167 protein-coding genes, 2 tRNA genes and 3 pseudogenes are annotated in these 183,442 nt (G+C 64.2%); 106 read left to right on the top strand and 66 right to left on the bottom strand.

Features of this window, described 5'->3' with window-relative positions; translation table 11 throughout:
- Nucleotides 1-206 precede the first annotated feature (206 nt).
- Complete coding sequence (locus tag LB529_RS09545) at nucleotides 207-1,307, bottom strand: hypothetical protein (RefSeq protein WP_224710923.1); 1,101 nt, start codon at nucleotides 1,305-1,307, stop codon at nucleotides 207-209.
- 189 nt (nucleotides 1,308-1,496) lie between these two features.
- Between LB529_RS09545 and LB529_RS09540 the strand changes: the two genes are divergently transcribed.
- From LB529_RS09540 to LB529_RS09520, 5 genes and pseudogenes are all read left to right on the top strand, one after another.
- Complete coding sequence (locus LB529_RS09540; protein ID WP_224710922.1) at nucleotides 1,497-1,931, top strand: DsrE family protein; 435 nt, start codon at nucleotides 1,497-1,499, stop codon at nucleotides 1,929-1,931.
- A gap of 81 nt (nucleotides 1,932-2,012) precedes the next feature.
- Entirely contained in the window at nucleotides 2,013-2,786 is a 774-nt protein-coding gene (locus LB529_RS09535) for an SDR family NAD(P)-dependent oxidoreductase (RefSeq protein WP_224710921.1), read from the top strand.
- A gap of 51 nt (nucleotides 2,787-2,837) precedes the next feature.
- Entirely contained in the window at nucleotides 2,838-3,149 is a 312-nt protein-coding gene (locus tag LB529_RS09530) for a putative quinol monooxygenase (protein WP_224710920.1), read from the top strand.
- Between the two features lies 1 nt (nucleotide 3,150).
- A pseudogene (locus tag LB529_RS09525) lies at nucleotides 3,151-3,276 on the top strand (AbrB family transcriptional regulator); the annotation flags it as partial.
- 151 nt (nucleotides 3,277-3,427) lie between these two features.
- Nucleotides 3,428-4,180, top strand: a complete 753-nt coding sequence (locus LB529_RS09520; RefSeq protein WP_224710929.1) for an SDR family NAD(P)-dependent oxidoreductase — start codon at nucleotides 3,428-3,430, stop codon at nucleotides 4,178-4,180.
- Between the two features lie 35 nt (nucleotides 4,181-4,215).
- Here LB529_RS09520 and LB529_RS09515 read toward each other — a convergent pair whose 3' ends face one another.
- On the bottom strand, nucleotides 4,216-5,103 hold the full coding sequence (locus tag LB529_RS09515) for a LysR family transcriptional regulator (RefSeq protein WP_224710919.1): 888 nt from the start codon (nucleotides 5,101-5,103) through the stop codon (nucleotides 4,216-4,218).
- A gap of 144 nt (nucleotides 5,104-5,247) precedes the next feature.
- Between LB529_RS09515 and LB529_RS09510 the strand changes: the two genes are divergently transcribed.
- From LB529_RS09510 to LB529_RS09500, 3 genes are all read left to right on the top strand, one after another.
- Complete coding sequence (locus LB529_RS09510; protein ID WP_224710918.1) at nucleotides 5,248-6,783, top strand: MFS transporter; 1,536 nt, start codon at nucleotides 5,248-5,250, stop codon at nucleotides 6,781-6,783.
- A gap of 110 nt (nucleotides 6,784-6,893) precedes the next feature.
- On the top strand, nucleotides 6,894-9,005 hold the full coding sequence (locus LB529_RS09505; RefSeq protein WP_224710917.1) for a TonB-dependent siderophore receptor: 2,112 nt from the start codon (nucleotides 6,894-6,896) through the stop codon (nucleotides 9,003-9,005).
- Nucleotides 9,005-10,222 (top strand): MFS transporter, encoded by a 1,218-nt coding sequence (locus LB529_RS09500; protein WP_224710916.1) that lies wholly within the window; start codon nucleotides 9,005-9,007, stop codon nucleotides 10,220-10,222. The genes LB529_RS09505 and LB529_RS09500 overlap by 1 nt, the downstream gene beginning before the upstream one ends.
- Before the next feature lie 9 nt (nucleotides 10,223-10,231).
- On the opposite strand, the gene LB529_RS09495 is transcribed toward LB529_RS09500, so the two are convergent.
- The 4 genes from LB529_RS09495 to LB529_RS09480 form a co-directional block, all read right to left on the bottom strand.
- Nucleotides 10,232-11,365 (bottom strand): siderophore-interacting protein, encoded by a 1,134-nt coding sequence (locus tag LB529_RS09495; protein WP_224710915.1) that lies wholly within the window; start codon nucleotides 11,363-11,365, stop codon nucleotides 10,232-10,234.
- Nucleotides 11,366-11,457: 92 nt separating this feature from the next.
- Nucleotides 11,458-11,772: a nuclear transport factor 2 family protein gene (locus tag LB529_RS09490; protein WP_224710914.1), complete on the bottom strand. Its 315-nt coding sequence runs from the start codon at nucleotides 11,770-11,772 to the stop codon at nucleotides 11,458-11,460.
- Between the two features lie 156 nt (nucleotides 11,773-11,928).
- On the bottom strand, nucleotides 11,929-12,705 hold the full coding sequence (locus tag LB529_RS09485) for an esterase family protein (protein WP_224710913.1): 777 nt from the start codon (nucleotides 12,703-12,705) through the stop codon (nucleotides 11,929-11,931).
- Between the two features lie 4 nt (nucleotides 12,706-12,709).
- Nucleotides 12,710-13,876 (bottom strand): ATP-grasp domain-containing protein, encoded by a 1,167-nt coding sequence (locus tag LB529_RS09480; RefSeq protein WP_224710912.1) that lies wholly within the window; start codon nucleotides 13,874-13,876, stop codon nucleotides 12,710-12,712.
- 439 nt (nucleotides 13,877-14,315) lie between these two features.
- On the opposite strand from LB529_RS09480, the gene leuA reads away from it, so the two are divergent.
- The 4 genes from leuA to LB529_RS09460 all read left to right on the top strand — a co-directional run bounded on the left by leuA (nucleotide 14,316) and on the right by LB529_RS09460 (nucleotide 19,882).
- Nucleotides 14,316-16,046, top strand: a complete 1,731-nt coding sequence (gene leuA, locus LB529_RS09475) for a 2-isopropylmalate synthase (protein WP_224524488.1) — start codon at nucleotides 14,316-14,318, stop codon at nucleotides 16,044-16,046.
- Nucleotides 16,047-16,372: 326 nt separating this feature from the next.
- A complete protein-coding gene (locus LB529_RS09470) occupies nucleotides 16,373-18,154 on the top strand; it encodes a tetratricopeptide repeat protein (protein ID WP_224604234.1) in 1,782 nt (593 codons plus the stop codon).
- A gap of 172 nt (nucleotides 18,155-18,326) precedes the next feature.
- A complete protein-coding gene (locus tag LB529_RS09465; RefSeq protein ID WP_095766447.1) occupies nucleotides 18,327-19,130 on the top strand; it encodes an alpha/beta fold hydrolase in 804 nt (267 codons plus the stop codon).
- Between the two features lie 134 nt (nucleotides 19,131-19,264).
- Entirely contained in the window at nucleotides 19,265-19,882 is a 618-nt protein-coding gene (locus LB529_RS09460) for a hypothetical protein (protein ID WP_095766446.1), read from the top strand.
- Here the strand turns inward: LB529_RS09460 and LB529_RS09455 are convergent.
- On the bottom strand, nucleotides 19,872-20,807 hold the full coding sequence (locus LB529_RS09455) for a metallophosphoesterase family protein (protein WP_224710911.1): 936 nt from the start codon (nucleotides 20,805-20,807) through the stop codon (nucleotides 19,872-19,874). The two genes, LB529_RS09460 and LB529_RS09455, sit on opposite strands and share 11 nt — an antisense overlap.
- A 164-nt stretch (nucleotides 20,808-20,971) precedes the next feature.
- Here LB529_RS09455 and LB529_RS09450 point away from each other — a divergent pair, with 164 nt between their 5' ends.
- Nucleotides 20,972-21,475 carry an NUDIX domain-containing protein gene (locus LB529_RS09450; protein ID WP_095766444.1) on the top strand — a complete coding sequence of 168 codons (504 nt, stop codon included), beginning with the start codon at nucleotides 20,972-20,974 and terminating at the stop codon, nucleotides 21,473-21,475.
- Here the strand turns inward: LB529_RS09450 and LB529_RS09445 are convergent, their stop codons facing one another.
- Complete coding sequence (locus LB529_RS09445; RefSeq protein WP_224603602.1) at nucleotides 21,476-22,462, bottom strand: glutathione S-transferase family protein; 987 nt, start codon at nucleotides 22,460-22,462, stop codon at nucleotides 21,476-21,478. It lies immediately after the preceding gene.
- Nucleotides 22,463-22,788: 326 nt separating this feature from the next.
- On the opposite strand from LB529_RS09445, the gene LB529_RS09440 reads away from it, so the two are divergent.
- The 6 genes from LB529_RS09440 to LB529_RS09415 all read left to right on the top strand — a co-directional run bounded on the left by LB529_RS09440 (nucleotide 22,789) and on the right by LB529_RS09415 (nucleotide 27,534).
- Nucleotides 22,789-23,394 (top strand): GNAT family N-acetyltransferase, encoded by a 606-nt coding sequence (locus LB529_RS09440; RefSeq protein ID WP_224604230.1) that lies wholly within the window; start codon nucleotides 22,789-22,791, stop codon nucleotides 23,392-23,394.
- Nucleotides 23,395-23,420: 26 nt separating this feature from the next.
- Nucleotides 23,421-24,182 carry a 3-hydroxyacyl-CoA dehydrogenase gene (locus tag LB529_RS09435; protein WP_224710910.1) on the top strand — a complete coding sequence of 254 codons (762 nt, stop codon included), beginning with the start codon at nucleotides 23,421-23,423 and terminating at the stop codon, nucleotides 24,180-24,182.
- A 5-nt stretch (nucleotides 24,183-24,187) separates the two neighbouring features.
- Nucleotides 24,188-25,375, top strand: a complete 1,188-nt coding sequence (locus tag LB529_RS09430; protein ID WP_224710909.1) for a CaiB/BaiF CoA transferase family protein — start codon at nucleotides 24,188-24,190, stop codon at nucleotides 25,373-25,375.
- A gap of 36 nt (nucleotides 25,376-25,411) precedes the next feature.
- Nucleotides 25,412-26,182: a HugZ family protein gene (locus LB529_RS09425; protein ID WP_224710908.1), complete on the top strand. Its 771-nt coding sequence runs from the start codon at nucleotides 25,412-25,414 to the stop codon at nucleotides 26,180-26,182.
- Between the two features lie 158 nt (nucleotides 26,183-26,340).
- Nucleotides 26,341-26,679: an ArsR/SmtB family transcription factor gene (locus LB529_RS09420; RefSeq protein WP_095766438.1), complete on the top strand. Its 339-nt coding sequence runs from the start codon at nucleotides 26,341-26,343 to the stop codon at nucleotides 26,677-26,679.
- A 57-nt stretch (nucleotides 26,680-26,736) separates the two neighbouring features.
- Entirely contained in the window at nucleotides 26,737-27,534 is a 798-nt protein-coding gene (locus LB529_RS09415; RefSeq protein WP_224710907.1) for a TrmH family RNA methyltransferase, read from the top strand.
- 179 nt (nucleotides 27,535-27,713) lie between these two features.
- Here the strand turns inward: LB529_RS09415 and LB529_RS09410 are convergent, their stop codons facing one another.
- Both LB529_RS09410 and LB529_RS09405 read right to left on the bottom strand, forming a co-directional pair.
- Nucleotides 27,714-28,856, bottom strand: coding sequence for a hypothetical protein (locus LB529_RS09410; protein ID WP_224710906.1), 1,143 nt, complete (start codon nucleotides 28,854-28,856; stop codon nucleotides 27,714-27,716).
- A gap of 134 nt (nucleotides 28,857-28,990) precedes the next feature.
- Entirely contained in the window at nucleotides 28,991-29,527 is a 537-nt protein-coding gene (locus tag LB529_RS09405; protein ID WP_224514585.1) for a DUF1134 domain-containing protein, read from the bottom strand.
- 382 nt (nucleotides 29,528-29,909) lie between these two features.
- Between LB529_RS09405 and chpT the strand changes: the two genes are divergently transcribed.
- A complete protein-coding gene (gene chpT / locus LB529_RS09400) occupies nucleotides 29,910-30,539 on the top strand; it encodes a histidine phosphotransferase ChpT (RefSeq protein ID WP_095766435.1) in 630 nt (209 codons plus the stop codon).
- Between the two features lie 222 nt (nucleotides 30,540-30,761).
- Nucleotides 30,762-31,130: a response regulator gene (locus LB529_RS09395; RefSeq protein ID WP_224636676.1), complete on the top strand. Its 369-nt coding sequence runs from the start codon at nucleotides 30,762-30,764 to the stop codon at nucleotides 31,128-31,130.
- 69 nt (nucleotides 31,131-31,199) lie between these two features.
- Here LB529_RS09395 and ctrA read toward each other — a convergent pair whose 3' ends face one another.
- A complete protein-coding gene (gene ctrA, locus LB529_RS09390) occupies nucleotides 31,200-31,895 on the bottom strand; it encodes a response regulator transcription factor CtrA (RefSeq protein WP_006203583.1) in 696 nt (231 codons plus the stop codon).
- A gap of 448 nt (nucleotides 31,896-32,343) precedes the next feature.
- Between ctrA and LB529_RS09385 the strand changes: the two genes are divergently transcribed.
- The gene (locus LB529_RS09385; RefSeq protein WP_224710905.1) at nucleotides 32,344-32,718 is read left to right on the top strand and encodes a flagellar export protein FliJ; all 375 of its coding nucleotides are present in this window, start codon (nucleotides 32,344-32,346) and stop codon (nucleotides 32,716-32,718) included.
- A gap of 82 nt (nucleotides 32,719-32,800) precedes the next feature.
- On the opposite strand, the gene LB529_RS09380 is transcribed toward LB529_RS09385, so the two are convergent.
- Nucleotides 32,801-33,202, bottom strand: a complete 402-nt coding sequence (locus tag LB529_RS09380) for a winged helix-turn-helix transcriptional regulator (protein WP_095766433.1) — start codon at nucleotides 33,200-33,202, stop codon at nucleotides 32,801-32,803.
- A gap of 92 nt (nucleotides 33,203-33,294) precedes the next feature.
- Here LB529_RS09380 and LB529_RS09375 point away from each other — a divergent pair, with 92 nt between their 5' ends.
- Entirely contained in the window at nucleotides 33,295-34,221 is a 927-nt protein-coding gene (locus tag LB529_RS09375; RefSeq protein ID WP_224710904.1) for an NADP-dependent oxidoreductase, read from the top strand.
- A gap of 66 nt (nucleotides 34,222-34,287) precedes the next feature.
- On the opposite strand, the gene LB529_RS09370 is transcribed toward LB529_RS09375, so the two are convergent.
- Nucleotides 34,288-34,563, bottom strand: coding sequence for a DUF1153 domain-containing protein (locus LB529_RS09370; protein ID WP_006203587.1), 276 nt, complete (start codon nucleotides 34,561-34,563; stop codon nucleotides 34,288-34,290).
- A gap of 253 nt (nucleotides 34,564-34,816) precedes the next feature.
- Between LB529_RS09370 and mnmA the strand changes: the two genes are divergently transcribed.
- Nucleotides 34,817-36,007 (top strand): tRNA 2-thiouridine(34) synthase MnmA, encoded by a 1,191-nt coding sequence (gene mnmA, locus LB529_RS09365; RefSeq protein ID WP_224710903.1) that lies wholly within the window; start codon nucleotides 34,817-34,819, stop codon nucleotides 36,005-36,007.
- Between the two features lie 18 nt (nucleotides 36,008-36,025).
- Here mnmA and LB529_RS09360 read toward each other — a convergent pair whose 3' ends face one another.
- A complete protein-coding gene (locus LB529_RS09360; RefSeq protein ID WP_140841943.1) occupies nucleotides 36,026-36,991 on the bottom strand; it encodes a Gfo/Idh/MocA family protein in 966 nt (321 codons plus the stop codon).
- A gap of 252 nt (nucleotides 36,992-37,243) precedes the next feature.
- On the opposite strand from LB529_RS09360, the gene LB529_RS09355 reads away from it, so the two are divergent.
- Nucleotides 37,244-37,320, top strand: a tRNA-Met gene (locus tag LB529_RS09355).
- Between the two features lie 34 nt (nucleotides 37,321-37,354).
- Nucleotides 37,355-37,645: pseudogene (locus LB529_RS09350) on the top strand (GNAT family N-acetyltransferase); the annotation flags it as partial.
- Between the two features lie 154 nt (nucleotides 37,646-37,799).
- Here LB529_RS09350 and LB529_RS09345 read toward each other — a convergent pair.
- Both LB529_RS09345 and LB529_RS09340 read right to left on the bottom strand, forming a co-directional pair.
- Nucleotides 37,800-38,975, bottom strand: a complete 1,176-nt coding sequence (locus tag LB529_RS09345; RefSeq protein WP_224710902.1) for an acetate/propionate family kinase — start codon at nucleotides 38,973-38,975, stop codon at nucleotides 37,800-37,802.
- A gap of 61 nt (nucleotides 38,976-39,036) precedes the next feature.
- Nucleotides 39,037-41,418, bottom strand: a complete 2,382-nt coding sequence (locus LB529_RS09340) for a phosphoketolase (RefSeq protein WP_224710901.1) — start codon at nucleotides 41,416-41,418, stop codon at nucleotides 39,037-39,039.
- 125 nt (nucleotides 41,419-41,543) lie between these two features.
- Here LB529_RS09340 and LB529_RS09335 point away from each other — a divergent pair, with 125 nt between their 5' ends.
- A complete protein-coding gene (locus LB529_RS09335; RefSeq protein ID WP_411962460.1) occupies nucleotides 41,544-42,080 on the top strand; it encodes a divalent metal cation transporter in 537 nt (178 codons plus the stop codon).
- A gap of 355 nt (nucleotides 42,081-42,435) precedes the next feature.
- On the opposite strand, the gene LB529_RS09330 is transcribed toward LB529_RS09335, so the two are convergent.
- From LB529_RS09330 to LB529_RS09320, 3 genes are all read right to left on the bottom strand, one after another.
- A complete protein-coding gene (locus tag LB529_RS09330; protein WP_224710900.1) occupies nucleotides 42,436-43,197 on the bottom strand; it encodes an SDR family NAD(P)-dependent oxidoreductase in 762 nt (253 codons plus the stop codon).
- A gap of 68 nt (nucleotides 43,198-43,265) precedes the next feature.
- Nucleotides 43,266-44,036, bottom strand: a complete 771-nt coding sequence (locus LB529_RS09325) for an SDR family NAD(P)-dependent oxidoreductase (RefSeq protein WP_224710899.1) — start codon at nucleotides 44,034-44,036, stop codon at nucleotides 43,266-43,268.
- 95 nt (nucleotides 44,037-44,131) lie between these two features.
- On the bottom strand, nucleotides 44,132-44,965 hold the full coding sequence (locus tag LB529_RS09320; protein WP_224524440.1) for a GNAT family N-acetyltransferase: 834 nt from the start codon (nucleotides 44,963-44,965) through the stop codon (nucleotides 44,132-44,134).
- A gap of 464 nt (nucleotides 44,966-45,429) precedes the next feature.
- On the opposite strand from LB529_RS09320, the gene LB529_RS09315 reads away from it, so the two are divergent.
- A complete protein-coding gene (locus LB529_RS09315; RefSeq protein ID WP_224710898.1) occupies nucleotides 45,430-46,296 on the top strand; it encodes a hypothetical protein in 867 nt (288 codons plus the stop codon).
- A 130-nt stretch (nucleotides 46,297-46,426) separates the two neighbouring features.
- Here LB529_RS09315 and LB529_RS09310 read toward each other — a convergent pair whose 3' ends face one another.
- Nucleotides 46,427-47,629, bottom strand: coding sequence for an ROK family protein (locus tag LB529_RS09310; RefSeq protein WP_224710897.1), 1,203 nt, complete (start codon nucleotides 47,627-47,629; stop codon nucleotides 46,427-46,429).
- Nucleotides 47,630-47,851: 222 nt separating this feature from the next.
- On the opposite strand from LB529_RS09310, the gene LB529_RS09305 reads away from it, so the two are divergent.
- The 6 genes from LB529_RS09305 to LB529_RS09280 all read left to right on the top strand — a co-directional run bounded on the left by LB529_RS09305 (nucleotide 47,852) and on the right by LB529_RS09280 (nucleotide 54,026).
- Nucleotides 47,852-49,090 (top strand): extracellular solute-binding protein, encoded by a 1,239-nt coding sequence (locus LB529_RS09305; RefSeq protein ID WP_140842000.1) that lies wholly within the window; start codon nucleotides 47,852-47,854, stop codon nucleotides 49,088-49,090.
- Nucleotides 49,091-49,276: 186 nt separating this feature from the next.
- Nucleotides 49,277-50,161 carry a carbohydrate ABC transporter permease gene (locus tag LB529_RS09300; RefSeq protein WP_224707864.1) on the top strand — a complete coding sequence of 295 codons (885 nt, stop codon included), beginning with the start codon at nucleotides 49,277-49,279 and terminating at the stop codon, nucleotides 50,159-50,161.
- The gene (locus LB529_RS09295; protein ID WP_224630992.1) at nucleotides 50,161-51,006 is read left to right on the top strand and encodes a carbohydrate ABC transporter permease; all 846 of its coding nucleotides are present in this window, start codon (nucleotides 50,161-50,163) and stop codon (nucleotides 51,004-51,006) included. The genes LB529_RS09300 and LB529_RS09295 overlap by 1 nt, the downstream gene beginning before the upstream one ends.
- Entirely contained in the window at nucleotides 51,003-52,025 is a 1,023-nt protein-coding gene (locus tag LB529_RS09290) for an SIS domain-containing protein (protein ID WP_224631187.1), read from the top strand. Before LB529_RS09295 ends, LB529_RS09290 begins: the two co-directional genes overlap by 4 nt.
- Nucleotides 52,025-52,963: a PfkB family carbohydrate kinase gene (locus LB529_RS09285; protein WP_224710896.1), complete on the top strand. Its 939-nt coding sequence runs from the start codon at nucleotides 52,025-52,027 to the stop codon at nucleotides 52,961-52,963. Before LB529_RS09290 ends, LB529_RS09285 begins: the two co-directional genes overlap by 1 nt.
- On the top strand, nucleotides 52,950-54,026 hold the full coding sequence (locus LB529_RS09280) for an ABC transporter ATP-binding protein (RefSeq protein ID WP_224626714.1): 1,077 nt from the start codon (nucleotides 52,950-52,952) through the stop codon (nucleotides 54,024-54,026). Before LB529_RS09285 ends, LB529_RS09280 begins: the two co-directional genes overlap by 14 nt.
- A gap of 87 nt (nucleotides 54,027-54,113) precedes the next feature.
- Here the strand turns inward: LB529_RS09280 and LB529_RS09275 are convergent, their stop codons facing one another.
- The 11 genes from LB529_RS09275 to LB529_RS09225 form a co-directional block, all read right to left on the bottom strand.
- Entirely contained in the window at nucleotides 54,114-55,628 is a 1,515-nt protein-coding gene (locus LB529_RS09275) for an aldehyde dehydrogenase family protein (protein WP_224604011.1), read from the bottom strand.
- A gap of 179 nt (nucleotides 55,629-55,807) precedes the next feature.
- The gene (locus tag LB529_RS09270; RefSeq protein ID WP_224710895.1) at nucleotides 55,808-57,082 is read right to left on the bottom strand and encodes an RNA polymerase sigma factor; all 1,275 of its coding nucleotides are present in this window, start codon (nucleotides 57,080-57,082) and stop codon (nucleotides 55,808-55,810) included.
- Entirely contained in the window at nucleotides 57,079-57,453 is a 375-nt protein-coding gene (locus LB529_RS09265) for a YciI family protein (protein ID WP_095766415.1), read from the bottom strand. Before LB529_RS09265 ends, LB529_RS09270 begins: the two co-directional genes overlap by 4 nt.
- A gap of 110 nt (nucleotides 57,454-57,563) precedes the next feature.
- Entirely contained in the window at nucleotides 57,564-58,655 is a 1,092-nt protein-coding gene (locus tag LB529_RS09260) for a DNA topoisomerase IB (protein WP_224710894.1), read from the bottom strand.
- A gap of 63 nt (nucleotides 58,656-58,718) precedes the next feature.
- Nucleotides 58,719-59,462, bottom strand: a complete 744-nt coding sequence (locus LB529_RS09255) for a hypothetical protein (protein WP_140842013.1) — start codon at nucleotides 59,460-59,462, stop codon at nucleotides 58,719-58,721.
- Nucleotides 59,459-60,331 (bottom strand): glycosyltransferase family 2 protein, encoded by an 873-nt coding sequence (locus LB529_RS09250; protein WP_224707859.1) that lies wholly within the window; start codon nucleotides 60,329-60,331, stop codon nucleotides 59,459-59,461. The genes LB529_RS09255 and LB529_RS09250 overlap by 4 nt, the downstream gene beginning before the upstream one ends.
- On the bottom strand, nucleotides 60,331-61,266 hold the full coding sequence (locus LB529_RS09245) for a glycosyltransferase family 2 protein (RefSeq protein WP_224543309.1): 936 nt from the start codon (nucleotides 61,264-61,266) through the stop codon (nucleotides 60,331-60,333). The genes LB529_RS09250 and LB529_RS09245 overlap by 1 nt, the downstream gene beginning before the upstream one ends.
- Nucleotides 61,267-61,376: 110 nt before the next feature.
- Nucleotides 61,377-62,261, bottom strand: coding sequence for a transglutaminase N-terminal domain-containing protein (locus LB529_RS09240; protein WP_140842016.1), 885 nt, complete (start codon nucleotides 62,259-62,261; stop codon nucleotides 61,377-61,379).
- Nucleotides 62,262-62,385: 124 nt separating this feature from the next.
- A complete protein-coding gene (locus LB529_RS09235) occupies nucleotides 62,386-64,797 on the bottom strand; it encodes a circularly permuted type 2 ATP-grasp protein (protein WP_224710893.1) in 2,412 nt (803 codons plus the stop codon).
- 6 nt (nucleotides 64,798-64,803) lie between these two features.
- Nucleotides 64,804-68,154 carry a DUF2126 domain-containing protein gene (locus tag LB529_RS09230; RefSeq protein ID WP_224710892.1) on the bottom strand — a complete coding sequence of 1,117 codons (3,351 nt, stop codon included), beginning with the start codon at nucleotides 68,152-68,154 and terminating at the stop codon, nucleotides 64,804-64,806.
- Between the two features lie 106 nt (nucleotides 68,155-68,260).
- Nucleotides 68,261-69,457: an acyl-CoA dehydrogenase gene (locus tag LB529_RS09225; protein ID WP_224710891.1), complete on the bottom strand. Its 1,197-nt coding sequence runs from the start codon at nucleotides 69,455-69,457 to the stop codon at nucleotides 68,261-68,263.
- A gap of 106 nt (nucleotides 69,458-69,563) precedes the next feature.
- Here LB529_RS09225 and LB529_RS09220 point away from each other — a divergent pair, with 106 nt between their 5' ends.
- Nucleotides 69,564-70,475: a LysR family transcriptional regulator gene (locus LB529_RS09220; RefSeq protein ID WP_224710890.1), complete on the top strand. Its 912-nt coding sequence runs from the start codon at nucleotides 69,564-69,566 to the stop codon at nucleotides 70,473-70,475.
- Here LB529_RS09220 and LB529_RS09215 read toward each other — a convergent pair whose 3' ends face one another.
- The 8 genes from LB529_RS09215 to LB529_RS09180 form a co-directional block, all read right to left on the bottom strand.
- Nucleotides 70,476-72,797 carry a Tex family protein gene (locus LB529_RS09215; RefSeq protein ID WP_224710889.1) on the bottom strand — a complete coding sequence of 774 codons (2,322 nt, stop codon included), beginning with the start codon at nucleotides 72,795-72,797 and terminating at the stop codon, nucleotides 70,476-70,478.
- A gap of 122 nt (nucleotides 72,798-72,919) precedes the next feature.
- The gene (locus LB529_RS09210; RefSeq protein WP_224710888.1) at nucleotides 72,920-74,098 is read right to left on the bottom strand and encodes a serine hydrolase domain-containing protein; all 1,179 of its coding nucleotides are present in this window, start codon (nucleotides 74,096-74,098) and stop codon (nucleotides 72,920-72,922) included.
- 29 nt (nucleotides 74,099-74,127) lie between these two features.
- A complete protein-coding gene (locus LB529_RS09205) occupies nucleotides 74,128-75,324 on the bottom strand; it encodes a serine hydrolase domain-containing protein (RefSeq protein ID WP_224710887.1) in 1,197 nt (398 codons plus the stop codon).
- Between the two features lie 237 nt (nucleotides 75,325-75,561).
- A complete protein-coding gene (locus LB529_RS09200; protein ID WP_140842024.1) occupies nucleotides 75,562-76,596 on the bottom strand; it encodes an extracellular solute-binding protein in 1,035 nt (344 codons plus the stop codon).
- A gap of 27 nt (nucleotides 76,597-76,623) precedes the next feature.
- Nucleotides 76,624-77,427, bottom strand: coding sequence for an ABC transporter permease (locus LB529_RS09195; protein ID WP_140842025.1), 804 nt, complete (start codon nucleotides 77,425-77,427; stop codon nucleotides 76,624-76,626).
- Complete coding sequence (locus LB529_RS09190) at nucleotides 77,420-78,343, bottom strand: ABC transporter permease (RefSeq protein WP_140632243.1); 924 nt, start codon at nucleotides 78,341-78,343, stop codon at nucleotides 77,420-77,422. Before LB529_RS09190 ends, LB529_RS09195 begins: the two co-directional genes overlap by 8 nt.
- An 8-nt stretch (nucleotides 78,344-78,351) precedes the next feature.
- Nucleotides 78,352-79,452 (bottom strand): ABC transporter ATP-binding protein, encoded by a 1,101-nt coding sequence (locus LB529_RS09185; RefSeq protein ID WP_224710886.1) that lies wholly within the window; start codon nucleotides 79,450-79,452, stop codon nucleotides 78,352-78,354.
- A gap of 141 nt (nucleotides 79,453-79,593) precedes the next feature.
- A complete protein-coding gene (locus LB529_RS09180) occupies nucleotides 79,594-81,261 on the bottom strand; it encodes an amidohydrolase (protein WP_224710885.1) in 1,668 nt (555 codons plus the stop codon).
- A 145-nt stretch (nucleotides 81,262-81,406) separates the two neighbouring features.
- Here LB529_RS09180 and LB529_RS09175 point away from each other — a divergent pair, with 145 nt between their 5' ends.
- The 5 genes and pseudogenes from LB529_RS09175 to LB529_RS09160 all read left to right on the top strand — a co-directional run bounded on the left by LB529_RS09175 (nucleotide 81,407) and on the right by LB529_RS09160 (nucleotide 85,147).
- Nucleotides 81,407-82,165, top strand: coding sequence for a TetR/AcrR family transcriptional regulator (locus LB529_RS09175; RefSeq protein WP_224710884.1), 759 nt, complete (start codon nucleotides 81,407-81,409; stop codon nucleotides 82,163-82,165).
- A gap of 42 nt (nucleotides 82,166-82,207) precedes the next feature.
- A complete protein-coding gene (locus LB529_RS09170) occupies nucleotides 82,208-83,239 on the top strand; it encodes a histone deacetylase family protein (RefSeq protein ID WP_224710883.1) in 1,032 nt (343 codons plus the stop codon).
- A gap of 758 nt (nucleotides 83,240-83,997) precedes the next feature.
- Nucleotides 83,998-84,045 (top strand): annotated as a pseudogene (locus LB529_RS29215) (hypothetical protein); the annotation flags it as partial.
- A gap of 71 nt (nucleotides 84,046-84,116) precedes the next feature.
- Nucleotides 84,117-84,380 (top strand): helix-turn-helix domain-containing protein, encoded by a 264-nt coding sequence (locus tag LB529_RS29210; RefSeq protein WP_411962462.1) that lies wholly within the window; start codon nucleotides 84,117-84,119, stop codon nucleotides 84,378-84,380.
- Entirely contained in the window at nucleotides 84,377-85,147 is a 771-nt protein-coding gene (locus LB529_RS09160) for a helix-turn-helix transcriptional regulator (RefSeq protein ID WP_224710882.1), read from the top strand. The genes LB529_RS29210 and LB529_RS09160 overlap by 4 nt, the downstream gene beginning before the upstream one ends.
- A 161-nt stretch (nucleotides 85,148-85,308) precedes the next feature.
- Here the strand turns inward: LB529_RS09160 and LB529_RS09155 are convergent, their stop codons facing one another.
- From LB529_RS09155 to motA, 6 genes are read right to left on the bottom strand one after another with little or no spacing between them, the layout of a single operon-like run.
- On the bottom strand, nucleotides 85,309-85,746 hold the full coding sequence (locus tag LB529_RS09155; RefSeq protein WP_224603463.1) for a hypothetical protein: 438 nt from the start codon (nucleotides 85,744-85,746) through the stop codon (nucleotides 85,309-85,311).
- A gap of 17 nt (nucleotides 85,747-85,763) precedes the next feature.
- Nucleotides 85,764-86,846 carry a flagellar biosynthesis protein FlhB gene (gene flhB / locus LB529_RS09150; protein ID WP_095766393.1) on the bottom strand — a complete coding sequence of 361 codons (1,083 nt, stop codon included), beginning with the start codon at nucleotides 86,844-86,846 and terminating at the stop codon, nucleotides 85,764-85,766.
- Nucleotides 86,847-86,870: 24 nt separating this feature from the next.
- Entirely contained in the window at nucleotides 86,871-87,893 is a 1,023-nt protein-coding gene (locus LB529_RS09145) for a flagellar motor switch protein FliG (RefSeq protein WP_095766392.1), read from the bottom strand.
- Nucleotides 87,894-87,936: 43 nt separating this feature from the next.
- Nucleotides 87,937-88,317 carry a flagellar motor switch protein FliN gene (fliN, locus tag LB529_RS09140; protein ID WP_140541755.1) on the bottom strand — a complete coding sequence of 127 codons (381 nt, stop codon included), beginning with the start codon at nucleotides 88,315-88,317 and terminating at the stop codon, nucleotides 87,937-87,939.
- 30 nt (nucleotides 88,318-88,347) lie between these two features.
- Nucleotides 88,348-89,283 (bottom strand): FliM/FliN family flagellar motor switch protein, encoded by a 936-nt coding sequence (locus LB529_RS09135; protein WP_224603454.1) that lies wholly within the window; start codon nucleotides 89,281-89,283, stop codon nucleotides 88,348-88,350.
- 34 nt (nucleotides 89,284-89,317) lie between these two features.
- Nucleotides 89,318-90,193 carry a flagellar motor stator protein MotA gene (gene motA, locus LB529_RS09130; RefSeq protein ID WP_095766389.1) on the bottom strand — a complete coding sequence of 292 codons (876 nt, stop codon included), beginning with the start codon at nucleotides 90,191-90,193 and terminating at the stop codon, nucleotides 89,318-89,320.
- Between the two features lie 148 nt (nucleotides 90,194-90,341).
- Between motA and LB529_RS09125 the strand changes: the two genes are divergently transcribed.
- From LB529_RS09125 to LB529_RS08970, 32 genes are all read left to right on the top strand, one after another.
- Entirely contained in the window at nucleotides 90,342-91,463 is a 1,122-nt protein-coding gene (locus tag LB529_RS09125) for a DUF1217 domain-containing protein (protein WP_224710881.1), read from the top strand.
- A 7-nt stretch (nucleotides 91,464-91,470) separates the two neighbouring features.
- Nucleotides 91,471-92,193 carry a flagellar basal-body rod protein FlgF gene (flgF, locus tag LB529_RS09120; protein ID WP_095766387.1) on the top strand — a complete coding sequence of 241 codons (723 nt, stop codon included), beginning with the start codon at nucleotides 91,471-91,473 and terminating at the stop codon, nucleotides 92,191-92,193.
- A 4-nt stretch (nucleotides 92,194-92,197) separates the two neighbouring features.
- Nucleotides 92,198-93,604 carry a flagellar protein export ATPase FliI gene (fliI, locus tag LB529_RS09115; protein WP_224710880.1) on the top strand — a complete coding sequence of 469 codons (1,407 nt, stop codon included), beginning with the start codon at nucleotides 92,198-92,200 and terminating at the stop codon, nucleotides 93,602-93,604.
- Nucleotides 93,585-94,361 (top strand): hypothetical protein, encoded by a 777-nt coding sequence (locus tag LB529_RS09110; RefSeq protein WP_224710879.1) that lies wholly within the window; start codon nucleotides 93,585-93,587, stop codon nucleotides 94,359-94,361. Before fliI ends, LB529_RS09110 begins: the two co-directional genes overlap by 20 nt.
- A 195-nt stretch (nucleotides 94,362-94,556) precedes the next feature.
- Nucleotides 94,557-94,937, top strand: a complete 381-nt coding sequence (flgB, locus tag LB529_RS09105; protein ID WP_224710878.1) for a flagellar basal body rod protein FlgB — start codon at nucleotides 94,557-94,559, stop codon at nucleotides 94,935-94,937.
- 2 nt (nucleotides 94,938-94,939) lie between these two features.
- The gene (gene flgC, locus LB529_RS09100; RefSeq protein WP_095766383.1) at nucleotides 94,940-95,356 is read left to right on the top strand and encodes a flagellar basal body rod protein FlgC; all 417 of its coding nucleotides are present in this window, start codon (nucleotides 94,940-94,942) and stop codon (nucleotides 95,354-95,356) included.
- On the top strand, nucleotides 95,356-95,685 hold the full coding sequence (locus LB529_RS09095; RefSeq protein WP_095766382.1) for a flagellar hook-basal body complex protein FliE: 330 nt from the start codon (nucleotides 95,356-95,358) through the stop codon (nucleotides 95,683-95,685). Before flgC ends, LB529_RS09095 begins: the two co-directional genes overlap by 1 nt.
- Nucleotides 95,686-95,689: 4 nt before the next feature.
- Entirely contained in the window at nucleotides 95,690-96,478 is a 789-nt protein-coding gene (flgG, locus tag LB529_RS09090; protein WP_095766381.1) for a flagellar basal-body rod protein FlgG, read from the top strand.
- Nucleotides 96,479-96,484: 6 nt separating this feature from the next.
- A complete protein-coding gene (gene flgA, locus LB529_RS09085; RefSeq protein WP_224710877.1) occupies nucleotides 96,485-97,006 on the top strand; it encodes a flagellar basal body P-ring formation chaperone FlgA in 522 nt (173 codons plus the stop codon).
- Between the two features lie 149 nt (nucleotides 97,007-97,155).
- Nucleotides 97,156-98,244, top strand: a complete 1,089-nt coding sequence (locus LB529_RS09080) for a flagellar basal body P-ring protein FlgI (RefSeq protein WP_224524643.1) — start codon at nucleotides 97,156-97,158, stop codon at nucleotides 98,242-98,244.
- A gap of 2 nt (nucleotides 98,245-98,246) precedes the next feature.
- The gene (locus LB529_RS09075; RefSeq protein ID WP_095766378.1) at nucleotides 98,247-98,858 is read left to right on the top strand and encodes a MotE family protein; all 612 of its coding nucleotides are present in this window, start codon (nucleotides 98,247-98,249) and stop codon (nucleotides 98,856-98,858) included.
- Entirely contained in the window at nucleotides 98,855-99,559 is a 705-nt protein-coding gene (flgH, locus tag LB529_RS09070; RefSeq protein ID WP_224710876.1) for a flagellar basal body L-ring protein FlgH, read from the top strand. The genes LB529_RS09075 and flgH overlap by 4 nt, the downstream gene beginning before the upstream one ends.
- Nucleotides 99,560-99,577: 18 nt before the next feature.
- Nucleotides 99,578-100,072, top strand: a complete 495-nt coding sequence (gene fliL / locus LB529_RS09065; RefSeq protein ID WP_224710875.1) for a flagellar basal body-associated protein FliL — start codon at nucleotides 99,578-99,580, stop codon at nucleotides 100,070-100,072.
- Nucleotides 100,069-100,800 carry a flagellar type III secretion system pore protein FliP gene (gene fliP / locus LB529_RS09060; protein WP_224710874.1) on the top strand — a complete coding sequence of 244 codons (732 nt, stop codon included), beginning with the start codon at nucleotides 100,069-100,071 and terminating at the stop codon, nucleotides 100,798-100,800. The genes fliL and fliP overlap by 4 nt, the downstream gene beginning before the upstream one ends.
- Before the next feature lie 247 nt (nucleotides 100,801-101,047).
- Entirely contained in the window at nucleotides 101,048-102,043 is a 996-nt protein-coding gene (locus LB529_RS09055) for a flagellin (protein ID WP_140842058.1), read from the top strand.
- Between the two features lie 259 nt (nucleotides 102,044-102,302).
- Entirely contained in the window at nucleotides 102,303-103,373 is a 1,071-nt protein-coding gene (locus LB529_RS09050; protein ID WP_224707839.1) for a flagellin, read from the top strand.
- A 173-nt stretch (nucleotides 103,374-103,546) separates the two neighbouring features.
- Nucleotides 103,547-105,205, top strand: a complete 1,659-nt coding sequence (fliF, locus tag LB529_RS09045) for a flagellar basal-body MS-ring/collar protein FliF (protein ID WP_224710873.1) — start codon at nucleotides 103,547-103,549, stop codon at nucleotides 105,203-105,205.
- 3 nt (nucleotides 105,206-105,208) lie between these two features.
- Entirely contained in the window at nucleotides 105,209-105,835 is a 627-nt protein-coding gene (locus LB529_RS09040) for a hypothetical protein (RefSeq protein WP_224710872.1), read from the top strand.
- Entirely contained in the window at nucleotides 105,832-107,250 is a 1,419-nt protein-coding gene (locus LB529_RS09035; protein ID WP_224710871.1) for a MotB family protein, read from the top strand. The genes LB529_RS09040 and LB529_RS09035 overlap by 4 nt, the downstream gene beginning before the upstream one ends.
- Before the next feature lie 170 nt (nucleotides 107,251-107,420).
- Nucleotides 107,421-108,791, top strand: a complete 1,371-nt coding sequence (locus LB529_RS09030) for a chemotaxis protein MotC (protein ID WP_224710870.1) — start codon at nucleotides 107,421-107,423, stop codon at nucleotides 108,789-108,791.
- A complete protein-coding gene (locus tag LB529_RS09025) occupies nucleotides 108,788-110,137 on the top strand; it encodes a flagellar hook-length control protein FliK (protein ID WP_224710869.1) in 1,350 nt (449 codons plus the stop codon). The genes LB529_RS09030 and LB529_RS09025 overlap by 4 nt, the downstream gene beginning before the upstream one ends.
- Nucleotides 110,067-110,657 (top strand): transglycosylase SLT domain-containing protein, encoded by a 591-nt coding sequence (locus tag LB529_RS09020; RefSeq protein ID WP_224524331.1) that lies wholly within the window; start codon nucleotides 110,067-110,069, stop codon nucleotides 110,655-110,657. Before LB529_RS09025 ends, LB529_RS09020 begins: the two co-directional genes overlap by 71 nt.
- Before the next feature lie 221 nt (nucleotides 110,658-110,878).
- Nucleotides 110,879-111,547: a response regulator transcription factor gene (locus LB529_RS09015; protein WP_095766367.1), complete on the top strand. Its 669-nt coding sequence runs from the start codon at nucleotides 110,879-110,881 to the stop codon at nucleotides 111,545-111,547.
- Nucleotides 111,548-111,638: 91 nt separating this feature from the next.
- A complete protein-coding gene (locus LB529_RS09010) occupies nucleotides 111,639-112,892 on the top strand; it encodes a flagellar hook protein FlgE (RefSeq protein ID WP_224636748.1) in 1,254 nt (417 codons plus the stop codon).
- Between the two features lie 29 nt (nucleotides 112,893-112,921).
- Nucleotides 112,922-114,373: a flagellar hook-associated protein FlgK gene (gene flgK, locus LB529_RS09005; RefSeq protein ID WP_224710868.1), complete on the top strand. Its 1,452-nt coding sequence runs from the start codon at nucleotides 112,922-112,924 to the stop codon at nucleotides 114,371-114,373.
- 3 nt (nucleotides 114,374-114,376) lie between these two features.
- Entirely contained in the window at nucleotides 114,377-115,426 is a 1,050-nt protein-coding gene (locus tag LB529_RS09000; RefSeq protein WP_224710867.1) for a flagellar hook-associated family protein, read from the top strand.
- A 31-nt stretch (nucleotides 115,427-115,457) separates the two neighbouring features.
- A complete protein-coding gene (gene flaF / locus LB529_RS08995; protein WP_040989989.1) occupies nucleotides 115,458-115,805 on the top strand; it encodes a flagellar biosynthesis regulator FlaF in 348 nt (115 codons plus the stop codon).
- Entirely contained in the window at nucleotides 115,802-116,239 is a 438-nt protein-coding gene (flbT, locus tag LB529_RS08990; protein ID WP_095766363.1) for a flagellar biosynthesis repressor FlbT, read from the top strand. Before flaF ends, flbT begins: the two co-directional genes overlap by 4 nt.
- A 1-nt stretch (nucleotide 116,240) precedes the next feature.
- On the top strand, nucleotides 116,241-116,648 hold the full coding sequence (flgD, locus tag LB529_RS08985; RefSeq protein ID WP_224710866.1) for a flagellar hook assembly protein FlgD: 408 nt from the start codon (nucleotides 116,241-116,243) through the stop codon (nucleotides 116,646-116,648).
- A 120-nt stretch (nucleotides 116,649-116,768) separates the two neighbouring features.
- On the top strand, nucleotides 116,769-117,035 hold the full coding sequence (gene fliQ / locus LB529_RS08980) for a flagellar biosynthesis protein FliQ (protein ID WP_095766361.1): 267 nt from the start codon (nucleotides 116,769-116,771) through the stop codon (nucleotides 117,033-117,035).
- Between the two features lie 160 nt (nucleotides 117,036-117,195).
- A complete protein-coding gene (asnB, locus tag LB529_RS08975) occupies nucleotides 117,196-119,061 on the top strand; it encodes an asparagine synthase (glutamine-hydrolyzing) (RefSeq protein ID WP_224710865.1) in 1,866 nt (621 codons plus the stop codon).
- Between the two features lie 148 nt (nucleotides 119,062-119,209).
- Entirely contained in the window at nucleotides 119,210-120,853 is a 1,644-nt protein-coding gene (locus LB529_RS08970; RefSeq protein WP_224710864.1) for an MFS transporter, read from the top strand.
- A 99-nt stretch (nucleotides 120,854-120,952) separates the two neighbouring features.
- Here LB529_RS08970 and LB529_RS08965 read toward each other — a convergent pair whose 3' ends face one another.
- Both LB529_RS08965 and LB529_RS08960 read right to left on the bottom strand, forming a co-directional pair.
- A complete protein-coding gene (locus tag LB529_RS08965; RefSeq protein WP_224710863.1) occupies nucleotides 120,953-122,734 on the bottom strand; it encodes a chloride channel protein in 1,782 nt (593 codons plus the stop codon).
- Between the two features lie 322 nt (nucleotides 122,735-123,056).
- Nucleotides 123,057-123,356: a putative quinol monooxygenase gene (locus LB529_RS08960; protein ID WP_224636757.1), complete on the bottom strand. Its 300-nt coding sequence runs from the start codon at nucleotides 123,354-123,356 to the stop codon at nucleotides 123,057-123,059.
- Between the two features lie 123 nt (nucleotides 123,357-123,479).
- Here LB529_RS08960 and flhA point away from each other — a divergent pair, with 123 nt between their 5' ends.
- The 7 genes from flhA to LB529_RS08925 all read left to right on the top strand — a co-directional run bounded on the left by flhA (nucleotide 123,480) and on the right by LB529_RS08925 (nucleotide 128,807).
- The gene (gene flhA, locus LB529_RS08955; protein ID WP_224524281.1) at nucleotides 123,480-125,567 is read left to right on the top strand and encodes a flagellar biosynthesis protein FlhA; all 2,088 of its coding nucleotides are present in this window, start codon (nucleotides 123,480-123,482) and stop codon (nucleotides 125,565-125,567) included.
- On the top strand, nucleotides 125,564-126,316 hold the full coding sequence (gene fliR / locus LB529_RS08950; RefSeq protein WP_224710862.1) for a flagellar biosynthetic protein FliR: 753 nt from the start codon (nucleotides 125,564-125,566) through the stop codon (nucleotides 126,314-126,316). The genes flhA and fliR overlap by 4 nt, the downstream gene beginning before the upstream one ends.
- 5 nt (nucleotides 126,317-126,321) lie before the next feature.
- Nucleotides 126,322-126,708 (top strand): hypothetical protein, encoded by a 387-nt coding sequence (locus LB529_RS08945; RefSeq protein WP_224710861.1) that lies wholly within the window; start codon nucleotides 126,322-126,324, stop codon nucleotides 126,706-126,708.
- A gap of 70 nt (nucleotides 126,709-126,778) precedes the next feature.
- Nucleotides 126,779-127,348: a rod-binding protein gene (locus tag LB529_RS08940; protein WP_224710860.1), complete on the top strand. Its 570-nt coding sequence runs from the start codon at nucleotides 126,779-126,781 to the stop codon at nucleotides 127,346-127,348.
- An 8-nt stretch (nucleotides 127,349-127,356) separates the two neighbouring features.
- Entirely contained in the window at nucleotides 127,357-127,776 is a 420-nt protein-coding gene (locus LB529_RS08935) for a hypothetical protein (RefSeq protein WP_140542843.1), read from the top strand.
- Nucleotides 127,777-127,806: 30 nt separating this feature from the next.
- The gene (locus LB529_RS08930; RefSeq protein ID WP_140842088.1) at nucleotides 127,807-128,334 is read left to right on the top strand and encodes a hypothetical protein; all 528 of its coding nucleotides are present in this window, start codon (nucleotides 127,807-127,809) and stop codon (nucleotides 128,332-128,334) included.
- A 188-nt stretch (nucleotides 128,335-128,522) separates the two neighbouring features.
- Nucleotides 128,523-128,807: an SCP2 sterol-binding domain-containing protein gene (locus LB529_RS08925; RefSeq protein ID WP_027165149.1), complete on the top strand. Its 285-nt coding sequence runs from the start codon at nucleotides 128,523-128,525 to the stop codon at nucleotides 128,805-128,807.
- A 119-nt stretch (nucleotides 128,808-128,926) separates the two neighbouring features.
- On the opposite strand, the gene LB529_RS08920 is transcribed toward LB529_RS08925, so the two are convergent.
- Both LB529_RS08920 and odc2 read right to left on the bottom strand, forming a co-directional pair.
- Nucleotides 128,927-129,517: a GNAT family N-acetyltransferase gene (locus tag LB529_RS08920; protein WP_263481553.1), complete on the bottom strand. Its 591-nt coding sequence runs from the start codon at nucleotides 129,515-129,517 to the stop codon at nucleotides 128,927-128,929.
- 276 nt (nucleotides 129,518-129,793) lie between these two features.
- Entirely contained in the window at nucleotides 129,794-130,927 is a 1,134-nt protein-coding gene (gene odc2, locus LB529_RS08915) for an ornithine/lysine decarboxylase (protein ID WP_224626635.1), read from the bottom strand.
- A 539-nt stretch (nucleotides 130,928-131,466) separates the two neighbouring features.
- Between odc2 and LB529_RS08910 the strand changes: the two genes are divergently transcribed.
- The 4 genes from LB529_RS08910 to LB529_RS08895 all read left to right on the top strand — a co-directional run bounded on the left by LB529_RS08910 (nucleotide 131,467) and on the right by LB529_RS08895 (nucleotide 135,535).
- On the top strand, nucleotides 131,467-132,663 hold the full coding sequence (locus LB529_RS08910) for an amidase (RefSeq protein ID WP_224710859.1): 1,197 nt from the start codon (nucleotides 131,467-131,469) through the stop codon (nucleotides 132,661-132,663).
- A 2-nt stretch (nucleotides 132,664-132,665) separates the two neighbouring features.
- Nucleotides 132,666-133,565, top strand: a complete 900-nt coding sequence (locus tag LB529_RS08905; RefSeq protein WP_224710858.1) for a LysR family transcriptional regulator — start codon at nucleotides 132,666-132,668, stop codon at nucleotides 133,563-133,565.
- 79 nt (nucleotides 133,566-133,644) lie between these two features.
- Entirely contained in the window at nucleotides 133,645-134,313 is a 669-nt protein-coding gene (locus tag LB529_RS08900) for a DUF1007 family protein (RefSeq protein WP_224710857.1), read from the top strand.
- 121 nt (nucleotides 134,314-134,434) lie between these two features.
- Complete coding sequence (locus LB529_RS08895) at nucleotides 134,435-135,535, top strand: nickel/cobalt transporter (protein ID WP_411962461.1); 1,101 nt, start codon at nucleotides 134,435-134,437, stop codon at nucleotides 135,533-135,535.
- A 57-nt stretch (nucleotides 135,536-135,592) separates the two neighbouring features.
- Here LB529_RS08895 and denD read toward each other — a convergent pair whose 3' ends face one another.
- From denD to LB529_RS08875, 4 genes are read right to left on the bottom strand one after another with little or no spacing between them, the layout of a single operon-like run.
- Nucleotides 135,593-136,567, bottom strand: a complete 975-nt coding sequence (gene denD / locus LB529_RS08890; protein ID WP_224710855.1) for a D-erythronate dehydrogenase — start codon at nucleotides 136,565-136,567, stop codon at nucleotides 135,593-135,595.
- 2 nt (nucleotides 136,568-136,569) lie between these two features.
- Nucleotides 136,570-136,776, bottom strand: a complete 207-nt coding sequence (locus LB529_RS08885; RefSeq protein ID WP_224524247.1) for a hypothetical protein — start codon at nucleotides 136,774-136,776, stop codon at nucleotides 136,570-136,572.
- 51 nt (nucleotides 136,777-136,827) lie between these two features.
- Complete coding sequence (locus LB529_RS08880; RefSeq protein ID WP_224524246.1) at nucleotides 136,828-137,811, bottom strand: cation diffusion facilitator family transporter; 984 nt, start codon at nucleotides 137,809-137,811, stop codon at nucleotides 136,828-136,830.
- A 13-nt stretch (nucleotides 137,812-137,824) separates the two neighbouring features.
- Nucleotides 137,825-138,511 carry a GNAT family N-acetyltransferase gene (locus LB529_RS08875; RefSeq protein WP_224710854.1) on the bottom strand — a complete coding sequence of 229 codons (687 nt, stop codon included), beginning with the start codon at nucleotides 138,509-138,511 and terminating at the stop codon, nucleotides 137,825-137,827.
- An 82-nt stretch (nucleotides 138,512-138,593) separates the two neighbouring features.
- Here LB529_RS08875 and LB529_RS08870 point away from each other — a divergent pair, with 82 nt between their 5' ends.
- A complete protein-coding gene (locus tag LB529_RS08870) occupies nucleotides 138,594-139,778 on the top strand; it encodes a pyridoxal phosphate-dependent aminotransferase (RefSeq protein WP_095766343.1) in 1,185 nt (394 codons plus the stop codon).
- A gap of 12 nt (nucleotides 139,779-139,790) precedes the next feature.
- Here the strand turns inward: LB529_RS08870 and LB529_RS08865 are convergent, their stop codons facing one another.
- The 3 genes from LB529_RS08865 to LB529_RS08855 all read right to left on the bottom strand — a co-directional run bounded on the left by LB529_RS08865 (nucleotide 139,791) and on the right by LB529_RS08855 (nucleotide 142,563).
- Entirely contained in the window at nucleotides 139,791-140,552 is a 762-nt protein-coding gene (locus LB529_RS08865; protein WP_224543380.1) for an SDR family oxidoreductase, read from the bottom strand.
- A 239-nt stretch (nucleotides 140,553-140,791) separates the two neighbouring features.
- A complete protein-coding gene (locus LB529_RS08860; protein WP_224524237.1) occupies nucleotides 140,792-141,523 on the bottom strand; it encodes a tellurite resistance TerB family protein in 732 nt (243 codons plus the stop codon).
- Nucleotides 141,524-141,645: 122 nt separating this feature from the next.
- A complete protein-coding gene (locus tag LB529_RS08855; protein ID WP_224626616.1) occupies nucleotides 141,646-142,563 on the bottom strand; it encodes a rhodanese-related sulfurtransferase in 918 nt (305 codons plus the stop codon).
- A gap of 157 nt (nucleotides 142,564-142,720) precedes the next feature.
- On the opposite strand from LB529_RS08855, the gene LB529_RS08850 reads away from it, so the two are divergent.
- Nucleotides 142,721-143,359, top strand: coding sequence for a 2-dehydro-3-deoxy-phosphogluconate aldolase (locus LB529_RS08850; RefSeq protein WP_224710853.1), 639 nt, complete (start codon nucleotides 142,721-142,723; stop codon nucleotides 143,357-143,359).
- 70 nt (nucleotides 143,360-143,429) lie between these two features.
- On the opposite strand, the gene LB529_RS08845 is transcribed toward LB529_RS08850, so the two are convergent.
- Together LB529_RS08845 and LB529_RS08840 are read right to left on the bottom strand one after the other, a co-directional pair.
- Nucleotides 143,430-145,286: a DUF882 domain-containing protein gene (locus LB529_RS08845; protein WP_224710852.1), complete on the bottom strand. Its 1,857-nt coding sequence runs from the start codon at nucleotides 145,284-145,286 to the stop codon at nucleotides 143,430-143,432.
- A gap of 379 nt (nucleotides 145,287-145,665) precedes the next feature.
- A complete protein-coding gene (locus LB529_RS08840) occupies nucleotides 145,666-147,213 on the bottom strand; it encodes a sigma-54-dependent transcriptional regulator (RefSeq protein ID WP_224710851.1) in 1,548 nt (515 codons plus the stop codon).
- Nucleotides 147,214-147,369: 156 nt separating this feature from the next.
- Here LB529_RS08840 and LB529_RS08835 point away from each other — a divergent pair, with 156 nt between their 5' ends.
- From LB529_RS08835 to LB529_RS08785, 11 genes are all read left to right on the top strand, one after another.
- Nucleotides 147,370-149,208, top strand: a complete 1,839-nt coding sequence (locus LB529_RS08835) for a M3 family oligoendopeptidase (RefSeq protein WP_224710850.1) — start codon at nucleotides 147,370-147,372, stop codon at nucleotides 149,206-149,208.
- Nucleotides 149,209-149,562: 354 nt separating this feature from the next.
- Nucleotides 149,563-150,267, top strand: coding sequence for a proton-conducting membrane transporter (locus LB529_RS08830; protein ID WP_224710849.1), 705 nt, complete (start codon nucleotides 149,563-149,565; stop codon nucleotides 150,265-150,267).
- Nucleotides 150,268-150,653: 386 nt separating this feature from the next.
- Entirely contained in the window at nucleotides 150,654-151,799 is a 1,146-nt protein-coding gene (locus LB529_RS08825) for an aminodeoxychorismate synthase component I (RefSeq protein ID WP_224710848.1), read from the top strand.
- Nucleotides 151,748-152,410: an aminotransferase class IV family protein gene (locus LB529_RS08820; protein ID WP_224710847.1), complete on the top strand. Its 663-nt coding sequence runs from the start codon at nucleotides 151,748-151,750 to the stop codon at nucleotides 152,408-152,410. Before LB529_RS08825 ends, LB529_RS08820 begins: the two co-directional genes overlap by 52 nt.
- 39 nt (nucleotides 152,411-152,449) lie before the next feature.
- Entirely contained in the window at nucleotides 152,450-153,385 is a 936-nt protein-coding gene (locus LB529_RS08815; RefSeq protein ID WP_224710846.1) for a heme-dependent oxidative N-demethylase family protein, read from the top strand.
- 131 nt (nucleotides 153,386-153,516) lie between these two features.
- Nucleotides 153,517-154,962: a homospermidine synthase gene (locus LB529_RS08810; protein WP_224603386.1), complete on the top strand. Its 1,446-nt coding sequence runs from the start codon at nucleotides 153,517-153,519 to the stop codon at nucleotides 154,960-154,962.
- An 85-nt stretch (nucleotides 154,963-155,047) separates the two neighbouring features.
- Nucleotides 155,048-155,425, top strand: coding sequence for a hypothetical protein (locus LB529_RS08805; RefSeq protein WP_128256069.1), 378 nt, complete (start codon nucleotides 155,048-155,050; stop codon nucleotides 155,423-155,425).
- A 198-nt stretch (nucleotides 155,426-155,623) separates the two neighbouring features.
- Nucleotides 155,624-157,759, top strand: coding sequence for a bifunctional metallophosphatase/5'-nucleotidase (locus LB529_RS08800; RefSeq protein ID WP_224710845.1), 2,136 nt, complete (start codon nucleotides 155,624-155,626; stop codon nucleotides 157,757-157,759).
- Between the two features lie 145 nt (nucleotides 157,760-157,904).
- Entirely contained in the window at nucleotides 157,905-158,969 is a 1,065-nt protein-coding gene (hemH, locus tag LB529_RS08795) for a ferrochelatase (RefSeq protein ID WP_224710844.1), read from the top strand.
- A 135-nt stretch (nucleotides 158,970-159,104) separates the two neighbouring features.
- Nucleotides 159,105-160,055, top strand: coding sequence for an SPFH domain-containing protein (locus LB529_RS08790; RefSeq protein WP_224543403.1), 951 nt, complete (start codon nucleotides 159,105-159,107; stop codon nucleotides 160,053-160,055).
- Between the two features lie 20 nt (nucleotides 160,056-160,075).
- The gene (locus LB529_RS08785; protein WP_095766329.1) at nucleotides 160,076-160,540 is read left to right on the top strand and encodes an NfeD family protein; all 465 of its coding nucleotides are present in this window, start codon (nucleotides 160,076-160,078) and stop codon (nucleotides 160,538-160,540) included.
- A gap of 56 nt (nucleotides 160,541-160,596) precedes the next feature.
- Here the strand turns inward: LB529_RS08785 and LB529_RS08780 are convergent, their stop codons facing one another.
- Nucleotides 160,597-161,598 (bottom strand): SIS domain-containing protein, encoded by a 1,002-nt coding sequence (locus tag LB529_RS08780; protein WP_224710843.1) that lies wholly within the window; start codon nucleotides 161,596-161,598, stop codon nucleotides 160,597-160,599.
- Nucleotides 161,599-161,756: 158 nt separating this feature from the next.
- On the opposite strand from LB529_RS08780, the gene LB529_RS08775 reads away from it, so the two are divergent.
- The gene (locus LB529_RS08775; RefSeq protein ID WP_224710842.1) at nucleotides 161,757-163,541 is read left to right on the top strand and encodes an outer membrane beta-barrel protein; all 1,785 of its coding nucleotides are present in this window, start codon (nucleotides 161,757-161,759) and stop codon (nucleotides 163,539-163,541) included.
- Nucleotides 163,542-163,699: 158 nt separating this feature from the next.
- On the opposite strand, the gene galU is transcribed toward LB529_RS08775, so the two are convergent.
- A complete protein-coding gene (gene galU / locus LB529_RS08770; protein ID WP_140842140.1) occupies nucleotides 163,700-164,605 on the bottom strand; it encodes a UTP--glucose-1-phosphate uridylyltransferase GalU in 906 nt (301 codons plus the stop codon).
- Between the two features lie 235 nt (nucleotides 164,606-164,840).
- Between galU and LB529_RS08765 the strand changes: the two genes are divergently transcribed.
- From LB529_RS08765 to LB529_RS08755, 3 genes are all read left to right on the top strand, one after another.
- Entirely contained in the window at nucleotides 164,841-166,061 is a 1,221-nt protein-coding gene (locus LB529_RS08765; protein WP_224543544.1) for a lytic murein transglycosylase, read from the top strand.
- Between the two features lie 110 nt (nucleotides 166,062-166,171).
- A complete protein-coding gene (locus LB529_RS08760) occupies nucleotides 166,172-167,389 on the top strand; it encodes a DUF459 domain-containing protein (RefSeq protein ID WP_224710841.1) in 1,218 nt (405 codons plus the stop codon).
- A 129-nt stretch (nucleotides 167,390-167,518) separates the two neighbouring features.
- Nucleotides 167,519-167,926 carry an MAPEG family protein gene (locus LB529_RS08755; RefSeq protein WP_224710840.1) on the top strand — a complete coding sequence of 136 codons (408 nt, stop codon included), beginning with the start codon at nucleotides 167,519-167,521 and terminating at the stop codon, nucleotides 167,924-167,926.
- 41 nt (nucleotides 167,927-167,967) lie between these two features.
- On the opposite strand, the gene LB529_RS08750 is transcribed toward LB529_RS08755, so the two are convergent.
- Entirely contained in the window at nucleotides 167,968-169,422 is a 1,455-nt protein-coding gene (locus tag LB529_RS08750) for a glutamate synthase subunit beta (RefSeq protein WP_224710839.1), read from the bottom strand.
- A gap of 197 nt (nucleotides 169,423-169,619) precedes the next feature.
- Nucleotides 169,620-174,356: a glutamate synthase large subunit gene (gltB, locus tag LB529_RS08745; protein WP_224710838.1), complete on the bottom strand. Its 4,737-nt coding sequence runs from the start codon at nucleotides 174,354-174,356 to the stop codon at nucleotides 169,620-169,622.
- Nucleotides 174,357-174,846: 490 nt separating this feature from the next.
- Here gltB and LB529_RS08740 point away from each other — a divergent pair, with 490 nt between their 5' ends.
- Nucleotides 174,847-175,896, top strand: a complete 1,050-nt coding sequence (locus tag LB529_RS08740; RefSeq protein ID WP_224710837.1) for a threonine aldolase family protein — start codon at nucleotides 174,847-174,849, stop codon at nucleotides 175,894-175,896.
- Between the two features lie 25 nt (nucleotides 175,897-175,921).
- Nucleotides 175,922-176,815 carry an MBL fold metallo-hydrolase gene (locus LB529_RS08735; RefSeq protein ID WP_224710836.1) on the top strand — a complete coding sequence of 298 codons (894 nt, stop codon included), beginning with the start codon at nucleotides 175,922-175,924 and terminating at the stop codon, nucleotides 176,813-176,815.
- Nucleotides 176,816-176,824: 9 nt separating this feature from the next.
- Here the strand turns inward: LB529_RS08735 and LB529_RS08730 are convergent, their stop codons facing one another.
- Together LB529_RS08730 and LB529_RS08725 are read right to left on the bottom strand one after the other, a co-directional pair.
- The gene (locus LB529_RS08730; RefSeq protein ID WP_224710835.1) at nucleotides 176,825-177,577 is read right to left on the bottom strand and encodes a sulfite exporter TauE/SafE family protein; all 753 of its coding nucleotides are present in this window, start codon (nucleotides 177,575-177,577) and stop codon (nucleotides 176,825-176,827) included.
- Between the two features lie 138 nt (nucleotides 177,578-177,715).
- Complete coding sequence (locus LB529_RS08725) at nucleotides 177,716-178,183, bottom strand: Hsp20 family protein (protein ID WP_224710834.1); 468 nt, start codon at nucleotides 178,181-178,183, stop codon at nucleotides 177,716-177,718.
- A gap of 615 nt (nucleotides 178,184-178,798) precedes the next feature.
- Between LB529_RS08725 and LB529_RS08720 the strand changes: the two genes are divergently transcribed.
- Together LB529_RS08720 and LB529_RS08715 are read left to right on the top strand one after the other, a co-directional pair.
- On the top strand, nucleotides 178,799-179,755 hold the full coding sequence (locus tag LB529_RS08720) for an alpha/beta fold hydrolase (RefSeq protein ID WP_224707790.1): 957 nt from the start codon (nucleotides 178,799-178,801) through the stop codon (nucleotides 179,753-179,755).
- Nucleotides 179,756-180,050: 295 nt separating this feature from the next.
- Nucleotides 180,051-180,503, top strand: a complete 453-nt coding sequence (locus LB529_RS08715; RefSeq protein ID WP_224707789.1) for a hypothetical protein — start codon at nucleotides 180,051-180,053, stop codon at nucleotides 180,501-180,503.
- A 57-nt stretch (nucleotides 180,504-180,560) separates the two neighbouring features.
- Here LB529_RS08715 and hisN read toward each other — a convergent pair whose 3' ends face one another.
- Both hisN and LB529_RS08705 read right to left on the bottom strand, forming a co-directional pair.
- Complete coding sequence (gene hisN / locus LB529_RS08710) at nucleotides 180,561-181,334, bottom strand: histidinol-phosphatase (protein WP_140632455.1); 774 nt, start codon at nucleotides 181,332-181,334, stop codon at nucleotides 180,561-180,563.
- 357 nt (nucleotides 181,335-181,691) lie between these two features.
- Nucleotides 181,692-182,648 (bottom strand): N-formylglutamate amidohydrolase, encoded by a 957-nt coding sequence (locus LB529_RS08705; protein ID WP_224524158.1) that lies wholly within the window; start codon nucleotides 182,646-182,648, stop codon nucleotides 181,692-181,694.
- A 150-nt stretch (nucleotides 182,649-182,798) separates the two neighbouring features.
- On the opposite strand from LB529_RS08705, the gene cpdR reads away from it, so the two are divergent.
- The gene (gene cpdR, locus LB529_RS08700) at nucleotides 182,799-183,161 is read left to right on the top strand and encodes a cell cycle two-component system response regulator CpdR (protein WP_006199474.1); all 363 of its coding nucleotides are present in this window, start codon (nucleotides 182,799-182,801) and stop codon (nucleotides 183,159-183,161) included.
- Between the two features lie 115 nt (nucleotides 183,162-183,276).
- Nucleotides 183,277-183,351: transfer RNA gene (locus tag LB529_RS08695), tRNA-Val, on the top strand.
- Nucleotides 183,352-183,442 lie beyond the last annotated feature (91 nt).

The raw sequence follows: 183,442 nt of genomic DNA, 5'->3' as shown, positions 1-183,442 counted from the left end.
AAGGAAGCTCCTGGTCGTCCTCAACGCTATCATTCGCGACAAAACCGCATTCGCGTGAACACAGTTGCCATGCCGTTGCCTTCGCCAAGGCGTGCAACGGAGCAATATTCTGCAGCGAGGCGGCGCTTCCAAGTCACGGCGTGGATTCTATGGTCTGCGCCGCGTCGCTTCGCTCCTTGCTCCGCCATAGAATGACGAAGCGCTGGTTACGGAGCACAGGCCGACTGCGGCATCGGCTGCAGCCGATAGACCTTGTCGTCGGACCTGGTCTTGCCGCTCGCCGCCTTCGAGCAGAGATCGAGGACCGCCACTGCATTGTTGGGATTTGCGACCATCATCGTGCCGTTGACGCCGCGCTTGAGGAAGATCTCCTTCTGCGAGACGTCGCAGGAAAAATCGCTCATCTTCGCGCTGGCCGAACAGCGCCACTGGTCGGCCTCGCCCTGGCAGGAATAGGTCTGCGTGACCTTTTTCCCCTTCTGCCTCGTCGTCACCGATACGGCGATATCCGCCCCATCCGGCCAGTTCGCGGCATCGCCGCCGGCGGCGAACGAGGCAAGCTCTATCGGTCCGCGGAAAACGCGGATCGATTGCGTCAGTTGGTTGGGATGTGACTTCAGGTGCGCATCGTCGTAGTCACGCCCGAAACAGAAGGGCTGATCGGGCTTCAGCCGCACGCGCAGCGGATCCCCAAGCGCCGGATCGATCGGGTCGATGCGCGCGAACTCCGCTTTGCACGTCTCGGCCGGCATCGGGTCCAGCTTGAAATTGTCGTCATCGCTGCCCAGCGCCTGCTTGTTGTACTCGGCCTTGCCGAGATCCTCCTCGGCGCCGGCGTCGAGATACACATCAGGCTGTACGTTGGAGAGGAGTAGCCGGCCGTTGTCGTCGACTTTCAGCGAGGCGAGCGTGCGGTCGCATTCCATGCCGCAGCGGATGCCGCTTGCGGTGTCGCCCGGGTCCTCCTTGTTGCACCAGCCAGCCGCCCAGTCCGGCTTCTTGGCGCCGCGCACCGTGGTGGTGAGAAAGCCGTTATAAGCGGCGTCCGACATCGTGCTCGGCTCCTCGTTCGGTCGGCTGACCGGGTCATGGCCGTAGAAGAAGAAGATGCGCGCCACCTTCTGGCGCGGATGCGCCTTGAGATGGGCGGCGTCGTAGACACGGCCGAAGCAGGCGTCGGCGCCAGTCGGGCTGAGCTCGGGAAGCTTGGGCGGTTGTTCGGCGCGTGCTACGCCGGCAAAAGCGACAAGGGCGGCGCAAAGCACCGCGCCCGCCATGGCCCTCCCCACAACGATCCTCGATGCCATATGATCCTCCTCCCGCCACAGGACTGGCTTCATGCTAGAGCAATTCCAGGAAAAGTGTGAGCAGTTTTCCGTTCGGAATTGCGTAAAAACAAGGAGATAGGGCGTTTCGCCGTTTCCGTGAAACGCAGTAATCTAGGAGCGCCCGGACCATGCAAAATTGAGCGAACGGGCAAGGCAAGGGAGGACAGGATGCTGCGCCGTGACATTTTTCGTGCCGGTCTCGCGGGCGCCGCGGGCCTGTTCGGCCTGAGCCGTGCAAATGCGGCAACGCCTGAGGGAAGGCTGAAAGTCGCCTATCACCTCAGCGACGCCGACAAGGTCAACTTCGTCCTCGGCAACATCAAGAACCACTATGAAGGCACCGGCGGCAATGTCGACATCGTGCTCGTGGTGCACGGTCCGGCTCTGACCGCCTTCAAGGCCAAGGGCGCTTCCGGCGCTGTTTCCAGTCGCTTCGCCGGCCTTGTCCAGCAGGGACTTGTCCCGCAAGCCTGCGGCAACACCTTGTACGGCATGGATATCACGCTGACCGACCTGCTGGCGGGCTTCGAGCTTGCCGACAAGGGCGGCGTCGTGAGGCTCGCCGAACTGCAGCATCAGGGCTATGTCTATCTCAGGCCCTGAATGCGCCCGCACTGAACGCCAACACTTGAAGGCCGGGCCGGCAATGGCCTACGAAGGATGGCAACCCGGAGACCAGCCGACATGACGACACTTGCCATCCCCGATCTTGCCGGCAAGGCGGTGCTGGTCACCGGCGCTTCGACCGGGATCGGCGCGGCACTTGCCCGTGCCTATGCGGCGCAGAAATGCCGCGTCGCGCTGCATTTCAATGCAAGCCGCGCTCCCGCCGAAACCGTGGCCGGATCCATCCGCGACGATGGCGGCGAGGTGTTTCTGGTCCAGGGCGACTTCTCGAAACCTGCCGACGTCGAGCGTGTGGTCGAAGAGAGCGCAAACCATTTCGGCCGGCTCGACGGCCTGGTCAACAATGCCGGCGGCATGCTTGGCCGCGTCGCCTATGCCGACCAGGACGAGGCGCATTACGACGCCGTGATGGACCTCAATGCGCGCTCTGTCCTGACCGCTTCGCGCAAGGCGATCCCCTGGCTGAAGCGCCAGGGCGGCTTCATCATCAACACCACCTCGATCGCCGCCCGCAACGGCGCCGGCGGCGGCGCCGGCCTCTACGGATCGTCCAAGGCCTTCGTTTCCAACGTGACGCGCGGCATGGCCAAGGAGCTGATCGGCTTCGGCATCCGCGTCAACGCCGTGGCGCCCGGTACGATCTTGACGCCCTTCCACGAACGCTATTCGAATGCCGAGCAGATCAAGGCGATGGTCGCAACCATTCCGCAAGGACGCGCCGGAACGCCGGAGGATTGCGTCGGAGCTTATCTGTTCCTGTCGTCCGATCTGTTGAGCGGTTACATCATCGGCCAGGTGATCGAGGTCAATGGTGGCCAGTTGATGCCGTGAGCGGTCGACTGCATACTCGATGCAGCGCACAACCTGGAGGAGATCAAGGGCATGTACGGACTGATCGGCAAGATGCGGGCGGCGCGCGGCCAGCGCGATGCGGTCATGGACGTGCTGCGCGAAAGCACCGGCGCTCTCCCCGGCTGCCTGAGCTACATCATCGCCACCGATCCAGCCGACGCCGACGCCATCTGGGTCACCGAAGTGTGGACCGACCAGGCGAGCCATAAGGCATCGCTGCAGCTGCCGGAAGTCCAAGCGGCGATCACCAGGGCGCGTCCCTTCATCGCCGGCTTCGAATTCCAGATCGAGACCCATCCCGTTGGCGGCTTCGGCCTTCCTGCGCCAGAAAAGGCTGGGTGACATCGCCGCCGCGGCGCAGAACGTCGACATCTCTTTCGTCATGGCCTTGCAGACGGCGCGCTTCCTGGTCGTGCTGCTGATTGTGCCAAGCGTAGCCAGGCTGGTGGCGCGAAACGTCGGGGCTTGATCCGGGGTATCCAATGCCAAAGGAATTCCAGGAAAAGTGCTCGGCGGTTTTCCGTTCGGAATTGCGTAAAATCAGAAAGTTGGAGCAAGTCAGCAATCCATCAGGATGCTGAATTGCTCGACGAGCAAGGGAATTGCCAATGAACCGCCGTTTGAACGCCGTCGATCTTTCCGGCCGCGTCGCCGTGGTGACCGGCGGCGCGCAAGGCATCGGCCTTGCGGTCGCCCGGCGCCTGTTGTCGTCGGGCGCCGGCGTTGCCATCTGGGACGTCGACCAGGCCGCAATGACCCGGGCTGTCGCCGAGCTCAATTCGCTCGGCCGCGTTGAAGCCATTCTCTGCGACCAGTCCCAGATCGAGGCCGTCGATCGCGCCGCCGCCGCGACTGAGCGCACGCTTGGCCCCGTCGATCTCCTGGTCAACAATGCCGGCATTGCCGGGCCGGCGGCGACCGTGGTGGACTACGACCCCGCCGCCTGGCGTCAGATCGTCGATATCGACCTCAACGGCGTCTTCTACTGCTGCCGGCGCCTGGTGCCCGGCATGGTCGCGCGCAATTACGGCCGCATCGTCAACATCTCCTCGGTGGCCGGCAAGGAAGGCAATCCGAATGCCGCCGCCTATTCGGCCGCCAAGGCCGGCGTGCTGGCGCTGACCAAGTCGCTCGGCAAGGAGCTCGCGGGACACGACATCGCCGTCAACGCGCTGACCCCCTCGCCCGCCCGCACCAGAATTCTCGAGCAGCTCTCGGAAGCGCAGGTCGCCTATATGCTCGGCAAAGTGCCGCGGGGCCGCTTCGTCGAGGTGGAAGAGGCCGCCGCGATGATCGTCTTCATGCTGTCGGACGAGAACTCTTTCACCACCGGCGCGACTTTCGATCTCTCCGGCGGCCGCGCGACCTACTGACCAGCCCCGCGGAGCTTCGTATGGATTGCCGGGGCCTATCGTCCCGCCGCAAGCCTTTCGGGAAGGAAATCGACGAAGACCCGGACCTTCGGCGAAAGATGGCGATTGGACGGCCACAGCATGCGGAATTGGCCGCGGCCGTCGACATGGTCGTCGAGCACGGCGCGCAGCCTGCCGTCATGCAGCGCCTCCCGCACCAGGAAGTCGGGCATGCAGGCGATGCCGAGACCGGCAATCGTAGCGCCCTTCAATGCCTCCATGTTGTTGCAGGTCAGCATCGAACGGATCTGCGGCTCGGCGCTCCCGGTGATGAACGGCCAGTTGAGCAGCCTGCCGCTGTTGAGAAAGCGGAAGTGTATCCCGAAATGTGCCGCTAGATCCGCCGGCGTGCCGGGCGTGCCATGGCGATCGAGATAGGAGCCGGCCGCGCATAAGATCATGCGAAAGGGCGCGACCGGCCTCGACACCAATCGCGAATCGGGCAGCTCGCCGCTGCGGATCGCGACATCGATACCCTCGTCGATGACGTCGACAATGCGATCGTTGAAATCGATGTCGAGCTCGATCTCGGGATAGCGGGCCATGAACTCCGACAGCACCGGCAAAAGCAGATGATAGGTGACGATCGGCGTCGAGATACGTAGCCGGCCATGCGGCGTCTCGCGTGTCCGCGACAGCATTGCCTCCGCGTCTTCTATGTCGTCGAGGATGCGGCGCACCCGCTCGTTGAACAGCTTGCCCTCCTCGGTCAGACCTATGCGCCGCGTGCTGCGCTGCAGGAGACGCACGCCGAGTTCCTGCTCGAGCCGGGCGACGCTCTTGCCGACGGCGGAGGCGGAAATGCCGAGCGCTTGTCCGGCGGCGACGAAACTGCCGAGCTCGGCGGTGCGGGCGAAAGCCAGAAGGCCGTTGAGACGATCCATGGTGAACCTATTCGAGCGTTTTGTTCCGAGATGAACGGAGATTTAATACTATTTTGCTGGAAACGTCGCCGCCCTATCTTGTCGTTGCGATCGGCTGTGCCAGTCAGGACATGCCGGCAAATCCCGCCTCGGATAGGAAAATCCATGACTTTGATGACCAGAACCGGCCCGGCCGGCAGATGGCTCGTGCTGCTGTCGGTTTGCCTCGCAGCCATGACGATGCCGTTGAGCTTCACCGGTCCCGCCGTGGCGCTGTCCCGCATTGCCGCCGATCTCGGCGGCAGTCCGATCGAGCTCAATTGGGTGACCAATGCCTTCATGCTGACCTTCGGCGCCGGCCTGATGGCGGCCGGAGCGCTGGCTGACAATCATGGCCGCAAGCGGATTTTTCTCGCCGGCCTCGCCGCCTATTCCCTAGCCGCGCTGGGCTGTATGCTGGCGCCAGGCATCGTCTGGTTCGATTTCTTCAGGGCTCTGCAAGGCGTTGGCGGCGCTGCCGCCTTCGCCGGCGGCGCCTCTGCGCTTGCCCAGGAATTCGACGGGCAATCGCGTTTGCGCGCCTTCAGCTTCCTTGGCACCAGCTTCGGCATCGGCCTTGCCTTCGGCCCTGTTGCCTCCGGCCTGCTCATCGACGCGTTCGGCTGGCGCGCGATCTTTCTTCTGGTGGCGGTGCTTGGCGTTGCCGCCGCCGCGCTCGGCCTGCGCACCGTCGCCGAATCGCGCGACCCGGACGCAACCGGGCTCGACTGGGCGGGAGCCGCCACCTTCACCATCGCGCTTGCCGCGCTGACCTGCGGCGTGCTGCAGGCGCCCCAGAGCGGTTGGGCCAATCCCCTCGTTATCGCCCTTCTCGGCGTTGCAGCCATCTTCTTTGCCGCCTTCGTCATTGTCGAGCGGCGCGTGCGCCGGCCGATGCTGGACCTGACGCTGTTTCGCTTCCCGCGTTTCGTCGGCGTGCAGTTCCTGGCCGCCGCACCTGCCTATGCCTTCGTCGTCCTGCTCGTGCTCTTGCCGATCCGCTTCATCGGCATTGAGGGGATGAGCGAGATCAAGGCTGGGCAATTGATGATCTGCCTGTCCGGGCCGCTGTTGATCTTGCCGCTGCTGGCCGGCCAGGCGGCACGCCGGATCGCCCCGGCCACCATCTGCGGTGTGGGCCTCCTCGCTGCCGCGGCCGGCCTGGTCTGGCTCAGTTGCGTGCCCGTGGCGGACAACGCGCTGCTGCTCCCGCTGGTCTTGGTCGGCATCGGCATCGCCTTGCCCTGGGGGCTGATGGACGGACTTGCCGTCAGCGTCGTGCCAAAGGAGCGCGCCGGCATGGCGGTCGGCATATTCAACACCACCCGCGTCGCCAGCGAGGGCGTGGCCCTGGCTATCGTCATGGCGGCCTTGTCCGGTTTCACGGCCACGCAGCTTGGCGCTCAAGGATTGGCCTCGCCTGCCGAAGCGGCCGCGGCGGCACAGCTACTGGCAACGGGCAATATCAGCGAAACGGTGCAACATCTGCACTTGGCCGACGCCAGTGCCCTGGTCCAAGCCTATGAGACGGCTTTCGACCGGCTGCTCATCGTGCTGGCGACGATCACCGTGCTCACCGCCGTCGTCGTCTTCTTCGGCTTGCGTTGCGGATCGCCGTCGCAACAAGACGTCGCGCCTGTCCCGGCCTGCCTGGAAGGCTGACGCCATGTGACGCCGTCAAGTCCGGCGAGGTATCAAAAAAATACTTGACTCTATTACTCATATTTGAGAGCGCGGAGGCGCAACCAAACATGAGGATTGGAGACAAGTTAATGACGAAGCGGTCGAGGACGTGGCGCCGGGGATTATCATTGCTGGCGGGCAGCGCCATCCTCGGCCATGCCTGGCCGACAATTGCCCAGGAAGGCGGCGACGCCACCGTTCTCGACAGGATCGAGGTGACCGCCGAGAGCAACGAGATCCTGAAGCAGGACGGCTACGTCGCGAAGAAGGACCGCATCGGCACCAAGACCGACACGCCTATCGCCAGGATCCCGCAGGCGGTCTCGGTCGTCACGCAGAAGCAGATCGAGGACCAGAAGCCGCGTACACTGAACGACGCGCTGGGCTACACGGCCAGCGCCAATCCAAACAGCTTCGGTTTCGACACGCGCTATGACGCCTTCTTCCTGCGAGGCTTCCAGGCCTTCTACAACGGCATGTTCCGCGACGGGCTGCGCCAGTACAACGGCCCTTCCGCCTGGTTCAAGACAGAACCTTACGGCATCGAGGGCGTCACCATCCTGAAGGGACCGGCCTCCTCGCTTTACGGCGTCAGCGGTCCGGGCGGCATCGTCAATGTCGTCACCAAACGCCCCAAGGACGAGCCGTTCCATGAGATCGAGTTGCTGGCCGGCGAGCACAACCGCTTCCAGGCGGCGCTCGATGCTTCCGGGCCGGTCAATCACGACGACAGCATCCTCTATCGCTTCACCAGCCTCGGCCGTCTGAGCGAGACCGGCCTGCCCGACTATCCCGACGATAAACTCTATCTGGCGCCGGCCGTCACTTTCAAGCCGGACGAGGACACCAAGCTCACCATCCTCGGCGAATATTCGAAGTCCGTCACCGGCGGCACCGCGGCCTTCTACAACTCCGCCTATGGCGTGCTGTCGAACGTCTATGAAGGCGATCCGTCCTGGAATGATTTCACCCAAGATCAGGGGCGCATCGGCTACGAGTTCGAGCACCGCTTCAACGACTGGCTGACCGTGCGCCAGAATCTGCGCTACAACGCCGTCGACTCGGATATCGAATATAGCGGCCATTACTCGATCGGCGCCGATCAGCCGCTTGAGCGCTACTGGGGCCACTACACCGAGACGATGAAGAACTTCGTCGTCGACAACATGGCGCAGCTCGAATTCGACACGGGTCCGGTGCGGCACACCGTGATTGCCGGCATCGACTATGCCTGGTCGGACTATGACGCCGGCAGCGGGCTCTCCTATGTCTCGGTCGAGGATATCAAGGCCGCCCCCGTCCCCCATTCCGGCGGGCAGGAGATGAACCAGCTCGGCGTCTACCTGCACGACCAGATGGAGTGGAACGATTTTACCCTGTTCACCAGCGGCCGCTACGACTGGGTCGACACCACCTCCACCGCGGCGGATTTCAGCCAGTCGAAGCAGAAGGACAGCGCCTTCTCCGGCCGCGTCGGCCTGTCCTACCGGACCGAATGGGGCATCATCCCTTACGTCAACTACTCGACCTCGTTCTCTCCTAACATCGGCTTCGTCTATGACGACGTCTCGAGTTCCGTCAGCCGCGTCGCCCGCCCGACCATCGCCACGCAGAAGGAGATCGGCGTCAAATACGAGATCCCCGACCACAACGCGACCGTCAGCGCCGCGCTGTTCGACATCGACCAGAAGGACGGCGTCGTCTTCGACGCCTCCACCGGCACCAACAAGCAGCGCCAGCTCGACCTCAACTCGCGCGGCGTCGAGCTGGAAGCCAATGCCTCGCTCGATAATGGCTTCAGCCTCATCGCCTCCTACACCTATCTGCGCGTGAAGATCGAACGCGGCGCCGAAGGCACCGACGGCAAGGAACTGTCGGCGACGCCGAACCACGTCCTGTCGCTCTGGGGCCATTACCAGTTCGAGAACGGCACGCTTGAAGGGCTTGGACTCGGCGCTGGCGTGCGTTTCGCCGGCGCGAGCTACGGCGACGACACCAATACTTTCAAGAACGACGCGCGCGCCTTCGTCGATGCCTCGCTGTCCTACGATTTCGGCTATCGCAACCCGAAGCTCGAAGGCGTGAAGCTGCAGATCAACGCCAAGAACCTGTTCGACAACCAGCAGACAATTTGCTCGGCCGGCTATTGCTACCGCGACGAGGGCCGCTCGCTGTTCGGCAGCCTGCGCTATCGCTTCTGATGTCGGTCTCCGTCTCGAACCGGGCCGCCTCGTCGCCGGCCGCCATCGTCGCTGCGATCGGCGGCCTCTATGTGGCGCAAAGCGTGATCGGCGGCATCACCTGGACGGGTCTCCCGGCCGTGATGCGCGAACAGGGCCTGCCGCTCGACCGCATCGGCCTGCTCACCCTGATCGCCATGCCATGGGCGCTGAAGTTCCTGTGGTCGCCGGCGGTGGAGCGCTACCGGCTTCCGCCAGCGGGCAGGAACCGCACCGGCGCGATCGTCCTCATCGGCGGCCTCATCTCCATCGCCGGACTGCTGGCCATCGCCCAGTTCGGTCCCGCCGCCTTCTGGCCGGTCGTCGCCTGCCTGACGGTGGTCGCCTTTGCCGCCTCGACGGTCGACATCGCCTGCGATGGCTTTGCGGTGCAGAACCTTGCCGGCAAAAATCTCGGCTGGGGCAATGCCGCCCAGGTCGGCGGCGCCTATTTCGGCTCGGCGATCGGCGCCGGTCTTTTCCTCTATCTGGTCGAAATCCACGGCTGGCGCGCGGCGGTGTCGGCGATGGCCTCGCTGCTGGTGCTGCTCGGCCTGCCCTTCCTGCTCGGCATCGCCGGCCGATCGCGCGAGGAAGTGCGCCAACACGTGCCCGCGCTCGGCACGGCGCTGCGGCGCCCGCAGATACGCCGCGGTCTGGCGGCGTCGGCGATCTACGTTCTGGCGCAGAAGGCGGCGCTGACCATGCTCGGCCCGTTTCTGGTCGATGCCGGGCTCAGCCTTTCCACGATCGGCCTGGTCAACGGTGTCGGCAGCATGATTCTCGGCGGCGCGGCCGCCCTTGCCGGCGGCGCTCTTGTCCGATGGCTGGGCACGCGCAGCGTGCTTGTGCTCGCGCTTATGCTGCAGGCCGGATCGCTGTTCATCCTCGCGGCCTTCGCGCTTTCCGGCGTTTTCCCGGCAGGCCCGCTGGCGGCCGTCGCGACGCTGAGTTCCTCGGGCATCATGGCGCTCGGCTTCGTGGCGCTCTATGCGCAGTTCATGCGCTGGTCGGATCCGAGGCAGGCAGGGGTCGATTTCACGCTTTTCCAGTGCATGGATGCCTTGGTCAGCATGGCGGGCGGCATCCTGGCCGGCTATGCAGCGCAGCATCTGGGCTATGGCGCACTGTTCGGCGGCGCGGGCCTCGTCGCGCTGCTGGCGGTGCCGGCCATCGCCATGGTCACCGATCGCAACTAAAAGATTGAACTATTCCTCGCCGGCACCGTCTCCGCCCGACGCGCCGCGGCGCCAATAGGCGGTGACAAGATGCCGGTTGCGCGACAGGGCCCATTCCTTGCGCACGATCCGGCGGATGTCGCGGAAGTCGGCGAACTCGCATCCGGCCCAGACAAAGAGATCGTCGGCCCCGCGGCCGCGCTCGCGCAGCGCTTCCGGCAGCAGGCCGGCCCGGCCTGCTTCGCGGCCATGCCGATAAAGCCAATGGACAGCGATGTTCTCGCCCGCCGCCAGCGTCACCCGGTCTTGCGGACCGTCAACCTCGATGAAGGCCTCGGAACGGACGGACGGCGCAAGCTCTTCCAGCATCCGGCCGATCGCCGGAAGCGCGGTATCGTCGCCCAGAAGAAGCAGGTTTGATGCCTCGGGCACATCGCCGCCGCCGGGGCCAATCATGCCGATGATGTCCCCGGCCCTCGCATTCTGCGCGAAACTCGCAGCCGGCGTCTCGGCGCCGGGATGCAGCACGAAGTCGATGTCGAGCCAACCCTCGGCCACGTCCAGCGCGCGGATCGTATAGACGCGGATGGTGAGCGCATCCTCGCCCGACGGCCAGACGATCAGGCCGTCCGCGCCCATGGTCGGCCAAACCGCCTGCCGTCCGGCCGGCGGCAGCAGAAGCCGAACATGAAATCCGCCATGGGCGAAGCGTCCGAGGTCGCGGCCGCAGAAGCGCACGCGTTGCATATGCGGCGACAACCGCCTCGAGGACAGGACCGATATCTCGCGGAAGAATATCGGCGTGCCGGCATCCTTGCCGTCTCCTTGCCAGCGCAGGCCTTCGGTGGTGCTGAGATGCGCGGCGATGTGGCCGGAGAAGATCATCTTCATGTAGGAGAGGCAGGTCTCGTCCTCCGCCGCGACACGGACCAGCACGCCGCGGTCGTCGAATGAGGCATTCAACGTGCCGTAATGCATGCGGAATTCCCATTGGCCGGCAACGCCGGTGTCGCTTTCATAATCGCCGTGCTCGGCGCGCAGCCTGTCCATCACCGCGCGGATGTCGTCGTTTTGGATACGGGTTTGCGCGCTCAAGAGCTTCATCGCCGGGCCTTCCGATATCGACGAGATCGGCCGAGGCCCGATATCGCCGAGCGCCGGCATGCCACAGCGCCGGCGGCATTGCCACAAAAACATGATTACAATGATCATATTTTTGGACGATGCCGCACGAAGGTCGGCGACGCATCCGTTCTTCAGCTGATGACCAGGCTCGCGATCCGGTCGCCGTTGAGCGTGAAGGCCATGTCGCCCTCGCCGTTGAAGCCGTTGCCGGTCACGGCGACGCGGGCATGGTAGACGCCGTCGCGCTCCGCGATGCGAACGATGCGAAGGTTGGACTGCACGCCGATATTGTCCGACTGGTTCCACCGCGCGACGCCATCGCGGCCACTGAAATCGCGACCCCAGTCGCTGAGGAAAGCATCGTCTGTGAATGTGGCCAGAAAGGCTTCGGTATCGGCGGCGTTGGTCGCTTCGACAAAGCGACGGATCGGATCGGGTGTGGTCATTGGTCTGTACATTTGAGGTGTGTTGAGATTCAGGTCAGGCCGAGACGAAAATGGTGGCTTCCGAGAACCGGAGCGGAGCGTACTTCATGTACGTGAGCACCGGAAGCGCAGGAAACCGCCATTTGCAGGCCGGCCTCACCTGAATATCAACGCACCTCAGTCCAACCTGTGCATGAGGTCGTCATCCAGCCAACGGCCGAAGAAATAGACGAGCTGCTTATGCCACCACGGCCAGTCATGGCTGACGTCGCCACCCCAATAGTCGACCCAGGCCGGGATCGATTTGTCGCGCAGCATCTGTTCCAGCTCGCGCGTTTCGACCAGCATGCGCTCTTCCCAGGCGCCCTGGCCGCAACAGAAGATCAGCCTGAGCGCCCTGAGCCGCCCGAGCAGCTTCTGGTCGACGATGCCGGGCAGATAGTCGAGCGGCGAATTGAAATAGATGTTGCCTTCAAGCACCCGGCCGAAAAAGTCGCGCGCCGAATAGACGCCGGACAGCGAGATCACCCCGCTCGCCAGCTCCGGGAAGCGGAACACGAAATTGGATGAGTGATAGCCGCCCATCGAGCAGCCGCAAAACAGCGGCTTCAAAACGCGGCCACCGTTGGACTTGGCGGCAACCGCCTGCAATTCCGGCAGCGCTTCTTCGCGCACATAGCGGAAATAGGCTTCGTGGCGGGCGATGCGTTGCGCCGGGTCGGCACGCTTGTCGAAGAAGGATTCCGAATCTACGCCGTCGAGCGTGAAGAGCTGGATGCGGCCGGTGTCGATGAAGTCGGCAAGCGCGCCGACCCCGCCCGAATCCTCGAGCTGGTAGAACCGCCCTTGCGAGGTCGGGAACACCACCACCGGCCGCCCGGCATGGCCGTAGCGCTTGTATTCCATGTCCCGGCCGAGATTGCGGGCATGGCCCTTGTGATAGGAGACGTCCATCGGCTCACGCCTTTTCCGCGTGGATGTAGTCGACCGCCTGGCGCAGCGCCTTCGGATCCTTCGAACGCATCTGGTAGGCGTAATCGCCCATGGCGCGGCTGAAGACCTCTTCGATGGCCTGATGATGGACGATCTTGTCGCCGTGGGCGGCTAGCACGTCCGCATGGCTGTGCAAATAGTCGATGTGGCGTTTGCGGCTGGCATAGGCGGTGAAATACTTGCCCTTGTAAGGGCCGCCGGCGGCATCCTTGACCACCATGTCGGCCCAGGCGGCATAGACGTCGATGTCGAATGTGTAGTTGATGGCGTCCGTCATCCAGGCGCCGGGCGGCCGCATGTTGACCTCGAGCGCGATGACGCGCTTGTCGCTGGTTTCGAACAGCTCGATATGGAAGAAGCGCTCGCGTACGTCGAACGCCTTGAGGATCTTGCGGCCCGCCTCCTCGACTTCCGGGCTGATCTCGGGAAAGCAGGTGTAGCTCATGTGGCGGTCGCGGTTGACCGCCTCCATGATGCTCTGGTCGTAACGGTGGCTGGCCGCCAGCACCACCTCGCCATCGCGGTTGACTAGCCCGTCGAAGGTCACCACCAGCCCTTCTATGAACTGCTCCATGACGAAGGTGACACCCTCCGGCTTGTCCTTGAAGAACTGGTCGAGCTCCTTGGCGTTGGAGATCTTGAAGGTGTTCGAGGCGCCGGAGCCCGAATCCGGCTTGACCACCACCGGAAAGCCGACGCGGCGGATGAAGGTCATGGCGCCGGCGCGGTCGGAGCATTTGCGCTGCGGGATGGTCTCCACGCCGCTCTTGCGGAAGAAAGCGCGCATACGGCTTTTCCGCTTCAAATTCTTCACGAAGTCGAGCTTGGTGCCGTAGATATTGAAATCGGTGCGGATGTTGGCTTCGAGTTCGAGCCAATGCTCGTTGAGCGACTCGAAGCGATCGATGCGGCCCCATTGGTGGATGAAGTGCCCCATCGCCCGCAAAACGGCGTCGTAATCTTCCATGTCGGCGATGCGGTAATATTCCGAAAGCGCCGCCTTGAGCTTGGCGTTCAAGGTTTCGTAAGGCGCATCGCCGATGCCGAGCACGGTGGCGCCCGCCTTTTTCAGCCGGTCGCAAAAATCGGTGCCGTTGGCCGGGAAATGCGGCGAGAAGAACACGAAATTCATGGACGAACCCCTCCCGGAGCTTCGCTCGGTGCCAAGCCTTCGAAACCAAGTCTGGCGCATTTGCGAGGCGCGGGGAAGACTGTCCGCACCGGCGGCGATATTAGGCAAGGGCGTTCATTCATGCGTCCCGCTTGCCTCCGACGGGCCGCTCCTGTAAGAGAGCCGGCATGACCACGCGCGTCCGCTCCGTCGCCTCCTCTCGCACCGGCTTTGCCGGCGAGACCGCGCGCGCGCTCGCCTCGACCCTGCTTCTTCTCGGCCTTATCGGCGATCGCCGGGTTCGCTGAAGGAGCGCCCGGCGGTCGAAACCGCCGCTCAAGGCGCATGCTCCTTGGCCAGACTTTGGCAAAGTCACATCAAGCGAACGAATTTTTGGTAGAGGCGACGCTCGCCACCCATCCGCCTGAAGCGGGCATGCGGGCCGCCGGGAGAAACGACGATGAACGCACGAGAAGAAATCCGCGCCGGCGAGGCTGAAGCCGGGAAGCGCGCGGCCGGCCACATGCCGGATGCGGCACGCAAATACCAATCCTACCCGACGGTCGGCCTGACCGACCGCACCTGGCCGAACAAGACCATCGACAAGGCGCCGATCTGGTGCTCGGTCGACCTGCGCGACGGCAACCAGGCGCTGATCGACCCGATGGGTCATGAGCGCAAGGCGCGCATGTTCGCGCTGCTCCTCGACATGGGCTTCAAGGAAATCGAAATCGGCTTCCCCTCGGCTTCGCAGACGGATTTCGACTTTGCCCGCTGGTGCATCGAGGAAGGCGGCGTCCCCGCCGACGTCTCACTCCAGGTGCTGGTGCAGTGCCGGCCCGAGTTGATCACGCGGACCTTCGAGGCGCTCAAGGGCGCGCACCGCCCGATCGTGCATTTCTACAATTCAACCAGCGAGCTGCAGCGTCGCGTCGTCTTCGAAAAGGATGTCGCCGGCATCAAGCGCATCGCCACCGACGCCGCCAAGATGATCACCGACATGGCCGCCAAGGCCGGCGGCGGCTACCGCTTCGAGTATTCGCCGGAGAGCTTCACCGGCACCGAGCTCGAAGTCGCGCTGGAGATCTGCAACGCCGTCACCGAGATCGTGAAGCCGACAGCCGACAACAAGCTGATCATCAACCTGCCGTCGACGGTCGAGATGTCGACGCCCAACGTCTATGCCGACCGCATCGAATGGATGTGCCGCAATCTCGACGCCAGAGAGAATCTGATCGTCTCGCTGCATCCGCACAACGACCGCGGCACCGGCATCGCCACCACCGAGCTCGGCCTGATGGCTGGCGCCGACCGCGTCGAAGGCACGCTGTTCGGCAATGGCGAACGCACCGGCAATGTCGATATCGTCACGCTGGCGCTCAACATGTTCACCCAGGGCGTCGATCCGGAGCTCGACTGCTCCGACATAAACCGGATGAAGGACGTCTACGAATATTCGAACCAGCTGAAGATCCCGGAACGTCACCCTTATGTCGGCGAGCTGGTCTACACGGCTTTCTCCGGCTCGCACCAGGACGCCATCAACAAGGGCATGAAAGCTCTGAAGAAGGCCAACACCCCAATCTGGGAAGTGCCCTATCTGCCGATTGATCCGGCCGATGTCGGCCGCACCTACGAGGCGATCATCCGCATCAACTCGCAGTCCGGCAAAGGCGGCATCGCATACGTGCTGCAGGCAGATTACGGCCTCAACTTGCCGCGCAATCTGCAGATCGAGTTCAGCCAGGCGATCCAGGCGATCACCGATGCGGAAGGCAAGGAAGTGCCAGCCAGGCGCATCCACGAACGCTTCCTCGAAACCTATGTCGACCAGCCCGGCGCGCGGCTGAAGTTCCTCGACCATCGCACCTATCCGGACACCGAGGTGAAGGGCCGGCGCATGGTCGAAGCGGATATTCTCGACAATGGCAAGGAAGTGACCATCACCGGCTCGGGCACCGGCCCGATCGACGGCTTTGTCGATGCGCTCTCGCGCCATGTCGGCGTCGACATGTCGGTGCTCGACTATTCCGAGCATTCCCTGCAGCGCGGCTCCAACGCCTCGGCGATCTCCTATGTCGAGATGGAGTATCCGGGCGGCAAGCTGTTCGGCGCCGGCATCAACACCAACATCGTCGCCGCCTCGCTGGAGGCCGTCGTTTCGGCGGCCAACCGGATCATCGGCGGCTAGAGCAAATTCCAGGAAAAGTGTGAGGCGGTTAGGCTCGGCGGTTTCGCCGTAGCCTTCCGTCCGGAATTGCGGTCAAACAAAAAATTGAGCGGTTCACCGTTTCGTGAAACGGTGAACCGCTCTAGCCGGATGATCTGATTCAGCGATGGAGCTGGCGCATTCCAGCTTGCGCCACGCTGCAGACGCGGACGCGAATCTGCCATTCGTTAACCGCCGGAGGAATTTCCGGTGGCTTACGCGATCACATAATAGAAGCATCCTTGTGCGCCGGCGCGAGCGCTATATTATCGCTCCCTAACCTGTGCCGACTTCGAAAGGTTCGACACTTGGAGCATGCCCCGCCTGCCGCCCCCGCAGTGCGCGAGACATTGGAGCGACTGCTTGCCAGCGAAACGTTCGGACGATCCGAGCGTGCCCGCAGGCTATTACGCTATCTGGTCGAACGCGAGCAGGCCGGCGAGGCGGACAGGCTGAAAGGCGTTTCAATCGCCATGGACGTCTTCGGCAAGGACGGCGATTTCGACGCCTCCACCGATGCCGTGGTCAGGGTTCAGGCCGGTCGTCTGCGCGAACTTCTGGAGCAGTATTTCGCCAATGAAGGTGTCGCCGAGCCGGTGCGCATCGCAATCCCGCGCGGCGGTTATGTCCCGTCCTACGAGCCGAATGCGATCCGCCTGCCTGGCGACGCCAGGTCCGCCTCCAAAACCGTCGCGCAGCGGCCCGACGCTTCGGCCGAAGCCGCTCCAGCCGAACATCTCGACGCCTCTGCACCCGGCGAACCCGTAGCGCTGATGGCGCCCGCAGCACCCGCCCAGTCGCTCACGCGGCAATTGCGGTTCTTCTGGGCTGCCATGGCTTTGGTCATTGTCATGCTCGGCGTGCTCATCGTGCGTCAAGGCAATGCCTTCCTCAACGGCGGCGACACTGCCGCGACAGTCGAGACGGCGCGCCTGGCCGGCACCGCCCAGTCCGGATTCGAATCCCTGCCGCTGATCTACATCGCCGTCAAAGCCGATGGAGCGGAGGCGGCTCGCGTCGCGTCGTCGCTGCGCGCCGGGCTTGCGGGTTTTGACACCATCGATTTCATCGGGCGCGATGCGGATTCGACGCGTGATCGGTCCGCCGATCCGATCAGTTTCGTTTTCGAAATTGTTCCCGGGCCCGCTGCCGGCGACGTCACGGTGGAGTTGCAGAGCGTCGGGACCGGGCGGGTTCTCCTGTCGCGCAACCTTACATCAGCCGAGAGCGCCCCTGGCGCGGTTGAAGGCAACGTCGCCAGCCTTCTCACCTCGACGGTTCCCGCTTCGGGCGCGATCTACAGCTACATCGACCAGAGCGACATCCGGACCAGCCAGATCGGATGCCTGGTGCTCGACGACCGCTATTATCTCGACATGAGCGCCCAGACGCACGAAATTGCGTATCGCTGCCTGGAGAAGCTGGTCGGCGAGGGCACCAAATCGTCGCTTGTCTACGCGGAGCTGGCCGCGCTTCATGTGGAAGCCGTCACCGCGCACTATGCCTATCCGCCGGAAGCGACGCTCGAAAAGGCCATGTCGCTTGCCCACCGGGCCGTCCAGATGGGGCCGATGAGCCCGCACGCGCATCGCGCCTTTGGCTACGTCAACTCGCGTCTCGGCAACACGGACGAAGCGATCCGATTGATGCGAAAGGCTTACGAACTCAACCCGTACGACCTCGGCATGGCCGCCGCCTATGGCTACGGGCTGATCTTCGCCGGCAAATATGATGAGGGGACGCCGATCCTGGACCACGCGGTCGAAGCCTTCAGCGGCCATCCAACCTGGTGGGATTATGGCCTTTTCGTCGGAGCCTTCATGCAGGGCGATATGAAAAAGGCCGCGCTCGCCAGCGAGTCGCTGCGCACGACGGCATCAAAGTCGCATTACCTGGCCGCGCGCCTGATCGGCGCCAGGATTTCGGGACGCGACAAGCTGGCGGGTGAGCTTGCCAACGAGCTCACCGCGCAATTCCCGAAGTTCGCCGCCGACCCGCGCGCGACATTCGTCGATCGCAAATACCCCCCGGATCTCACGGATCGGCTGGTTCAATCCTTGCGGGCCGCCGGGATCGGCAACCCGAGCTAATCCAACTCTCCATACTCATTTGGGCCACACGAATGCCGGAGCACCAAAGTATGACGCATCGAGCGCCTGACGGGGCGCTGCGGTCGCGAAAATTTTACTGGCCATCAATCCGGTTCGGGAGCAATTCAGCCACAATTTGAAGTTCCTGCCTTGTTCACCGCCCCATTTTTTCATGCGTCCATTCCCTTATGCGGTCGAAAGCGGCGCCCGTCCGAGGACGATCGTGCTTCTGCACGGCTTCGGAGCCTGTGGTGAGATCTGGCGTGACGTCGCGGCCTCACTGGCGGCGCGGGCGAGAGTGTTGGCCTATGATCTACCGGGCCATGGACAGTCCCTGGAAAGCGAAGGCCTGGGCGGCGCCAAGCCAGCCGCGCGAGCCATCCTCGCCGATCTGGCCGCCCGCCGGTTGGGCAAGGTCCATCTCGTCGGTCACTCCATGGGCGGCGCGATCGCGACATCGATGGCGCTTGCCGACCCCGACAGGGTGGCCTCGCTTACGCTGTTGGCGCCCGGCGGTTTTGGCCCGGAAATCAACGCAGCCTTGCTGCACCGCTACGCCGCCGCGGCCGGCAGGAACCAGGTCCGCGCCAGCCTTGCCGCCATGTCGGGTCCGCGCAGCGTGCCGCCTGATCACGTGGTGGATGCACTCTGCCGGATGCGCACCCGACCGGGCCAGTTGCAGACCCTGATCGATATGGCGGCCGCGATGACGAGGGATGACCGGCAAGGGATCATCCCCCGCGCGCAGTTGGATACGCTCGACATGCCGGTCATGGTCGTTTGGGGAGCGGAGGATCCGCTGCTGCGGGTTGAGCAGGCCGAGGCGCTGCCGTCGCATTTCCATCTGCATCATGTCCTTGACGCAGGTCACATGCTGGTCGAGGAAGCTCCTGACCTGATTGCCGAAATCGTGCGTCGCAACGTGCGGCGGCGCGGCAGACGGTTGCGTCCACCGCTGGACGCTTCGGCGGGTTGATCGCTCCCGGACCGATCTCGAAACGTCCCTTACCCGCTTTCGCCGGACCGCGGCAGTCGCGCGGTTCGTCGTCGGCAGTGCATTTTGCCGGCGACTGTGGTAACTCGCTGTTAACCAACAGTGAGGCAGCCGCCATGACGGATGCAGGCGACAAAATCACCCCGATCGAACCGTCGCGAAAGCTCGCCGATGCCGTACGCGACGTCAAGAACGCCTTTGCCGACCGCGATGACGTGGTCGTCGACATGCGCGAGGCGCACCGCATGCGGCTCGATCTTCTGGCGAGCGAGCTTGCCCCGGTCTTTGCCGATGTCCCGGCCGACATGGACAGCTTCGACTTCGCCGTCTCGTCCGGCCTGCAGCCGCGGCTATGGATCGATGCGGTGAGCCATGTCGCCATGGGACGCGACCGCCGCACCTATCGCTTCCTCAGGGATACGCGCGTCGGCCGCGTGGTGCTGGCCGAATCGACCGAGATGAAAGCCGTTGCCGATGCGGTGATGCGCTACGTGGCCGAGCGTGTCGTCGAGCGGCAGCGCATGATGGAAGGGAGCGTGGAGAGCGCCGTTCGCGGCCTGCATCGCCCCGTGGTCCAGGAAGCGGAGCCGCCCATCCGATCCGAAAGCGGCCGCAATGGCTGGACGACCTTCTTCGCCGGCCTCGGCCTGATCGCCGCAGGCGCCCTTGTCGGCCTGGCGGTTTCGCTGGCGTTGTTTTGGGACCGCATCATGCAGATGAAGATCAGCTTCTGACGAGCTGGCGCGCCGTGCCGGCGGGCACATCGAGGTCGATGGCCTGCAGGTCGGCAGGCGGCAGGGCTGGTCCCGTCAGGCCGCGCCGGATCAGGCGAAGACGCCAGTCGCCCTTTTCACCGTCGATTTCGAAGATGTTGTATTGCGCCGACGGGTGTTTGCCGCCGGGCGCCTGGCCCGCGGCGGCAACCCCGACCACGGGCACCTTGGCGCCCCGTGCGCCGATGGTGAACAGTGACGGCAGATGCGAATGCCCGTGCAGGACGAGTTCAGCGCCATGACGGCGAATGACCTTGTGAAAGCGAGTGATGCCGAACAGCCGCTTATGCTGCGGGACGGCACCGCGCACCGGAGGGTGGTGGATCATGATGGCGCGGAACAGCCCTTGCTCCGCGGCATCGTCGAGGATCTTGGCGAGCCGCTCGGCCTGCCCTTCCATGAAGAAGCCGTTGGCCATGAAGGGCGCGGTGGCGCGCGCCGTGGTGACCCCGATCAGCGCTACATTGCCGCGCACACGCAGATACGGAAAGGAATTGCGGTCGACCGGGCTATTGACGCCGTCGCCCGTCATCCAGGGAGCCCACGACCGGCAGACCTTGTCGAAGGCGCCCGGCACATAGGCGTCGTGATTGCCGGGGACCACGGAAACGTCATGCGGCGATCCAAGCGTCTCCAGCCAGTGCTTGGCCATCTCGATCTCGCCATCGAGCGCCAGGTTGACGAGGTCGCCCGTAACGGCCAGGTGATCGGGCGCGCCGGCCTTGATGTCGGCGACGATGGTGTCGATCACCGAGTCATGCATATGGCGGCGGCGATTGCGCTGCCAGTTGACGTAGCCCAGCACGCGCTTGGAGGCGAGGTCGCGATAGGTTACATCGGGCAGCGGTCCCAGATGAGCATCGGAAATATGCGCGAGCGTGAACATGGCCCCTTCTTAAGCGACGCCGACGAGGCTTTCCACTCACCGTTTGCTGTTCGCCCAAGCAAGTTCCGCAAAAGTGTCCCACGGTTTTGCGGCCAGAACCTGCGAAAAACAAGGAAAGCCAGGCAGATGTTCGTGGGGCAACCCATCTGCTTGGGGATCGTTGAATGAACCGCCCGGCCGATCCTGACGCGGCATTCCGCCAGACCGGCTGGCCGGGGTTGCGGGCAAGGCTGTTCCATTTCTACTTCCTGCTGCGCCGCCCGATGACGCTTGGCGTGCGCGGGCTGGTCTATGACCGTGCCTCCAACTCAGTCTTCCTGATCCGCCACACCTATGTTCCCGGTTGGCAATTGCCGGGCGGCGGCGTCGAGGTGGGCGAGACCCTTGAGGAAGCGCTGGCGCGCGAACTGGCCGAGGAAGGCAACATCGCTCTGACTGCGCCGCCGGTGCTGAAGTCGATGCATTTCAACCATCGCCCCAGCAAGCGCGACCATGTCGGCCTTTATCTGATCGAAGCCTTCTACCAGACGGCGCCGAAACTGCCTGACCACGAGATCGCCGAAGCGGGTTTCTTTCCGCTCGACCGCCTGCCGGAGGGCACGACGCCGGCGACGCTGCAGCGGATAGCGGAGATTTTTGGCGGCGAGCGTAACTCGGCTTACTGGTAATCAAGCCGCCTTCCTGAACCTGTTCCGGTCATGCGGCGCGGCATAATCAAGCTCCGGCCCTGCCGGAATGATCCCCGTCGGGTTGATCGATCTGTGGCTGCCGTAATAATGCGCCTTGATGTGATGCAGGCTGACCGTGCCCGCGACGCCGGGCACCTGATAGAGATCGCGCAAATAGTTAGACAGGTTCGGATAGTCGGCGATGCGGCGCAGGTTGCATTTGAAGTGGCCGACATAGACCGGATCGAAACGAACCAGCGTCGTGAACAGCCGCCAGTCGGCCTCGGTGATGCGTTCGCCGGTCAGAAAGCGCTGCTGCGAAAGCCGCTCTTCGATCGTATCAAGCGCTAAGAACAATTCGCCGAACGCTTCCTCATAGGCTTTCTGCGTGGTGGCGAAGCCGGCGCGATAGACGCCGTTGTTGATTGCCGGATAGACCAGCGCATTGATCCTGTCGATCTCCGCGCGTAGCGCCGCCGGATAGAAGTCGAGACCGGCGTCGCCCCATTCGTCGAAGGCGGAATTGAGCATGCGGATGATCTCGGAGGACTCATTGTTGACGATGGTCTCTTGCCTTTTGTCCCACAGCACCGGCACCGTCACGCGGCCTGAATATGCCGGATCGGCCTTGGCATAGACCTGGTGCAGAAAATCGAGGCCGTAGAGCGTGTCGCCCGTGGCGCCGTCCTCAGCTTTGAAGGTCCAGCCGTTCTCCCCCATGAAATGGTGCACCACGGAGACGGAGATGATGCCCTCCAGCTTCTTCAGGACGCGAAAGATCAGTGTGCGATGCGCCCATGGGCAGGCGAGCGACACATAGAGGTGATAACGGCCGGGTTCCGCCTTGAAGCCGCGCGTGCGCCCTTGCGCCGGCACGCCGTCGCGCGTGATCCAGTCGCGCCATTGCGATTCCGTTCGCACGAACCGGCCGCCGCTGTCGGTGTTGGGCGCGCGATCCTGCCATCTGCCTTCAATCAGCAATCCCATGCGAAAAATCTCCCTGCGGCTCGATATTATTTAGGTTGATGACCGGGCTGGCGAAGCCCTCAGCGGATGAACAGTTCGTCAAACGACGAACCAGTTCGTCAAATGACCAACCGCTCCGGGGACGGATAAGTTCGTCATGGACGCAAAGAAAGCCTGAAAGCACCGATTGCAGCGGCCCAAAATTGATGCTAGCGGAGGCGCCCATGTTCGACTTTGCCTCGATCCGGTTTGACCGACGACGAAAGGGCGCCCGCGCTTAAGAAGCGTTGACTGGCGAACGCTGCCGCTTTGCAGCAGACCTTCCTCGATACCGGAACGCAAAGACCATGAGCCTTGCCGACGTGAAATACCTGCCGGAGACTCCGGCGCATGACCCTGAAATCGAAGCCATCAACGACGAGGCCTTCGGTCCGGGTCGTTTCGTGCTTGCCGCCTACAAGATCCGCGAGTCGGGAGGACATGACCGCTCGATGTCCTTCGTCGCCGTCAAGGACGGCACGGTCATCGCTTCGGTGCGTATGACGCGCGTGGCAGCGGGCGCCGGACGCGCTATGATGCTCGGCCCACTTGCGGTGCGCCCTGCCTACAAGAATCTCGGCATCGGCCGCAAGCTGGTCGCGATCGCGCTGGAGGCGGCCAGGACGGCCGGCGCGCCCGCCGTTATCCTGGTTGGCGACGAGCCATACTACGGACCGCTTGGCTTCAAGCGCTTTCCGCGCGGGCAGATCACCATGCCACGCCCGGTCGATCTCGACCGGTTGCTGCATCACGAGATCAAGCCGGGCGCCGTCGCCCGCTTTACCGGCGAGGTCTGCCACGCCAACATGACGAGGGTTGCGGAACTTGTCCCGGCCCTGGCGCGGTCGGCCGCTACCGGGCAGGCATCTGTCGACCCGCCTGTTGCTGTTGCGCCTCCTTTGCGCGCTTCGTAGCATAATCCGGTCCCTGGGAGGCCTGCATGAACCCGAACGGCCAGATCGCGATCGTCACCGGCGGCGGGTCGGGCCTTGGCGAGGCGACGGCGCGCGCCTTGGCGGCCAGGAGCGCCCGCGTCGCCATCCTCGACGTGGGCATCGAGCGCGCGGCGAAAGTCGCGGCCGACATCGGCGGCGTTGCCGTCCAATGCGATGTCGGCAGTGGCGACAGCGCCACGGCCGCGATCGCCGAAGTGGCTGAAAAGCTTGGGCAGCCGCGCATCCTGGTCAATTGCGCCGGCATTGCCATCGGTATGAAGACGATCGGCAAGGACGGACCGCATCCGCTCGACCAGTATCGCAAAGTGATCGAGATCAACCTCATCGGCACCTTCAACATGATCCGCCTCGTTGCCGACCGGACGGCAAAACTCGAACCGCTCGCCGGCGGCGAGCGCGGCGTCATCGTCAACACCGCATCCGTCGCCGCCTATGACGGCCAGATCGGCCAGGCCGCCTATGCGGCGTCCAAGGGCGGCGTCGTCGGCATGACGCTGCCTGTGGCCCGCGATCTGGCACGATCCGGCATTCGCGTCTGTACCATCGCGCCCGGCATCTTCAAGACGCCGATGATGGCCGGCATGCCGCAGGAAGTGCAGGATTCGCTCGGCGCTTCCGTGCCCTTCCCGCCGCGGCTCGGCGAGCCGTCCGAATATGCGTCGCTTGCGCTCCACATCGTCGAGAACCAGATGCTGAACGGCGAGACCATCCGCCTCGACGGCGCTATCCGCATGGCGCCGAAATAAGCGGGGTGTCTGGCTCGCCGACAGGCGCCGGTGCTTCCACCGGAAAGACCGGGCCGCTCGCCGGCCTGAAAGTGATCGAGATGGCCGGGCTTGGCCCGGTGCCGCTTGCCGCCCTAATGCTGTCCGAAATGGGCGCCGAGGTGCTGCGCATCGAACGCGCCGATGCCGGCCAGCCGCTTCTGAGCCTGCCCGAACAATACGATCTCGACCGCCACGGCCGTTCCATTCTCAAGCTCGACCTTACGAGCCAGGCGGGCGCCGCCCTGCTGCTGCGCCTTGCGGCAGGGGCCGACGTGCTTGTCGAAGGCTTTCGCCCCGGCGTGATGGAACGGCTCGGCCTCGGGCCGGATGCCGTTCTGCAGCGCAATCCGGCGCTGATCTATGGCCGCTTGACCGGATTCGGACAGGACGGGCCGCTGTCCGGGCGAGCCGGGCACGACATCACCTATCTCGCCTATGCGGGCCTCTTGCATGCAATCGGCAGGCAGGACGCGCCGCCGGTTCCACCGCTCAACCTCGTCGCGGATCAAGGCGGCGGCGCCATGATGCTGATCGCCGGCGTGCTCGCCGCTCTCTTCCGGCGTTCGCGCAGCGGAACGGGCCAGGTGGTCGATGCCTCGATGATCGAGGGAGCCTCGATGCTCGCCGCACCCATCCACGCCTACATGGCGGCGGGTCTCTGGAGCGACAGGCGCGGCGAGAACCTGCTCGATTCCGGTGCGCCGTTCTACGATACATATGAGACGGCTGACGCAAGGCACATTGCCGTCGGCTGTCTCGAACCGCGCTTCTTCGCCGAATTCGCCAGGCTGCTGCCGCTCGACGGGCATTTTGTCGGCAGCCAGTTCGACAAGTCGTCGTGGCCCGCGATGCGCGCCGCCATTTCCGGCCGGATCAAGGAGAAGACGCGCGACGAATGGACCGGACTTTTCGCCGCGACCGACGCTTGCGTGGCGCCCGTGCTGTCCCTGGTCGAAGCCAGGAACCATCCGCACAGCCGCGCCAGGAAAAGCTTTGTGAAGTCCGGCGAGCTCGACCGCCCGGCGCCGGCGCCGCGTTTCTCGCAAAACCCGCAGACGCTTGCCGCGGCGCCGGACGTCGCCGATCGCGAGCCTGCGGACATATTGAGCCGTTTTGGGTTGAACGAAGACGAAATCGCAGCCCTTGTAAAGGCGAGTGTACTCGGCCGATAACCGGAGAACAGAAATCAACTTATCTCGGGTGAACCTGTGACCGAACCGAAAAAGGACGTCATTCGCGAGACCGACGCCGAGGCGATCAGGCTCGCGAAAACCCTGATCCGCGCAGCACGTTTCGGCGCGCTCGCGGTGATCGAGCCCGGCACCGGTGCGCCGCTGGCAAGCAGGGTTGGCGTCGCCACCGACATCGACGGCGCGCCGCTGATCCTGATCTCGATGCTGTCCGCACACACCGGTGCGTTGCTCGCGGATCCGCGCTGTTCGCTGTTGCTTGGCGAACCCGGCAAGGGCGATCCGCTGGCGCATCCGCGCATCAGCCTGGCATGCCGGGCCCGGCGGCTGGAGCAGGGATCTGCCGATCAGATCCGAGGCGAACGCCGCTATCTCAACCGCAATCCGAAAGCGAAGCTCTATGCCGGGCTCGGCGACTTCTCGTTCTTCCGGCTCGAGCCCGAGCGCGCCAGCCTGAATGGCGGCTTCGGCAAGGCCTTTCTTCTCGACCGTGATGATTTCATCACCGATCCCGCCCTTATCGAGGAGTTCGCCGGCAGCGAGCAGGCCGCACTCGATCACATGAATACCGACCATCGCGACGCGCTTGCCCTTTACGCCCGTCATTTCGGCCGCGCCGAAGGCGACGGCTGGATCGTCACCGGTTTCGACCCTGATGGCATGGATCTCGCCGCCCCCGATGCGACCTGCAGGATTTTCTTTCCCCAGCCTTTGCAAAGCGCGCGCGAATTGCGTTCGGTGCTTGTCGAGATGGCCAGGGCGGGACGCGCGGCCGAGCAAGAGCGATAGTTGATCGCGCGCCGGCAAAAGCAACGCTTGAGATTTAGATGAAATGATCTACCTTTGTAGTGGCGCTGATTCAGCAGCGCCTAGCGACATCTGAACATCGTGGAATCAGGCGCCATTGCCCCCTGGCGTCTGGATGAGCCAGGACCCTTGGGGGATCTATGATCTCAAATAAGCTAATCGCCAATGCGGAATCGGCGGCCGCCTTTCTCACGCTCATGGGCAACGAAAAGCGCTTGCTGATCATGGCTCACCTGATCGACGATGAAATGTCGGTCGGCGCCATCGCCGAGAAGGTGCAACTCAGCCAGTCCGCGCTGTCGCAGCATCTCGCCAAGCTGAGGGCGCTCGATCTCGTCGAGACCCGGCGCGACCGCCAGATGATTTACTATTCCTGCAAATCCGAGGCGGTGCGCGAATTGCTGCGCATGCTGGAAGGCATTTTCGGCGACGGCGACCTTTCACAGATGGCCTATCGGTTGCGCCGCGCCGGGGCTTGACCCGCGCCATCCAAAGCCCCCTTATCTCGCTGGCAATTTTTTGCCGGCGAGATTTGGATGAATCTCATCCCCATCGACGATCCTCGGGACCCACGCGTCGCCGCCTATCTCGACATCCGCGAGCGCGACCTTGTCGGCCGGCATGGCCGCTTCGTCGCCGAAGGCAAGGTCGTGCTGGACCTTCTTCTGTCGAGCGGACGCTTCGCCGCCGAGTCTGCCCTCATCCTTGAAAACAGGCTGGCTGGCGTGCAGGACATCTTGCGCAAGGCGCCCGCGGGTTTTCCGGTCCATGTCGCCGCCGGCGACGTCATGGACCGGATCGCCGGCTTCCACATGCACCGCGGCATCCTGGCGATCGGCTTGCGCGGCGATCCGGCGCCCGCTGAGACCCTGGTGGAAACCTTGCCCCGGCGTGCCTTGGCCGTCGTCCTGGTCGGCATATCCAATCACGATAATATGGGCGCGATCTTCCGCAATGCGGCGGCCTTCGGCGCCGACGCGGTGCTGCTCGACCAGACGTGCTGCGATCCGCTCTACCGCAAGGCAATCCGTGTTTCGGTCGGTGCGGCGCTGAAGGTTCCCTTCGCGTCATTCGGCGACACCGGAAGCTTCACCGCGACGCTCGATCGGCTTGGCTTCGCCCAATTCGCGCTATCGCCACGCGGAAACGTCGACATCCGCGCCGCGGAGCGATCGGCGCGCCTGGCGCTTTACCTCGGCACCGAAGGCGAAGGCCTGCCGCAAGACCTGCTTGCCCGGTTGCACACGGTGCGGATCGGCATGGCGGAAGGTTTCGACAGCCTGAACGTCGCCGCCGCGTCGGCCATCGCGCTGCACCACTTTTCAAACCGCTAGCGGTCCCGACCTGGGAGCCCGAACAGCTGCAACGCTTGAGGTGTGTTGAGATTCAGGTCAGGCCGAGTCGAAAATGGTGGCTTCCGAGAACCGGAGCGGAGCGTACTTAAAGTACGTGAGCACCGGAAGCGCAGGAAGCCGGCATTTGCAGGCCGGCCTCACCTGAATACCAACACACCTCAGTTGGACGGGCCGGCCTTCTGCAACGCCCTCACGCGATCGGCAAGGCTGACGCCGCGCCCATTCTGCTGCCCCTCGCCCGCCAGGGCCTTGGCGATAGGCGAGTCCGGCCCATCGAGCTTCATCGTCAGATTGACCACCTCGGCTGCCAGTTCGTTCATTTGTTCGCGCAGGCCGGCACCGGAGCGTGCGTCGCCCGCCGATTCGGGCATTGCCGCCCCCGTGGCGGCGGCAAGATCGGTCTTCAGCCGCTTGTTCTCGCGCGCCAGCGCCGTCAGCCTCGCCTCCAGCCGTTCCCGATCGCCCTCGAGCCTGGCGATTGCCTTATCGACATCGTCGCCTTTCGTGTCCGTTCCGGCAGCCAGCCGCGCAACGCCGTTTGCAGCGCTCTCCTTCGAACGTTCGCGCATTCGGGCGAGATCCTTCTCGCGCCGGTTGAGCTTTTCCTCGCGGTCGGCAAGCGTCGCCAGAAGCCGCTCGACCTTCTTGTCGAGCTCGGCCGTTTTCTTCTTCTCCGCCTTCAGCGCTTCTCGGGCGGCCTTGCTTTCCGACGCGACCTCCTGATTGCGCCGGTCCGCCTCCCTGCGCTGGCCTTTGAGCAACGCGATGTCACTGGCCAGCTTTTCCAGCTCCGATTCGCGGGCAACCAGCTCGATCTGCCGATTCGAGGACGAGAAGCTGGCGTCGTCATACATCTGCTCGAGCTTCTGCAACTCCAGCGCGCGCTTCTCCAGCGCCCGTTCCGTCTGCGTGTGCTTCTCCGCCAGGCGGTGCAACTCTTCCTCACGCTGCCTGAGCTCCGCAGTCTTGGCCTGCAGGTCGGAAAGCGCCTGATTCTTGTCCTTTCTTTCAACCGCGAGCCCCTTCAAAGCCTCGTTCGCGCGGCCGATCTCCACCAGTTGCTCAGCGACCCTTTGCTGGAGGTTCTTGACGGTTATCTCCAGCCGGCGCGTCGTCATGGCATATTCCGCCCGCACCCGGTCCTTGTCCGCCTGGATTTCGGCTGGTGTCAGCGGCAGCGAAGCCTCGAGGCGCCTGCGCGTCAGGACAACGGCCCGCCGCCAGACGGCCGGCGCGACCAGCGACGCCAGAAAAACGGCGCAAAGGAAACCGAGTACGAAGAACAGAACCGACTGGACCAAGGCGTGCTATCCACTTTACGGCGCGGCAATCGCTGGATCGTGCCAGCTTGGCATGGCGGAAATTCAACGCGGCGGCAAGAGCTTGCCGCGGCGCGATCAGCACTGTCCGAGCGATCGTAGCGAGCGCAATCCGATCAGAACGGGTTCCAGGTCGGCCTTTCGGTGAGCTTCAGATAGCCGAGATTGACTCCCAGACGCGCGCCGACGCCGGTGCGGATCGGCACGAGCAGCACCCGGTTGCTCTGCAGCACGTTGAAGCCGACGCCGGCGATGACATAGGCTGAGCCGGCAACGCCGCCGAAGCGGTTATAAAGGCTGCTGATGTCGTCGAGGTTATAGACCAGCATCATCACCCGGGACCCCTCGCCGCCAAAATCCCAGCCGAGCGAAGGGCCTTGCCAGAACACTTTATGGTCGCCGGCGTTCTTGGTGTAGAGCGTCCCCTCGCCATAGGTCAGGCCTCCGATCAGGGCGCCGGATCCTTCCTCGCCGAGCAGGTAGCCATTGGGCAGACCGTAGGAGGCGAAGATCTTCTCGACGACGGTGGCCAGGCCGCCGGATGTCTCGCCGAAGAATTTATGACCGGAATCGACGATTTCCTGAGCGGTGTACTGCTGAGCCCGCGACGCCGAGGTCGAAAGGACCAAAGCCGCCAGGAGTGTGATGGTCATGGTGAGGACGCGGACGAACGTCCGGTCGTAGTATCGGGAAAACATGCTTCCAATCTCCGTCAGGGAGCACTTTCGCCGACGCCTCGCACCCCTGCGGCTCTTGCCGGCCGTTCGGGGTGGCTATCACGGGCAAATTATGCCGTAATCCTTTTTCAACCATTAAGCTCCCACACGAAGATGGCGGTTCGAAGGCTGCGCTTTTGCCGCTGCGGCGGGTTTCCCCCGCGAAACACACCATTTTCGCCGTCGATGATTTTGGATTTGTTGATGCGCGCTCGGGCCCTGTGTATTCAGAAAGCCTTGGAAAAGAGCGTGATTCGTGTGGGCAGGCGCGAAACCGTCGCTCGGCCATGAACAAATGACTTAAGCAGGGATTTCGCCGATGGCCGAGCTTTTCACCCTTTCCGCGCCAGATCTCGCCGCGCTGCTTTGCAGCCGTGTCTGCCACGACATCATTTCGCCGGTCGGCGCAATCAACAACGGCCTCGAGCTGCTCGACGAAGGCGGCGCCGACGAAGACGCCATGAAACTTATTCGCCAGAGCGCCAAGAACGCTTCGGCGCGATTGCAGTTTGCCCGCATCGCCTTCGGCGCCGCGGGTTCCGCCGGCATGATGATCGACACGGGCGATGCCGAGGCCGTGGCCATCGCCTTCTTGAAGAACGAAAAGCCGGAACTGCTGTGGAACGGCCCCCGTGCGCTGCTTCCTAAGAACAAGGTCAAGCTGCTGCTCAACCTCATTCTCGTCGCCAACGCAGCCATACCGCGGGGCGGCAAGTTGGTGGTCACGCTGGAAAGTCTCGAAACCGAGCCGCGTTTTTCGCTGTCGGCCAGTGGCCCGATGCTGCGCGTGCCGCCGAAATTCCTCGAGCTGCATTCCGGCCACAAGCCGGAGGAGCCGATCGACGCCCATTCGGTCCAGCCCTATTATACGCTGCTTCTGGCGCGCGAGGCCAATATGACGATCTCGATCCACGCGACCGCCGAGGAGATCGTGCTGACGGCAGCCTAAGAAAAACCGAAGTATCTTTTGTTGCTGATATTTTTGCTGGCGGCGCAGATTGAGCAATGCCAGCCGCGATCTATGTAATCGCGCTGCGGGGCCAAGGCCGCCCGATACCGTGTTTGGAAAAACTTTACCTAACGGCTTTTCGGCTTCTTTACCAGATTGGCCTATGGTGGTTTGCGGCCACCCCGAGATTGCGGTTCGGCAGATGGCAAAGAGGACCCGGACATGAAGCGCTGCCTGTTCGTCGATGATTCGAGCGTCATCAGGAAGGTCGCAAAACGCATTCTTGGCGGCTCGGATATGATTGTCGTCGAGGCCTCGACCGGAGTCGAGGCGACCGACATTTGCGCCGGCGACATGCCCGATGTTATCGTCATCGACGGTGGTCTTGCCGACGTCCCGGCCGTGGACCTTATTCGCCGCATCCGTGCTATCGAAGCGCCCAACAAGCCGCAGATCCTGATCTCGCTGGTCGAGGTCGACGTCGCGGCGATCATGCGCGCCAAGCGCGCCGGCGCCCAAGGCTATCTGCTGAAGCCCTTCAACCGTGCGCAACTGCTCGAAAGCTTTCGCGTCCTGAAGATAGCCGCCTGATTCGCCGGAACCGCTTTCAAGCAAAAACCCGGCCTGAGCCGGGTTTTTCGTTCGAATCGCTGGGATCGCTTATGCGCTGACGCGAATATCTTCCGGCTCGCGCAGTACATAGCCGCGGCCCCACACCGTTTCGATGTAGTTCTGACCGCCGGACGCCGCGTCGAGTTTCTTGCGCAGCTTGCAGATGAAGACGTCGATGATCTTCAGCTCCGGCTCGTCCATACCGCCATAGAGATGGTTGAGGAACATTTCCTTGGTGAGCGTAGTGCCCTTGCGCAGCGAGAGCAGCTCCAGCATCTGATATTCCTTGCCGGTCAGGTGCACGCGCTGACCGCCGACCTCGACCGTCTTGGCGTCGAGATTGACCACAAGGTCGCCGGTGGTGATGACCGACTGGGCGTGCCCCTTGGAGCGGCGCACGATCGCGTGGATGCGCGCCACCAGCTCGTCCTTATGGAAGGGCTTGGTCATATAGTCGTCGGCGCCGAAGCCCAGGCCGCGCACCTTGTCCTCGATGCCGGCCATGCCGGAGAGGATCAGGATCGGCGTCTTGACCTTGGAAAGGCGCAACGTGCGCAGGACTTCATAGCCCGACATATCAGGGAGATTGAGGTCCAGAAGGATGATGTCGTAGTCGTAGAGCTTGCCGAGATCGACACCTTCTTCGCCGAGATCGGTCGTATAGACGTTGAAGCTCTCCGATTTCAGCATCAGTTCGATGCTCTGTGCGGTTGCACTGTCATCTTCAATCAGCAGAACACGCATTTCATTCCCCTTTTCTGCTGCCGGACCGTGTCACGACCCGTCCGGGACCCGGAGCAGTGATTGCCTGAACAGAAGGTGCCACCGACTGGTTAACAAATCCTAATTTCGTGCCATCCACGATACCAGATTTTTTAACCCCTTTCTACACCCACTTGAATCTAATAACGAATCACAGACCAAAACCGCTAATGCACCACATTAAAAAGTCAGCCTAAGTGACTCCAGGGACTCGCTGGCCCGGGCTTCCCGCCGCCGCCGGAATTTTTACCCGGCCTTAAGTCCTCGCCCGTATGATTAACAATGCCCGTAAACGAATGGTTACCGCCGGCGAAATCTTTAGGGCTTTGTTTCCTATAGCCCAGGGAAAGCCGGGGGAAACGGGCGGCGCTTAGGTCTTTCCGGGCGGACTGGACGGTATTGCAGGTGTGCGTTTGCGGAGTATCGAGTCATGAAGTCACGTGAAAACCTCGTTCGACTGAAGCAGTTTCAGGTGAATGAGAAGCGGCGGCAGCTCTTGCAGCTGGACATGATGATCGCCGAGTTCGAGCGCATGGCCGTCGAGCTGGAGGCGCAGATCATCGCCGAAGAGAAAAAGGCCGGCATCACCGACATCAACCATTTCGCCTATCCGACCTTCGCCAAGGCGGCTCGCCTGCGCCGCGACAACCTCAGGAATTCACAAAGCGACCTCGCCCAGCAGCGAAGCACTGCCGAATCATTACTCGGCGAAGCTGAAGCGGAGCTGTCCAAGGCGGAGATGCTGGAATCGCGCGACACCAAGATCCGCGAGGCCGAAACGGGCGGCCGCGCCATGATCGGCTGATCGCCGGGCATAGTCGCAGTCATGCCGGAGACCTCCCGGCATCTTTAGAACCGGCAATCGCCAACAATCGGCCTCGCCGTGTTCACGGCATAGCGGCCTTCTCGCCGTGATCGGCCGATGCCCGGGTTCGGGCATCCTTGATTTCGGATGCATGCTCTTCCGCCCAGGAGCGTATCTGGCTGAGCAATCCCGCAAGGTTCCGCCCAAGCTCCGTCAGTTCGTACTCCACGCGCGGCGGGATCACCGCGAACACCTCGCGCCGCACGAGGCCGTCGCGCTCCAGCACGCGCAGCGTCTGAGTCAGCATTTTAGGCGTGATGCCCTCCAGCTTGCGCGCCAGCTCGCCATTGCGCAGCCGGCCGCGCCGCAATGCGCAGACGGTGAGATAGACCCATTTGCTGGCCAGCATCTCGAGCACCGTATGCGACGGACAGGTGCGCCGGAACGCATCATAGCCGCAAGGGGATCTGTCTTCGCTATCCATGAGGTGCCTATATATACAAAAGGTACATACTCGACAATCGAATATTACTATCCAAATGATAGCGGGCACATTCACTCGAACAGGAGGCGTTCATGCGTGCCGTTATCCAGACTTCCGTCGGCGGACCCGAGGTCCTTTTCGTGGCCGAGCAGCCCAACCCCAAGCCCGGCCCCGGTGAAGTGCTCGTCCGCGTCAAGGCGGCGGGCCTCAACCCGGTCGACGGCGCCGTGCGCGGCGGGTTCTACCCGCTGCTCGGCGACCCGCCTTTCATCCTGGGCTGGGACATTTCGGGGACGGTCGCGGCGCTCGGAGACGGCGTGACCGCCTTTAAACTCGGCGACGAGGTGTTCGGCATGCCGCGCTTCCCCAAACAGGCCGGCGCCTATGCCGAGCTCGCCGCGGCGCCGGTGGACGAGATCGTCGCGAAACCTGCCGCCATCGACCATACCCATGCGGCTGCATTGCCGCTGGCCGGGCTGACGGCCTGGCAAGGCCTCGTCCGCCATGGCGGCCTGCAAGCGGGGCAACGCGTGCTGGTTCATGCCGGAGCCGGTGGCGTCGGCCATCTGGCGGTGCAGATCGCCAAGGCGCTCGGCGCCTGGGTGGCCTCGACCGCCAGTCCGGACAAAACCGACTATGTCCGTTCGATCGGAGCGGACGAGGTGATCGACTACACCAGCGACGATTTCACCGTGAAGGTCGGCAATGTCGATCTGGTGCTGGATCCGATCGGCGGCGATCATGCCGATAAGTCACTGGAAGTGCTGCGTGATGGCGGCGTTCTGGTGTCGCTGCTCGACGTTCACGACGCTACGAGGGCGAAGGCCAGCGCACGCGGTGTTCGCGTCGAGCGCATGTCTGTAGTGCCTGATCGCGAGGGCCTTGTCGAACTCGCCAGGCTGGTCGATGCCAAAAAGCTGATGCTGCATGTGGCCAAAGCTTTCCCGCTCGACCAGGCGGCGGCCGCCCATGCCTTCCTTGCGACCCGACCCATCGGCAAGGTCGTGCTGACTGTTTGAATGGAAGGCCGCTTCAAAGCCAAGGGCGCGGAGTCCCGCGCCCTTGGCTCATTTTCGGCCGGCAGCTTAATGCCGGTATTGCTGGATCCGCGTGGTGCGGAGCCCGGCAAGGCCGTACTCGTCGATCGATGCCTGCCAGGAGAGAAATTCTTCGGTGGTGAGCTTGTAGCGCTGGCAGGCTTCTTCAAGGCTGAGCAGGCCGCCGCGGACCGCGGCGACCACTTCTGCCTTGCGCCGGATAACCCAGCGCCGCGTGTTCGTCGGCGGCAGATCGGCGATCGTAAGAGGGCTGCCGTCGGGCCCAATAACATACTTGACTCTAGGTCTAACCAGATCGGTCATCGTACTCTCTACTAAAAACTCAAAGACCCAATCCCCGCCACAGTACCGCCACAGCTTTAAAAATTGCCTAAGCGAACCCTAATGACTAAGTAAGGATCGTGAACGCCCGGTTAGGATATCGTTTAGAATTTGAAACACCGGCCTCCGGGCCTTGATTTTGCCGGTGAACCCGTCTTGGCCGCAAGCTGGCGCATGCGTGGCGCTTGACCTATATTCCGGCCATTGGCATTGAGCGCCGCACAGTGAAAGCATCATGAACAGCCTCGATCTCCCTCGCCGCCCCGAAGAAACCCGCGTCGTCGTCGCGATGTCGGGTGGTGTCGATTCCTCGGTGGTTGCCGGCATCCTCAAGCGCGAAGGCTATGATGTCGTCGGTGTGACGCTGCAGCTTTACGACCACGGCGCGGCCACCCATCGTGCCGGCTCCTGCTGTGCCGGACAGGATATTGATGACGCGCGTCGCGTCTCGGAGACGCTCGGCATCCCGCATTACGTGCTCGACTATGAGGAACGTTTCCGCAAGGCGGTCATCGATCCCTTCGCCGAAAGCTATGTCGCCGGCGAGACCCCCATCCCTTGCGTGTCCTGCAACCAGACTGTGAAGTTTGCCGATCTTTTGGCGACCGCCCAGGATCTCGGCGCCGACGCCTTGGCCACCGGCCATTACATTCGTTCGCGCGCCAATGGAGCGCATCGTGCGCTTTACCGGCCGGTCGACGCCGATCGCGACCAGAGCTATTTCCTGTTTGCCACCACGCAGGCGCAGATCGATTATCTGCGCTTTCCGCTCGGCGGCCTGTCGAAGCCGCAGGTCCGCGCCATTGCCGAGGAAATGGGCCTGACTGTCGCCGCCAAGCAGGACAGCCAGGACATCTGCTTCGTGCCCCAGGGCAAGTATTCCGACATCATCGCCAGGCTGAAGCCGGCCGCGGCCAATCCCGGCGACATCGTCCATATCGACGGCCGCGTGCTCGGCCGCCATGAAGGCATCCTGCGCTACACGATCGGCCAGCGCCGCGGCATCGGCATCGCTTCGGGCGAGCCGCTCTATGTCGTTCATCTCGACGCCGACCGCGCGCGCGTCATCGTCGGCCCGCGCGAGGCGCTGGAGACGCACAAGATCTATCTGCGCAACATGAATTGGCTGGGCGACGGGCCGCTGTCGGATGTTCCGGCCGCCGGTATCGAGCTCTTCGCGAAAGTCCGCTCGACCAGGCCGCCGCGTCCGGCCGTGCTGCACCACCGCAACGGCGTGACCTCCGTCGAGCTGGCCGACGGCGAATCGGGCATCGCGCCGGGGCAGGCCTGCGTGCTTTATTCCGACGACGGCAACGAGGCGCGTGTCTTCGGCGGCGGCTTCATCGAGCGTTCCGAGCGCGGCGCGGAAGCCGAGGCGATGCTGTCCAGGCTGGCGGCCAGGCCGGCGCAGATTCCCGCTGAGTAAATTCTCGATCTGATTGCTTTATGCAGACGAGCCGGTGTGGATCACCGTGCCGGCGGTCAGGATGCGCAGCACCCGGATCGCTTCCTCGCCATCGGTGCGCGGTTCGGCGCGCGTCTCGATGCATTGCATGAAATGGGCAAGCTCGCGCGTCAGCGGCATTCCCTCGCCGACGGCCACATAGGCAGGCTCATTGGCGGTGAAGGCCCACTGGCCGCTGTCCTGCCAGACCGCGTGGCGGTAGACGGCAAGCTTGCGCTCCCAGGGCTCGACGTCGTCGAACACCGCCATCGCCTTGGTGCCGACGACCGTCAGCCGCCGCTCGCGATAGGGATTGAGGCGCGAGGCGAAGAGATGGCTGCGCAGGCCGTTCGGGAAACGCATATGCAGATGCGCAAAGTCGCTGAGATTGTCGAGGAGTGCTGCCCCCTCGCCCCTGACTTCGATCGGCTCGGTGCCGGTGATGGCCAGGATCATCGACAAATCATGCGGCGCAAGGTCCCAAAGCGCGTCGTTTTCGGTGTGGAACTTGCCGAGGCCGAGCCGGTGCGAATGGATGTAGCGCACCTCGCCGAGCTCGCCATTGTCGATCAGCGCCTTGAGCGTCTCGAATGCGGGATGAAAGCGCAACACATGGCCGACCATGAAGATGCGGCCATTGTCCTTTGCCGCCTTCACCGCGCGCTCGGCGTCGGCGACCGTCAGCGCGATCGGCTTCTCCACCAGCACGTCCTTGCCGCTTTCGACGGCGCGCACCGCGGTGTCGGCATGGAATTGCGGCGGCAGCGCCATGACAATGGCGTCGATATCGGCGCGCTCGAACAGTCGGTCCGGCTCGATTGCCAGGCAGTCCTGCTCGCTGGCGAAACCTTCGGCGCGGGCGCGGTTGGCGTCGGAAACGGCATGCAGCGCGCCAAGCGCCTTGAGGGTGCGGATATGGTTGCTGCCCCAGTATCCGCAACCGAGGACGGCGATGCGCGGCTTCATTCGCTCAACTCTAGAATTTCTTGGCCGAGACATAACGACGTGCCCCGCCGAACTCAACCCCGGGGCAGGCCCTGAGTGTCTGTCCGGCAAAGCTTTTCTGGGATGAGATCATGACGGCCGGATTATGCCAACATGTCGGCCGCTTCGAAGCTTGACAGGCCCACCCTCCCAACCTTATATCCGCGCGACCTTGGCGAACGCCTTGAAACAACCCGTCCGTCCAGGACGGTTTTTCGGGCCATTTGCCACCCTGGCGGGGTAGCTCAGTTGGTTAGAGCACGGGAATCATAATCCTGGGGTCGGGGGTTCAAGTCCCTCTCCCGCTACCATTGCTCCCCCTGTACGGCCGAAATGCTTAGAGGAATGCTGATCGCGGTAGCGACCGTCGCAGCCGATCCGGCCGACAGGCGTGGCGAGGTCGCCATCTGCATTCGCGAGGACCGTAAGCATCTCGGCGTCGGCTGGGAATTTCTCGGCTATATCGCGCACTATGCCGACGACCATGGCATCGATATGCTCGAGTCGATCGAAAGCCGCGAGAACCGTGCGGCGATCGAGCTTGAGCGCGAGATGGGCTTCACTGTCGCGACGGTTCCCGACGATCCGACGCTTGTCCTGGTCCAGCGGAAGCTCGGCGCCACGTTGGCGAATTAAGATCCTGCCATTTCCAGCCGTATGGGAGCCGCTACCAGGGTCGCGGAGATCGGCAGCGGGCGCAAATGGCTGCCTTTGAGGATCGGCCATCCACCGCAATCGACAGCTCAGGCATGCGAGGGGCGTTCCGCCAATAAGCGGGAGACTGTTCCGCTCAAGCCGCTTCGACGCTGAGCAGTTCTGTCGCCACCGCGCGTTCTTCGTCGGCCGGAACGACAAGCACATCGACACGGGAATTCGCGGCACTCACAAGGTCTTCGCCGCTGCTATTCAAACCGTCGTCCATGGCGACGCCCAGCCATGCGGCAGCCTCGCATATCCGCCGCCGGATCGCCGGCGCATGCTCGCCTACGCCGGCGGTAAACACCAGCGTGTCTAGCCCGCCCAGCGCAGCAGCCAGCGAGCCGATTTCGCGCCCGACCCGATAAACGAACAGATCGACAGCCCGCATTGCCGCCGGATCCTTCGACGCCAGCAGCGTCTGCATGTTCCCGGAGATGCCGGACACGCCGAGCAGACCGGATTTCTCGTAAAGCAAGTCGGTCAGCTCGTCGGACGACAGCTTGCGGTCTTGCAGAAGGTGCAGAAGGACGCCCGGATCGATCGCGCCGCAACGCGTGCTCATGACCAGGCCGTCGAGCGTCGAGAAACCCATGGTGGTGGCCTGGCTTACTCCCGCCTTCATCGCACAAAGGCTCGCGCCACTTCCAAGGTGGGCGACGACGGCGCGGCCACCCGCGCCGGCGCCGTAACGCGTGCGGAGCTCGTTGGCGATATGGCTGTAGGAGAGCCCGTGGAACCCAAAGGACACGATGCCCTGCTCCGATATCTCGTGCGGCAGGCCATAAAGTCTTGCGATCTGAGGCTGCGTGGCGTGAAAGGCGGTATCAAAGCAGCCGACCTGCATGGCGCCGGGCAAAAGACGGTGGGCCAGATCGACGAGCTCCAGGTTGATCGCCTGATGAATCGGAGCGAGTGGCTCGAGCTTGTGCAAGGCATCGAGCGTGGCCTGGTCAAGCAGCGTTGCGCGGGCAAACTCCCGACCGCCATGGACGATGCGATGCCCGACCCTGCTCACGCGGCGCAACAGGCCGCGGTCCGCCAGATAGGACGCAACGGCTTCGAATGCCTCGCCGACGGAGATCGCTCGTTCGCCGAGGCTCCTGTCGAACGGCGGCGTCGTTGCAGTCGGCGCGACATGGAGTCTGGGCCGCTCGCCGATCGACGAGACGCTGCCCCGCATCAGCGGGTGGAGCTCGCGGCGCCCTTGAAAGGCGGCGAACTTCAGGCTCGATGAGCCGCCATTGAGGACAAGGATGACATCAGTCATGTCCGACCGTTCCAGCCACTTTTGCGGGTCGGATCCTGTCGGCCTGGCGCTTCGGCATCGGCTACTGCTCCCATTTCCAGCCGAGGATCTCCGGCATGTCCTGCCCGTGCTCGCGGATATAGGCCCGGTGCTCGATTAGCTTGCCTTCCATGGCCTGTTTCAGCTGGATGTGCGCACCGGCCGGCTCGGGAATGCGGTCGAGCACGCCGAGCACCAGATGATAGCGGTCGAGCCCATTAAGCACGGTCATGTCGAAGGGCGTCGTCGTCGTCCCCTCCTCATTGTAGCCGCGCACGTGGATGTTGTCGTGATTGGTCCGCCGGTAGGTCAGGCGATGGATGGTCCAAGGATAGCCGTGATAGGCGAAGATGACGGGCTTGTCCCTGGTGAACAAAGCATCGAATTCGCGATCCGACAGTCCGTGCGGATGGTGTTCCCTTGGCTGCAGGGTCATCAGGTCGACGATGTTGACCACACGCACCTTGAGGCCGGGAATGTGGCGCCTCAGGATTTGAACGGCGGCCAGCGTCTCGAGCGTCGGCACGTCTCCGGCGCAGGCCATCACCACATCCGGCTCGGCCCCGCCGTCGGTCGACGCCCAACCCCATATGCCGATGCCGGCGTTGCAATGGACTTTCGCCTCGTCGATGGACAGCCACTGCCAGGAATTGGCTTTCCCGGCGACGATGATGTTGATGCGATTCCATGTCCGCAGCACATGATCGGTCACGCAGATCAGGCTGTTGGCATCCGCCGGCAGATAGACGCGCACGACATCCGCCTTCTTGTTCAACGCCACGTCGATGAAGCCCGGATCCTGATGGCTGAAGCCGTTGTGCTCCTGCTGCCAGACATGGCTGGACAACAGATAGTTCAGCGAGGCGATCGGCCGCCGCCAGGCAAGCTTGCGGCAGGCATCGAGCCATTTCGCATGCTGGTTGAACATGGAATCGACGATGTGCGTGAAAGCCTCGTAACAGGAAAAGAAACCGTGGCGCCCGGTGAGCAGGTAACCTTCCAGCCAGCCCTGGCAGGTATGCTCGGATAGAATTTCCAGAACCCTGCCTTCTCGACCGAGATGCACGTCCTCGGGCAGGATCTCTTCCATCCAGGCGCGCTCCGTCACCTCGAAGACGTCCTGCAGCCGGTTCGATGCCGTTTCGTCGGGCCCGACGATGCGGAAGTTCTTGGTGCCTTGATTCAATGCCATGACGTCACGCAGGAAACGGCCCATCACACGGGTCGAATCCGCCTTGACGCCGCCGGGCCGTTCGACCGGGACGGCGTGCTCTTGCAAGGCGGGCAGTTCCAGAGACCGGCGCAGCAGGCCGCCATTGGCATGCGGGTTGGCGCTCATGCGCCTTTCACCTTTTGGCGCGGTAGCGCGGACCGCAGCCACCGGCGCGCCGGCGGCATCGAAAAGCTCTTCGGGCCGGTAGCTTCTCATCCATTCCTCGAGCATCCTCAGATGCGCGGGGTTACCGGCGAGGCCGGAAAGCGGGACTTGGTGGGCGCGCCAGAACCCTTCGGTCTTCAGTCCGTCGACCTCCTTGGGACCGGTCCAGCCCTTCGGGCTTCGCAGCACGATCATCGGCCAGTTCGGCCGCGGCCGCGCGGTCTTCGCGCCGTTACGAGCCGTGTCCTGAATCGCCTTGATGCGGTCGAGCGCATCGTCGAGCACGAGCGCCATTCGCTCATGCATCCATGCCGGATCGTCGCCCTCGACGAACAGCGGCTCGTAACCATAGCCGACGAACAAGGCACGCAGCTCTTCTTCGGGAATGCGGGCGAGAATGGTGGGATTGGCGATCTTGTAGCCGTTGAGATGGAGGATCGGCAGCACTGCGCCGTCAAGCGCCGGGTTGAGGAACTTGTTGGAATGCCAGGACGTGGCAAGCGGTCCGGTTTCCGCCTCGCCATCGCCAACGACACAGGCGACGATCAGATCCGGGTAGTCGAAAGCCGCGCCATAGGCATGCGAAAGCGCATAGCCAAGCTCGCCGCCTTCATGGATCGAGCCGGGCACGTCGGGCGCGGCATGGCTTGGGATGCCGCCCGGAAAGGAGAATTGCCGGAAAAGCTTCTTCATTCCAGCCTCGCCCGGCGCGACGTCCGGATTGATCTCGCTGTAAGTGCCTTCGAGGTAGCTATTGGCAACCATCGCGGGTCCGCCATGACCCGGACCGCAGACATAGATGACATTGGCGTCGCGTTCCCGGATCACCCGGTTCAAATGCGCATAGATGAAACTGAGGCCCGGCGATGTGCCCCAATGGCCGAGCAGCCGCGGCTTGACGTGCTCCAGCCGAAGCGGCTCGCGAAGCAGCGGATTGTCGAGCAGATAGATCTGCCCGATGGTCAGATAGTTGGCGGCACGCCAGTAGGCATCGATGTCGTGCAGTTCCTGTGCGGACAAGCGGTTGGTGCTGGGACGCTCGGTCATTTTCCGACTCCTTCGCTGGTGCCAGACCCACCCGGCTGAAGCTGAACGCTTAAAGGCCGCCACCGGTTCATCACTGGTCGGTGTCAACAACGGACGAGCTTTGATCCATCGCAGATGCCGGTCGTGTGCGACCAGAATTCCAAAGCCCGGTTGTGTGGCAAGACAGCGCCGTCTTGGTTTCAGAGCCGCTGGCGGGCGATTTCGCTTTCGTGCTTTTTTCCCGCCGGCATACTGGGAGTAGGATTGATTGGCGTGCCCGTCCTGGCGGCTCGGCGGCTTACGCGCTGGCGGAGGCCATGGGCTGGCAGGAGGGGCTTGAGCGCAAGGCGGGCGATGCGCGTGGCTTCTATGGCGTCATTGCGGTAAGCATCCTGGCGGCGCTGGCCATCCAATATCTGCCCATCAGCCCGATGAAGGCGCTGTTCTGGAGCGCCGTCATAAACGGCGTCGTCGCGGTGTCGCTCATGATAGTGGTGATATTGCTGGCCTCAAGCCGATCGGTCATGGGGTCTTTCACGTCCGGTTGGCCGATCGTCATGCTGGGGCTGGATCGCGACGGCACTGATGGCCGGGACATCGATCATGATGCTTTTGCCCGGCTAGGGCGTGATGCCGAAAAGTGTGAAGCGGTTTTCGGGCGACATCATTCTCTACCGCTGTGAGCGGCTCATTTTTCGGCGCATTGATCGAGCTCAAATTCTTCCTGTCACAATGGTCATATGTCTTGCAATCAGGCGCTTAAGGTGAATTCCGCTCGATGAAAAATGCCGTCGCGAGACTTGTCGACACGTGCAACGCCGAAACAAGCAAGGGATCGGACTTTCCCACGATCTGGAGAATGTGCTGAAGGCGCACCCCTGCATGCGCGGACAACCCGTTCAGGACAGCGTGGAGAGCGGCCCTATTTTGCGGGTCCCTCTGATTACCGGCCAGTTCCTCGTGTTCCTGGGTTCGCATTTCATCCTGTTATGAGCTGAGTACCAGAGCGTCCCTGTATTTTGACTTTCGCGCTCGCGGTCATGCCTTGCGTTCCTGCAGGATGTTGCCGCCGTCCACGACGAGAACGGCGCCGTTGACATAACTGGCTCCGTCGGACGCCAGGAACAGCACGGCCGCCGCGACTTCCTCGGGGCTGCCGGCACGGCCAAGCGGTGTGTTGCGGGCAGCGACAAGCTCCTCAGGCGTCGAGGCGCCCGTCGCGATCCATCCCGGCGCCACGGCATTGACCGTGACGCCGCTGCGGCCGACCTCCAGGGCAAGCGCATGCGTCAGCCCGATCATGCCGGCCTTGGCCGCCGAGTAGGCGGCCTCGCCTTCATTGGATACGTAAGGCCCCGTCACCGATGCCATGTTGACGACGCGTCCATGGCCGCGCTGCACCATGCCGGCCAGAAAGCCGCGCGTGCTCAAAAAGGCGGTCTTCAGGCTGACATCGATGCCGCGATCCCAATCGCTTTCTGTGAGATCGAGAAACCGCCGCTGCAATGCCGGCTGGGCAACGGTGCCCATCCCGGCATTGTTGACGAGGACGTCGATCTCGCCGGTCTCGGAGCGTAAACGATCGACGTCGCCCGAGAGCGTCAGGTCGGCCGCGACAGCGCGGACATCGTGCCCCTCTCCCCGCAGTTCCGCGGCTCGTTGCTCCACGCGTGCGGATGAAGCGGTGATGGTGACCGAAAGACCGGCCTCGGCCAACGCACGCGCGATCGCCACGCCGATGCCGTCGGCGGCGCCCGCGCCGGTCACCAGGGCCTTGCGGGATTTGCGGAACACGATCATTTGCCCTCCAGGATACAGGCGCCGACATGCCGGCGCGGCCAATCACGGCCGCGACGAACCGAACCGGCTCAATAGCCGGCGCTGACGCCGAAATCGATCGAAAGCGCGGCCCCGGTGATTGGCGCCGCGCCCGGCTGGCACAGATAGTGGATGAAGGAAGCAATCTCCTCCACCTGGATGAACCTTGCTTTGTCCCCTTGCGGATAGTGCCCCAGGAGCCGGCGCTTGTAGCCGTCGGGGTCGTCCGCACCATAGGTCTTGGCCTGATATTCGATCATCGGCGTTGCCGTGTCGCCAGGACAGACGGCATTGATCCTGATGCCTTGCGGGGCGAGTTCCAGCGCGAGAGCCTTGGTCAAGAGCACCAATCCGCCCTTCGAGGCGCAATAGACGGAAGCCCCGTTGTTGCCGACGATGCCGGCGTCGGACGCAATGTTGACGATCACGCCCTGCGCCGCCGACAGATGCGCTATGGCTGCCGAGATCAGGAAGAAGGCTCCCTTGAGATTGACGTCCAGCACCAGATCCCACTGATCTTCCTCGACCTCGCGTGCCGGTCCCTCGAGCCAGACCCCGGCGGCGTTGACGAGAATGTCGATCGCACCGCCCCACTCCCTGGCCTTGCCCACCACGTCGCGGCAGGCAGCGACGGAGCGGATATCGAGCGGCAAGCCGATCGCGCCCGCCCCGGCCGCGGCAATCTTGGCCACGGCGCCGTCGAGCTTGGAGCCGGGAAGATCCGCGAGCACGATCCGCTCGCCGTCGGCGGCGAAACGCAGTCCGGTCGCCAGACCCATTCCGCCGGCGCCGCCGGCGATCAGAACAGTCCTTCCAGCCATTCGATAATCTCCGAAACGCAGCTCGGCAAAGGCAACCACGTCATGAAGCCATGTCGCATGGACCAGCCAGGCAAAACAATGATCTCAGCACGCGATCATCCCAGCTCGAGCGTCGTGACGCCGAAAACCGTCGACTGGTCGTTGCCGGGCTTGCCGCCCTTGTACATGCGTGTCGTCGTGAAGCCCGGAACCATGCCGGCGGCCTGCAGCATGGCGGTGAATTGAACCTGGCCGGCCGGCACGTCGATGTGCAATTCCTCGCCGGCAATTGCATCCGACAGGTCCGCCAGCATTGCCAGGGCCAGGTCCGTCCGATCTGCGAACAGCGGCCCGACCTTGAAACCCTGCCTGCAGCGGCGCGCCACGCCGTAGCCGGTAATGCCGTTCGATCCGGCTGAGAGCAGCGCAATCCGCGGCGGCCGCAGCCACTCGCCAAGGAAGATTTCGCGCAGTGCTGGAAAGCACTTGCGATCGTAGGCGAAAATCTCAGCCGTGTCGCCGGCCGTCACGGGTCTTGTCTTGCCGCCCTCGGGCAAGCCGGATGGACCGCCGCTGTGGCGGACGGTCTCATAGGCAGGCACGAAGCCCATACGCTGGTAGTTGGCCCGCTGCTCGGCCACCCCGTCGAGACCGATGATACGGTTGCCCAGACGCGCCATGCCGGCGTCCCAGACCGCCTTGCCGTGACCTTCGCCACGCCGGTCGGGCCGGCAGATGTAGAGGCCGATAAAGCCAAAGCCCGAGCCGTATGCGACGGCCGAAATGCCGGCCACCATCTCGCCGCCGACAAAGGCGCCGATGAACCCTTGCGGATCGACCGCCCGAAACGCCGCGGCATCGCCGGTGCCCGGATTCCAGCCCTCCTCCGCTGCCCAGCCAACAAGCGTTTCCACCTCGCTGGCGGTCAGCATCCTGATTGTTCTCGGCATCGTTTCACTCAGGGTCGGCCATCACCGACCAGGATAGGCCGCCCTCCTCAGGCTGCAAAGTGCTGCGCGGATTCCTCGTCAACCATACGTTATCGACCGGCGCCGACCGGCGCGGCCGACGCCAAGGCGCATGTATTGGAGACCGTCGCGCTGGCCCGACAGAACGCGGCATCCTCGAAGCGCGGATCCTGCAGGATTGTCTGCGAATCGGCACCAGGGACGAAGCCCGGCCCCGGGAAGCACTCCCCGCAGCCCCGATGGCGCGGAACCTATGCTCGCCTGGCGGGACTCGTCAATTCAACGCAGGAGCTGCGGGCCCGACGGCTTTCCCGAACCGATACAAAGAGTTAGCAGCGAATTCACCGCCTGATCGTTCGTTGTTCCAATGGGCAACTGGACACGACCGGCGAAGACTGGGAATCTTCATTTGTCGTTGCTTGGAATCGCATGGAGTGCCGTAGGAAATGCCGCTGAGCGCCGCAGAAATCGCCCGTCATCCGGCAGCGCTTCGCGGTGTCCAGGAGCAGTCCAAGGCGCTCATCCATATTTATCAAACGAGCCCGCGGCTGGCTGCCGTGTTTGCCACCCAGCAGCGCTGGCTGCTCGCTCATGTCGGCTTGGCTCTGCATTTCCGGCGCGATCCCAACGACCGCCGCACCGACATGACGATGGCGCGTTTCATCGAGGTCGTGCGTCGCAATTCCGTGGCCAGCCGCAACACCGCCGAGGCTTTCGTCAAGGAGATGCTGCACTACAACATCGCCGAATATATTTCGGCCAGCGGCGATGGCCGCGCCCATCCGTTGCGGGTCACGGCGGGCACCCTAGAGACCTTCACCGGCTGGATTTACGCGCATCTGCGAACGCTCGACCGCATAGATGGCGCGAACCGGCTGGAAAACTTCCTCGAGCGACCCGAGATGCTGCCCATCCTGCAGCCTCTGATCGCCGATGGATTGCTGGCCAGCGGCGCAGTGCGGGAGCCTGGGCAGACCTTTTCATTGTTCATCTGGCTAAACAACGGCGGCATCGTCATGGACTGGCTGATGTCCGGTATCGATCCTGAGGATGTCCATCTCGACAGGATACCGACCGGCGTCATCTCGGTCAGGGAATTCGCCCACTGGCTGAAGCTCTCACGCACCCATCTGGCGCGCAAACTGTATGATGCCGAGGCGCTCGGCAGCATCGGCTGGATCGGCCAGCGCGGCCATTCCGTGATGTGGGTTTCGAGGGCTTTCTTCGACGAATACATGGCCGTCCAGGCAGCCAAGCTCGCCGTCGTCGACGAGGCGTTCGAAGCCTGTATCTCAGCTCTGAAGAATCGCTGACCGTTAAGACTCCGCCCGGCGCCGCGCGAGACCGGTGCCCGCGCTGGCGGGCGCCGCGCAGGCGGTCAAGCTCGCCATCATCGACGCGGCTTTCGCCGCAAGCATGACGCAGGCGACGGGCCGACCGCTTCTATCCGGCCTTCAGGATCGCGGAAAAGCGCGGATCGAAGGCCCGGCTGATCGGCTCTGCCGCGGCGCCGACCGCGATCGCCCAGGGATCGGTGGTGCCTAGTTGCAGCCGTGGCAGGCGCCGGACCGGGCGATCCGCGATCGACGGCAGCAGCGGATGCATGGCCCGAAGCAGGAGCCGGGCGAGCGCCTCCGGCGCGCTGGAGGTGAGGATGACGGTTTGCGGATCGAAGATCGTTTCGATCAGATGCACGCTCCAGCGCAGGTCGGACGCGGCTCTTTCGACCCAGCCCATGACCCGCGGATCTTGCGCAAGCGCCAGTGCGCCAAGCGTCTCGTAAAGCCCCCTCTCGGTGGGGTCCAGGCCGAGATGCTGATAGAGCGAGGCCAGCGATGCACGGTGTTCGAGCGGCGTGGAACCGGGGCCGGCCGGCGAAAGCAGCGCCATGCCGACCTCGCCCGCATTGCCGTTGCCGCCGCTGTAGAGTTCGCCATTGAGGATCAGCCCGGCGGCTATGCCGTAACCGACATAAAGGCAGACGGCGTGGTCGACGCCATGCGCCGCGCCGACGATCCGCTCCGCCGTCGCGCAGGCGGCCGCATCGTTCTGCAGGCCGACATCGAGCCCGGTGCCGGCCGAAAGCGCCTCCACCAGCGGATATTGCTGCCAGGCGGGCATCATCCATTTGTTGTCGGGGTTCTTCAGCCCGAACGGTCTCGGCATGGCGACGCCCAGTCCGACCAGCCGCCGCTCGGACTGGACAAACAAGGAAGCCAGCTCGCGCCTGACGCGGTCGACCAGGCCGAGGATGATCCTGACGCCCGCCGAAGGCTCGTCGAACGGCAGTCCCGCCTCGGCGCGCGCGATCACCTTGCCGACGAGGTCGACCACCACCACGCGCGTCAGATGCCGGTCGATCTGCAGCCCGATGGCGAAAGCTCCCTCAGGGACCAGCCGGTAGGGCGTGAAAGGTTGCCCCCTGCCCTTGCGCACCGCATCCAGCGCCACGACCAGGCCATCGCGCTCGAGATCCTCGACGATATTGGAGACCGCCTGCTTGGTAAGCTGCGTCGCCCGTGCCAAGTCGGCGCGCGAAAGCGCGCCGTTGAGCCGCAGCGCCTCGATCATGACGCGGCGGTTATGGGCGCTCGTCCCCTCCTGGTTGGTGCCGCTTTTGGCGCGGATCGGGCTGATATCGTGCACCGTCGTTTCCCCTCTTGACTCCATTAAAGGATTGATCGACTAATTAAGTCAAGCGAATTGACTTAATAGGTGAGACCCGCGCGGTTCTAAAAAAAGACGGCAAAAGCTTCGAGCTCCGCCGCACGCCGTTGGGGATGGATCCGGTCAGACGCGATGCGAATTCGAGAAAGCGGCACAGCCTTGGCCGCCCACTCGCAGCCGTCGAAAATGGGAGAAAGACAAATGCTGAAATCGATCGGTAAGACACTTCTGGGCGCGGTGTTCGTTGGCGGGCTGCTCGTCCCCCACGCCTTTGCTGAAACCACCTTGAACGCGCTCTTCATGGCGCAGGCCGCCTATAGCGAGGCCGACGTGCGCTCGATGACGGAGGCCTTCACCAAGGCCAATCCGGACATCAAGGTCAATCTCGAATTCGTTCCCTATGAAGGCCTGCACGACAAGACCGTGCTCGCCCAAGGATCAGGCGGCGGCTATGACGTGGTGCTGTTCGACGTCATCTGGCCGGCCGAATACGCGACCAACAAGGTGCTGGTCGATGTCTCGTCGAAGATCACCGATGACATGAAGAAGGGCGTTCTGCCCGGGGCCTGGACCACCGTCCAGTATGACGGCAAGTACTATGGCATGCCGTGGATTCTCGACACCAAATACCTGTTCTACAACAAGGAAATCCTGGAAAAGGCCGGTATCAAGGCGCCGCCGAAGACCTGGGAAGAACTCGGCCAGCAGGCCAAGATCATTCAGGACAAGGGCTTGCTGAAGACGCCGATCGCCTGGAGCTGGTCGCAGGCCGAAGCCGCCATCTGCGACTACACCACGCTGGTCAGTGCCTATGGCGGCGACTTCCTCAAGGACGGCAAGCCCGACTTCCAGAACGGCGGCGGCCTCTCGGCGCTGAAATACATGGTCGACAGCTACAAGTCGGGCCTGACCAATCCGAACTCCAAGGAATTCCTGGAAGAGGATGTGCGCAAGGTCTTCGAGAACGGCGACGCCGCTTTCGCGCTGAACTGGACCTACATGTACAACATGGCCAACGATCCGAAGGACTCCAAGGTCGCGGGCAAGGTCGGCGTCGTGCCGGCGCCGGGCGTTGCCGGCACCAGCGAGGTCTCGGCCGTCAACGGCTCGATGGGGCTTGGCGTCACGGCGGTGTCGAAGCACCCGGACGAAGCCTGGAAATATATCGAGTTCATGACCTCGCAGGCGACGCAGAACCAGTATGCCAAGCTGTCGCTGCCGATCTGGGCCTCGTCCTATGACGATCCGGCCGTCACCAAGGGCCAGGAAGAGCTGATCGCCGCCGCCAAGCTCGGTCTTGCCGCGATGTATCCGCGCCCGACCACGCCGAAATACCAGCAGCTGTCGACGGCGCTGCAGCAGGCGATCCAGGAATCGCTGCTCGGCCAGGCGACACCGGAAGACGCGCTCAAGACCGCTGCCGAAAACAGCGGCCTCTGATCTGGCGTTCCTCCACGCGGGCGGCCTCATCCACGAGCGCCGCCCGTGCTATTTCTAGAGCAATTCCAGGAAAAGTGTGAAGCGGTTTTCCGTCCGGAATTGCGTCAAAACAAAGAGATAGAGCGGTTCGCCGTTTCCGTGAAACGGTGAACCGCTCTAGCCGGATGACAGGAGAGAGGCGCTCTGATGTCGGGCACCTGGATGACGACGCGCGCGTGGCTGTTGATGCTGCCGCTTCTGATGATCATGGTGGCCGTCATCGGCTGGCCGTTGGTCGATACCGTCAGGCTTTCCTTCACCGACGCCCAGCTGGTCGGCACGGCGGGCAACTACGTCGGCTTCGACAACTATACCAAGATGCTGACCAGCTCGAACTTCACCCGCACGCTCTCGACCACCACCTGGTTCGCGGTTATCTCGGTCGCCGCCGAGATGGTGATCGGCGTGCTTGCGGCCCTTCTGCTCAATCAGGAATTCCGCGGCCGCGCCGTGCTGCGCGGGCTGATGATCCTGCCTTGGGCGCTGCCAACCGTCGTCAACGCGACGCTCTGGCGGCTGATCTACAATCCCGAATATGGCGCGCTGAACGCGGCGCTGACGCAGCTCCATATCATAGATGATTACCGCTCCTGGCTAGGCGAGCCGGGAACGGCCCTGGCGGCGCTGATCGTCGCCGACTGCTGGAAGAATTTCCCGCTGGTCGCGCTGATTGCGCTCGCCGCCCTGCAGGCGGTGCCGCGCGACATCACCGCCGCGGCACTTGTCGACGGCGCCGGCCCGCTCAACCGCTTCCGATTCGTCATCCTGCCCTATCTTGCAGGCCCGCTGATGGTGGCGCTGGTGCTGCGCACCATCGAGGCCTTCAAGGTCTTCGACATCATCTGGGTCATGACGCGCGGCGGCCCGGCCAACAGCACGCGCTCGCTGTCGATCCTCGTCTACCAGGAAGCCTTCTCCTTCCAGCGCGCCGGCTCCGGCGCCTCGCTAGCGCTGATCGTCACCCTGCTCGTCACCGTGCTCGCCGTCGCCTATGCGACGCTGGTCAAGAAGACCGCGGGGAGCGCGGCCTGATGGAACGCAAGAGCCCTGTCTTCACCGCTTTCGTCTATGCCTGCGCCATCCTGCTCGCCGCGGTGGTCCTGGCGCCGCTCGCCTGGCTCTTCGTCATGAGCATATCGCCGGCCGCCGACCTCGCCGCCAAGCCGCTGCGCTGGTGGCCGCAGGCGGCCGACTTCTCTCGTTACACGCAGCTTCTATCGAGGGTCGAGAACAGTGCCGGCGCCGCCTTCACCGCATCGCTGCGCAACAGCCTGGAGGTCGCCGGCATGGCGACGCTCGCCGCTGTTGTCCTTGCCGTGCCAGCCGGCTGGGCCGTTTCGCGAACGCCTTCGGTCGGCTGGTCGCTTTCGATGGTGATCGCCACCTACATGCTGCCGCCGGTGGCCCTCTCCGTACCGCTTTACATGGGCCTGTCCTATCTCGGCCTGCTCAACAACGTCTTCGGCCTGGCGCTGATCTATCTGACGATCCTCGCGCCCTTCACCACCTGGCTGATGAAATCGGGTTTCGATTCCATCCCGCGCGAGATCGAGGCGGCGGCCATGATCGACGGAGCGGGGCTGCTCCAGACCTGGCGCATCATCACCTTGCCGCTGGCTGCGCCCGTGGTGGCGACATCGGCGCTGTTTGCCGTGCTGCTTGCCTGGGACGAGTTCTTCTACGCCCTGCTCTTCACCTCGGACCAGCGGGCAAAGACGCTGACCGTCGCCATCGCCGATCTCGCCGGCGGCCGCATCTCCGACTACGGACTGATCGCCACCGCCGGCGTGCTTGCGGCCTTGCCGCCGGTGCTGATCGGCCTCGTCATGCAACGCGCGCTGATCTCGGGCCTCACCAGCGGCGGAGTGAAAGGATAATCATGACTGCTCAAGAGAAACGCCCGGCAGGGCTCGTCGCGATCGACCGCGAGATGGCGCGCCAGCATGAGGATGCGCTTGCCTCGTTCGACAGCAATCGAGAAGTAGCTGCCGAGATCGCTGCCTCGATCAGCAAGAACGGCAGGCTCCTCCTGCTCGGCATGGGCGCCTCGCATGCCGTCGCCCGCGCAGTCGAGCCGCTCTATCGCGCGCACGGCATCGACGCCATCGCGCTGCCGCTGTCGGAGCAGCTCGGCCAGCCGCTGCCGCTGACCGGCAAGACGGTGATCGTCACCTCTCAATCCGGCGAAAGCGCCGAGGTCTTGCGCTGGTTTGCCGAGACCGGCGATCGCACGGAGACCTTCGGTCTGACGCTCGAGGCCGGCTCGTTTCTTGGCCGTACGGTGCCTTGCCTCGTCGGCGCCGGCGGTAGCGAGCTCGCCTTTGCCGCGACCCGCAGCCTGACCGTGACCTTCGCCCTGCATCTCGCCATCCTGACTGCGCTAGGCGACGATCCCGCCGGCGCGCTCGCCGGGCTCAAGGCGCCCCAGACGGTCGAGATCGATGCCGCGCTCGCGGCGCTCAGGATGGTCACGACCATCGTCACTTCTGGCCGCAAGCTTCAAGGCGTGGCTGAAGCCCTTGCGCTCGGCTTCACCGAACTGTCGCGCCTGCCTTGTTTCTCGCTCGAAGGCGGTCAGTTGCGCCACGGGCCGATGGAGATGCTGGGCCCAAGCATTGGCGTCGTGCTCTTCCGCGGCAACGACCCGACCGCCGACCTCGTCACCGCCATGGCCACTTCAGTGGTCGAGACCGGGGCCCCGCTGATCGTCTTCGACGCTTCGGGCAAACCGCCGGTCGCAGGCGCCGTCACATTGAGGTTCAAGCCCGCGTCCGGACTGGCGGCGATCTTTGCCATGCTGCCGGTGGCGCAAAGCCTGATGATCGCCTTCGCCGATTCCCGCGTCGAGAATGCCGGAACGCCGGTGCGCACCACCAAGATCACCAGGAGCGAGTGATGCGGCCGCTCGCGGTGATCGGCAACGTCAACGTCGACCTGATCGTCGGGCCGGTCGCGCCATGGCCGAAGGCGGGCACGGAGACCGTCGTCGACCACGACGACCTGCGTGTCGGCGGCCAGGCCGGTAACACGGCGCTTGCCTGGCAGGCGCTGGGCATCGATTTCGAGATTGCCGCCAATCTTGGCGACGACCAGTTCGGGCGCTGGCTGCGCGAGGCATTCGGGGGCCGCGCCGCGAGATGGCCGGTCCACACGGAGGGCACGACGCTGTCGGTCGGCATGACCCATCCGGACGGCGAACGCACCTTCTTCACCACCCGCGGTCACCTGCCGCGCTTCAATCTCGACGACGTGCTTTCGGTTCTGGACGGCAAGCGGCTTTCGGGCGGCTACGCGCTGCTTTGCGGCTCCTTCCTGACCGACGACCTCACGCGCCAGTACGATGCTTTTTTCGATTGGGCGGAGGCACACCGCATCGCCGTCGCGCTCGACACCGGCTGGCCGATGGATGGCTGGACGGCGCAAAATTGTGCCGCGGCGCGCGCCTGGCTGTCGCGTTGCGAGCTTGCGCTCTTCAACGAGGTCGAGACGACGACGCTGGCGGGGTTGAAGAATCCCACGGACGCGGCACGCAAGATCCGCGACGGCATGAAAAGAGCCGCGACCGTGGTCGTCAAGCGCGGACCCGAGGGCGCGATCGCTATCGGCCCGGACGGCCAGATCATCGATGCGACCGCGCCACGCGTCAACGTCGTCGACACTATCGGCGCCGGCGATGTCTTCAACGGCGCCTTTCTGGCGGCGCTTGCTCGGGAGCACGCTCTGGCACGTTGCCTTGCAGCGGCTGTTCAGGTGGCATCGCGGGCCATTTCCACCCTGCCCCGCGATTATGGCGGGCCGATTTTCTTCGAGGAAGCCATCCATGAGCGCGCTTGAAATCCGCGATATCCGCAAGAATTACGGCAGCGTCGAAACGCTGAAAGGCATCGACATCGCGCTCGAGAACGGCGAGTTCCTGGTGCTGCTGGGCTCCTCCGGCTGTGGCAAGTCGACCTTGCTCAACATCATCGCTGGTCTTGCCGAGGCGACCAGCGGCGACGTGTTGATCGGCGGCCGGTCCGTGCTTGGCGTGCATCCGAAGAACCGCGACATCGCCATGGTCTTCCAGTCCTACGCGCTCTATCCGAACCTGACGGTGAGCCGCAACATCGGCTTCGGGCTGGAGATGCGCAAGGTTCCCGTCGCCGAGCGCGACAAGGCGGTGCGCGAGGCGGCGAAGCTTTTGCAAATCGAGAACCTGCTCGACCGCAAGCCCGGGCAGCTCTCCGGCGGCCAGCGCCAGCGCGTCGCCATCGGCCGGGCGTTGGTGCGCAAGCCGCAGGTCTTCCTGTTCGACGAACCGCTCTCCAACCTCGACGCCAAGCTGCGGCTCGAGATGCGCACCGAGTTGAAGCGCCTGCATGAGATGCTGCGCACCACGGTCGTCTACGTCACCCACGACCAGATCGAGGCGATGACGCTGGCGACCCGCATCGCCGTCATGCGCGACGGTCGTGTCGAGCAGCTCGGCACGCCGGAAGAGATCTACAACCATCCGGCGACGCTCTATGTGGCAGGCTTCGTCGGCGCGCCTGCGATGAACATGCTGGAAGCTTTTGTCGAGGACGGCAAGCTCGCCATTGCCGGCACAGATGCGCGGCTGGCGCTGCCGGCGCACTACGCCAACGCAGGCCGCGACGGTGCTCAGGTCATTGTCGGGGTGAGGCCGGAAGCGCTCCGGCTGGGGCCGGGCAGCGGCGCCGATCTGTCACTGCCGGTCGAGATCGACGTCGTCGAACTGACCGGTCCCGAACAGGTCACCACGGCCCGGATCGGCGCGCAGAACTTGACGGCGACCTTGCCGCCGCGCGCCCGCGTCGCCAAGGGTCAGCCATGCGCGTTCGTCTTCGATGCGGACGCGCTCCGCCTCTTCGATCCGGCTACCGGCAAGGCTTTCTGAGCAATCGACCGCCTTCCGCCCGCATGGCCCGATCGATAGTCGAGCCGGGTCAGCTCGCGGGTGAGGGCTGACCCGTCGCTTCGTCCCTCAATCGATGTCGAACGACACGCCTTGCGCGAGCGGCAGCGCCTTGGAATAGTTCACCGTGTTGGTGGCGCGGCGCATATAAGCCTTCCAGGCGTCCGAGCCGCTCTCGCGGCCGCCGCCGGTCTCCTTCTCGCCGCCGAACGCGCCGCCGATCTCGGCGCCCGAGGTGCCGATATTGACGTTGGCGATGCCGCAATCCGAACCGTCGACGCCAAGGAAACGCTCCGATTCCTGCAGGTCGCGCGTGAAGATCGACGATGACAGGCCGGCGCCCACCGCATTGTGCTGTTCCAGCGCCTCGTCGAAATCGGAGTATTTCATCACGTAGAGGATCGGCGCGAAGGTCTCTTCCGTGACCGGCGAGACCTGGGCAGGCATTTCGACCAGTGCCGGATGCACGTAATAGGCGTCCGGATGGCCGTTCTCGACGCGCGCGCCGCCGGTCACCTTGCCGCCATGCGCTTCAGCCTCCTTCAATGCCTTCTGCATGTTGTCGAAGGCCGCCTTGTCGATCAGCGGACCGACCAGCGCCTTGCCCTCCAGCGGATTGCCGACCGAGACGGTTTCATAAGCCTTCTTCAGCCGCGGCAAGAGCGCATCATAGACGCTGTCATGCACGAACAGGCGCCTCAGCGTGGTACAACGCTGGCCGGCCGTGCCCATGGCGCCGAAGGCAATCGCCCGCAGCGCCATGTCGAGATCGGCGGTGGGCGTGACGATGCCGGCATTGTTGCCGCCGAGCTCAAGCACGGCGCGCGCAAAACGCCTGGCGAGCCTGGGGCCGACCTCGCGGCCCATGCGGGTCGAGCCGGTGGCCGAGACCAGCGGCACCTTCGGATGATCCACCAGCACCTCGCCGGCGGCACGGTCGCCGATCAACACCTGCAGCAGCCCTGCCGGCGCATCAGTGCCGAAACGCTTGGCGGCGCGCTTGAAGATCGCCTCGCAGGCAAGCGCCGTCAGCGGCGTCTTTTCCGACGGTTTCCACACCACCGCGTCGCCGCAGACGAAGGCCAGCGCCGAGTTCCAAGACCAAACGGCAACCGGGAAATTGAAGGCCGAGATCACCCCGACGACGCCGAGCGGATGCCAGGTCTCCATCATGCGGTGTCCGGGGCGCTCGGTGGCGATGGTGAGGCCATAGAGTTGCCGGGAAAGGCCGACGGCGAAATCGCAGATGTCGATCATCTCCTGGACTTCGCCCAGCCCCTCGGACGGGATCTTGCCGACCTCGATCGACACCAGCCGGCCAAGCTCGTCCTTATGCGCGCGCAGCTCCTCGCCGAGCAGGCGCACCAGCTCGCCGCGCTTTGGCCCCGGCACCAGCCGCCAGGCCTGGAAGGCCTTGTGCGCGGCATCGATGGCCTTGCCGGCGTCGGCGGCCGAGATCGACTTCAGCGCCGCGATCTGTTCGCCCGTCACCGGGCTGCGCACGATCAGGTCGCCCCCCGAAAGCGCATCTTTGGCGACGCCCAGTTTCTCAAGAAGTGAAGCGGTTTCCTTCGCTAACGTCATTTTTGTCCCTTTCATATCCCGCCGCTCATGGGACGGGCGTGGAAGCCATGCGCCATGTCCGTGCCGTCGGGCACAGCCGGGCGCTTTCATGGCGTGGCATTACGCGTTTCGGGGGAAAACCGCTACCCCGGCATGGTCCAAGGCCGGATTGCGAAATTGGGCCAGACGGCGAAGCCGGATCAGCGCGCTTTTTGGAAGGAAGACTTCTCAGTGCTTTCCTTGATCAGCCGGTCGATATGCATGCGGATATGCGCCGCCTCGGCCGCGGTGTTGGCCAGGGCGATGGCGCGGTCGAAGGCGATGCGCGCCTCGTCGTTGCGCCCAAGCTGCATCAGCAGCCCGCCCCTCAGCCCGAAGAAGTGGAAATAGCCCGACAGCCGCTCTTCCAGCGGCTCGATCATGGCAAGTGCGGCTTCCGGGCCGCGCACCTTGCTGACCGCGACGGCGCGGTTGAGCGTTACCACCGGCGACGGCTGCATCTGCTCCAGCAGACCATAGAGCAGGTCGATCTCGGTCCAGTCGGTATCCTCGGCCGTCGCCGCCCGCGCATGCAGCGCCGCGATCGCCGCCTGCACCTGATAAGGGCCGGGCTTGCGGTGGCGCAGCGCCTTGTCGACCAGCGCCAAGCCCTCGTCGATCATCTTGCGGCTCCAGAGCGAGCGGTCCTGGTCCTCGAGCAGCACGATCTCGCCGCCTTCGTCGAAACGCGCCGGTGCCCGCGCATGCTGGAGAAGCACCAGCGCCGTCAGCCCCATGATTTCAGGTTCCTGCTGGAATAGCCTGAGCAGCAGCCGGGCGAGCCGGATCGCCTCCTCGCACAGCGGCGCGCGAGCCGGCGCCTCGCCGCCATTGCTCGAATAGCCCTCGTTGAAGATCAGATAGACCATTGCGGAGACTGCGGCGAGCCGCTCCGAGCGCTCAACCGCGCCCGGCGTCTCGAACGGCACGCCGGCATCGGCAATGCGCGCCTTGGCGCGGGTGATGCGCTGTTCCATGGCGCTCTCGCCGACGAGAAAGGCGCGCGCGATCTGCTTGACGGTGAGGCCGGACACGATGCGCAGCGCCACCGCGATCTGCTGCGTCGCCGGCAAATCCGGATGGCAGCAGATGAACAGAAGCCGCAGGATATCGTCGCGATAATGCGCACCGTCCAGCCGCTCGGCCATATCGCCTTCGGCATCCTCGAGATCGGAAATCTGGTCCTCTTCCGGCATCGGCGCCTGCTTGGCGCGCTTGCGCACGGCGTCGATGCCGCTATTGCGTCCAACGAAGATCAGCCAAGCCGCGGGATCGCGTGGCGGCCCGTTCTTCGGCCAGTTGTTGAGCGCCCTCAGGCACGCGTCCTGGAAAGCCTCTTCCGCGGCGTCGAGGTCGCGGAAGTAGCGCAGCAGCGCGCCCATCGCCTGTGGGCGGGCATTGCTGATCGCGGCGTTTATCCAGGCGAGTTCCGTCATACCGCGACCTTTGTCGGATTGAAGACCGAAACCGGCCGGATCTCGTAGGAACCGCCGCTCGGATTGACTTCGGAAAGCTCGCGCGCGAATTCGACGGCTTCGTCGAGATCGTTGCATTCGAGCGTGTAGAAGCCGAGGAATTGTTCCTTGGTCTCGGCGAATGGGCCGTCGAGCACGATCGATTCCCCCTTGACCTTTCGCAGCGTCGTGGCCGCCGTCGTCGGCAACAGGCGCGCCACCGGCCCCAGCCGGCCCGCCTTGGCGTATTTGTCCTGCACGTTGAGGAGCTTTGCCATGACCTCGTCGTCCTGTTCCTTGCTCCAGGAGCAGACGACGTCTTCGGAGGCGTAGCAGAGGATGGCGTAAAGCATGGCAGGTCCTTTCCGTATCAAAGGACGCGACACTAGGACCCTTCCCGACACCAGGTCGATAAAAAAATTTATCGAGGGATCACTGACTTGACGATCTCCGCAACCGCCTGTCAGGCGCCGCGCGCCTGCAGCCATCTGAGCACCAGCGTTTCTTCCTCGTCGAGGCCGGGTATGACGCGCTTGTGCTTATTGGCTTCGGCCATTTCGTCGAGCAGGCGCCCGTTGCTCCACGCTTCGAACACCAGCGGGTGGATGTAGCATTTGCGACAGACGGCACGGGTGTTGCCCAACCGCTCGGCGACCTTGTCGACGACGCTGTTTGTCACCCGTTTCCGCAGCGCTTGGCTTTCCGGCAGTTCGGTCCGCGCAAACAGCGAAGCGGCGTGGATGGTGCCGCCCCAGGTGCGGAAATGTCTTGAGCTGAATTCGGCGCCGGAGGCCTCGCGAATATAGCGGTTGACGTCCTCCGAGCGCACCGGCCGCCGGTCGCCGTCCTCGTCGAGATATTGGAACAGCTTCTGTCCGGGCAGGTCCTGGGCGCCGCGCACGACCTTGGCGATGCGGCGATCGGCCAGCTTCAGCTTCCATTCCTTGCCCGACTTGCCCTTGAAGGCGAAGCGCAGGCTGGAGCCCGTGATCTCGACATGGCGGTCACGCAGCGTGGTCAGTCCGAAACTCTTGTTGTCGCGCGCATAGGCCGCGTTGCCGATGCGGATCATGGTGTTGTCGAGCAACCAGACCACAGAGGCGACGACGCGCTCCATCGGCAGCCCGTGGCGGCGCAGATCGGCATCGATCTGCCGCCTGAGAGTGGGCAGGCTTTGCGCGAAAGCAACGAGGCTGGAATATTTGACGCCGTCGCGTTCCTCGGTCCATTGCGGGTGATAACGGTACTGCTTGCGGCCCCGCTGATCCCGGCCTGTTGCCTGGATGTGGCCGTCCGGATCGGGTGATATCCATACATCCGTCCAGGCCGGCGGAATGACGATCGCCTTGATGCGGGCAAGTGTCTCCGCGCTGACCTTGCGCCCGTTCGGACCGACATAGGAAAATCCCTTGCCTTTTCTCAATCGTCGGACGCCGGGATCGGTGTCGCTGACATAGCTGAGCGACGCGCGCTCGGCCGAATCCTGCGCACCGTCTTTCCGGCTTCGGTCCTCGCCTGCCGGCCGGTCGACGCAGGATCGCGATTGTTGCAGCATGATGGCTCCACGGAAGTTCCCGTAGATAAGCCGCGTAACCGGCGGCTGGTTCCGAAACAGCTTTCAGTCCCGCCGCATGGCGGAGAGATCCGCCATCCAGAGCCCGCCGTCGTCGGCATGAGCGGGAACGTACTCTCGCCCGGCCGGCACGGCCTCGAGAACCATTCCCGACTCGTCCGCCAGATAGTCGTAGCCGATCTGCTGCAGCCGGCGATCCGGGTCGAGGCAATTGTAGAGGTCGCGACGCGCTGCGCGCCGCTTTGGCTCGATCATCTTCAAATGATAAAGATTGAGACCGCTATCCTCGAGCCTGAAGCCGATATCGTCGGGAAACCAGGCGCCGTGCAGATCTTTCGATCGATAACGGTCAGGGGGATAGGCGGCAAAAAGCCTGTGCTGCATCTTCTGGCCCCAGCGACCGTCGATCCTGTAGCTGGCCGGCGTATACAGTTCCCGACAGCGGAACCCCCAGGCGATGCGCCTGGACCCGCTGGTCAGGCGGCCGATCCGGCCGGCAACGGCTTGTTCCAGCCTTTCATCAGGATCCATGGCCAGAACCCAATCGGCGCCGGCCTCATGGGCCGCGGCGATAAGCGCACGCCGCCTCTGCGGCTCGCTGCTGAAAAGCCCCTCCGAGGCGCGGTCGTCATAGGCGATCCAGCCGTCGACGACAGGCTCGAGATTGGCGATAAGGTCGGGCACGAGATGCTGATCGTAGCGGTAGCTGAAAACGGCGACGATTTTGCGCTGTGACCAAAACCATCGGCCGCGCCGCCGGCGCGGCGGCTTCATCTCGATGGTGATCATCGCCGGTCCTCCGTCGTGTCGCCATGCCGGGCGCCGGCGGACGCCCCCAGCGATTTGGCGAACAATGCCAGCCACACGATCGGCAGCGACAGCCTTGCGAAGGTCCTGTCCTTGCCTGACAACCCCTCCTTGATCAGCTTGCCTACATTGCGCCGGTCGCGGAACACCTTTCGGAACGGACGCATCGGTTTTCCGGTGTCGAGGGACCGGAGATAGGCGCCATAGCGGCGCCCGCGGCGATACTGGTCGGCAAGCAAGCCGGACAAGCTCATCTCGTTGCGGTGAACGGTCAGGACCCTCGGTTCCCAGACCGGCCGCAGAGCCTCCGGCAGTCTGGCCATGAATTCGGTGTCTTCTCCGGACTTCAGCCCCTCGTCGAACGCTCCATATCGCTCGAACAGCTTCCGGTCGAACGAAACCCCGTAGCACTGCGCCTTCCCGGCCGGGAGACCGGGCAGGCGTCGCATATAGGTGACGAGATGCGCCGCGCAGGCGACTAGATTGCGCGGATGGCTGTTGAGGACGGCGCTCGCCACAGCCGCGGCGCCCTCCCGGTGACGCTGCAGCCGGATTTCGGCCCATTGCGGACAGGCCAGGCAATCATCCGCGAGAAAGGCGATGAACGGAGCCTGCGTTGCAGCGATGCCGCGATTTCGCGCGGCCCCGGCAAACAACCGCTCCTCGACATCGATGACAGTTACGCCGATGCCGCAATCGGCAAGCAGCGACATGGCGTTGCCGCCGCCGGAATTCACCACCACGATCTCGAGCGGAACATTCTGGTCGAGCACCGACCTTACCGCAGCCGCCAGTGAGGCGGGTGCCCGCAAACCAATCACCACGACCGCGAGATCCGGCCTTGCGGCCATCAGGCGCGTTGCAATTGGGCGGCCGGCGCCGAGAACCGGCGCCGCAACGCGATCTTCAGCCGATAGCGCATGCACCGCCAGACAGCCGCGCCCGTCCGTGGCGCAGCTTCGGCCACGCTGAGGAATCTTCCCGCCATATCGAAATCACCGCGCGCATAATGAACGCGCGCGATCTTCAAGGCGACGAGGCCTTCCCTGGTCTTGAGCGACCGCTCCGCGATGCCGCAGGACCGGAGCCGGCGCAGCGCCAGACGCCATTCGAGAAAGCAAGCGGCGGGCCTGATCGTGAAACGGTCGTCGGAACGCTCCGCCGAGACGAAATAGATGAAGATCGGTCGTGTCAGGACCGCAAGCGAGGCTTTGGCCATCAGGCGCGCCCAAAACAGCGTGTCCTCGTCATAGGCGAGCCCGGTGGGGAACCTCGTGTCGCCGACAACCCGCCGCGACACCAGCGCGCTGCCGACTGCGATCGACCGTATCCGCCCTTCGAGATAGGCGCAGGCATTGGCCGGTCCGCTTGCCATGTAGCCGCCCGGCAGCTTGGTCGACCGCTCCTCGCCGCTGACCTGTCGGCGGTAGGCGCCGACCACCATGTCTGCTCCTCGATCCCCTACGGCCTTGGCCAGCAGTGCGCGCAGGCCGCCTTCCAGATGAATATCGTCGGCATCGATCAGATAGATCCATGGAAAGCGGGCCTGCTCCAGAGCCAGATTCCTAGAGCCGCCGGCGTCACGGCAGCTCGATTTGACGACGCGCAGCGGCAACCCGCACCGTAACGACAAATCCGAGGCGACGGCCGCGGTGGCGTCGGACGACGAATCGTCAACCAGCAGCACCTCGCCGATAACTTCTTTTTCCGAAACCAGTGAAGCGAGCGTCCGGGCAATCGTCCGAGCCGCATCATGTGCTGGTATGATGACGCTTACCGCTTCCAAATCTGTCTCCGCGCGCCATACCCACGCAGGCGCGCGCCCCCATCAATCCCGTGCCCAGGATACCGACGGCAGGCGCATTTGAGAAGCGCCCGCGGGCAATCGGGTTGTCGTTACACCTTTTCGACGACGACCGGAATGACGTCGACCGCTTGCTCGCCGACCTGGCCGCCGGTGGTCTTCAACACGCCGACGATCGGCGCAACGTCGGAATAGTCGCGGCCGTAGCCGACCGTGATATGGTCGTTGCTCGCCCGCATGCCGTTGGTCGGGTCGAACTCCTGCCACCCGGCATCGCGTCCGCACCAGGCCTTGACCCAGGCATGCATGGCATCGGCGCCCTCGAGCCGAGGCTTGCCCTTGGGTGGGATCGTGCGCAAAAAACCGCTGACATAACCGGCGGGAATGCCAAGCCCGCGCAGGCCGGCAATCATGATATGCGAGAAATCCTGGCAGACGCCGCGTTTCAGCGCGAAGGCGTCGCTTGCCCGCGTCTGCACCGTGGTTGCCTTGCCGTCATAGGTGAAATCGCGATGGATGCGGTTGCAGAGATCGGCCGCTGTTGCCACCGCCGAGCCGGCCAGGCTTTCCCGCGCATAGGCCGTGATCGCCGCATCGATGCCGGCATGGTCGCTGGCGGCGAGGAAATGATGCGGCGCGGACGGCAATAGCGAGCGTACCAGATCGAGCTCCGACCTCAGCCCGCTTATATCGGGCGAGACATCGAGACCTGGCTCGGGCCGCGAGACAGACACGCGCGCGCTCATGCGGATGTCGAGCGTCTCATGCGCGTCGCGAAAAGCGATCGAGGTGACGTTGTTCCCGAAGAAATCGGAAAAATCGGCACGCTCGGCCGGCGACGGCTGGAACGACAGCGAGGCGGCGATCACGCGCTGCACTCCGGCGATCGTCTGCGGCATGACGCGCACCTGGTGCCGTCCGCCACCGGCGGCAGCGGCGTAGTCGTAATGCAAATGGAGTTTGATGTCGTAGAGCATTAGGGCAATTCCAGCAAAAAAGCGCAGCCGTTGGGCTCGGCGGCTTCGCCGTAGCCTTGCGTCCGGAATTGCGCAAAAACAGAGAGATAGAGCATTGAAGGCGATCCTTTTCGCTGGAAACGCTCTAACCGAAATAGGCCTTGGAGAGGCTGTTGTAGAGATCGCCTATCTGGCCGGCGAGGTCGTCGAGCGCCTTGGCGCTCATGTCCGACGGCTCCATGACGGCTATTGCCGTGTTGAGCCGCAGTATCTCCTTGGCGGCGGGTGACATGTGCCCCTCGCCGCCGATCGAAGGCAGCATGCCGATCTCGGCCTTCAGCCGCTCGAGCTGGAACAGGATCGAGCGAGGATTGAGCGGGTCGAGCGCAAGCAGGTCGATCACCGTGCGCCGCCCGGCCTGCACCGGATATTGCCGGCGATGGGTCATGACGCTGTCGCCGATCTCCAGCATCATGTCCAGCGCCCCTTCCGGCGCCTCATTCCTTGTCAGCTGGCTGAGCGTGCGGGCGATCTGGATGCCGCGTTCCAGCCTGCGGCCGATCTCCAGGAAGCGCCAGCCGGTGAAGCGGTACATGTTCTCGTGCAGCAGGCCGGAAAAGCCGGCAAGCTTGCGCAGCATCACCGTCATCGCCCGCGTCGCGTCGTCTCCGGGCGCGACCGTCTCCGCGAATTTGTGGATGGTCTTGGACAGATCCTTCAGCGCCAGCCAGCCATCGGGAGAGAAGCGGTCGCGAATCTGGCCGGCGCTGTAGACCGCGCTGTCCAAAGTGCCGATCAACCCCGGTGGTATCGCCGTTTCGACGTCGATGCCGAACGGTTGCAGATAGTCCCTGATATCGGCGAGCAGCGGCATATCCGGATCGGACGTCTCGGCAAGCCGCACGTGATAGGCGCGCAGCACGCGCACCGTGTCTTCGGAGCGCTCGATATAGCGTCCGAGCCAGGTCAGGTTCTCGGCCGCGCGGCTGGGCAGGCTGCCCGGCATGGTGCGGGTGAAGCCGTCATGCTCCTGCGGCAACAATGTCTCGCGCTCGACCGGCCTGTCGCTGACCACCCAGACATCCGCCGCCTGGCCGCCGCGCTGCATGGCAATCGCCGTCGGGTCGAGCGAAAATCCGACACGGGCGAAGCCGCCGGGCATCACCGTCCAGCCTTCCGGCGTGCGCGCCAGATAGACGCGCAGGCTGGCAGGCCGCGGCTCCAGCAAGCCGTCGACGAACACCGGCGTGGTCGACAGCGTCACGGCTTCCTGGCCGACGAAGCCGGCGCCGTCCGCCTCGATGCGCGCGATGAGCTCGGCCCGCTCGCCGGCCGAAAGGGACGATCCGAGCCGGGTCGCGCCATCGTCCTCGAAGGCAAGCCGGGTCGAGAGCGCCGGGCCGACCACCATGCGGTCGATATTGGCCAGCACATGCGCGCGCTCCGCCTCTTGCCCGCACCACCAGGTGGCGATGCTCGGCAGCTTGAGATTGTCACCTTGCAGTTCTCGCGCGATCCTGGGCAGGAACGACAGCAATGCCCGCGTCTCCATCAGGCCCGAACCCAGCGCATTGACGGCCGATACGGAGCCGCGCCGGATTGCCTCGACCAATCCCGGTGTGCCGATCTGCGAGTCCGGCCTGAGCTCCAGCGGATCGGCGAAAGCGGCATCGAGCCTCCGCCACAGGACGCCGATCGGCATCAGGCCGGAAACGGTTCGCACCATCAGCCTGCCGCCGGAAACGGTCAGGTCCTCGCCCTCGAGCAGCATGATGCCCAGATAGCGGGCGATATAGGCGTGCTCGTAATAGGTTTCGTTGAGCGGTCCCGGCGTCAGGATGGCGACGCGGCCGCCCGACTCCCTTGCCATAGCGTTCAGCGCGTCGCGGAAGCGGCGGAAAAAGCCGGCAAGCCGATGCACATGCATCTCGCCATAGATATCCGACAGCGCACGCGTTGTGGCGACGCGGTTCTCCAGCGCGAAGCCTGCGCCCGACGGCGCCTGGGTGCGATCGCCCAGCAGCCACCAGCGGCCGTCCGGGCCACGGCCGAGCTCGAAGGCGACCATATGCAGAAAATGCCCGTTGGCCGGCCGGACGCCGGCTATCGGGCGCAGATATTCCGGGCTGGCTGCAATCAGGCCGGCCGGCAGAATGCCTTTCTCGACCAACCGGTTCGGCCCGTAAATGTCGGACAGGATCGCCTCGAACAGGTCGGCGCGCTGGACGAGGCCGGCGCTGATGTCGGCCCATTCCTTCTCGTCGATCAGCAGCGGGACATGCGCGAGCGGCCACTCCCGCTCATTGGCGCCAGCCTGCTCATAGACACGGTAATAGACGCCCGCATCGCGCAGATACTGATCGGCGCGGGCAAACCGCTGCCCGAGCCGATCCGCCCCGAGATCGTCGAGTGCGTCGATGAAGGAGCGCCAGGCCGGGCGCGGGCTGCCGGCCGCGTCGACCATCTCGTCGACGACGCCTTCGATCGGTCGGTAGCGTTCCAGCAGGCTCGGCGCCCGCGGCCTGCCGCCCGCCCGTCTCTGATTCCCCTTGGCCATTGTCGATCAGAATCTCGCCGGCTGCCTGAGGTCAAGGGTCATGGGGAACTCTTCAGCAGCTTCTTCGTCACGCAGCACATAGCCGCCCGGCGTGTGGCCGCGCGGTTCGAACCGGGCAAGCCGTCGCGCCTCGGCCTCGTTGCCGTTGACTGGGAAGGTGTCGTAATTGCGGCCGCCCGGATGCGCGACATGGTAGACGCAGCCGCCGACCGAGCGGGCCGACCAGCGGTCATAGATGTCAAAGACCAGCGGCGTGTTGACCGGCAGTGCCGGATGCAGGCCGGACGCCGGCTGCCAGGCCTTGAAGCGAACGCCGGCCACCGCGACCTCGCGATTGTCGGTGACCTTCATCGGCACGAGGCGGCCGTTGCAGACGATGGCGTGGCGTTCCGGATTGAGGCCTTCTGTCTTCACCTGCAGCCTCTCGACCGAGGAGTCCACAAACCGGACCGTGCCGCCGATGGCGCCCTGCTCGCCCATCACATGCCATGGCTCCAGCGCCTGCCTCAACTCCAGCTTGACGCCGGCATGTTGCACCTCGCCGCAGAACGGGAAACGGAATTCGAGCTGGGCCGCGAACCATTCGGGGCGGAAATCGAAGCCGTCGAGCTTCAGATCCTCCAGCACGTCGAGGAAATCCGCCCAGACGTAGTGCGGCAGCATGAAACGGTCGTGCAGCGAGGTGCCCCAGCGCACGAAGCGTCCGTCGAGCGGGTTCCTCCAGGCGCGGGCGACGATCGCGCGGACCAGCAATTGCTGCGCGAGCGACATGCGTGCATTGGGCGGCATCTCGAAGCCGCGGAACTCGACCAGCCCGAGCCGGCCGGTCGGGCCATCCGGCGAGAACAATTTGTCGATGCAGATTTCCGAACGGTGCGTGTTGCCGGTCACGTCGGTCAAGAGATTGCGGAACAGCCGGTCGACCAGCCAAGGCAAGGGCGCCTCGCCCTTGTCAGGATGCGGCACCTGCGCCAGCGCGATCTCGAGCTCATAGAGCGAATCGTGCCGCGCCTCGTCGATGCGCGGCGCCTGGCTGGTCGGGCCGATGAACAGGCCCGAAAACAGGTAGGACAGCGACGGATGCCGCTGCCATTGCAGCACCAGGCTCTTCAGAAGGTCCGGCCGGCGCAGGAACGGGCTGTCATTGGGCGTCGCGCCGCCGACCACGACATGATTGCCGCCGCCGGTGCCGGTGTGGCGACCATCGATCATGAATTTGTCGGTACCGAGCCGCGACTGCCGCGCTTCCTCGTAGATGGCAGTGGTGGTGGCAACGCATTCCTGCCAGTTGGCGGCCGGATGGATGTTCACCTCGATCACGCCGGGGTCGGGCGCGACGCGAATGACGTTGAGGCGCGGGTCGTGCGGCGGAGCATAGCCCTCGATATGCACCGGCACCCCGATGGCCTTGGCAGCGTTTTCCGCCGCCGCCACCAATTCGAGATAATCCTCCAGCGCCTCGACCGGCGGCATGAACACGCAGAGCCTGCCGTCGCGCGGCTCGACGGTGAGTGCGGTCCGCACCGCGCCACCGATCTCGGTCAGTCGCTGCTCGACCCGGTCCTGCTGGGCCGTGGCGGCAGTGAAGGAGGCCTCCGCCTGCTGACGCGCCATCTCGTCCGCGCCGCCAGCCGGAGCTTCCGGCGGGATTTCGGCGCGCGCAGGCAGCGGGCCACGTGGCACTGAGGGATCGACGGGCACGATGTAAGGGAATTGCGCCGGCGGAACATAGGGCAACGTACCGAGCGGCAAGCGGTAGCCGACCGGAGAGTCGCCCGGCACCAGAAACAGGCGCCCGCGCCTGGTCTTCCATTTCTCCGAGCGCCAGCGCTGCCCCACAGCCTGGCTGTTCCAACGCTGCACCGGCAGCACATAGCCTGACGGCTTGGTCAGGCCGCGCTCGAACACGCGCGCCATGCGGCTGCGCTCTTCCGGGTCCTCCAGCTTCGAATTGGACGGATCGACATTGTCCGGCAGCTTGCCTTCCTTGAGCAGCCACTCGCCCGGATCCTCATAGGCCTCGCCGACCATCGCCTTGTCGATGCCGAGCTCGCCGGCGATCGCCGTGAGCAGGCTTTCGGCCTGTTCGGGTCCGATGGCGGCGCTGCTCGTCTCGCGCGCGATCAGCGACGGATCGCGCCAGATCGGCTCGCCATCGGTGCGCCAGTAGAGCGAGAAGGTCCAGCGTGGCAGGCTCTCGCCCGGATACCACTTGCCCTGACCGTAATGCAGGAAGCCGCCCGGCGCAAAGCGCTCGCGCAGCCGGCGGATGAGCTGGTCCGCCTTGTCGCGCTTGGTCGGACCGACGGCCGCCGTGTTCCATTCCGCGGATTCGAAATCGTCGATCGACACGAAAGTCGGCTCGCCGCCCATGGTGAGCCGCACGTCGCCGTCTTTCAGCACCGCGTCGACCTTTTCGCCCAGTCGATCGAGCGCCTCCCAGCTTTCGTCCGAAAATGGCTTGGTGATGCGCGGATGCTCAGCGATGCGGTCGACCCGCATGTCGAAGTGGAAATCGACATTGGCGAAGCTCGCCATGCCTGAGATCGGCGCGGCATTGCGGAAATGCGGCGTCGCGGCAAGCGGCACATGGCTTTCGCCGGTGAGCAGGCCGGAGGTCGGGTCGAAGCCGATCCAGCCGGCGCCCGGAATATAGACCTCGCACCAGGCATGCAGGTCGGTGAAGTCGACTGCGGTCCCCGGCGGTCCGTCGAGCGAGACGAGATCCGGCTTCAATTGGATCAGATAGCCGGAGACGAAGCGCGCGGCGACGCCCAGATTGCGCAGGATCTGCACCAAGAGCCAGCTCGAATCCCGGCACGAGCCCTTGCCGGCGGCCAATGTCTCCTCGGGCGAATAAACGCCCGTCTCCATGCGCACGATATAGGCGATCTCGCGCTGCAACCTTGCATTGAGGTCGACCAGGAAATTGACGGTGTTTGTCGGGCTGCGGCCGATCGTCCGAAGGAATGCCGTCAACAGCGGCCCGGCCGGCTCCGGCGCGCGGTAGATGGCGAGGTCTTCCCTGATCTCCTCCGGATAGTCGAACGGAAAGGTCTCGGCGCTTTCCTCGACGAAGAAGTCGAACGGGTTATAGACCGTCATGTCGGCGACGAGGTCGACCTCGATCTTCAATTCCGTCACCGGCTCCGGGAAGACGAAGCGGGCGAGGAAGTTGCCGTAGGGATCCTGCTGCAGGTTGACGAAGTGGTTTGCCGGCTCGACCTTCAGCGAGTGGCTGAGCACCTTGGTGCGCGAGTGCGGCGCCGGCTGCAGCCTGATCACCTGGGGACCGAGCACCACCGGCCGGTCATATTTGTAATGGGTCAGGTGATGAACGGCTGCCTGAATTGCCATGGTGCCCCGGAGTTCGGCGTTTCAATTCGCCGAACCCTGACATAGATGCTGGCCATTTTCCAAGCAGAGATGTTGCGCTGCACCTAATTTAAGCAGCCTTACCGGTTTAGAAAAACGCCTGGATCCCCGTCTGCGCCCGCCCGAGGATCAGCGCATGCACGTCATGCGTGCCTTCGTAGGTGTTGACCGTCTCCAGGTTCTGCGCGTGGCGCATCACGTGATAGCCGATCTGGATGCCGTTGCCGCCATGCATGTCGCGGGCCTGGCGGGCGACGTCGAGCGCCTTGCCGCAATTGTTGCGCTTGACGATCGAGATCATCTCCGGCGCCATCTTGCCTTCGTCCATCAGCCGGCCGACGCGCAGCGAGCCCTGCAGTCCGAGCGCGATCTCGGTCTGCATGTCGGCGAGCTTCTTCTGGAACAATTGCGTGCCGGCGAGCGGCTTGCCGAACTGTTTTCTGTCGAGGCCGTATTGCCGCGCCCGGTGCCAGCAATCCTCGGCCGCGCCCATCGCTCCCCAGGAGATGCCGTAGCGCGCCCGGTTGAGGCAGCCGAACGGACCGCCGAGGCCCTTGGCGTTGGGCAGCAACGCGTCTTCGCCGACCTCGACGCCTTCCAGCACCACCTCGCCGGTGATTGACGCCCGCAACGACAACTTGCCGCCGATCTTCGGCGCCGACAGTCCCTTCATGCCCTTTTCCAGTACGAAGCCGCGGATCTCATCCTTGCCGCTGTCGCCCTTCAACTTCGCCCACACGACGAAGACGTCGGCGATCGGCGCGTTGGAAATCCACATCTTGGAGCCGGAGAGCCTGTAGCCGTTCGCGGTCTTCTCGGCGCGCGTCTTCATGCCGCCTGGATCGGAGCCGGCGTCCGGCTCGGTGAGCCCGAAACAGCCGATCCATTCGCCCGACGCCAGCTTGGGCAGGTATTTCTTGCGTTGCGCTTCCGAGCCATAGGCATGGATCGGATACATGACCAGCGAGGATTGCACGCTCATCATCGAGCGGTAGCCTGAGTCGATGCGCTCGACTTCGCGCGCCACCAGGCCGTAAGTCACATAGTTGGCGCCCAGCCCGCCATATTCTTCCGGAATGGTGATGCCGAGCAGGCCCGCTTCGCCCATCTCGCGGAAGATCGACGGGTCGGTCTTCTCGTCGGCATAGGCTTCCTCGATGCGCGGCGCCAGCTTGTCGGCGGCGAAGGCGGCAGCGCCGTCGCGCACCATGCGCTCGTCCTCGGAAAGCTGGTCCTCGATCAGGAAAGGATCGTTCCACACGAAGGCGTTCTTCTCGGCGGCCATGGCCTCGATCTCCCGACATATTGTTGAGGTGGCCGGCTTATCGGACTCCGCGTGCAAAAAATCAAACGAAATTGCATCACGGATCAATGAGCGTTAGTAATGGATCATGAATGTCCAGCGTCGCCTTCTGCCCAACATCGCCGCCCTCGCCGCCTTTGAAGCGGTTGCGCGTCTCGGCTCCTTCACCGCCGCCGCGCGTGAGCTCGACCTGACGCAAGGGGCTGTCAGCCGGCAGATCAGCCTCTTGGAAGAGCAGTTCGGTCGCCGGCTGTTCGAACGCGACAGCCGCAACGTCCGGCTGTCGCCGGCCGGCGAGATTTATGCCGAAGCGGTGCGCTTGGCGCTTGGCCAATTGCGCGACGCAGCACTTGGATTGATGAGCAATCGGCATAGCGGCGTTCTCAACCTGGCCATCCTGCCGACCTTCGGCACACGCTGGCTGATGCCGCTGATCCCGGATTTCGTCGCCCGCCATCCCGACATCACCATCAACTTCGCCACCCGCATCGGACGCTTCGACTTTGCCCGCGAACGGCTCGACGCCGCGATCCATCACGGCATGCCCGACTGGCCGGAGGCCGACTGCACGCTCTTGATGCGCGAGACCGTAATGCCGGTGGTTTCGCCCGAATTTTTGGCCAGCCGCGACATCGCCACAGCGGCCGACATCAGCCGTCTGCCGTTGCTGCATATGGCAACCCGCCCCGGCGCCTGGAGCGAGTGGTTCGAGCATCAGGGGCTCGAGGCCCCGACCGGGCCCGGCATGCAGTTCGAGCAGTTCGGCACGGTCGCGCAGGCTTGCATGGCCGGCCTCGGCGTGGCGCTGCTGCCGGAAATCCTGATTGCCGGCGAATTGCAGCGCGGCCAACTGGTGCCGGCGCCGGGCACGCCGATGCAAAGCCGCAGCGCCTATTACCTCGTCGTGCCGCACGACAAGCGCGGCCACCCGCCGGTCGCCAGCTTTCGCGACTGGCTGCTGGGTCAGATCGGCAAGGAGCCGGCTGTCCTGGCGTGGTAGCTATTTGCGCTTCATCGCCTCGGCGAGCGCCGCGCCGAACGCGCCCTGCGACGGCCGCTCCGGCTGGCGATGCGGCGCTGGCGAGCGCGGCGCCGGCTTGCTGCCGCCGTGGTCGCGCTGGCCGCCACGGGGCGCCCCGCCCTCGCCGCCATCCTTGCGCATCGACAGACCGATGCGCTTGCGCTTGATGTCGACATCGACGACCCGCACCTTCACCACATCGCCGGCCTTCACCACCTCATGCGCGTCCTTGATGAAGCGGTCGGCCAGTTGCGATACGTGCACCAGCCCGTCCTGGTGCACGCCGATATCGACGAAGGCGCCGAAAGCCGCGACATTGGTGACGGTGCCTTCGAGCAGCATGCCGGGCTTCAGGTCCTTGATGTCGTCGACGCCCTCGGCAAAGGTCGCCGTCTTGAAGCCGGGGCGCGGGTCGCGTCCGGGTTTTTCCAGCTCGGCGATGATGTCGCGCACAGTCGGCAGGCCGAAACGCTCGTCGACGAAGACGCGCGGGTCGAGCGCCTTCAGCGCGGCGCTGTCCCCCATCAGCGCGCGCACGTCGCGGCCGCAAGCGGCGACGATTTTCTTGGCCACACCATAGGCTTCCGGATGCACCGATGACGCGTCGAGCGGCTCTGTCCCGTTCGGAATGCGCAGGAAGCCGGCACTTTGCTCGAATGCGCGCGGCCCGAGCCGCGCCACCTTGAGCAGGTCCTTGCGGCTGGCAAACGGCCCGGCCACGTCGCGATGCGCAACGATCGCCTCGGCCAGCGACGGCCCAAGTCCCGACACGCGCGCCAAAAGCGGCGCCGACGCCGTGTTGAGGTCGACACCGACGGCGTTCACCGCATCCTCGACCACGGCTTCCAGCGAACGGCCGAGCCGGTACTGGTCGACATCGTGCTGATACTGGCCGACGCCGATCGACTTCGGCTCGATCTTGACCAGCTCGGCCAACGGATCCTGCAGGCGCCTGGCGATCGACACCGCCCCGCGCAGCGAGACGTCGAGGCCGGGGAATTCCGCCGCTGCCGTCGCCGAGGCCGAATAGACCGAGGCGCCAGCCTCGCTGACGATCACCTTGAGCGGCTTCGGCCCGGCACCTGCCGGCAGGTCCGAAAGCATGTCGGCCACCAGCTTCTCGGTCTCTCGGCTGCCGGTACCGTTGCCGATCGAGATCAGCTCGACCTTGTACTGGCGGATGAGGGCGGCGAGCTCGGCCTGCGTGCCGCGCACGTCGTTCCTGGGTGGAAACGGATAAACGGTCGTGGTCGCCACCAGCTTGCCGGTGCCATCGACCACCGCAACCTTGACGCCGGTGCGGATGCCTGGATCGAGCCCCATGGTCGGCCGCGAGCCGGCGGGCGCGGCCAGCAAAAGGTCCTTCAGGTTGCGGGCAAAGACATGGATCGCCTCTTCCTCGGCCCGCTCGCGCAGGTCGCGCATCAAATCGAGCGTCAGATGTAGCGACAGCTTGATCCGCCAAGTCCAGCCGGCTACGTCCATCAACCATTTATCGCCGGGCAAGCTGCCGCCAATCGCATAGGCATTGGCGATCATCCGCTCGACCGGTTTCACCGGCGATTGATCGTCGGCATCGACCTCGATGTCGAGCGACAGCACTTCCTCGTTGCGGCCGCGCAGCATGGCCAGGGCGCGGTGGCTGGGCACGCCTGCCCAGCGCTCGACGTGGTCGAAATAGTCGGAGAATTTCGCGCCGGCCTCCTGCTTGCCGTCGACGACTTTTGCGCGCAGGAAGGCGCGTTCCTTCATATAGGCGCGCAGCTTGCCGACCAGATCGGCATTTTCGGCGAACTGCTCCGACAGGATGTCTCGCGCGCCTTCAAGCGCCGCCTTGGCGTCGGCCACCTCTTCCGTGACATAGGCGAGCGCAAGCTCGGCCGGAATTTTCGAGCGATCGGCGAGGATCGCCTCTGCGAGCGGCCCAAGCCCACGCTCCTTGGCGATTTCGGCCTTGGTGCGCCGCTTCGGCTTGTAGGGCAGATAGATGTCCTCGAGCTCCGCCTTTGTGGCGGCCGCCCCGATCTTGGCTTCCAGCTCCTCGGTAAGCTTGCCCTGCTCGCGGATGGAGCTGACGATGGTCTCGCGCCGCGCATCGAGCTCACGCAGATAGGCGAGCCGCTCGGAAAGGTCGCGCAATTGCGTGTCGTCAAGCCCGCCGGTGACTTCCTTGCGGTAACGCGCCACGAAGGGGACTGTCGCGCCTTCGTCGAGCAGCCCGATTGCCGCCGCGGCCTGTTCCGGCCGCGCGCCGATCTCGGCCGCGATGATTGCTGCGATGCGCTTGATGTCCGATGCCATGCTCGTCCCTGCCGAAAAGAGCGGCGACCATAGGCCGGGAGAACCGCTACGCCAACCGCAACGGCTTCATCACGCGCCGAAGGTCCACAGAAAACAGCTGTTGGAACCAGCCTCTGGTCGGCTCAAACCATGCCGCTCAACGCTTCGAAGAACGCCACGATGTCCCCATCCAGCTTATCGTCCACCGGTTCCGGTTGGGACGACATCTTGGCGATGACCGCTTCCGTCTTCGGATTGACGTAAAGCCACTGGCCGTGAATGCCGATACCGCAGAAGGCACCGCTGTCGTGGCCGGTCTGGTACCATTTGTTGCGATAGCGTCCCTTCGGGAACAGGAACGCCATCGTGCCGCGTTGCCAGGCTTCATGACTGCCGCCGGTGGCCACCGTGTCGCGCACCCAGGCTTCGGGCACGATGCGGCGGCCATTGGCCGTGCCTCCCTGCCGCATCATCTCGCCGATACGGGCAAGGTCGCGCGGCGTCATCGACATGCCGCCGGCGGTGCGCGCCGTGCCTTCCATGTCGACGGTCACCGACATTTCGCTTCCAGCACCGAGCGGCAGCCAAAGCTTCGCGCTGAGCAATTGGCTGACACGCCTGCCAGAAGCCCGTTCGACCAGGATGCCGAGCACGTCTGAATTGGGCGAACGGTAGCGATAGGTCTGGCCATGCGGCTCGGCAAGCCGCTGGATGGTCATCAGGAACGCGGCGAGGCTCTCGGACCCGCCGCCGGGATTCCACAGCGTCGAGCGGCGGTAGCGGGCGAAGGCGCTTTCCGGATCGAGATAGGCTTCCTCGAAATCGAGGCTCACCGTCATGTCGAGCACGTTGCGCACGCTCGCGTCGCCATAGGCTGAGCCCTTGGCTTCAGGGATGTAGTGCGTTACCGGCGCGTTGGGATCGAACAACCCCTCGCCTTCCAGTATGCCTGCGAGGATCGCCGTCACCGACTTACTGATCGAAAAGATGATGTGGCGCGCTCCGAACGGCATATGCGGCGCCGACCAGTCGCCGACAGGCTTGCCGGCCTTCAGGATCGTCAGCCCGTCCGTATCGGAACGCTTCAGAAAGCTCTCGACGGTCTCGCTGCCACCGGCGAGCGATATCTTTTCCTCAAGCAATGCGCCGAGCGATTTCGCTTGGCTCTCGCCGGCGGGCGCCGCCGCGACATGCGCGCTCGGCACCAGCTCGCCGACATTCTGGAACGACCATCGGTTGAACGGCGAAAGCCGCCAGTTGTCGAGCCGCACATCCTTGCGGGCAAAGCCGTATCTGGCCTCGAACGCGGTCTTGCCGCTCATGATGCTCTCCCGGATCTTGTTTTGCGGTTTCAGGCCAGCGCGGCGGCGATGGCATGCACCGCCTTCTGCGTCGCCACCGAATAGGCGGAATTGACGAAATCCGGATAGCTCGAAAGCTTCACAACGACCATCCTGTGTTCCCAGCTCATGTGGATCAATTGGCCGAACACGCCGCGGCACATCAGCGAGCGTGAGTGCGGATCCTCGATCCAGAACTGGTTGCGGTAGCTGCCGTCGGGAAGGCTCGGGCTGAAATTCGGCCCGTGCTTGCCGCTGCGTGTCGCCTCGATCCAGTCGGCCGGGATCACCCCGCCGCCATTGTCGAGGATCAATTGCCCGAAGCGGCCATAGTCGCGCAGCGTCGCATTGAAGCCGCCATCGGCCAGCGCATAGCCGGCGCTATCGACGGTGAAGCAGGCGCTCTCGTCGGCGCCGAGCTTCTGCCAGAGCTCTTCCGAGACCAGCTGCGCCAGGCGCTTGCCGCTCACCCGTTCCATGATGAAGGCGAGCACGTCGGTCTCGATCGAGCGGTATTCGAATGCTTCGCCATGCGGGCGCACCTTGTCCTTCAGCCGCAGGATCAGCTCGAACAGGTGCGACGGCCACTCGAAGTCCGGGTCGCTGCCCGGCGGGATCGGCTTCCAGCCGGTCGCGACATCGACCTGGCCGATCTCGGAATAGCGGTCGGTATATTCCTCGGAAAAGCGCACGCCCGTCGTCATGTCGAGCACATGCTGCACCGTGGCGCCGGCCCAGCCGGTCTCGACAAGTTCCGGCAGATAGTCGGTGACCAGCTTGCCCGGATCGATCAGGCCGTGCCCGACCAGGATGCCGCACACCGCTCCGGTGACCGACTTCGCCATCGATTGCGACAGATGCAGCGTGCGCTCGTCCATGCCGTTGAAATAACGCTCATAGGCGATCCTGCCGTCCTTCAGCACCAGGAAGCCGTCGGCATAGGTTTCGTCGAGCAGGCTTGCGAGTGTCGTCGGCGCTCCGTTGCTGTCGACCACCGGCAGATCGTCGAGGTCCACCTCCGCGCGCTCGAGGCGATGGCGATGGCCGCTGCCGCGCCACACCTCGACGGTCGGCAGAAATTCGCGGATGTGCTGGAAGGCCCAGCGGTTCCAGGGCGGCCGGTCCCAGTCGAGCTTCGGCGGCACCAGCCTGGGCGGCGAGCCCTGCATAATCGGCGGCCGCGGATCGGAGTTGCGATAGGATTGCATGAGAATTTCCCTGCCGCCCCATGCCGCCCCTTCCGTTTACTTGGATGAGAGCGGTCTGCACAGCGGACGAAAGCCCCCGAATGGGCCTTCGAGTGACGAACGCCCGACGCCATAGCGAAGGGCAGTCCCCGACATGCCAGGTGAGGGGCGGCGCGAACGTGCGAATTGAGCGCTACCCCTCATCCGGCCCCTGACCCGCCCTCTTCCCGCTCGCGCGGGGAAGAAAGCGGCGTGTCGCTATTTCTGAACGTCCGTCCAGATGCGCGTGTAGAGTTGCTGCACCTCGGGCGAGCAGGGGGTGAGGAACTGGCCCGCTTTCTCCAGTTCTGGCGGTACCACCAGTTCGGGCGCATCCTTCATGTCGGCCGGCATGAACGCCTTCGAGCCCTTGATGCCATTGGCATATTTGGCGAAGGCGGAGATCATGGCGGCGTTCTCGGGATCCATGATGAAGTTCATGAACAGCTTGGCGTTGTCGACATTCTTGGCATCCTTCAGGATGGCAACGCTGTCCATGAAAATGGGGAAGCCCTCCTTCGGGTAGCCGAACTTGATGTCGGGGTTCTTGATGCGCGAGCGCATGATGGCGCCGTTCCAGTAGTAGACGGCCGAATAGTCGCCGGCCGGCAGCTTCTCGGTCACGCTATAATCCATGGCCAGCCATTTCGGCTTGGCCTCCACCAGCTTGTCGCGCACTTTCTTGAGCAGTTCCTTGTCGTCCGTGCACCAGTCGCCGCCCAGATACTTGATGGTGGCGAACAGCACGTCGTTCATTTCCGGCGCGACGTTGATCTTGCCGACCAGTTCCTTCGGCGGATCCAGGAAGATGGCCGACGTGTTGATATCGCCGCCATAAACCTTTGTGTTGACGCCGATACCGGTCACGCCCCACTGCCACGGAACCGTGTAGTGACGGCCCGGATCCCAAGGGACGTTCACCCAGCGCTCGTCGACATTCTTGAAGTTCTCCATCTGGTCGGGCCGGGCCTCCAGCAGAAGCCCTTCCTTCACCCAGATCTGCACGTAGTTGGCCGACGGCACCACAATGTCGAAGCCGTGACCGCCGGCGCGTACCTTGGATAGCGCGGTGTCGTTGGAGTCGTAGTCGGTGATCGTCACCTTGACCTTGTAGGTATCCTCGAACTTCTTGATCATCTCGGGGCTGGTGTAGTCGCCCCAATTAAAGATGTTGAGTTCGCCGTCCGCATACGCGCTGCCCGCAAAGGCAAACAATGCGAATGCCGCCGTGGCGGCCGTTGTCTTCCATTTCATTGCTATTCTCCCGTTGGCAATCGTTGGTTATGGCTTACGCCGATTGACGAAGTAGAACGCGGTTACGAGCACCACCGACAACGCCAGGAACACCGTGGCGATCGCATTGATTTCCGGGCTCGTTTCGCGCCGCAACTGGCCGAGCATGTAGGTGGGCAGCGTATCCTGCCCGCCGGATTTGACGAATTCGGTGATGACCACATCGTCGAGCGAAATGACGAAGGCGAGCATGAAGCCCGCGATGATGGCCGGCCTCAAAAGCGGCAGCGTCACGAAACGGAAGGCTTTCCACGGCGTGGCGTATAGGTCGGCGGCTGCGCGCTCCAGCGTCAGGTCCATGCTCTCCAGCCGCGCCCGGATCGGCAGGTAAGCGAACGGGATGCAGAAGGCGGTGTGCGCGGCGATCAGGTAGCCGAGTCCTGAGTAACCGGTCCAGACCTTGATGCGCGAGAACACGATCAGGAGCGCGACGCCGGTGACTATCTCCGGCACCATCAGCGGCTGGTTGATGAAAGCGTATTTGAAGGTAAGGCCGGGATAGGGCCGCGTGCGGGTCGTGGCAAGCGCAGCCATGGTGGCGGTGATCGTCGACAGCGCGGCAGCCGAGACCGCCAGCACAAGCGAGCGGATGGAGGCGTCCTGCACCGCCGAATTATGCCAGGCCGAAATAAACCAGCGCAGTGAGACACCATCCCAGCGCGAAAGCGAATCCGCCGCGTTGAACGAATAGGCGACGAGTGCCGCGATCGGCAGATAGAGCGCGAAGAAGGTCAGAAGCGCCATGAAGCCGAAGCCGGGCTGCGCCTGGATATCGAACGGACGCTTAGCCATGGGCGCCCTCCGACCCGGATGCGTTGCGCACGTAGAACAGCAGCGCGATCATCACCAGCACCATGAGCGTAATCGAGATGGCCGCGCCCAGCGGCCAGTTACGGCCCGCGCCGAATTGAAGCTCGATCAGGTTGCCGAGCATCATGTTCTTGCCGCCGCCCAGCACCCGCGGAATGACGTAGGCGCCAAGCGAGGGAATGAACACCAGTATCGAGCCGGCGATGACGCCGGGCTTGATCAAAGGGAAGATGATGCGGCGCAGAACCTGCCAGCGGCCGGCATAGAGATCATATCCGGCCTCGACCAGCCTGAAGTCGAGCTTCTCCATCGAGGCGTAGATCGGCAGCACCATCAGAGGCAGGTAGATATAGATCATGCCGAGCAAGATGGCGGCGTCGGTATTCATGATTTGCAGCGGTTGCTTGATGATGCCGAGCGCCATCAACGCCGTGTTGACCAGCCCTTCGTTGCGGATCACCTGCTGCATGGCGAAGGTGCGGATCAGGAGATTCGTCCAGAACGGAATGGTGACGAGGAAAACCCAGACCTCGCGTGTCTTCGGCGGTCGCGTGGCGATGAAATAGGCTGTGGGGAAGCCGAAGAGCAACGTCAGCACGGTGGTGTAGAAGGACAGGCTTATCGAACGCCAGAAGATGGACAGATGCGCGTCCGCCAGGCCCAGCGTGTCGTCGAAGATGTCACGCTGGAACAGGACCGATGTCCATCCGTCCAGCGAGAAGGTGCCGAACTGCACGTCGCCGTAGTCGCCCTTCAGCATGAAGGAATAAGCCAACATCACGAAAAGCGGCCCGGTGGCAGCCAGAAGGATGATGACGAGCGCCGGCGCCGAGAGCAGCCAGCGGTCGCGTATGTCCCTGGCGTCGGCGGCGCGAGCAATTTCCTCAGCGTTTGCCATGATTGCCTCTAGTCCTTCAGCGCCTGAGCGGCATTCGGGCCGATCGCGACGCCCACGCGGTTGCCCGGCGCAAGCGCTTCGCCGCCGCCGCGGCTGTTCTGCCGCCGCACGATGAACGCGCTGCCGTCGTCGAGTTTGAGATGGAGATGCGTGTCGGTGCCGAGATAGACGACGTTCTCGACCGTGCCCCTGAGCGAAGCGTTGGCGTCGGCCAGACCGATCTGGGCGTGCTCCGGCCGCACCACGAGCGTAACGCTGCCCGACGGCGTAAAACCTTCCGGCAACGATGCCGGGATTTCCGCACCGGTCGATAGCCTGACGGTGGCGCGCCCATCGGCCGCGCTTTTCACCTCGCCCTCGATGAAATTCGTCTCGCCGATGAAGTCGGCGACGAAGCGTTCGGCGGGCCGGTCGTAGATGTCGCGCGGCGTGCCGACCTGCAGGATCTTGCCGGCCGACATGACAGCGATGCGGTCGGACATGGTCAGCGCTTCCTCCTGGTCGTGGGTGACGAAGATGAAGGTGATGCCGGTCTCGTGCTGCAGCCGCTTCAGTTCGATCTGCATCTCCTTGCGCAGCTTGTAGTCCAGCGCCGACAACGGCTCGTCGAGCAAGAGCACCTTGGGCTGCGGCGCCAGCGCGCGGGCCAGCGCCACGCGCTGCTGCTGGCCGCCCGAGATCTGGCTGGTGCGGCGCGCCTTCAGCGCCTCCATCTTGACCAGCTTCAGCATCTGGGCGACGCGCGCTTCGGTCTCCCCTTTCGGTTTGCCGAGCATTTCCAGCCCAAAGCCGATGTTCTGCGCCACCGTCATGTGCGGGAACAGTGCATAGCTCTGGAAGACGGTGTTGACAGGACGCTTGTAGGGCGGCAGCGGCGCGATGTCCTGCCCGTGCAGCAGGATCTCGCCGGCGGTCGGAAAATCGAAACCGGCAATCAATCTCAGCAGCGTCGTCTTCCCGCATCCGGACGGGCCGAGCAGCGTGAAAAACTCGTTCTCGCGGATCGACACCGACACGGTGTCGAGAGCGGCTACCTGGTTCTCGCCTGTTCCAAAGACCTTGCGAACACCGCGAACTTCGATCGCGTTCTTACCCGGTTGTTCCGGCACGATTACCCCATTGAGAGCGCCTGCTCTTGTCGGCAGGTGTGTTCCTGTTTTGATTGTCACCACAAGCCGATCGGCTTGGCAACTGCGCAGCAGTGACTCGATCCCGAGTCCCCATTCAATTAAGCAATTCCTATGCCATCGTTAGGCTTGGTAGGTGATCCTCCCCCCACAGATGGTGGTCACCGGACGCACGGTGTGCAGCGCCTCCGGCGCGGTCGCCTCGATATCGGCCGACAAAACGACGATATCGGCGAGATATCCGGTTTTGAGGCGGCCCTTGCGGTGCTCCTTGAACTCGGCGTAGGCGCCCTCGACCGTGTAACCCTCGATTGCTTCCTGCAACGAGAAGCTCTGGTCCGGCATGCCTTCTGCCCAAGGCTTGCGCATCACTGCCGCCTGGATCGACAGGATCGGATCGACCGGCGAGACCGGCCAGTCGGACGCGAACACCACGCGCGCGCCGGCGTCTTTCAGCGTGCGCCAGGCATAGCTCAACGGCCATTTGTCCCGGCCGATTCGCGAGATCGTCGGCTCGAGCGGGAAGTTCAGTGCGCCGGGCGGATGCGCCGGCTGCATCGACGCCAACACGCCGAGCTCGGCGAAGCGCGGCACGTCGGCGGCCGTGATCACCTCAATATGCTCGACGCGATGCCGGCTGTCGCGCCGACCGTTCTTCTTCAGCGCCGCCTGATAGCCGTCGAGCACTGCCCGCACGGCGCCGTCGCCGATCGAATGCACGGCAATCTGCAGCCCGCGCCTGTCGGCCTCGACCGCCACCTCGGCGAAATGTTCAGGCGAAAACAGCGGCTCGCCCCGCCATCCGGGCCGATCAGCATAGTCGTCGACCATCACCGCCGTCCAGGAATCCAGCACGCCGTCATAGAAGAGCTTGACCATGCCGGACGACAGCCACTCGGAATTGTAGCTCGCGGCCATCCGCGAGGCTTTCTCAAGCATGTCCAGCTTCATGAAATTCTTGAAGTGGAACGGGATCTTGGTGCGGCAAAGGAGCCGCCCCTCTTTTTCCAGCCCGGCCAGCAGCTCGAGCTGATAGAGATTGCCGTCCATGTTCTGGATAGAGGTGATGCCGTGCTTGGCGCACCATTCAAGGCCGCGGTGCATCAGATCGCGATCGGCCGCCAATTCCTTCTCCGAAGGATATGGATCCGGCTCGGCACCCTCGAGGCCAAGCCGCGCCCGGCTCGCCCCATAATGGTCGAGGACCGGTCCGAATGCCTCGCCTTCGCGCAGCTCGCCGGCGGCAAGCCCGTCGGCGCCCATGACGATCTCATTGCCCTGTCCGACCTGCCTACCCTGGAGCAAGCCGGCCTCTTCCAGCGCCTTGGTGTTCGCCCACATCGTGTGGTGGTCCGAAGCCGACATGACGAAGGGACGGTCGGGAATGATGCGGTCGAGATCGTGGCGCGTCACCGGCTCCGGCAGGATGGCATAGTCGACGCCGGCCCCGACCAGAAGCCTGGCGTCCGGGCGCTTCGCCGCGAAGTCCTGGATCGCGTCGCGCAGCGCCTCGAAGCCGTGCACACCCGCCAGATGCAGATTGTCGAGCTCGGCCGCGCCGCCGAACAGATGCATATGCGCCTCGATGAAGCCCGGCAGCACCGAGCCGCCCTGGGCGTCGACAACCTTGGTGGCCGGTCTCTTGAGGTCTTCTATGGAAGCGCGGCTACCGATGGCGATGATGGCGCCGTCCTTGACGGCAACGGCCTCGGCAGCGGGATTGTCATTGTCCATGGTCAGCACGCGGCCGTTGACGACCACAAGATCCGCACCACCATCCGCAACCGACATCGCGACTCCACATTTTGCTGAGGGACCGGCAACGCCAGATCCAACGAGCCGCCGCTCCACATGGACAGCGCCGTGGGACAAATCGATGCCGATGCGCCGTCTTCGAAATTCCCCTTGTTATCGTGGAAGACAGCGTGGATAAAGAATGCGACTGATTATTCGCGTTTGTCAACATGCCGGATTTAGAATGTACTGTGGACTGCACCGCGCGCCGATGGCGAGGCCGAGCGGGGAACGGGGGCAACAAGCAGTGAAGCGCAGTCTCGACCGCAAGACCAGGATAGCGCTCGAACCGCGTAAGCAGCCGCGGCAGCAACGGTCAAGCAAGGTGGTCGACAGGATTCTCGATGCGGCCCTGATCCTGACGCGAGAGCAAGGAACCAGAACGCCGACGACGCTCGCCATCGCGCAGCGCGCGGGCCTGTCGGTCGGTTCCGTCTATCAGTACTTTCCCAACAAGGAAGCCATTCTTCTGGACCTGGCCCGGCGCTGGCTGTCGTCTTTTCCCGAGGTGATCCGGAAACGCATCAACGTCCCTCGGCCGACCAACCGTGACGAGTTTCGGCGCGAGGTGCGCAAGCTCTTCGCCGACACATCGAGGCTCTATCTCGAAAACGCCACGCTGATGCCGGTGATCGAGGCAATATCCGGCAACGCCGACCTGAGGCCTATCCAGGACGAATACGACAAAGAGATCGTCGCCCTTTACGCCGCGTGGCTGCGGCATGTGAATCCGGCGCTTGAGGACAAGATCGCCAGTCGGCTCGGCGTGCTGATGATGGAAGTCGGCCATGTCTGCCGGCTTGTCGGGCTGAAGAGAGACCGCAGGACCTACGACCTCATCGAGGACGATGTGGAAACCATGTGGCTCGCCCTGGTCAGCCCCCATCTCAATCTCGAGTGATTTCGTACTTCCAATCGATTTCGCACTTCCAAGGGAGTTTCCATGAAAACTGTCTATTCGCCACTTCATGCCGGCCATTCAGGCCAGATGGAACTGGTTACGTCGGCGATCGTGCCGGGTTTCGAGAAGCCGTCGCGGGCGCAATTCATCAAGGCGCGGGTTGAGAGCGAGAAGCTCGGGCCGATCATCGGACCGGCCGAGCATGACCTCGCCGCCGCCAAGCGTGTGCATGAGGCTCACTACATCGATTTCCTGCCGACGGTGTGGCCGCAATGGGTCGCCGCCGGCTTCACGGGATCGGCGATGGGGTTCACCTGGCCGACGCGCGGCCTGCGCGCCGATGTCCCGCCGAAGCGCGTCGATGCCTTGCTCGGCTATTATTCCTTCGACGCCGGCGCTACCTTCGTCGAAGGCACCTGGGCGGCGATCAAGTCCTCCTATGACGTGGCGCTGACCGCCGCCGCTTTGGTCAAGGACGGCGAGCGCAGCGCCTTCGCGCTTTGCCGCCCGCCCGGCCATCATGCCGGCGCTGCCTTCATGGGCGGCTACTGTTTCATCAACAACGCCGCCGTCGTCGCGCAGTGGTTCCGCGACCACGGCGCCAAGCGCGTTTCAATCCTCGATGTCGATTACCATCACGGCAACGGCACGCAGGAAATCTTCTATCGCCGCGGCGACGTCCAGGTGCTCAACCTTCATGGTGATCCGATGGTCGAGTATCCGTTCTTCCTTGGCCATGCCGACGAGCGCGGCGAAGGCCAAGGCGAAGGCTTCAACATCAATTACCCGATGCCTTTCGGCACCGATTGGGACGGCTGGAGCGCGTCGCTGGAGGACGCCTGCGCCAGGCTCGCGGCCTACGCCCCTGATGTCGTCATCGTCTCGCTCGGCGTCGATACTTTCGAGAAGGACCCGATCAGCCAGTTCAAGCTGAAGAGCGAGGATTATCCCAAGATCGGCCGCCGTATCGCCAAGCTCGGCCTGCCGACGTTGTTCGTCATGGAAGGCGGCTACGCCGTGGAAGAGATCGGCATCAACGCCGTCGGCGTGCTGACCGGCTTCGAGGATCGCTAAGCCCCTGTTCAAGGCCATGCGCTCCCGGATGCAACCGGGGGCGTATTTTTTACGACCTCGCCTCGAAATCATCGGCTCAATTCAGCTTTGAACTACCGCCAAATAACGCGAAGACCGGCTGCTGAGTCGCAATGCGAGTCCATCGGATTCGATTTTGTCAAATCGCGTTTGATGTCAGATTCATCTGCGGGTAGATTAGACCCGAATCAGCCGGTCCACGGGGGCGCGGCGACCACCCAAAGTCTCGAGTCCGGCGCCAGGCCGGCACCAGACGCGGACGGTTTCGCGTTCCCTAGAAGGATTCGGCGCGGTTGGGCGCCGTTCGCGCCCGTGAGTGTGTCTTCGTAAACGTGACGCGTTTCGGGTCCGGCCGTTGGCTTCGCCAGCACCGGGCACAAGGATCGATTCCGGCAAGAATCCAAGAATTAAAATGAGCAGTCCCGCCGCGCTTCTCCAACCCGACGCTTCAGGCTCGCGCCTGACGTCGCGCGGCGATCTCACCAGCTTCTTCATGCAGCTTGCCGCCGATATCGGCGCCGACAGCTACATGCTGGTCGCCATCGTGCATGACCAGGACCGTAACGATGCGCGCATCGTCTCCTCCAACTGGATCTTCGACGCCATCGAGCTGATCGGCAAAAGGCTGATCGCCAATTTGGCGCTAGGCCCCTTGACCGTGGCGCCGGGCGTACGCCCGAAGCCGTTGGTGGCGGCGCACGCGCCCGACGCCGGTGCGTTGCTGAACGGCGAGGAAGCCCGCCTGCTCGACGTGCTCGGTCACGCCGAAATCTATTCGCTGCGGCTAAATGTCGGCCGGCAGCGCCTGTTCGTGCTGTTCTCGGCTGCCGAGGCAGGCAGGATCGACCTGGCCGCCCTGATGAAGGCGCAGATCAAATGCTGTTATGCGCTTTCCAGCATTCCGCAGCTGATCGCGGCGGCATCCATGCAGGACCCGCTGTCGGACCGCGAGCGCGAATGTCTGTTCTGGGTTTCGGAAGGCAAGACCACCGATGAGGTTGCCGTCATCCTCGGTGTCTCGTCGAACACCGTCAACAGCTACATCACGCACGCCATCCAGAAGTTCGCGGCCAGCAACCGCGCGATGGCGATCGCGACCGCGATCAGGAGCGGCATCATTTGAAGCACGCACAGGTCAAAGAGGCGGCCGCCGCCCTTTTCAACGATCAGCGCAATCCGTTCGGCGCCTTCTCGCTCGGCTCGGAGACCCATCAAGCGGTCACCATTCCGGATGCCGTGCGTCGCTGCCGCTGGATCGCCGTCGATATCAATGCCTCGGCCTTCGGTCTCTATTTCGTCAGCCCCTCGCCCGAGCGCGCGCGTCTCGTGGCGTGTTTCGATTCCGACTATCCCGGCACCGCTGTCGCGACCAAATTCATCTCCGGCGCCAATGGCGAGGACATGGTGCGCCACAGCCGGCTCTCGACGGCGCCGCGCTGGTGGGCCGACGACGGCAGCGCCGGATCGCGGCAGGTCTTCCACTCGCTCGCCTGGGCCGAGCCGACCACGCCGCTGGCGCCCGGCACCAACGGCATCGCCTTTCCGGTGCATGCCGATCGCGGCCAATGCGGGCTGGTCGTCTTTCTCGGCTCGGAGATCGCGCTGTCCGACGAAACGCTGTGCGAGATCCACGCCCGCTCCTTCGCGCTTTTCGCGTCGGTCGCCCGCATCCGCCCCGGCGACACCGGCAGGGCGCGTTCAATCTCCAAGCGCGAGCTGGAATGCCTGAAGCTGACCGCCAACGGCAACACCAGCGAGGAGATCGCCAAGCTCCTCAAGCTCTCGGTGCATACCGCCAACCAGTACCTCACCCAGTCGACGCAGAAGCTCAACGCGGTCAACCGCAACCAGGCGGTCGCCAAGGCGTTGCGGCTCGGTTTGATCGAGTGACGTCACGCCCGCGGCGCTGAACGTGCCGCGGCTAAAGCATGTCTCCCGAAAGTGGGAACCGGTTTCGGGGCAAAGACATGCGCAAAATCAAAAGCCTAAAGCGCAGGGAGCGAATCCAAAAGATTGCGACGCGCTTTAGGTCGGCTCGCCTGCTATCAATCTCAGGGGAATGCCAGCGGCTCGGTCCTGCGGATGCGAGCCTCTTCGATCGCGTCCTCGAGCAAGGCCGTGTTGTGCTCGGGCGTCTCGCCAGGCTTCTCGAACGACACGTAGTTGACCGTCACGGCTGCCTCGCGCTCGATCAGCGTAAGCTGGAAATAGACCGTCACGCCGCGCGGCCGAAGCTCGAGGTCGAGCACGATGCGCGGGCTGCCGCTCCAGTCGACATGCGCCTCGCCGCCATGGCCGAGCCGCAGCATGCCCGGCCGGAAGTAGAGCTCGGCCGCCGAATCCACCAGGTCCGAGAGGCAGGCGAAATGCTCAAGCCGGATGAAGGCGATATAGTCGGCAACGTCGATGAGCCTCAATTCGCCCACCACGGGCTCGATGGCGCTGGCGACGATCAGCTCGCGGGAATTGGCGTGTGGTTGCCGGTCCATGGGTTAGCGGCGTCCGTTCATTGGGTTGCTTTTCGCGCTGCCTTCTTTGAGTAGACGATCCGCACCAACTCGGCGACCGCCTGGTAGAATTGCGATGGGATCACGCTATCAACCGAAACTTGCTTGTACATGGAGCGCGCGAGCGCCACGTCCTCGAAGATCGGGATGTTGTTCTCCCTGGCGATCTCACGGATCTTGAGCGCCACCAGGTCCTGTCCCTTGGCCAGCACGATCGGCGCGGAATCCTCCTCGCGCACATATTTCAGCGCGATCGAATAGTGCGTCGGATTGGCGATCACCAGCGTCGCGCGCGGCACGGCCGTCATCATGCGTTTGCGCGCCCGGTCGCGCGCCAGCGAGCGCAGCCGCGACTTGACGATCGGATCGCCTTCCGACTGCTTCAGCTCGTCCTTGACTTCCTGCTTGGTCATGCGCAGGTCGCGCCGCCAGTGGAAACGCGACCAGACGATGTCGACCACCGCGATCAGCCCCATGACGAAGACGATCGCAACCAATATGTCGACGAAGATGCCGCGTATGACCAGGCCGAACGAGGCCGGATTGGTGATCATGCCGGCGAGCAGCTTGCGATGATCTTCCGAGAGCGTGAAGGTCAACACCGCGATAGCGAAGCCGAGCTTGGCCAGCGACCTCAGGAATTCGACCCAGCCCTGCACGCCGAACATCCGGCTCCAGCCCTTGGCGATCGAGATGCGCGACAGCTGCGGCCTGATCCGCTCGCCGACGATTTGCGGCATGTTCTGGAACACCGAGGCGCCGATGCCGGCAACCGTCAAGAGCACCAGCAGGCTGACGACGGCGCCGCCGATCTCGACCAAGACCTGCTTGTAGAGCGAGATGACGTCGGTCTCGGTATCCATCGGCCAGGCTTCCGGCTTTTCCAGGAACGTCGACAAGAACATGCCGAGATCGACGATCGCGTCCTTGGCGTAGAAAACGGCGAAAACCAGTATGGCGAGGAAGGAGGCAAAGATCGCGGTCTCACGCGAATGGGGCAGCTTGCCCTGTTCGATCGTGTCGCGGATCTTCTTTTCTGTGGCTTCCTCTGTTTTGGAATCCTTGTCGACCGCTTCAGCCATGGCGTCCTGACCGGGCTATGATCGTCAGGCGGCTTCGGCGGTGGCGGTCTGCGTCGAGGGCAGCTCGAAAGCCCCTTCGCGCGACAGCCGGATGGCGGCGACCGATATGCTCTTGCGCGCCGCCATGATGTCGGCAAGGGCAATGCCTTCCGATCCTTGTCCGAGCTCGGATTCGATCATGCGGCGGGAGCGTGCGCCGATCGCCGAGAGCACCGATTCGGCGAGTTCCGGCGGCGCGCCGCGCAGCGCCAGCGTGACCAGTTCTGTCGATAGCCCGTCGAACAGCAGAACCCGGGCTTTTTGCGGCAGCAGCGGCAGATCGTCGAAGGCGAACAGCCGCGACCTGACGCCGGCGAGATCTGGCGTGCCGGCTTCCTCCAGGTCCTGCATAAGGTCGTCCAGTTCCGGCTTCGCCATTTCATTGAGCATGCTGGCGACGCGCTCCTGGCCGGCAGTGGTGTCCCGGCTGGCTTTCTGCGACAGCACGCTCACGCGCAGCTGGTTCTCGACGATCCGCGATGCCGCGTCCGGGATGTTGGCCATTGTCACCATGCGCTTGATGATCTGGCTGCGCATCGGTTTTTCCATGGTGAGCAGCACGTTAGCGGCTGTCTGCGGCGCAAGCTTCGACAGCACCATGGCCGATGTCTGCGGATGCTCGCCTGCCAGGAAGCTGCCAAGGCGCGCCGGCTCGAGCTTTTCTAGGTCCGGCCATATCGGCGCAGGTCCTTCCGGGACAGGCTCGAACTTCTTGTCGCCCATGATGGCACTCATTTCCTCGGGCGACAGCGATTCGTTGAGGATCGTGTCCATCCGGTCGGCTGAATCGAGCAGGCCGGCGCCCTCGGTGAACTCGGCTTCGAACTCGGCGACGATCCGTTCCAGATCAGCCTGCGGAATGGTGCGTAGGAGACGCGCGCCCTCGATCAGCGCCTTCAGCTCGTCCTGTTTGAAGAATTTGAGCAGGCGGCTGGCCGCGGGCTTGCCCATGGCCACCAATATGGCCGCCGCCTTTTGCGGACGTGTGAGCGCCAATGCCGTCGTCATGCGTGTTGTCCTCGCTGCCGATTGGTCCGCCCGCCGGCCATTCTCAGGCGCTCTTCGTCGCGGCGATGATTTCGGTGAGCCGGATGCCGAAACGCGTCGGATCGCTTTCCAGCACCGTGATCTCGCCGCGCGCTATTCTGCGGCCGTTGACCACGACGTCGACCGGCTCGCCGATGCGGCGGTTGAGCGCGACGGTGGAACCCTTTTGCAGCGCCATCAGCTCCGACACGGGCATCTCCGTGCTGCCGAGGATGATCTGCACGTCGACCGGAATGGTCATGATGATCGAGGAATTGGCACCCGAATACAGCGCCCCATCCGGGCGCTTTTCCTCTTCCCGCAGCACGCCGCGCAGTTCCTCGATGGCGCGGTCGAGCTGTTCGTCGGGCTGATCGGGTTCGGCTTCCACTTTGGTTTTTGCCATCTGTCGTCTCCATGAATCCCGTGCCTGGCGTCAGCCCGGCATCAGTCCGTCGATGAAATCCTGCCCGGCGTCATGCGGATGGCTGATGCGGACGGTGTAGTTCTGCCCCAGCTTGCCGAACTCGCAGACAAACAGGGTCTTGTCGCGGGCGCTGAGCCTGGCGTTGAGCTGGGCGTTCTCCTCCAATTCGATCACCTGGCCGGGCTCGAACGCGGCGAGGTCGCCGAGCGTCAGCCGGGCAAGCGGCATCGTCGCTTCGAGCCGGACGGTCGAGCGCATCACCTCTTCGGAGAAGCGGGCCCGCCAGTCGAATTCACTGGCTTCGCCTTCTTCGGTTCTGGCGGTGGCTCCGCGCGTAGACAGAAGGACGCGCTGCGGAATCATCACCGTGATGGTGCCGGTATCGGTCGGCGTGGAGACACCGAACACGATGCGGACCGCGGCGCCGTCGCGCAGCACGCGCCGCCTCGCTTCGCCGCCAGACGTCGCCTTTGGCACCGGCAGGCGCAGCTCGAGCGAGCGCTTGCCGGATCCGTTGAGCGCCGCCGCGACCTCCTGGAACACCATGGTCGCGACATCGGCCTCGATCTGCGACAGGTCGCGCTCGATCGGCGCCACCGGCTGGTCAGGATCGCCGCCGAACAGCGCGCTCACCATGACGGCCACCGCATGCGCATCCATCACCAGCGTCATAGCGTCGGCCGAGGCCGGCGAGGACACGATGGTCAGCGCGAAGGCATCGCCGGCGCGCGAACGCGCCTCTGGAACGCGGCCGACCTCTACCACTTGCAGATCGACGGTCACCGCCGCGCCGAGTTCTGCGACAAGCGCCTTCTGCAGCAACGGCAGCGCCCGCTCGGCCATGCCGCGGCCGACGCCGATCACCTGCGCCGCCTCGCCGCTGTCGCCGACGAGCCGCTCGATGATCAAGGCCCGCGTTTCTGACGGACTGGCCGGACTGGTCATGACGGCAGGCGGCCCTGTCTGCGATGGAGCATGCTCAGGCCGCCTTCTTCTCGGCGGTGCCGGCGTTCATGGTGCTCTGCTCCACCGCATCGATCGTCGGACGTTCGTAAGAGGATATGGTCTTGCGGCCGAATTCGATCGCCACCTGCGGCAGGGCGCCGTTCATATACGCAAGCAGTGTCTGTTTGACGATTATGTAGAGGCGGTTCTTCTTTTCGCGCACCGTCTTGATCTTGGTGGCCACCGGACCGACCACAGCATAGGACAGGAAGATGCCGAGGAAGGTGCCGACGAGTGCCGCGCCGATCAGGCCGCCGAGGATTTCCGGCGACTGGTCCAGCGCACCCATCGCCTTTACCACGCCGAGCACGGCCGCGACGATGCCCAGCGCCGGCAGGCCGTCGCCGACCGCGACCATCGCGTGATAGGCCTTCAGCTTGTCGGTACGGATCGTCTGGATCTCCTCGTCCATCAGCGCCTCGATCTCATGCGAGCGAGCGTTGCCGATGATGATGATGCGGCAGTAGTCGCAGATGAAATGGGTCAGGTCGTGGTTCTTCAGCACGGTCGGAAAGGCCTGGAAGATGGCCGACTCCTCCGGATTGTCGATATGCGCCTCGACCTCGCTGCGCGACTTCGAGCGCAGTTCGCGCATCAGGCTGTGCAGGACGCCCAGCGTCTCGAGGTAGTCGCGCTCCTTCGGCACCGCCTGCTTGAAGGCTTCGAGAATGCCCTTGCCGGTATCCTTGACCGTCTTCATCGGATTGGCGACGAGGAAGGTGCCGAGCGCGGCGCCGCAGATCACCACCGCTTCCCACGGCTGCAGCAGCACATGCAGATGGCCGCCCATGGCCATGAAGCCGCCGAGAACGCAGCCGAGCGTCACCACAAGTCCGATCAGAATGCCCACGACAGGTCCTTCCGCATGTCACATCGTGGATCAGGGATAGTCCTCGTGCCTTGTGTGAGGCTTGAATCGAAGGCATCGAACGCGATTCAGCTTCGCGCAAGGAAGTGACGCTATTGTGCGGGGATAGCTTCGGCCGGAGGCACGCCCTTTGCTTAGTACCTACCTCAGCTACCAGTTGATCGCCAAAGACATCCCCAAGTCTATCGCCCGCATCGAGCAGCAGCCGACGGTCGATCGCGACACCCAATACTATCTGGCCAACATCACCAAGGTGAAATCGATCGACGATTTCGTCAACAACGACCGCCTGTTCAAATACGCCATGAAGGCCTACGGGCTGGAGAACATGGACTATGCCAAGGCCTTTATGGTCAAGGCGCTGAAGGAAGGCGTCTCCAATCCCGACAGCTTCGCCAACAAGCTGACCGACAAGCGCTACGCGCAGTTTGTCGCCGCATTCAACTTCGCGGCGGATGGCGCCGATGCGACGGTCTACAATCCAGCGCAGCAGCTGGTCACGAAGAACTACGCAATGCAGGCTGAGATCGCCGGTCTCGACCCGGATTCGGACTATGTGAAGGGCGAGACGACATATTATCTCGCCAACATCACCAAGGTGAAATCGGTCGACGACCTGATGTCGAACGACCGGCTCTACACCTACGCGCTGGCCGCGTTCGGTCTCGACTCCGCCACCGAAGACAAGGACCTGATCAGGCAGGTCCTTGAGGGCGGTGTGCGCGATCCGGACAGCGTTGCCAACAAGCAGACCAACAAGGCCTATGCCGGGCTGGCCTCGGCCCTCAACTTCGAGCAGTACGGCGCAAATGCCACCACCTATGTTCCGGCGCAGCAGCCGACCGTCGACATGTACATGCGCCAGACGCTGGAGGAGGATGCCGGCAAGACCAATGAAGGCGTGCGGCTGGCGCTCTATTTCCAGCGCAAGGCACCCGACATCACCAGCTGGTACGACGTGCTCGCCGACACCGCTTTGGCCAGCGTGGTCCGCACCGCGCTCGGCCTGCCCGATTCCTTCGCCACCGCCGATATCGACAAGCAGGCGCAGCTGTTCGAGCAGAAGCTCGACATCAAAGACTTCACCGACCCCGAGAAGCTCAGCAAATTCCTGACCCGCTTCACCAGCATGTACGAGATCAACCACCCGACCTCGACGGCGGTGACGTCTGTCAGTGTGCTCTTCGCGCAGCCGACCAGTGTCGGCATCTCCACCGATTTGATGATGGCCATGCAGCAGTTGAAGTTCTGAGAAGATCATGCAGGATAGCCTTTACGTCGCCCTTTCCTCGCAGATCGCGCTCGAGCGCCGTCTCGACACCATCGCCGACAACGTCGCCAACGCCTCGACAATCGGCTTTCGCGCCACCGGCGTGAAATTCGAGGATATGGTTTCGGGCACCGGGCCGAAGTCGGTTTCCTTCGCCTCCTCCGGCAAGACCTATCTTTCCGGCGCGCATGGCGCGCTGACCGAAACCGGCAACCCGTTCGACTTCGCCGTCCAGGGCGACGCCTGGTTCGCCATCGAGACGCCCGCCGGCACGGTGATGACGCGCGACGGCCGCTTCTCCATGAACGAGAACGGCGAATTGATGTCGATCGAAGGCTACCCCGTCCTGGACGGCGGCGGCGCCCCGATCCAGCTCGATCCGCGCAACGGCCCGCCCAAGGCGGGCGCCGACGGCTCGCTCAGGCAGAACGATCAGCTGGTCGGCGCGATCGGCCTCTATAATTTCGACCCCGGCGAGAATTTCGTCCGCTACGGCAATTCGGGTGTCGTTCCGGCGCGCACGCCCGAACCCGTCACCGACCGCTCGGACGTCGGTATCGCCCAAGGGTTTCTGGAAGAGTCGAACGTCAACCCGGTGCTGGAAATGACTCGGCTGATCCAGGTGCAGCGCGCTTTCGAGAACACGGCGGCGCTGATGCGGCAGACCGATTCCTCCACCGACGACGCGATCAAGACGCTCGGCTCGAAGTGACGGCATGACGACCGGCTCGTCCCTGTTGCGCGCTTCCGACAGCCCGGCGGATACTGGACGGCCCGACAGGTTGGCCGCGCTCGAACGCATCTGGCAGCGGTTCGACGATCCGCAGGCGCTGCTTTCACGCGGCGGCCGCGTCGCCGAGATCTCGCCGACGCATTACAAGGTCCGCGGCCTGTCCGGGATTGCCAGGCTCGGCGACATCGTCGAGCAGCGCGGCAAGGCCGGCGCACGCCGCGGCGAGATCGTCAAGATCGGCAGCGACGAGGTGGTGGTCGCGCCTTTCGAACGCAGCGCCGACGCCGGCATCGGCGACGTCGTTTTCCGCCGCGGCCCGCTCGCGGTCGCGCCGCATGTCTCCTGGCGCGGGCGCGCCATCGATGCCTTGACCCGTGTCATTGACGGCGGACCGCCGCTGATCAGGCCGAACGTCGCCGAGGTCGCGCATGGCGCGACGCCCGGCGCCCTGGCGCGTCAGCGCGTCGGCACCGGCTTTCTCACCGGCGTCAGGGTCATAGATATCTTCACGCCGCTCTGCTTCGGCCAGCGTTTAGGCATCTTCGCCGGCTCCGGCGTCGGCAAGTCGACGCTGCTTGCGATGCTGGCCGGCGCCGAGGCCTTCGATACGGTGGTCGTGGCGCTGATCGGCGAGCGCGGCCGCGAGGTGCGCGAATTCCTCGAGGATACGATCGGCGCCCAGAGCATGGCCAAGACCGTCGCCGTCGTCGCCACCAGCGACGAAAGCGCCATGATGCGCCGGCGCGCGCCCGATACCGCCATGTGCGTGGCCGAGCATTTCCGCGACCAGGGCCATCGCGTGCTGCTGGTGCTGGATTCCATCACCCGCTTCGCCCATGCGCTGCGTGAGGTGGCGACGGGAACCGGCGAGCCGCCGGTCGCGCGCGGCTATCCGGCCTCGGTCTTCACCGACCTGCCGAAGCTGCTCGAACGAGCCGGGCCGGGGGCCGAAGGCAAGGGTTCGATCACCGCCATCATCTCCGTGCTGGTCGACGGCGACGACCACAACGATCCGGTCGCCGATTCGGTGCGCGGCATCCTCGACGGCCACGTCGTGCTCGACCGCGCGCTTGCCGAGCAGGGTCGTTATCCGCCGGTCAATCCGCTGTCGTCGATCTCGCGCCTCGCCGACAAGGCTTGGAGCGCGGAGCAGCGCATGCTGGTGACAAGGCTGAAATCGATGATCGCGCGCTTCGAGGACACGCGCGACATCCGTCTGCTGGGCGCTTACCAGAGCGGCGCCGATGCCGAGCTCGACATCGCGGTGCGCCAGGTGCCGCTGATCTATGAGGCGCTCACGCAATCGCCGAGAGACCGCGCATCGGCCGATCCGTTCGCCGACCTCGCCCGCCACCTCAAGGGGAAGCTGAATGGCGATCAAGGAGACTGAGCTCCAATACACCGAGCGCATGTTGCGCGACATGCTTGCCGAGGCCGAGGCGGCGGAGAAAGCCGGCGCCGATGAAGCAAGAATTGCCAGGAACAGAGCCGCGCGCGCCAGGACGGAGAAGGCGACGGCTCTTCTAAACAGAGCCAACAGGCCGCATCCGCCGAGGGCGACCGCCGATATGGCACAGGCCAGCCGCGATTCGTTGCTCGACGGGCTTTTTCCCCGCACCGAGTGGCCTGAGCCGCCGAAAGCCCAGTTCCCGCGCCTCGCCGACAAGAGCGCGGACCGCCGCAGCGATTTCGTCATCGCCGCGCTCGGCATCACGCTCGGGCTGATCTGCGCCTTGTTTCCCTGGTACATTTTCTTCAACCAGGAGCAGTTCGGCGTTCAGGCCATCAAGTTCGGCGGCAGCGGCAGCAATTCCGGACGCGAGGGTGGCGGCGTTGTGGCCGAACGCAGCGGGCCGCTGACGGTCAAGGACATTCCAAATGCCGATATCGACCTGTTTGCCACCGGAACGGTGCAGGACGACCCCGCGCCGGCGCCTGGCGAACAGCCCTTCCCGGCCGCCGCTTCGGAATTCAAGATGGTGCATGCCGCCAACGGCCGCGCGATGATCGAGGACGATACCGGTCTGTGGATCGTGCAGCGCGGCTCCGTCCTGCCGGATTCCAGCCGCGTCGCCTCGATCGAGCAGCGCGGCGGCAAATGGGTGATCGTCACCAGCGCCGATAAGGTGATCCAGCTCTCGAACTAGCCGCTAGAGCATGATGCCGAAAAGTGTGAAGCGGCTTTCGGACGACGTCGTGCTCTATTCCTTGATTTAGAAGAGGATTCAGATTTCAGGTCCATAGACCTGAAATCATCCGGCTCCAGGGCGCAAGCCCACCCCGCGCAAGGTCCACGCAAGACTGGCCGCCTAGTCTTGCGCGTACTTGCCCGGGAGATTCCCATGGAACCCGTAAATCTTTTCGATCTCGCCACGCGGCAGTCGCAATGGCTGGCCGTGCGCCAGTCGGCGATTGCCTCCAACATCGCCAATGCCAACACGCCCGGCTACACCGCCAATGACGTCGAGCCCTTCGAAAAGGTCCTCGACCGGACCGCGGTGACGCTTGCCGGCACGCAGACTGGCCACCTTGGCGGCGAAAGGGCCAATGCCGGCTTCAACGTCAAGCCCGAGGACCCTGACGGCGCGATCATGCCGTCGAAGAACACCGTGGTTCTCGAACAGGAGTTGATGAAAGCCGGCGAGGTCCGCCGCTCCTTCGAGCTCAACACGGCGATCGTCAAGGCCTTCCACTCGATGATGACGATGGTGGTGAAGAGCTGATCATGGATGCGCTGACTGCAGCCCTCAAAGTCGCGGCATCCGGCCTTGGCGCCCAGTCCGAGCGGCTGCGCGTGGTCTCGGAGAACCTTGCCAACGCCCAGTCGACCGGCAGCACGCCCGGCGCCGATCCCTATCGCCGCAAGACCATCACCTTCCAGTCCGAGGTCGACCGCGCAACCGGCGGCTCGCTGGTGGAAGTCAACGCGATCTCCCGCGATCCTTCGGACTTCCCGATCGAATTCCAGCCCGGCAACGAAGCCGCCGACGCCAAAGGGTACGTCAAGATGCCCAATGTCAACACATTGGTCGAAATGGCCGACATGAGCGAGGCGAACCGCTCCTATGAAGCCAACCTGCAGGTGATCAAGCAGGCTCGCGATCTGATTTCCATGACCATCGACCTGATGAGGAACCAGTAATGATCGGCGGTATCGGGGCAATACAATTCAAGACGGCGGTTGACGGGGCGGAGCAGGCGTCACCGAACCTGCTGCAGGGCGGCGTCGGAACGCAGACCGGCGAAAGCGTCGGCAGCAGCTTCGCCGAGGTGCTCAGCCAAGCGGCGACGAAGACCGTCAACACGCTGCAGGGCGCCGAGCAGATGTCGATACAGGCCCTGAAGGGCGACGCCGATACGCGTCAAGTTGTCGATGCGGTGCTGAGCGCCCAGCAGGCGCTGCAGACCACCATCGCGATCCGCGACAAGGTCGTCTCGGCCTATCTCGAAATCAGCCGCATGAGTATCTAGCGTCATGAAAGCCCTTGCCATCGCCGCCACCGGCATGAATGCCCAGCAGACCAACCTGGAAGTCATCGCCAACAACATCGCCAACATCAACACCACCGGCTACAAGCGGGCGCGGGCCGAATTCTCCGACCTGCTCTACCAGGTCGACCGCACCCAAGGGGTGCCCAACCGTTCCAACACCTCGCTGGTGCCGGAAGGCGTCTCGATCGGTCTTGGCGTCAAGACGACGGCGGTGCGCAACGTCCACACGCAAGGCGAGCTGACCAGCACCGGCAACAGCTTCGACCTGGCGTTGACCGGCAGGGGCTGGTTCCAGATCGAGGGCGCCGATGGAGCCACGCTCTACAGCCGCGCCGGCGCCTTCAACACCAACGCCACCGGGCAGCTCGTGACGGTCGACGGCGCCAATGTCATTCCGGCCATCTCTGTGCCGACCGACGCGGTCGAGGTGATCGTCAACAAGACAGGCCAGGTCTTCGCCCGCATCCAGGGCCAGACCGACCTCCAGCTGCTCGGCCAGCTTCAGATCGCCAACTTCGCCAACGAGGCGGGCCTGGCGCCGCTCGGCGACAACCTCTTCCAGGAAACGGCCGCCTCAGGCCCGGCCAATGTGGGCGTCCCCGGCGATCCGGGCTTCGCCACGATCCAGCAGGGCTATCTCGAATCCTCCAACGTCGATCCGGTGAAGGAAATCACCGAGCTGATTTCGGCGCAGCGCGCCTACGAAATGAATTCCAAGGTCATCCAGGCCGCCGACGACATGGCCTCGGTGGTCTCAAAGAACATCAGGTAACGGATGATGGCCTGGCCGATCTCCTCCGCACTCCGTCGCGCCGTGCTGGCCACCGTCCTGGTGGCCGCCGGCACGCCGGCTTTGGCGCAGGACCCGACCGGCCAGTCGGCAAACCAGATCGCCGCCGGCCAGGTCGTCGGCGAGGCCGTGCTGATCCCCAACCGGGTCATCTATCCCGGCGAGATCATCGAGCCCGCCTCGCTCAAGCAGGTGACGCTCATCCCCGGCAAGCACAAGCCGGACGGCATGGCGACGCGCTCGGAGGAGCTTCAGGGTAAGGTTGCCAAGCGCACGCTGCTGCCCGGCCGCTACATCCCGGTGACTGCCATCCGCGACGCCTGGCTGGTCGAGCAGGGCGCTTCCGTGCAGGTCTATTTCACCGCCGGCTCGCTCACCATTTCGGCCGCCGGCGTCACGCTGCAGCCAGGTGCTGCCGGTGACCAGATCAAGATCCGCAACACCGACAGCGGCAAGATCATCTCGGGCACGGTGATGGCCGACGGCACCATCAAGGTCGGCGCTTCGTGATGCGCGCCTTTGTTCTTCTGCTGAGCGCCGCCATCGGCCTGCAGCCGGCATTGGCGGATGGGCTGACGCCCAAGGCCAAGCGGGAGCTCGCGCAGAAAAACGGCGGTGTCTACGACGATCCGGAATACGATCCGGCCACCACCCAGCGCATGTTCCGGGTCTCGACCGGGCCAAGCACGTTGCCGCCTGGTCAGGTCGCGGCGCGCATCAAGGACATCGCCCAGCTGCAGAGCGCGCGCGACAACCAGCTCGTCGGCTATGGTCTGGTCATCGGCCTCGCCGGAACCGGCGACAGCCTGCGCAACTCACCGTTCACCGAACAGTCGATCCGGGCCATGCTGGAGAATCTCGGCATTGCCACCGAAGACGGCCGCGCGCGCTCCAAGAACGTGGCCGCGGTCATCGTCACCGCCAACATGCCGCCCTTCGTCCAGTCGGGCAGCCGCATCGACATCGACGTCTCCTCGATGGGCGACGCCACCTCGCTCGCCGGCGGCACGCTGGTGATGACGCCGCTGAAGGCGGCCGACGGCGAAATCTATGCCGTCGGGCAGGGCTCGGTGATCGTCGGCGGTTTCACCGCCCAGGGCCAAGCTGAGCAGTTGACGCAAGGCGTGCCGACCGCCGGCCGCGTGCCGAACGGCGCTATCGTCGAGCGCTCGGTGCCGGCCGAGTTCGATGATCAGGGCGTGTTGACGCTGCAATTGCGCAATCCCGATTTCTCGACCGCCATCCGCATCGCCGACGCCATCAACGACTACACCTCGCAGCGCTTCGGCATGCGGGTCGCCGCCGAACGCGATGCCCGCACGGTGCAGATCAGGCGGCCGAGGAATGTCTCGGCCGCGCGTTTTTATGCCGAGATCGAAAATCTCGTCGTCGAATCCGACGCCCCTGCCCGCGTCGTCATCGACGAGCGCACCGGCACCATCGTCATCGGCAGCAATGTCAGGATCTCGCGCGTGGCGATCAGCCACGGCACGCTCACCGTGCGCATCACCGAAGCGCCGAAGGTGGTTCAGCCGGAACCCTTCTCCAGGGGTCACACCGCCGTCGAGCCCTTCACCGCCATCGAGGCGAGCCGGCCCGACGCCCGCGTTGCCGTGCTCGACGGTCCCGACCTCGAAACGCTGGTCTCGGGCCTCAATCGCCTCGGCGTGAAGCCCGACGGCATCATCGCCATCCTGCAAGGCATCAAATCGGCCGGCGCCTTGCAGGCCGATCTGGTTCTCCAATAGGCATGCCGATGATCGCGCTTTCCTCCCTAACACCCCGCCGTCACCTGAGCTTCCGGGCCATCGCAGCAATGGTTGCTCTGCTTGGCGGCACCGCTGCCCATGCGGACGAGGTACGACAGGTGTTGCCGGGCGGTCAGGCGCCGGTTCAGCCGGCACAGCTCACACATGAAAACGCGCCGCTTCAGCCGGCTGCGCTCGCAGGCGGCAAGGCGCCGGACGAAAGCGAGATCCAGCGCTTCTGTTCCAACATCGCGGACGCCGCGCGCGACCGCCGCTACGCTCTCCAGGCCGAGGAATTGAAGCAGCTGCAGGCCGGCATCGACGAGCGCATGAAAGCGCTGGAGGCAAAGCGGGCCGAATACGAGGAATGGCTGAAGCGCCGCGAGGTGTTCCTGGCGCGCGCCGAGGACGGCGTCGTCAAGATCTATGCCGGCATGAAGCCCGATGCCGCCGCCGAACGTCTGGCGATGGTCAACGCCGAGCTCGCGGCGGCCATCCTGATGAAGCTCGATTCGCGCAAGGCCGGCGTCATCCTGAACGAAATGGACCAGAAGGCGGCGGCGACGCTCACCGGCATCATGGCCAGCGCGGCGCGAAGGGTTGATCCGTCATGAAGTTGAAATTGCTGGCCCTGATCGCCCTCGCCACCCTGGCCGGCTGCGGTACCGATCTCAGGGAGGTCGGCAGGGAGCCCGCTTTGTCGCCGGTCGGCTCCGGCATCGGCGAAGGCGGTTCCGGCCCTTACAGCTACCCCGAGCCGCCTGCCTCCCGGCCGAAGAAATTCTCGCTGTGGGACGATCGCCAGAGCCGGCTGTTTACCGATCCGCGCGCGCTGCGCGCCGGCGACATCCTGACCGTCAACATCAGGCTCAACGACAAGGCCAATTTCAAGAACCAGAACGACCGCAGCCGCACCGCCGCGCGCAAGCTTGGCTATGACGTCAATCTCGGATGGGAAAAGGCAAGCACCAGCGGCAAGGGCGACGCCGGCCTGAGCTCCAGCACCGAGACCAATGCCGATGGGGAGATCAAACGTTCGGAAAATCTCGAGCTCAATGTCGCCGCTGTCGTGACAGACGTGCTGCCCAACGGCAATCTGATGATCAGGGGCTCGCAGGAGGTGCGCGTCAACTACGAGCTTCGGGTGCTGACCATCGCCGGCATGGTCCGTCCGTCCGACATCGGCGCGGAAAACACCATCCCCTACGAGCGCATCGCCGAGGCGCGCATTTCTTATGGCGGCCGTGGCCGTGTGAGCGAGGTCCAGCAGCCCGCCTATGGCCAGCAGATCCTCGACCAGGTTCTTCCTTTCTAGGGCCGGGAGAGCGCTGCCGTGGCAAATGTCGAGCAAGTCCAGCCGAAGAAGGGACCTTCCCTGGCGATCCAGCTCGCCATGCTGTTGGCCATGACCGGCGCGGCCGTCGGGATGGGTTGGCTTTCCGGCGGCTATCTCAAGCAAGGCGAAACGCCGGCAGCGGTGCCCGCAGCGCCGGAAAACGCCGGTGCCGCGGAAAAACCCGCCGAAGGCGGCAAGGCGGGCGCCGGGCCAGCGCTGGTGCAACTGGCGCCGATCACTACCAATCTCGCCTCGCCGTCGGAAGTCTGGATCCGGCTGGAGGCGTCGCTGCTCTACGATGCCCCGCAGCCACAGGAAGTGACCGAGCAGATCCACCAGGACCTGCTTGCCTATGTGCGCACGCTCAAGCTGCATCAGATCGAAGGCGCCAGCGGCTACCAGCATCTCAAGGCCGATCTCGAGGAGCGCGCGGCGCTGCGCAGCGGCGGCCACGTCAAACAGGTTCTCGTCAGGACGATGCTGCTCGAATGAGAAAGTTCCTCATAGCCACGGCGCTCATCGTCGTCACCACGTCCGTCGCTGCGGCTCAGCAGCTCGATCTTGGCGGCATCGGCAAGGCCGACGGCACGACCGTCGGCTATCTGATTCAGATGTTCGGCCTGCTCACAGTGCTCTCGGTGGCTCCGGGCCTTTTGATCATGGTGACGAGCTTCACCCGCTTTGTCATCGCCTTCTCGATTCTGCGCGCCGGCATCGGCCTGCAATCGACGCCGGCCAACCTGATCCTGATCTCGCTGTCGCTGTTCATGACCTTCTATGTCATGGCGCCGACCTTCGACCAGGCCTGGAACACCGGCGTCAAGCCGCTGATAGACAACCAGATCACGCAGGGCGAGGCGTTCGAGAAGATTTCCGGCCCGTTCCGCGACTTCATGCTGCACAATGTGCGCGACAAGGATTTCGACCTCTTCGCCGACCTCGCTCGCGAGCGCGGCCAGACCGTCTCGCGCGAGACCGTCGACCTGCGCATCCTGGTGCCCGCCTTCATGATCTCGGAGATCCGGCGCGGCTTCGAGATCGGCTTCCTCATCGTTCTGCCCTTCCTCGTCATCGACCTCATCGTCGCCACCGTCACCATGGCCATGGGCATGATGATGCTGCCGCCGACGGTGGTATCGCTGCCGTTCAAGATCCTGTTCTTCGTGCTGATCGACGGCTGGAACCTTCTGGTCGGCAGCCTGGTACGATCCTTCACCTGATCGTTTCCGCCGGACCGCGCGCAAGCGTGCCGCGTCGCGTCTCGACGGCTTGAGGAAGGTGCGCGCAAGCCTTCCAACATTATTTTCGATTAACCGTCCGATTTAGCTCTTTGGTAGCAACTTGCCGCCATAGTCGCTCGCAGATGGCGGGTGACCCGACTGAGCGGTCATTGGCATGATGCCGCACCGTCATACCGGACATGCCGGTATGTCAAAAAAATCCGTGTAAAAACAAGGTACGAGTACCATGGCCAGTATCATGACCAACGCCTCGGCGTTGACCGCTCTGCAGAGCTTGAACGCCACCCAGAAGAACCTCGACACCACCCAGTCCCGTATCTCGACGGGCTATCGCGTCTCGCAGGCTTCCGACAACGCCGCTTACTGGTCGATCGCCACCACGATGCGTTCCGACAACCAGGCCATGTCCACCGTTTCTGACGCGCTCGGCCTCGGCGCCTCGAAGGTCGACACCGCTTACACCGGCATGGACAGCGCGATCTCGACCATCAACCAGATCCAGCAGAAGCTGACCGCTTCCTACGGCCAGACCGATGCTTCTAAGGAAAAGACCCAAGTCGAAATCGCCGCTCTTCAGAACCAGTTGAAGGCCTATGCGGATGGCGCCACGTTCTCCGGCACGAACATGCTGTCGGTCAACAGCGGCGCCACCGCCACGAGTGCAGCCGACGTCAAGATCGTTTCGGCCTTCAACCGCGATGCCACCGGCGCAGTTTCGATCTCGACGATCGACGTCAAGGTCGACAGCATCAAGCTGTATGAAGCCGGCACCGCGGCTGGCGTGTCGAAAGGTATCCTCGACGCCGACCGCGTCGGTGCGACTGGCGCTGTCACCACCACTGCGCAAAACCCGACCCTGGGTGCGGCAGCTGCGGCGGGCGACACCTATTCGGTCGCCACGATGAAGATCTTCTCCGGCACCACCGCTGCAAGCGATACCCAGATCGCGGATATGATGAAAGTCGTCGACGCCGCGCTGAAGGACATGACGACCGCCGCGACCAAGCTCGGCGCCGCCAAGAGCTCGATCAACCTGCAGAAGACCTTCACGTCGAGCCTGATGGACTCCATCGATCGCGGTGTCGGCCAGCTCGTCGATGCCGACATGAACAAGGAATCGACCCGCCTCCAGGCGCTGCAGGTTCAGCAGCAGCTTGGCGTCCAGGCGCTGTCGATCGCCAACGGCTCGTCGCAGTCGATCCTGTCGCTCTTCCGCGGCTGATCGCTTCATACTGACCGGACCAAAGCATCGGGCCGCGCCAAAAGCGCGGCCCGATTTGCGTTTGCTCAAGGCTCGCGCAACCCTCGTTCCCTAACCTCTCGGAAGCCTACTTTTAACAGGCCATTAACCATATCGCGCTAGGTATGGTTAACCAATCACTTAGGTTGTCGAATCGGCCCGACCGGCACGATTCGCAACCCATGGACAGGTCGAGACCCGGCCTGCGTGGCATGCCGGCTTTTGAGAAGGAGCGAGTTTCTTGGCGAGCATCATGACGAACGCTGCGGCGTTGACTGCACTTCAAAGCCTCAACGCCACCAACAAATCGCTCGAGCAGACGCAGGCCCGGATCTCGACCGGCTACCGGGTCTCCGAGGCCTCCGACAACGCCGCCTACTGGTCGATCGCCACCACCATGCGCTCCGACAATTCGGCGCTGTCGACTGTGCAGGATGCGCTCGGTCTCGGCGCCTCGAAGGTCGATACAGCCTACACTGGCATGAACAACGTCCTTTCGACGATCGGCCAGATCAAGACCAAGCTTTTGTCGGCTGTCGGCCAATCGGGTGCCAACAAGGCCAAGACGCAGACCGAAATCACCACGCTGCAGGCGCAGATGAAATCCTTCGCCGATGCCGCCACCTTCTCCGGCTCGAATTATCTTTCGGTGACGTCCAAGCAGGTCGCGGCCGCCAATGACGGCGTCCAGCCCGACGCCCAGATCGTCTCCTCGTTTAACCGCTCCTCGTCCGGCGCCATCTCGCTCGGCACCATCGACATCAATGTCGAGAGCACCAAACTGTTCGATTCCGGCCTCGCGACGGCCGTCAAGAACCAGGGCATTCTCGATCGCAAGACTTCGATCTATTCCACCGCTGCGGACCAGTCGGCATATGATGCCGCTTACGCGGCCTCGATCGCCGGCGGCGCCACCGACATCGCCGCCAACACCGCGGGTCAAGCCGCTGTGTCGGGCTCGCCCGTCAAGATCGACAACGTCTCCGCCTTCAATCTCGACATCACGGCAACGGGCGTGACCGACGACATCATCACGCAGATGGTCACCAAGATCGACAACGTCATGAGTCAGCTTACTGACGCCGCCACCGTGCTCGGCGCCGCCAAGAGCTCGATCGACCTGCAGAAGACCTTCACCCAGAGCCTGATGGACTCCATCGACCGCGGCGTCGGCCAGCTCGTCGATGCCGACATGAACAAGGAATCGACCCGCCTTCAGGCGCTGCAGGTGCAGCAGCAGCTCGGCATCCAGTCGCTGTCGATCGCCAACAGCTCCTCGCAGTCGATCCTGGCGCTGTTCAAGAACGGCTAATCGGCAGAAATATTCCGACCGGCGAAAGGCCGCGCCTCGGGCGCGGCCTTTTTCGTTTTTCGATAAGAGCCGGCTCGACGCTTTGCTGGACCTTCGGCGGCACGCCTATCATCCTCGCACAAGCTTCGCGGTCTAGTCTTCCGGCGGACAGTCATGCTGGGAGCGGTTGAATCGTGCCGGAACAGATCCAGAGCATCATCGCGAATTTGAAGAGCTTCGGCGTGAGGCGTCTGGCGCTCATGGGCGGCATCGCGGCCCTGGTCATGGCCGTCATCGGCATCGCGTCGGTCTATCTCAACCGTCCGGCCTATGAGACGCTCTATGTCGGCCTCGAGCGTTCCGACGTCAATCAGATCGGACTGGTGCTGGCCGACGCCGGCATCGGCTTCGACGTCGGCTCCGACGGCACATCCGTGATGGTGCCGGCCGGCACCACCGCGCAGGCGCGCATGCTGCTTGCCGAGAAAGGCCTGCCGACCAGCGCCAACGCCGGCTATGAGCTGTTCGACAATGTCGGCTCGCTCGGCCTCACCTCCTTCATGCAGCAGATCACCCGCGTGCGCGCCCTGGAAGGCGAGATCGCGCGCACCATCCAGTCGATTGCCGGCGTCAAGGCGGCTCGAGTCCACATCGTCATGTCCGAGCGCGCCAATTTCCGTCGCGACGAGCAGCAGCCCTCCGCCTCGGTGGTCATCCGCTATGCGGGCAGCGATGCCGAGAAGAGCGCCATGTCGATCCGCCACCTCGTCGCCGCGGCCGTTCCCGGCCTCTCGGCCGACAAGGTCACCGTGCTCGATTCCAACGGCAACCTTTTGGCCGCCGGCGACGACCCGTCCAACACGAGCGCCGCGCGCACGCTGGGCGTCGAGCAGACGGTCGAGGCGCAGATCGGCGACAACATCCGCCGTGCGCTCACCCCTTATCTCGGCCCGGACAATTTCCGCGCCAGCGTCAAGGCCGACGTCAACACCGACACGCGCCAGACCGAGGAGACGATCTTCGATCCGAACTCGCGCGTCGAGCGTTCGGTGCAGTCGGTGAAGACCAACGAGGCCAGCAACCAGAAGCAGGCTTCGACCCCGACCAGCGTCGAGCAGAACCTGCCCGAGACGCAGACCACCACCACCGAGGGCCCGCAATCCACCTCGCAGAACGACCGCAAGGAAGAGATCACGAACTACGAGATCAATTCCAAGAAGATCGCCACCGTCTCCAACGGCTACACGGTCAACAAGATGTCGATCGCGGTCGTCGTCAACCAGGATCGCCTGAAGACCATTCTCGGCAAGGACGCGACGCCGGAGCAGATCGCCAAGCGAGTCACCGATATCCAGAAGATGGTCGCCTCGGCGACCGGCTTCGACGACAAGCGCGGCGACATCATCGACGTCTCGGCGGTCGAATTCATCAACGGCCTCGACGGCGAGCCGATAGATCAGCCGGGCATTCTCGCCTCGATCGGCACCTATACCGGCACGCTGATCAATGCCGGCGCCTTCATCGTCGTCGTCTTCCTGGTGGCGTTCTTCGGCCTCAAGCCGATGGCCGCCGCGCTGACGGCGTCGGCAAGGCCTGCGGCCATTGCCGGCCCGAGCTTCGACGACGTGCAGCGTTCCTTGCCGACGCCCGATGCGCCGGTCGCCGCGATCACCGCCGAGGCCCCGGCCGGCGCCCTGCCCGGCGCGCGCGCCGGTACAACCCCGCTCGATGACCTGCGCCAGAAAATCCGGCCGGCGCCGCAGGACCGGCTTGCCCGCATGGTCGACCTCAACGAGGAGCGCACCGCGCAGATTCTGCGCAAATGGGCAGCCGTCCCGGAAGCCGTAGGTTAGGCCATGGCCTCCGCAGCCCTCTTCGATCTCCTGCCCGATTTTGGTTCGCGCACGCCGCGTGCCAATCAGGCGCCGACCGCGCGCGACGCCGAGCATCTGTCGGCCGCGCCGGAGCCGCAGGCCGATATCGGCGCGCTGATCGCTGAGGCCGTGGCCGACGCGGAGGCAGCGCTGGAGGCGCGCCTCGCGCTGGCCCATCAGGCAGCGCTCGACGCCGAGCGCCAGGCCAGCGACCAGGCCGCGCAAACATTCCTTGAAAGCTTCGGCGGCGATCTCGGCGCCGCTGTCGCCACGCGCATCGAGGCCATGGAGCAGCGCGTTGCCGAGCTTGCCGGCGCAACCGTCGCCCGTATCGTCGGGGGCCTTCTCAGCGACAACCTGCAGGAGCGTTCGCTCGCCGCCCTTTCCCGTGCCATCAGTGCGGCGGTCGCCGACAGCGAGGCCGTGCGCATCGCTGTCCGCGGCCCGTTGTCGCTGTTCGAGCCGCTGCAGGCGGCGCTCGGATCCCGCGCCGCCAATCTCGACTTCAGCGAGGCGCCGGGCTTCGACCTAACCGTCACCATCGACGAAACCGTGTTCGAGACGCGTATCGCCGAGTGGTCGGCGTCCTTGTCGGAGGTCCTGTCATGAGCGCCGTCGACCATGCCGACCCCCGGCACGAGATCATCATCGTCAAGCGCAATCACGACGGTCATGACGACGGTCACCATGGTGGCGTGTGGAAGATCGCCTTCGCCGACTTCATGACGGCGATGATGTGCTTCTTCCTCGTCATGTGGCTGATCAATGCCGCCAACGAGCAGACCAAGGCAGCCGTCGCCAGCTATTTCAATCCGGTCGAGCTGATCGATCGCAACTCCAGCCGCAAGGGCCTGGAAGATTTGGGCGACGGCCCGAGCAAGGTCGGATTGACCGCGGACAACCCGCAGCAGGGCGCGACCAAGGCGGGCGATGACGGCAAGGGCGGCGCCGGTTCCTCCGAACGCCGGCAGACCAAGGACGGGGCGCAGGATGCCCAGCTTTCCGACGAAAAGCTGTTCGCCGACCCCTACGCGGTGCTGGCGGAGATCGCCGCCGACACAGGCGTGATGCAGAACGTCAGCGCCAAGGGCGAAGGCGGCGCCCAGGCGGCCGGTCCGGCAACCGGCGCATCCGGCGGCGAATCCTATCGCGATCCGTTCGCGCCGGATTTCTGGTCGCAGCAAGTGGCGGCGCCTGGCGCCGAGGCCACCGCCGAACGCGCCAGGATCGAAGGCGATCCGGTCAAGCCCGGCGAGAAGGTCGCCACGACCGCGGTGCCGAAGGTGAAGGTCGTTCCGGCCGCCCCTGCCCTGACGGCCGCGCCGCTGGAGCCGCTGGCAACCCCGCAAAAGACCGACGCCAAGAGCGGGCCAAAGGCCGCGCAAAGCGGGGCCGAGAAGGCGTCCGGCGAAGCAGACGAAACCGAGAAAGCCCAAGGCGGGAAAGCTGAAGTCGACAAGCGCGAGGCTGCAGCGGCCGACACCAAAGCCGAACCTGCGAAGGCGGAAAAGACTGAATCCGAGCAAGCCGCCGACAAAGGCGAAAAGGCGCCGAGCAAAGCCACTCTTCAGGAAGCGGCGGATATCAAGAAGGAGCTCGCCAAGGCATTCCTGCCGGGTGAAAAGCTCGCCGACGGCGTCTCGGTCGAGGGCACCGACAAGGGCGTCGTCATTTCGATCACCGACCAGCTCGATTTCGGCATGTTCGAGATCGGCTCGGCCATGCCGCGCCGCGAGCTGGTGCTGGCGATGGAAAAGATCGGCCGCATCGTCAACGAGAAGAAGGGCACCATTACCATCAGCGGCCACACGGACGCGCGGCCGTTTCGCAGCGACACTTACGACAACTGGCGGCTGTCCACCGCCCGCGCCCATTCGGCCTACTATATGCTGGTGCGCGGGGGCGTCGACGAAAGCCGCATCACCGAGGTCGCGGGCTTCGCCGACCGGAAGCCAAAGATCGCCTCCGATCCGATGGCTGCCGCGAACCGACGTATCGAAATCCTGATGGCGGCCGGCGAATGAGGGCCAAGACCGTCATCGGGCATGCGATGGAGCGCCTCGCCGTTTCAGCGAAACGGCGAACCGCTCCACCTCCTTGCCTTGGCGCAATTCCGAACGGAAGACCGCCTCACGCTTTTCCCGGAATAGCGCTGGCGCTGGCGCTGTTCGTTGCCGGGCCGTCATCGGTGGCCATGGCGCAGGACGCCCTGCAGCCCTATCAGCTGGTGCGTTCGCTGCAGCTGATCCAGGATCGCATTGCCGGCGGCGATCATGCCGCGCTGCCGATGCAGGCAAAACTCCTCGAAATGATCGACGCCCGGATGCGCAATGCCGATGCCGAGGATTTCAAGGAGCCGAAGAACTTCCGCGCTCTGCTCGTCTACGGCATGAGCGGCGGCAACCCGGTGACGGTCGCGGCGGCGGCTTCGCGCGCAATAACCGACCCGCAAAGCCTGGTCATCGCCAAAGGCGTCGTCGCCTATCTGAGCGGCCGGCCGGCCGAGGCGATCGAAATGCTGAAGCCGATCGATCCGATGGGCGTGCCCGCCGACCTCGGCGCCTTCCTGGCGCTGGTCAAGGGTTCGCTGCTTGCGACCGATGACCCTGCGGCAGCGCTGAACCTGCTCGACGAGGCGCGCCTGCTCAGCCCCGGCACGCTGGTCGAGGAGGCAGCGCTTCGCCGCTCCGTGGGCATCGCGGCCGCACAGGGCGACGCCGCCCGTTTCGCGCTAGCCTCGACCCAGTATGTCGCCTCCTACCTCTATTCGCCTTACGCCAGCCAGTTCGCCGATGCCTTTGTTTCCGGCGTCATCACGCTGCACATGGCGATCAGCCAGGACAAGATCGCCGACATCACCTCGATGATGGATCCCGAGCGCGAGAAAGTGATCTACCTGCGCATCGCCCGCCGTGCCGCGATCGACGGGATGACCGAGCTCTCGGCTTTCGCCTCGGCGAAGGCCGAGCTGGGCCGCAACGGCAACGGCGGCCGGGACGACCCGCGCACTCAGCTCTATTCGAGCCTTTCCACCATGACATCGGCCAATGTCGATGAAGTGCGCGCCAAGCTCGGCAAGATCGATCGCGGCAAGCTTTCGCAAGGCGACCGCGACCTGCTCGACGCCGCGCAGGCCGTGGCGGGCGAAGTGATGGCGCCGGTGAAAGCGCCCGCAAATGCCGAAACCGCACCGACAATCGTTGCAAGAGGCGACGGAGCTAAATCCGCGACCGAAGCCTCAGCTGACCCGGCCAGTGCGGACTTGCCTCCCGTGGAGGGAGCGATGCCCGAACAGGCAGCGGTCGCGGTGAGCGATCCGCCGGTCGCGCCGAGCGACCAGGCGAAAGACACGCCGCCCGCCGCTTCGCCGCCCCCTGTCCCGCAGCCCGCGCAAGCATCGGCTGAAACCCTGGCGGCCGCTCCGGCTCCGACCGGCGCCGCGCCGGTGGTTAAGGCATCCGCGCCGGCGAAGCCCGATATGCAAGACCCGATCGATGCGGCGGTCACCAGCACGCGGCGTCAGCTCGACCAGATCGACCAACTCCTCGGAGCAGCCCCAAAATGACCAGCGTCAACCAGACCTTGCCGGGCTTTGCTTCGACACAGGCCCAGTCCCGGCAGCACACTGCCGGCGACAAGGTTGGGGATCAGAATTTCGGCAAGATGGTGCATGGGACCGAGAGCCCACAGGACAAGCACACGGCCGGACCGGTAATACCGAACGCGCATCCGGCAAGGCGCTTGCCGGCCAATGCCGGCAGGCATGAGCCGGACCAGGACCCGCAGGGGAAAACCGGTTCGCAGAAGGCGACGGGAAAGTCCGCGAAGACCGACGGGCAATCCTTATCCGCGAAGCAGACCGCAGATAAGGATACCGCGGCGCAATCCGACGATCCCGCGCCGCTGCAGGACCGCTTGCCGTTGCTGATGGCGCTGGGCGACATGAAGCATTTCGCGCAATCGTCGGGCGCGGGCGGCGCTGATGGTGAAGAAGCCGCCGGCGACCACGGATCGCTGGAACTGCGGCTGCGCGCCGGCAAGCGCACGGCGATCGACAGTTCCGCCGAGCCGCTGTCGCGATCCTCCCGTTCGACGGCAGCGGACGATTCCGGCCCCGATTTTGGGCTAAAGCCGATGAAGGCGCAAATGGCTCTCGATATGGCGGGCCGGCGTGATGCCGATGCCTTGCCGGCGCAAGGGGATGATCCGGCGGCCGGTAGCCCGTTGCCGCCGCAAGGCTGGCGGCCGGCTTCCGCATCCAAGGCTTCGCTGCAATCGCAGTCGGCCGCGCAGCAGACTCCGGGCAAGCCGTCTTCTTCCGCCGGACGCATGGAAGTCGTCAGCCAGCAGAGCTTCCCGGCGCCGGCGCAAAATCCGATCGGCCAGACGGCATCGGCGCTGGTTGAAGGGCTTGCCTCCGACAATGGCATCCAGCAAGCCTTTGCAAGCGCCTCGACGGGCCTCCAGACGACCAATTCTGTTGCCGTTCCGACACACGTGCTGAAGATCGAGCTGCACCCTTCGGAGCTCGGATCGGTTGTCGCCAGCCTGCGGCTCTCGGGGGAGCGACTTTCGATTGAGATGAAGCCCGAGACACATGAGGCATACCGCCGTCTCACCGCCGACAGCGACGCCGTCGTCAAGTCGATGCGCAGCCTCGGCTTCGACGTCGACAAGGTCACCATCCTGCAACCCTCGATAGCGACGCATGTGGCCAGTCGCGCCGACGCAACCAGCGCCATGCCGATGTCGACAGGCCGCGACCAGCCTTCGTTCCAGCCTGGGAATTCGGGCGGCAACGGCGCGGGCGGCGGCCGGCAACCGGGAAGGAACAATGGCGATGGCGCACAGGAATTCGGTCGACCCGCTTCGCCTCTTCGCGAGCGTGCTGACGACGATATGTATATCTAGTTTCGCTGCCGGCGCGGCCAGCGCCGCAGCCAATCCCTGCGAGCCGGAGATCCTGCGCGCCGCCGATCGCTACGGGGTGCCCGCCGGAATCCTGTACGCCGTCGGCCTGACTGAGACCGGAAAGAAGGGCAGCCTTCAGCCTAATGCCTTGAATATAGAAGGAAAAGCTGTGTTTCCTCGCAGTCGCGGCGAAGCGCTCGCCGCATTCGAGAACGCGCGTCGCGAGGGCAAGACGCTGATCGATCTCGGCTGCATGCAGATCAACCATCGCTATCACGGCGCGCAGTTCCGCAGCGTCGAGGACATGCTCGACCCGCATCGCAATGTCGACTACGCGGCGCGCTTCCTGGTCAGCCTGCATGCCCGGCACATGACCTGGTCAATGGCCGTCGCCCGCTATCATGCCGGCCCCGACAACGACCCCGCGCAGAAGGTCTATGTCTGCCGCGTCATCGCCAACATGGTCGCCACCGGCTTCGGCAAATGGACGCCGAATGCCAGCACCTTCTGCAATCAGTAGTTGTTGTACGTGAGAGCCGGTCGACCTTCGCCAGCCTATCCGCCGGCGCCGATATTCGTCGGCCAACAGTTGGCGCGAATACACCAGCGCAACCGCTTTTATTACGGCTCCCAAAAAAACTCCCAAGAAAATAGCTACAAGAAATGATGGTTTTTCAGGATTCATCGAGCCGGGTACGCCTTTCCCCACGGGGCAAGTGAAATGATTCGGAGGGCGGGCCGATGATCGTGATCGTTGACGAGCGAGAGCTCGTGACAGAGGGCTACTCTTCACTTTTCGATCGCGAGGGGGTGGCCACTGCCGGCTTTGCGCCAGGCGAATTCGGCGAGTGGGTGAGTTCCGCCGCCGACACCGATCTCAGATCCGTCAGGGCCTTTCTCATCGGCGACTGCCGCGAAGGCGCGATATCGCCGCGCCAGATCCGCGACCGCACCGGCGCGCCGGTGATCGCCCTGAGCGAACATCACTCGCTCGAGCACACGCTGCGGCTGTTCGAAAGCGGCGTCGACGATGTCGTGCGCAAGCCGGTGCATATCCGAGAGATTCTCGCCCGCATCACCGCCATCCGCCGCCGCGGCTCCGAAGAGGCCGCCTATACCGAGGTCGGGTCGATGCGGATCTTCATGGACGGCCGCGATCCGGAGATCAACGGCGAGCCGCTGCCGCTGCCGCGGCGCGAGCGGCGCATCCTGGAATATCTGGCCGGCAACCGCGGCCGGCGCGTGACCAAGACCCAGGTCTTCAACGCCATCTACGGCATCTTCGACGAAGAGGTCGAGGAGAACGTGGTGGAGAGCCATATATCGAAGCTGCGCAAGAAGCTGCGCGAGAAGCTCGGTCACGATCCCATCGATTCCAAGAGGTTCCTCGGCTACCGGCTGGTGTTTTGATGGCCGCGCCAGGCCCATCCCGCGCCAGCCTCGCGCAAGACACGAGGCATAGTTTTACGGCCTGCTACCCAGGCACTGCGGAGATCCATCGATGAGCCTCTACGGAATGATGCGGACCGGCGTTTCCGGCATGAACGCGCAGGCCAACCGCCTCTCCGCGGTGGCCGACAACATCGCCAACTCCGACACCACCGGCTACAAGCGCTCTTCGGCCGAGTTCTCGTCACTGATCATGCCCGGCACCGGCGGCGCCTATAATTCCGGTGGCGTGACCACCACGATCCGCTCGGCCGTCGGCACGCAAGGCGTCATGACCTACACCACCTCGGTGTCCGATCTTGCCGTCAACGGCGACGGCTTCTTCGTCGTCCAGGATGCCGGCGGCACGCCCTATCTCACCCGCGCCGGTTCCTTCGTCCCGGATGCGCAAGGGCGGCTGGTCAACGCCGCGGGTTACCAGCTCATGGCCTACGACTACGCCAATGGCGATCCGGCAGCGACCGCCAACGGCTTCGAGGGCCTCGTGCCGGTGCAGATCTCCGATCAGCAAATGACGGCGACGCCGAGCACCGAGGGCCTGTTCTCCGGCAACCTGCCCGCGGGCGCGACGCCGCCCTCCGGTCCGCTGCCGTCCAGTAACAGCGCGACCGCCGAATACACGTCGAAAACCTCGCTGGTCGCCTATGACAATCTCGGCAACAAGAAGCTGCTCGACGTCTATTTCACCAAGACCGGCACCGGAACATGGGAAGTCTCGGTCTTCGATCAGTCGAAGGCGACCCCCGGCACCTCCTTCCCCTATACCGGCGGTGCGCTGGGATCGGCCAACCTCACCTTCGACACCACCACCGGCAAGCTCAGCGGCACGACCACGGGCGTCTCCTTCACCGTTCCGGGCGGCCAGACCCTCAACCTCGATCTCTCCAAGCTGACCCAGCTCGGCACCGGCTTCACCGTCGCAGACGCCAAGGTCAACGGCAACGCCCCGAGCTCCATCCAGAAGGTTCAGATCGGCCAGGACGGCGTCATCTACGCTCAGTTCGCGGACGGCTCGACCAAGGCGCTTTACAAGATCCCGCTTGCCGACGTTCAGAGCCCCGACAATCTCACCGCAATGCCCGGCAACATCTATGTGCAGAGCACCGACTCCGGCGCCGTCCACATCGGCTTTGCCAATGAGGGCAAGCTCGGCTCCATCGTCTCCGGGGCGCTCGAAAACTCCAACGTCGATATCGCCGAGGAACTGACCAACATGATTGCGGCGCAGCGCAGCTACACCGCCAATTCCAAGGTCTTCCAGACCGGCTCGGACCTGATGGACGTCCTCGTCAACTTGAAGAGATAAACGACGGGCGCCGCCCGTGAAAGATCAGCATGTCGCTTTCCTCCGCACTAAGCATTGCCCAATCGGCGCTCCTGGCCACGTCCAAGCAGACCAGCGTCGTATCGCGCAATGTGGCCGACGCGTCGAACCCTGACTATACCCGCCGCATCGCCGTGGTGACCAGCACGGCGCCGGGCGCCCGGGCGGTGGAAATCCAACGCGCCGCGAACGAGCTCCTGTTCCGCCAGAACCTTTCGGCGCTGTCGGCATGGAGCGGCCAGAGCGCGCTTTACAACGGCATGGATCAACTCGAACTGTCGGTCAACGGGGTCGACAACGCGTCCTCTCCCTCGACGGCCATCGCCAAGCTGCAACAATCTCTGCAGCTTTACGCCACGACGCCATCGAACCAGAACCTCGGCACCAGCGTCATCGATGCCGCCAAGCAGGTGGTGAATTCTCTCAACAGCGGCACCAAGGCGATCCAGGACTTCCGCACCCAGGCCGACAGCCAGATCGCCACCGCCGTCGACGACCTCAACTCCCTGCTCGGCCAGTTCCAGGATGCCAACAAGGCCGTCATCTCCGGCACGCGATCTGGCACCGACGTGTCCGACGCGCTCGATCAGCGCGACGCCCTCCTGAAGAGGATATCGGAATATGTCCCGGTATCGACCTTCACGCGCGGCGACAACGACATGGTCGTCACCACCAAGGACGGCACGACACTGTTCGAGACCGTGCCGCGCTCGGTGACCTTCGCGCCCTCGGCCGGCTATTCGGCCGGCACGCCCGGCAACACGGTCTACATCGACAATGTGCCGGTCTCGGCCGGCACTGGCGACAACGCGACCGCCGACGGCAAGCTTGCGGGCCTGCTGAAGCTGCGCGACGGCGTCGCCTCAACCATGCAGAGCCAACTCGACGAGATCGCGCGCGGCCTTATCACCGCGTTTGCCGAAACCGCGCCACCGCAGCCCAATGCGGCCGGCCTGTTCACATGGTCCGGCGCGCCGGCAATCCCGGCCGCCGGCACCCTGGTCGACGGCCTCGCCGGATCGATTGGCGTCAACGTCGCCTTCGATCCGAGCGCTGGCGGCAATCCCGCGCTGTTGCGCGACGGCGGCGCCAACGGCGCGGCCTATATCGTCAACACCGGCAACGCATCCTATTCGGACCTTCTGATCAGCTACGGCAACAAGCTCGATCAGCCGATGGCCTTCGATGCCTCGGCCGGCATCGCCGTCAGCTCCGGCGTCTCCGACTACGCGGCCAATGCCATCGGCTGGTTCGAAGGCGTGCGCCAGCAGGCCTCGACGAATGCCGACAGCAAGCAGGCGCTGGCGGCGCGAACGGCCGAAGCGCTGTCCAACGATACCGGGGTCAATGTCGACCAGGAGATGTCTCTGCTTCTCGATCTCGAGCACACCTATCAGGCCTCGGCGCATATGATGAAGACCGTGAGCGACATGCTGGACGCCCTGATGAGCGCGGTAGGATAATTCATGAAAGCGACAGCCGTTTCCTCAGCCGCCATCTCCAACGCCCTGCGTTACCAGCAAGCGAAAATGCAGGCCGACCTTGTGAAGGCGACGACGGAATCCACGACCGGCAAGGTCGCGGATGTCGGTCTGGCGCTGGGCGGGCGCACGACCCAGGCCGTCACCTTCCAGCGCGACCTCGACCGGCTGAACGGCATCGTCGATTCCAACGCCCTCGTCACCGCGCGACTGACATCGACCCAGGATTCGCTCGGCCAGATCGCCGGTGCCGCGCAGAGCTTCCTGTCGGCGCTGACCAGCGGCGTGTCGGGCGACTCCTCGACCAGCATCCTGCAGACCGCCGGCGCCTCGGCGCTGCAGCAGATGACGGGTATCCTCAACACCAGCGTCAACGGCGAATATCTGTTTGCCGGCACCAACACCGACGTCAAGCCGATCGACGATTTCAACGCCACGGGCTCGCCGGCCAAAGCCGCCTTCGATGCCGCCTTCTCGAGCTATTTCGGCTTTGCCCAGACCGCCCCGGCGGCGGCCAACATCACCGCTGCCCAGATGGACGACTTCATCACCACCAAGGTCGAGCCGCAATTCCTGGGCGCCGGCTGGCAGGCCAACTGGTCGAGCGCCACCGATGAGCAGATCACCAGCCGCATCTCGCTCAACGAAACCACGCAGACCTCGGTCAGCGCCAACGAGCAGGGTATCCGCAAGCTCGCCATGGCGTCCGCCATGGTCAGCAGCCTGCTTACCGGCAGCATCAGCGAGGCCGCCCAGAACGCCGTCGTCAGCCGCGCGCAGGCGCTGGTCGGCGAAGCCATCGGCGGCATTACCCAGGTGCGGGCCGAAACGGGCCTTGCCCAGCAGCGCGTATCCGACGCCAGCGACCGCATGAAGACCCAGGTCGACCTGTTCGAGAAGCATATCGTCGATCTCGAAGGCGTCGATCCCGCGGAAGCCGCTACCCGGGTCGCCGACCTGACGCAGCATATCGAGACCTCCTTCGCCTTGACCGCGCGTCTGCAGCAGCTCAGCCTGCTGAACTATCTGACTTGAACACGTAAACCGGAACGCCAGAGCGCCGACGATGTATCAATTCTCCTACGCCGACATCCAGACCGACTCCGTCGCCGATGCCAAGGACCGGGAGCGGCAATTGCTCACCCGGTCGATCGACATGCTGGCAGCGGCAGCAGCCGTCGGCACTGAGTCGATGGAAGCCGTCGAGGCGCTGCATTTCACCAACCGCATCTGGACCACCTTCGTTGAGGATCTCGGCTCCAGCGACAACGCCCTGCCCAAGGAACTGCGCGCCAACCTGATCTCGATCGGCCTATGGCTGCTGCGCGAGACGGAAGACATCCGCCAGGGCCGCACCAACAATTTCGAAGGACTGATCGAGGTCTCCCAGATCATCCGAGACGGCATCCAATGACCAACACGCTGAAGATCTCGCTAAAGCCCAACGAGAAGATCTATATCAACGGCGCGGTCATCCGCGTCGACCGCAAGGTCACCATCGAGTTGATGAACGACGTGCAGTTCCTGCTCGAAAGCCACGTCCTCCAGGCCGATCAGGCCTCTACGCCGCTCAGGCAGCTTTATTTCATCGTGCAGATCATGCTGATCAACCCGCTCGGCGCCCCCGAGGCGCGCGAGATGTTCCGCCGCTCGCTGCCGATGCTGATCGCAAGCTTCGACAACCAGGACATCTGCAAGAGCCTGAAGCAGATCGACCGGATGGTCGGCGAGGATGAGATCTACGAGGCGCTGAAAGCGATCCGCGCGCTCTATCCGCTCGAGCGCAGGGTGCTCGAAGACGATGACGACATTTCCCAAACGCCGCGCGCACTGGCTGTAGGAGCATAAAATGGCCGTCGACATGACGACAACGATCCCGGTTGGCGCCAACCAGGCCAGCCAGAAGACTTCCAAGACGGCGGTTGACTACCAGTCGTTCCTGAAGCTCCTGATCGCCGAGATGAAGAACCAGGATCCGACCAAACCGATGGATTCCACGCAATATGTCGCGCAGCTCGCCACCTTCTCCCAAGTCGAGCAGTCGGTGCAGAGCAACACCAAGCTCGACCAGATCATGCAGTCCTCGGCATTGTCGCAGGCCGATGCGCTGATCGGCCGCTCGATCACCTCGGCCGACGGCAAGACAACCGGAACGGTGGCTTCGGTGACGCTCTCCAGCAGCGGCCTGATCGCCGTGCTGCAGGACGGCACCCAGGTTCCCGTCGGCGCGGGCGTGTCGATCAAGCCGGCCGCATAAGCAGGTCTCCCGAAAATGGGGCCGGTTTCGGGGCAAAGACATGCTTAAATCAAAACAAAAACAGGTCGCGTGAACTGTTTTTCATGCGACCCGCTTTAGCGGGCTCGCGAGAGGTCAGCCATGAACGAGGCCGATGCCCTCGATATCGTCCAGTACGCCGTGTGGACGGTTCTTACCGCTTCCGCTCCCGTGGTGCTGGTGGCGATGGTCGTCGGCATCGGCATCGCGCTCATCCAGGCGCTGACCCAGATCCAGGAAATCACCCTGACCTTCGTGCCGAAGATCGTCGCCATCATGCTCGTGGTGGCGCTGACCGGCCCCTTCATCGGCGGCCAGATCTCGGCCTTCACCAACGTCATCTTCGAACGCATCGAGCACGGCTTCTGACGCAAGGCGGCGAGCGTCGGGTAGCCTTTCGCCCCGACCCGGGTGATCTTGCAGCGGCATCTGTAGCAGCTAGATTGTGAAGCGCGCCGGCATCGGTCGGCGCCCTTGTCCTAAGCCACTTTCAGGAAGCGATGCATCAGGCAAGAACGGCCGGCGGGCCATGTGCGCAATAGCCGGCGTCTGGCGAAAGCGCGATCCGATCGGCAGCGGCGATCGTCGCGACGTCGCGCGCATGATGCAGGCATTGGCGCATCGCGGTCCCGACGATCACGGCAACTGGAACGACGCCCGCCTGGCGCTCGGCCATCGCCGGCTGACCATCATCGACCCATCGCCCGCCGCGCGCGAGCCGATGCTGACCGCGTCCGGCGACGGTGTGCTGTGCTACAATGGCGAGGTCTATAATTTTCGCGCGCTGCGCAGGTCACTGGAGGCGGAAGGCCTGACGTTCCGCACGGTGTCCGACACCGAGGTGGTGCTTCAGGCCCTGCATCACTGGGGCCCGCAAAAGGCGGTGCCGTTGTTCGACGGCATGTTCTCCTTCGCCTATTTCGATGCCAGCGCCGGCGCCTTGTGGCTTGCCAGGGACAGGCTGGGCATCAAACCGATGTCGGTCGCCGAGACCGGGGACCGCCTGCTGTTCGCCTCAGAGGACAAGGCGATCCTCGCCTGCCACGACTTTACCCGCCGGATCGACACGCGCGAGCTGACGCTGCGGCTGGCTTGGCAGAGCCGCGATTCGAGCTACAGCGTCTTCGACGGCATCGAGCGCCTGCCGCCGGCCGGCCTCTGGAAGATCACGGCGGATGGCATCGAGAAGCGCCGCTTCTGGCACGTTCTCGACATCCTGGAGACCGCGCGCATCCCCGGCGACAAGACATCCGACGCCGAACATATGGCGACGCTCCGGACACTGCTCGAGGAAAGTGTCGAGCTGCATTGCATCGCCGATACCAGCCTTGCCACCGCCTGCAGCGGCGGCATCGATTCCGGCCTGATCACCGCGCTTGCCAAACGCTTCAGGCCTGAGATGCATGGTTACGTTGTCGACCCGAAGCTCGGCCGCAGCGAGGCCGAGGATGCCGAGCGGACCGGTCGGCATGTCGGCGTCAGCCTGCGCCGGGTGCCTTTGGACAAGGACCGGTTCCTCGAACTCTGGCCGCGCGCGGTCTGGCACCTCGAAACCGACGGCTGGCATGCCAGCCACGCGGCGCTGCTGGCGCTTGCCGAGCAGTGCCGCGCCGACGGCGTTAAGGTGCTGCTGACCGGCGAGGGTTCCGACGAGCTTTTCGGCGGCTACAAATGGCAGGCATCGACAGTCAGGCTCTGGCGCCAGTCCTGGCTGCAGCGCCTGTTCCGGTCGAAGGCCGGGCGTGACCGCAAATTCGCTGAATTGCGCCGCGCCCCGTTCCGCAACTCGATCGGTCGCGGCTCGCCGACGGACCGCGCCATGGCGCTCAGAGCCCTGTCCCCCGAGCTGAACTTCCTGCAGACCAAGCTGTTCGACAGGTTGGACGGTGTCGCGCCGCCCGGCGATCGCGCTTTCCTGGCAAGCTGTTTTTACGACCTCTATTCGCACCTGCAGGACCTGCTGCACCGGCACGACCGGTTGAGCATGGCGGCGTCCGTCGAGCTCAGGGTGCCGTTCCTCGAGAACCGGCTGATCGACTTCGCCCTTCATTTGCCGCGACGGCAGAAATATCGCGACGGGACCGGCAAGTGGCTGCTCAAGAAGGTCGCCGAACGCCATCTGCCGCGCGAAAACATTCGCGCCGCAAAGAACGGCTTCGAGATGGATGCCGCTTTTTCGGCTGGCACGCAGGGCCTGCTGCGCGGTGGCCTGCTGCGCGACGCGATGAAATGGTCTGCTTCCGAATTGGACGACCTGATCGACATGGCAAGCAGCCAGGAAACGTCGCGCCTGCGTCTCGTCGGCATGGAAATGCTGCTCAGGCTTTACATGAATGGCGAGACGGCAGGCGGCCTGACCGAGGCCCTGCATGCCGAGGCGAGAAACGCGACATAGCCAGAAGTTGGTCCAGACAGGCCAGATGCTTGGCTTAAAGCTTCGCCGACGCATTTTCGCCTTTGCCATCCTGTTGTTGGGTCGCACTCTTTGGCGAGTCGCCCGCCTGCGGGCGCGGCGAGCCTCTATAGCGGACGAAGGCGCAACCATGATCGACGACGAGCCGGAAAGCGAACGCGTCTCCGCGCTGGCGCCGTTCCGGCACGGCATCTTCCGCGCCGTCTGGTCGGCCAGCCTGGTGTCGAATTTCGGCGGCCTGATCCAGGGCGTGGGCGCCGCCTGGATGATGACCACGATCGCCACCTCGCCCTACCAGGTGGCGCTGGTCCAGGCCTCGACCACCTTGCCGATCATGCTGTTCGCGCTCGTTGCCGGCGCCATCGCCGACAGCTTCAACCGCCGCAAGGTGATGCTGGTGGCGCAGACCTTCATGCTGGTCGTCTCGGCGCTGCTGACCTTGTTCACCTGGCAAGGCTGGATGACGCCCTGGACGCTGCTTGCCTTCACCTTCCTGATCGACAGCGGCACGGCGCTGAACAGCCCGTCATGGCAGGCCTCGGTCGGCGACATGGTGCCGCGCGCCAAGGTGCCGGCGGCAGTCGCGCTCAATTCGCTGGGCTTCAACATCACCCGCAGTGTCGGCCCGGCCATAGGCGGCGTCATCGTCGCCGCCGCGGATGCGGCGGCCGCCTTCGCCGTCAACGCCGTGAGCTATATCGGCCTGATCGTCGTGCTCGCCCGCTGGAGGCCGGCGCTGCCCGAGCAAACCCTGCCGCGGGAGTCGCTCGGCGCGGCGATGGGCGCCGGTCTGCGCTATGTCGCCATGTCGCCCAACATCGCCAAGGTGCTGGTCCGAGGTTCGGCCTTCGGCTTCAGCGCCGGCGCGGTGCTGGCGCTTCTTCCCCTGGTGGCGCGCGATGTCGTCAAGGGCGATGCGCTGACCTACGGCATCATGCTCGGCGCCTTCGGCATCGGCGCGGTCGGCGGCGCGCTGATCAGCGTGCGGCTCAGGCAGCTGCTGTCCAGCGAGACGATGGTGCGCATGGCCTTTAGCGGCTTCGCGCTCTGCGCCCTCAACGCCGCAGTCAGCCACAATGCCTGGCAGACATCGGCGGGCCTGCTCATCGGCGGCGCCTGCTGGGTGATCGCGCTCTCGCATTTCAATGTCACGGTGCAGATGTCGACGCCGCGCTGGGTGGTCGGCCGCGTGCTGTCGATCTACCAGACGGCGACCTTCGGCGGCATCGCGCTGGGCAGCTGGATCTGGGGTGTCGTCGCCGACGCGCATGGCGCGGAGAGCGCGCTGACCGCGGCGGCGGTCGCGATGCTCGCCGGCGGCGCCATCGGCTTCGTCCTGCCCTTGCCGCGGCAGACGGTGCTCAACCTCGATCCGCTCAACCGCTTCAAGGAACCGATGCTGGCGCTCGACCTCAAGCCGCGCAGCGGCCCGATCGCCATCATGATCGAGTACATCATCCGCGAGGAAGACGTGCCGGAATTCCTGGCGACCATGGCCGAGCGCGGCCGCATCCGCCGCCGTGACGGCGCCCGCAACTGGACCTTGGCCCGCGACCTCGAAAATCCGTCGGTGTGGATCGAGCACTACCACACGCCGACCTGGGTCGAGTATATCCGCCACAACCGGCGCGCCACTCATGCCGACGCCGTGGTCGGCGAACGCATCCGCGCGCTGCACAGCGGCGACAACCCGCCGCGCGTGCGCCGCATGATCGAGCGTCCGACCACCGCCGGCACGACGCTTGTCTCGCCGAAGGGGCCGATCGATCACTGATCGCACGTCGTCCGAAGCCTGCTTCGGCGTGCAAAGGGTCGACGATCAGTCGGCGCTCTGGATCATGTAGAGCTTGCGAGTGGCTGTGCCGTCGACCGACTAGCCCTCGCCGGAAAGATCCCGCCGCGCCTTGTCGAGCTCTTCGGCATAACGGCGCATCAGATGGCTTTCGGTGAGCAGGCCAAGCACGATGCGCTCGTCGAAATCCTCGACCACGGCAAGTTCTTCGGCCCCGGTGCGCTGGAAGGTCTCGGCGGCGGTCTGGACATTCATCGACGGCACCAGCACCGCGTCCTTGAACTGGGCGAGCGCGCTCACCGGCATTTCGCCATCGGAGCGATCGCTGTGCAGTTCCGGCACCAGCAGCATGCCGACATATTGGTCGGCCTGCTCGACGGCGATGACCCGCTGCGCCGAGCCGAGCGGGATCTCCTTGCGGAATTCGGAGAGCGTGGTCGAGGCGGGAATGGTGCGGACGTCCTTGCGCATCATCGTGCCGACGGTGAGGCTGCGCATCCAGCCGACGTCATGGGCGCTGCGGATCGTTTCGCCGCGCAGGTGGAAACGCCAGGTCGAGAAGGAGTAGCCGAAGGTCTCGCGCACCAGGATCGCCGACATGATCGAGGCGGCCAGCACCACGCCGGTGAGCGTCAGGTCGCGGGTGGATTCCAGCGCCAGGAACGTCATGGTCAGCGGACCGCCGACGACGCCCACCGCAAGCGAAGTCATGCCGACGACGGCGGCGACCGCCGGGTCGATGCCAGCCGACGGCGCGGTCAGCGCCATGACGCCGGCAAAGACCTTGCCGAGCAAGGCCCCCAGGAACAGCGAGGCGAAGAACAGGCCGCCGCGGAAGCCCGAGCCGAGCGAGACGGCGGAGGCCGCCAGCTTCATCACGAAGACGCTCGCCACCACGGGAAGGGCATAATTCATGGCGAACTCGCGGTGCAGCGCGCCATGGCCGCTGGAGAGCACCTGCGGCGTGACCAGCCCGAGCAGGCCGACGAAGATGCCGCCGATGAACGGCCTGACCGATACGTCGATCGACAACCGTACAAAGAGCCGCTCGACGATGCTCACCAGATGCATGATCGCGATCGAGGCAGCCCCGCCGAGCAGCCCCAGCAGCAGGAACGGCACATACTCGCCGGCGGTCAGATTCGGCAGACCTGAGAGTTCCAGCGGGAACGGTACGCCGCCGAACATTTCCGCCGTCAGCGAAGCGGCGATCGCCGCCGCCATCACCGGCGCCACATTGGCGACGGAGTAGATGCCGATGACCAGCTCGAAACCGTAGAAGGCGCCGGTCAGCGGCGCGTCGAAGGCGGCGGCGATCGCGCCGGCCGCGCCGCAGCCGACCAGCATGCGGACATCGTTGCGGCGCAGCCGGAAAGCGCGGGCAAGTCGGGAAGCTACGCCGGAGCCGATCTGCGTGTAACCGGCTTCCAGCCCGACCGAGGCGCCGAAGCCGCTTGAGATCATCGTCTGCGCCACGATGATGAAAGTATCCGTGAGCGACATGCGCCCGCCATAGAGGGCGTTGGCTTCGATCGGGTCGACAGGTGTGCGGAACTTGCGCTTTCTGAGCCAGATGAGGGAAAGGCCGAGCAGCAGGCCGCCGATCGCCGGGAACATCGCCTGCACCGGATCGGCAAGCGAGAACATCGCCGAAAGCCTGCCGCCTGGCTGCACGTCGAACAGCAGGTAATGCATGCCTTGCACCAACGCGCTCATGCCGGTGACCAGCGCGCCCGCGATGACGCCGACCATGCCGGCCATCAGCACGATCACGATGCCGCGCGCCTCGAGCACGGGGATCGAGCTGATCAGCACCGCGCGAAGCCGGCGGGCGTAAACTTGTGGGTCGTTTCTGGCAGGCAACGAAGCGGCTCGCCGGTATGCGAAAGATAAGAACTGCCGTGCCTGATACGCGCGGCGGCTTTGCGTGGCAATCGCAATGCCGACCGCATGTGGCGCCATTTTGGCGTTGCGCCGCATTAGTCTTAAGCAAGACTTGCCGCGTGACCAGGAGATAGACTTAGTCGGGCACCGGTATGGTGAAAGGGCCGGAATCGTCTTGTACGACGAAGATCGCCAGCAGCTCCGCCCGCCGGCCTCTCCGCCGAGGAGGAACGCGCTGTGCGGCGCTGGCTGGTCGCCGTCGCGACCGCGGATGCGGCACAGCCGTAAATGCCTCACACGATCAGGTCGGCGCGCCGCCGTCCGTCTCGAAAAGCGTGAGCTTGCGCTCGCCGATGCCGAGCTCGGCCCAGCTCGCGCGCCATTCGGCGATATGCGCCGATTTGAAATGCGCTTCGAGCGCGGCGCGGTCGCTCCAGGCCTCCGAGACATGGATGAGCCCGGCATCCAGCACATCCTGCGCGTAGGAATAGCCGAGGCAGCCGGGCTCGGCGCGGCTCGCCGAGATCATTCGCTGCATCGCCGGCTTTGCCTGTTCGAGCCTGTCGCGTGGCAAGCGGATCGTGCCGATGATCAGGAGCATGCGATTTCCTTCCGATAGGTGGCTCAGGCGCCGTAGCCGCTCTCCCACCTTCGCGCAAGCTTGGAGGGTTACGGTCGAGGGCCTGTCCTGTGCGTGGCGGACGGCCTGGATTTTGAGGACGACATGGCGATCAGCGAAACACTACCGTCCGGCCTGGCGGTCAAGAACGGCCGCGACATCTTCTTCGCGCTGGGCATCGTCTTCATCTTGGCGGTGCTGTTCCTGCCGATTCCGGCCTTCCTGATCGATATCGGCCTCGCCTTCTCGATCGCGCTTTCGGTGCTGATCCTGATGGTGGCGCTGTGGATCCAGCGGCCGCTCGACTTCTCATCTTTCCCGACCGTGCTGCTCATCGCCACCATGCTCAGGCTATCGCTCAACATTGCTACCACGCGCATGATCCTGTCGCACGGCAACGAGGGCACGCATGCCGCCGGCTATGTCATCTCGGGCTTCTCGAAGCTGGTGATGTCGAGCGACTTCGTCATCGGCCTCATCGTCTTCATGATCCTGATCGTGGTGAACTTCATCGTCATCACCAAGGGCGCGACCCGTATCGCCGAGGTCGGCGCGCGCTTCACGCTCGACGCCATTCCCGGCAAGCAGATGTCGATCGACGCCGACCTTTCCGCCGGCATGATCGATGAGAAGACCGCGCAGCTGCGCCGCCGCGAGCTGGAGGAGGAGAGCTCCTTCTTCGGCTCGATGGACGGCGCCTCGAAATTCGTGCGCGGCGACGCCATCGCCGGCCTGATCATCACCGCCATCAATATCGTCGGCGGCATCGCCATCGGCTATCTGCGCCACGGCATGGGCCTTGGCCAGGCGGCCGACGTCTTCATCAAGCTGTCGGTCGGCGACGGCCTTGTCACCCAGATCCCGGCGCTTATCGTCTCGCTCGCCGCGGGCATGCTCGTCTCCAAGGGCGGCACGCGCGGCTCGACCAACCAGGCGGTGTTCGGCCAGCTCGGCGCGCATCCGCGCGCGCTCTACGTCGCGGCCTCGCTGCTGGTCATCCTCGGCCTGATGCCCGGCCTGCCCCTGTTCCCGTTCTTCGCGCTTGCCGGCGGCATGGCCGGCCTCGGCTACATCATCCCGCTGCGCCAGAGCCGCGAGCGCGCCGCCGCCGAAGCCCTGAAGACGCAGGAAAAGGCGAACAAGGTCGAGGAGGAGAAGAACTCGGTCAAGGCCTCGCTGGTCACCGCCGAGATCGAGCTTCTGATCGGCAAGCAGCTTTCGACCAGGCTGATGGTGGCGCACCAGGAACTGGTGTTCCGCATGTCGAAGATGCGCAAGAAATTCGCCCAGCAATATGGCTTCGTGGTGCCGGAGGTGCGCGTCGCCGACGACTTCGCCATCCCGCCGAAGAGCTATCAGATCAAGGTGCACGGCACGGTGGTCGCCGAATACCAGATGCGCGTCGGCGAGATCATGGTGCTGCTCGGCACGCGCGGCGTGCCGGAAATTCCCGGCGAGGAAATCCGCGAACCGGCCTTCGGCATGCGCGCCTATTCGGTGCTCGAAACCTTCGCCGAGGATCTGAGACGCGAGAACTTCACCTTCGCCGACAACATGTCGGTGCTGCTCACGCATCTCTCCGAGGTGATCCGCAACAACCTGCCGCAGCTTCTGTCCTACAAGGACATGAAGGCGCTCTTGGAGCGGCTCGACCCGGAATACCGCAAGCTCGCCGACGAGATATGCACCTCGCACATCTCCTATCCAGGCCTGCAGGCCGTGCTGAAGCTGCTGCTCGCCGAGCGCGTCTCGATCCGCAACCTGCATTTGATCATCGAGGCGATCGCCGAGATCGCGCCGCATGTGCGCCGCACCGAGCAGATCGTCGAGCACGTGCGCATCCGCATGGCGCAGCAGATCTGCGGCGACCTCTCCGAAGGCGGCACGCTCAAGGTGCTGCGCCTGGGCAACCGCTGGGACCTGGCCTTCCATCAGAGCCTCAAGCGCGACGCCAAGGGCGAGGTACGCGAGTTCGACATCGATCCGCGTCAGCTCGAGGAATTCGGCCAGGACGCCACCAAGGCGATCCGCAAGCATCTCGAGGCCGGCGAGCGTTTTGTGCTCGTCACCGCGCCCGACGCCCGTCCCTATGTGCGCATGATCATCGAGCGGCTGTTCACGACGCTTCCCGTTCTCAGCCATGTCGAGATCGCCAAGGGCGTCGAGATCAAGGTGCTCGGAACGATCTCGTGAACGCGCTCTCGCAAGGCGTCGTCATCGCCGCCTTCCTCGCCTTCTGCCGTATCGGCGCCTGCTTCATGCTGATGCCCGGGCTGTCCAGCGCCCGCGTGCCGCTGCAGATCCGGCTGTTCGTTTCGCTCGCCGCCACCGGCGGCCTGCTCGCTTTCCTGTGGGACCGCATCTACCCGTTCGTCGATCCGCGCCCGCAGGTCCTGGCGCCGATGATCGTCTCCGAGCTCCTGGTCGGGGGCCTGATCGGCGCCATGGCCAGGCTCTACATGGAGGCGCTGCGCTTCATGGGCTCGGCCATCGCCATGCTGATCGGCTATGGCGGCTCGGGCGGACCGGCGATCGAGGAGCCGGAACCGCAGGCGGCGCTTGCCGCCATCATCTCGTTCTCGGCGCTGCTTCTGCTCTTCGTCTTCGACTTCGACCACGAGATCGTCAAGGCGCTCGTCGCCTCCTACACGGTCGCTCCGGTCAACGTGTTCTTCAACCCGCAGGCGGCGCTGGTCGACGTCACCGACACGGTGTCCGACGCCTTCTTTCTGGTCATCCGCCTCGGCAGTCCCTTCGTCGCCTATGCCATCCTGGTCAATTTGACGATCGGCTTCGTCAACAAGCTGACGCCGCAGATCCCGGTCTATTTCATTTCGCTGCCCTTCGTCATCGCCGGCGGAATGATCATCTTCTATTTCGCCGTCGGCACCTTGCTGTCGCTGTTCGTCGACGGCTTCGTCGACCTCACCCTGGCGAGATAGGCTCCATGACCGCGCGAAAGGACCGCCTGAAGAAACTGGTCAAGGTGCAGGAGCAGTTGAAGGCGCTGCACGAGACCCGCCACGCCGGCTTCCTCGCCGCCGCCGTCAAGGCTGAAGCGGAGGCCAAGGAGCTGATCGAGCGCTTCGACACCGACAGCTCGCTGGCCGGCCTCTTTCCCGCGCTCTACCACCGGCGCATCACCGACGCGCTCGGCCGGCAGCAACAGAACGTCGATAACGCCCGCCAGGAAGCGGCGCTGATCGCCACTGCGACGGCGCGCACCAACATGGTCGAGCGCGCCTACAAGGACCAGCGCCGCCGCGACGAGCGCGAACGCTCCGACCGCGAGCGGCTCGATCTGATCATGCAGAAGCGAACCTCCGACGGCTGATCATCGCAAGCCTGCCACAAGCTTCTTCAGTCATTGTGCAACTAACAAAACCGACAAAGGGCGGACTTTCTTGGCCATTTCCCCACCCAGCGACATCGTCATGGACGTTGCCCGCGCAGCGGAGCCGGCCGATGTCGAGGCCGCACGCGCGGCGCTCGCGAGAAGGGCGAATGGCACCTCGGCGCCTTTCTCTGTCGATTCATCCGCGACGGTCGATGCCGGCTCCATTCTCTCGCGCGCAACGGCCGACAAGGCGGAAGCCGCCAATCCGGCGAAGAAGTTCCAGCGCTTCGAGGCGATGGTGCTGACCACCTTCATCCAGAACATGATGCCCAAGGACACCGAGGGTGTTTACGGCAAGGGCCTGGCCGGCGACATGTGGAAGTCGCAGCTCGCCGAAAAGGTGGCCGATGTCATGGCCGCGCATGGCGGCATCGGCATCGCCAGATCGATGCTTGCCGACCATTATCTCGACGGCAAGCACAAGGTGCCGGTCGGCCCCATTGCCGGTGGAGCGCAGAAAACCGAGATCGACCGGCAGACCCGGCTTTCGACCTCGATGATCGAGGAGCTTGAGCGCAAAGCAGCACGGTCGATGACCGGCGACGAGACGATCATAAAAACAGATATCAAGATCTAGGGACCTACATGGCCGACCAAACGGAGCTTTCCAACCTTCCCGCACGCACCAGCGCAATGGAGGCGCCCGCCGCCGCGCGACCCGGCAACCTCGCCGCCATCATCGGTCGCATCGAGGAAGTCGTGGACGAGGAAACCGCCGGCATCCGCAGCGGAACGGCCTATGATCTCAAGGCCTCGAACGCGCGCAAGAGCCGGTATCTCTACGAGCTGAACCGCGCCATGAAGGGCGCCAACGAGATCGAATTCCTCGAGCAGCATCGCGAAGGCCTGCTGCGGCTGCGCCAGAAGCTGGCCAGGAACGAGGCGGCGATCCTTGCCCATCTCAACGCGGTCAACGAAGTCGCCACGCTTTTGAGGAACGCCATCCAGCGCGCCGATACCGACGGCACCTATTCGGCCGGTGAGTTCGGAATGGCGCGAGCCTGATGAGATGATCGAGGCGCAAGGACAGACCCGGTGATAAAATTCATCGCCGCCGCGCTGTGGATCTGCGCCGTGACGCTCGGCGCGGTCTTCTATTCCTTCCAGGCGGCGGGCCAGCGCGGCGCGGCCGAGCCGCCGAAGCCGATGCTGGGCGGCCTCGACTATGTCAAGACCGACATGATCTCGGTGCCGTTGCTGCGCGACGGGACGATCGAGGGCTATTTCCTCACCAAGCTCGTCTACACGGTGGAGCCGGACCAGATAAAGAAGCTGTCGATCCCGGCGCAGGCGCTGATGACCGACCAGGTCTATTCCTATCTCTATTCCAACCCGCAGATCGATTTCACCAAGAAGGAATCGATCGATCTCGACGCTTTCCGCAAGTCGATCCGCGACACCATCAACACCCGCGTCGGCGTCGAGCTGGTGCACGAGGTGCTGATCGACCAGGTCAACTTCCTGTCCAAGGACGATATCCGCGACAACGCGCTTCGGCGCCGCAAGAATGCCGGCGACACCGCGGCGGCGATGACCAAGCCTTTCCAGGCGCCGGAGCATTGACTGCCTGGCCGCGTCCGGCGGCGATAGACGGCCCAGTTCCCTCAAGCGATATGACGCATGGTGACCGCGTTGACGTAAACGTCAACTCGAAGCTATATGCGCCTGTGGTCGCGCTGGAGCGCGGCGCGTCTACCTCGCCAGCGGCCAAGCGCCGGTGCGCGTCAACGCAACCAACGAGGAGAACCGCCATGGGCGTTCAGGAGATTGCCGACAAGATCAAGTCGCGCGTGGCAAGCGCCGGCTTCGAGCATTCGGTCAAGTTCGACACCGGCAGCGACGGCGTCATCGTCATCGACGGCGCGACCGTCTCGACCACCGACGCGCCGACCGACTGCACCGTCAAGCTGTCGCTCGACGATCTGGATTCACTGATTGCCGGCGACCTCAATCCGACCATGGCCTTCATGTCCGGCAAGCTGAAGGTCGAGGGCGACATGACCGTCGCCATGGCGCTCAGCCAGCTGCTCGGCTGATCCTTCGCAAAAACAGCAACGCCGCCCGATGGGCGGCGTTGCTGTTTTGTCGAACCTAAAGCAATTCCAGGAAAAGTGCGTAGCGGTTTTCCGTCCGGAATTGCGTGAAAACAAAGGCTTCAGGCGACGAAACCCAGCGCCTGTCCTTTGATCTTGCGGCCGGCGGCCTTGATCGTGCCTTTGGCGCCGTCCAACGCGCCTTCCTGCAGTTCCAGCGCCAGAAGCCGGTGCCGCTCATAGGGGCCAGGCATGGCAAGCGCCCCCGTGCGGTCGGCTGAGAAGCCGAACCGCCCGTAATAGGGCGCATCGCCGACGAGCAGGATCGCGCCATGGCCGAGCCGCGCCGCTTCGGCGAGCGCATGCCGCATCAGCGCCGAGCCGATGCCGCCGCTCTTCAATCCCGGCTCGACCGCGAGCGGGCCGAGCAGCAGCGCAGCCGGACCGCCCTCCCCCAACCTCACATCCCACAGCCGCACCGTGCCGACGACCGCGCCCGACGCATCGCGGGCGACAAAGGCCAGGCCTTCCGAGGGCCGGCGGCCGCGCCGCAGCTTCTCGGATGACTTCTTCTTGCGCTTCGGCCCCATGGCGCGGTCGAGCAGCGCTTCGCGCGCCGCGACGTCGCCCGCGCCTTCGCCAAGAATGACGAAGGCCGGCGCCTGGGCGGCCCCCTCGTCCGGTGCGCCGCGCGAGCCAGCCTGTGCCCGCAGGGCCAGGGAGGGCGCAAACGCATTTTCAGGCGAAGTGGAAACGGGTTCGCCGTAAGAAAATGCGCCAAGAAGCACTGACGTCGAGCCGTTCTCCCCCGCGGAGAAAAGCTCAGCCAACGGTCCGGACGAGGGGGCAATTTCAGTGGCCGCGAAGGCCGATTTGGTCAGGTATTCCATATCCGCGATCCTTCACGAGCGGAGATCTGTCCCACAAGCGAGCCCGGGCGGGCGAAGGCGCCCGCGCCGGTTTGACCTGAGCGGTTTCTTGCGAAATGCTCAGATCACGTAGGATCGGAGAGGTTCGAAGCCGTTGAAGGCGACCGCCGAATAGGTGGTCGTGTAGGCCCCGGTGCCTTCGATCAGCACCTCGTCGCCGATGGTCAGCGACAAGGGCAGCGGATAAGGTGTCTTCTCATACATCACGTCGGCCGAATCGCAGGTCGGGCCGGCGAGCACACAGGGCGCGGTCTCCGAGCCGTCATGGCGGGTGACCAGCGGATAGCGGATCGCCTCGTCCATGGTCTCGGCGAGACCGCCGAACTTGCCGATGTCGAGGAACACCCAGCGCACATTGTCGTTGTCGGCCTTCTTCGAGATCAGCACGACTTCCGACTTGATGACGCCGGCATTGCCGACCATGCCGCGTCCCGGCTCGATGATCGTCTCGGGCAGCGCGTTGCCGAAATGCTTGCGCAGGGCCGAGAAGATCGCCTGGCCGTAGGCCTGGGCCGCCGGCACGTCCTTCAGGTAACGGGTCGGGAAGCCGCCGCCCATGTTGACCATCTTCAAGACGATGCCTTCCTCGGCGAGCGTCGCGAACACCTTCCTGGCGTCGCCCAGCGCGCGATCCCAGGCCGACAGGTCGGTCTGCTGCGAGCCCACATGGAACGAAACGCCATAGGCATCGAGGCCGAGGCCCTTGGCATGACGCAGCACGTCGACGGCCATCGCCGGCACGCAGCCGAACTTGCGCGACAGCGGCCATTCCGCGCCTTCGCCGTCGGTCAGCACGCGGCAGAACACGCGCGAGCCGGGAGCGGCACGCGCGATCTTCTCGACCTCTTCGACGCAGTCCACCGCGAAAAGGCGAATGCCGAGCTGGTAGGCGCGTGCGATGTCACGCTCCTTCTTGATGGTGTTGCCGAAGGAAATGCGGTCCGCCGGCGCGCCGGCATCCATCGCCATCTCGACCTCGGCAACCGATGCGGTGTCGAAGGACGAGCCCATCGCAGCAAGCAGGCGCAGGATTTCCGGCGCCGGGTTTGCTTTCACCGCATAGTAGATCTTGGAATCGGGCAACGCCTTCTCGAAGGCGCGGAAATTGTCGCGCACGACATCGAGGTCGACGACGAGGCAAGGGCCGTTCGGACGTCGGGTGGCGAGGAAATCAAGGATGCGCTGGGTGGCCATCGGGTCTCTCCATAACGCCTTTCGGCGTGCAATAAGGCTGCGGGACGCGGGCTGTCGGCCTCGCGAGCACGCGGTGGACAAAGGCGGGACGTCAAATCCATGGGACCAGCCGGTGGAGACCCCGGAACCATGAAATGCCGTCTCGCGGCGATGAACCTTGGCCTTGCCCGGCCTCGGTTCGCTTTGTCTGCCTTGGCTTGGATGGGAGACCCGTCCGCACTGCCGGCAATGAAGGTGTGCCTCTTTAGTAACCCCGGTCTTTGGACAACCGGAAGAGAACCAGAAAGGCCCGCACCGTCGTTGCTTCAAGGTGTCCTCGGTCTTGTGGTTGGCCACTGACCGACTGGAGGGGTTGGCTCCAGTTACCTTACCGATTGCCCTCACCATTCGAGGATCGGCGGACACCCACAGGCACGTGCGACTTTGGGCAAGCGCGATATAGGAGCGAAGGATTTCACAATCAATAAAAATCGTAAGCGCAGGTTGTAAAATTTCTGGCATCGAACAATGCTTGCCGCACTGTATCCGGATATCGAACGATGCCAGGAACCCAAGCACCGCTCAACGCCTTCCTCGATCTGCGCCAAATGCCTGTAGCGAATGCGGAATTGGGCCCGCTCGCAGGCCTTCGCCTGGCCGTCAAGGACATCTATGACGTTGCCGGCTACCGCACAGGCTGCGGCAACCCGCAAAAATTCGAGGAGGCGCACGCTGCCTCGCGCACGGCGCAAGCGGTGCAGACGATCCTCGACGCCGGCGCGCGATTCGTCGGCAAGACCCAGACCGACGAGCTGGCCTTCTCGCTGTTCGGCCAGAACGCGCATTTCCCCTATCCGGTCAATCCCGCCGCGCCCGATCGCGTCACCGGCGGCTCCTCCTCCGGCTCGGCGGCCGCGGTTGCCGGCGGGCTGGCGAATATCGCCACCGGCTCCGACACCGGCGGCTCGATCCGCGCGCCGGCGAGCTTCTGCGGCCTGATCGGACTGCGCACCAGCCATGGCCGCATTCCGCTCGACGGCGCGATGAAGCTGGCATCGAGCTTCGACACTTTCGGCTGGTTCGCCGACGACATCGAAACCTATGAGGCGGTCGGCAAGCTGCTGCTTGGCCGCGACCCGCACCAGCACCCGCTCAACCGGCCGCTGTCGATCCGCTGGCTTGACGCCTTCGTCACCGGTCCGGCCGAAGCCGCCGAATATGCGCGTATGAAGGCGTCGGCGGCCCCCGTCGTCGGCCAGCCCGCGGAGACCGAATACGCCTTCGCTTCGTTCCCCGACGAGCTTTACTGGTGCTTCCGCCGCCTGCAGGCCTTCGAGGCCTGGCGCGAGCATGGTCCCTGGATTTCGGCCGGCGGCCGGCTCAGCCCGGGCGTCGAGGAGCGTTTCGGCTTCGGCCGCACCATCGACGCCAAGACTGCCGCCAACGAAGCCGCGCGCCGCTTGGCGTTCCGGGCAGAATTCGCGGCGCTGCTCGGCAACAACGGCTTTCTGGTGCTGCCCACCGTTCCCGGCGCGGCGCCGCTCGCTTCAAGCACGCCCGAACAGTTCCAGGCCTATCGCGAAAGGGCGCTGCATCTCTTGTGTCTTTCCGGTCTCTCGGGCTTTCCGCAGATCACCTTGCCGATCGGCTCCGTCGACGGCGCGCCCTTCGGCCTTTCGCTGCTCGGCCCTTCCGGCAGCGACGTTGCCCTGATACGGCTCGGCCGCAGGATTCTCGACGCGGCACGAAAGGTCTGACCATGGATACATTGACGCGCATGCGCGCCTTCATCGACGTGGTCGAGGCGGAAGGCTTTTCGGCCGCGGCGCGCAAGATCGGCCGCTCCAAGGCGCTGTTGTCGAAATATGTGCGCGAGCTGGAGGACGAGCTCGGCGCGCTGCTCTTGAACCGCACCACGCGCCAGTTCTCGCTGACCGAAGCCGGCCACACCTATTATCAGCGCGCCTCCGAGATCGTGCGCGAGGTCGACAGCCTCGCCGAGGCTGTGCGCCAGTCTTCCGGCGACGTTCGCGGCAGGATCAAGCTGTCGGCCGCCCGCACCTTCGCCGATGCCCCGATCGGCCAGTCACTGGTCGACTTCGCCAGGCAGCATCCCGACATCGTGCTCGACATCCATCTCGACGACCGCTTCGTCGACCTCGTCGAGGAAGGTTTCGACCTTGCCGTGCGCATCTCGCGGCTGGAGAACTCCTCGCTGATCGCCAGACGGCTGGCGCCGTTCTCGGTCAGGCTTTGCGCGTCGCCGGAGCTGATGGCCAAGCATGGCAAGCCGACACGTCCGCAGGATCTCGCCAACATGCCCTGCATCGTCGACACCAACGGCCGCTCGCTGTCCAACTGGCGCTTCAAGGGCGAGGGCGAGGACTCCATCAGCGTCGCCGTTTCGGGCCCGATCGAGGTCAACAGCCCGATCGTGGCGAGAGCCGCCGCGCTCTCCGGCCTGGGCTTTGCCATGCTGCCGGATTTCGTCGCCGCCCCCGACGTCGCATCCGGCAAGCTGGTCACCGCGCTCGACGATCGTCTCCTGGCGGGCACCGGCATCTTCGCCGTCTACCCGCATCGCCGCTATCTGCCGGCCAAGGTAAGGGTCCTCGTCGATTTCCTGGTGCAGTGGTTCAAGACGCGCGACGCAGCGTGATAACCCGCGTCCCAATTTCGCCCCCTTTATGTTAACTCTCGGGCCCTCACTCCCGAAGTCGATGGAATCGCGGCCCGGAATGCATCTGAAACGGCAAGCAGCCATGCTGGCTTCGGCCATAGTGGCCACGTTCGCCTCGATCGAGCAGGCCGAGGTGCACCCGCATGTCTTCGCCGAGGCTCGCCTCGACGTGATCCTCAGCCAGGATCACCAAAGTGTGACGGCGCTGCGCCACCTTTGGCGCTTCGACGACCTTTTTTCGAGTACGGTGATGATGGAGTTCGACAAGAACTCCGATCTGAAACTTGATGACAAAGAGCTCAAGGAAGTGGCCGACACCGTCCATTCCTCGCTTGCCGAGTTCAATTACTTCCAGCTCGTCACCCAAGATGGCAAAGACGTGCCGATGGTGCCGCCGCCGCATCTGATGGCGAACTTCGACAACGACCAGCTGATCATCCTGTTCGAGTCGCAGCCGAAGACGCCGATCAAGCTCGCCGGCAAGGTCGACATCGGCGTCTACGATCCGACCTTCTATACGGCGATCGACTTCACCGACGACGCGAACCTTGCCGTCGAAGGCCTGCCATCGACCTGCACCAAAAAGGTCATCCGGCCCGATCCTGACGAGGCGATCAAGGAAAACCAGAAGACCCTGACGGAGGCGTTCTTCAACGATCCGACAGGCACCAACATGAGCAAGATTTTCGCCACCAAGCTCGAGTTGAACTGCCCGCCGAAAGGATGATTTGGTGATGAAACCGTCGCTGCGCGCAAGCAGGTTCCGCAAAAGTGTCTCACGGTTTTGCGATCGGAACCTGCGACAAACAAGGGAATCCAAGCGGATATTCGTGGGGCATCCCACGAATATCCGCTTGGCCCTCGGGCTCTTGGCCGCTGCCTTGATTGTGAGCCATCTGCCTGTCGCGGCGCATGCGCAAAGCTCGCTCGGCATCGGCACCAATGACGGCATAGCGCCCACCACCACCGGTCCGTTCGCTCATATCCTGATGTGGATCAATCTGCGTCAGCAGGAGTTCTACCATTCGCTGGCGGCCGCCATGAAGGCGATGCGCCAGGACGGCAGCAAGCTTTGGCTGCTGATCGGCTTGTCCTTCGCCTATGGCATCTTCCACGCCGCCGGCCCCGGCCACGGCAAGGCGGTGATCTCCTCCTATATGGTCGCCAACGAAGTGGCGTTGAGACGCGGCATCATGCTTTCCTTCGTCTCGGCGATGCTGCAGGGCCTGACGGCGGTGGTCGTCATGATGCTCGCCTATTTCGTGCTGCGCGGCACCGCGATCTCGATGACCGACGCGGCCTGGTTCCTCGAAATCTCGAGCTACGTGCTGGTGACGCTGTTCGGCGCCTGGCTGTTATGGCGCAAGCTCGGGCCGTCGATCCTGCGCCTGTTCGGCAGGACGCCTGCCTACAGCCTGTCAGCCGCTCATGCCGGTCATTCGCATGGCGGGCACGCGGGCCACTCGCACGCCCGTGCGCATGCACTGCACGTGCATGACGATCATGATCATTCGCACGGTCACGATCACATTGATCACGACCACCACGACCACGCCCCAGGCGAAGTCTGCGACGCCTGCGGTCATTCGCATGCGCCGGACCCGGCGATGCTTTCGGGCGACCGCTTCGACTGGCGCACGGCCTGGTCGGCGGTGGCCGCCGTCGGCATCCGCCCCTGCTCCGGCGCGCTGATCGTGCTGAGCTTCGCGCTGCTCAACGGCCTGTGGGTCGGCGGACTGCTGTCGGTGCTGGCGATGTCGATCGGCACCGCGATCACCGTCTCGGCGCTGGCGACGATCGCAGTGCTGGCGAAGAACTGGGCGGTCTATTTCGCCGGCGACGGACGCCTCGGCAACCGCATCCATTCCATCGTCGAGATCGGCGGCGCCGCCTTCATCTTCCTGGTCGGCCTGCTGCTGTTGTCGGCCAGCCTGTCAGGCGGCGCCTGACCAGTGCCCAAAGCTGTATTGAGCTTCGGGTCAGCCCTGCATCACCTGGGACAGACGTCAGGCGATCTTCCCGCCGAGCTCATCCTCGATATGCGCGCGGATGATTTCGTCGAAACTGCTTTCGGCGGCAAACCCCAATTCCCGCGCCCGCCTCGCCTCGAAGCGCGTCGGCCAGCCTTTGACGATCGCCCAGATGGTCTCGTCGGGCTGCTCGCGAATCCGCTGCGCGACCTCGGCGCCGGCGATGCGCTGCAGCGCCTCGATCTGCTCGCCGACCGTGACGGCGACGCCCGGCATTGTGAGGTTGCGGCGCGGGCCGACCTTGTCGCCGTCGATCTCGGCCGCATGGATGAGGAAATTCACCGCCGAGCGCGGGCTGGCATGGGTATGCAGCACCGAACGCGGCACCGGCAGGATCGCCTCCTGCCCGGCGAGCGGCTCGCGGATGATGCCTGAGAAGAAGCTCGACGCCGCCTTGTTCGGCTTGCCGGGGCGAACGCAGATCGTCGGCAGCCGGATGCCGATGCCGTCGAAGAAGCCGCGCCGCGTATAGTCGGCGAGCAGCGCTTCGCTCATCTGCTTCTGCGTGCCGTAGGAGGTGAGCGGCGTCGGATGGAATTCGTCCGGGATGACGTCCGGAAACGGCGCGCCGAACACGGCGATCGACGAGGTGAAGACGAGGCGCGGCGCGAATGCCGCCAGCCGCACGGCGTCGAACAGGGTGCGCGTGCCGTCGAGATTGACGCGATAGCCGAGGTCGAAATTAGCCTCTGCCTCGCCTGAGACGATGCCCGCCAGATGGAAGATCACATCCGGGCGCGGAGCCACGAGAGCGGACATGGCGCCGGGCGCGGAAAGATCGCCGGTATGGATCGAGACATCGACGCCGGCGAGCGCCGGCGCCTGCGGCGCCACGATGTCATGCAGGTCGAGCGCCGTGATCTTTCGCCCGCGCAAGGCGCCGTCCTTGGCGAGCCGCGCGATAAGCTTGCGGCCGACCATGCCGGCCGCGCCCGTGATCAGTATTCTCATCTTCAGAGACCTTTCTTGCGCTGGCTGCGTCCGCGCAGCCACAGGACGACGAACAGACCGACCATGAAGATCGCGGCGATGACGGCCGCGAGCACCGTCGACACCTTGCCCGCGGCCAGCATGATGGCCGGCAGGAAATAGGCCGCGAGACCGAACACGAGCAGTATCACGGCCGCAGCGGTCGCCGCGTTCTTTGTGTCACGATCCATCAGCTGGCGTTCTTCAGTTCGAGGCTGTTCGGGTTCATCATCACGCCGCGATCAGTGATAGTGCCGGCGATCGCGCGGCGCATCATGCGCATGGTCGTGATCATGATGGTGGTCGTGCTCGTCATGGCTGTCCGCGCATTGGCCGAATTCGGGTTCGACAGTGGCATGCTCGATGCCATGCTCGGCCGCAAGCCGTTTCTTGATGGCGCTCACCGCCACATGCGCATCGACGCCGTCATTCAGGCAAGCATGCAGCGTCGCCATGTTGGAGGTCCCGTCGAGAGACCAGACATGCATATGGTGCACCTCGCGCACGCCCTTGACAGCGCCTTCGATGTCCTTGGCGATCAGGTCGCGATCGAGGCTGGCCGGCACGCCTTCGAGCAGGACGTGGGCCGCCTGGCGCATCAGCGACCATGCCGTCGAGAGAATGAGCAACGACACCAGCACCGACAGGATCGGATCGATGGGCGTCCAGCCGGTTGCCAGGATGATGAGGGCTGCCGCGATTGCCGCGGCCGAGCCAAGCAGGTCGCCCAGCACATGCAGGATGGCGCCGCGCATGTTGAGGCTTTCCCGATCGCCGCCATGCAGCACGAAGAAGGAGGCGATGTTGACCAGAAGGCCTGCGACCGCCACCACCAGCATCGGCCCGCCGAGCACCGGTGCCGGATTCATCAGCCGCCCCCAGGCCTCGTAGACGATCCAGAGCGCGATGACGAAGATGGCGATGCCGTTGGTGTAGGCGACGAGCGTCTTCACGCGGGCGAAGCCATAGGTGAGGCGGCCGGTGGCCGGACGGCCTGTCAGGTGGAAGGCATACCAGGCAAGACCGAGCGCGATGGCGTCGGCCAACATGTGCCCGGCATCGGCAACCAGCGCCAGCGATCCGGTCAGCCAGCCGCCCAGCGCCTCGGCGACCATGAAGCCCGCGGTCAGGCAGGTCGCGATCAGCACCCGTTTCTTGTCGGTCGAGCCATGCACATGGCCCGCACCGGCCGGGCCGTGATCGTGCGAAGCGTGGTCATGCGCCATCGCTGAACTCCTGTCACGCGCCGAAATCAGCGCGGAAATCCTCAAGCCGCCGCCTCTGGCCGCCTTCGCCATCGAAATTCGCCGGATCGAGCCAGCCCTCATAGGCTTTGCGCAAGGTCGGCCATTCCTTGTCGATGATCGAATACCACGCCGTGTCGCGGTTTTCACCCTTGACCACAAGGTGTTGTCGGAAGATGCCTTCGAACCTGAAGCCGAAGCGCTCGGCGGCGCGCTTCGAGGGCTCGTTGCGGTTGTTGCACTTCCACTCGTAACGGCGGTAGCCGAGATCGTCGAAGAGATATTTCGCAAACAGGAACTGCGCCTCGGTCGCGGCCGGCTTGCGCGAGATCAGCGGACCCCAATAGATGTTGCCGATCTCGCCGACGCCGTTGGCGGCGTCGATGCGCATCAGCGTCTGACGACCCGCGATCTTGCCGCTCGCCTTGTCGATGACAGTGAAGAACAGCGGGTCCTCGCTCGCTTCGGCCTTGTCCAGCCAAGGCTGGAAGGCCGCGCGGGTCTCCGGCGGATAGTCCGGCAGCCAGGCGAAACGTCCGCCGGCGTCGGGAACCGACGACGCTTCGTAAAGACCATCGCCATGCCTTGCTGCGCTCAGCGGCTCGAGCCTGACCGTGCGTCCCTCTATCGCTTTGCGCTCCGGCCGCGGGCGCGGCTGCCAATTCTTCAGATCTTCCGACACGGCCATTCCAATCCGTTTGACTTTTGCCTGCGGACGGTCACAAAAACGCTCGCTCACAGAAAGAACCACAGGAACGGGAAAAATGCTCCACACGATCGCGGCCTTCGACCGTCTCGGCGAGGAAAATGCCTTCGCGGTGCTGGCGAGGGCTACCGCGCTTGCCCATCAGGGTCGCGATATCGTCAACCTCGGCATCGGCCAGCCCGACTTCAAGACGCCGCAGCACATCGTCGAGGCGGCGATCAAGGCGCTGCGCGACGGCCACCATGGCTACACGCCGGCAAACGGCCTCTTGGCTACCCGCGAGGCCGTCGTGCGCCGCACGCTGACCACCACCGGCGTCGAGGTGTCGCCCGAGAACGTGATGATCCTGCCCGGCGGCAAGCCGACCATGTTCGCCGCGATCCTGATGTTCGGCGAGGCCGGCACCGAGATCCTCTACCCCGATCCCGGCTTTCCGATCTACCGCTCGATGATCGAGTTCACCGGCGCCACCCCGGTGCCGGTGCCGATCCGTGAGGAGAACGGCTTTGCCTTCTCGGCCGACGAGACGCTGGCGCTGATCACGCCCAGGACCAGGCTGCTGATCCTCAACTCGCCCGCCAATCCGACCGGCGGCGTCACCCCGCGGGCCGAGATCGAGAAGCTGGTCAAGGGCCTGGAGAAACATCCTGAGGTCGCCATCATGTCGGACGAGATCTACGACGTCATGACCTATGACGGCGAGACCCACTGCTCGCTACTCAATTTCCCCGAGATCCGCGACCGGCTGATCGTGCTCAACGGCTGGTCGAAGACCTGGGCGATGACCGGCTGGCGCATGGGCTGGTCGATCTGGCCGAACGGCGACAAGGGCGCGCATCTCTATGACAAGGTGCGCAAGCTGGCGGTGAACTGCTGGTCCTGCGTCAACGCGCCGAGCCAGTTCGCCGGCATCGCCGCGATCGACGGCCCGCAGGACGATGTCGAGAAGATGATGCGCGCCTTCGACAATCGCAGGAAGATCGTGGTCGAAGGGCTGAACGCGCTCCCGGGCATTTCCTGCATCACGCCTAAAGGTGCCTTCTATGCCTTCCCCAATGTCTCGAAGACCGGCTGGAAGGCCAAGAAGCTTGCCTCGGCGCTGTTGGAAGACGCCGGCGTGGCGCTCATCGGCGGCCCCGATTTCGGCGTGCTCGGCGAAGGCTATATCCGGCTTTCCTACGCCAATTCGGAGGAGAACATCCTGCGCGCGCTGGAGCGGATCGAGGCGTTCCTGAACAAGTGATCGATCAAGCGCTCATCCGCGCCCAACGAATGGCATCTTCGTCGCCATCACCGTCATGAACAGCACATTGGCGTCGAGCGGCAGGCTGGCCATATGCAGCACCGCGTCGGCGACGCGCTGCACATCCATCACCGCCTCGGCGGCGATCGAGCCATTGGCCTGCGGCACGCCCACCGTCATCGGCTGCGCCATCTCCGTCAGCGCATTGCCGATGTCGATCTGGCCGCAGGCGATGTCGAAGGGCCGGCCGTCGAGCGCCAGCGTCTTGGTGAGCCCGGTGATCGCGTGCTTGGTCGCCGTGTAGGGCGCGGAGCCCGGGCGTGGCGCATAGGCCGACACCGAGCCGTTGTTGATGATCCGGCCGCCCATCGGCTTTTGCCTTCGCATGGCGCCGAAGGCCGCGCGGGCGCACAGGAACGATCCGGTGAGATTGACGCCCACGACATCGTTCCACACCTCGACCGGGATCTCGTCGATCAGCGTCGACTTGTAGCCCATGCCGGCATTGTTGAAGAGCAGGTCGACGCGGCCGAAGCCTTCGAGCACGGTCTCGAACATGTCGTCGACTTCCTCGGCCTTGCTGATGTCGCAGGCGATGGCCAATGCCTTGGCCTGCGTCTTCCCCGCCTCTGCGATCGCCTCATCCAGCAGCGTCTTGCGGCGGCCGCAGAACACCGTGTTCCAGCCTGCCTTGAGCAGCGCCGTCGCGACGCTCTTGCCGATGCCGGTGCCGGCGCCGGTAACGATGGCGGTCTTCTCTGCTATGGCTGTCATCGCCGTCCTCCGGTCATGGATGGAAAGACGTGGCATCGCAAATGCCTGGGGTCATGGCAAGCCGCTGTTGGCAATAAAGAAAAGGCCAACAAAAAGGGCGGCCATTGGCGACCGCCCCGATCTGAACCGTGCTTGGGAGGAAGAAAAGCCGGTCCGACTGATTAGAATGATGCGCTTGCTGGGTTAACGGAAGATTAACGACCGGCAAGGCCTCCCCGAAGGACGTTTACCACGCCGAATCACCACGGCGAATTGGGCGCCGTTCCCGCCGGCACCTTGGCCGCCGAAACCGTCGCCTCGACATGATCGACCAGGGCGTCCGGCAGTCCGAGGCGGCCGGCGAGCAGGTCGAGATAACCGCGCTCGGTGCGCGTGTCGGGATCGATGGTGAGCCGCGAGGCGGTATAAAGCTCGAGCTTCTGCGCATCGGTCTTGGCGCCGGCGATCAGCGCGTCGAGATCGAGCGGGCTTTCGAGCTCGGCAAGCAGGAACTTTTCCGCTTCGGCCCCGATGCCCGCGAGCTTGAGCTTGTCGGCGATCTTCTTGCGCTCGTCATCGTCGACATGGCCGTCTGCCTTCGCCGCCGAGATCATTGCCCTGACCAGCGTCAGCGTGAACTCGGCCTCGCCCTGCGGCGCCTGCGAGGGGTGGAAGGCGGTGTCGGCCGGCGGCGGCAGCAGCTCTGGCTCGCTGCCGGCCGGTGCCTGCGCCGGCTCCTTGCCGGCCTTGTAATTCTGATAAGCCTTGTAGGCGAGGCCTCCGATCGCAGCCAGGCCGCCGAGCTTGACGGCCGCGCCCGTCACCTGCCGGCCAGTGCCGGTGCCGAGCAGCACGGCTGCCAGCGCGCCGGCGGCGAGCGGATTGTCCTTTGCCATCTGCACCGCCTGCCCCGCCTTGTCGCGGACAGTCGAGCCGGTCCCGGGGATTTGCGAGCCGAGAAGGTCGTCGAGCAGCTTCTTGGGATCGAGCATCAATGCCTCCAGAATGGGCCCGGCGAACGCGCCCGGGCAGGGTTTCGGACCGGCAAGAGGTAGGCCCCGTGCATCGACATTACAATGACGGGGCCAGCTTTTCGCTCGCAGAACTGGCCGCTCTAATTGCCGATATGGCGCTTGCCGCCGCGCGCTTGCGCCAGCTCGACCTGGCGGTGGCGTTCGGCATAGCGCTCGCGATCCTCGTCGGACCGCACTTCAAAGCAATGCGGGCATGAGACGCCGATTGCGTATTTCGGCGACAGCCGGTCCTCGACCGTCAGCGGATGCCGGCAAGCCCGGCAGAGCTCCGCCTCCCCCTCGACCAGACCATGCGAGACGGAGACCCGCTCGTCGAACACGAAACATTCGCCTTGCCAGAGGCTCTCTTCGGCCGGCACGTCCTCCAGATATTTCAGGATGCCGCCCTTGAGATGGAAAACGTTTTTGAGGCCGAGCGACTTCACATAGGCCGTCGCCTTCTCGCAGCGAATGCCGCCGGTGCAGAACATCGCCACCTTGCGACCTTCGAGCTCTCCACGATGCTGCTCGACCCAGGCGGGGAACTCGCGGAAGCTGGTGGTCTTGGGATCGACCGCACCCTGGAAAGTGCCGAGCGAGACCTCGTAGGCGTTGCGGGTGTCGATGACGAGCGTGTCGGTGTCCGAGATCAGCGCGTTCCAGTCGGCCGGCGCGACATAGGTTCCGGCGCTCGCCGCCGGATCGATATCCTCGACGCCCATGGTGACGATCTCGCGCTTCAGCCGCACCTTCATGCGGTGGAACGGCATTTCGGCGGCGGCGCTGTATTTGACTTCGAGACCGGCAAGGCCTTCGATGGCCTGCAGATGGTCCACAAGCGCGGCAATCGCTTCCTCGCTGCCGGCGACGGTGCCGTTGATGCCTTCACGCGCCAGAAGCAGCGTGCCCTTGATGCCGCGGCCGCAGCAGAAGGCGGCAAGCGGCGCGCGAAGGGCCTCGTATCCGTCGAGCCGCGCGAATTTGTAGAGCGCGGCGACCCGGACTGGCTGAATCTCCATAGCAGTTGTCATGGTCATGCCACTAGACCGTGGTGAAAGCCGTTTCAAGGCGACCGATATTCAGCTGGCCACGCGGCATCACGACACGCCGGGCTTCGTGGACTTGGCATATCCCTTCTGCTAATCGGTTTAAAACGATCGAGATGGAGACCAGCACATGACCAGCAAAACCGAAAAGCTCCTGTCGCTCCTCAATGGTCAGCCGGTCATCCCGGTGCTCAAGATCGCCAACGTGGCAGATGCCGTGCCGCTCGCCCGCGCGCTTTCGCGTGGCGGTTTGCGGGCCATCGAGATCACCTTGCGCACCGCCGATGCGCTGGAAGCGATCCGCCGCGTCGCGGCCGAGGTCGAGGACACGGTCGTCGGCGCCGGCACCATTCTCGATGCCAAGCAGTTCGAAGAAGCAGCCCGCGCCGGTTCGAAATTCATCGTCAGCCCCGGCATCACCAGTCAGCTTCTCGACGCGGCCAAGGACAGCCCCGTGCCGCTGCTGCCCGGCGCCATCACGCCCGGCGAGATCATGGCCGCGCGCGAAGCCGGCCTGCGCTTCCTCAAATTCTTCCCGGCCGAGCAGTCCGGCGGCATCGCTTCGCTGAAGGCTTTCGCCTCGCCGCTCGCCGACGTGAAATTCTGCCCGACCGGCGGCATCACGGCCAAGAACGCCGCCGACTATCTGAGCCTCCCCAACGTCATCTGTGTCGGCGGCTCCTGGGTCGCGCCCGACGATCTCATCAAGGCCGGCAAGTGGGACGAGATCGAAGCGCTGGCGCGTGAGGCGAGCAAGCTCAAGAAGTAATCGGTCCGCCCCATAAAGCAAGGCCGCGCTGGCGGGCCAACGCGGCTTTTCAGCGGCCACGCTGGCTCGCCTATTTCGTTTGGAAGCGCGCGACCGAGAGGAATTTCACCGCGTTGCCCGTGAACCGGCTTGCGTCCGGCACCCCGCCATCCGCCTGGAAGCCGGCCGTATACACTTCGCTCGGCGGCGTATGCACGATGTTATAAGCATAGCGCGGCGCTGTCGTCGGGTCGGATACCGTGGCAATGTTGACGCCGCTGCCCAACGCCCAGCGCGCGGCTTGCGGCGGCGTCGCCACCACCATGGCCTTGGGCCCGGGCTTCAGATCGTGGGCTGACGCCCTGGCTTCCTTGGCCGTCGTCTTCACGCCGGCGCCAATCGCCTGCGCCGGATCGCTCCCGGCCGGGAGCGCGGCAATGGCCTGGCGCGGCGAGGCCGCATCGACGCCCGACGGATCGTTGAATGCGGAGCGCGGCTCCGGCTCGGTCAGGGACGCAAGCTGATATTCGGCGCCGCCGACGCCATCGGCCTCGACGGTGGCATTGGCCTGTTCGAGAACGGCTTTGACCTCGTCCTGCTTGCCGGGCTGCGGCCGTGCGGTCGGCAGCACGGAGAACGCGTCGGTCGCGCTCTTGTCCTGTGAAGCCGTTTCGGCCAGCGCCAGAAGCACGCTCTTGTCCTTCGGCGCCAGATCGGCCGGCGTCGCCGAGCGGTCAGGACGCCAGGTCGGCAGCGGGATGTTGTTGACCGCTACCTGGGCCGGATCTGTGCTCGCGGCCTCGGCGGCGCTGGCCGTGGCGAACGGAACTTTGTCCGGCACCGGCGCCTGCGCAGTCGAAACCGCCTGCTCCGTCGTCGCCGAGGCATCCGCCATGGCGAACGGCACGTTCTGCGGCGTCTGCTGGCCGACATCAACCTTCGGACGCGGCGCGAAATCGGGCAGCGGAATTTCCTTGGGCGGCAGGGCGGCGATGATCGTCTCCGGCGTATCCTGCTGTTGCTCGTCGGCGCCGTCATCCGCGATCTGCGGGATGCTGGCGCGCTTGGCATCCTTCGGCGAAACAATCGCGATGCCCGGAAGATTGCTGTCGCGTGCCGTGGCGGCGCTCGCGACCTGAACCTGCTTCACGGCCTTCCGCTGGGGCGCCGGGGCACTTTCGTCGGCGGCGTCGTCGGCCTCGTCGGCACCGCCGCCGAACAGGGCCGCAAGCAGGCCGCCGGAGCGCTTGGTCGAGCCGCCGGCGCTGGCCAGTTCGATGTTCGGGGTGCCGGCCCCCTTGCGGGCCTGATACGCTGCCACTGCTTGCTCATAGCCGGGCAGAGGGCGTCCGTCGCTCGGCACATGCAGCGTCTTGCCGTTGGGGAACAGGCTGACCAGTTCCTGGCGGCTGATGCCCGGCCAATGGCGCACGTTGCCGACATCCATATGCACGAAGGGCGAACCGGAAGTCGGGTAATAGCCGACGCCGCCGCCCTGCATCTTTAGGCCGATGTTGCGCAGTTTCTTCAACGGCACGCCGGGGATGTAGAAATCCATCGCCTTGCCCAGCATGTGCTGGCTCTTCTCGGCGACGCCGCGGCTGCGCGAGCGCAACAGCGCGTTGGTCGACGGCGAGCGATAGCCGCAGACGACCTGGATATAGTCGGTCGCGCCGCTTTCGCGATAGGCTTCCCAGACGAGGTCGAGCAGCCGCGGGTCCATCTTGGTCGGCTCGTTGCGGCGCCAGTCGCGCAGGATGATGTTGATCTTGCGCAGGCCTTCGGGATCGTAGCGGCCGTTGCGCTTGTAGACGATCTCGGCCTTCTCGTGGGTGTGCAGGTGATAGAGCTTGAGCGTACGAACCTCGGCCCGGGCGCCCGACGTCGCCGCGGACAGAAAACCGACGGCCAAAATCACGAACGCCAGCCACCTCGGCCAGACGCTCATGTGAAAATGCCGCCCGTTGTTGTGTCGTTCGACTTTGTTCAAATCAAATGGCCTTGCAGGCTGCCGTTTGTCCCCGGATTTGACCAAACGGATGCGTCGTTTTCACATCCGAATATCGATCCTAATGGTTAATCATCGTTTATTGAAGCCGAAATGCGGTAACACCGTGGCGATATCCCGTCAAAAATGATGCACGGCATTTCGTGGTAAACCGCTGGTTTATATCAAGAATCCGGCCTCGCCGAGAACACGATCTGTTACCGTTAGCGTTAATGCGTGATCCTCGGCAACGCCAACCGCTGAAAACCAAGCGTTTTCAGGTCAAAAGCGACAATTTGATTCGGATTTTAGGCAGGCAAGCTGGTTCGAGGCTTGCCCCTCATGAGGCAAGCCGGTCGACGCGACCAGCTTCGGGATCAATGCCATATTCCTTCAACTTGCGGTAGAGTGTCGAGCGGCCGATGCCCAATCGCCGGGCGACTTCGCTCATCTGGCCGTTGTAATGGTCGATCGCAAGCTTGATCATCTCGAGCTCGACGTCGGCCAGCGCCCGCACATTGCCGCGCTCATCGAGCGCACGGAGCGTTCCGAAACGCGGCTGCGGCCTGGCTGACGCCTCGCCATCAGGCAAGCCGGCTCCCATTGCATCTGCGACAGTCTCATCCCCTTGCCGAGTCGCGTCCGCAACCGTATCGGCGATGGCAGATGGCGGTTCCGCTCCGAGATTCACGGTTCCTTCCACCTGCGCCCGGATCTGCGGGAATTCCTCCTCGGTCAGCACGTCGCCCTCGGCAAGCACCGACGCCCGGAAGACCGCATTCTCCAGCTGGCGGATGTTGCCCGGCCAGTCATAGGCCTGGAGCATCGCAAGCGCCGTGGCCGATATGCCGGCAAGGCGGCGGCGCGGATCGGTCGGAGCGACCTTTTCCATGAAATGCCGGACCAGGTAGGGAATGTCGTCGCGGCGGTCGCGCAGCGGCGGCACGAAGATCGGGTAGACGTTCAGCCGGTAGAACAGGTCCTCGCGGAACCTGCCGTCCTTGACCTGCTGCAGAAGGTTGCGGTGCGTGGCCGAGATCAGCCTTATATCGACCTTGACGGTCGAGCGGCCGCCGACCGGATCGACCTCGCCTTCCTGCACGGCACGCAAAAGCTTGACCTGGACGTCGAGCGGCAGGTCGCCGATCTCGTCGAGGAACAGCGTGCCGGAATTCGCCTCGACGAACTTGCCGATGTGCTTGTCCGTTGCGCCGGTGAAGGAGCCCTTCTCATGGCCGAACAGGATCGATTCGACCAAATTGTCGGGGATAGCGCCGCAATTGACGGTGACGAAGGGCTTCGAGCGACGATCGCCGCTGCCCTGGATGGCGCGCGCCACCAGCTCCTTGCCGACGCCGGATTCGCCCTCGATCAGGATCGGGATGTTGGAGGCCGCCGCCTTCTGCCCGAGGCGTATCACGCGGTCCATTGCCGGGCTGCGCGTGATCATGTCCTTGAAGGTGAGGTGGCCGCCGCTGCGCCGCCGCGACGCACGCTTCATCTCGTCCTCGACGGCTTCCACCTTGAGGGCGTTGGAGATCGCGGTCTGCAGCCTGTCGGGCGACGCCGGCTTGACGACGAAGTCGAAGGCGCCGTGCCGCATCGCCGAGACGACGGTTTCGATGCCGCCCTGAGCGGTCTGCACGATGACGGGAATGTTGATGGCACGCTCGCGCATCGCCTTTAGCACGCCGATGCCGTCGAGACCGGGCATGACGAGATCAAGAATGACGACGGAGACTTCGCGCGCGTTTGGCCCATCGAGCACGTCGAGGCCGGCGGCGCCGCTATCCGTGACGATCGCGGTGTGGCCGAACTTGGTCAATGCGGCCTCGACCAGCCTGCGCTGCACCGGATCGTCATCGACTATGAGTATGGAACCTGTCATGACTGTTTGAGTTGTCCGCCCGAGAAAATCCCATGGATCATCTTGGCACAGGGTTCTAAATAAGGTTTCAAAAAACCCGGTGAACGAATTCCTTAGGATTTGACCGGCTTCTCCTTTCCCTTTGATTCTGGCCTTGGTTCAAAGAAGGTATTGTCGATGCGCATGATGTTTGGTCGGCGGCTTGCGGCCCCAGCGTCGGGCCAGGGCGCGGCGGAGCTTGGCGACTTGCCGGAGTGGAATCTCGCCGATCTCTATTCGGGCATGGAAGCGCCCGAGTTGAAGCGCGACATCGCCAAGGCGGCCAGCGACGCCATTGCCTTCGAAGCCCGCTGGAAGGGCACTTTGGCCACCGAGGCCGGGCGCGGCGGCGCCGGCCGGCTCGGCGAGGCGCTGAAAACCTATGAGGCGCTCGAGGAACTGATCGGCCGCATCGTCTCCTATGCCGGGCTCGTTTATGCCGGCAACACCGCCGATCCGCAGCGCGCCAAGCTCTATGGCGATGTCCAGGAAAAGATGACGGACGCCAGCGCCCATCTCTTGTTCTTCGCGCTCGAGCTGAACCTGATCGACGATGCGGCGATCGAGAACGCCTTGGCCGCCGACAAGGACTTCGGCCACTACCGGCCTTGGGTGCTCGACCTCAGGAAGGACAAGCCCTACCAGCTCGAGGATCGCATCGAGCAGTTGTTCCACGAAAAGTCGGTCACTGGGCGGGGCGCCTGGAACCGCCTGTTCGACGAGACGATGACCGACCTGCGCTTCGACGTCGACGGCGAGGAGCTGACGCTTGAGCCGGCGCTGAACCGACTGCAGGATGCCAATGGCGAGGTGCGCCGCCGTGCCTCCGAGGCGCTCGCGGCGACCTTCCGCAAGAACCTGCGCACATTCACCCTCATCACCAATACCTTAGCCAAGGACAAGGAAATCTCCGACCGCTGGCGTGGATTCCAGGACATCGCCGACTCGCGCCACCTCGCCAACCGCGTCGAGCGCGACGTCGTCGACGCGCTGGCCGCGGCCGTGCGCGAAGCCTATCCGCGGCTGTCGCATCGCTATTACGCGATGAAGGCGCGCTGGCTCGGCATGGAGGTGATGAACCATTGGGACCGTAACGCGCCGCTGCCGGAGACGCCGCAGGCGGTGATCCGCTGGGACGACGCCAGGGACACGGTGCTTTCCGCCTATCAGCGCTTCTCGCCCGACATGGCCGAGATCGCCCGCGGCTTTTTCGATCGCAGATGGATCGACGCGCCGGTGCGGCCGGGCAAGTCGCCCGGCGCCTTCGCCCATCCGACGGTGCCGTCGGCGCATCCTTATGTGCTGCTGAACTACATGGGCAAGCCGCGCGATGTGATGACGCTGGCGCATGAGCTCGGCCATGGCGTGCACCAGGTGCTGGCCGCCGGCCAGGGCGCGCTGATGGCCTCGACGCCGCTGACGCTGGCCGAGACCGCCTCCGTCTTCGGGGAGATGCTGACCTTCCGTTCGCTGCTCGAGCAGACCGCTGACCGCCGCGAGCGCAAGGCCATGCTCGCCCAGAAGGTCGAGGACATGATCAACACGGTCGTGCGCCAGATCGCCTTCTACGAGTTCGAGCGCAAGGTGCATGCCGAGCGCAAGAACGGCGAGCTGACCTCAGACAGGCTCGGCGAATTCTGGCTGGAGGTGCAGGCCGAGAGCCTGGGGCCGGCGATCAAGCTGCGCGAGGGCTACGAGGTCTTCTGGACCTACATCCCGCACTTCATCCACTCGCCTTTCTACGTCTATGCCTATGCCTTCGGCGATTGCCTGGTGAATTCGCTCTACGCCGTCTACCAGAATGCCGAGCGCGGATTTCAGGAGAAGTATTTCGAGATGCTGCGCGCCGGCGGCACGAAGCATCATTCGGAGCTTCTGGCGCACTTCGGCCTCGACGCCACCGATCCCGCTTTCTGGCAGATCGGCCTTGGCGTGATCGGTTCGCTGATCGACGAGTTGGAAGCGCTCGACAATTGACGACAGCAACGGCGCAGGCATCGACCGTAGTAGTTTAGCCGGAACGCATATTAGCAAGATCTATTCTTGCCCTAAATAGCTGTTCTTGAATAACTCTCCGGCGCATTTTTCAACTGGCTTTCGACAAGCCATATGATAGCGTCCGGCCTCAAGCTCAGCCGGACGCATCGCGCAGGCCAGAGATGGCTGGTCGCGCCGCTACGGCGAATGCGATGACGGCCGTCGGCTTCGGACAAGGCCAAACGCCGATGGCTCGATTGAAGCCGGCGATTGCGCCGATCACGGAACCTTTGACGATCCTGGCGTGAGCTCGCCTTTCCGGGCCTCGGCCGACAGATCGGACTGGAGAGGGAAATGAGCACTTTCTTCTACATGCTCCTGGCGTTCGTTGTGGGTATCCTGGTCGGCTGGTTCATCTGGGGCCGCTTGCGCGGCGAGCTCGACAGCCTGCGTGGCGATCTCGACCGCACGCGGAGCGAGCGCGACAGGCTGCGCGCCGACAGCGATCGGTTGAAGGGCGAGCTCGACGCCAGCGGCCGTGCCCGCGCCGATCTCGAAAGCCGGCTACGCGATACGCCTTCCGCCAAGGCCGGCGCCGACAAGGCCGCCACGCCGGCGCCGTCGGCGCTGATGCCGACGACATCGGCGGCGGCAAAGGCCGGGCCCGCAAAGCCCGCCGCTGCAAAGAAGCCGACCGCAACGAAGACTGCAGCGGCACCGAAGCCGGCGGCCAAAGCCGCCGCGCCGAAGAAGGCGGCAGCGCCCGCGGCAAAGAAGGCGGCAGCGCCGCAGGCCGCGTCCGGCAAGGCAGACAATCTGCGCCGCCTCATCGGCATCGGGCCGGTCAATGAAAGGCTGCTCAAAGGCCAGGGCGTCACCACCTACGCCCAGATCGCCGCCTGGACCGCCGCCGACGTCAAACGCATCGAGGAGGTTCTCAATTTCGACGGCCGCATCGCGCGTGAAAAGTGGATCGAGCAGGCAAAATTGCTGGCCGCCGGCGACGAAGCGGAGTTTGCCAGGCAGTTCCCGACGGCCGGAACCGCAAATAACACCTGAACATCTAGCCGGCGTCGCAAACGCCGTCCATTGGCCAGAGACACCCGCCACTTCGTTATCCTATGGCGTAGCGAGGAGCGAAGCGACGCAGCGCAGACCATAGGATCCATTCCGTGAAGTCGAGGCGTTGCCACGCTGCAGAATTCTGCTCCGCAGCACCCTACGATTAAGATCACGGAATGGATCCTCGGGTCTACGCGTCCGCTTTCGCGTCCGCTCCGCCCGTGGATGACGAAGTTCGGGCGTTTCCGCCATCCCTGCAGGATCAGCTACCGAAGCTTCCGCGCCAACGGGACGCCTTTGCGCCGTTCGACGCCGTTCCCTCGATTGCGCCACGCCGAACCCCCATATAGAGCGGTCGGCTGAATTGTCCGCATCCGAGGCTCATGTCCCTGCCCGCAGCCATTTTCCGCAACGACGCGACCGCTCGTCAGCTGGTCTTCGATCGGCCGGATGAGATCATCGTCGCGCACGAGGCTGAAGAGTTCGGGCCTGCGCTTGAAAGGGCCCAGGCCGCCTCCGACTCCGGCAAATGGCTGGCGGGCTATTTCTCCTACGAAGCAGGTTACCTGCTCGAGCCGAAACTGGTGCCGCTGCTGCCCGATGGCCGCCGCGCGCCGTTGGTTTGCCTCGGCGTATTCGATGCGCCTGTCGACCAGGCGGTGCCGCGGATGCAGGCGTCAGCCAGCAACGGCCCGATCTTCGATGCCCGCGCAGCCTGGTCCGCCGACGACTATGCAAGCCGCTTCGCGCGCCTTCACAACCACATCCGCAAGGGCGATTGCTATCAGGGCAACCTCACCTTCCCGGTCCGTGCGCAGTGGTCAGGCGATCCGCTTGCGGCCTTCGACGCGCTCACCGAACGCCAGCCGGTGAAATACGGTACGCTGGTCTCGCTCGGCGATCCGATCGTCCTGTCGCGCTCGCCCGAACTGTTCTTCGAGATCGATGCCGACAGCATGATCGAAACCCACCCGATGAAAGGCACCGCGCCGCGCGGCGCGACCAAGGCCGAAGATGCCCGGCTGAAGGCCTTCCTGCGCAACGACGAGAAGAACCAGGCCGAGAACCGGATGATCGTCGACCTTTTGCGCAATGACATCTCGCTGATCAGCCAAGTCGGCACGCTCGACGTGCCGGAACTGTTCCGTATCGAGACCTATCCGACGGTGCACCAGATGGTCAGCCACGTGCGGGCAAGGCTTTTGCCCGGTATCGGCATCCGCCAAATCTTCGCCGCGCTCTTCCCTTGCGGCTCGATCACCGGCGCGCCGAAAATCCGTGCCATGGAAATCCTGCATGAGCTGGAAGATGCGCCGCGAGACGTCTATTGCGGCGCCATCGGCTGGATTGCGCCCGGTGGCAGGATGCGTTTTTCGGTGGCGATCCGCACCATCTCGCTCTTTGCCGACGGCGAGGCCGTCTACAATGTCGGCGGCGGCGTCGTCTTCGATTCCACCGCCGAAGAGGAGTATCGGGAGTGCCTGTTGAAAGCCCGCTTCGCGACAGGAACGGTGCCGGCTTCGAGCTGATCGAGACCATGCGCTGGGAGCCGGCCACAGGCTTCCTGCGCTTCGAGCGCCACCTTGCGAGGCTTTATGCGTCCGCCGCCGAACTCGGCTTCACCTGCGATCCGGCGCGGATCGGTGAGGTGCTTTCGAATACCGTCGGCGGACAGGGAGTTGCCTTGCGCGTGCGCCTCGCCCTGCAGCGCAATGGCGAAGCGACGGCCGCGGCTCAAGTCTATGAACCGCTGCCCACCGACAAGGTCTGGCGGCTGCAGCTGGCGCGAATACGGATCGATTCGGCCAACACGCTGCTGCGCCACAAGACAAGCCTGCGCCAGGTCTACGTACAGGCGCGCGCCGAATATCTCGCCACCCGCGCCGACGAGGTGCTTTTGGCCAACGAGCGCGGCGAGCTCTGCGAGGGCACGATCACCAATCTCTTCGCCGACTTCGGCGACGGCCCGCTTGCCACGCCTCGCCTCGACTGCGGCCTTTTGCCTGGAATATTGCGCGGCGCGCTTCTGGACGAAGGCCGCGCCGTGGAAGCGATCTACAGCTTCGACGATCTGAAGGCGGCGAAGGCGATCTTCGTCGGTAACTCGCTGCGCGGGCTGATTCCGGCGCAGCTTGGCTGACCGCGCCGGAGACATAAACTGGATAGCACCCAAACAGGCATGACCATCCGCCAGCTGACCCACACGCCCTATGACGGGTCCTCGAAACTCTTCACTATCGGGCTGAAGCCGCTCGACTTCGACCGCTGGATCGAGGTCGATGAATTGCTGCTGCCGCATCTGGCCGAGAAGCAACGGCTCTATGCGGAAATCCCGGAAAAGGTCTTTGTCGAGGAAGACGGCACAAGCGAGGCTCAGCGCGATGTGCTGGACCTGCTCGTCGCGCATCTCGAAGCCGCGCATCCCGGCACGTATCGTCGCAACGGAGAGGTTGTCGAGCCGATCGGTTTCGAGACGGCAAGCGACAGGCTGCCTCCTGCCCTGCGCGAGGCGCCGCTGGCCAAGGCTTCGCTGCTCGTCCAGGAAGATCTGATCCTGATGCGCCGCGGCGAGCACGGCTGGCGGCTCGCCGCCGGCTCGCTCTGCTTCCCTTCGTCTTGGTCGCTGCAGGAAAAATTCGGCAAGCCACTGCAGGAGATTCACAAACCGGTGCCTGGATTCGGACCCGGCACGCGGCCGGCCGAGCTCATCAACCGCATGTTCGACGGCCTGCAGGGCCAGGCGGTCGAGCGCTTCAACTGGTCGATCCAGGCCGGCGATGCGCTCTATCATCCGCTCTCCAATATCGAGCGCACCGACCGCGCCACAAACCGCCCGAGCCGCTTCTCCGACGGCAACGTCAAAGCCCATGCCTTCATCCGCGTCGAACGCCAGACGCTGCGCAAGCTTCCCCGGTCGCACGACATCCTCTTCACCATCCGCATCCATCTCGATCCGCTCAAGCTGCTCATTCGCCATCCTGACCGGGCAGCCCTGGCCGTCTCCTTCGCGGGGCAGCTCCTGGCTCTCGACCAGCAACAACTCGACTACAAGGGCCTGACCGCGGACCGCGACCGGCTGGTCGAATTCCTAAGCGGCATGGCCTGCACGCCTTAACCAAGGTGCCAGCCGGGCCTGGCCGGCGGTTGGTGCTTTTCGCTGGTTTATGACAATGATCTGTGGTTGTAGCGCTTGGCCGTCGGGCAAAAGGCCCGGCTTTGCGCGTGTTTGAAGGAGTGTGCGAAAAAATGGCGAACGAAAACTGGCCCGTTTACGGTGAAATCACCGGCCCTGTCGTGATGATCGGCTTCGGCTCGATCGGGCGGGGAACGCTGCCGCTGATCGAGCGCCATTTCAAGTTCGACAAGTCGCGCATGACGGTCATCGACCCGCGCGACACCGACCGCAAGCTGCTCGACGAGCGCGGCATCGCCTTCATGCAGGACGCGGTGACCGAGAAGAATTACAAGAAGCTGCTCACGCCGCTTCTGACCAATGGCGGCGGCCAGGGCTTTTGCGTCAACCTGTCGGTCGACACCGGCTCGGTGGACCTGATGAAATTGTGCCGCAAGCTCGGCGTGCTCTACATCGACACCGTCGTCGAACCTTGGCTCGGCTTCTATTTCGACGCCGAGGCCGACAATGCCAGCCGCAGCAACTATGCGCTGCGCGAGGCGATGATCAAGGAAAAGCAAGACAAGCCGGGCGGCCCGACGGCGGTCTCCACGTGCGGCGCCAATCCCGGCATGGTCTCGTGGTTCGTCAAGAAGGCGCTGGTCAACCTCGCCACCGATCTTGGTCTCGAGTTTTCGGAGCCCGCGCAGGAAGACCGCGAGGCCTGGGCCAGGCTTATGAAGAAGGCCGGCGTCAAGGGCATCCATATCGCCGAGCGCGACACCCAGCGCACGAAGAAGCCGAAGCCGATGAACGTGTTCTGGAATACCTGGTCGGTCGAAGGTTTTATCTCGGAGGGCCTGCAACCGGCCGAGCTCGGCTGGGGCACGCATGAAAACTGGATGCCGAAGAACGGCAAGAAGCACAAGCACGGCTCCAAGGCGGCAATCTATCTGGAACAGCCCGGCGCCAACACGCGCGTGCGCAGTTGGTGCCCGACGCCCGGCCCGCAATACGGCCTGTTGGTGACGCACAACGAGTCGATCTCGATCGCCGACTTCTTCACCGTGCGCTCGAAGAAGGGCAAGGTCCAATATCGCCCGACCTGCCACTACGCCTACCATCCCTGCAACGACGCTATGCTGTCGCTGGACGAGATGTTCGGCGCCGCCGGCAAGCCGCAGCCCGTCCACCACGTGCTCGACGAGAATGAATTGGTCGACGGCGTCGACGAGCTCGGCGTGCTGCTCTACGGCCACGACAAGAACGCCTACTGGTACGGCTCGCAGCTGTCGCTGGCCGAGGCGCGTAAGCTCGCCCCCTACCAGAACGCAACCGGCCTGCAGGTGACCTCGGCTGTGCTCGCCGGCATGGTCTGGGCGCTGGAGAACCCGACCGCCGGCATCGTCGAGGCCGACGAGATGGACTACCGGCGCTGCCTCGAAGTGCAACTTCCCTATCTCGGGCCGGTCAGGGGCTACTACACCGACTGGACGCCGCTGGATAACCGGCCGGGTCTCTTCCCCGAGGACCTGGACAAGGACGACCCGTGGCAGTTCCGCAACATTCTGGTCCGATAGCGGTCAGGCCTACCGCCGCCTACACCTTGCAATCGCCCGGAAATCGGGCGATTGAGAAGATGCGGACCGAGGAGAGGACCAACATATGACTATTGCGCGCAAACTGCTTTCGGCGGGCGCTGCGGCAAGCCTTCTGGCGGCCGCCGCCTGCACCACCACCGGCCCTTCCGACCAGCCTTCGATGGGGGCCGCGCCAAAAGGGGTCGAGGGATCGTGGATCGACGGCACCGGCAAGGCCGTCTCTACGTTCAATGGCGGAAAGTTCACGACCGTGGCGGCTGAAACCGGCGAGAAGTTTGCCGAAGGCACTTACACTATGACCGGCGGAACGTCGCTCGAGATCACGGGCACCTCGCTGGTTCGCCAGACGCCGATCCACACCAACTGCCTGCTGATCTCCATCAATCAGCTCAACTGCACTGATGCCGCCGGCAAGAATTTCGTATTCATGCGGCGCAGCTGAACGATCCGGCTAGTTTAGGGCTCTTTGAAAGGACGGCGGCGCGAGCCGCCGTCCCTTTTTTTGTGCCGGCAAACATCTTCCCGAATTGTGCTTGCATCGGCCGGGACCCGATGTGAACATGACTCGAGGCTGACTGTTATTTTCCAGTCAAGCGAAGGCGTTAAGCACCGTCGAAGTATGCTTATCCGGGAGACGAAGATGAAGAAGATTGCCGCCATCCTAGCCCTTTCCGCTTCGACGCTTGGCCTGTCGGCCGGCGTGTCCTTTGCCGACTACACGCTGAACATCCTGCATTTCAACGATTGGCACAGCCGCATCGAAGGCAACAACAAATACGAGTCGACCTGCTCCGCCGATGAAGAGACCAAGGGCGAATGCATCGGCGGCGCCGGCCGGCTGATCACGGCGATCGCTGAGGAGCGCAAGAAGCTCGAAGGCCAGAACGTGCTGCTGCTCAATGCCGGCGACAGCTTCCAGGGATCGCTGTTCTACATCACCTACAAGGGTGCGGCGGAAGAGGAATTCCTCAATCAGATCAAGCCCGACGCGGTAACGCTCGGCAACCACGAGTTCGACGACGGCGAGACCGCGCTGGTTCCCTATCTCGACAAGGCGAAATTCCCGATCGTCAGCGCCAATGTCGTGCCCAATGACAAGTCCGGCGCCAAGGACAAGATCAAGCCTTCGATCGTCGTCGAGGTCGGTGGCCAGAAGATCGGCATCGTCGGCGCCGTCACCAACGACACGCCGGAACTCGCCTCGCCCGGCCCGAACATCGCCATCGCCGACGATGTCAAGTCGATCACGGCCGAGGTCGAGAAGCTCAAGGCACAAGGCATCAACAAGATCATCGCGGTCACCCATATCGGCTACAGGCGCGAGCGCGACGTCATAGCGAAAATCCCGGGTGTCGACGTGGTGGTCGGCGGCCACAGCCACACCCTTCTGTCGAACACCGATCCGAAGGCCGAGGGACCGTACCCGACGATGGTCGACAACCCCGACGGTTACAAGGTGCCGGTGGTGCAGGCGGCGTCCTATTCGAAATATCTCGGCGAGTTCAAGGTCGTGTTCGACGACAACGGCGTCGTCAAGGAGGCGAGCGGCGCGCCGATCTATCTCGACAAGTCGATCACCCCCGATCCCGCCGTTGTTGCCCGCATCAAGGAGCTCGGCGCGCCAATCGAGGCGCTGAAGAACAAGGAGGTGGCCGAGACCACCAAGGCCATCGACGGCAGCCGCGAGAATTGCCGCGCGCGCGAATGCGAGATGGGCAATCTCGTCTCCGACGCCATTCTCGAGCGCACCAAGGGCCAAGGCGTCGAAATCGTCATCTCGAACAGCGGCGGCCTGCGCGCCTCGATCGACCAGGGCACGGTGACTATGGGCGAGGTGCTGACCGTGCTGCCCTTCCAGAACACGCTGGCCACTTTCAAGATCTCGGGCAAGGACCTGGTTGCGGGCCTTGAAAACGGCCTCAGCCAGATCGAGGACGGCGCCGGCCGCTTCCCGCAGGTTGCCGGCATCAAATATTCCTTCGACAGATCCGTCGCGCCCAATGCCGGCCGCGTCAAATCGGTCGAGGTGATGGAGAACGGCGCCTGGACGCCGATCAGCCCGGACAAGCAGTACCTCGTTGCCACCAACAACTACGTCCGCCAGGGCGGCGACGGCTACAAGGTTTTCGCCGACAAGGCGACCGACGCCTATGACTACGGCCCAGGCCTGGAGCAGGTGGTGGCCGACTATCTCGGCGCCCACCGTCCCTATACGCCCAAGCTCGACGGCCGCATCACCGAGATTGCCGCAACGACGGCGGCGGCCGAGCCGGCCAAGCCTGCGGAACCGGCGAAGCCTGCCGAGACCGCCCCCGCCACCCAGGCGCCTGCGAACGGGGCAGCAAAACCAGCCGAGACGTCGCCGGCAAGCGGCGAGCCCGCCATTCCCGCTCCGCCTTCCGGTTCCAGCGACATTGCCGGCACGCCGCCGGCGGTTTCTACTGAAACCGCTCCGGCCGCGCCCACCGAGACCGCGAAGCCGGCAGAGAGCGCGCCCGCGGCGCCGGCCGCGGAACCGGCAAAGCCCGCCGAGACCGCCCCGGCAACGCCTGCTCCCGCAGCCGAGCCGGCCAAGCCGGCGCAGGCAACGCAGGCCGAAGCGAAACCGGCCGAGACCAGCCACACCGTTGCCGCCGGCGATACCTATTGGGACCTGGCCAAGAAAGCCTATGGCGACGCCACCAAGTGGAAGCTCATCTCCGAAGCCAACAAGGACTTTAAGCCGCGGCGCCTGCCGCTCGGCGCGACGCTGACCATTCCGCCTGCCGCGAAGTAACGCTCGGGCCGGGACTGGTCGCACCCGTCCGGGCAACCGGGCGGGTGTTCCTTTTTGAGGTCCTGACGCGATAAGGTGCGGCCAGACGCAGCATTGAAAACCGGCAGGGCATCGCTAGGTTCCGCGGCGCTACCGGAGATTGTTGATGACCGTTGCCGACCCCACCGATGCCAAAGCCGCAAAGGCCGTCGGCCTGCCGCCGGCGCATGCCGCGCCGGTCAGGCCGGGCAAGATCGGCGTCCTGCTGGTCAATCTCGGCACGCCCGACGGCACAGACTTCCGGCCGATGTGGCGCTACCTGCGCGAATTCCTCTCCGACCCGCGCGTCATCGAGCTCAACAAGGCGATCTGGTATCCGATCCTGTATGGACTGGTGCTGACGACCCGGCCGAAAAAATCCGGCGCCAACTACGCCCGTATCTGGAACCGGGAGATGAACGAATCGCCGCTGCGCACTTTCACCCGCGCTCAAGGTCAGAAGCTGGCCGCCGCACTTACCGATCTGCCCGATGTGGTGGTCGACTGGGCGATGCGCTACGGCAATCCCTCGACGGCAAGCGTCACTCAGAAGCTGGTCGACCAGGGCTGCGACCGCATCCTCAGCTTTCCGCTCTATCCGCAATATTCGGCGACGACGACGGCGACCGCGAACGACCAGCTGTTCCGCGCGCTGATGAAGATCAGGCGCGCGCCGGCGATCCGCAGCGTGCCGCCCTATTATGACGAACCGGTCTATATCGACGCGCTTGCGCGTTCGATCGAGCAGCATCTGGCGACCCTCGACTTCGTGCCGGAGGTGGTGATCGCCTCCTATCACGGCATCCCCAAGCCCTATTCCGACAAGGGCGATCCCTACGGGGCGCATTGCCTGGAGACCACGCGGCTGCTGCGGGCAAGGCTCGGCTGGGACGAGAAGAAGCTCATCGCCACCTTCCAGTCGCGTTTCGGCGCGCAGGAATGGCTGCAGCCTTACACCGACGTCACCGTCGAGAAACTGGCCAAGGACGGCGTGAAATCGATCGCCATCGTCAATCCCGGCTTCTCCGTCGACTGCATCGAGACGCTGGACGAGATCGGCCGCGAGGCGGCCGAAACCTTCCATCACGCCGGCGGCGAGAATTTTGCGCACATCCCCTGCCTCAACGACAGCGCCGAGGGCATGGCGGTCATCGAAGCGCTGGCGCGGCGCGAGCTTTCCGGCTGGGTGTGACCTGTTTCACCGACAGGCTCGAAACCGGTGCGCAAAAGCCTTCGCTAACCAATATTCCCGATCACCTGATTGTAACGCCGCGGAAACACACTTAAGTGATTCCGTGAGGTCGCCGCCTTTTGAGGGAGAAACGAAATGGGCTTCAGCGGTTTCGATATTGCCATCATTGTTCTTGTCTTCTTGGTCATCATCCTTCTTTTCAAAGGCATCAAGACGGTGCCGCAAGGTTATAATTACACGGTGGAACGCTTCGGCCGGTACACCAAGACGCTGACGCCTGGCCTGAACATCATCAACCCCATCTTCGAGCGCGTCGGCGCCAAGATGAATATGATGGAGCAGGTGCTCGACGTGCCGACGCAGGAGATCATCACTCGCGACAACGCCATCGTCGGTGTGGACGGCATCGCCTTCTACCAGATCCTCAATGCCGCGCAGGCCGCTTATCAGGTGGCCGGGCTGCAGAACGCCATTCTCAACCTGACCATGACCAACATCCGTACCGTCATGGGCTCGATGGACCTCGACGAATTGCTGTCCAATCGCGACGCCATCAACGAGCGCCTGTTGCGCGTCGTCGACGAGGCGGCGCATCCGTGGGGCATCAAGATCACCCGCGTCGAGATCAAGGACATCAATCCGCCGGCCAATCTGATCGAATCTATGGGCCGCCAGATGACGGCCGAGCGCAACAAGCGCGCCCAGATCCTGGCCGCCGAAGGCCTCAAGCAGTCGCAGATCCTCGAGGCCGAGGGCCGCAGGGAAGCAGCCTTCCGCGACGCCGAGGCGCGCGAGCGCTCGGCCGAAGCGGAGGCCAAGGCGACGCAGGTCGTGTCGGAAGCCATCGCCAAGGGCGACGTGCAGGCGCTCAACTACTTCATCGCCCAGAAATATACCGAGGCGTTGACCAGGATCGGCTCGGCCACGAACAGCAAGGTGGTGCTGATGCCGCTTGAAGCCTCGTCGCTGATCGGAACGCTCGGCGGCATCGGCGAGATCGCCAAGGAAGTTTTCAGGAGTGAAGGTACGGCCGGCGCGCAGCGGCAGGCCGCACGCCCGCCGCTGGTTCGGCCGAACGAAACCTGAGATCATAGGAGGCTGCTCCCATGTTCGACCGTATCGTTTCCGAACTCGGCCCGTGGAACTGGATGGTTCTGGGCTTCGTGCTCCTGGTGATGGAGATCGTCGCGCCGGGCGTCTTCATGCTGTGGATCGGCATCGCCGCGCTCATCGTCGGCGCCGTGTCGCTGGCGATATGGGACGCCGCTTTCTGGACCTGGCAGGTGCAGGTGCTGGCGTTCCTGATCCTGTCGCTGATCTCGGCTTTCGTCGGCAAGAAACTGATGGCCGGCCGCCACGACGATGCCGACCAGCCGCTGCTCAACCGCCGCGGCGCGCAGATGGTGGGCAAGCTGGCGACGCTGGCCGAGCCGATCAAGGACGGCCGCGGCCGCATCAAGCTCGGCGACACGCTGTGGCGCGTTTCCGGTCCTGACCTCCCTGCCGGCACGCAAGTGCGCGTTGTCGGCGCCGCCGACACCGACCTGGAGCTGACGGTCGAGGCGGCTTGAACCGAGACAGGTATCGGACGGGCTGAGACTAAGGCAATTCCTGGAAAAGTGCGTGACTAGGCTGCGCCAATGCGCAGCAGGTCGTGGAAGTGAACTACGCCCACCGGCATTTTGTCTTTGGTCACGACCAGTGCGCCGATATTGTGCTCGTTGAGCATGGCGATCGCCGTGCCCGCCAGCGTCTGCGGATCGATCGTCTTGGGCGTGCGGGTCATGACCTCATCGACGGTCACGTCGGCCAGATTGCGATGCAGATTGCGTGCAACGTCGCCGTCGGTCACGATCCCGACCAGTTTGCCGCTCGCATCGACAATGCAGACGCACCCGACTTTCTTCTGCGACAGCGTCATCACCGCTTCCGGCATCTTGGTGCCGAGCAGGGCGAGCGGCACCTGATCGCCGGTCCGCATGATCTCCGACACCAGGGTCAGGTTGGCGCCAAGCTGCCCGCCGGGGTGCAAGGTACGGAAGTGATCCGGCGTGAAGCCCCGCGCTTCGAGCAGAGCGATGGCCAACGCGTCGCCCAGTACGAGTTGGAGAAGCGTCGATGTCGTCGGAGCCAGCCCGTGCGGACAAGCCTCGGGCACGACCGGCAGCAGCAAGACCACATCGGCCGCACGCGCCAGCGCCGAGCTCTCGCCGGAAGTAATGGCGATCAGCGGGATGGAAAAACGCCTCGAATAGGCGACGATGCCCATCAATTCCTTGCTTTCGCCCGACCACGACATGGCGATGATGGCGTCGTCCTTGGCGATCATGCCGAGATCGCCGTGATTGGCCTCGGCGGGATGGACGAAAAAGGCTGGCGTGCCGGTCGAGGCAAGCGTCGCGGCGATCTTGGCGCCGATATGGCCGCTCTTGCCGACGCCGGTGACGATGACGCGGCCCTCGATCCGCGAGATCAGGTCGATCGCGGCGGCAAAAGGCTCGGTCAGCCCGTTTGCGAGCGCGGCGGCCAGGGCCGCCACGCCGGTCTGCTCCGTCGCCACCGTTCTCAGCGCCGATTCGATCACGGCCTGCCTGTTCGGCTGCTTTCTTTCTGGGGACCCCGCATGCATGGCGCAAGCGATTAGCGCTTTGCCGCGCCCCTGTCCAACGGAATTGCCTTCAACCTCCGATTGGGGGCCCAGAGGCGGGTCTCTCAACCCTCCGTTAACCATCCGCATTTACGGTTCGGTAAGTATGGCGCAACCGCGCCGCGCAAGCAGTGGTGACGATGTCCGGGGGCCAGTCTGAAACGAAAATCGGCCGAAGCGGCCTTGCCCTTGCAGCACTGCTGCTGACGGCAAGCGCGCTAGCCTTGCTGCATCCCGCGCCGGCATTCTCGCAGGAAACCGAGCTGCGCGGCGAGGTCTCCGAGTCGGCCATACTCGCCGACCAGCAGCGCAAGGCCAGGCGGGCGCGGGGATCGCAGGGTCAGACCCCGCCCGCCGCCGCCGTCCAGGACACGGCATCGACGACCTACCAACCGTCAAGCCCCGGCGCCGTTCCCGATGATGATCAGACGGCGGGCGCGACGGACAGCATCTTCGATCAGCCGCAGGCAACGGATGATCCATTGGCCGTCACGAAGGCTCCGGTAAAACCCCGCCGACCTTCGATGGCAAAGCAGCGTGCTCAGGACGCCAAGGCCGGCGCCAAGACCGCCGACAAGCAAAGGGCCAAGAAAAAACCCGGCGAAACGACGGACAGCACGACCACCGCCGCGACCGCCGGCACAGGCAACCGGACCGACGCCACCGCCACCGACGACAATGACGGCAGCAACCGCCGTGCCGTCACCATCGACAGCGTCGACAAGCAGAAGCTGGACCCCGGTCAGGAGCGCACCGCCTCCATTGAAGGCCGGAAGGTCAAGCCGGAGGAGGATCCCTTCGCCGCGCCGGGCGTCAAGGTCGGCACCTTTCTCTTCCGGCCGACGCTCGAGCAGGGCTTCACCGCGACCTCCAATGCCGATTCCAGCAGCACCGGCAAATCGGCGGTTCTGTCCGAGACGGCGCTGCGCTTCACTGCGACCTCCGACTGGCGCGAGAATTCGGCTTTGATCACCGGCTACGGCCAGTTCCGCAATACCGTCTCTGGCCAGAAGATCAACGATGCGCAGGGCCGTATCGAGGGCCAGCTCAATGTCGACCTCGACAACGAGCTGCGCGCCATCGCCAAGCTGGGCTACGAGGCCGCGCCAGAATCGGCCTCCTCGCCGGATGCGATCGCCGGTGTCTCCCAACAGCCGCTGCGCCAGACCGTCGACGGCAGCCTCGGTCTCGAAAAGAGTGTCGGCAAGATGCGCTACGCGCTGACCGGCGCGGTCTCGCATGATTTCTACGGCGATGCCGAACTCTCCGACGGCACCACCGTTTCGCAGAAGGATCGCGACTCCACGCTCTACACCGCGACCTTGCGCACCGGTTACGAGATTTCGCCGGCGCTGACGCCGTTCACGGAAGTCGAGGCCGGGCGGCGCCTCTATGACCTGCGCGTCGACACCGACGGCTTCGAGCGATCCTCGACCAGGCTTGGCGCGCGCGCCGGGCTCGAGCTCGACATGGGCGAGAAGTTGTCCGGCGAATTTTCTGTCGGCTGGCTGCGCGAGGCGATCGACGACAACCGCCTTCCGGCGGTAGCGGGTCCGAGCATCGATGCCGACCTCAAATGGTCGCCCGAGCGCGGCACCACTATAGGCCTGACCGGCAAGACCAGGGTCGAAACAACCACGACGGCTAATGAGAGCGGCGATATCCTCTACTCCGGCCGTCTGACCGGCGAGCGCCAGATCCGCGCCAATCTGACGGCGAACTCGGCGCTCGGCCTCGACTGGCGCGATTACACCGGCTCCGACGGCCACGATCTGATCCTGAGCGCCGAGGCCGGGCTGACCTGGTGGTTGAACCGCTATGCCGGGGTCACCACCAGGGTGAGGACGGAGAAGCTGACCAGCAACCTGCCTGGCCGAGACTATACGACCAACAGCGTCTATCTCGGCCTGAAGGTCCAGCGCTGAAGGGCAGCAACCGCCAAGCCTATGCCGAGATTCAGGTCAGGCCGAGTCGAGAACGGTGGCTTCCGAGAACCGGAGCTGAGCGTACTCAAAGTACGTGAGCACCGGAAGCGCAGGAAACTGCCGTTCGCAGACCGGCCTCACCTGAATATCGGCATAGGCTAAGACGCGGCGCCGCGCCGCTCTACCGGCCGCACCTCGTCCAGCAGCGTGCGGATGACGCCGGCCATGCTTCCGTTCATGTCGCTACGCCAGAGCGCGAAGGCGACATTGGCCTCGACGAAACCTTCCGGCGAGCCGCAATCGAACGTGCGCCCCTTGTAGTGATAGCCGTAGAAGGGCTGCTCTTTCTCCAGCTTCAGCATCGCGTCGGTCAGCTGAATCTCGTTGCCGGCGCCACGCTCCTGGCTCTCCAGGATGCCGAAGATTTCCGGCTGCAGGATGTAGCGGCCGTTGATGTAGAGATTGGAGGGCGCGGTCCCCTGTTTCGGCTTCTCCACCATGCCGGTGATGCGGAAGCCGTGATGCGCGTCCTCGCCGCGGCCGACGATGCCGTATTTATGCGCTTCCGCCGGATCGCATTCCTGCACGGCGACGATATTGTTGCCGGTCTCGGCATAGAGTTCGACCATACTCCTCGTGCAGCTCTTTTCCGACTGCATGATCATGTCCGGCAAAAGCAAGGCGAACGGCTCCTCGCCGACCAGCTCGCGGGCGCACCAGACGGCGTGGCCAAGGCCCATCGGCACCTGCTGGCGCGTGAAGCTCGTCTGTCCCGGCGCCGGCTGAAGCCGCTGCAGGCGGGCGAGCTGATCGTCCTTCCCGCGCTGGGCAAGCGTGTCATACAGCTCGAACTGGACGTCGAAATGGTCCTCGATGACCGCCTTGTTGCGTCCGGTCACGAAGATGAAATGCTCGATGCCGGCCTCGCGTGCCTCATCGACCACATATTGGATGACCGGCCGGTCGACGACGGTGAGCATTTCCTTCGGGATGGCCTTGGTGGCCGGAAGAAACCGCGTGCCGAGGCCGGCGACCGGGAAAACTGCCTTGCGAACGCGCTTCATGCTGACACCCCCTGCGTTTCAGCCAATTATCCGCTCGGCGGCACGCTCCGCAATCCCCCAAACATTTCCCGACGGAAATCATTTTCACGCCGGAATGTTGGATTAAGGGCGAGCAGTGAACGTGAGAACTAAAAGCCGCGACACCTCTTTTCGTTCCCCGCGGGACCTATGGTAAACCAAATGCTAACCCGGTTCGGCGTTGAATGATCTTCCTGATTTGACGAAGGAGGAAATGATGTCCGTTCGCAACACCGCGAGGCGCCTGACGGCACTGGCGACGGCCGCCGGCCTCACGCTGGCCTTGCTGATGCCCGCCGGACCCGCTTTCGCCGATGCCGGATTCCGCCAGTGGGTCTCGGATTTCCGCGCAACCGCGGTGGCGGGCGGCGTTTCGGGGGCGGTCTACGATCAGTCCATGAGAGGCATCGAGCCCGACCCGGTCGTGCTGGAAAAGGCCCGCACCCAGCCGGAATTCACCGCGCCCGCCTGGGACTATTTCGACAACCGCGTGCACGACCAGGCAGTCGCCAACGGCCAGGCGATGGCGAAGAAATGGAGGCCGTGGCTCGATCGCATCGAGGCGCGGTTCGGTGTCGACCGCAACATCCTTTTGGCCATCTGGTCGATGGAATCGAACTATGGCGAGACGCTCAAGCGCGACGACATCATGCGCAACGTCGTCCGCTCGCTGGCGACGCTTGCCTATGGCGATCCGAAGCGGTCGAAATATGCCCGCACCCAACTGATCGCGGCCTTGAAGATCCTGCAGACCGGCGACATCGATGAAAGCCATCTGATGGGCTCCTGGGCAGGCGCGATGGGCCAGACCCAATTCATCCCGACCAGCTACCAACGCTATGCGGTCGACATGGACGGCAATGGCAAGCGCGACATCTGGAGTTCGATCCCCGACGCGCTGGCGACCTCTGCCAATCTGCTCAAGAAGAACGGCTGGCAGGCCGGCAAGACCTGGGGCTATGAGGTCTCCATACCGGCAGGCAAATTGCCCGGCGGCGCAAAGACGATCGCCCAATGGCAGGCGCTCGGCGTCGTCAGGGCCAGCGGCAAGCCGTTCAAGAACCTGACCGACAAGGCGACGTTGAAAGTGCCGGACGGCCGAGGTGGACCCGCCTTCCTGATGATCAGGAATTTCTCTGTCATCAAGGCCTACAACAACGCCGACAAATACGCTTTGGCCGTGGGCCTTCTGGCCGACGAGATCGCCGGCGGCACCGGCCTGGTGCAGGACTGGCAGCGGCCTTTCACCAAGCTCAGCTTCGAGGAACGGCAGGAACTGCAGAAGCGGCTTTCAGATCACGGCTACTATGACGGCAAGTTCGACGGCAAGATCGGCGACGGCTCGAAAGCCGCCATCATGGCCTACCAGGCCAAGGTCGGCTTGAACCAGGATGGCTATCCGAGCCTGGAAGTGCTCAAATGGCTCCGCAAGCAGTAAAGCCTGGGGAAGCGCCAGCATCCTCTCAAAGACGGCAAGGATGCTGTAGCGCTTCGGCTTGCATGACTTTCCCACGTCTTCCGGTCATGCGCCAAGGGATGGAGAGGTGTTTGGTTTCGGTTGCGCGTATCAGGCAGGGCATTCGCCGGGCGCCGATCCTGGTTCTCGCCCTGGCCGTGCTCGTCGTCACTGCCGTCGGCGCCTTCCACGCACCGGCATTCGCGCAGGAGGAAAGCCGCGGCTGGTCGTTGCGTGACCTTCTGTTCCCGCGCCGCAGCGAACGCGTCGAGCCACCGTTCGAGATCCAGAAATCAAGGCCGAAACCGAAGAAGAAATCCAAGCCGCGCCCGCCGGCCGAGCCGGAAACGCCGATCGTCGAGAAGACGAACGACGCCCATGTCGTGCTGGTGGTCGGCGATTTTCTGGCGGGCGGGCTGGCCGAGGGCCTGGACACCGCCTTTGCCGACAATCCCGCAGTCAGGATCGTCGCCCGCGCCAACGGGTCGTCGGGCTTCGTTCGCGACGATTTCTATAACTGGCCGGTCGAGATCAAGTCGTTGATCGAGACCGAGAAGCCGTCGGCCGTGATCGTCATGCTGGGCTCCAATGACCGCCAGCAGATGCGGGTCGGTGAGGTGCGCGAGCAGCCGCGCTCGGAGAACTGGACCAAGGAATACGAGCGCCGCGCCGATGCGCTCGGCAAGGCCATCCAGGACACCAAGGTGCCGTTCCTGTGGGTCGGCATGCCGGCTTTCGGTGTGTCGAAGATGAACTCGGACATGCTCGCCTTCAACGACATCTACCATTCGGTCGCCGAAAAGCATGGCGGCGAATTCGTCGACGTCTGGGACGGCTTCGTCGACGAGAACGGCGCTTTCGTCACCTCCGGCCCGGACATCAACGGCCAGCCTGTTCGCCTGCGTTCCGACGACGGCATCAACGTCACCAAGGCCGGCAAGCGCAAGCTCGCCTTCTATACGGAAAAGCCGCTGGCGAAGATCCTGGGCTTGGCGGCGCCGGGAAGCGTCACGACCGTGTCGGCGCCGGCCGGCGCTCCGGTCGAGGCGCCGAAACCGGCCGCGGCGCCCGTCATCGTCGACCGCACCGCGCCGATGCTTCTCGGCGACCCGGCACTCGACGGCGGCACCGAGCTGCTCGGCGCCGCGCAGCCGGCCAGGGCCGATCCGAACCTGCCAGGCGAAAAACTGATCGTCGAAGGCAAGGCGCCCGCCGCCTCGCCGGGCCGCGCCGACGATTTTTCGTGGCCGCCGAAGACGCAGCCGGCGACAGCAGCCGTCGAGTCGGACCCCACGCCCGCCAGCCCTTAATCGACGTCCATCGGATTCGTCGGGATATCCGTTAAGGAGATCACCCTTAGATCGTCCTGCGCGAAAGCGATTTCACGCCAGGCCGAACAATGGCATTGTTCTATTCGGCTGGGATTACAGGGGGCGAACATGTCGGCGACGGGCTATGCCTTGCTTGGCTTCGTAACTTGGACCCTCCTCCTGCTTGTATGGATGGAGATCCTGCGCACCCATCTTGTGGTGAGCGGCCGCATCCCGGCAAATGGCTTCACGCCGGATAACGCGGGTCTTTCGCCCTTTTTGCAGCGGCTTGCGCGAGCCCACGCAAATTGCATTGAGGGACTCCCGATATTCGGGGGCCTCATGGGCGTTGCCATGATGACTTCGCGGACGGGGATCACCGACCCACTTGCATACTGGTTTATTGCCGCGCGGCTAATCCAGTCGGCCATTCATCTGGCGTCGACAAGTCCAAACGCGGTCAAGGCTCGATTTTCCGCGTTCGCGGTCCAGATGGCCATCGGCCTCTACTGGGCGGTAAAGCTGCTGGCCGGTTAGCGCTTCAAGAAAGCTTACGGCTCAGTGAGTGCTTTGAAGCCTTACCGCGGCAGCACCGTCGATCCCATCAGCGCCTCGTCGATCGAGCGCGCCGCCTGGCGGCCCTCGCGGATCGCCCACACCACCAGCGACTGGCCGCGGCGCACGTCGCCCGCCGCATAGAGCTTGTCTACGCTGGTCCTGTAATCGCGATCGTTGGCCTCGACATTGTTCGAGCGGCGGCTGTCGGTGACGACTTTGATCTTGCCGTCGAGCTCCTTCATCAGGCTGTCGCCCGCCGGACCGGCGAAGCCGATGGCGATGAAGGCGAGATCGGCGCGGATGACGAACTCGCTGCCGGCGATCGGCTTGCGCTTGTCGTCGACCTCGCAGCAGCGAACACCGGTCAGCTGGCCTTCCTCGCCGATGAACTCGAGCGTCGCCACCTGGAATTCGCGCTCGGCGCCCTCGGCCTGCGAGGAGGACGTGCGCATTTTCGTCGCCCAGTAGGGCCAGACGGCAAGCTTGTCTTCCTTCTCCGGCGGCTGCGGGCGGATGTCGAGCTGCGTCACGCGCACCGCGCCCTGGCGGAAGGCGGTGCCGATGCAGTCGGACGCGGTGTCGCCGCCGCCGACGACCACGACATGCTGGCCACCGGCAATGATCGGGTGCGAGGGCCAGGCCACCGACTGGATCGGCTCGCCGCCGACGCGACGGTTCTGCTGCACCAGATAGGGCATCGCGTCATAGACGCCGCTGAGGTCGCTGCCCGGAATGCCGGCCGGACGCGGCGTCTCCGAACCGCCGCAATAGAGCACAGCGTCGAATTCCCCGAGCAGATCGGCCGCTTTCATGTCCACGCCGACATTGACGCCGCAATGGAAGGTCACCCCCTCGCCCTGCATCTGCTCGATGCGCCGGTCGATATAGTGCTTCTCGATCTTGAAGTCCGGTATGCCGTAGCGCATCAGCCCGCCGGGGCGGCTTTCGCGCTCATAGACATGCACGTCATGACCGGCGCGGCCGAGCTGCTGCGCCGCTGCCATGCCGGCCGGGCCTGAGCCGATGACGGCAACGCGCTTGCCGGTCTTCTTCTCCGGCGGATAGGGCCGGATGTGGCCGGTCTCATAAGCCTTGTCGGCGATCGCCTGCTCGACCGTCTTGATGGCGACCGGAATGTCCTCGAGATTCAGCGTGCAGGCTTCCTCGCAGGGCGCGGGACAGATGCGGCCGGTGAACTCGGGGAAATTGTTGGTCGAATGCAGGTTGCGGATCGCGTTGTTCCAGTCGCCATTGTAGACGAGGTCGTTCCAGTCCGGGATCTGATTATGGATCGGGCAGCCGGTCGGCCCGTGGCAGAACGGAATGCCGCAATCCATGCAACGCGCGGCCTGTTTCTCGACCTCCTTGTCCGACATCGGCAGCGTGAATTCACGGAAGTGCCGGACGCGGTCCGAGGCAGGCTGGTACTTGTGCACCTGCCGGTCGATCTCGAGAAAGCCTGTTACCTTGCCCATAGTCCAGTCCCTGCTGTCCGAAGGCACGCTTTTGTCGCGCACCCGTTAACCCCATAAGGCTGCCGTGGCAACCGCACCTGTTGGAGCATGACCTTCGCCGAAAACCGGTTCCCACTTGTCGGGATCATGCTCTGGAGGTCAGGATTGTTGGTGAGGAGGCCGGCCGGAAAGTCATCTTCCGGGCCGTGCCCGAAAACCTATTCCGCCGCCACGCTCATACGCATGCGTTCCATCTCGATCAGTGCGCGGCGATATTCCACCGGCATGATTTTCCGGAATTTCGGCCTAAAATTCTGCCAGTCGTCGAGGATCTCACGGCCGCGCACCGAACCGGTGAAATGCACGTGGTTCGAGATCAGCTGGTAGAGCCGTTCCTCGTCATGGCTGGTCATGTCGCCCGACACGTCGACGCGGCCCTTGTGGTCGAGGTCGCCGCCGTGATGGAGCAGCTTCTCCATCAGGTCGTCCTCTTCCGGGACAGGCTCGAGCTCGACCATCGCCATGTTGCAGCGCTCGGCGAAATCGCCCTTCTCGTCCAGCACATAGGCGACGCCGCCCGACATGCCGGCCGCGAAGTTGCGCCCGGTCTTGCCGAGCACGACGACAATGCCGCCGGTCATGTATTCGCAGCCGTGGTCGCCGACGCCCTCGACGACGGCCGCCACGCCGGAATTGCGCACGGCGAAACGCTCGCCGGCGACGCCGGCGAAATAGGCCTCGCCTTCGGTGGCGCCGTAGAGCACCGTGTTGCCGACGATGATCGAGTCCGCCGCGACGATCTTGGCCTCTTGCGGCGGGCGGATGACGATGCGGCCGCCCGACAGGCCCTTGCCGACATAGTCGTTGCCGGCGCCGACCAGCTCGAAGGAGACGCCGCGCGCCAGGAAGGCGGCGAAGGACTGGCCGGCGGTGCCGGTCAGCTTCACCTTGATCGTGTCCTCGCGCAGGCCCTTGTGCTTGAAACGCTTGGCGACTTCACCCGACAGCATGGCGCCGACAGAGCGGTCGACATTGCGGATCGGCAGCTCGATGGTGACCGGCTGCTTGGCGTCCAGCGCCGGCTTCGCCAGCTCGATCAGCTTGCGGTCGAGCACGTCGTCGATCGGATGCTTCTGCCGCTCGGTCCAGTGCAGCGCCTCGTGCGGCGCGTCCGGCTTGAAGAACATCTTGGAGAAATCGAGCCCGCGCGCCTTCCAGTGTTGGATGACGTCGCGCTTTTCCAGGAGATCGGTGTCGCCGATGATCTGGTCGATATGGGTGAAGCCCATGTCGGCAAGCAGCGCCCGCACCTCTTCCGCCACGTAAAAGAAGAAGTTGATGACGTGCTCTGGCGTGCCCTTGAAGCGCTTGCGCAACACCGGGTCCTGCGTCGCCACGCCGACCGGGCAGGTGTTGAGGTGGCACTTGCGCATCATGATGCAGCCGGCCGCGATCAGCGGCGCGGTCGAGAAGCCGAACTCGTCGGCGCCGAGCAGCGCGCCGATGATGACGTCGCGCCCGGTGCGCAGGCCGCCATCGACCTGCAGCGCGACGCGCGAGCGCAAGCCGTTGAGCACCAGCGTCTGATGCGTTTCGGCAAGGCCCATTTCCCACGGGCTGCCGGCATGCTTGAGCGAGGTCAGCGGCGAAGCGCCGGTACCGCCGTCATAACCGGAGATGGTGATGTGGTCGGCGCGCGCCTTGGCGACGCCCGCCGCGACCGTGCCGACACCGACCTCCGACACCAGCTTGACCGAGACGTCGGCCGCCGGATTGACGTTCTTCAGATCGTAGATCAGCTGCGCCAGATCCTCGATCGAATAGATGTCATGATGCGGCGGCGGCGAGATCAGGCCGACGCCAGGCGTCGAGTGCCTGACCTTGGCGATGGTCGCGTCGACCTTGTGTCCGGGCAACTGGCCGCCCTCGCCGGGCTTGGCGCCCTGCGCCACCTTGATCTGCATGACATCGGAATTGACCAGATACTCCGCCGTGACACCGAAGCGGCCCGACGCGACCTGCTTGATCGCCGACCGTTCCGGGTTCTTGCCGCCGCCGGGCAGCGGCAGGTAGCGGTCGGCCTCTTCGCCGCCCTCGCCGGTGTTGGACTTGCCGCCGATGGCGTTCATGGCCCGCGCCAGCGTAGTGTGCGCTTCCCTGGAGATCGAGCCGAACGACATCGCCCCGGTCGAGAAGCGCTTGACGATCTCGGCCGCCGGCATGACGTCCTCGATCGCGACCTTCTTGCGGCCGGTCTCGTCCGCTGTTCTGATCTTGAACAGGCCGCGAATGGTCTGGGCGCGCGCGGTCGCGCTGTCGATCTGCGCCGAATAGTCCTTGAACGTGTCCCAGGAGCCCTGCCGCACGGCGTGCTGCAGGCTGGCGACGGCATCGGGCGACCACATATGCGCCTCGCCGCGCATGCGGAACATGTACTCGCCGCCAACCTCGAGGTTGTTGCGCAGCACCGGATCGCTGCCGAAGGCGTCGCTGTGGCGGCTGAGCGTCTCGGTGGCGATCTCGTCCAGGCCGACGCCTTCGATCAGCGTCGCCGTGCCGGTGAAATACTTCTCGACGAAGTCCGACTTCAGCCCGATGGCGTCGAAGATCTGCGCGCCGCAATAGGACTGGTAGGTCGAGATGCCCATCTTGGACATCACCTTGAGGATGCCCTTGCCGATCGACTTGATGTAGCGCGAGACCACCTCGTATTCGTCGACCTCTTCCGGCAGCTCGCCACGCTTGTGCATGTCGAGCAGCGTGTCGAAGGCGAGATAGGGATTGATCGCCTCCGCGCCGTAGCCTGCCAGGCAGCAGAAATGATGCACCTCGCGCGGCTCGCCGGATTCCACCACGAGGCCGACCGCGGTGCGCAGGCCCTTGCGGATCAGGTGATGATGCACGGCCGCCGTCGCCAGCAGCGATGGGATCGCGATGCGGTCGGGGCCGACCTGGCGGTCGGACAGGATAATGATATTGTAGCCGCCGGCGACCGCCGCCTCCGCGCGCTCGCAGAGCCGGTCGATAGCGCCTTGCATGCCGGCGGCGCCCTCGTTCGAGCCGTAGGTGATGTCGATCGTCTTGGTGTCGAACCTATCCTCGGTGTGGCCGATGGAGCGGATCTTTTCCAGATCGCCATTGGTCAGGATCGGCTGGCGCACCTCGAGCCGCTTGCGGCGCGACGTGCCGACGAGGTCGAAGATGTTGGGCCGCGGCCCGATGAACGATACCAGGCTCATCACCAGCTCCTCGCGGATCGGGTCGATCGGCGGGTTGGTGACCTGGGCGAAGTTCTGCTTGAAATAGGTGTAGAGCAGCTTCGACTTGTCCGACATCGCCGAGATCGGCGTGTCGGTGCCCATCGAACCCACCGCTTCCTGGCCGGTGGTCGCCATCGGCGCCATCAGAAGCTTGGTGTCTTCCTGCGTGTAGCCGAAGGACTGCTGGCGATCGAGCAGGCTGACATCCTTGCGCAGTGCGCGCGGCTCGACCGGCTTCAAATCTTCGAGGATGAGCTGCGTGTTGGCGAGCCAGGTCTTGTAGGGGTGCCTGGTCGCGATCTCCGACTTGATCTCCTCGTCGGAGACGATGCGGCCCTTGGCGAGGTCGATCAGCAGCATGCGGCCGGGCTGCAGCCGCCACTTCTGCACGATCTTTTCTTCCGGCACCGGCAGCGCGCCGGCTTCCGACGCCATGATGACGCGGTCGTCGTCGGTGACGATGTAGCGCGCCGGGCGCAGGCCGTTGCGGTCGAGCGTGGCGCCGATCTGGCGGCCGTCGGTGAAGACCACCGCCGCCGGTCCGTCCCACGGCTCCATCAGCGCCGCATGGTACTCGTAGAAAGCCTTGCGGTCGGCGTCCATCAGCTTGTTGCCGGCCCAGGCTTCCGGGATCAGCATCATCATGGCGTGGGTGAGCGAGTAGCCGCCCTGGAACAGGAACTCGAGCGCGTTGTCGAAGCACGCCGTGTCCGATTGGCCTTCATAGGAGATCGGCCAGAGCTTCGAAATGTTGTTGCCGAACAGCTCGGAATCGACCGAGGCCTGGCGCGCCGCCATCCAGTTGTTGTTGCCGCGCACGGTGTTGATCTCCCCGTTGTGCGCGACCATGCGATAGGGATGCGCCAGCTTCCATGACGGGAAGGTGTTGGTCGAGAAGCGCTGGTGGACGAGGATCAGCGCCGTCTCGAAACGCGGATCCCTGAGGTCCTTGTAATAGGCGCCGACCTGGTAGGCCAGGAACATGCCCTTGTAGACGATGGTGCGCGCCGACAGCGACACGCAATAGGCGCCGACATCCTTGTTGTCGTTCTCGGCATAGATGCGGCCCGAGATCACCTTGCGCAGCAGGTAAAGCCGCGCCTCATACTCCTCGTCGTCCGGAATGTCGGCCGTGCGGCCGATGAACACCTGCCGATGGAACGGCTCGGACGCCACGATGTCCGGCGCCTTCGACAGCGACGAATTGTCGACCGGCACGTCGCGGAAGCCGATAAGCGGCAGCCCTTCCGACTGCGCCGATTCGGCGATGATCTCTTCGATATGGGCGCGCAGCGCCGCGTCTTGCGGCATGAACCAATGGCCTACGCCGTATTGACCGGCCGGCGGCAGTTCGACGCCCACGACCGCCATTTCTTCGCGGAAGAAAGCGTCCGGGATCTGCACCAGAACGCCGGCGCCGTCGCCGACCAGCGGATCGGCGCCGACGGCGCCGCGATGGGTGAGGTTTTCCAGCATCGCCAGACCGTCCTCGACGATCCCGTGCGACTTCACGCCCTTCATATTGGCGATGAAGCCGACGCCGCAGGCGTCATGCTCGTTGCGCGGATCATAGAGGCCCTGCGCGGTCATGCCGTTGGCGGTTCGCAGCCCTTTGGCCAGGACGGTATTTTTAACGGCTGCCGCTTTCGTCTGCGCGGCCTGGCCGTTGATCGCAGATGGCGTCAGTTCCGTCATCGTCCTATCCTCCGTTCTCCACCTTGGCCCCGACTGTCTCGGGACGCTGGTTTGCCTTGGGAAGCATGATGCTTCCCCTTCATGTTGCTGCACGTCTCGCGAAATCCACCGAACCAAACGGCTATACGCCCGGTTCGCATCCGGTATCGTACAGGCCAGAGCCGGGCCGTCTACCCGCCGCTCGCGACAATGGCCGAAATGGCAGCGATGATACGCCAGTCCGGCCTGTTTTGTGCGACAAAATAAGACAGCACTACTGTCCTAAATTTTTTATGGCAGAAATCAGACAGCCGCACAAGACCGATTCACAAAAAACTTGGGCGCCGCGCGACACAAAATTTCGTGACGGGCGCCGGAAACGCAAGCTTTGGTCCAGGCATTTTGGCGTCGATTGCTGGCTTCACCGCTTTGCCCACGATTGGCCCTTGCGCTTCGACTGCCGAAGCGATCAAGTCCCGCCGCTTTCGCCAATCACGATACGGACTTTTCGATGTTCTTTGCATCCGACAACTGGGCGGGCGTCCATCCCGACATTTCGGCCAACCTGTCGCGCCATGCCGCAGGCATCGCGACCGCCTATGGCGACGGCGATCTGGACCGCGCCGTCTATCGTCGCTTCAACGAGATCTTCGAGCGCGAGGTGCAGGTCTTCTTCGTCGCGACCGGCACGGCGGCCAACGCGCTTTCGATGGCTGCGTTGAACCGCATCGGCGGTATCGCGCTTTGCCATTACGAAGCGCATATGAACGTCGACGAGTTCGGCGCGATGGGTTTCTACACCGGCGGCGCGCGCATGGCGCCGGTGGCGGGACCGCTGGGGCGCATGACCCCGGAGGCTCTCGACCGGACCATCAAGCGATATTCGCAGGACCTGGCCCCCGCCGGCCAGCCGATGGCGGTCACCGTGACCCAGGCGACCGAGGTCGGCACGGTCTACAGCGTCGACGATGTCAAGGCGATCGCCGAGGTCAGCCGCCGCCACAAGCTGCCGCTGCACATGGACGGCGCGCGCTTCGCCAATGCGATTGCCGCGACCGGCGTCAGCCCGGCCGAAATGACCTGGAAGAGCGGCGTCGATCTTATATCCTTCGGCGGCACCAAGAATGGCTGCTGGATGGCCGATGCGGTGGTGGTTCTCAATCCGGATGTCGGCAAGGATCTGCGCCTGCTGCGCCAGCGCGCCGGACAGACTTTTTCCAAGGCCCGCTTCATCTCGGCCCAGTTCGAGGCCTATTTCACCGACGATCTGTGGTTGAGGATGGCAGGCCACGCCAATGCGATGGCCGCGCATCTGGCCGAGACGATCGAGGATGCGCCGGCCGGCAAGCTCGCCTGGCTGCCGCAGGCCAACGAAGTGTTTGCCATTCTCGGTCGGGCCACCGCGGAAAAGCTGCAAGCGGCCGGCGCCAAATTCTACGAATGGGGCGTGCCGCAGGGGTTCGATGGCCACCTCGGCGATAGTGAAGCGATCTACCGCTTCGTCGCCAGCTTCGCCACCACGACGCAAGAGATCGACCGTTTGGGCCAGTTGCTTGGCTGAGCTTGTGGCACTCGGGAGCAGCCAGATGACCAAGCCGTCTCTCGGCTCGACGATGCGGCTGGTCCGTCCGGCGCCGAACGTGCTGGGCTTCTATGACGGCCGCATCGAAGGCTTTCGCATCTGGTCGCACGAGCCGAACTGGCTTGACGACGGCGCTTACACGCTTGGCATCTGCACCTATGCGATCGTCGATGGGTCGCAGGCGCTTGTCTATGACACGCACATATCCCTGCCCCATGCCCGCTTCGTCCGGAAAACCCTTGAGGAGATGGGCGTAACCTCGATGCGCGTCGTGCTCAGCCACTGGCACGATGATCATATCGCCGGCAACGAGGTGTTTAAGGATTGCGAGATCATAGCCAACCGCCTCACCGCCTTGGCGCTCGAACGCGGCCGAACTGAAATCGAGGGCGGCAACCCGCCGATCAAGCCGCTCGTGCTGCCCAACAGGACGTTTGACAACAGCCTCAGCCTGACGGTCGGAGGGATCCCCGTCGAACTGCGCCAGGTCGAGATCCACAGCCATGACGGCACGGTGCTGTTGATGCCTGACGCCGGCCTGCTTTTGGCAGGCGACACGCTGGAAGACTCGGTCACCTATGTGTCGGAGCCGGAGCGCCTGAGCCAGCATCTGGTCGACCTTGGGCGCATGTCCAGCTGGCAGTTCGACCGGATCCTGCCCAACCACGGTTCCTTTGAGGCGATCGAAGCCGGCGGCTATGACAGAAGCTTCATCGACGCCACCGAGGCTTACGTCCGAAAGCTGCTTGCCTGCCGGCAAGATCCCGACCTAGCCAAGCAGGATCTGCGGACCTTCGGCGCCGAGATTTTCGCCACCACGGCGACCGAGTATTTCGCGCCATACGAAGCCGTTCACCGGCGGAATGTCGAAGCCGTTCTTGCGGCAAATAATAAGTAGGCCCTGCAGCTAGGCCACAAAGGGCCGCAGCAACAACTCGACGCCGAGCAGGACCAGAAAAATCAGGAACCAGCGGCGAAAAGTTGCCGGGCTGATCTTCCGGCGCAGGATTTGCCCCAGCCACATGCCGAGCAGGGCCGGCAGCACGGCAAGCGAGGACATCGCCAGATGTCCCGCCTCGAAGACGCCATGCGAGGCAAGGCCCAGCGCCAGGGCGATCGTCGACACCGTGAAGGAAAGACCGAGCGCCTGGATCAGATCGTCCCGGCTCAAGCCGAGCGCCTGGATGTAAGGCACGGCGGGCATTACGAAGACGCCGGTGCCGCCCGTGACCAGGCCGGTGAGGAAACCCACGGCCGGCGACGACCAGCGCTCGCTTTTCTCGGGAACGACAGGCTGCCGCGCGAGCAGGCTATAGGCGGCATAGATGATCAATGCCGCGCCGAGGCCGGCGGTCGTCCATTTGACATTGTCGCTGGCGAGCAGCCGCGAGCCGGCGATCGTGCCGATCAGAATGCCCGCCATCATCAGCCAAAGCCGGCGCAGGACCGCCGAAAAACTCGGGCCGGCGAAAAGCTGCCAGACATTGGTGACGAAGGACGGCACGATCAGCAGCGACGCCGCGGTCACCGGCGGCATGATGGTGCCAAGCAATCCCATGGCCAGCGTCGGCAGGCCCATGCCGGTGACGCCCTTGACGATACCGGCGAGCAGGAAAGTGATTGCAACGGTGAGTGTCAGCAGCAGGGAAAAGTCGGACATCGCCGCCCTTCATGATCCGCCGCTGCATGCTTCAAAAGAGCCAGAACGGCGCGTTGCCGGTGGCACAATGAAAAGCGGCGCCTCGCGGCGCCGCTTTCGTCTCGGGAGGAGACTGGTATTACGGATGGACCCCGCGGATTACGCGGCGGCCTTGGTTTCGATCTGCTTGGCCTTGTCCGCGGACGAGGTGATCGCGATCTTGCGCGGCTTCAGCTCCTCGGGAATGTTGCGCTTGAGGTCGACGAAGAGCAGGCCGTTCTTCAGCGTGGCGCCTTCCACTTCGACGTGGTCGGCGAGCTGGAAGCGGCGCTCGAAGGACCTCGAGGCGATGCCGCGGTAAAGCAGCTCGGAACCCTCGCCGTTGTTCTCTTCCTTGCGCTCGCCCTTGACGGTCAGCACGTTGCGGTGGGCTTCGATCGAGATTTCGTCTTCCGAGAAGCCGGCAACGGCCATCGAGATGCGGTAGGCGTTCTCGCCGGTGCGCTCGATGTTATAGGGCGGGTAGGTCTGCGCGGTCTCGGGCTGGCCGAGTGAGTCGAGCATGGTGAACAGCCGGTCGAAGCCGACGGTCGAACGATAAAGCGGGGAAAAATCAACGTGACGCATGAGTGTTCTCCTTTGAGCAACATGGTTTGCGTATGACCTGGTGCGAAACCCTCGAAAGGCGTTCCGGATAGGCCAGCGGCCCCGACATCGGCGGCCACAGCATTCATTTGGGAAGCTCAAAAAGCCATTTCAAGGTTTCCTTGGTCGCAATGCAGCCACGTTCATGAACGGTGGATGAACCACGGCTTCGGCATCCGTTCAGTCATGCGGCATTAGGCTTTGGTCAAGTTCGAGCAATTCCAGGAAAAGTGTGAAGCGGTTTTCCGTCCGGAATTGCGTCAAGACAGAGAGACAAGCGGCGCCCCCCTTCCCTGCGCCGCGACGAGGCCGAACCGGGTGCAACGTCCCTTCCTCCCGGATCGACAGAGGCCGGAAGTGCACCGCAGGCACTTCCGGCCTTCCCCGCGCTACAGCGCCGCGCGTCCTCTGGACGCGCTAAGGACGAAGTAGCCCTTTTGATTTCGCGCATGATCCTTTCCGAAATCGATTCCGATTTTCGGGGGTCATGCGCGGCAACCGCGTAAATCCTCGCAACGCCTTTGCTTTTGCCGCCTGGCCGTCTATCACCATGCCGACGCCTCGCCCGTCCGGGCAAAGAACAAGCAACGACGCCGCATGACGGATCTTTTCCATCTGACCGAGGACAATCCCGCGCCGCAGAATGCCGCGGGCGGCTTCTTCACCACACGCGACGGCAAGAAGATCCGCTATGGCGTCTTTGCCGCTGTCAGCCGCCCGCTGCAGGGCACGGTGGTTCTGCTGACCGGGCGCAACGAATGCATCGAGAAATATTTCGAGACCATCCGCGATCTCGCCGATCGCGGCTTCGGCGTCGCCATCCTCGACTGGCGCGGCCAGGGCGATTCCAGCCGCCTGCTGCGTGACCGCCAGCGCGGCTATGTCCGCAGCTTCCGTGACTATACGCGCGATCTCGAGCAATTCTTCGAAGAAATCGTGCTGCCCGACTGCCGCGGCCCCTATTACATCCTCGCGCACTCCACGGGCGCGGTGATTGCGCTGCTTGCCTCGCCGTCGATGGTCAACCGGGTGCGACGCATGGTGCTGCTGGCTCCTTTTCTCGAGGTGCCGGACCTGCCGGTCTCGATCGCCACGGTCCGGCGCGTCTGCACGGTTTTCTGCGCGCTGGGTCTCGGCCGGCTCTATGCCGCGCTCGGTCCGCGCCCGAAAGTGCCGCCCGCTTTCGAGGTGAACAAGGTGACCTCGGATCCTGCGCGCTACCGGCGCAATGTCGGTATCTACGAGGCCTGGCCGCAGCTCGCGCTCGGCGGTCCGACCATCCGCTGGCTGAGGGCCGCCGCCGCGGCCGCGAAAGCCGTCAGCGATCCGGATTTCATGGCAAGGGTGAAGGTGCCGATGCTGATCGTCGCCGCCGGCGCCGACCGGGTGGTCTCGACCAAGGCGGTGGAGGCCTATGCCAGGAAACTGCGCGTCGGCTCGCTGTTGATGATCGACGGCGCTCAGCACGAAATCCTGCAGGAGAAGGACATATATCGCGAGCAGCTCCTGGCCGCTTTCGACGCCTTCATTCCCGGCACCGGCGATGCCACTTGACGCCCGGTCGTGGGGGGCCGCCGCTGGCGGCGCGTTACGGCCGGCACACGAGCTTCATGGCCAATGGGTTCGCGACCTCGGCGCTCCGTCCGCCAAATCTCGGCTGAAAGCTGCCAGCGTTGCCGGCGTTGTCAGCTGCATAGTCATTCCCAATCCTGCGGCAAACGCGGGCACAAACGGCTGACTGGAAGGCGCGCCCGCGCGGGAGCGACACCTCGTTTCCGCCAAGGCACGGAGCGCTAGATACCTTCCGGGCGCCATGCGCCAGCTGAGAGTGCCGGGAGGAGGAACGGACATGAACGCATCGCTGTCACGTCAGGGGCATCGCCTGTTGCAGATCGGCGTCGCCCTGCTGCTGTTTTCGTCGTTCGAAGGATTTGCAATCCCGTACCTCGCCGCACCGCGCCTGGGGCTGTCGGCGCATACGCTCAGCGGCCTGGAGGCCGTTCTCCTGCTGGCGCTGGGTCTCCTTTGGGAAAGGCTCAATCTCAGCGCCGCCGCATCGCGGGTTGCGTTCTGGCTTCTGATCTATTCGGCTCTTGCCATTCTGGCCGCCTACGTGATGGCGAGCGTCTGGGGTGCCGGCAACGAGACGATGCCCCTGGCGGCCGGAGCCTTCCACGGCAGCGCCTTTCAGGAGACGGCGATCAAGGGCATCGGATATTCGTCGGCGCCAACCGGCCTCATTGCTTTCGCGCTCATTCTGTGGGGCTTGCGCCTTGCAGACCCTTCGTCAACCGAGAGCTAGAGCGCGCCGCAGTCTGCACCGGCTTTGCATGAAACGGTCTCTTGGGCCGCCTGGTGCTCAGCCGCGCAGCGCCGCCATCGCTGCCGCGTGAAGCTCGGGCGTCGCTGCCGCCAGTATGTCGCCGCCCTTCTCTGCCGGCCCGCCTTCGAAAGTGGTGATGACGCCGCCGGCCTTCTCGATGATCGGGATCAGCGCGACGATGTCGTAGGGCTTCAGGCCCGGGTCGGCGACGATGTCGATGCTGCCGGCCGCCAGCATGGCGAAGGCGTAGCAATCGGTGCCGTAGCGGGCGAGCTGCACCTTTGTCTCGAACTGGTCATAGCGCTTGCGCGCATCGCCCTGGAACAATGCCGGCGTAGTCGTGAACAGCGTCGCTTGCGCGAGTTCGGTCGTCTTGCGGGTCGCGAGCCGGCGCGGGCCGCCCGGTCCCTCATAATGCGACCCGGAAGCGTTGGCGTAGAACAGCTCGCCGGTGAAGGGTTGTGACATCATGCCGGCGACCGCCTCGCCGTCGACGGTCAGCCCGACCAGCGTTCCCCACACTGGGATGCCGGAAATGAAGGCGCGGGTGCCGTCGATCGGGTCGATCACCCAGACATGTCGGCTGGCGAGATTCTGGCTGCCATGCTCCTCGCCGAGGATGCCGTGCTCGGGATATTCGGACGAAATCAGCGCCCGGATCGCGCGTTCGGCTTCGCGATCGGCCTCGGTTACCGGATCGAAGCTTCCCGCAAGCTTGTTGGTGACCGCCCCCTGGCTGCGGAAGCGCGGCAGGGTTTCGGCGGCGGCGGCATGCGCGATGCGCCGCATGAAATCGGTGCTGATATCCAAGTCGCTCTCCCCCATCGCGGCCGTTGCCGGCTGCCTGTTTCTCGCGGAACAGGCGCGCTGAAGACCGGTCAGACGCCCGTTTTCTGTTGCCCGAATGTCACATGTGAGCCGCCGAAGCGGAATTTCCACATCATATTGAATTAAAAAAGCCCGCCGTCGATTGACATTTGTGCGGCGCACAATAATTTTGTCATCGGACAGGTTTTCCTGTCCATGCCCTCCTTGGGCGTTTCCTCCCTAGACTTCGACCGTGTCGTGAAAACGATGCGGTCTTTTTTTCAGGCAATTCCGGGAAAGTGTGAAGCGGTTTTCCGTCCGGAATTGCGTATACAAGAACTCGGCGCGCCAACCGCGCCGTCATTCCGCCGCAAGCGGCAAATCGACGAAATGGTGGTCGGGCATCGACATCAGGTCGGCCGAGAAGCGGGTCAGGTCGCAGGCCAAGGCGTCGAAGCCGGCCGATTTCTGGAACGTCCGCTCGTCCATGTAAAGCCCGCGATTGACCTCGATCTGCAACGCATGCAGATGCCGCGCCGGCCTGCCGTAATGTTCGGTGATGAACCCTCCCGCATAGGGCTTGTTATGCGCGACGGTGTAGCCCATGCGGACAAGCAGGCCGATGGCCATCTCGGTGAGCGCCGGCGAGGCCGAAATTCCGAACCGGTCGCCGATGATGAAGTCGGGCCGCACGCCGTTGTCGCCGACGCGTATGCTGGCCGGCATCGAGTGGCAGTCGATCAGCACGGCATAGCCGAACCTGGCATGCGTTCTGGTCAGGAGCCGCTTCAGCGTCTCGTGATAGGGCTTGTACACCGCTTCGATGCGCGCCACGGCCTCAGCCAGCGGCAGGCGGCCGGGATAGATATCGAGGCCTTCGCCGACAAGCTTCGGCACCGTGCCCAGCCCGCCGGCGACACGCGCCGAACGGATGTTGCAGAAGGACGGGACCGGCTCCGCGAACATGCGCGGATCGAGTTCCCACGGCTCGCGGTTGACATCGAGATAGGCGCGCGGAAAATTGGCCGCCAGCAGTGGCGCGCCGAGCGGCACGGCGCCGCCGAAAAGCTCCTCGACATAGCAATCCTCCGACCGGCGGATGGCGTTGCGGTCAAGCCGCGCCATGGCCAGGAAGCGCTCCGGATAGTGGCGGCCGCTATGCGGTGAGTTGAACAAGAAAGGGACGCGCTGCTCGGCGCCCGATCGGATTTCGAAGGGTGGGACGACCGAAAAATCCTCGGCTGCCGTTCTCAATTTGCACGAACCAGGAAACAGCACTGCATCATGACGTAAAACTTGCCACCTTGCGTGCGGCATGTCCAGCATTTCGGGCGACGAAACCGCAGCTTGAACCGGATGCGGGACACCCTTCATTCACTTGATGTTTACCGACACATCCTCATATACAGCATGGTTAACAGCCTTGCCCTGCGGCAGGCTTGGGGCGGGTGATTCGGACGGGATATGATGGCACGCATTCTGCTGGCGGAAGACGACGACGATATGCGCCGCTTCCTCGTCAAGGCGCTGGAACGCGCCGGCTACCAGGTAAGCGATTTCGACAATGGCGCCAGCGCCTATGAGCGGCTGCGCGAAGAGCCTTTTTCGCTGCTCCTGACCGACATCGTCATGCCGGAGATGGATGGCATCGAGCTTGCCCGCCGCGCCACCGAGATCGATCCGGACCTCAAGGTGATGTTCATCACAGGCTTTGCCGCAGTCGCGCTCAATCCGGATTCCAAGGCGCCCAAGGACGCCAAGGTGCTGTCGAAACCCTTCCACCTGCGCGATCTCGTCAACGAGGTCGAGAAGATGCTGCAGGCGGCCTGAGCCACCTCGGCAGGCATCGACGATGCGCCGCGCCGATGCGACAAACGGAAGCCGTCTTTCCACATTCCCGCTATTGACGCGCCGGATCAAAAGTGGTGTATGCGCGGCTTCGGATGGGCGTGTAGCTCAGCGGGAGAGCACTGCATTGACATTGCAGGGGTCACAAGTTCAATCCTTGTCACGCCCACCATCCTACCACTAAATTAGCCGATCTCCGCCAGTGAACCCGCGCACACCGGCTGGGTATATTGCAGCCTCCGCCCGGCCTAGCCTCCGGTCGC

The organism is Mesorhizobium sp. CA5 (assembly GCF_020165105.1).
GTDB lineage: Bacteria > Pseudomonadota > Alphaproteobacteria > Rhizobiales > Rhizobiaceae > Mesorhizobium.
The sequence above is the reverse complement of the archived record's forward strand: the minus strand, read 5'-3'. Positions and strand labels throughout refer to the sequence as shown.

Bases quoted from the DNA above. Each gene is read 5' to 3' on its own strand.
- mnmA (WP_224710903.1), top strand. From the start codon at position 34,817: ATGAACAGCCTCGATCTCCCTCGCCGCCCCGAAGAAACCCGCGTCGTC.
- LB529_RS09250 (WP_224707859.1), bottom strand. From the start codon at position 60,331: ATGGCCGCAAGGCCGGATCTCGCGGTCGTGGTGATTGGTTTGCGGGCA.
- ctrA (WP_006203583.1), bottom strand. From the start codon at position 31,895: ATGCGTGTTCTGCTGATTGAAGATGACAGTGCAACCGCACAGAGCATC.
- LB529_RS08860 (WP_224524237.1), bottom strand. From the start codon at position 141,523: ATGCTCGATCCCAAGAAGCTGCTCGACGACCTTCTCGGCTCGCAAATC.
- LB529_RS09515 (WP_224710919.1), bottom strand. From the start codon at position 5,103: ATGGATCGTCTCAACGGCCTTCTGGCTTTCGCCCGCACCGCCGAGCTC.
- LB529_RS08900 (WP_224710857.1), top strand. From the start codon at position 133,645: ATGCATCTGAAACGGCAAGCAGCCATGCTGGCTTCGGCCATAGTGGCC.
- LB529_RS09385 (WP_224710905.1), top strand. From the start codon at position 32,344: ATGAAGTCACGTGAAAACCTCGTTCGACTGAAGCAGTTTCAGGTGAAT.
- LB529_RS09315 (WP_224710898.1), top strand. From the start codon at position 45,430: ATGCCGCTGAGCGCCGCAGAAATCGCCCGTCATCCGGCAGCGCTTCGC.
- fliP (WP_224710874.1), top strand. From the start codon at position 100,069: ATGAGAAAGTTCCTCATAGCCACGGCGCTCATCGTCGTCACCACGTCC.
- LB529_RS08855 (WP_224626616.1), bottom strand. From the start codon at position 142,563: ATGGAGATTCAGCCAGTCCGGGTCGCCGCGCTCTACAAATTCGCGCGG.
- LB529_RS09325 (WP_224710899.1), bottom strand. From the start codon at position 44,036: ATGGCTGGAAGGACTGTTCTGATCGCCGGCGGCGCCGGCGGAATGGGT.
- LB529_RS09190 (WP_140632243.1), bottom strand. From the start codon at position 78,343: ATGGCAAACGCTGAGGAAATTGCTCGCGCCGCCGACGCCAGGGACATA.
- LB529_RS09210 (WP_224710888.1), bottom strand. From the start codon at position 74,098: ATGAGCGGCAAGACCGCGTTCGAGGCCAGATACGGCTTTGCCCGCAAG.
- LB529_RS09235 (WP_224710893.1), bottom strand. From the start codon at position 64,797: ATGGCCAAGGGGAATCAGAGACGGGCGGGCGGCAGGCCGCGGGCGCCG.
- LB529_RS08790 (WP_224543403.1), top strand. From the start codon at position 159,105: ATGGGCTTCAGCGGTTTCGATATTGCCATCATTGTTCTTGTCTTCTTG.
- LB529_RS09485 (WP_224710913.1), bottom strand. From the start codon at position 12,705: ATGGACGTCTCCTATCACAAGGGCCATGCCCGCAATCTCGGCCGGGAC.
- galU (WP_140842140.1), bottom strand. From the start codon at position 164,605: ATGAAGCGCGTTCGCAAGGCAGTTTTCCCGGTCGCCGGCCTCGGCACG.
- LB529_RS09240 (WP_140842016.1), bottom strand. From the start codon at position 62,261: ATGCTCTACGACATCAAACTCCATTTGCATTACGACTACGCCGCTGCC.
- flaF (WP_040989989.1), top strand. From the start codon at position 115,458: ATGTATCAATTCTCCTACGCCGACATCCAGACCGACTCCGTCGCCGAT.
- LB529_RS09270 (WP_224710895.1), bottom strand. From the start codon at position 57,082: ATGACGGAACTCGCCTGGATAAACGCCGCGATCAGCAATGCCCGCCCA.
- cpdR (WP_006199474.1), top strand. From the start codon at position 182,799: ATGGCACGCATTCTGCTGGCGGAAGACGACGACGATATGCGCCGCTTC.
- LB529_RS09030 (WP_224710870.1), top strand. From the start codon at position 107,421: ATGGCGCAGGACGCCCTGCAGCCCTATCAGCTGGTGCGTTCGCTGCAG.
- LB529_RS08935 (WP_140542843.1), top strand. From the start codon at position 127,357: ATGGCCGACCAAACGGAGCTTTCCAACCTTCCCGCACGCACCAGCGCA.
- LB529_RS09330 (WP_224710900.1), bottom strand. From the start codon at position 43,197: ATGATCGTGTTCCGCAAATCCCGCAAGGCCCTGGTGACCGGCGCGGGC.
- LB529_RS09500 (WP_224710916.1), top strand. From the start codon at position 9,005: ATGTCGGTCTCCGTCTCGAACCGGGCCGCCTCGTCGCCGGCCGCCATC.
- flgG (WP_095766381.1), top strand. From the start codon at position 95,690: ATGAAAGCCCTTGCCATCGCCGCCACCGGCATGAATGCCCAGCAGACC.
- LB529_RS09200 (WP_140842024.1), bottom strand. From the start codon at position 76,596: ATGAAATGGAAGACAACGGCCGCCACGGCGGCATTCGCATTGTTTGCC.
- LB529_RS09415 (WP_224710907.1), top strand. From the start codon at position 26,737: ATGAATCTCATCCCCATCGACGATCCTCGGGACCCACGCGTCGCCGCC.
- LB529_RS09375 (WP_224710904.1), top strand. From the start codon at position 33,295: ATGCGTGCCGTTATCCAGACTTCCGTCGGCGGACCCGAGGTCCTTTTC.
- LB529_RS08960 (WP_224636757.1), bottom strand. From the start codon at position 123,356: ATGCTCCTGATCATCGGCACGATCCGCTTGCCACGCGACAGGCTCGAA.
- LB529_RS09015 (WP_095766367.1), top strand. From the start codon at position 110,879: ATGATCGTGATCGTTGACGAGCGAGAGCTCGTGACAGAGGGCTACTCT.
- LB529_RS08725 (WP_224710834.1), bottom strand. From the start codon at position 178,183: ATGCGTCACGTTGATTTTTCCCCGCTTTATCGTTCGACCGTCGGCTTC.
- LB529_RS08905 (WP_224710858.1), top strand. From the start codon at position 132,666: ATGGATACATTGACGCGCATGCGCGCCTTCATCGACGTGGTCGAGGCG.
- LB529_RS09020 (WP_224524331.1), top strand. From the start codon at position 110,067: ATGGCGCACAGGAATTCGGTCGACCCGCTTCGCCTCTTCGCGAGCGTG.
- flgB (WP_224710878.1), top strand. From the start codon at position 94,557: ATGGAACCCGTAAATCTTTTCGATCTCGCCACGCGGCAGTCGCAATGG.
- LB529_RS09265 (WP_095766415.1), bottom strand. From the start codon at position 57,453: ATGCTTTACGCCATCCTCTGCTACGCCTCCGAAGACGTCGTCTGCTCC.
- LB529_RS09040 (WP_224710872.1), top strand. From the start codon at position 105,209: ATGGCCTCCGCAGCCCTCTTCGATCTCCTGCCCGATTTTGGTTCGCGC.
- LB529_RS29210 (WP_411962462.1), top strand. From the start codon at position 84,117: ATGAAGGCGCAGATCAAATGCTGTTATGCGCTTTCCAGCATTCCGCAG.
- LB529_RS09000 (WP_224710867.1), top strand. From the start codon at position 114,377: ATGAAAGCGACAGCCGTTTCCTCAGCCGCCATCTCCAACGCCCTGCGT.
- odc2 (WP_224626635.1), bottom strand. From the start codon at position 130,927: ATGGCCACCCAGCGCATCCTTGATTTCCTCGCCACCCGACGTCCGAAC.
- LB529_RS09035 (WP_224710871.1), top strand. From the start codon at position 105,832: ATGAGCGCCGTCGACCATGCCGACCCCCGGCACGAGATCATCATCGTC.
- LB529_RS08825 (WP_224710848.1), top strand. From the start codon at position 150,654: ATGTCCCTGCCCGCAGCCATTTTCCGCAACGACGCGACCGCTCGTCAG.
- LB529_RS09055 (WP_140842058.1), top strand. From the start codon at position 101,048: ATGGCCAGTATCATGACCAACGCCTCGGCGTTGACCGCTCTGCAGAGC.
- LB529_RS09535 (WP_224710921.1), top strand. From the start codon at position 2,013: ATGACGACACTTGCCATCCCCGATCTTGCCGGCAAGGCGGTGCTGGTC.
- flhA (WP_224524281.1), top strand. From the start codon at position 123,480: ATGGCGATCAGCGAAACACTACCGTCCGGCCTGGCGGTCAAGAACGGC.
- LB529_RS09530 (WP_224710920.1), top strand. From the start codon at position 2,838: ATGTACGGACTGATCGGCAAGATGCGGGCGGCGCGCGGCCAGCGCGAT.
- LB529_RS09300 (WP_224707864.1), top strand. From the start codon at position 49,277: ATGTCGGGCACCTGGATGACGACGCGCGCGTGGCTGTTGATGCTGCCG.
- LB529_RS08840 (WP_224710851.1), bottom strand. From the start codon at position 147,213: ATGACAGGTTCCATACTCATAGTCGATGACGATCCGGTGCAGCGCAGG.
- LB529_RS08910 (WP_224710859.1), top strand. From the start codon at position 131,467: ATGCCAGGAACCCAAGCACCGCTCAACGCCTTCCTCGATCTGCGCCAA.
- LB529_RS09395 (WP_224636676.1), top strand. From the start codon at position 30,762: ATGAAGCGCTGCCTGTTCGTCGATGATTCGAGCGTCATCAGGAAGGTC.
- LB529_RS08740 (WP_224710837.1), top strand. From the start codon at position 174,847: ATGTTCTTTGCATCCGACAACTGGGCGGGCGTCCATCCCGACATTTCG.
- gltB (WP_224710838.1), bottom strand. From the start codon at position 174,356: ATGACGGAACTGACGCCATCTGCGATCAACGGCCAGGCCGCGCAGACG.
- LB529_RS09110 (WP_224710879.1), top strand. From the start codon at position 93,585: ATGGCGATCAAGGAGACTGAGCTCCAATACACCGAGCGCATGTTGCGC.
- LB529_RS09080 (WP_224524643.1), top strand. From the start codon at position 97,156: ATGTTCCGGGTCTCGACCGGGCCAAGCACGTTGCCGCCTGGTCAGGTC.
- LB529_RS09380 (WP_095766433.1), bottom strand. From the start codon at position 33,202: ATGGATAGCGAAGACAGATCCCCTTGCGGCTATGATGCGTTCCGGCGC.
- LB529_RS09255 (WP_140842013.1), bottom strand. From the start codon at position 59,462: ATGATCACCATCGAGATGAAGCCGCCGCGCCGGCGGCGCGGCCGATGG.
- LB529_RS09275 (WP_224604011.1), bottom strand. From the start codon at position 55,628: ATGACGTTAGCGAAGGAAACCGCTTCACTTCTTGAGAAACTGGGCGTC.
- LB529_RS09450 (WP_095766444.1), top strand. From the start codon at position 20,972: ATGAACCGCCCGGCCGATCCTGACGCGGCATTCCGCCAGACCGGCTGG.
- LB529_RS08785 (WP_095766329.1), top strand. From the start codon at position 160,076: ATGTTCGACCGTATCGTTTCCGAACTCGGCCCGTGGAACTGGATGGTT.
- LB529_RS09145 (WP_095766392.1), bottom strand. From the start codon at position 87,893: ATGACGACGGCATTGGCGCTCACACGTCCGCAAAAGGCGGCGGCCATA.
- LB529_RS08870 (WP_095766343.1), top strand. From the start codon at position 138,594: ATGCTCCACACGATCGCGGCCTTCGACCGTCTCGGCGAGGAAAATGCC.
- LB529_RS08705 (WP_224524158.1), bottom strand. From the start codon at position 182,648: ATGCCGCACGCAAGGTGGCAAGTTTTACGTCATGATGCAGTGCTGTTT.
- LB529_RS09075 (WP_095766378.1), top strand. From the start codon at position 98,247: ATGCCGATGATCGCGCTTTCCTCCCTAACACCCCGCCGTCACCTGAGC.
- fliQ (WP_095766361.1), top strand. From the start codon at position 116,769: ATGAACGAGGCCGATGCCCTCGATATCGTCCAGTACGCCGTGTGGACG.
- LB529_RS09465 (WP_095766447.1), top strand. From the start codon at position 18,327: ATGCGTCCATTCCCTTATGCGGTCGAAAGCGGCGCCCGTCCGAGGACG.
- LB529_RS09215 (WP_224710889.1), bottom strand. From the start codon at position 72,797: ATGGCATCGGACATCAAGCGCATCGCAGCAATCATCGCGGCCGAGATC.
- LB529_RS08925 (WP_027165149.1), top strand. From the start codon at position 128,523: ATGGGCGTTCAGGAGATTGCCGACAAGATCAAGTCGCGCGTGGCAAGC.
- LB529_RS08970 (WP_224710864.1), top strand. From the start codon at position 119,210: ATGATCGACGACGAGCCGGAAAGCGAACGCGTCTCCGCGCTGGCGCCG.
- chpT (WP_095766435.1), top strand. From the start codon at position 29,910: ATGGCCGAGCTTTTCACCCTTTCCGCGCCAGATCTCGCCGCGCTGCTT.
- flgA (WP_224710877.1), top strand. From the start codon at position 96,485: ATGGCCTGGCCGATCTCCTCCGCACTCCGTCGCGCCGTGCTGGCCACC.
- hemH (WP_224710844.1), top strand. From the start codon at position 157,905: ATGACCGTTGCCGACCCCACCGATGCCAAAGCCGCAAAGGCCGTCGGC.
- LB529_RS08805 (WP_128256069.1), top strand. From the start codon at position 155,048: ATGACTATTGCGCGCAAACTGCTTTCGGCGGGCGCTGCGGCAAGCCTT.
- LB529_RS08810 (WP_224603386.1), top strand. From the start codon at position 153,517: ATGGCGAACGAAAACTGGCCCGTTTACGGTGAAATCACCGGCCCTGTC.
- LB529_RS09295 (WP_224630992.1), top strand. From the start codon at position 50,161: ATGGAACGCAAGAGCCCTGTCTTCACCGCTTTCGTCTATGCCTGCGCC.
- LB529_RS08800 (WP_224710845.1), top strand. From the start codon at position 155,624: ATGAAGAAGATTGCCGCCATCCTAGCCCTTTCCGCTTCGACGCTTGGC.
- LB529_RS09440 (WP_224604230.1), top strand. From the start codon at position 22,789: ATGAGCCTTGCCGACGTGAAATACCTGCCGGAGACTCCGGCGCATGAC.
- LB529_RS08850 (WP_224710853.1), top strand. From the start codon at position 142,721: ATGACCAGCAAAACCGAAAAGCTCCTGTCGCTCCTCAATGGTCAGCCG.
- LB529_RS08735 (WP_224710836.1), top strand. From the start codon at position 175,922: ATGACCAAGCCGTCTCTCGGCTCGACGATGCGGCTGGTCCGTCCGGCG.
- LB529_RS08830 (WP_224710849.1), top strand. From the start codon at position 149,563: ATGAGCACTTTCTTCTACATGCTCCTGGCGTTCGTTGTGGGTATCCTG.
- LB529_RS09495 (WP_224710915.1), bottom strand. From the start codon at position 11,365: ATGCCGGCGCTCGGCGATATCGGGCCTCGGCCGATCTCGTCGATATCG.
- LB529_RS09135 (WP_224603454.1), bottom strand. From the start codon at position 89,283: ATGACCAGTCCGGCCAGTCCGTCAGAAACGCGGGCCTTGATCATCGAG.
- fliI (WP_224710880.1), top strand. From the start codon at position 92,198: ATGACGACCGGCTCGTCCCTGTTGCGCGCTTCCGACAGCCCGGCGGAT.
- LB529_RS09175 (WP_224710884.1), top strand. From the start codon at position 81,407: ATGCGACTGATTATTCGCGTTTGTCAACATGCCGGATTTAGAATGTAC.
- flgH (WP_224710876.1), top strand. From the start codon at position 98,855: ATGAAGTTGAAATTGCTGGCCCTGATCGCCCTCGCCACCCTGGCCGGC.
- LB529_RS09305 (WP_140842000.1), top strand. From the start codon at position 47,852: ATGCTGAAATCGATCGGTAAGACACTTCTGGGCGCGGTGTTCGTTGGC.
- LB529_RS08880 (WP_224524246.1), bottom strand. From the start codon at position 137,811: ATGGCGCATGACCACGCTTCGCACGATCACGGCCCGGCCGGTGCGGGC.
- LB529_RS08750 (WP_224710839.1), bottom strand. From the start codon at position 169,422: ATGGGCAAGGTAACAGGCTTTCTCGAGATCGACCGGCAGGTGCACAAG.
- LB529_RS09280 (WP_224626714.1), top strand. From the start codon at position 52,950: ATGAGCGCGCTTGAAATCCGCGATATCCGCAAGAATTACGGCAGCGTC.
- LB529_RS09260 (WP_224710894.1), bottom strand. From the start codon at position 58,655: ATGCTGCAACAATCGCGATCCTGCGTCGACCGGCCGGCAGGCGAGGAC.
- LB529_RS09155 (WP_224603463.1), bottom strand. From the start codon at position 85,746: ATGGACCGGCAACCACACGCCAATTCCCGCGAGCTGATCGTCGCCAGC.
- LB529_RS08865 (WP_224543380.1), bottom strand. From the start codon at position 140,552: ATGACAGCCATAGCAGAGAAGACCGCCATCGTTACCGGCGCCGGCACC.
- LB529_RS09505 (WP_224710917.1), top strand. From the start codon at position 6,894: ATGACGAAGCGGTCGAGGACGTGGCGCCGGGGATTATCATTGCTGGCG.
- LB529_RS09480 (WP_224710912.1), bottom strand. From the start codon at position 13,876: ATGAATTTCGTGTTCTTCTCGCCGCATTTCCCGGCCAACGGCACCGAT.
- LB529_RS09345 (WP_224710902.1), bottom strand. From the start codon at position 38,975: ATGACTGATGTCATCCTTGTCCTCAATGGCGGCTCATCGAGCCTGAAG.
- LB529_RS09340 (WP_224710901.1), bottom strand. From the start codon at position 41,418: ATGACCGAGCGTCCCAGCACCAACCGCTTGTCCGCACAGGAACTGCAC.
- flgK (WP_224710868.1), top strand. From the start codon at position 112,922: ATGTCGCTTTCCTCCGCACTAAGCATTGCCCAATCGGCGCTCCTGGCC.
- leuA (WP_224524488.1), top strand. From the start codon at position 14,316: ATGAACGCACGAGAAGAAATCCGCGCCGGCGAGGCTGAAGCCGGGAAG.
- LB529_RS08720 (WP_224707790.1), top strand. From the start codon at position 178,799: ATGACGGATCTTTTCCATCTGACCGAGGACAATCCCGCGCCGCAGAAT.
- LB529_RS08835 (WP_224710850.1), top strand. From the start codon at position 147,370: ATGCGCATGATGTTTGGTCGGCGGCTTGCGGCCCCAGCGTCGGGCCAG.
- LB529_RS08845 (WP_224710852.1), bottom strand. From the start codon at position 145,286: ATGAGCGTCTGGCCGAGGTGGCTGGCGTTCGTGATTTTGGCCGTCGGT.
- LB529_RS09170 (WP_224710883.1), top strand. From the start codon at position 82,208: ATGAAAACTGTCTATTCGCCACTTCATGCCGGCCATTCAGGCCAGATG.
- LB529_RS09225 (WP_224710891.1), bottom strand. From the start codon at position 69,457: ATGGCCGCCGAGAAGAACGCCTTCGTGTGGAACGATCCTTTCCTGATC.
- LB529_RS09220 (WP_224710890.1), top strand. From the start codon at position 69,564: ATGAATGTCCAGCGTCGCCTTCTGCCCAACATCGCCGCCCTCGCCGCC.
- denD (WP_224710855.1), bottom strand. From the start codon at position 136,567: ATGAGAATACTGATCACGGGCGCGGCCGGCATGGTCGGCCGCAAGCTT.
- LB529_RS08885 (WP_224524247.1), bottom strand. From the start codon at position 136,776: ATGGATCGTGACACAAAGAACGCGGCGACCGCTGCGGCCGTGATACTG.
- LB529_RS09025 (WP_224710869.1), top strand. From the start codon at position 108,788: ATGACCAGCGTCAACCAGACCTTGCCGGGCTTTGCTTCGACACAGGCC.
- LB529_RS09180 (WP_224710885.1), bottom strand. From the start codon at position 81,261: ATGTCGGTTGCGGATGGTGGTGCGGATCTTGTGGTCGTCAACGGCCGC.
- LB529_RS09320 (WP_224524440.1), bottom strand. From the start codon at position 44,965: ATGCCGAGAACAATCAGGATGCTGACCGCCAGCGAGGTGGAAACGCTT.
- LB529_RS08715 (WP_224707789.1), top strand. From the start codon at position 180,051: ATGAACGCATCGCTGTCACGTCAGGGGCATCGCCTGTTGCAGATCGGC.
- LB529_RS08815 (WP_224710846.1), top strand. From the start codon at position 152,450: ATGACCATCCGCCAGCTGACCCACACGCCCTATGACGGGTCCTCGAAA.
- LB529_RS09545 (WP_224710923.1), bottom strand. From the start codon at position 1,307: ATGGCATCGAGGATCGTTGTGGGGAGGGCCATGGCGGGCGCGGTGCTT.
- fliN (WP_140541755.1), bottom strand. From the start codon at position 88,317: ATGGCAAAAACCAAAGTGGAAGCCGAACCCGATCAGCCCGACGAACAG.
- LB529_RS08755 (WP_224710840.1), top strand. From the start codon at position 167,519: ATGTCGGCGACGGGCTATGCCTTGCTTGGCTTCGTAACTTGGACCCTC.
- flgF (WP_095766387.1), top strand. From the start codon at position 91,471: ATGCAGGATAGCCTTTACGTCGCCCTTTCCTCGCAGATCGCGCTCGAG.
- LB529_RS09460 (WP_095766446.1), top strand. From the start codon at position 19,265: ATGACGGATGCAGGCGACAAAATCACCCCGATCGAACCGTCGCGAAAG.
- LB529_RS09370 (WP_006203587.1), bottom strand. From the start codon at position 34,563: ATGACCGATCTGGTTAGACCTAGAGTCAAGTATGTTATTGGGCCCGAC.
- LB529_RS09405 (WP_224514585.1), bottom strand. From the start codon at position 29,527: ATGACCATCACACTCCTGGCGGCTTTGGTCCTTTCGACCTCGGCGTCG.
- LB529_RS09010 (WP_224636748.1), top strand. From the start codon at position 111,639: ATGAGCCTCTACGGAATGATGCGGACCGGCGTTTCCGGCATGAACGCG.
- LB529_RS09360 (WP_140841943.1), bottom strand. From the start codon at position 36,991: ATGAAGCCGCGCATCGCCGTCCTCGGTTGCGGATACTGGGGCAGCAAC.
- LB529_RS09455 (WP_224710911.1), bottom strand. From the start codon at position 20,807: ATGTTCACGCTCGCGCATATTTCCGATGCTCATCTGGGACCGCTGCCC.
- LB529_RS08765 (WP_224543544.1), top strand. From the start codon at position 164,841: ATGTCCGTTCGCAACACCGCGAGGCGCCTGACGGCACTGGCGACGGCC.
- LB529_RS08775 (WP_224710842.1), top strand. From the start codon at position 161,757: ATGTCCGGGGGCCAGTCTGAAACGAAAATCGGCCGAAGCGGCCTTGCC.
- flbT (WP_095766363.1), top strand. From the start codon at position 115,802: ATGACCAACACGCTGAAGATCTCGCTAAAGCCCAACGAGAAGATCTAT.
- LB529_RS09285 (WP_224710896.1), top strand. From the start codon at position 52,025: ATGCGGCCGCTCGCGGTGATCGGCAACGTCAACGTCGACCTGATCGTC.
- flhB (WP_095766393.1), bottom strand. From the start codon at position 86,846: ATGGCTGAAGCGGTCGACAAGGATTCCAAAACAGAGGAAGCCACAGAA.
- LB529_RS09420 (WP_095766438.1), top strand. From the start codon at position 26,341: ATGATCTCAAATAAGCTAATCGCCAATGCGGAATCGGCGGCCGCCTTT.
- LB529_RS09490 (WP_224710914.1), bottom strand. From the start codon at position 11,772: ATGACCACACCCGATCCGATCCGTCGCTTTGTCGAAGCGACCAACGCC.
- asnB (WP_224710865.1), top strand. From the start codon at position 117,196: ATGTGCGCAATAGCCGGCGTCTGGCGAAAGCGCGATCCGATCGGCAGC.
- LB529_RS09195 (WP_140842025.1), bottom strand. From the start codon at position 77,427: ATGGCTAAGCGTCCGTTCGATATCCAGGCGCAGCCCGGCTTCGGCTTC.
- flgD (WP_224710866.1), top strand. From the start codon at position 116,241: ATGGCCGTCGACATGACGACAACGATCCCGGTTGGCGCCAACCAGGCC.
- LB529_RS09230 (WP_224710892.1), bottom strand. From the start codon at position 68,154: ATGGCAATTCAGGCAGCCGTTCATCACCTGACCCATTACAAATATGAC.
- LB529_RS08780 (WP_224710843.1), bottom strand. From the start codon at position 161,598: ATGCATGCGGGGTCCCCAGAAAGAAAGCAGCCGAACAGGCAGGCCGTG.
- LB529_RS09445 (WP_224603602.1), bottom strand. From the start codon at position 22,462: ATGGGATTGCTGATTGAAGGCAGATGGCAGGATCGCGCGCCCAACACC.
- LB529_RS09435 (WP_224710910.1), top strand. From the start codon at position 23,421: ATGAACCCGAACGGCCAGATCGCGATCGTCACCGGCGGCGGGTCGGGC.
- LB529_RS09540 (WP_224710922.1), top strand. From the start codon at position 1,497: ATGCTGCGCCGTGACATTTTTCGTGCCGGTCTCGCGGGCGCCGCGGGC.
- LB529_RS08945 (WP_224710861.1), top strand. From the start codon at position 126,322: ATGACCGCGCGAAAGGACCGCCTGAAGAAACTGGTCAAGGTGCAGGAG.
- LB529_RS09095 (WP_095766382.1), top strand. From the start codon at position 95,356: ATGATCGGCGGTATCGGGGCAATACAATTCAAGACGGCGGTTGACGGG.
- flgC (WP_095766383.1), top strand. From the start codon at position 94,940: ATGGATGCGCTGACTGCAGCCCTCAAAGTCGCGGCATCCGGCCTTGGC.
- LB529_RS09205 (WP_224710887.1), bottom strand. From the start codon at position 75,324: ATGCAATCCTATCGCAACTCCGATCCGCGGCCGCCGATTATGCAGGGC.
- LB529_RS08730 (WP_224710835.1), bottom strand. From the start codon at position 177,577: ATGTCCGACTTTTCCCTGCTGCTGACACTCACCGTTGCAATCACTTTC.
- LB529_RS09510 (WP_224710918.1), top strand. From the start codon at position 5,248: ATGACTTTGATGACCAGAACCGGCCCGGCCGGCAGATGGCTCGTGCTG.